Raw genomic sequence first — 230,686 nt, 5'->3', positions numbered from 1 at the left:
AGGTTTGGATATAAACAATTGATCAAGTAAAACATAGCGATATGATTTTCCAAATATCGGTCGATTGAGTGTTGCAAATCCAACCAATAGATCTTGATCGTTATATGCGCCAACCGCATAACCATGATTCAAGATGGTATGTTCTAACTCCTTTTTGTGTTCATCTATGCCATTAGGGAATCCTTTTTCATCATAATCAATTGAAACCAATTTTTTGATGCCTTCTACATCTCTCCAAGCGTTTTTGATATATATAGAAGCGTCGATTTCTGACAACTTGGGAACATCATTTATGTTCATTTTTTTGTATGTTATATGAGCCATTTTTCCTCCACAAACTAATTTTAGTTGACTTTAAGATACACTTCTATTATAATATATCATGTGATATATATCAAGTGATATCTATGAGGAGTTGAATTTTATGCCAGCTAATACAGTGTTTTCAAAAGAAATGATTGTCGATGCAGCCTTTAATGTAGCATGTGAAGAAGGTATTGATCATATGACAATAAGAAATATAGCCAAACATATGGGCTCATCGATTGCACCAATATACGTTAACTTTAAACGCGTTGAAGAATTAAAACAAGCAGTTATGGAAAAAGCGCAACATGTCTATCATCACATGATTCAATCATCTAAGCATGAAGATCCGTTTTTACGATATGCGATTGCTTCGATAGAGTTTAATAAAAAATATCCAAAGCTTTACAAGGTTTTTCTTCTTGAAGAGGATGATCCAGAAACAAGTGAGAAAAATGTTAAAAAAATGATGGATGCAGTTTTAGAAAACGAACAATATAAGAACCTTAGTAAAGAAGCACTCATGCGTTTCATTATTTCTATGCAGGCTTTACAAGTTGGGTTAGCCATTATGGCTAAAAAGAGTTATTACAAACCCTACTTAGAAGATGAAGCTGTCATCAAACTTATTGATAACAATGGTGAAGCACTTATGGATTACTTATTGAAAAAGTAAATGAAGTAATCATTAAATTAGATAAAAATATAAAATGGAGGAATTATGAATACTTTTATTGGCATTTATTTTATAGTTGTAGCTGTTTTTGTGAGTGCTCTTCAAATTGCACTTGCGCTTAAGGCACCTTTAGGTAGTTATACAATGGGGGGTAAATATGAAGGGGTTTTACCTAAACCACTAAGAATTGCGGCAATCATTCAAGTCTTTATATTGTGGGGGTTTGTCTATATCGTTTCTGCGAGTTCAGAATTGATCATAAATCAACCTGCATTTGTGACTGATGTGCTTTTATGGTTTGTTGTGGTATTTTTCTTTTTTGGCACGGTGATGAACTTATCATCTCAAAGCAAAAAAGAGCGTAACCTGTTTGGTCCAATTAATTTGATTACATTTATTTTGCTGTTAATTCTTGCGATTTGATTTTGCCGAAAGGAAATAAATAAGCAAAATTAAGTAATTTTTTTAGTAATTAGACTATAACATAGAATATTTATTGGTTATAAATGAAAAAGGATTGATTCTATCAAATAGAAGACTCAATCCTTTTTTATTATAATAGGAAAGTCATTTCATTTTGAATCAACATGCTTAGCTTGGATCTTTTCGTGTCGATTTTCTAATGACGAGTAAAGGAACGGTCATAAAAGTTTGAAAACTAGAGTTTGGTTTTCTGATTTTCTCTAAAAGTAATTTTGCAGCTTGCTGTCCTAAATCGTATACATCAATATTAATTGCTGTAGTTGGTGGATTGGTTATCGCAGCATATGGATAATCATCAAAAGTAACTACAGCCATTTCATCAGGGATGATTACTTTAGCATCATTTAATGCTGCAATACAGCCTAAATCAATCGTATTATTTGCACAAACAATGGCATTAGGACGAGGATCCATTTTTAGGAGATCCATTGTTACTTGATAACTAGCAGATATGGAAGAATTAGTATTTATAAAATAATCTTCATTAATAGCAACCAAATTATCAGTTAACTCTTTCTTGACACCTTGTAATCTATGCTCTGAGATTAAGTCTTTCTTTTCTCCAGCGATAAAAGCAATTTTTTCTCTACCTAAACCGATGAGATGTTTAGCAACAAGATGTCCTGATAGCTCATTGTTGGTATCTACCCAAGAAGCGGATGTCGGAAAATCTGGCATCCCTATGATGATATGTGGATAATTGATTTTAGATAGATATTTAGCTATTTCTTGTGTAATTACCGATGCATGTATAAGCATGCCATCCACACTTTTGTTTTCAACTAAATCTTTAATGACTGAAAGATCTGAGTTTTTTAGTCCAATAAACGACATGGTATATCCACGCTGAAATAGAGTGCGTTGGGCACCTGTCATCACTTCAAATAAATGAGGATTGACAAAGGCTGAATCTCTTTTTGCCTTCGTAATGAATGATATAATATTTGTGTTTTTTTTAGCAAGATTCTGAGCTCTTTTGTTAGGGGTATAATTTAGACTTTTGATAGCCGATTGCACTTTTTCAACAGTTGGTAGTGAAATGGTAGGAGATCCATTGATTACTTTTGAAACTGTTGATATAGATGTTCCTGCTATACGTGCGACATCTTTAATCGTTGCGGACATAAAATCACTCTTTTCTTAATTTTTTATGAAAAATAGCAAAACCATAAGGTGCGATTTCTCCATGAGAAAGACCTTCTTGAATAATAACATTTCCTTGCGTGAAGCTTGTAATATTTGATGTTTCATTCGCATGATTTAAAATCACTGTAATTTCTTCTATTTCATCTGCTCTTTTATAGACATATAATCCATGATCTTCACTCGCATGGACTGTTTGATAACTACCAGTCATTAAAGCTTTATGAGAAGCTCTTATAGCAGAAATTTGTTGATAGAATTCAAACAATTCATGATTGTTATTAAATACCATGGCTTGTCGATAATCGTCTTCCTTAATTCCAGTAAGACCTTGCTCATCTCCATAAAGTATCATAGGAACACCTTGTTGAGTAAATAAGCATACTACAGCAAGTTTATAGATAGATAAGTTGTTTTTACATAGTGATAAAAACCTTGGCACATCATGGCTATCAAGAAGATTAAATTGCGCAAAGTTAAATTGAGATTGATAACGCATTCTCAGTGTTGATATACGACTATCGAACACGTGAGCAGTAACGTGCTGATTCGCAAAGAACTCGATTGAATGTTTTCTAAAATCATAGTTCATAACAGAATCAAACATAGAACCATCTAAGAATGCATGAGCATTTTGCCATACTTCACCTATGATTGCACAGTTTGGATTAACGGATTTAATAGCTTTCCTTATGGCTCTCCAAAAATTCATGTCTACTTCATCAGCAACGTCTAATCTCCAGCCGTCGATATGATATTTTTCTGTCCAGTACCTAACGACTCCAATAAAATATGCAATGACAGTCTCATTGGAAGTGTTTAGTTTTGGCATATGTCTTTCATAACCAAAACACGCGTAAGGAGGTATGTCATCATAGTTATCGGGCGAATATATAGGGAAATCTAAACGATAGAACCAGTCTCTATATATGGAATCTTTTTGATTTTTAAGCACATCTTTAAATGCAAAAAAGTTCCATCCGGAGTGATTAAAGACGCCGTCAATAACGATTTTCATGTTTCTTTTATGGACTTCATTAACAAGTGTTAAAAAATCTTCATTAGTTCCAAAATTTGGATCGATTGTATAGTAATCGATTAAGTCGTATTTATGATACTCTCCGGCTGTAAAAATTGGATTTAAGTATACTGTATTAAAGCCTAGATTCTGAATATAATCTAAGTTTTCTGTTATACCCTTAAGTGTACCACCTAACTTAGATTTACAAGACAAGCCTCTATAAAAGACTTCTGAAGCTGATTTGGATATATAGTTTTTTCTTGTCGCAAAACTATCTGGAAAAATATTATAAACAGTACTTTTAGATAACCAACTCGGAACCTTTGCTATATCTTCTTTTCTTAAATAAGGGAGTTTGTATAAATCGTTTCTATCTATTGAGATAGAATCGTAGAAGTGATCTGCATAATAGTAATAACTTTGTTGATTTTCGTCGATTATTTCAAAATAGTAGACCATTCTAAGGTAAGGTTCAGTGACATGAACCTCATAATAATCTTTATATAAGTCAGATGCAATCTTGTTCATAAGCAATTTTGTAAATATGACTGGATTACCTTTAAATGCAGTATCTCCGTAACAAAAGTAAACTGCACTAATACCTTCTTTACCAGTTTTTAGTCTAAAAACAGCTTCTTGTTCACTGATTGCAAATGCATCTTCTGACATTGGATAATGGGAAACTAAACTTTTATTCATTATGCTTTTACACCTCCGACAGTTAGTCCTGATTCCATGTGTTTTTGAATGGTTAAAAATACGATAAGTACAGGTAAAGATGTTAAGAGTGCAGCTGCAGCAAACAGTGGCCATGATCCACTCATTTCACCAGCTTGTAGACTATATAATCCTACAGCAAGTGTAAATTTTTCTAAACCTGTCATAAAAGTGATGCTAAATATATATTCATTCCAAACATATATAAGCACAAGGACAGATGTTACAATAATTGAAGGTTTTGCTAGTGGTAATACAATTTTTGTGATTACTTGAAATTCTGAACTACCATCTATACGTGCAGCTTCCTCAATTTCTTTAGGTATTGTATCAAAATATCCTTTCATGTTCATAATGCCAAATATAGCCATAGTTCCAGCATAAATTAAAACTAAGCCTAATCTTGTGTTAACTAAAGATACTGGACCGGACATTAACTTCCAGATGGCAAACATTGACAAGATTGCAGGGAATGCATTAAGCAAAATTAAACCTTGAAATATAGAACGATTACCTTTGAATTTTAACCTTGAAAAGGCATAAGCTGTTGGTATTGCTATACTTAAGGATAATCCTAGTGTTGATATAGCAAGAATCAAAGAGTTTTTAAACCAAAGCAGTAATGGTTTTTCTGTAAATAGGTTTATGTAGTGTTTTAGTGTTAATGCACTTGGTAAAAATGAAAAATTAGAAGATACCAACTCATTTTGGGCATTTAAAGAAACGGATAATGTGTATAGTATCGGGATAAGTGTTATGAAAGACAAACAAACGAAAAAAGAATGCAAAAGTATTTTTTTGATGATGATTTGCTTTCTTTTTTTTCTAGACATTGTCTTTTCCTCTCTTTAATCGCTTATTCGTTAGTATGACAAAAACTATAAGTAATATAAAAATAATGATTGAGATAGCAGAACTATACCCGTAATTATTTGTAATAAATGCATTCTCGTATGCATATGTGATAATCGTATGCAGATTAGCACCAGTTCTGGAACCCGGTTGAAGTGTTAGCAAAAATACGATATCAAATTGCTTAAAAGTTGTAAATAAAGTGATGATTACAGCGGGACCAATGACGGGTTTAATAAGTGGGACTGTAATGAATAGAATCTTATGAAAAATATTTGCTGATTCCATATCAGCAGCTTCATAATAAGATTGATCAATACTTTGAAGAGCCCCATCCATGATCATAACCATAAATGGAAGAGCTAACCATAAATTAACAACAACTAGGCTTATAAAAGCAATCCCACTAGATCCTAACCATTTTATAGATTCTAAACCCATAGCGTTTAACCACTGATTAAGTAGACCGAATTCTGTGTTAAACATGCCAGTGCGCCAAATTAGAATAGAGACATATCCTGGGATTGCCCAAGGAATGAGTAAGATTGTTTTGTATATACCTTTGCCTTTTAATAGTTTGTTATTCAATAAGAATGCGATGATAAATGCAATAATCAGTTGTAATACCATATTTACAGTCGTCCAAACGATAGTAAATATTAATGCTTTAATGAACCCTGAATCTATAACAAATATAGCTCTTTGATAGTTGCTAAACCCAATAAAATTAAATGTAAACCAATTATATATATTCATATTTGTAAATGAAATATAGAATGTATATAGTATAGGGAATAAAACGATTAAACCAATGAGCGTTAAAGCTGGGGCACTTGTTAAGTAAGGGTAAGCTTTTTTGATGAAAGTTCTATCTTTTCTCATAGTTTAAGATCTCATCAAATCGATAAGTTCTTCAGATTTTCTTTGAGCACTGTTCGCGGAATCTAGAATATCATTACCGACTAAATTGATATTTACAAGCATCTCGGATGTTGTTAACCACATAACATCCATTTCAGGAAGATTTGGCATCGGAATTGCTTTTTCTGCAGCGGCTTTCATTGCCATAACAAGTTCATCCTCTAGGATTTCTTGGTCTAGGTATGCCTGCACATGTGCAGGTGCTACAGCACTAGATAAAGCCATCTCTATACCGATATTAGGGGAAGATAAAACATTAAGTATATTTGAAATGATAGCTTTTTTCTCGGGATTTTGTACTGCAACTTTTAAAACGTGTATCCCTTGTACACCTGCATATGGGGATATTGGCAATCCAGTTTCATCAACAACGGGCATATTTGCGAATCCAAGATTAATATCATTGTCTCTTGCTTGTGGCACTAACCATGGACCAGAGATAATTGAGTTTGCGACTTTCTCAAGAAAAAGTGCATTTACTGTGGCATATTCAGCTTGACCACTTGGCATATATTCGATAAATTTTTTATGATAAGTTAATGCTTGAATGGTTTTTTCGTCATTCAGTGCAGGAGTTCCATCAGACTTTAGAATAGATCCACCAAAACCATGAATCCAGCCTGCGCTGTAATAAGCATTAGAATGTTGTTCTACAAATCCATATCGTCTAGAATTTGTTGTTTCTTTCATATATTGATATAACTCTTCTGTCGTTTCAGGAACTTCTTCAGTTGATAAACGATCTTTATTATACATAAAGAGAAGTGTTTCAAAATAAAATGGAAGCTGATATATTGTGTTTTTGTAAGTGATGGCATCTTTCGTAAGAGGTAAGTAATCATCAAACACAGAAGGAGCGATTAGATCTGTGATAGGTGTTAAAATATCTATCTCTGCAAACAGTCCGATTTTATCATGAGCAAATATATACATATCAGGTGCAGCAGATTCGTTATTTCCAACAAGTTTTAGTGTATCAGTAAGCGATTCCTTTCTGATAAGTTCAATCTGTACTTCTGGTAAATTGGTATTGATTTGGTTTTGTATCACATCAGCAATAACTTCCTCTTTATCGTGCCAAATGACAATAGTATTATCCACTTCTTGGTTTTGACACGCTGAAAGAAGAACTAAAGTTGTAGCAAGCGAAAGTATCCATAATAGTCTTTTCATATAGCCTCCTTTAAAAGCGTTGAAAGCGAAGATGTTTAACATCTTCGACTTTCATTTTTATTATTTCTTTTTGACTACAAAGAATATAGCAGCACCAATAACTAAAGTACCTACTATAATACCTCCAATAATGAGAGGTGTATTTGATGGTTCGTCTTCAACAGGTTCATCAAATGATGGCACTTGACCATATGTAACTGTGGTCGTATACTTACCATCTTCATCTAGTTCGCCAATAACGATATAAGTATCATCTGTTTGATCTATGACAGTATCAATGGTTTGAACTAAAGCATCTCCTTCTAAACCGTTTGTAATAATCACTCGATTTATACTAACTGGTAATGAGATTTTATAAGCTTCAGCTTCATCATCATAAACTAATGATTCGCCTGGCCATGTAGGAAATAGGTTTGTTCCATCAGGATGAGACCATGCCCAAATTGTTGGGGTTTCCCAAGATTCATCTAAATAAATATATAAATCAAAGGTTTCTTCATTTGGTTCTTCATCATAAGTTACAGTAGTTAGATATTTACCTTCAGTATCCTGATCACCAACACTTATATAAGTAGTTTCAGTCATTTCAAGTACTGTATCAATGGTTTGTGCAGCACCATCGCCAACAACGCCATTGTTAATTATGATACGATTTACCCAATCTGGAACTATAACTTTATATGTCTGTGATTCATCATCAAAAACTAGTGGTTCACCTGGCCATGTGGTAAATAAATTTGTTCCATCAGGATGTGACCATGCCCACACATGAGGTGTTGTCCATGTATCTGGAACTGTAATATAGACTTCGAATGCGTCTTCCATGAAAATTGGTTTTTCGTTGAAAAGTTCAACTTCATATTTTCCATCATTATTTAATTCTTTTAATACGATATAGACATTTTCAGTTGGAATATCAATATCGATTGTTTGAACAACTGGATCACCCATGTCATTAATAATCACTCTGTTTGCAGATGTTGGTATTTCAATTCTAAACCAACCATCATCTAATAGAGTCATTTCTTGTCCTGGCCATGATGGGAAAACATTTGTTCCATCAGGATGTGACCATGCCCAAACGCCAGCAGTATCCCATTCAACTGGAACATAAGCATAAACGTATTTTGTTGGTACATATGTTGGGAGATCGCCAACAGTTAACTGAGCTAATGATAACGTTGGTTCATAAATGGTTTCATTTTCTGCATTTAAGCCTTCAGTAAATGTAACCCATACGTTTTGTCCATTAACAGCAAACGCTTCTCCTTGTACAGTACCATCATTGCCATTGACAATTACGTTTGTCATTGTAGATGGGATATATAAATAATACCAACCTGGATTATTAGGATCGCTGATCATTTCTTTTCCTGGCCATCCAAGATCAGCAAATGCACCTGTGCCGTCATCATCCCATGTCCATATGTGTGGTGCAGTAAATGTATTTGGAGTTTCTGCATAAATCAAAATGACATCATCAGTTTCAGCAGCATTTACGTTTATGTTTGCTATTGAGGCGTATGCAATACTGATCATGAGTCCTAAGATAATTAATTTAAGATACTTCATAATTTATTTCCTCTTTCTAAGATTTTTTGATAGCGCTTTCCGCTACCGTTATTATAACATCGAAAAAAGTCTCAAAAAATAGAAAGTGAGAAAACGTTTTCTTAATTATACCATAATAAAAAGCCTTTATATAGCGTTAAAAATAATAAAAAAATAAGTTTTCGTAAAAAATAACGAAAACGTTTTCCCAGTACTTAATAGCTTTTAAAAAAATAGGAAAACTACTTGACAGCAGTTATTTTGAGATGCGATCTTTTGTTTTTTTCTGATTAAATTAAACACAATCAACGAATGGATAGGTATATAACAAGGTTAAGTATTACCCATTAAAATAAGTTTATCAAAATTATAGGCGTTATCATGAACTAAATATAAAAAAATAGTGTTATTTTCTTGTCATGTGGATGTTTTTGTGATACAATCAATTCATAACTTTATTATGATAAAGTGATAAAGTAATTTATTTACATATACTAGCCAGTTTTTATATTTAGAATTATTATCAAAGGAGATTTATTACATGACATTTTTAAATATTTCTGATGAGTTAAAATATCAAAAAGTGAAATTTGAAGTAACTCAAAAACTTCAAAGCCTTATTATAAAAGAAGGATATCAATTATTTGAACCCTCTTTTTTTGAAGATTACGAGTCATTTATTTTAAAAAATCGTAGAGTTAAAAAAGAACGTATGATTAAACTCATTGATGCTGATGGAAGAATTCTTGTTTTAAGACCAGATATAACAACCTCATTAATGAGACAAATCATTCCTAGAATTCAAGATCAAATGATGTTAAAGGTATTCTACAACTCTACAATATTTACAAAGTCTTCGTCAAATCAAATAGATACTGTTAGACAGTTTGGAGTTGAGTTTATTGGTGAAGAGGGTACGAATGCAGATTTAGAGATTATTAACTTAGCCTCGAATATATTAAACTTATTCAATTTAGATTACATCATTGAAATCTCTGACACAAAAATATTAGATAGCATAATTGAAGTACTTGAACTTAATGATCAAGAACAAAATCAGTTCAAAGATATTTTATTTAGAAAAAGTTTATATGATTTAAAAAAGTTCATTGAAAAAAAACCAATGATTCCACAAATGAAAGTCTTTTTGAATCAATTTTTTTTGTTTCAAGGGAATATCAAAGAGGTAGAAGCCAAGTTGATTCAATATAGTGTCAATGAAAAGATTCAAATAGCTTTTGAAGGATTAAAGGAAAGACTTAAAAACATATCTAATCAAGACCAAGTGATGATTGATTTATCCTTAGTGTCTACTTATGATTATTATGATGGCATTCTCTTTAAGGGCTACATCAAAGGCAGTAAAGAAGAAATTTTAAGTGGAGGAAGATATGATCCACTTACTGAAAATTATGGAAGAAGAATACCCGCAATTGGATTTACACTTAATACACAAGAGATCATCAAGGAGGTGTTGTCATATGAATAATGATCAATATTTGACCATTGCACTGCCTAAAGGTCGATTAGGGGATGAAGCTATAAAGAAGTTTAAAATGATTGGGTATGGAGATTCAATCTTAGAAAACTCTCGAAAATTAGTTTTTATTGACGATGCGAAGAAGATGAGATTTATGCTGATTAAACCAAGCGATGTCATAACTTATGTTGAAAATGGTGTTGCAGATCTTGGCATTATCGGTTCAGATACACTTTTAGAAGAAGAGAAAAACTTATATGAATTACTACCGTTGGGTTTTGGATATTGTAAGTTTGCGATTGCAGGAAAAAAAGAAGAAGTTATTCATCAAAGAGAAGATGTCTTAAGGATAGCAACAAAATATCCGAATATTACAAAAGCGTATTTCAAACAAAAAAATCAAACCATTGAAGTGATTAAACTCAATGGCTCTGTGGAATTAGCTCCTTTAGTAGGTCTTTCTGATGTGATTGTTGATATTGTTGAAACTGGAAAGACTTTGAAAGCTAATGGTTTAGAGATTTTAGAAGAGATGATGGATGTAAGTGCAAGACTCATCTCAAATCCTGTTAGTTATCGATTTAAGTATAAACTTATTACAAGTTTAATGGATGAGATGGAAAAGGTAGGTTAGTCGCATGTTAAAAATTATAAATCAAATCAATCAAAAGGATTTGATAGAAAAATTGATGTTAAGATCGAGTATCAACGACATAAAAATAACACAAACAGTTGAAACGATTGTTAAAGAAGTTAAATCATTTAGAGATGAAGCAGTTTTTAATTACACAAAAGCATTTGATGGTGTTGGTGTGATGAGTTTTAAAGTCACTCAAGAGGAAATTGATGATGCCTATAGTCGTGTAGATGCATTATTAATTGAGGATCTAAAAAAAGCAATTGAAAACATCAAGTTTTATCATCAAAAACAATTGATTGATTCTTTTGAATATGAAAAAGAAGACGGTGTAATCATTGGACAAAAGGTGAGTCCAATCCAAAGTGTTGGCATTTATGTACCTGGTGGAAGAGCAGCATATCCATCGACAGTTCTAATGAATGCATTACCAGCAAAGATTGCCGGTGTTAAAAAAATCGTGATGATTACTCCACCAAATAAAGAGGGTAAGATTAATGATCATATTTTAGCTGCAGCAAAATTGGTAGGTGTAGATGAAATTTATAAAGTTGGTGGAGCACAAGGGATTGCTGCACTCGCATATGGAACGGAATCCATCCCTAAAGTTTCAAAAATAGTAGGACCTGGCAATATATATGTTGCTATTGCAAAAAAGATTGTATCAGGTTCTGTAGGTATTGATATGATAGCCGGTCCATCAGAAGTTTTAATCATTGCAGATGAGTTTGCTGATCCAAACTATATAGCATGTGACTTAATGGCTCAAGCAGAACACGATCCTAAAGCAGCTGCAATGCTTATCACTAATAGTAAAACTTTAGCTGACAAAGTCAATGAAGCACTTGAAAAAGAGATCAAGACATTATCTAGAAGAGAGATCATTGAATCTTCTTTAAAAAATTATGGTGCTATCATTTTAGTTGATTCGATAGATCAAGCAGCTGAAATATCTAATAGGATTGCACCTGAACATTTAGAAATAATGACAAATAATCCGAGTGCTATTTTTAAGGATATTGAACATGCAGGCTCAATATTCATAGGACCATATAGTCCAGAACCTGTAGGTGATTATTTTGCAGGACCAAATCATACATTACCTACAAGTGGAACAGCAACATTTTCTTCTGGTCTATCTGTCTTAGATTTCATCAAAAAAAGTTCTTATGTTTATTATTCAAAAAAAGCTTTAGAAAAGGCTAAAAATAGCATTATTAGAATTGCTGAATCAGAAGGATTAAGCGCACATGCTAGATCAATAGAATCAAGATTTAGGAAGTAACAAAGATATGAAAGCAAAGAAAAATATTATCAGTTTGAAACCATATCAAGTTATAGATCAACCATATCTTTTAAAGCTTGATGCGAATGAATCGAACAATTACTTGGACGACATAAGTTTATCATTACAAGGCGTAGAGTATTATCCTGATCATCAATCAAAATCCCTTAAACAAGCCTTATCCAAGTATATAGGCATTGATTCTAGTTTGATGACGATTGGCAATGGGTCAAGTGAACTTTTGGATTTACTCTTTAAAGCATACATAGAACCCGGTGACGTGGTATTATCTTTTGATCCAACGTTTTCAATGTATGAAATTTATGCAAACATTTATGGTGCTAACTATATTAAAGTACCATCAAATGATGATTTTACTTTAAATATGGATTTAATGATTAGCCAGTTATCACTTAATCCTAAGATGATTTTATTATGTACACCTAATAATCCAACAGGTTTTCAAATACCTAGAAAAGATATATTAAAATTATTAAATTTGACACAAGCTTTAGTGGTCATTGATGAGGCCTATATTGAGTTTTCAGATCAAAATGAATCCATGATTAAAGACATACTTATATATAATCAAATTGCAGTTTTAAGAACATTTTCAAAAGCATATGGACTTGCTGGCGCAAGACTAGGCTATATGGTAAGTTCAAAGGATATTACGTCAATCATGAATAAAGTACGATCTCCTTATCATGTAAATGCCTTATCACAAAAAGCTGGACTTATGGCATTGTCAAAAAGAGATCTCATATTCAATAATATAGATGAGATTAAACGAGTTAGAGAAAAAACGTTGAAAACTTTAATCGATTTAGGATTTAAAGTTTATAAGTCACAGGGAAATTTTTTGTGGGTTAAGTCACCAATCAAAGCTTTAGGCATAAGACTTAATGAGAAAGGTATTTTGATTAGAGATTTTTCAAAGGATCAAAGTGAGTTTTATAGAATCACAATTAAGCAACAAAATGATATGGATATCTTGATATCAAGTATAGAGGAGATTATCAATGAGACAAAGTAAATTATCTAGAAAAACGAAAGAAACCGAAATAGAAATAGAATTAACTTTAGACGGGAAAAAAGATATTATCGTTGATACCGGTATTGCTTTTTTCGATCACATGTTAGAACTGTTTGCATTTCATGGAAACCTAGATTTAAAGATAAAAGCATCTGGAGATTTAAAGGTAGATGATCATCATACAGTTGAAGACGTAGGAATCCTTTTAGGTATGGCATTTAAAGAAGCTATTGGTAATTATAAAGGTATTAACCGATATGGACAAGTATATCTGCCTATGGATGAAAGTTTATCAAGAGTAGTTGTAGATGTCTCTAATCGACCATATCTAGTTTTTAATGCTTTGTTCAAACAAGACAAATTAGGAACACTATCTACTGAAAATGTAGAAGAGTTTTTCAAAGCTTTTGTCCAAGAAGCAAGAATAAATCTACATATAGAAAACTTATATGGTTCAAATGATCATCATAAAGCTGAATCTATATTTAAAGGTTTTGGAAGAGCCCTAAGTGAAGCTAGCAAAGTCATATCAAATGAATGTCCATCGACTAAGGGGTTACTGTAATGAATGTGATTTTAGATTATGATTCAGGGAATTTGGAATCAGTATTAAAAGCCTTTAATGAGGCTGGTATAAAAACCATCATATCTAAGGATAAAGATATTATTGAGCAAGCAACTTCATTAGTTTTACCAGGAGTCGGAGCTTTTAGAGATGCTATGGATGCACTTAAAACATCAGGTCTTATACCTCTTATCAAAAAACACGTCAATCAGAAGAAATATTTATTTGGTATTTGTCTAGGAATGCAACTGCTTTATGAGTTTGGATATGAGTATGGTAGACATGAAGGTTTAGGATTTTTAAAAGGCGATGTTAAATACTTAGACATTGATTTGAAGGTTCCACATATGGGATGGAATGAACTTTATTTTAAGAAAAAAGACCCTATTCTAAAATATATTAGTGAAAAAGACTATGTATATTTTGTGCATTCTTATTACGTAAGTGCTAATAGTAATGAAGTCTTAAGTTTTACAACATATGAAGAAGAGATATCTGCGATTATTAGAAAAGACAATATATATGCAACACAGTTTCACCCAGAAAAATCTGGATTGGTTGGTGCAAATATATTAAAAGCATACAAGGAGATATTAGATGATTATATTGCCAGCAATTGATTTGAAAAATCAAAAAGCTATTAGACTTGTACAAGGAGATTTTAATCAAGAAACTGTCTATAGTGACGAACCGGTTACATTAGCAAAGAGCTTTGAAAAAGCAGGTGCAACCTATCTTCATGTGGTTGATCTAGATGGTGCAAAAAATGGAAACATGAATCATTTAGAAATCATTAAACAAATTGTTGATCAAACAACTCTTCAAGTTGAAGTAGGTGGTGGGATTAGGTCATTAAAACAAATGGAAGATCTTTTTTCTATAGGTGTTTCTGAAGTGATTGTTGGTTCTGTTGCTGTTGAAGACACAAAACTATTAAAACAAATGATCAGTGCTTTTCCTGGGAAAATAGTTGTTTCAATAGATTCTAAAAACGGATATGTACTTACCAGAGGATGGCAAAAAAATAGTAAGATTAAAACCATTGACTTTGCAAAACAGATGGAAGAAATAGGTATTAAAAAGATTGTATACACAGATGTTTCAAAAGATGGGATGTTAGAAGGTCCTAGTTTTAAGGACTATCAGCAATTGCTTAATGAAACGAAGCTGATGATCATAGCTTCTGGTGGTGTTTCATCAGTGGATGATATCCTTGAGTTAAATAGGATGTCGCTATATGGAGCGATTATTGGTAAAGCATTATATGAGAAAAGAATTGATTTAAAGGAGGCAATCACATGCTTACAAAAAGAATCATTCCGTGTTTAGATGTTAAAAATGGAAGAGTTGTCAAAGGCAAAAAATTTGAAGATATTAAAGATGTTGATGATCCGGTTGCCTTAGCAAAGTACTATAGCTTAGAGGGTGCAGATGAAATTATATTTTATGATATTACAGCATCACACGAAGCAAGAGAAATATCTTTAGATTTCATATCTGATGTTGCAAAAGAAATCAATATACCTTTTTGTGTTGGTGGTGGTGTCAATACGATTGATGATTTTACAAATATTCTTAGAAGAGGTGCTGATAAGATATCTGTTAACTCAGGAGCAATCAAAAATCCTTTGTTAATCAAGGAAGCAGCTCAGAAGTTTGGTAATCAATGTGTTGTCTTATCCATTGATGCGAAAAAAGATTTAGATGGGACTTATAAAGTTTATACACATGGTGGTAGAAATAAAACCGATTTAGATGTGATCGAATGGGCAATTAAAGGAGTAGGATTAGGTGCAGGAGAAATATGTATCAACTCAATTGATGAAGACGGTATGAAAAACGGGTATGATTTAGAGTTATTGACCTTGTTAGCAAAATCAGTTAAAGTGCCAATCATTGCATCTGGTGGTGCAGGTATAAAAGAACATTTTTTAGAAGCGTTAGCAAAAACTGATACAGATGCAGTACTTGCTGCATCAGTATTTCACTATAAAGAAATTATGATTAACGATTTAAAATCATATCTTAAAGATGCAGGAATCAATGTACGCATCGAAGGGAGCAAACAATGAAACCAATTCAATTTAATGAACAAGGACTAGTTCCTGTAATCACTCAAGCTTATGATACGAAAGAAGTATTAATGCTTGCCTATATGAATGAGGAAGCTTATCAAAGAACAGTAGATGAAAAGGTTGCTCACTATTATAGCAGAAGTAGAAAAGAACTATGGAAAAAAGGTGAGACAACAGGTCATATCCAATATGTAAAAGCCATGTATTATGATTGTGATCAAGATGCATTGTTGTTGATGGTTGATCAAAAAGGTGTTGCTTGTCACACGATGCATCGATCATGTTTTTTTGAACCTGTTTTTGAAACAACTCAGTTAAGTGATTCATCTTATATCATTGATGAGGTTTACGCAACCATTGAAGAAAGAAGAAAGCATCCTGTTGAAGGTTCATATACTAACTATTTATTTGATAAAGGTTTGGATAAGATATTAAAGAAAGTTGGAGAAGAAACTGCTGAGGTCATCATTGGAGCCAAAAATAGAGATAAAGATGAACTGATTTATGAGTTATCAGATCTTGTTTATCACAGTTTAGTGCTAATGGTTGAACAAGGCATTAAACCAGATGATATTAAAAATGAGTTAAAAAGGAGACAGAATAAAAAATGAATCCGAAAATCATTGATCAACACATGCATACCAATTATTCACCTGACGCAGATCCAAATGCGACATTTAAAGCATATGTTAAAAAAGCTAAATCGATGGGTATTTCAAAACTTATGTTTACAGATCATGTAGATTTTGATAGTGTAGCAGAACTTTTTGACGACTTAATTGATTATGATAGATACATGATCGATTTGAAGAAAGTCGAAAAAGAGGAAAACTTTCCACTTGCGGTAGGTGTTGAAATTGGATATAGACCCCATTTAAATGATCGACTTAATGAGTTTTTAAACAGATACCCCTTTGAGTTTGTTGTTTGCTCGATTCATTCAGGAGATGGATTGGATTTTTATAACCTAGATTTTTATAGAGGAAAATCTCAAAAAGAAGCTTATCAAAGATACTTTGAAATCTGCTTAGAGACGGTACAAAACTACGAAAATTTTGATGTGTTTGGACATATCGATTATATTATTAGATGGGGAACATATGATGAGCGTAAGTATAACTATGAAGATCACAAGGATACGATTGAGATGTTTTTAAAGGTATTAATTGAAAAAGGTAAAGGGTTGGAGATTAATACCTCAGGTATTAGATATGGATTAGGTTCTGTTCATCCTTCTTTAGATATTATGAAAGCATATAAAAGACTTGGTGGAAAGATTGTGACTTTTGGGTCTGATGCTCATTATGTTAAAGATTACTATTTTGGATTTGATGAAGCGATTGCATTACTTAAAAAAGCAGGATTTGATGAAATCACTGTATTTGAAAAAAGAAAACCCATATTTATAAAGATATAAGGCCTAGTGCCTTTTTTTCTTGTGAAATTTTTATTTATAAGTTATCATGAGTATAGATATATTCGAGGTGACTTATGAAAATTAAAGATTTTATTTGGGGATGTATTTTGCTTTTCATATCATTGTTTGTATTTTTACCGAGGACAAATCAAATTTTTGTAGAACTAACAACGCGTTTTCCTTATGCTATGGGTTTTCTAAAAACGATGATTCTAGCCAGTATGGGTGAGATTTTAGTTAAAAGAATTAGAACTGGATATTATTTTAGAGATCCTGGAGTTTATATTAAAGCAATCATCTGGGGCTTTTTAGGGATGGTATTTGTTTTTGTGTTTCCACTATTTGATGGAGGTATAAAAACAATATTTAACAATCAAATTATTTTCGAAAATGAGTTTCTAAATAAACTTATTTATGCATTTATGATTAGTTTTTCAATGAATGTCATATTTGCACCTACATTTATGATGTTTCATAGATTCACAGATACATATATTGACTTAGGAGAAGGATCAATTAAAAAAATAGTAACTGTTCGTTTTGATGATGTTGTGAAAAAGATAGATTATCATTTTTTCTTTTCATTCGTGATTATGAAAACTATACCGTTATTTTGGATTCCTGCACATACGATTACATTTATGTTGCCTTCTACATATAGAGTACTCATGGCAAGTTATTTATCGATTGTTCTTGGGGTGTTACTCTCACTAAAAAAACAAGAAAAAAAGCGGTAAACCGCTTATTAAAAACATGAGTTGTAGATGTGAATTATTATTTACCAGTTTGAATCTAATTTCATTTTCCATAAACCATCACGATCTTTAATCCAAATCACAAAGTATTTGTCTTGATAGTTTGGGAGGATCCATGTTCCTATTTCATATGCTAAGGATGCATTTACAACAACGCTGAAATCTTTTTTTAAATGAACAGTATATTCTGGTTGATTCATATAAGAATACATTTGATTTAACTGCTCGTGACCAGTATAAACATTACCCTGATTGTAATAGACACAGTCTTTTGTATATAAATTTTCAATCAAAGCTTTGCAACCTTGATTGCTTGCTATGATACCCCACTGATCTCTTAAAGGTTTAAGAGGATCTTCATTGATTTCTTGAGGGTTATATCTTGCTAGGACTTCAAGTTCACGGTACCATATAGAATCTTTTTTTGACCATATGACCATATATTGATATATCTCTTTGGTGGATAATAAGAAGTGTCCTGACTCATAAACAATATCTTGATTGCCATTGAGTACCGCTCGATAAGATACTGATAGGTTATCAATCGTTTTTTGATTATTATTCATTCTAAGATAAGTGTTGATGATATGTTCATCGCCTATTTTGTGAGTCTCGTTCTCATAAAAGATGATTGCTTGTGGGTGGTAATAGTCTTTTAATGCTTTAGGATTTGAAGAAAACGTGGTTTTCCACTTAAGGTTTATATTGTCAAGGTCAGTATATATAGTTTCTTTTTGTTTTTGAGTGAGTTGATTTTGATGCATTTTGTTCTCCTTTGAGTATTATTTATATATGTTAATGCTTTTCTGTTGTAAGTCTCATGATGTAATAATCTCTATTTTTAGCATCTTTGTGTCGACTTATTATTTTAAATCCAAATTTTTCATAAACATGAATAGCTCGAAGATTAAATGTGTAAACTTCTAGAGAGAATGACACTATTTCATGTTTTGAGATCATATAATCTAGACCAGCTTTCATGGCATGAGATCCGTACTTTTTACTGAAGTCACTTTGATTAAATATCGCAATTCTAAAATCACAATGTTTAGTTAATGTGTCTATGTGACTAAACACAATTTCACCGACAAGTCTTGTCTCAGAAAAAATTAAAAAATCTATGCGATCATTTTGGTCGACCACATGATCAACATAATCTGATATTTGACTATATGAATATGATTTATCTGTGCCTGTTAGATAGTCTACTTGTTCGTCAGGATGTTTAAATCCAGATTCATAATAGATGTGTTTGTCATCTTTTGTAAGTCTTTTTAATGTGATATTTTTGTAATTGATCATTTGAGTCCATCCATTCATTGTATATATTTAAAAAATTATTGTGTTAAAGACCACATATGTAGATATTTAAACATGTTTAATTTATCATAATTAGTCATTGTGTGTCAATAGGTTATCGATATTTAATTATTGAATTTAAAAAACACTATATATAAACCAAGCAATTTGAGACTTGTCGTGATTCCTATGTGAAGATGTTGTTATCATAGTAGTATATAAAGCATTATAGATTTTAGTTGAAAACAGATATCTTCTATTATAGAGAAAAACTATACAAATTATGCTATAATGATTTAGGATTATTTTATTGATAAATGATTTAAGATGAGGTGTATTATGGAAATTGAGAAATTATTATTATTTATCTTTATTGGTGGACTTATCGGATGGCTAACAAACAAAATCGCTATTAAGATGCTTTTTAGACCAATCAATCCACATCATGTTTTAGGGTTTAAGATTCAAGGGGTTTTTCCAAAGAGAAAAGACCAAATCGCTGTCTCGTTAGCTGAAATTATTGAACAAGAGTTGTTGTCAAAAGAGGCTATGATGGATCAATTACTCAATGAAGCACATATGGATGTAATCAAAGAAAAGTTGAAAAAAGTTATTATTGATAAATTGGCAGAAGCAATCCCACCAGCGATCGCAATGTTTATGGGTGGAGAAGTTAGACCGTTTATAGAAAAATACATGAACAAACATAGTGATGAAATGTTTAATCAAATGCTCGAGGAATTTAAGAAAGCAAGTTTTGATCATTTAAATATTTATCAAATGGTTAAAGAAAAAATTGACACATTAGATTTCGTTGAGTTTGAGAAAATAATTTTTGGACTTATGAATAAAGAGTTACGTTTTGTTGAAATCGTTGGGTTATTCCTTGGAGCTTTCATCGGTGTTATTCAGTATCTAATCACTTTGTTTATCTAAAGATAATGATTGTCTGAAATGGTATAGATAAAGTAAAAATGACATTTTTTGAAAAGTATAATATATAAACTACATGTGGGTGAAAACATGAAACTAGTAATCGCAGATTTAGATGGAACTTTGGTACATAAGCAATATGTATCAAATCAGACATTAAGAACAATAAAAAAATTAAGAGAACAAGGCATTATGTTTACAATCGCAACAGGTAGACATATGGTAGCAACTAAAGAACTCGTAGAAAGATTAGAAATTGATTTACCTGTGATTTGCGGTAATGGTGCGATTATCTATGATTTTAAAAATAATAAAATTATACATAAAGAAGTTCTACCTGAAGGCATACTTCATCGAATCATAGATAGATGTTTTGAAGAAGATCTTGACTTCTTAATGTATACAACCAAAGATGTAGTTACAACCAAACAAGCAGCAATCAAAATCCATGAAAAAATTGGTGTGTTTGATACGCATATTGTAGAGAAATGTGAACTTAAAGACTATATCAAAACAGGTGTTTTTAAAATACTTGTCATTGATGATACGATTGAGAAGATCAAAACACTTAAACAGTTTTTGTTAGATACAAAAGGTATATCAATGGTTCAAAGTCGACCTTTCTTTTTAGATATAGGACATCACTTATCTCATAAAGGAAGAACAGTTTTAAAACTTTCCGATTTGCTACATGTTGATATTAAAGATGTGCTTGCAATCGGTGATCAAGAAAATGATATTACGATGATAAAAACTGCAGGTTTAGGTATTTCTATGGGCAATGGACATGTAGATTTAAAAAAAGTTGCAGATGATATTACTGACACTTATGACAATGAAGGTTTTACAAAAGCAATGAAGAAGCATGTTCTAAAATAGTCATGAAAATAAATTTTTACGAGGAGAGTAAAGATGGAAAAACAAATGATTAAACATTTAGAGAATATTAAAGAAAGCAAATTTGATTTTTCTAAAGTGGATATTCAAGCACTTATAAAAGCATTGTTAGAAAACATAGGACATGAAGATCCTTATATTAGAGATCATCTTGTCTATGAAGTGCTCGCACATGTGTTTCATGATCAATTACTAGATGATAAAACTTTAGAAAAATACCTTTCTCGGTTGATCAGTGATAATTTCTTGTTCTATGATATGAGTAATCAACATCAAAATAGTGTTTTAAAAAGAAGTTTTACAGTTTTGCAACTTGTTATTTTCGTTTATGTTCATCAAAGAGATGATGTCATATCTAAACAGTTGATCCATGAAACTTTTGATAGGTTTATGTTATATTTCTCAAAAGAAGAGATGTTAACAGGATATGACAGTAAACTTGGATGGGTTCATGCGATAGCACATAGTGCTGATTTAATTAAAATGTTTATGGGGTTATCATGGTTTGATGCATCGAAACTTGAGTTGATGTTTCATGCAGTTAGCAAGAAAATAAAAGATCAACATCATTTTTATATGTTTAATGAAGATGAGCGTTTGGCAATAGCACTAAAGACCGGACTTGATCGAAAGATATTGTCAAATGAGTTTGTGTTTAAGTGGATTGATGATATGCTGCATATGGATGAACAATTACCTCTCCCAAATGATATTATATGTAAAAATAATGTGAAGCAATTACTAAGATCGTTATATTTTAAATGTCTCAAAGATCAGTCTTTAAAAGATATAACTGATCAACTTGAATCGGTTTTAGTCAAATAAAAAAACACGGGTACTATTCCGTGTTTTTCATATATTCTATGATTCCATTTTTAACTTGATAAATATGATCTGCAATATCAATTGCATCTGCTAAATCGTGGGTTGCGAATATACAGGTTATATTTTTTTCCTTTAAAATACGTTTTAAATCTTGTCTTATTTGAGCTCTTAGATCAGCGTCTAAGTTGCTAAATGGTTCATCAAGAAGAAGTACTTTAGGATTTGCTGCTAAACTTCTTGCTAGCGCAACACGTTGCTGTTGTCCTCCTGATAACTCGTGAGGATAATAGCCCTTTTTTTCTTTGAGCTCTATGAGTTCGAGTAACTCATCAACGATTTTGTTTTTTTCTATAGTTGATTTTTTCGATAAACTATATGCAATGTTTTTTTCGATGTTTAAATGTGGGAATAATGCATAATCTTGAAAGACCATACCAATCTTTCTAAGGCTAGGATCAACAAAGTGATGAATATCATTTAAAACAACATCATCTAAAGTGATTATACCTGCGTCCGGTTTTTCAAGTCCAGCCAAAACTCTAAGTAATGTGCTTTTTCCAGATCCGCTTTGACCAAGGATTGCAACGATATCTCCGTTTGTTACTGTTAATGAACATCCTGTAAGAATAGGGTGTTCTTTTTCATATTTAAAATGTATGTTTTCTAATTTAATGGACATTGCTAAACACCCCTTTTTTATAATGTGTTATGATAAATATCAATGTTGATGCGATTAATATGAGAATGAGTGATGGCATTGATGTTTCTTGAATCATCTCGTTACTCGCATAGACATAAGCACTTGTAGCTAAAGTATCGTAATTTGTGGGTCTTAATATTAATGTTAATGGTAGTTCTTTTATGACATCAACAAACACTAATATAAATGCTGTAATTAATCCTGGATAAATCATCGGTATGTCAACTGTGATGAGAGCTTTTAGTTTTGATGACCCAAGCATGTAAGCTGATTCTGTAAAATGTGTACCAACTTTTTCATATTGACTTTCAACTGCATTAAATCCAATGCTTAGAAATCTAATGACATAGGCAAATAGTAGTGTAAATACACTCATTGTAATGATTAAGGTTGGACTATCTGGATTGAAGAACCTATAAATAGGTGATAATAAACGATCTAAATCCACAAAAAAGATATGAATGGATACAGCGATAACAGCTCCGGGGATCGCATAGCCTAAGTTAGAGATTTTCACCCAGTATTTATGCAGTGGTTTTCTTTTTTTCAAACGATTAAAGTTTACCATGATTACTGCGATGATGACGATTGCTGAAGTCGCAATGATTGCGGAAATGATCGTTTGTAAAGTGATAATGAGTAAACCTTCTGTTAAAGTTGTTTTTATTGTTAAGAATAAATAATACAGCATCTGTAAAACAGGAATGAAAAATCCAATGAAAAGAATTGTGAGTAAAAAGAAGTATATAAAAATCTTTAATGGTAATTTCGGCTTTTGTCTTGAGATAAGTTTTGATTTGCTTGGCATATGGTATTTCTTTTTACCTCTTAAGGCTCTTTCGATAAGGATGATCATGAAGACTGTAAGCATTAAATAGGCTGAAAGTCTTATGGCAGATGTGACATCTCCTAGTTGAAACCAGGCATTAAATATCGCAAAACTAAACACTCGAATATTAAAATATTGGACAAGTCCATAATCATTTAATGTCTCAAGAATAACAAGTAGACTACCAGCAACAAGTGCTGGTCTAAGCAGAGGTAAAGTGACTGTCATAAAACGTCTAAAGGAGTTAGCACCTAAAAGTTTAGCTGAGTCATTATAATTAGAACTTTGTCTAGATAAACTTGATAAAGACAGAAGATATACATATGGATATAAGGTGAACGCAAAGATGACGGATGCTCCAAAAGTATGCATGATGTTTATAGAATGATCAATACCAAGAAAACCAAGTAGTCGAGTGAGTGTGCCAGTATAACTTGTCATATCTGCATAGATATAACCTGCGATATATGCTGGAACAGCTAGCGGTAAGACGAGTAACCAACTCAGTAGTTTTCTACCTTTAAATTCAAATCTAGATATAAAATATGCTGAAAATAAACCTAAAGTGATTGCGATGACAGATACCAATAGAACTAATACGACTGTGTTTGTAATATATGTCCTTAGTAAATATGTTTTAATGTGGATCCACTCTGGAGTTGTTGGACTAAAAAGTTCAACTAAAATATTAAAAAGCGGCAATAATATGAGTATGCCACTTATAATACTTAATATGGTAAATATATCTGTTTTATATTTGATATATTTCTTCACAGATGCCACCTTTTTTTCTTATACCCAACCTGCTTGATTCATGAGCATTGCAGCTAAAGTTGCATGTTCACGTAATGTATCTAGAGTAATGTTTTGCTTATTAAATGTACCCCATGATGCAAGTAATTCATGTGGAGCAACTAATGGGTTTACAGGAAATTCATAATTTGCGTTTGCATAAGATGATTGAGCATCAACTGATGTTAGGTATTCAATGAGTTTGATTGCGTTTTCTTGTTTTTCAGAATGCTTAACAACACCAATACCGCTGACATTAACGTGTGTGCCTGTAGTCTCTTGATTTGGGAAAAACACACGTACAGTTTCAGCAACTTCAACTTCAAGTGGATCACTTGAGTATAACATTTTACCGATATAATATGTGTTCATGATTGCAAGGTCTGCTTCACCAGCAACGACTGCTTTTGCTTGATCTCTGTCATTACCTTGAGGACTTCTTGCGAAGTTAGCAGTTAGACCTTGTGCCCATGATAATGCTTCATCTTCACCCCATAGTTCAATAAATGAAGACATAAGAGATTGATTGTAGATGTTAGTTGATGAACGTGTTACAATACGACCTTCCCATTTAGGATCTGTTAAATCTTCATATGTTGATAACTCGTTTTCAGATACGCGATCTGGATGATAAACAAACACTCTTGCTCTCATGGTTAAAGCATACCAATAGTTTTCTGGATCTTGATAACTCTCGGGTACATTTTCATCTATAATCGTTGATTCAACTGGTTGCAATAAATCAAGTTCTTTTGCTCTTCCTAATCGACCAGCATCTACAATAATTAATAGATCAGCTTCTGTGTCTTCGCCTTCATTTTCAAGACGAGTAATCAACTTATCTGCTTCATCACGAACAAGATTAATCTTTATGCCAGTTTCTTCAGTGAACTGATCATATAAAATTTGATCGGTGTCGTAATGACGCTCAGTGTATATAGTTAATGATTCTTCACCTGCTTGGTTTAGTTGACAAGCGGATAGTGTGAAAATCACAACAAGCATTAATGATAATGCAAAAATTTTGTGCATATTCTCTTTCTCCTTTGCTATAGTTGTTATGCGATTATCATTTTATATAAATGCTTAAGTGAAGTCAAAAAAATCGATAAAGATTATAAAATAAAAATATGTTTATTATAAACAACAGTTAATTTATATAAATAAATTTTGTGATATTTTTTAGAATAGGGTTCATAAGAATTAGTTTGACAATCTGAAGTAAAGATGAAAATGTATTTTTTGTATTGACTGTGCAAATATTTTTTACAAAAAATGATTCATATAATGGATCATTTACAGATTTTCTAATTCATTAAAAAAGCCTATTTTTGGAGGAAGCATAATGTTAAGTGTATATACAGATAAAAGTAAACATCCAACTGAAGAAGAAGTCCAAACAACATTGAATGAAAATCACATTTTTTGGACAGCGATTGAATCATTAATTATGGACTATGGTACTATCCGAGTTGAATGGAAATTTTATTCAAAAAAAACCGGTTGGTGCAAAAAAATTATTTTAATCAATGGAAAAGTTGAGCGCAACCTTATATTTCTTTATCCGAATCAAGGATTTTTTACGTGTGTTTTAGTATTTGGAACTAAAGCAATCATGCAAATCGAAGATGATATCATGCTGAGTCAAGTGAGTGAAACACTAAAAGAATCTAAACAATATGCTGAAGGAAAGTCTTTTCAGTATGAGATTCATAGTCATCAAGATATGGCTTTGCTTCAAAAACTTATTGAAATAAAGATTAACTTTTGATTCTCTATAACTTAAACGAATCAAAGTATAATTCGTGTAATTTGATAAGAACTTAATATATGAAAAAGCATCCATAAATAGGATGCTTTTTGATTTATAGGAATCAACTAATGTTCTATAATATTTAAGATTTTTAAATATAGATTCTACACTACAAGATTATGTCCATGACTTGATGGCGAATGGATTCATATGCTTTTGATGGTTCTGACCATTTGACACCAATAATCAGCATAACTTCATTTGTTATGTTTAATTGTTCTTTTGCGTCTGTTAAGACTTGATTCATGCCATGTAATGGTTCTATCAGTTGTACTGCAGGTCTTAGATTTACATATGAGAGTTCTAATGATAACCATTGTGATAAGTAGCCAACATGAAGGTAATCAAGTTGAGATGGTTGCTCTTTCGAAATAACGAAGTACGAAAACTCAGAAGCTAATCTTTTTTCAAATGTTGTTATTGAAGATTTTCCAAAAGACTCCCAGTTTGATGTCATGCCAACTAATGATTCAATGTAGAATTGCATTGGTCTTGAGATTGTGTTAAGTGATAGACCATATCTAAACACATTTTTTGAATGTCGAGAAAATCTAAAAATCGATAAGAGTTCATCCATTGCAGCTTGATCCGTAGATTCAATTGTGGTTCCTTCTAATAAAAATGCTTTGAATGTTTCTAATTGTTCATCTTTGATAAGATCAATGGTATATCCTTGTTCAAAAAATCTATCCATTTCTTGTTGAGGGTTAAATGAAGTCTGTTGATTTAAACTATCACCATCATTTTGATATGTTGAACCTGATCTTATGTCTGTTGGGTTCATTGTAGTACCTTGGATGATTGAAATGGTAGCAACCTTTGGACTTTCAAGTTCGAAGTCAATATTCTCAGCATATGATATTTCAATCATCATACCTCTTGATGAAGCCTCATCATCTATGTTTGCGAGAAATCCGCCGATACTCATCAATGTTTGATAATTGTTTGGATCAACAACGGGTAACAATTTACTTTGATCGATATATACCTCAAACGTGCTTTCATCTACAATCTTAACTAACCATGGCTGCATGTTATGACTACTAGCAGATGACATACCTGCTTTTATCAAATGGAATTGGTCTTCAGTCATATATGCGCTTTCGTCATCATAGATATCTTTTGATAGGTCATATTTGACTGGTTCAAGTGCACCATTGATAACTGGAATAAGTGCTAATGTTGTTATCATTGCAATGAGCACTACCATTACAATGCTTTTAATCGTTCTTTTTTTCATAATGTCTCCAAAAATTTATTTAATATGTTTAAGTGTTCTTCATAGAGTTTATCTATGTCACTTTGAAAGTAAGTTGTTAGCCAGTTTTTTTTGCTTTTGATAATATCTATCCATCCTGTAATCGAACTCCACAAAAAAATAGCTAGATATTTGTTGTATATATTTGTGTCTAGTTCCTTATTGATGAATAATTGGCTTAACTCATATTTATTAGCAATATCACTGATTTCTTTTACATGAACTGGATATTGTTCAATATAAAGATTTTCATCGTATTGATTGATGAGGTTTGCTTCAATACTTGAACTCAAAGAAAAAGTCATAATATGCTTTGCAAGATTATATAATAAGGTTTTAATCTCTTGATCTAAATCCATGTGAGCATCTAAATATGCATTTCTCTGTTCGAATGACTTTTTGATAAGAGCTAAATAAATGAGATGTATACTAGGAAAATAAGCATATAGCGTTCTTTTACTTACTTCAGCTTGTTTAACAATATCTTCTGCGGTAATTGCTGACCAAGATTTATGCTCTAATAATTTAAGCGTTTGATCTAGTATATGTTGGTATAATCTTTGTTTTTTTTCTTCTCGTTTCATAAACTCTCCTTATAAAAGTAAACTGTCGTTCTACTTATATTATACACCTTTCTTTTAAATGTACAATATGATGAAGACGTTTTCATTAAAAAAAGTATCGATAGCAGGAATCGATACTATTATATATTGTTATTTAATATTACTTAGACCATAGATCAAATAGCTCAGTTTTTAGCTCTTGATAACGTGCTTGGATTTTTGAGAACTGGATTGATAATGATTCTATATCAGATACTTTAAAACTATCTTCAATGAGTTTGACATCTTCCTTAGAATAGTCTAGACGTCCGTATCTTAAATTGAAATCAGCTCTTTCTGGACGATGCTTTAAATTAAGCATGATACCTAAATGTCTTGATATGAAAGTAAAGTATGTTGGAAAAACATCTATAAATTGTTTCCTTGCAATACCTTTGTTGATCTCTAAAATCATTAAAAAATCACTTTGAGTGACACTTTCATACAGTTTTTTTCCTCTAATACGCATATCTTTTTCGCTTGATGGTGAACCATCATAGATGTGCTTTCGATCAAACCATACATTTGCGATGCCATGACGGTCTTTTTCCATAAGTTTATCTGGTAAGCTTTCCTTGATCACAGCGATATCTAAGTATAGATGATCTGTAACATCACTAATTTGAAAGAAACACTGTGATAATCCGTGCCATGTCGGTTCTGGTACACGATATTTGCGAATGATGGTAAAGTGATCTTTTAAAAATGCTTCAAAAAGATCAAATGTATGCTCAACTTGATCATCAGATACAACAAGCGATAAGTCTAAATCTGAGTACTCGTCCATACGATTAGTTGCTGCTGATCCCCCTTCCCATGCTGCGATGATTTTAGATTGATGTTCAACCCACGGTCTTATAAGTTTAACCAGGTCTTTTCGATTATATAGCATAATATGTCCTTTCGTTATGTCGCGTTTTTTGTTTATCTAGTATTTTATGTTAAGGTTTTGTTTTTGTCAATAGATTATAAGTAGAAGTAGAGGTGACTTTTTTAACAGTTTAAAGACATAGAAGAATACGTTTATACAATTTTTATTGTAAAAACAGTAAAAAAAACAGATATCATTGACAGATATCATTTGATTATGATATATTAAACATGTTTAAATAATCAGAATAAAAAAAACGAGGAAATCTATAAATGAAAGAATTGAAAAAAGAATTTCAAACAAAAACTGTAATTATTGGTATACTCATACTTGCTGTATTTGATTTTTTGTTTGAATTGTTCTTGATCTTTACAAGAGATATGATTGTTCTTGATTCATATTTACTTACAGGCATTTATCAACAGCTTATTATGTTTGTAACAGGTGTGATATTGACGTTAGTTTGTTTTAAAAGCGTACCTTATCAAGTATTCAAGGGACTTAAAGATAACTTGAAATATGTATTTTATTTTGTTCTACTTTTTCCTATTGGGTTATCAGTTGTATATCTTTTAGTTTATCTTTTTGATACTCAAACTTGGTTAACACTCACGAACTATCAGATCAGTGATATGAGTCGATTAAGAGATACTGTTATCTTCCAAAGTGTTTTTCCAGGGCTTGGTGAAGAAGTTTTATTTAGAGGTTTTGGACTTACCCTTCTTTTAAATGGTTATTTTATATATGGTAAAAAGGTTTCAAAAAGAAAAGTTTTTGGATCATTGATTCTGATTTCTTTGATTTTTTCAGCAGCACATGTCAGTTATAGATTTCATCCATTTTCGATGACTTATGATTCTTATCAGTTGTTTACAGCTTTGATATTGGGCATGATTGAGGGCTACGCTTTTTACAAATCTAGAAATATAATTATACCAATACTCATTCATAATATATCGAACTTGATGTTAACTTTTGCACCATTACTGATAGGGTACTTATTTTAGAATCTTTAATTTAATAAGACATATGATATGTATATGTCCAATAATAATTAAACACGTTTAAAAAAATATTGACATATATAAGTTTACTATGATATAATAAGTTTAAAGGTTAAACACGTTTAAAAAATGGAGGATATTATGAAGGCAAAAGATAAAATTTTAGAAGTAACTATGAAGATGTTAAACAATCATATGGATCCCGAACAAATTACAGTAAGAGATATTGCAGAAAAAGCAAAAGTGAATCTTGCACTGATTAACTATCATTTTGGTTCAAAAGAAAACCTAATTTACATTGCCACAGGAAATATTTTAGATCATATTACAAATCAATTACATATGACATCAGATGATTTGACAGGAATGTCAGCTTATGACCGTTTACTAAAGACCATGACTGATATTGGAGATTTTGTTTTTGGTACTTATCATCTATCTGTAATAGGCGTATCAAATGAGATGAAACGTGGTAGCACAGATACAATTTCATTAATTTTACCAGTGTTAAACGAGTTTTTTAAAGGTAAAAAAAGCGATACGGAGTTAAAACTATATGCTTTGCAAATAATTACTCCATTACAGGTGATTTTTCTTAATAGTGATACATACAATGAGTTTTTATTTACTGACTTGTTTGATAAAGAAAAAAGAGCAGATATTATTAAGCAAATTGTAGATAATGTATTGAAACTGAATTAAATACTAATTAAGTAAAACAAAAGGAACAAGTATGAGAAATAAAGTAATAATTATCATGGGTGTTGCCATTATTTTCATCTTAGCAATATCTGCAGTCATAAGACTTAGTTTAAAAATTGATGATAAAGGTAAGTTATTTGATGATGATCAGTATATCATCGCAGAAGGGACTTCATTTAGTTTCTTTAGTAAAACAGGAAGTGATGATCAATTACAGTTTGAAAAATTTAGTGGGACGTACTTATTAGATTCATTTGCTGATGGATCCGGATTGAGATAGATTTGAGTATTCAAATCAAACAAGGTCGTTTTAAAGTCGTATTAATTGATCCAAATAATCAAATTATCGATTTAACAAATGGTATCAATAAGATCTCCACAATCATAGGTGAATATCGAATAAAAATGGTTGGAGACTATACATCTGGAAGTATCACTATTAATCAACAAGTAGTAGAAGGAGAGGGTTCTTAAATGGAAATAAAAAAAAGTATTATTATCATAACATTACTGATTGCATTGTTATCTATAGTGAGGGAAAATGTATGAGAAAAATGTTAGTGTTATGGATGGTTGTAGGATTGTTTACTTTAAGTGCTTGTGCTGTTAATATAGAACAGTAGACACAAAGAGTAAGAATCCTTCTTATGATAGAATATAAGGAAGGAGTTGATCTCATGTCTTCAACAGGCAATCGTTATTCAAACGAATTTAAACAACAAATCGTCGAATTATTTCAAAGCGGGCAATCAGTATCTAAGTTGTCCCGTGAGTATGGCATACCCACCGGGACAATCTATAAATGGACAAAAGAACTTACACCTGTGATCACTGAGGATGGTAAGACTGTTACACCTAAAGAAGTAAAAGCATTAGAAAAGAGAATTAGGGAACTTGAAATGGAAAATGAAATCCTAAAAAAAGCGACCGCCATATTCGCACGAAAACCCTAAAAGAAAAAGTCGACTTTATCAAATTATTCAAGCATATCTATCCAATTAAGATAATGTGTAAAGTGCTTCATCTAAACCGCAGCACAGTCTATAAGATATTCAAACACAAGATGTCTGATAGAGAAATCAGACGATTAGAACTCGAATCCAAGATTATTGAAATCTATAATGAGTTTGATAGCATCTACGGTGCACCAAAGATTCGTAGGGAGCTAATAAAACAGGGCTACTACGCTTCACTTAAGCGCGTCAGCGTCTATATGAGGCGATTAGAGCTTAGATCTATCATTACTAAAAAATATAAACCTGGGTCAACTTCTAAAGCGCCTGATGATAAAGAAAATATCATGAATCAAGACTTTAAAACCCTTTATCCGAATCAGAAATGGGTGATGGATATCACCTATATCTGGACCGTCTATGATGGTTGGACATATCTAGCATCCGTCATGGATCTTCATTCAAAGATGATCATTGGCTATAGTTATCAACGTCACATGAAACAGGAAATCGTCCTTGAGTCTTTACGCCAGGCTGTTTATAAGACAAAACAAACAAAAGGGATTATTGTTCAATCGGATTTAGGTAGTCAGTATTTAAGTTATGATGTCGAACAGTTCATCGATAATTATGAAATGATTCACTCATATTCGAGAAAAGGTACGCCTTATGATAACGCACCGATCGAAACATTTCATTCTATCATCAAGAGAGAACGTTTAAGTCGTATGGTTTTAAAAACATTCGAAGAAGCCAAAATGGTCATCTTTGAATATATTGAAGGGTTTTATAATCGTAAAAGAATCCATAGTTCCATTGATTATCGAACACCTTATCAAGTGTATTACTCAAAGTAAGAAATTCTCACTTATCGTGTCCACTTTATTGACATAAAAGCATTGTTCTAGTATGTATGATATGAATGTTGAGTCTGAACCATACGCAACTGAGTATTATCAAGAGGGTGAAACATATGCTGAGATTGTTGAGAATGAATTTATAAGAACAGAAGATATGCCTGTTTCTACATTTTCAACAGATGTAGATACTGCATCTTATGCAAATGTGAGACGTATGATCGAAGATGGGTATCTACCAGATCCTAATGCAGTTCGTATTGAAGAGATGATCAACTATTTCGATTATGATTTAGAAGCATCAAATGATGAAGTTATTAATATTTTTACTGAGTATAGTCAAGCACCATGGAATCATGATCATCATCTGCTTATGGTTGGATTAAAAGCCGAAGAAGTTGTGTTTGAAGATACTGATGGTATGAATTTAGTATTCTTAATTGATGTTTCAGGATCGATGGGATCAAATGATAAACTACCATTATTAAAAAGAGCTTTTGGATTACTTGTGGATAACCTTAGACCTAAAGACAGAATCTCTATTGTTGTTTATGCAGGAGCTGCAGGTGTTGTTTTAGAAGGTGGGGATAGTTCTAATAAAAGAGAAATCTATGATGCACTTGATGATCTACAAGCTGGTGGATCAACTGCAGGTGGAGAAGGTATTGAACTTGCATATAAGGTTGCGGAAAGAAATTTCATTGAAGGTGGTAATAATAGAATCATAATAGCTACTGATGGTGATTTTAATGTAGGTATATCTGATGTAGATCAATTAGAAGATTTGATATCTGAAAAAAGAGATACAGGTGTATTCCTAAGTGTTTTAGGATTTGGGACAGGTAATTTAAGAGATGATGTTTTAGAGTCTCTTGCAGATCACGGAAATGGTGTGTACTTTTATATTGATAGTTATAAAGAAGCAGAAAAAGTATTTTTAAATGAATTAGGCGCATCTATGGTAACCGTTGCTAAAGATGTTAAACTTCAAATAGAGTTTAATCCAGTGCATGTTAAAGGCTATAGACTCATTGGTTATGAAAATAGGGTTTTAAATTATGAGGACTTTGATGATGACCAAAAGGATGCTGGAGATATGGGAGCTGGACATGTAGTTATTGCTTTTTATGAGATCATACCAGCTGATTCAGAAGAAACAATTGATGAGCAAACATTTGATGAAATCTCAGAGTTAAGATATACAGGTGAAAATTATCAAGATGAACTTATGTATTTAGCAATTAGATACAAAGATCCAAATAGTGATATTTCAGAATTAATCGAATATCAAACATATGAAAGCGATTATTCATTAGAAACAAGTGAAACATTTAATTTTGCAAGCGCTGTTGTTGAATTTGGATTATTACTTAGAGATTCTGCTTATAAATATGAAGCTAATTTTGATCAAATCATTTCAAGAGCAAACGCAAATCTCGGAGATGATGAGTATGGATATAGAGATGAATTTGTAGAACTTGTTGAAATTGCAGAAAGATTGATGAGTAGAAGATAAATGTAAGATGCATTCAAAAAGGTATGGATATGAAATCTATACCTTTTTTTTGTTGATCATGTATCAAATAAAACCATATTATATGCTATAATATGTGAGAAACATACTATAAAATTAATGATAATGAAGAGGTGTATGATGGAAATAGAAAAACTAATATTATTTATCTTAATTGGTGGTTTGATTGGATGGTTAACAAACAAGATTGCGATTAAAATGCTTTTTAGACCGATTAATCCTCATAAGATTTTAGGCATAAGATTTCAAGGTGTGTTTCCAAGAAGGAAAGACCAAATTGCAAAATCTCTAGCTGATATCATTGAACAAGAATTACTTTCAAAAGAAGTGATGATGGATCAGTTATTAGGTGATGAGAAAAAAGAAGCGATTAAAGAAAAACTAAAACAAGTGATTATAGAGCAACTTGCTAAAGCTATTCCACCAGCAATCTCTATGTTTATGGGTGGAGATGTAAAAGGTTTGGTTGGTAAATATTTGGATAAGCATGGAGATGTTATTTTTGAACAAATGCTTAATGAGTTTAAAGACACAAGTTTAGAGAATTTAGATATTTATAGTATTGTTAAAAATAGAATTGATGAGTTAGATTTTGTAGAATTTGAAAAAATTATTTTTGGATTGATGAATAAAGAATTACGATTTGTAGAAGTTGTAGGACTATTTTTAGGTGCAATGATTGGGGCAATCCAATATATCATTACACTATTTTTACTGACTTAATCAATAGGAATTTTAGGAGAATAATATGAGATTAATTATAGCTGATTTGGATGGAACACTTGTAGAAAAAAAACAGGTATCTAAAGCGACATTAAATACAATTAAAAAACTAAAAGAACAAGGATATTTGTTTACGATAGCTACTGGTAGACATATGGTAGCAACCAAAGCATTGGCAGAAACTCTAGAAGTTGATTTGCCTGTGATTTGTGGAAATGGTGCGATTATCTATGATTACAAGAAAGATGAGATTATTCGTAAAGAAGTACTTGATCCAAGGACTGTTGAACAGATTATGGATTTATGTTTTTTTCATCAAGTCTCATTTTTGATGTATACAACAAAGTATGTTGTATCCACTTTAGAAGCTAAAGAAAAGATTCATGCTCAAATCGGATATTTTGATACACATGTTGTCAATCAAGAACAGTTAAAAGACTATATTGATATTGGTGTTTTTAAAATACTAGCAATCGACGATAAACATGAAAAACTGATGCAAATCAAAAAAGAATTAAAGCATCAAGAAGATATCTCAATAGTACAAAGTAGACCAATCTTCTTGGATATTGGACATAAGGACACGAACAAAGGAAATACGATAAAACACTTAGTAAAACTACTTGATGTAAACATAGAAGATGTACTTGCGATTGGTGATCAAGAAAATGATATCCAAATGATTCAAACTGCTGGAATGGGTATCGCAATGGGCAACGGGCATATTGAATTAAAAAAAGTTGCTGATGATGTGACTGATACATATGAACATGATGGTTTCACTAAAGCAATAGTAAAACATATCTTTAATAAATTATAGTTCATCCATTTGGGTGAGCTTTTTTATTTTATGATTTAAAACAAAGATTTTTAGTTGACATTAAAAAAATATGGTTTAATATAAGTATGCATATGCATCAATGAGAAACTAAAGAAAGGAGTATGGACACTATTTTTATGCATATAAAATATGGTATTCAAAAGAAAAATGGACGTAATAAGTTTGTTAATAAAACCAGCATCTAGCCTTTGTAATCTTAGATGTACATACTGTTTTTATCATGATGTATCAAATCACAGATTATCAAAATCTTTTGGTATTATGAATGAAGAAACAATGATGCATTTGATTGAAAAAGCATTTCTTGAAGCTAAAAAGGCAGTGATATTCGCTTTTCAAGGTGGCGAACCAACACTCGCTGGGCTTGCTTATTTTGAAAAATTTGTAGAATTAGTTTCTACTTTTAATCAACATCATACACAAGTGAATTATGCAATACAAACAAATGGAACTTTATTGGATGATGAGTTCGTTATGTTTTTTAAAAAACACAATTTTCTTGTAGGTATATCAATTGACGGGTATGAAACTGTACATGATATACATAGATTTGATCATCAACATAAAGGTACATATCAAAAAGTTATAAAAGGTGTTCAATTGTTGAAGAAGTATGATGTTGAGTTTAATGTTTTGACAGTAGTTAACAAAGAAACTGTGAATTATGGAACTGAAATATATGAACATTATAAAAAATGTGATTTCAAATATATTCAATTTATACCAGCGATAGCACCATTTGGAGAAGATCAAAACAATCATTTCTTAGCTGTTGACTCTAAAACTTATGGTGTTTTTTTAGATGAAGTTTATAAGAAATGGCAAGATGATGTTTTACATGGTAAAAAAATAAGTATTCGTTTTTTTGATAATCTTGTTATGATGGCAATGGGTTTTAAAGCACAAGCTTGTGAACAACAAGGAAAATGCACATTAAATTTAGTGATTGAAAGCAATGGTAATGTGTATCCATGTGATTATTATGTCCTCGATCAATGGTTGATCGGCAACATAAACGAACATAGTTTCAAAGACATTATAAACCACAAGAAGACACAGTTATTTATTGAGTCATCTATGAAAAAAACCGACCAATGTCTTTCTTGTAAATATTATCCGCTTTGTTTAGGTGGGTGTAAGAGACATAGACAAAAAGATATCCATACACCAATTGGGATGGATCAATTTTGTGATGCCTATACTTACTTTTTTGATAGAAATTATGAAAATGTATTTAATTTGGCACAAAGATTTTTTATTAAGAATAAAATATAAGCAACCGGTAAAGATGTCAAGCACTAAAAATTAAAAAAGCGAGTAAAATTTAATAAAAAGCATCATTTAAAGACATGCTTAAAAAAGTAAAAGTTATAAGAATTAATCTAATTAAGTTTTACTTATAAAGTCTATTGGTACTCAACAAACCATAGATAAGACGAATAAGTTTTCTAGCAGTTAAGGCGAGTGCACGTTTGTGTTGATGAGTCGTGACTTCATCATATTTCTTATGATAAAAATCACGATACTCAGGTATATGAATTCTAGCCATGTTGGCTGCTTGGATTAAAAAGTAGCGCAAATATTTATTTCCAGTTTTAGTCATGTAAGTCTCATCAGCGGTGAATTTCCCGGATTGATTTTTACGCCAGGTAATACCTGCATATTTAGCAAGTGCATCATTGGATTCAAACTGACTAATATCAACAATCTCAGCTAAGATACCGGCTGCATAAACTTTACCAATACCAGGTATAGACGTTAAGATTTGATAGTGATCATGATTAAACCCAGCGACTTGTCGCAAAATGGCTTTATCAATATCTTTCATTTCATGTTCATAACATTTAATGACATTTATGGATGAGGCGAGAGCTGTATTAATAGGATCATAAGAAACTTTATCAAGACGATAAGAATCTCTAGCAGCTTTTTGGATCTTAGCAGCGATATCAAGTGAATTATCAAAGCGATTTTTACTTGATTTAGCAACAAAGTCAGATAAATCTTCTAAAGATGAATCGATAATATCATCAATGGTTTTATAATCTAATAAGAGATCAACAGCAGTTGATCCAAAGTTATTAGAAAATATAGTTTCAAAGTTAGAAAACTTTATAAACACGTTATTAAGGGCATAAACCTTCTCATTGGATAGTTTTTCAGCAATATGAAGTCTATGCCTTGTGAGTCTTTCTAAAGCAAGTCTTTGACCACCTTTAAAGGGAGTTAACTCATCGGTTCTTCCAACTCTAGCAATATCAGCTAAGATGTAAGCATCTTTAGGATCAGTTTTATCCATATCAGCAAAACTTTTTCTATAATTTTTAGAAATTTTAGGATTGATGAGATAAACTTTGATATCGAAAACACTCAAAAACTTAGAAGCTGATAAGTAGGTCGCAAGATGACCGGAGTAAACACCAGTTGACTCTAAGATGACAATGACTTTAGAGAGATGATGTTTATCAAGAAGTTTTAAAATATGCGTTTCAATTAAGTTCGCACCATCTTGGGTATTAGGAATATTGACAGATAAAAGTTTATCACGATTAAAGTTAAGTGCATAAACGTGATTGGACAGTTTAGCAACGTCAATACCAACACATAAAGTATGATTCAAAAGAACACCTTCTTTCAAGGGAAAATAGATATAAGAGAAGTCCTAGCCTTGAAAGACAACTGCAGCCTCGCCAATAAGAAACCACCGTTAGACATAGAAGTTGAGTGAAATCTAACGGGTAACAACAACCGGTTAGCAGATAAGCCAATCAAGCAGGTTTGCACGCTTAAATAGCACCATGATGTGCAAGGAGTGGAAGCAGATTCTTCTGGTTACATCTTGATTTAATTATAACACTAGGACTTCAAACTTATAAATAATGATATGTAGTAAGGCATCAACCTAAATCTACACTACATATTATATGAGGAGTGATTACTTGATCCATATAATGAGTTTTAATATACGCGTAGATGTCAAAGGTGATGGTATTTATCAGTGGTCTAACAGAAGAGATAAGGTGATATGTTTTATTAATGAACAATCACCAGATATTTTAGCACTTCAAGAAGCCAATCCAAATATGCTTGAATATTTAAAAATGAATCTACATACATATGATTTCTTTGTAAAACCTAGAGATGAAGGTGGAGAATCTATACCTTTGCTAATCAAAAAAGGGTTTGGAAAACTTATTGAAACCAAAACAGTATGGTTAACTGATACCCCTCATCAAAAATCAAAGGTAGATGGGAGTTATTATCCAAGAATAGCAACGTATGCAATTATAGAGACGAACACACAAGGAAAGTTGGGTGTGTTTAACATACATTTAGATAACTCTGGTGATTTAACTACACATGTTCAAGTTAAGAAACTTCACACATATATCAATAAACTTCAGAAAAAAATAGGTTTTAAATCTGTTATATTAGGGGATTTTAATGCTACACCATCATCAAACACGATAGAATATATGAAAAAGTATTACTTTCAAAGCTATCGTGAACCTTCAAATGAACAATTAACTTTTCACAATTATAGAGTTAACAAAATAGGAGAACCGATAGATTATATCTTTCTAGATAAAACATTACCACAAAAATCTTCTCATATCATTCGCTATGATAAGGAGTCTATGTTATCTGACCATTATCCAATCGAGGTCAAATTATGACAAATATTAAAATATCTGGTTATGCTGATGAAATATCAAGTGATTTTGAAACACAACTCAAAGCACTAAAAAAAATAAATATGAATCATATAGCATTAAGAACTATCAATGGAGTAAGTGTCTTTGATTACGCATATGATCAATTTAAAGAAGAAATATATCCATTATTAAAGTCATATAATATTTCAGTTTCTGAGATTGGATCACCGATAGGTAAAGTGCATGTTGACGATGAAATCTCAAAAAAGAAACAAATCGATAAAATCGATAATCTCATTAAAATTATGAAACTCTTAGATACAAAATACCTAAGAGTATTTAGTCTTTATGTAAAAGAACACAATGATCAAACTTTCCATAAAGTCATAACTTTTTTAAATGAAGTGATTGCAAAGGTTGAAGGACATGATTTGATTGTACTTCATGAAAATGAAAAAGACATTTATGGTGATCAAGCTGTCTTTTGCAAACAAATTCATGAACATATAAAACATAAACAGTTTAAAGCGATTTTTGATTTTGCAAATTTTGTACAAGTTTATGATGATACCAAACAAGCATATAGTTTACTACAGCCCTATATTCATGGATTTCATATTAAAGATGCTGACGAAACAGGAAGAAACGTTTTAATTGGAGAAGGAGAAGGCTATCTTTCTGATATACTTTCTCAAATAGATTTTCATAGATTTAAAGGGTATGTTACTTTGGAACCTCACTTAGTTGATTTTGATTCACTTAAGGCATTAGAAAAAAAGCATAAGGGAAACAAATCTACTTTAAGTCCTTATCAGGCCTTTCTTAAAACATTAGATGCACTATATAAAATGCTGAACTTAGATAAATAGGTTGAAATAATACTTCACTTGAAGTATAATGAACTTATAAATTTTGTAAGCGTTTTATATTTTTTTCAGACGAAGATGAAACGTTTCACTTAAAGAGGTTCATTATGATTAAAATAGGTATTGTTGGTGTTGGCCATATGGGATCTTTTCATGCAACATCTTTATTAGAAAACAAGATTGAGCAAGCCGAACTGGTTGCAGTCATGGATATAGATCCTTCAAAACTCGAGCCATATCAAGCTATTGATGAGGTTAAGTGTTATCAGACATTTCAAGAATTTATTGAAGATAAAAATATAGATGCGGTGATTATTGCGACACCTCATTATGATCATCCTACTTTAGGAAAAGAAGTTTTACTGCATCATAAACATTTGCTTATTGAAAAACCTGTAGGTGTGTACACAAAAAATGTAGTTGAACTTAATGAGGTTGCGAAACAATTTAATCTTTCTTTTTCAATCATGTATAATCAACGAACAAATCCTCTTTACATAAAATTGAAATCCATGATTGACAATCATGAAATTGGACAAATAAAAAGAATCATTTGGATAGTGACTGATTGGTATAGATCAACTGCTTATTATCAAAGTAGTCCTTGGAGAGCGACTTGGGAAAAAGAAGGTGGAGGTGTACTATTAAATCAGGCACCACATCAACTTGACTTATTGCAGTGGATGTTCGGTATGCCTAATAAGATTCGTGCATACATGAAATTCGGTGCTTATAGAAATATTAGTGTAGAAAATGATGTCACATCTTATTTGGAATATGATTCTGGATGTTCTGGGGTTTTTATAACAAGCACTATAGATGCACCCGGGACAAACCGTTTAGAAGTTGTGGGATCAAAAGGGAAAGTTATTATAGAAAAAGGAAAAATGACTTTTTATAGATTAAAAATAGAAGAAACTGAGTTTGATAAAATAAAGCATTCAAATCTTTTTGCTCAACCACCATATGAAATGATTGAGTTTGATGAGTTTAAAGAAAATGCATGGGGGGTTCAACATCAAATCGTTTTAAATAATTTTGTAAATCATATCATAGAAATTAAACCTTTAATCGCTCCGGGTGTTGAAGGTGTTTTTGGTTTGACAATTTCTAATGCAATGCATTTATCAGCATTTACTGATAAAACTATTCAATTAAAAGATTTTAATCATGACCAGTTTTTAAGAGAACTTGAAAAACGAATCAATGAGGAAAAAAAACATGCGTAAGCTTAAGGTTGGTATCATCGGATGTGGTGCCATTTCAGATACACATATAAAACATATTTTGACCTATAAACATGCGGATTTAGTCGTATTGTATGACACAAATATAGAAAGATCAGTAAATAAATCTGAACTCTACAATATTCCATATGTTGAAACTTTAGATGAGTTACTTCAAATGAATTTAGATGTGGTTCATGTGCTTACTCCGCACGATTCACATTATAAAATTGCTAAGACACTTATTTTAAATCATATACATGTGCTTGTTGAAAAACCATTAACGATTAAGTACCAAGACGCAATTGATCTTGTGCATCTAGCACACGAACATCAAGTTACTTTAAGTGTATGTATGCAACATAGAACAAATAAAACAACTAAAAAAATGATAGCTTTAAGCAATCCGAATGCATATGGGAAAGTGCTTGCTGTGACAGGGAAAGTTCATTGGCATAGAGATATGAACTATTACCTAAATGATTCATGGAGAGGTACAATCAAGCAAGAAGGCGGAGGTGTACTCATCAACCAAGCTATTCATACACTTGATATCATGAATATCTTAGGTGGTGAAGTATCTCACGTTTCTGGGTCTATAGATCAAGTTAAACTCAAAGATATCGAAGTAGAAGATACAGCACATCTTCATATCAATTATAAGAGCGGCACTATAGGATTTTTAGATGCGACAAATGCTTATCCAAAAGATATGCCAGTTGAACTTGATGTACTATATGCAAAAGGTAGAGTTAAGTTAATCGGACATCAACTTTATGATATTACCGAAGGTTTTCTAAATCTGATTGAAGAGGATCAAAGTATAACTGGTAATAAGTTTTACTTTGGTGCGGGACACGAAAAACTAATCCATGATTTATATGATTATTTATTATTTAAGATGGACACATATGTCGAAGCTATTGATACAATTGTCAATTTGGAAATTATAGAAAAAATATATGCTGCTAAATCGAATGAAGCTGTATCAATTGATAGAGATTACTGGAAAGAGGATTAAAGCATGGGACCAATAAGATTATACGGAGATCAAACCAAACCAGGTATTTTATTGTTACACGGTTTTCACGGTAATGTCGTAGAAATGAAAGAACTTGCACATAAGCTACATGATAAAAACTATACAGTTTTTGTACCTTTATATCCTGGGCATGGAAAAGTATCTTTTGAAACATTTTTAAGTACAGGTATTCAGGAATGGTATGCACATGTCTTATCGTTTTATAATGAGTTGCGTACTCAATACAATCAAGTTATTGTAGCTGGTTTATCATTAGGTGGAGCATTAACACTCAAAATAGGCATAGACATGAATCCATATAAAATGATTACGATTGCAGCTCCAGTTTTAGAATTTAATGAGGAGCAATTATATAAACATACAAGTATAGAGATTAAAAATCATCCAGAAATATCATATGAAGAGGGATATCAACAGTTATTAAAGATGAAGTTAGATATCAATAATTTTTATCGATCAATAAGAGAAAATCTTGACAAAATTAATTCATCTATTTTTATCTGTCAGGGTCTTAGCGATCATGAGCGATTCATTAATAGTTCTACAATCATCCACGATCGCGTTAGTAGCATTCATAAAAAGATAAAAACTTATGAAAATGTAGAACATGTGATGACTATGAGTCAGAAAAAAGAAGAAATAATGCAGGATATTATGAATTATATAGAGGATAAATAAATGGATAGATGGTACAAACAGTCGGTTGTATATCAGATATACCCTATGAGTTTTTGTGATAGTAATCACGATGGGATTGGGGATATTCAGGGTATCATTAGCAAACTTGATTATTTAAAAAACTTAGGTGTTGATATTATTTGGTTAAGTCCTATTTATCAATCACCTATGGATGATAATGGATATGATATATCAAATTATCATGAGATTAATCCAATGTTTGGAGTTATGGATGATTTTAAAGAGCTACTAGAAAAAATTCATCAAAGAGATATGTATTTAATTATGGATTTGGTAGTTAATCATACATCTGATGAACATGAATGGTTTAAAAATGCATTAGAACATGAGGATAGTCCATATAGAGATTACTACGTTTTTAGAAAAGAACGCAACATAAAAAAACCATTACATAGTTTTTTTGGTGGTAGTGCTTGGGAACAAGTCAAAAACAGTGATACATATTATTTGCACATGTTTTCAAAAAAACAACCTGATTTAAACTGGAAAAATCCCAAATTAAGACAAGAAATTTATAAAATGATGAATACTTGGTTAGATATGGGTGTCGATGGATTTAGAATGGATGTTATCGATCTTATTGGTAAGGATATTGACCAACAAATCATTGGTAATGGCCCTTATCTGCATCAGTATCTAAAAGAAATGTATCAACAATGTTTTAAAGGAAGAAAAGTGTTAACAGTTGGTGAAACTGGTGGGGCAACTCCTGAGATTGCGATATTATATACATCCATTGACTCATATGAGTTGGATATGGTTTTTCAGTTTCAACATATTGGATTAGATCAAATCAAAGGGAAAGATAAATGGCATTTAAAACCTTTAGATTTGGTAGAATTAAAAGCTGTATTATCCAATTGGCAAGTCAAGTTGTATCATCAAGGTTGGAATAGTTTATATTGGAATAATCATGATCAAACGAGAATTGTATCAAGATGGGGCAATGATAAAGAATATCGTGTTGAAAGTGCAAAAATGCTTGGGGCAATCCTTCACTTTATGCAAGGAACACCGTATATATATCAGGGTGAAGAAATTGGTATGACCAATGCATATTTCAATCGCATAGAACAACTTAGAGATATAGAAACGTTAAATATGATTAAAGAAAAAGAACTTGTATGGGATCAATCTAGAATATGGGAAGCGATTGATAAAAAAGGAAGAGATAATTCTAGAACACCGATGCAATGGAACGAGCAAGCTTATGCAGGCTTTAGTGATGTAAAACCATGGATTGATGTGAATCAGAATTATCATACAATTAACGTTGAAAACGATCTGATGGATAAAGATTCAATCTTGCACTTTTATCAAAAGCTTATTAGATTAAGAAAAGAGATTAAGTGTATTTATGAAGGTAAGTATGAACTGATTAATCCAACAGATCATCAGTTCTTTCATTACACTAGAAGCACAGAAGATGAACTTATTCATGTCATCGCCAATTTCACTGATCAGTATTTATCAAGTAATGATGAAGTAGAAGGGCGTATGATTTTGTCTAATTATGCTGAAAATGAAAAACTGTATAAACCATACGAAGTTAGAGTTTATTATCAAAATAAGGTAGGCGATCATGATGCTCAGCTATCATAATGAAAATTTTATTGTCGATCAAAAAGAAACATTTATTTGGGGTGGAGAATTCCATTATTTTCGCGTAAGAAAATGTGAGTGGAAGGATAGATTACAAAAAATAAAAGATATGGGCTTTAATCTTGTTAGTACATATATTCCTTGGATATGGCATGAAAAAGAAGAAGGCCAAATTGATCTTGAAGGAAAAACCAGTGCAGAAAGAGATTTAAAAGCTTTTTTAGAAGCAGTTAAAGATATAGGGTTGTGGTTGTTGGTTAGACCAGGTCCATATGTTATGGCTGAAACAGTAAACTCAGGTATCCCAGAATGGTTAATTGAAAAACATCCAGACATAAGAGCACAAAAGGAAGATGGGTCATATCACCAATCTACAGGATTAGTGAGCTACATGCACAAAACATATTTACGCTACGTTGATTATTGGTATAAAGCAGTTTTTGGTTTGCTTAGTCAATATGAGTACAATCAAGGTGGCCCAATCATCATGATTCAGTACGATAATGAAGTTGGTATGTTTCATTGGGTTACTGGACAAGGTGATTATAGTCCTGTTACACTCAGTTACTTTAAAGCATACATAGTAGAAACATATAGAAAAGAAATATTTACTGATGTATTAAACACGTATAAAGATTTTGATCATTACATGAGCGCATATTGTAAGCAAGAAACAGGGCAACAAGCATCTATTGAAATCAATCAAGCTTATAAAACTTTTTTTAGAACATATATTAAAACATATTTAGAAAAACTTATCGAAATAGCAAAATCATACGGTGCTAAATCATTACCGGTTGTGAATGTACATGGTTTTTCTCAAATTGATTATTCAAAACGAGGGAATCGCTATCCTGTTGGTCTATCCCAACTATATGAAACAAGTAAAATCAAAGATGTTGTCATTGCTGGAGATTATTATGTAGGAAACATCGTTTCTGAAAACTTTTTTGATGTGGTTATTGCTAATGCATTTACAAGAGCAATCCAACCAAAAGATCAACCTTTGTTTAGTGCTGAATTTCAAGGTGGATTTCAAAATGGTGTTCCTAGATTACAACCAACTACTCATGATTTGAAAACTAGATTAACAATTGCAACAGGTATGAATGCAATTAATTACTATATGTTTGTAGGTGGAGAAAACTATCAAGAAATAGGTATTATTTCAAGAAGACATGATTGGCAATCTGCAATCGGTTATGATGGTAGTTTACGTAGACACTATCATGTGATTAAACACATCGTTGATGTGGTTTCATCATATGAGAAGGCTTTATTGAAAGCTAAATTAAAAACACATACAACATTAGCATTTGATGCTGATTATTATATGACAGAATATCAAAATCAATATAACCGCCATATCGCAAATCATTTAACCAACGCAAGACAAAATTATTTATATAATGGTATTGGCAAAAGCTTAGTTATGAACAACATATCTTTTGATTCTATCGACATGATTGGATGTCATCATATAGATCCAAAGCAACATCCTACTTTGATTACATTTTCATTAGAGTGGATGAGAGAAGATGCTCAAAAAACTTTGAAAAAATATGTTGAAGATGGTGGGAAATTATTTCTGTTTCCAGAAATACCAACTAAAGATTTAAACGATAAACCGTGCACAGTGTTAAAGGATTTCATCAACGTTGAAATTTTAGATAAAACTTATGGGAAACGAGTTAATTTAAATGGACATGATTCTGTAAACTGTCATTATGCACAAGTTTACGATGTTAAAGAAGGATTTGCGTCATTGGATTTAGATCATCAAAAAATAACAGGTTTTAAAAAAGCACTTCATAAAGGTATGATTTATGTTTTTGGTATGGCAATTAAAAGCGATTGGGATTATATTGATCAATTCACTTATGAAATTTTAAAAGATATGAATATATCAAAGATTGAAACATCGCCTGAGTGGTTAAATGTATATATTAGAAGTGGTATGTTAGGATCATTTGTTTTTATTCATAATTTTGAAGAATTTGATAAACAGAGTCAGATTGTAGTGGATCAAGAAATCTTGTTTGATGGTTTTGAGTTCTCTATTCCCATGAGAAGAGGATTGATTTTACCTATGGATTGGAAGGTTACTAAAGATTTTATGATCAAGTATTCAACTTGTGAGGTAACACATGTCGATCTAAATTCAAATGAAATTACTATATCGTTTAAACCGAACTCAGACCACGATGAAGTTTTATTTGAAGGTGATTATCAAATCAAAAACCATGAGGATATAAACGTAAAAGAGCATAAAATAGTATTTAATCACAAACAACAAAAAACTATTACATGGACGAAAGCGAGTGCAAAATGAATATTAAAGAACTTATAGAAAAAGAAATAAAAGGGTGTTTTGACTTTTTTTGGCATGAGGCAAATCAAGATGAAACATCAAAAGGATATGGTCTTATTCTAGATTCAACTAGAAGAGATGATATGGCATCGATTGCAGCAGTCGGATTTGCTTTAAGTAGTTATGTTATTGGTGTAAAAAGAGGATACATTACATTTGAAGAAGGATACCTTAGAACATATCAAACATTAAAGCATGTTTATGAAAATGTAGATAAGAAAAACGGATTTTACATACATTTTTTAAACATTAGAACAGCTGAAAATTATGGAAAAGCTACTGGGCGCTTATCTGAATACTCGACTATTGATACAGCTATTTTGCTGATGGGAGCTATCAGTGCAGCAGAGTTTTTTAAAGGAGAAGTTAAAAAAATTACAGATAAGATGCTTGAAGAAGCAGATTGGGCATGGTTGATTCATCCTGATTATCCAGTATTTAGAATGTCTTATCATGAACCTTCAGAAAGATTTATTGATGGTTGGAACAAGGCAAGTTGGAATCATTATGCAGAACAACTCATGATGTATTTCCTTTATGCTGGACAAGATAAAACAGACGAAGTTGATGCAAGAAAGTTATATTTTGGATTCCAGAGAAATATTGGCTCATATGAAGGTAAGCCATATATTTATTGTCATACAAATGCATTATTTATACATCAATTTTCTCATGCATTTATCGACTTTAGTAAATATGTTGATCCTAAAAATTTTAATTGGTTTAATAACTCTATAGATGCGACTTTAGCAAACTACAAATGGTGTAAAGATCATGATGAGTTTGAAACATTTAAAAAAGGATATTGGGGATTGACAGCAATGCATTCTAAAAAAGGATATATGGTTGTTGGTGGCCCACCTTGGGGATTTTACGACATAGACTATCGTCCTAAAATTGATGGAACTGTTGCACCATATGCATCATTGTCATCTATTATGTTTACACCAAAGATTTCAATGGATGCGTTAAATCACTTTGCAAAAGATCCTCATATGTGGGGTAAATATGGATTGTATGATTCCTTTAACTTTGAAGAAGAACCTTGGTATTCAAACACATATATAGGTATTGATAAAGGACCTACAATTATAATGCTTGATAATTATGAACAGCAAACTATATTAAGTTTAGTAACCCAAAGTGAATTCATTCAAAAAGCTATAAAAAAACTAGGATTTAAAAAATTATAAAGGAAGAGGGAGAAAAATGAGAATTATATACATTGACATCGATACAATGAGACCAGATCATTTGGGATGCTATGGATATCAAAAAAACACATCACCACATATTGACCAAATCGCAAATGAGGGGATTGTTTTTGAAAACTATTACACATCTGATGCACCTTGTTTACCATCACGTACAGCACTTTTTTCTGGTCAATTTGGTATACACACAGGCGTAACAAATCACGGAAATACAGCTTCTCAATTAAAAATTGATCCTAAACGTGATTTTAAACACAGATTTGAGAGAGATAGTCTTTTTGGGATGTTAAGAACGCATGGTTACTACACTTGTGGAATAACACCCTTCGCTTCTAGGCATTCAGCGTGGTATTTTTATGCAGGGTTTAATGAAATACATGATACTGGAAAATTTGGTGACGAGTCAGCACATGACATCCTACCCATTGCAAAAAAATGGTTAGATGAAAAAGCAAAAGACAATGATTGGTATCTACACATTAATTTTTGGGATCCACATACACCTTATAGAGTGCCTATGGATTATGAAGGTAAAATAGAAGACGAACAACTACCAGAGTGGTTAAATGAAGAAGTGTTTAAAAAACATTATAAAATGGCAGGTCCACATTGCGCACAAGAAATTGGTATGTACTCAGATTATGAAAATCGTGATAAATTCCCTAGACAAATGGGAAGACTTGATAGTTTAGAAGATGTAAAGAAACTTTATGAAGGATATGATTTAGGTATAAAATATGCGGATGATGCAGTCGGTGAAATCGTAAAAATCCTTAAAGAAAAAGGCGTTTACGAAGATACTGTTATTATGATTTCATCTGATCACGGTGAAACGTTAGGTGAAATGGGTATTTATGCAGAACACGGTCTTGCTGATCAAATGACATGTCATATTCCGATGATTATTAAGTGGCCAGGAGGTATGTCTGGTTCAAGAGTTTCAGGGTTCCATTATAATCTTGATTTAGTACCAACTGTAGCAGAACTTATTGGATATAAACATAAATCACCATATTGGGATGGAAAGAGTTATGCAAAAACAATCATGGAAGGGAAACCTAATCATCATGAACATTTAATTATATCGCAAATGTCTCATGTTGTGCAGCGTTCTGTTAGATTTCAAAACTTCCTTTATGTTCGTACATATCATGATGGATTCCATTTTTTTCCAAAACATATGTTGTTTGATTTAAAAAATGATCCATATGAACAAACGAATATTGCTGAGAAACATCCTGAAATTATGAGAATCGCCGAAAGCATATTATTTGATTGGGTTGATGAGCAAATGATGAAATCAGAAGACAAAGTAGATCCGCTTTGGACAGTTTTAAAAGAAGGCGGACCATTTCATGCGAATGGAAATCTACAACGATATTGTGAAACACATTTAGTTAAAACAAACCGTACAAAATACATCGATTTATACAAAAAGATTCATCCTAAAGAATTTCAAAAATAGGAGGCTACAATGAAAATTGCATTACAGTTATATTCATTAAGAAATTATCTAAAAACAGAAGAAGATATCTTAGAAACATTAACCAAAGTAAAAGATATAGGATATAAAAATGTACAGTTATCCGGGATTGGAAAATTTACAAAAGAAAAAGTGGAAATATTTAGCAGAATAACAAAAGCACTAGGACTAGATGTTGTAGCAACACATGTCGATTTTAATCAACTCGAAAGTTCATTTGATGAAATTGTAGCTTATCATCAAATGTTAGGATGTAAGTATTTAGGTATAGGTGCTTTGCCAGAAGGCTATGATCGCAAGAATTTAAATGATTATCAAAAATTTATATTTAAGGCAAACCACTATGCAAACTTGCTTAAAGAACATGGAATCAAATTAGTGTATCATCATCATGCCTTTGAGTTTGCAAAAATAAATCAATTTCTACCGATGCAAGTTATCATCCAAAACATGATGAGTTCTAACTTTACTATTGAACCTGATTTGTATTGGCTGCAATTTGCCGGTGTACCACCTATTCATTTCATTGAAACTTATCAAAATAAAATTGATATTGTCCATATCAAAGATATGAAAGTAAAAATGTTAGACCATTGGACAACGATTGCGCAGTTTGCTGCAATTGGTGACGGTAATATGAATTATAAAAACATACTAAGTGCTATGAAAGGTTTCAATATTGACTACATTATAGTTGAACAAGATGAGTTTTATGGTGAAGATCCATTTGTTGAAATCAAAAGAAGTCTTGATGCAATATTGTCATATAGATTAAACGTTTCACTATGATATTGAAAAATGAAATGTAATTCATTGTATTCTTTCATGAAAATGCAAAAAAATGATATATATTTATATATTATTTATAATATATAAAGTTATTCAGTTTACTGAAACGTTTAATATAATCGTGTTTTTTTGTTGACAGTCGGTTTTTCATTTGATAAAATCAAAGTATAAGAAAGCGATTACATTTCGCTTAAAAAAAATTATAAGGAGAAAAATAATGAAGAAGATCTTAGTTTTAGTTTTAGTTTTGTTTACAGCATTCGGTTTATTTGCATGTCAAGATGAAGAAGAACCAATCGTAGATGAAGCTCCTGTTATTGAAGGTCTAGACCCAATCACAATCAAGATTGGTGAGTCTTATGATCTTATGGATGGTGTAACAGCAACTGATGCTGAGGATGGGGACTTAACAGATGAAATTTCAACTCAAGGGACAGTAGATAACCAAACTCAAGGCACTTATACGATTACATATATTGTTATGGATAGTGCAAAAAACGTAACTGAAGAAGAAAGAACTGTTTCCGTTACCGTTGGTGAAGCACCTGTGTTCTCAGGTGTAGCAGATCGTACAGTAACTTTTGAAGTACCTTTCAATCCATTAAATGGTGTTAGTGCTACAGATGAAGAAGATGGCAATCTTACTGCTATGATTACAGTAACAGGTACAGTCAATGTTGCAGTTGTTGGAACTTATACATTAACTTACTCAGTAGAAGATAGTGCAGGTAATGTTACTACAGTAACTAGAGAAATCACAGTTGAATATGGGGATAAAACTGTTGTTACTTTCGCTTCTTGGAACTTAGGTACAGAAGAGCAAAACAACTTATATCGTAGAAGAATTGATGCATTTAACGAACAAAGTGAAACTATCGAAATTCAAATCGTTGAATACACTGGAAACTATGATGAATTCTTAGCAACTCAAGCTGCTGCAGGTACTTTCCCAGATGTATTTATGTCAGGTAACGTTCCTAACCATATTATCTTAGGTTACGCAGGTGAAATTACTGATGTAGCTGAAAACGATCCAGAATGGCAAAATATTCCAGTATCATTAAGAGAAGCGATTACTTATAACGGTAGTATTTATGCTGTTCCAGCGGCATTAAATTACTTAGGATATTATGCTAACCTTGACCTAATTGAAAATACAGGTACATTAACTGATTTCACACAATTAGGTTATACATATGCAGATTGGATTGAAGCAGTAGAAAACGCAACTGACACTACTAAACTTGATGGTACATCAACTGCTGGTTTAAATCATCCAGCTGATCTATTTAACTGGTTACCATCAATTCTAGATTCAGAATCAGAATCACCTCTTGGCATTGGTCATGCAGGTTTAGCTGGTAATGAATTCTTATACAATAGCCAACCTGTAAAAGATGCTTTAGCTCAAGCTAAATTAATCATGGATAATGGTTGGGCCTCTGAATCATTTGATAACACTGATCCAGATGGAGAAGGTCCACTTGTATCTGATAGAGTTGCAAGATTTGGTGCAAATCACTGGGTAGCATTTAATAACGGTTCACTTGCTTTCCAATGGGATGGTACATGGAGTGCTCAATCAAGAGCTGATAATGCTGTTACAGCAGGATTTGATGTACAATTTATCGGTGTTCCTGGTAATAAAGTTGTTGGTGTTTCAGATTTCTATGGTATTAGTAAAACTGCTGCTGATGTAGAAGCTGCTTATGAAGTTGCTAAATGGATGACATTTGGTACTGATGGATTAAATGAAATGTTTGATATTATTGAAAACGCAGTTCCAGATACTGAAAATGGTGAAGTTTCACTTGGCGTTTCAGGCCTTCCTATTAGCACAGTACAAAGTATTATTGATTTATGGTTCAAAGATTATCCAGTATATGGCGTTCAAGAAATATTTGAAGCTGCAGCTGCTGGTGATGTAGAAGTATTAGTCGAAGGTAATAAATTCGTTCCAGGTTTTATTACTGCAAGATTTACTTATAACACAGGTATTGATGCAACTATATCAAGACCAAATGCAAATCCAGGATCAACATTATCAATCGGAGACCTATTATGGGATTCTCAATTTGGTTCAATAGTATATGCAGATTATATGACTCAAGAATTACAAAACTTAATCAATTACGAATTTGTTAAAGCACAATTAGAATTAAACGAAGCAATGCAAGATTAATAACGGAGGATATATATGATGGTTGGTAACATACTTAAAAAAACTTTGATTCTATTGATTGGATCAATCGTTGGTGTGTTAACTCTACTATTCGTATTATCTCAATTTATTAATGTAAATGTAGATAATATGGGGGGTAACACGATTTACCCCCCATATCCTTTTATTCAGGAAACAAGTTTAATGACAGAAGATTATCGTTTTTCTGCTGAAGAGATAACAGAAAATGGTAGTCTGTTTCCTTTATATTACGATGATAAAGGGTATGACAGTAGAGTCATCTTTTGGGAAGAAGATATTTCAAATGAAATAGAATTTACCATTGATATTGAACAAAGTGACACGTATTATATATCATTAGATTTTTTATCAGAAGATGACTCTGTCAAACCTGATGAAATATCGATTTCAATTAATGGTATAAAAGAAGATAAGCACCAAAACATAAGATTATTAACTTCTTGGGCTAGAGATGAACAAGAGTTGGTGTTTGACGCTTATAAAAATCAAGTATATGAACAAAACGAACCTTTCCTTATTTGGAAAGAAATGCTTTTGAGAGATCAATTATTCTTAGATGCATATCCGATTGCATTCACATTTGATGAAGGGTTAAATACTATAAAAATTACAAGAGAACAAGGCGAATTTTATATTGGAGACATAAGATTATATAAAGCTAGTTCATATCGTAGTTATGATAGTTATCTAGATGTAACAAACAGTGAAGATGTATCAGATGAGTTGATTACATTAGAAGCAGAGCAGTACACATTTAAAAACAGTATATCCATGATTCCAGAGATGGTGAAGTCTCCTTCAGTCTCTCCTTTTGCTAGCGAAAAAAATTACTTAAATATCATGGGAAATACATTTAATGAAGTAGGTGACCAATTAACCTACTATTTTAACGTCGAAAAAAGTGGTTATTATTATATAACCTTTAAATATAGAAATAGTTTTTTTGAAAACAGAGATTCATTTAGAAATATATACATTAATAACACCATACCATTTGAAGATATGAATGGGTATGCTTTTTCATATGCAAGTGGATGGGAAAATGAGACGCTAAGAAACGAAGATCAATTATACAAGTTTTATTTTAATCAAGGGTTAAATAGTTTGACAATAGAAGCGGATATCAGTGCATATAAAGAGGATTACTTAAAGATTCAAGAAATTATTGATCAAATATCTGCATATAGCATTGATTTAAAGAAATTAACTGGTGGTGAGACAGATCAAAATCGCGAATGGGATATTGCATCTTTTATGCCAGAAACTCAAGGTTTATTTGACGGTTGGTATGAAGAGCTTTCTAACATTTATAATAGATTGACCATGATGTCTTCAAATCAAAGACAATCGACTGAAATGTTAAAACAACTTGAACTTGGATTGAATAAGCTTGAAGTATTAAAATCTGATATTGATAAGATTCCTCACCGTACATTCATGCTATCGACGGGATCAAATTCATTATCTCAGATCTTAAGTTTAGTTAATGCACAAATCATCAATCAGCCATTATCACTTGATAAGATATATATCCATTCTGCAGATGAAAAAGTACCTAAAGCTAATGCTTCACTTATTAAAGAATGGATCGCCGATTTCCAAATATATCAAACGGCAAGTTCTTTTGAATTAGATGACGATTATGATATTGAAGTATGGGTGAATCGATCTAGATATTATATCAGTATGATGCAACAAATGACTGATGCAACCTTTACAGAAGAAACTGGCATCAAAGTAAAATATGCAGTGATGCCAAATGAACAAAAACTTATTTTAGCAAATGCAGCTAACACTCAACCTGATATGGCTTTAGGTGTAAGTGCATGGTTACCTTATGAGTTGGGACTAAGAGGAGCTGCTACTGATCTTAGACAATTTGAAGGGTTTGAAGATGTCATTGGAAACTTGATGCCTGGATCATTTTTGAATATGATTCACGATCAAAAAGTTTTTGGTTTACCAGAGACCCAGGATTTTACAGTGACTTATTATCGCAAGGATATCATGAGTGCTTTAAATTTAGACGTTCCACAAACATATGATGAAATTAAGCAAATCTTACCAACATTACAAAGATATGGCATGAATTATTATTTACCGTTATCATCAGATAGTGCTTTAAAATCATTTGCGACAACAGCGCCATTTATTTATCAGTTTGGTAGTAATTTATATTCTCAAGATGGATATGATGTGCTCATTGATAATGAAGCATCTTTAGAAGGCATTAATACAATGGTTGACTTATATACAATATACAGTCTACCTTTGCAAACACCTAATTTTTATAATGCTTTTAGAGAAGCATCTATTCCAATTGGAGTAAGTAATTTTAATACGTATGTTCAATTGACATTTGCTGCACCTGAAATATCTACACAGTGGGACTTAGCACTTGCGCCAGGATATGAAATTGAACCAGGTGTTATTAATCGTGATTATACAGGTGCTGCCCAAGCAAGCTTAGTATTTGAAAAGAGCGATAAAAAAGAAGAAGCATGGGAACTTTTAAAATGGTGGATGAGTACCGAAACACAAACAGAGTTCATTTATAATTTATTGGTTACATATGGTGATGGGTTCTTATGGAATTCAGCAAACATAAATGCTTTTAGAACATTACCAATTCCTGATGAACATATTGATATTATCTTAGAACAGTGGCAACACTTAAGAGAAGTTCCAAAAGTTCCAGGTGGATATAAGCTAGAACGTGAACTATCTAATGTTTGGAATAGAGCAGTTTTCGACGGTGTTGATGTCAGAAGTGCTGTTGATGATGCAATTGTATTAATTGATCGTGAACTCGAAAGAAAATACAAAGAGTTCGGATATATCGATCAAGATGGCAACAAAATCAGACCTTATATCATCACAACCAAAGAAGATGTAATATCTTGGATGGAGGATGATTGATATGAAAGCGATGCAAAGAAAATTACAAAATATATATACAAAAGTTTTCCATTTTTTCGATATGTTGTTGACAAAGTTCATCAATTTCATGGAAAGAAAAAATAGAACGACAGTTATCTTTTTAGCACCATATGTTTTATTATTTGTCACGTTTATTGTCATTCCGGTTCTATTAGCATTTTTATTGAGTTTCACATATTTTAATGGCATTCAGTTTCCCGAATTCAATGGTATAGATAATTATATATATATCATTACTGAAGATGATATATTCATGAAAACCATCTTACCTAATACATTGTTATTTAGTTTTGTTGTTGGACCAGGCGGATACGCTTTAAGCTTTATGTTAGCTTGGGCACTCTCCCAAATTACTCCAAAAATGAGAACATTATTAGCATTAATCATTTATTCACCATCAATGACTGCTGGTGTTGCGATTGCAGTTGTTTGGAGAATTATTTTCTCTGGTGATGAACAAGGGTTAATCAACTCATTTTTATTAAGAATTAGTTTTCTTAATGAACCCATGCAGTTTTTACAAAATCCAGATTACTTAATGCCAATCATGATTTTAGTAACATTATGGAGTTCAATGGGTGTAGGTTTCTTAGCTATATTAGCAGGGTTACTAAATGTCAATAAAGAGCTTTATGAAGCTGCATATATTGATGGTTTAAGAAATAGATTTCAAGAGATCTTTTATATTACGATTCCAGCAATTAAAAAACAAATGATGTTTTCTGCAGTCATGAGTATTGTAGGTACTTTTTCTGCTGGTGCAATTGGGGTAGCATTATCGGGGGCAAATCCTACACCTCAAAATTCAGGACAGATGATCATTAACCATATAGAAGATTATGGTATTTTGCGTTCTGAAATGGGTGTGGCTGCTGCTTTATCAGTATTATTGTTATTGCTTATTTTAGGATTTAGTAAATTTTTCCAAAAAATCCTAAAAGAAGACGATTAAGGAGGGGTCATATATGTTAGGTATTAATTTTAATCCTAGAAAATATCATAAATCACAATTAAAGTTTTATGCGTTTTTACTACCATTTGCTGTATTTATGGCACTTCCAATTTTATATATTTTTGCAACTGCATTTAAGCCAATTGATGAGCTATTTGCGTTCCCACCAAGGCTTTATGTACAAAGACCAACCATAAAGAATTTTAGAGATTTGTTTGTGTTTGTTGGATATGGACTACCTGTAGTGAAGTTTATTGTCAATTCTCTTATTGTGACATTTTTAGTGGTCGCATCGAGTGTATTGTTTAGTTCAATGGCAGGATACATTTTATCTAAAAAGAATTTCAAAGGTAAAAAATTTATATTTGAAGTGAATAAACTTGCACTTATGTTTGTACCTATTGCGGTTATGATTCCGAGATTTTTAGTCATTACTGAAATTGGCATTGTCGATACAATGGCAGCTCATGTTTTACCAATGATTGCCATACCTGTTGGGTTATTTTTAGTCAAACAATTTATAGATCAAATACCAAATGAGTTGATTGATGCTGCTAAAGTTGACGGAGCTGGTGATTTTTACATTTACATTAAAATCATTTTACCTTTATCAATGCCAGCTATTGCAACCGTTGCAATCTTAAGTTTTCAAGCAACTTGGAATAACACAGAAACATCAAATTTATTTGTTAACGATGAAATCAAACAAACGTTTGCATTTTATATGGCAACACTAACCAATATATCAAATAGTGTGGCTGCTGCAGGTATTGGAGCTGCTGCAACTTTAATAATGTTTTTACCTAACTTAATCATCTTTATACTTATGCAAAGTCGAGTGATGAATACGATGAGTCACTCAGGATTGAAGTAGGTGATCATATGAGATGGATAAAAAGATTGATTGCTTTAACACTTATAATAAGTATGTTAGGTTTCAACATTGAATCACACGCAGAAACACCGATTACAAATGTACCTTACCAAACATATACAATAGGTTTTGATGGTAATTATGTTAGAACAGCTAATGCGTATGAAGGGACATTTGTTTTAAACAAAGGATTTTCTAATCCACAAGATATTTTTATCTTAGATGACGAAGTTTATGTAGCGGATACGGGTAATTCTAGAATTTATATTTATCATATCGAGACAACAAATGAAAGAGAAATCACGCATGAACTATTAAAAGAACCTACGGGTATTTTCGTCACTGCTGATAAACATTTATATGTTGCTGATGCAACCAGTAATATGATTTTAGTGTTTGATGAAGACGGTGTACTTATCAACCAATTTGGTAGACCAACAGAACCGCTTTTTGGTGAAAATTCAATCTATGAACCAAGAAAAGTTGTTGTTGATTTAAGAGGCAATATATATGTCGTTAGTGAATCTGGTATCAATGGTATCATACAACTTGATGAAACAGGATCATTCTTAGGTTTCTTTGGTGTCAATCAGGTAAATATAACTATTGAGTTGTTAATTAGAAGAGCATTAATGAGTGCAGAACAAAAAGAACAATTTGCATCATTAACACCTAAATCAACAACAAATATTTCTATTGATCATCAAGGTATTGTGTATACGGTTATAAAAAATGAATATGTAACACCTTTAAAAAAGCTTAATATCGAAGGAAACAACATATTAGAAGGAATCAATATTGTGGATCCTCAATATGAAGATATCACAGTAGATGCCTATGGTAATATATATACTGTCAGTCAAGGCATAGATACTAGAGGTATCATTGGTGTTCACGATAGTTTTGGGAATCTATTATTTAAGTTTGGTAGACAAGAAATAAATAGTATGAGAGTCGGAGAATTTGCTGGAGCAACCGGAATCGCTGTAGATAAGTATGGTGATATTTGGGCTTTAGACGGCAATGGTAATAATGTGCAAGTTTTTTCTAAAACTGAGTTTGCTTCATCAGTATTAATGGGTATTGAACTATATAGAGTTGGCCGATATGATGAAAGTGCTGTCTATTTTCAAGAGATTATTCGTCAAAACAGTTTATTTGCATTAGCCCATTCAAGACTCGGTAAATTTTATGAACGTAATGAAGATTTTGAGCTTGCACTTAGTAGTTATCGAGTTGCAAATAATAAGCAAGGTTATTCTGATGCTTATTGGGAAGTTAGAGATCAATGGATTAGTACAAATATATTATGGATAGGTATAACCATTGGTGTGCTTTTTGTAAGTCATAAAATCTTTACAAAAACAAAGGCTTATGACTCTTATGTGGGATATAAAGAAGGCGTTTATCGCAAATTAAACCAGAAGAAATGGATTCAAGAGATTAAACTCATGCTTAATTTGATTAAGCATCCTGTCGATACGGTATATGATATTAAGTTTAAACAAAAGATTAGGGTTAGAACAGCTGCAGTTATGTATGTTATTTTTATTGCTATTAACATCTTGAGCAATTATTATATCAGAGGATTTTTGTTTAGAAATAATGTTGAAGATATGGTGCTCTATTACGAGATATTAAAGTGGTCAGTACCGCTATTACTATTTAGTGTTGGTAATTATCTAGTGAGTACTTTACAAAATGGTGAAGCATTCTATAGAGATATTTTCATTGGAACGATAGTAGCATTTGTTCCTGTATTCCTATTTAAGATTCCTGCAGATGTATTAAGTAATTTCTTAACATATAATGAAGCATTCATTTATAATTTTGCATATATCATTATGGTCACTTGGTCGGTTTTACTGTTGCTTATTATTCTAAAAGATTTAAATAACTTTAAGCTTTCTGAACTCATCATTAATATATTATTAACCTTCTTCATCATGATTATCATGATTATTCTATATTTGATCATAAGTATTTTATCGACACAACTCTATGAGTTTGTTATAAATATCATAAAGGAGCTGATGAACTGATGAAAAAAGTACTCATATTTCTATTAATTGGTTTAATCACTTTTTCGCTTAGTCATCAAGTACGTGCTGATGAAGAGCCTTATGAATTTTTAGAAAGTGGAACTGCTACTTTATTAGAATCCAATTTGTTTACAAAAAAAGAAAGTTATGAAGTGTACACACAACCATCTCCAGATATGACCGATTTTGTTAATGTATTAGAAAATGAATCACTTATTGTTTATATGAACCCTGTAGGATTAGCACTTAGAGTTTATAATAAAACATCAGGTTTTTATTGGGCTAGTGATTTAATCAACATTAATGATTATCCTCTAACAGGAGCTATTCAGCGTAGAATTCAATCAGCTATTACCATAGATTATTTGAATAAAAGCAATATCTCAATCTCGTCATCGATTTTAAAAAGAAGAACTCCAGAGAATGCTGAAACTTCTTATGAAATCGTTGATGGAAAAGTGATTGCATACGTTGATTTTGTTGAAGAAGCAATTGCTTTAGCTTTTACAATTGAACTTGATCAAAGTGATATTGTCATTGAAGTATTAAGAGATTCTATTGAAGAATATGGGGATAATAGATTAACGAAATTATATCTATATGAATCATTTGGATCAACTTATAGCAATGAAATACCAGGTTATTATTTCATTCCATCTGGGAATGGTGCACTGATTCGTTTTGAAGATACATCAGCAATTAATAATGTATATAGAGCAAGATTTTATGGTCAAGATAAATATCGAGTGATTAGTAATAGGGATTCTGCATTAAATTATCCTGTTTTTGGGGCAGTTCATGGCGTTGATCAAAATGCATTGTTCACTGAAATTGAAGAAGGTGCTGAATTCGCAGAATATGTTTATACACCACCGACTTATCAAACTGAATTTCATAGTCAGGGTGTCGTCTTTTTGATGCGTGAAAATCATACACAACCATTATCAGGTTCAGAAAATATTACGATATATGAGTCTGAAATTAAAGGATACAATCCAAAAGTTAGATATACGGTATTAGATGGAGAAGATGCAAATTATGTAGGATTTGCCTTAACTTTAAAAGAAAGATTGCTTGAAAATGATATTTTAGATTTAGCTAATGGACCAGAACAAGTTAATTTACAACTGGATGTATTAATGAAAGAGTATGAGAAAGGGTTGCTATTTAAAAACAACTACAATATGACAACTGTTGGACAACTTCTAGATATTAATCAGAAACTATTAAATCAAAATGTTACTGATATTTCATATACATTACGTGGATATAATGATGGTGGATATTCTGATCGAAGTTATGATAACTACGGTGTCGATGGTCGTTTAGGTAGTTTTTCACGGTTAGATGATTTGAATGTTTCTTATTATTATGATCCAACCATTATGTATAGTTACTCTACCAACATTCCTGGATCGACATTAAAGATGGTCAATAAGAGGCAATATGTCATCACACATGCACGTGGAGATTATTATAGTTATCTTGTTGATATAGATGTCATTAAAGATGAATTTAGTGATGCTTATGAATCTTTAATGAGTCGTGGTGGTATTGCATTAGATGGATTATCTAATGAACTTAACTCAAATGACATATATAAAAGAAACGAAATATACGACATTTATCAGGAACTTTTTACAGATAAAATGCCGATGTATAGACCTCAATATTATAATTTGAAATATACTCAAGCCTATTTTATGAGTAATCTATATCATGATCGTTCTAAGTTTTTTACAGATAGTGTTCCTTTCGAGCAAATTTTACTCAGTGGTACAATGCCTATATACACTCAATTTTTGAACTTCTCATCAAATATACATATTGATGCACTTAAGATGATTGAGTTTGGTATGATGCCATCATATTTAATAACAGCTGAGCCATCGTATTTACTTAACCAGACAATTAGTAGTGATTTATATGCCACTTATTACGATAATCTAGAAGTTTATATTGTAAATACATATCAAGAAACAAAAGAGGCTTTAGAATTAGTTATTGGACATCAGATTATAGATAGAGAGGTTTTAGATGTTGGTGTAGTCAGAATTGGTTATGATCATGGATATAGTGTTTATGTAAACTACTCAAATGATATATATAACAATGGTTCAATAAGTATTCCTGCGTTAGGATATTTAGTGAGTGAGGTAAGCCTATGAAAAAGAAATTTAAAGTGACTTATCGTCAACGTGAAGCATTGTTAGGATATATGTTTATCAGTTTGTGGATTGTAGGATTCTTTTTATTCACCTTTTACCCAATCATATACTCATTCTTTTTATCACTTAATCAAGTTAGAATACCATCTTCAGGTATTGAATTAACATACATAGGATTTGCAAACTATCAGTATGCTTTCGCAGTGGATAGAGTAATGATCTTAGAGTTGTGGACATTTGTGAAAGACTCTGTTTTAATGATGGTCATCATTAATGTGTTTGCGATGATTTTTGCAATTATCTTGAATATGGATATAAAAGCAAAAGGTTTTTTTAGAACTATATTCTTTTTACCAGTTGTTATTGTATCAGGGCCAGTTATCCAAGAATTGATAAACAATGAAGCAATTATTTTGCCAGGTATCAATAATTATAATGTGATCCGTGTCTTTACTGCTATTTTTGGTGAAGGTTTTGGTGATGTTATCATCAAAGTTTTTAATAACTTGATTTATATGTTTTGGTTTAGTGGTGTTCAGATTATTGTTTATCTTGTGATGTTACAAAAAATGAACAAAGAAGTTTATGAAGCATCAGAAATTGATGGTGCCAGTCCTTGGGAACAATTTTGGAAGGTTACCTTACCATTTTTAAAACCAATCATTTTAATCAATATGATTTATACCCTTGTAATGTTGGCTGGTTTCTCAAATAATCAAATCATCATTTTGATTAAAGATTATATGTTTAAGGCAGGTGGAGAAGGTTCAGGCTTTGGCTTTTCTGCAGCGTTGGTTTGGATATATTTTGTTGTAATTGCTGTTATTGTGGGTATATTATTCTTGTTATTCTCCATAAATAGAGATAAAGGCAAAATCGTTATTGATAGAAACAAATATTTTTATGACATGACAAGATATCAAGAAAAAGAAACAATATTTTCAAAATATCCAAAAGCTAAACGCATAAAGAAAAAACTTATGGGTAGAAAAGGTACTGATGGATGGTTATTTAGAGGACTTATTTATATTTTAATTGCGTCAGTGGGATTCACTTTTATATATCCATTTATTTACTTAGCTTTAACATCTTTACAATCACCAGCTGATGTTATCGATACGACTGTTGGTTTGATACCATCTTCATTATATTTAGACAATTTTTCAAAAGCTTATCAAACCATAGGATTCTTTGATGCATTAGTTGATAGTATAAGAATATCGTTGTTACCATCATTGGCACAGGTATTTTCAACAGCACTTATTGGTTATGGATTGGCAAGATTTGAGTTTAAAATGAAAAAAACAGTTATCGTTTTAATCCTAATTACATTTATTATTCCTGCACCGGTATTGATGATACCAACGTATTTAATGTATCGTGATTTAGGTATTTTAGGAAATGTTGGTGCATTTATTTATCCTGCATTATTTGGTCAAGGATTAAAGAGTACAATATTTATCATGATTTTTTATCAGTTTTTCAATACAATTCCAAAAGTATTAGATGAAGCAGCAAGAGTTGATGGTGCTGGACCTATTCGTGTATTTTTACGAGTAACCCTTCCTTTAGCTGTACCTGCTGTTGTTGTTGTCTTCTTATTTAGTTTTGTATGGTATTGGAATGAGACATATTTAACAGGTATTTACATTGAAAATGCACAAACCATACCATTGCAATTATCTAGGTTTGCTGCAAGCTTTAGAGAACAGTTTGGAAATGTAGATCCTAATGCTGAAGATTTTACTGATCGATTAAATGAAGCCATTTATATGGCCGGAACATTGATAAGTATTTTACCTTTATTGGTCTTATATTTTGGATTACAAAAATGGTTTGTAGAAAGTGTAGACAGATCAGGAATTACAGGAGAGTAGTTATGAAAAAAATATTAATTATACTTTTATTTGCATTTATATTATTTGGATGTGAAAAAGAACAAGAAGAACCTAGAGTTTATGATGAAGCTGAATTAGCTATGTTAGAAGAAATGGAAAAAAGTTTCGATTTCTTTTATGAACTAGCAAATACAGATGAGTCAAGTGGTGGATATGGACTGATTAATGATCGCTATGATTCTAATGCCTCTTTATCAAGTATTGCGAGTGTCGGTTTCGGACTTGCAGGATTGATTGTCGGGGTTGAATATGAATGGATTACTGAAGAAGAGGGTTATGAAAGAGCAAGTAAAACTTTAGATACATTTTTGGAACTTGATCATTATGAAGGTTTTTACTATCATTTTTTGAACAAAACAACAGGTGAAAGAGCTGGTCAAAGTGAGGTATCAGTTATAGATACAGCGCTATTTATTGCTGGTGCGATTGCTGCTGGTGAATATTTTGGTGATGAAGTTAAATCAAAAGCAGACGAGTTATACGAACGCATTGATTGGACTTGGTATGTCAATCCTTCAACAAACCGTTTTTATATGAGTTATCGTCCTGAAAGTGGATTTGCAGGTGCTTGGGATTGGTATGGAGAACAGCTGTTGTTATATGTATTAGGCGCTGGTTCACCAGATGAAACACATCGAACTGGAAAAGTTGAATATAATTCATTTAATAGAAGAACCGCAAGTTATAAAGGGGAACCATTCATTAGTAGTTGGTTTGGAAGTCTTTTTACTTATCAATATTCACATGCGTTCATAGATTTTAGAAATACAGAAGATGAACAAGGTGTTAATTGGTTTGAAAATAGTGTTCATGCAACGATTGCAAATCGTCAATATGCGATTGATTCAAATGATACTTTTCGAACATTTACAGGTGTCTCATGGGGAATGACAGCTTCAGATGGACCTAATGGATATGATGGATACTATGGTTCAAAGCCTTCAGGTATGACTGATGATGCTCACAGAAATGATGGAACCATTCCACCAAGTGGAGCATTAGGAAGTGTTGTGTTTACTCCAGATATTGTTAAAAATGCAGTATTATATTTTGAATCTATTGGTGGACTTAAAGGCAAGTACGGATATTATGATGCTTATAATTTTGAGTTAGAGACTCCTTGGATTGCAGGCGATGTCATAGGTATAAATAAAGGAATTACACTTTTGATGATTAGTAATTATTTTGATGAATATATATGGACATATTTCATGCAAAGTGAGTATGTTCAAGATGGTTTAGATCGTATTGGCATTACAGAAGTAGAACCAGAGTAACTTAAGGAGACATAGCATGAAAAACAACAAGATCATACAAAATCAGTTTGTTATTGACTTGATGAAGCAAATGACAATTGAAGAAAAAATTGGACAATTATATCAAACAGCTATTATGGGCGAGTTTGATTATGGACCAGCATTTGAGCAAAACGATTTAACTAAATTAATTAAAGAAGGTAAAGTGGGTTCGTTAGTTGGCCCATACGATAATCATGTAACTCTAAAGTTGCAAAAGCTTGCTGTTGAAAAATCAAGACTTGGTATACCTTTAATGTTTGATAATGATATTATCCACGGTTGTAGAACAGGATTTCCAGTCAATTTAGCATTAGCTGGTTCTTTTGATATGGATTTAGTTGAAAAAGCAGCTCGAGTGATGGCATATGAAACAAGCCATTCAGGTACGCATGTGACATTATCACCGATGCTAGATATTGTTAGAGATCCAAGATGGGGAAGAGTAGTAGAAAGTCCTGGCGAAGATCCTTATTTAGCAAGCCAATTGGCAGAAAGTTATGTCAAAGGTTGGACAGGTAACGATATTAAACATGAGAATCATGTAGGCGTTTGTTTGAAACACTTTGTGGGGTATGGTGCAAGCGAAGCTGGTAGAGATTATAATCATGTTGATATAAGTGAACGGATGTTAAAACAAGTCTATCTAAAACCTTTTGAAGCAGGTGTTAATGCAGGTGCTTCTATGGTGATGAGTGCGTTTAACGTGTATCAAGATATACCAGTTACTGCAAATAAGTATTTGTTAAGAGATGTATTAAGAGGTCAATTAGGATTTAAAGGTGTTACAATCTCAGATTATACGTCTTCAGAAGAAATTATCAATCATAAGATTGTTGAAACAGATGAAGAAGTTGCAAGTATGTGCCTTGAAGCTGGTTTGGATATTGAACTCATATCTAAAACATATATGAATGAGCTTAAAAGCTTAAGTAAAAAAAATCAACATATAGCAACTTTAATAGATGAGGCTTGTTATCGTGTTTTAGATTTGAAATATCAACTTGGTTTATTTGAAAAACCATATAAAAACATATATGTGGATTTTGAAAAATATTGGTTACTTCCTGAACATCGAAAAATAAGTTTAGATGTTTCTAGACAATCCATAGTGATGTTGAAGAACCTAGAAGTACTTCCTATAGATCAACATAAAAAATTATGTCTTGTTGGACCATTTGCAAAAACGAATCATTTAGTTGGTCCATGGGGTGGAAAAGTTCGCAATGAAGATTGCATTACTTTTGAAGAAGGTATGAAAAAGGTCTATAGTAAGCTAGATGTTTTTGAAGGTGCTCATATAAAAGCAATCAATCAAAAAGATTTAAATGATGCATTAGAAGCTGCACAAGATGCTGATGTAATTGTTGTTGCTGTTGGTGAAGATCAATGGGAATCAGGAGAAGCACATAGCAAGACTGATCCTTCTATTCATCAAGCTCAAATAAAACTCATCAAAGCATTAAGAAAGTTAAATAAACCTATGGTGGGTGTCATCTTTTCAGGAAGACCTTTAATCATAACAGATGTGGTTGACGATTTTGATGCCTTGCTTTATGCATGGTTCTTAGGTACGGAAACTGGCGATGCACTTGCAGATGTGATCTCTGGTATAACAAACCCTTCTGCAAGATTAGCTATGACTTTTCCAAGATCAGTAGGTCAAATTCCAATTTATTACAATCACATGAAAACCGGAAGACCATATGATCAAGTAAATCATCCAAACAATCATTATACATCTAGATATTTAGATAGTGTGAATGAACCACTATATCCATTTGGATATGGATTAAGCTACAGCAATTATCAATACAACAATTTCAGCATTGACGTGAAAGATCATCAAGTTCTTGTTCAAGTAGATATTGATAATCTATCAGAAGTTGATGGTTATGAAATCGTTCAAGTATATATTGAGGCTTTAAGTTTCTCAGTCACAAGACCAGTTAATGAACTTAAAGGATTTAAGAAGGTTATGGTTCCTAAAAAAACTTCAGTTCATGTAACCATGACTTTAAAAGAAGATGATTTTGCATACTATAATAAAGACATGATCTCGACGCATGAAAATAAAAAATATTTTGTTAAGGTAGCTAGAAACGCTATAGATATTATTTATCAAGAAATCGTAGATTTAGGAAAGAAGGTGACTTTATGATTGTTAATCACAAAATAGATACAATAACTATTGGAGAAGACAAGTTAAAATTTCATATGTTACCATCAGGAAAAATTCATCAAATCACATATGAAGATAAGATGATTAATCAACTAAGAATGCTAAACCATGAAGATATGTTTACAAATATATATCTAAGAATTAAAAAAAATGGTTCATATAAATATGTGAAGATTATTGGTAACTCTGCTGTTTCTTATGATCAAACTCATATATATTATCATGGAAAATTTGAAGATATCACTTATCACATGATCATTCACATATTAGATAATAAGTGGTTCATTGATCTTGGTTTAGTATCTGAAAAACTACAAGAACAAGTCGATGTGTTTTATGTTCAAGATATTGGTATAAAGCATGGTGGAGCGATTAGAAACAATGAAGCTTATAATGCACAGTACATCGATCATAAAGTGTTTAAGAATAATGATTGTTATGTTATTTGTTCAAAACAAAACCAAGGAAATGATGAATACTTACAAATAGGATCACTTACTAAAACCATAGGTTATGCAACTGATGGTTATCAGTTTTTTGGTTTATCATCAAAATTCGATGGCAAACCAGCGGCTTTAAATTCTGATATGTTGCCAAATGAAATTTATCAATATGAGTTTGCTTGTGCTTCACTACAAAGTGAAGTATTAACCATCCATCAAGACATGACACATATCATATTTTATGGTCACTTTGTTCCTAAGTTTAATGATTCTGTTGATAAACTACATTTTATGAATGAGGTACAAAATTCATATAAACAGCTAAGCATAGAAAACAATGAAGTTAAACATTTGAAACATCATCCGTTAAGATTTTATGCAAAGGATATATTTGAAAGTAAAGCAATTAACACAAGTATGCTAGATGAGTTATATCCTAATCGTTATTTTGAAGAAAAAGATAAACATCATCTATTATCATTTTTTACAAAAAACCATGAACATGTTGTCTTAAAAGAAAAAGAAAGACATGTCGAAAGAATGCATGGACATATTATATTGAGTGAAAACAATAACTTTGTTGGTAAACAAACGCTTGCTTCAACAAGTTTTATGCCTGGTGTATTTAATGCGCAGTTAGTTATTGGTAATACCTCATTTCATAAATTTATTTCAAATTCCAGAAACATGTTAAATTTACAAAGAGCAAACGGTCAAAGAATATATATCTATATTGATGGTAAATATCAACTATTAGGTATGCCAGCAGTTTATGAAATGGGATTTAATTATGCTAAATGGTTATATGTAATCAATGATGATGTGTTAGAGATAAAAACTTATACAAGTTTTACACAACCACAACTTAACTTAGAGATTAAGAGTCATCATCATATTGACTATGATATGCTGATTACACAACAAGTTGTCATGGGACATGAAGAACTTGCTTTAGATTATGAAGTGCATAAAGATAATCATACTTTTATATTTGAACCAAGTCAAACTTCAATGATGTCCGAACATTTTCCAGATTCAAAAATGTATATGCACATAGAAAAAGGAAAGCTTATTGATCAGCCTTTTGAGCAGATGTTTGAAGAATCATTATTTATTTTAAATATTGTGGATCATAAAGCTGTCATAAATATATATGGTGAAATCGATAGAAAAGTTTCACACAAATCATTGGTGTTTGAAGATGAAAAGGTACTATTTCAAGAGTATTATCAAGAAAATATAAACCATTTTAGTTTATCAATAGATCAAGATAATAGGCGACATGATGAAGTAGATAAATTTAATACAATTATGTATTGGTATACGCATGATGCACTTATCCATTATGCATCGCCTCATGGATTAGAACAGTTTGGTGGAGCTGCATGGGGAACAAGAGATGTGTGTCAAGGACCATTTGAATATTTCTTATCGCTCAGAAAATATGATGTAGCAAAAGCAATTCTAATTAAAGTCTTTAGACAACAATTCTTTGAAAATGGTGATTGGCCACAATGGTTTATGTTTGATGCTTATCGCCATATTCAAGCTAAAGAAAGCCACGGAGACATTATTGTGTGGCCAATAAGAAGTTTAGCACTCTATTTGAAAGCTACTGCAGATGATAGCATTTTAGATGAAATGGTTTCTTATACGCATTATGACACATCAAAATTTACTGAAGAAAAAGAAACAATACTTGATCATGTAAAAAAAACCATACAAACCATTTTGATGCATTACATACCGAACACACATTTATCAAGTTATGGAGATGGAGACTGGGATGATACATTACAACCAGCAAATCCTGAACTTAGAAAAAGTATGGTAAGTGGATGGACAACTGCTTTAACTTATGAAACATTTCTTATGTTAGGTCATTTATTAGAGCATAAAGATCAGGTATTAGCTACTTTTTTAAAAGAAGAAGCAGCATTGATCAAAAATGATTATCAAAAGTATGTCATTAAAGATAAAATACCTGCTGGGTTCTTACATTTTGGAGATCACGGTATAAGATATATCATACATCCTAATGATGATGTCACACATATGAAGTATAGACTTTTACCAATGAATAGAGGTCTTATTTCTGAACTCTTTGATCAAAAACAAGCTTCCTATTTATATGATGTAATCAAAAAACATTTATATCATCCAGATGGTGTAAGATTAATGGATAAAACAGTTCCATATCATGGCGGTAGAAATACTTATTTTAAACGTGCTGAAACATCAGCCAATTTTGGACGCGAAATTAGTTTGCAATATGTTCATGCACATATTCGATTTGTAGAAGCGATGGCAGCTTTAGGTAAGAAAGAAGAAACATGGGATGGTTTGTTGAAAATTAACCCTATACAGATACAAGATGTTGTTAAACATGCAGACTATAGACAAGCAAATGCTTATTTCTCAAGTAGCGATGGTGCATTTTTAAATCGATATGAAGCGATGAAACATTTTGATAAATTGCTTACTGAAGATATTAAAGTTAAAGGTGGATGGCGTGTTTATTCAAGTGGTCCAGGTATTTACATCAATCAATTAATATCTAAAGTTTTAGGAGTAGATTTTCAAGGGAAGCATTTAGTACTTGATCCACAACTTCCAAAAGAATTAGATGGATTAAAGCTCAATATGAAGATAGATCAAACTCATGTTACAATTATTTATCATTTAAATCATAATGGAAGATTAGTTAAAATAAACGGTAAATCTATACCATTTGATGTACTAAGTCAATCTTATCGTCCAGGTGGTATAAAAATAGATTCATCATTATGTCTTCAATCTGATTTCGTGACACTTGAATATTTTGAATAACTAGGTTATCATAAGATAGATACACAAGGAGATGATATTATGGTCACTATCAAAGATGTAGCTAAAGCTTCAGGGTATAGTATTTCGACAGTATCATATGCACTTAATGATTCAGGAAACATTCCGCAATCAACAAAAGATAAAATATGGGCTGTTGCAAAAAAAATGAAATATTATCCTAATGCAGCTGCAAGAAACTTAAAAAACAAGAAAACATATAATATAGGTTTTTTTGTCTCGGGTTTTAGTGGACCAGTTTATCATAAAATCTATGATGGGGTTGCTACTGGACTAGAAGGTAGTGAGTATAACTTATTAGTATCATTTTCGAGAAATGCAAAAAAAATGATTACTGAAAGACAAATTGATGCAGCAATCATTTTATGTCCGATTGTAGATGAAAAAGTGATTACTATTGCAGAAAGTTTAAATATACCAACTATATTATTAGATCGAGCAAATCCAGGTGGAGACTTAATTTTTTCACATGTCGTAAACTCTTATGAAGGCGCAAAGATTGCAACACAATACTTAGTAGACAAAGGCAGAAGAAAGATTGCATATTTATCAGGTGTTGTTGGAAGTTATGATGACAAAGAAAGATATCAAGGATATTTAGATATCATGAAAAACCAAAACATGGATCCAATTGTTTACTTTGGGGATTTCACAGAAAAAAGTGGAAAAGCTATTGTTGATATGCTTAATGATGAATTACCATTTGATGCTATTTTTTCTGCAAATGATGAAATGGCAATAGGGATGATTAAAGCTCTAGAAGATAAAGGCATATCTATTCCAAAAGATTTAAATGTAATAGGATTTGATGATGTTGATGTATCAACATATATCGCTGGTGGTTTATCTACAATTCATATAGATCATCATGCATGGGGAGTTCAAGTTGCTAAGGATATGCTTAGTATCTTAAAAGGAGAACAGGTAGATAAAGAAAAGAAGGTACCTGTGGCGTTAGTAGTTAGGAACACATAATATAATAAGACGGCTATCACTAATGATAGCCGTCTTTTTTTACTTAATAGGAAATTCTATTTTCAAATCTAAAAATCAAAATAGACAAAAACCCCACAGTTATGTGGGTGAGTAAGATATAAGTCAAAACAATTATCTAAAAACCTTTAAGGTTTGTTTATGATAAACATCAAGTGGTACAGAAGATTCTTTCCCACAGTTTTCACAGTATATTTTAGGATAATCAGAAATAGATTCATCCCAAATTTCTAGTAAGATATCATATTCCTCAACATGTTCAGTGCCACAAACAAGACATTTAAAACGAACGAATTCATCAAAGATATCTTTATTCATAAAATCGTGGATATCAACAGGTGGTCCAAAGTAAAAGCCGTTTTGAAGGGCATAGCGATAGTCTTCTAAGCGAAGTTTTTTCTCTTCATCAGAAATTTTCAATTTGATGGTATTAAAATATTTTGGCATAGGTTTAACCTCCGGGGTCTCTTAGTAAAGAATAATCTAGATTAAGTTTCATGATGTGGCCACATGAACATAAGATGGGATGATACTTATAAATTGATTTTAGCATATGTATCCAATTTGAGCGAGAACGTTTGAGTTTAATAGAAGCATTTGAAAGTAGTTTTTTGAAAGTAGCGACCGATTTCTTTGATTTATTTGCATAGAAACCAAAATAGCGAATGGTGTGAAAGTGCTCATCTGGAATGTGAACGATGAGTTTGGCAATAAACCTAAAGACATGTTCAGTGATGGTTTGTCTACCAAGAAATGAAGGATCATCTTCTGATTTATCATCATCTTCATGAGGATCATAGGTCCAAGTGATCATATGGGTAGAAGTATCGAGATTCAAAATACGTTCTTCAGAAATTGCAGGACGTGAAGCATAACGTGTGATATAATCAGAAACTTTTTTCGCAGCATTCAGAAAACCATAATCTTTAAGTTTTGGACCATGTGCATAAAAGCCTTTCTTATATTTTGAGATGAGAGAAGATCTCAAACGATTGAAGCGGTTATAGATGTCCTTACTCGCGTGGACCTTTAAGTAATTTGAGATATTTCTAAGTAAAGCAAGTTGGAAGTAAAGTCTAAGTTTTTCAAAATGAAAGTAAGAAAACTTTCGCAAGTTTTGATTGAGATCGAGCGTTCTTTCAGCAACCAAAACGTGAATATGAGGATTAAACTTAAGATCACGCCCAAAGGTATGAAGAAAAGCAATGAGACCAAGTCTACGATCTTCTTTAACTGCAATCTTTGATGAAAAGACAAGTGCTTGAAGCGCTTCATTAACAGATGAGAAAAAGACATCAAAAAGCCCCCGATAAATTCTAAAGTAATCTCTAAGTTCTCTAGCGATAGAAAAGACGAAGTGACGGTGAGGGACATCTAAAAGTTTTGATTGAACAGCAATCGTTCTTTTCTCACGATAGTTCTGGTTACAAGAAACACAAAATCTAGAATGACAAGATAAACCTTGGAGATGAAAGTTATCACAAGAAGGACACTCGAAAAAAAGATGTCCTTTAGATAAATTTTTACAGTCAATCATTTTTTCAACATTAGAAATGATGGCAGGTCTTAGTCTATCGATAAACAAAGGTTTAAATATGGGCCAGTATGTTTGAAAGATGGATTGAATGGTTAGTTTTGGCTTTCGATAGGCTTTCAAATTTGAAAGTTTATTCAGTTCATTTTCATAGACATCCTTACCCTGCATCGCAGCGAAGGCTAAGAGATCTCTAAACTTATATTTGAGTAAGATAGGGTCCATGATTCTATTATAAAAAGAAAGATAAAAAAAGAAAAGGCGATTTTATCGCCCTGAGTGAATTTATTCACTTTTGTTCATTAACTAGGAAATTCTAATTGATAATTTAAATAAAAACAAACAGAAAAAACTCATCTAAAATGAGTCTGTAAAACGAGTCAACAAATTAATCAATAAGTTTATGATAAATATCTAAAGGCACAAACTGCAACTTACCACAATGACTACAAACATCAACGGGAAAAGCAGCACCTTCAGTCTCCATAAAGTGAGCATAACCAGAAAAATTGACAGTAAGTTCAAATCCACAGTGCAGACATTTCATATCAACCATGATATCAAAATTAGGCATCGATATAAATGCATTAAATGAAGCGGCAGGGCCAGCAATGAATCCCTGCTTAACAGCTGATTTATATTCAGCATACAAATTCTTTTTTTGAACAAAAGACATATGCACAGATTTAGTTTTAAATAGTTTAGGCATCGCTAAATAACCTCTCTTTTCGGTGATTTGGTAGATATGAAGCATCAAGATTTAAAACCATAGTAGAACCACACTGACATTTAAAGATGTCATAGTGATAAGTCTTAAGCAACAAAGTTCGAAAGTGAAGTTGATGTTTAAGATAAGTCAAAGATTTAGGGTTAACTAACTTTAACTCAGAGGCAATTTTTCGTTTTGTCCGATTTGAATAAAAACCGTAATAACGAATCAGATGAAATCCTTTATCAGGGATGTGTTTAATGAGACGTGCAATAAATTTAAAGACATGATCAGTGATGATTTGAGTACCTCGTTTATGATGTTTATCTGAAATTTGATCATCTTCATGAGGATCAAAATGCCAAGTGACTTGGTGATTGATATCATCGAAGTCATCAATTCTAGATTCAGAGATGGCTGGATGAGAAGCATATCTGGCGATGTATTTAGCAATCTTTTTGGCTGTAGACAAGCTAGATTTTCTCTTTAATTGAGGCCCGTAAGTGTAAAAGCCTTTTTTATACTTATGAATGAGATAACTTCTTAAGCGATTAAACTCATTATAGATAGAATTTGTCGCATGGGTTTTCAAATAGGCTGAGATGTTACTTAAGAGTCTATATTGCCAAAACATACGCAGTCTCTCAAAAGGAAAGAAAGACATGTTGGATAGATGACCATGAGCATCAATAAAGCGTTCAGCAACTAAAGCATGGATATGAGGATTGGTCTTCATATCTCTGCCATAGGTGTGAAGAAAACAAATGATGCCAAGTCTTCTATCTAATTGGTGGTCAGCCTTCGTTTTCTTAACAGCTTTATGAAGAACTTCATTTACAGTTTGAAATAAGATATCAAATAAGTCTCTATAAAGCCAAAAGAATTTACGCATCTCTTTAGCAACTGAAAAGACAAAATGTCTATGAGGGCACTTAAGTAATTTGGATTCAATCGCAAGTGTTCGAGCTTCTCGATATCTTTGATTACAAGAAGGACAAAACCTTGAATGACAAGAAAGACCTTGGATATGAAAGTTATCACAAGTTGGGCATTCATAGAAGAAGTAGCCATATTTGAAATCACGACAATGTATCATTTTTTCAACATTTTCGATAATTGAGGGACGTAGTTTATCTTCAAAATGAAGTTTAAATGAATCCCAATAGGTAGCAAATATAGATTGAATGGAAATGGAGTTATCTCTATATACTTTTAAATTAGATAGTTTAACAAGCTCATTGTTAAAGACATGTTCACCATGTTTAAGAGCAAGTTCTAATTGATCTTTAAATTTATACTTAATCACTATAGGTTCCATAAATCTATTATACAATGTGACTTTAAAAAGAAAAAGGCGATTTTTATCGCCCCTAGTGAATTTATTCACTTTTGTTCTAAGTTATTTTATGAGTAATTCCGTTGTCTTTTCGCCATAATAACGTTTTGATTTTCTGATGAATATAGAAGTTTCATTTCTTACGATTTCTACAGTTGGATCATTTGAAAGGATTTCTTTATGAGTGTCTATCATACATTCAAAAGTTGGTCCATTTAAAGAAATGATAATTTTTTCTTCATCAAAATATTGGATTTCATTACTAGAATAACGGATGGTTAAGCCGTTTACAATTTCTAAATTGATTGGTAACATTAAAGCTGATCTTTGTTCTATATATAAGGATTTGTTTTGTATTGTAGGTGTTGATATATCAAATGTCTTATCAAAGTCATCTAAGTTTATGAGGTGTAAATAACCCTCACCCAATTCATTTTTTGTTTCAATTGCAAACAATCCGTGATATAAATTTTCAGTTATATGAATTCGTTTTTCTATTCCAAATAACTTGATGATTTGATCAAACATATCGAGATCGCTTCGATATTCTGCTGTGATCAATGCTGCATGTTTTTTAGGTTCATTAAAGAAAAACCCACACGCTTCATTTAAATGATAAACTGAAAATAAAACATCTTTTTCCTCTTTTGATTTCCATGTTTGATAATAAGGTCTATGCAGTTCAGGACAATCACTTATAAATTGATGAGCAACAATTGATGTTCTAAAAGGGTGTCGTTTATGTTCTTCATTACGTATAAACTCAAGATTGAAATAATCTACCAATAATGTACAAGAATCACCTTCTAAATCAAATCTTGGAAGTTCGCCATATAGTAGTAATTTCCCATCTTTTTTTAAGAAATCTACAAGTTTTTGTTGAACATCTTTTGGCATATATGATGCAGATGGCAGTATACATAATTTATTTGGATCTAATTCCTTTTTTTGTAAGTCTGTAGCATCAAAGTTATAGTTAAGTAGTAATAATGATTTTACAACGACGTCCCAGAATGAACCAGCTCGGTATTTAGTTAAGTTTTGATGAATTTCATTTTTAATATCAGGATAATGAAATTCTGTCATAAAATAATCAGGGATAAATCCATAAGTGATATTATCTAATATAGGCATTTGGGTTGCTAAAAAGTTACCATGATTTTTTATGAGATGGATAACTTCTTTAGTTTTTTGATAGACATAACTTTTTTGACCAGATGGATCAATAGGCGCTGCATATCCATGTGTTTCACCGGTTGTTGCAATTCGATCATTTCCATCGCCTAAAGAGGAATCAAATCTATAATTTCTACCACCTACAAATGTGTAATAGTTAAGAAGTCGATTTCCTAATGCAATAAATGATCGTGTTAAAAAATCGATTCTTGAAGTTGAGTATCTTTGTGAGAAGTTATTACCATAATCACCTGTACCCGCGCTAAACTCTAAACTTGTTAATGGCTGATCTTCATCATTTGTTGCATCTGTAAGTATATTTGCCATATAAGTATCTTGTAAGTTAGGAACAGTAAAATCATTGATATATACATCACTACCTGAAATCATATTAGATTTTTTATAATAAGTCCCATAAAGTTGAGATATTCCAATGGGATATGTCATGGTTCTGCCTTGACTACAGCCATGAATATTAATAATCATTAATTGATTAGAAAAACCCAACTCATTAGCTATTGTCTTTAAAATATCAATGTAATCACTTAATCTTTTTCTAAAAAAATAGCCAATATCTACATGAAGTTTGTCAAGATAGGACTCTTCAGGTTTTCTAACTTTTTCTGCAATAACATCTAAACTTGAATCAATGAAATCATAACGCTGATTAACATCTTTATAGGTTGTTTTTAGATAGGATATAAAAGATTTTAAAACAGAATCATTTAGTTCAGGGTTATTACTCACCCATGAAAGCATGCCAACTTCATTATCTAATTGCATAGCTACAATATTACCATTTGGATATAGATATTTAGATAATAAAGGAATGATTTGTTCATAGTATTTTTTAGAAGTAGACAAAAAATTTTCATTCATGTAATCAACAGTAACAGTAGTGCCTTGTTTGTGATTCCATGTAATTGGTTTTATATCAGGGTATTTTTCATATACCCAAAATGGAATGCCATCATTTTTCATTTCAGCCATAATGAATGGGCCAGGTCTTGGTATAAAAAAGAGATGATGACTTTTTAGTAATTCAATAAAAGAAACTAAATCATGCTCACCACGATATTTCCCTGTGAAATCAAAATCATTTTCTTTTGTTTCATGAATAAGCCATGGGATATATGAAGCTATACCATCAAATCCAGCTTCTATAATGAGTTCCAATCGCTTTTCCCACAAATGCTTAGGTGTTCTATAATAATGGAATTCAGCAAATAACAATGTTTTTGGTTTACCATCTAGAAGTAATTGTTTTTTAAAGGTTTTTAAAGCCATAATAACACCTCGTTTTATATTTATACAATAAATATAACATGTGAAATAGATTAAAACAAGTTGATTTATAGAATAAATAAATATTGGAAGGGAATTTTTGTGTCTCTCGATATTTCTTCATTTTCTACCAATGTCTAAAAAATAAAAGACCAAGAGATAACTCAAAGTCTCAGTATACGAAAAAGCGATAAGGATTTTTACCTTTACCGCTTTTGATGTAATTATTTGTTATCTTTAATAACTTTTACCAGTTCAGACAACTGATTTTGGTTTTTAGATTCAAAATATCTTAGAATTTCAACAGGCATTGCAAATACAATAGTGTTTGACTGATCTGATGATAAATCATTTAATGTAGCAAGTGTTCTTAAATGCATAGCACCTGGAGTTTCTGCCATGGTTCTTGCAGCTTCTGAAAGTTTCAGTGCAGCTTCAACTTCACCAGCTGATTTAACAATGATTGCACGTTTTTCTCTTTCAGCTTCAGCAACTTTAGCGATGACTCGTTCCATATCTTCAGGCAGTTTAATGTCTTTGATTTCAACGCGTTCAACTTTAATGCCCCATGGATCTGTTTCTAAATCAATAATTTCCTTGATATCTTTAGAAATTTTCTTTAAATTAGATAAAAGTTCATCTAGTTCAACGCCACCTATGGAGTTTCTTAAGGTGGTTTGTGCGAGTTGTGTGACCGCAAAATATGAATCTTTGACTTCTAAAACAGCTTTTTCAGCGTCGAAAACTCTAAAGTAAACAACTGCATTAATTGTAATGGTTACGTTATCTTTGGTGATTGTTTTTTGTTGAGGTACATCTTGAGTGATTGTTCTTAAATCGATTTTTCTAATCTCATGTATCACTGGGATGACTAATCTTAATCCTGGCTTTAGTTTTTTGATATATTTACCAAATCTAAATTTTACCCCGCTTTCGTATTCTCTAATGATTCTAAACATAGTAATGCCCCCTTATAGGTATTTTGATTATAGTATAGCATGTATAATCCATATGAAGTCTTTTAAAAAGCAATTTATTGAGATATAATTAGAATAATAAATCAAATCAGGGGAGTATGTGAATGAAAAAGATCAGTGTTTTTTTGATGGCTATAAGTTTGTCTATAGTTTTATTTGGCTGTAAAGATTCGACTGGAGATTATGATCCCAATGGACGAGCCTATGATTTTATTTATGAGTTGAATATGGATAATTATGAAGATTATATGGACATTTCTTTAGATAATATTGATGGAAAGTTCTATGTTAAATATGAACTTGATGAAGAAGGATATATAGGTGAGTTATCTTTAACTATTTTAGTTTTTCCAAATCATCATGACGACGCTGTTGAAAAAGACATTGTTTTAACTAAAGAGAACAAATACTATGAGATTAAAGTTGGAAGTTCAGGTATTGAAACTCATGGAAATGTCATCGAGTGTGAAGGCACTCTTTATTCAAACCAATTTGAATATATTTATGGTTTAAGAATCAATAAAAGTCAAAATGATATGAATAGTTTAAATGAAGCTTTGGAAGTATTTGAAGGTAAAACGATGTATACAGCTGAGTATACATTAGATGTTTTAGATATTAAAATACGTTCTAAGATGGGATTTAGAACTGATCCATTTTATTTTTATAACTGGACTCCATTTGACCTGACAGTTTATGCTTATGAGGAAGATCATCATAGATACATCAAACGCTATAAGGATAATAATGAAACAACTTTTGAAGTATTAAGTATAGATGAGATTATGGAAGAGATAGGTATATCTACCTCAGTATCATTTTTATTCTCTGAAACACTTTTTGCGCATCATCGAGATGATCATTATTATATATTTGGTACATTAAATGATTTAATAGAAGGTTTTCTTCCAGATGATACTTTTGAAGATTTAAACATGAATTCAGAGTTCAAAATGAGTATTAAGATTATAGATGAAAACAAGCTTATATTTAATTTTCATGTTTTAGATGATGATATCGACTATGATTTCCAGTTCGTTTATGATTTTGCTGATTTTGAGACGGTAGACTATCATTTTGAAACAGAATATTAAAAAATAACTACACAAAGAAACATAAAGACATGTATACGATTTTCCTTTTTAAAAGTAAAGATAAGATGTTAGTGGAATAAAAATCTACTAACATCTTTTTTTATGATTATGAATATGTATAGAAAGGTTTTTAAAGCGGAAAGACTAAAAGACAAGACATGAAGGATAGAGATACTAACGATATGGCTTTACGACTACATTTCTTTATTTTTTTATTATCCATATTGTATTTTCATCTTAAGCGTGTTATAACATATATAGAAACATAACGATTGTTATTTTTATAAAACTAAAGGAGATGTATAAGATGTTTGTTTTTACGCATGGCGCGTGGATTGCTATTTTAGCATGGGTGCTTGTCCTAGTGGGTTTATTTGGATTAAATGAAGTCACTAGAAGATTTAAATGGATTGGTTTTTCGATGTTTGTAGTGGTTCCAGTGATTTTAACAGTATTGTGGTTTACAGTTTTATCTGATAAAACCTATACAGATTGGTTTCATTTACTTAAAGTTTATTCATCTTTAGCAGGATGTATTGGCTTTTGGTTTATACGTTTTTATGAAAAGAAGGATAAAGCAACTGGGAAAGTTTTATGGAGACTCAGAGATAAGAAATGGGCTTTGGCATTTCCACCACTGATTTTAGCGATTAATATCCTAGAAGCTGTCATCAGAGATTTTGAAATCGGAATCACTTACTTTAATCAGTTTTCTGGTCAAATTGCCGGTGACGTTACTGGGGTTATTGGGGGTTCTTGGAATTACATGAATGGGATTGCAGGTATTTTAAATATAGTTGCGATTACCGGTTGGGTAGGTATTGTCATTAGAAAGCAAACGAAAAAGGACAAATCTCAAGACATGCTATGGCCTGATATGTTGTGGTTTTGGATCATTGCTTATGATTTATGGAATTTCACATATACATATAATGCAATTCCAACACATTCTTTCTATGCTGGTTTAGCCTTATTGGCTGCACCGACACTTTGTGCATTTACAGTTGGTAAGGGTGCATGGCTTCAACATCGTGCGCAAACACTTGCCATTTGGTGTATGTTTGCACAAACATTTCCGCTTTTCCAAGATGAAGGTAGATTTGTTGTAGAGAGTACATATAACGAGACGATTTATACGATTTTTGGGGTCTTATCATTACTTGTAAATATCGCTGTTGTAGCATATATGATTTACAAAGTTGTTAAGACAAAGAGAAATCCATATAAAGATGAACTATATATAGATTTAAAAGCTTATCAAGAGATTAAAGCTTTAGCTTAAAACATATAAAATATGTTATGATATGTATAGGAAGTGAGTTTATGGAACAAATCAATCAAAGAAAACAGCATATCATAAACGCTGCACTTGAGACTTTAAAAGAGTTACCTCTTGATCAAGTGTCGGTAAGAAAAATCGCTAAAAAAGCTGGATTAACAACAGGAGCAATCTATCATTTTTATCAAAGTAAGGATGACTTGATTTTTGATGCGATGCAACAATCATTATATTTTACAAATGCTTTATATAAGGAAGTAGAAAAAGGACAACATCAACTAAAGGGTAAGCCTTTAATCGAAGAAATCAATAAGCATGTAGAACAAAGAATTAAAAAAACAGAAGAACAAAAACTTCATATTCAAATTTTAAGCGAAATAGTTAAGAAAGATGACGCTTTAAAAGAAGAGTATCGTAAATATTATGAGCTTATGATTGATGTTGTCTCAAAACTTTTTAAAGATGCGTTTGAGATCGATGAAAGTCTATGTCAAAAGAGTGTTGCATCTATCCTTATAGCTGCGATAGATGGTATTGCCCTCCAACAAGCTTTGGGTGTCCTACCAGAATCTTTAGAGAATATTACAAAAACGTTTATTACATTTTTCAATGAAAGCATACCGCTTTATCTTGAAAAACATAAAGAGTGCAAACTAAAATGAAAAAACCTTGTCGTAAAATATTTTATGACAAGGTTCTTTTTTTCATTTGTGATTTATCAAGTATCAATTACTTATTTAAGTTTATATTTCATCAGTTAAGTTATTTTCGTTTGTGCTAAAAGATCTAATAAAAGTATCTACAATAACGGCCGTGAAAGCTGCAGCAAATCCGTTTGTATAAAGTAAAAGTCCTCCATGTATGTCCTTAAAACTTAATAATATGGGTAAATGAACGATACCCGAGATTAAACCAATGATTATACCATGTGTTCCAGCAAGAGGTGCTAAAGCAGTTGAAAACAATACCGCTAAAATAATACCAACTTCTAATTCAACATTAAACAATACAATGGTTACCAAAACACCAATCATCGGTGGCCAGGTATTTCTAATATGTTTACCATAAGCGCTGAACCCTAAGATGGTAAATAATCCACCCATAACAGGTCCACTAAATGTAATTTCAAAAGCGAAAAGAATGAATAGAACAATTAAACCGTTTAACCCAACATTGATTTTTGCAATGGCAAGTGAATAGTTTTCTTTATAACAGACAGTGTTTTCTTGGTTTTTTTCTGATAGTTCTTTAATACCAGAAAAAGAAAAGCTGTTTAGTACAAAGCCAGAAATCAAGTAAAATAGACAGAAAACTAAATAAATAGAAAACAAGAACCAGTGTGCTTCTGAAGAAAAAGCATTGTTTTTAACACTTTCTAGACCAAACAAATCAAAGATACTCGTAAAGAAAATTGCTAAAATCCCACAAGCAAATCCCACATTGTACAAATTGTATCCTTTGTGAAATGTATGAACATGAAAAGATAGTTCCACCAGCAAAAATCCTGAAGCTATACCTAAAAAGATGCCTAATGGGATCCCAATGACATAAGGTAATCCAAAACCAAACATCATGACGCTAGAAATCGGACTGATACCTGTTGCAAACAAAAAAATGATTAATATTTCACGTATATCCTTTTTTCTTAGATAGGCATATAAGAATACACCTAGATAGATTAAAGAAACGTTGAGTAAGTTTTTTCCAAAAAAAGCGAAGCCACCGATAGTAAATACACCAGCAAATAAGGGACCATTAATTTCTAACTTTAGAGCACGAATGATTAAGTAAGAGAGAAGCATTAAAGATCCAACATTAAACAAAGTTGGTCCGAGCCCTCCAATGGTTATATAATCACTTAGGAGAACACTAGAAGAAAAAAGTATTGAGAAGTACCCTTTAAAAAAGCCTCCGTCCTGAAAGCCTATAAAAACACCAGTCAACATCAGTAGAGATGATATTAATGCTAAATACATATTTTTCTTAAGTTTGAGTAAATTCATAAATAATATCTCCTTTTTCCAAAATTTTATTATACATGAATTTTATGAACTTTTGAACGTAATCTTTATAAAAACGAGGAAAATATGCAATTTCTTAAGTAAAAGAGTAAGATTTATTCCTTGCTGTATATATTCCTTTGTTTATTTTATGTTTATAATTAATATAAATAAATGTCTCTTGTTTATACTAACCGAGAAAAAAAGTAATATATTTACGTAAAAAAATATGATTTTCCTCTTTTAAATTATAAAAAAAGTGATATAATACACTTAAAGACATGATCATATACCGTTTAGAGAAATAGAGAAAAAACGTTGAACTGACAATAATCATACCAGTGTTTTTCCTTTTCACAATAGAAGTCAGAGGAATTTTGGCTTTATTTTTTTAACACAATGAAGAAAGCGGTTACATTAAAATGAACGAACGATTAGAGAAACTTAAAGCAAAGAATAAATCACTTGAATTACTTGAAATCAGCAATAAATCATTTAAAAATTACGGTAACATCCTTGACTCTAATGAGTTTTTAGAATATTTTGATTATCTTGACCAACATACGCACATACCTGAACAAAATAATGTTTATGTAGCCCATGAAGAAAATATCTTAAAAGAATTAAAAGATACATATATATTATCCCGCGTATTTGGGTTTGTCGATGTTCAGACAGGTTATGTGAATGGCCACAATACAAAGTTAAATGCTCTAGAATATCATAAATCTTCAGAAGTCATTGTAGCTTTATCACCTATTGTGTTGCTATTAGGATTACACAAAGATATAAATAATCATTCCATTGATTCAAAAAGTCTTAAAGCCTTTTATATACCAGAGCGTACTGTTCTTGAATTACACCCTAGGGTGCTTCATTTTTCTCCATGTAAGACAATGTCCACAGGATTTAAGTGTGGCATTGTCTTACCTATGGGTACGAACACAGAGTTCATTAAACTTGATGACAATAAAACAGAAGAAGACGTATTGCTCTTCAAAACGAATAAATGGTTGTTAGTTCACAATGAACATCAAAAAATGATTGATCTAGGTGCTCATATAGGCATTACTGGAGAAAATATAGAGATAAAATTTTAAATATATAGAGGTTACCATGATAGAGATAAAGCAACACGACAATCAATTAAATGTCTATTTTAAAGAGCAACTTGTAATTAAACACACAGATCAACAACCTGCGTTTTTTGTTGGTCAAGGAAATGAAACAATCGAACATTATCGTGGTAATTTTGAAATCCATGATGATATAGAAAGCAAAATACCATTGGTAGATGCTAAAGTTAATGATACTCAAATTGTTTTTAGTTATTTCCTAAATGAGTTAAGAGTTACATTTACTGAAGAAGAACAAAGGCTAGTTATAAAGATTGATTCTAGTCAACCATATAATCGATTTTGGATAAGATTTTATGCCGAAAAACAGGAAAAGGTTTATGGTTGTGGAGAACAGGCATCATATTTTAATTTAAGACATAGAAGTTATCCACTTTGGACATCTGAACCAGGTGTAGGTAGAGATAAGAAGTCTTTAACCACATTTTATGCAGATCTTTATGATAAAGCTGGTGGAGATTACTATACAACCTATTATCCAGAGCCAACATTTGTATCTACTAGAAAATATTGGTTGCATGCAGATACTTATGCATATTCAGTTTTTAATTTTAAAAATGATAACTATCATGAACTTTTCTTTTGGGAAGTTCCAAAGCAAATCATGATTTCCTATCAAGAAACCTTTTTGGATCTTATTGAGAACCTTACAAAGTATACAAAAAGACCACCCAAACTACCTGAGTTTTTACATAACGGCATGATCCTAGGCGTTCAAGGTGGCATGGATCAAGTTTTGAAATATTTAGATCAAGCAAAAAAACATGATGTTTTAGTTTCTGGCCTTTGGTGTCAAGATTGGGCTGGAATTAATTATACATCTTTTGGGAAAAGACTTTATTGGAACTGGACAGTCAGCCATGAGTTGTATCCAAATTTAAAACAAGAAATCAAAAAGCTAGATGAAAAAAATATAGCTTTCTTGACATATATTTGTCCGTTTTTATTAGAAAACGAATCACTGTTTAATCGTGCGAAAGAACAAGGACATTTAGTTCTTAATCAAGATGATCAAGTATATAAAGAAGATTTTGGTGAGTTCTATTGTGGTATTGTTGATTTAACAAATCCTAAAGCATTCCATTGGTACAAAGAAGTCATTAAAACCAACATTATCGATTTAGGCATCAAAGGATGGATGGCAGATTTTGGTGAGTATTTACCAGTAGATTGTAAGCTGCATAATGGAAAAGACGCAAAGCTGATGCATAATGAGTGGCCGGTGCTATGGGCAAAATGTAATTATGAAGCAGTCAAAGAAACTGATAATTTAGGTAAAATTTTCTACTTCATGCGCGCAGGTGGTCATGGGTCACAACAGTATGCGACATCATTATGGGCTGGAGATCAAAGCGTTAATTGGGAATTACATGATGGTATCGCATCAGTGATTCCATCAGCATTATCTACAGGCATTATTGGTAATCCATATACACATAGTGATATCGGCGGATATACAAGTTTACATGGAAATATTAGAACTAAAGAGCTTTTTGATCGTTGGTTAGAAATGAATGTATTTACATCATATATGAGAACACATGAGGGCAATAGACCACTTCAAAACTTTCAATTCTATAATGATGAAGATACGTTAAGTTTAATGGCAAGAATGACACATATAAGATATGACTTAAAGCCATATATCCTTGAGTTAGTTGATGAAGCACATGCATTTGGATATCCTTTACAAAGAGCATTGTTTCTACATTATCCAAATGATGAAAAAACTTATGATTTGCAGTATGAATATTTATTTGGAAAAGATATTCTAATCAAACCAGTAGTTCATCCAGAGCAAACACATCAAGAAGTATATTTGCCAAATGATACTTGGGTTCATATGTGGACTGGCAAACATTTTGAAGGTAATCAAACTGTTACAGTTTCTTGTCCGATAGGATACCCACCAGTTTTTTATAGAGCATTAAGTAAACACAAAACACTTTTTGAAAATATAACACACAAAAATCTTATGCAGGAGGAAAATGTATGAGGCGTAAAACACAAAGCTATCAATCATTCATATTGAAACAAAAGATAGTACCGTATTTGTTTTTACTACCTAACTTATTAATTTTTTCGATTTTCATTATTTTACCAGCACTGATAGGGATATATTATTCCTTTACAGATATGTCATTATTTACTTTTGGTAGTCCTGATTGGATAGGACTTGCCAATTATAAGGAAATTTTTGCAGATCCAGATTTTCTTGCTGCAATGTGGAATACGATAAAATTAGTTTTAGTAACTGTTCCTCTGATGTTTGTAGCTTCTCTTTTAATTGCAACTTTAATCGTACAACCGATTAAAGCTAAAGGATTTTTTAGAGCTGTTTATTATTGGCCGGTAATGATTTCTGCTATTGTTGTAGGGATTATATGGCAATGGATTTTAGCAGGTGATTTTGGATTGTTTAATACAACACTTAAAGCACTTGGATTAAATCCAATGCAAACATTTATCAATCCTGATTTTGCTTGGTGGTCTGTTGTGTTTGCGATACTATGGTCACGTTCAGGATATTATATGATTATATTTGTTGCAGCATTGCTCAGTATCCCTGAATCATTATATGAAGCAGCAGAAGTTGATGGTGCCACAAAAGTTCAAAAGTTTCTTTTTGTGACATATCCTTCATTAAGAGCTGCTAGACTTATGGTTTTCATCTTAGTAACTATGGAGATATTTAAAACTTATCCACTTGTTGTAACCTTAACAGGTGGTGGACCATTTGATGCAACAACATTTACTGTTCAATATATCTATGAGACAGCATTCCAAAGTTATCATGTTGGACTTGCAAGTGCAATGTCAGTTGTTATGCTTTTAATAGTTACAATTTTCACAGCATTTAATTTCTTTATGTCGAGAAGAGGTGAGAATAAATGAAAAAAGCAACCATACCTCAGTATACAATTGCAAGTATTTTAGTTTTAGTATTTTTAATTCCAGTTTTATACATTATATTCTCATCATTTAAACCAATTAATGAACTCTTTTCAACAAATCCGACATTTTTCCCAAATCAGTGGACGACAAATAATTATGTTGAAGCATTACAAGGTGGAAATTTTGGACGATATATATTTAACTCATTTATTGTAGCGGTATCTTCAACAGTATTAGCTGTTGTCATTAATTCAATGTCAGGATATGCGCTTGCTAAGTTTAGATTTAAAGGGGATTCTGTGATCATGCTTATCATTTTATCAACGATCATGCTTCCACTTGAAATCATTATGGTTCCAATATTTTCAGTTTTAAAATTCTTTGGATTATATAATTCTTTATGGGCTTTGATTATTCCACCAGCTGCGACACCTACAGGTATATTCTTAATGAGACAATATTTACTCACTATACCAGATGAGATCATTCAGTCAGCGCGTATTGATGGTGCATCAGAGTGGAAGATATTCTATAGCATTATTCTACCAAACGCAAAACCAGCGATTGCAACACTGGCAATCTTCTCATTTATGTGGCGTTGGAATGATTATGTATGGCCGTTAATCGCAATTAATTCACCTAAAAAATATACATTACAATTAGCAATTGCAAATTTCACTGGTGAGTTTAATACGGATTATAATTCGATTTTAGCTGTATCTGCAATCTCAATGATTCCGATGTTAATCATCTTTATCATTTTCCAAAAGCAATTTGTTCAAGGTACAGTTCAATCAGGTATGAAAGGGTAATCACTGTGTTTTTCACAGGTAATTATAAAAAAATTTTAGGAGGAAAGTATGAAGAAAGTATTAGGTTTTATGTTTGTCATCATGTCAATTGTAGTGCTTGTTGGTTGTAACCAAGAAGAAAAAACACTTCAAATGCTATGGTGGAGTGATGGTACTGAAGGTGAAGTTATGCAAGGTTTACTGGATGACTATGAAGAGGAAACAGGTATTGTTATTGAATTAGTTAGTATTCCATATAATGACTATGAAACAAGACTTGCGACAATGATCAGTGGTGGAGAAGCACCTGCATTAGCACGTGTTACTGAAGGTCACTTAAACAACTTTAAAGAACAAATTATACCTTTAGATGATGTTTATGATACTTCAAAATTCACAAATTTATTCTACAACGCTGATGGTGAAGTTATTTCATTACCAATGGATATCACTGCAAATGGTTTATTTGTAAATCTAGATTTACTAGAAGCTCATGGTGTTAATTATCCAGAACTTGGTGAAACAGTTTGGACTTGGGCAGAATTCGAAACTGAAATGAACAAACTTAAAGGTAAAGATGGCGTATTAGCTCCTGGTCTATTTGACCATCAAGCTCACCGTTTCATGCCAGTGCTTTATCAACATGGTGTTGAACTATGGGAAACTCCATACACAGAAAGCAATTTAACTTCAACTGCTGCAGTTAATGCATTACAAATGTTAATGGATTTCTATACTGAAGGTTTCTTAAGTGAAGATACTTATGTAACTAAAAATTCAGCTTCACTATTCCGCACAGGTGCTTATGGTTTCCATGTATCAGGTAACTGGAATGTAAGTGGCTATCAAGATCTAGAATTTGATTGGACAGTAGTTCCAATGCCTCAAGGCACAAATCGTGCAACAATTTTAGGTGGTAAATCACTAGCTGCATTTAGAGACAGTGGTACTGAAAAGAGAGCTCAAGACTTCATCGAATGGATGGCAGAAGGCGAACAACACGATGCTTATACTGGTGGCGTTCCTTATTTAACTCCAAGACTTGGTGCTGAAGTTGATTATGGTAATTTTGCTGACCAATATGCAGTATTCTTAGATGAAATCGCTGCAACTGATGAAAAATATGTACAAGACTGGTTAACTCAAGTTATGATTCCAGGTATGTATCCAATCATCAACCAATTAGTTGAAGATGCTGCTAACCCAGAAAACGATAAAACAGCTCTACAATTATTACAAGATTTAGAAACAGCTTTAAAGAACGCTGCACCTTAATCGATAAGATGTAGTCAAGGTCATAGGGTGTTACACATCGTAACACCCAATGACTTAATTTTTTGGAGTATTTGCTTAGCTAAGAGGGTTTTAGTTAATCAAATAACCCGAAAAGAAAAGGAGAATATATGAGAAAAATAAATGTCTGTTATTTACCAATAGGTGTTGGGACATTCCACTTGGAGTCTGCACAAAAACTGTTTGAAGCATCAATAGAACTGTTAAAGAGTGTTGATGATTCGATCCATTGTCCAGATGAAATGTTACTATCACTTGATTTATTAAAATCGTTTTTAGATCAACATGAACCAGATTTGGTGATTGTTCAAAATATCACATTTGCAAATAGTGCCTATATGACAGAAATCTTAAAACTTACACATGCTGATGTCCTTTTATGGACATTAAGAGAACCAGTGATTGATGGTGGAAGATTAAGATTGAATTCGTTAACTGGAGCATTTTCTGCAGGATATGCTTTTCATCAGATTAGAAATCAGCATATTCAATATGTGTTTGGGATGCCTTCAGAAGATGATGTTCAAAAAACCATTCGTGATGTTTATGAAGTTGCTAAACTCAAATTTGAGTTAAGACAAACAAATTTACTCGTGATCGGTGACACACCTCAAGGCTTTGGATTTGGTAGAGCAAATGATGTTGAACTTATGAAAACATTTGGCGTTAATTTAATGACGATTGAGTCTAGAGAACTGACTCAAAAAGCAAAAGCTCTTGCTTTAGAAGAGGCTAAAGAAGCTTCAGATGAAGCCCATCAAAAAATGGTAGGGTTGGAGCAAACTTTAAAGAAAAACAAAGATGATTTTGTAAGATTATATCAAGTCTATAAAGATTATATATTAAAGAATAATATCAAAGCAGTAGCTTCAAGATGTTGGCCAGATTTCTTTACTGATTATGGAACACCTGTTTGTGGTGTGTTAGGACTTCTTAATGATCAAAAGATTGCTGCTGCATGTGAAGCTGATGCTTATGGTGCATTATCAATGTATATTGGTGGACAGTTATCTCAAGAACCAACATTCTTAGGTGATCCAGTATCCCTAGATGAAAAAGATAACACAATCACTTTTTGGCATTGTGGAACAGCTGCTTGTTCACTAGCTAGAGCAGACCTAGGTGCAACGACTGGCGTTCATCCAAATCGAAAAATTGGACCAACGATGGAGTTTGGACTAAAACCAAGTCAAGAAGCATCACTATTTAGAATTGGTAAGAATTCAGATGGTTCATTTAGATTCTTTATTGCAAAAGCTGAGATTTTAGATAAACCACAACAATTTTTAGGTACATCTGTTGTTGTTAAAGTCAAACAACCTGTTAAACCAATGATTACGCAAATGGTTAAAGAAGGATGGGAACCACACTTTGTTGTATTATATAAAGATGTTGTTAAAAAATTAGAAATGCTTGCAGAAATGCTAAACATAGAAATTGTTCAATATTAGGAGGAGAACATGGAAAAACGCATATTTTTAGAACAAAAAGCAAAAGAAATAAGAAAATTAACGATTGGGTGTATCGCAACACTTGGCGTGGGTCATATCGGCGGAAGTTTATCGATTGCAGATATACTTGCAGTTTTATATTTTGATCAAATGCATATTGATCCTAAGCAACCTAAACTACCGAATAGAGATCGTTTCGTTTTATCAAAAGGACATGGTGGACCTGCTGTATATGCAACACTAGCATTAAAAGAATATTTCCCAATGGAATTACTTGATACACTTAATATTTCAAATACAGACCTACCATCGCATACAGATATGAATAAAACAGTTGGTGTTGATATGACAACAGGATCTTTAGGACAAGGGTTCTCAGCAGCTGTTGGTATGGCAACTGCTGCACAAATGGATCAAGCACCATTTCATGTTTATGCAATTATTGGAGATGGTGAGTCTCAAGAAGGCCAAATTTGGGAAGCAGCAATGTTTGCTGGCAGTAGAAAGTTAGATCATCTAATCGCATTTACGGATTATAACAAATTCCAAATTGATGGATCAGTAGATCAAGTTAATGATGTGTCACCACTTGATAAAAAATGGGAAGCATTTAACTGGCATGTGCAAGTGATTGACGGACATGATGTCATAGCTATTCAAGAAGCCATCTTAAATGCGAAAGCAACTAAAGGTAAGCCATCTATGATTATATGCAATACCATTAAAGGTAAAGGCGCAAACTTCTGTGAAAACCAAGCTGGATCTCATAATATGCCAGTGACAAAAGAATTAGCAAAACAAGCAATTGAGGGGTTAGAAAAATGATCGAATTAAGAAATAGACAATTAAGAGATATATATGTTGATTTACTCATCAAATATGCAAAAGAGTATCCAGAATTAGTCATCGTTGAAGCTGATTTAATGAAAGCCTTAAAATCAACAGCTTTCTTCGATGTTTATCCAGAACGCGCTATCAATGTTGGTGTTCAAGAAGCCAATATGATTGGGGTTGCTGCAGGTCTTGCTAATATGGGTAAATTACCATTTACACATACGTTTACACCATTTGCGACACGTCGTGTTTTTGACCAAGTGACGCTTTCAGTTTGCTATGCAAAAATGAATGTAAAAATGGTTGGTTCGGATCCAGGTGTTATGGCTCAGTTAAACGGTGGAACACACATGTCATTAGAAGATGTTGGACTGATGAGAAACTTACCTGGTATGGTTATATTTGAACCAGTTGATGGCGTACAACTTGCAGCAATGATGCCGCAAATCATTAAACATCATGGTCCAGTTTATATTAGATTATTACGTCAAGAGTTTGACGCGATTTTTGAAGATGATCAAACCTTTGAACTAGGAAAAGCTACTAGAATCGTAGAAGGTAGAGATGTATCTATCTTTGCTTCAGGTATTATGGTCAAAGAAGCTCTTGATGCCCAAAAGATTCTAAGTGAGCAAGGTATTTCTGCAAGTGTGGTAAATATCCATACAATTAAACCAATTGATCAAGATATGATTATTGAAGAAGCTAAAAAAACAAAAGCAGTTGTCACAGCTGAAAACCATAACATCATTAATGGTTTAGGTAGTGCTGTTGCAGAAGTATTAGCTGAAAACTGTCCAACTCCAATGAGAAGAGTTGGTGTTAAAGATCATTTTGGTGAAGTTGGTAAAAAAGATTTCTTAATGGAAAAATTTGGTCTAAAAGCACATCACATCGTTGATGCAGTTTTAGATGTGATTAAACAAAAATAAAGGAGTAAGCATATGGAAAAATTATTTATAGGTTCAGATAAATCAGGATTTCAATTGAAAGAAGCTGTAAAAAGCTATTTATTAGAAAATAACTATGAAGTTGAGGATATTGGTACACTAGATGAAGAAAAACCATTTCCATTCTTTGAGGTTGCTGAAAAGGGTGCAAAACTGATCCAAAATAAAGTCTATGAAAAAGGCATTTTAATTTGTGGCACTGGTATGGGTATGTCTATTGTTGCAAATAAACATGAAGGTGTTTATGGAGCAGCTTGTGAATCAGTTTATGCAGCAGAAAAATGTAGAGCAATCAATGACGCAAACGTCTTATGTATGGGTGGATGGATTATTGCACCAATCATGGGCGTTGAGATGGCAAAAGCATTCTTAAATACAGGTTTTACACAGAACTTAGAAGATTGGCGTGCTAAGAACTTAGAAAAAGCACGTGTCATCGTAAAAGATATCGAAAAAAGAAGTTTTCAAAAGTAAGTCATCACATATGAGAGGGTCGATATAAAATGATTGAAATTATTTCACTACTTGCTATTGTCGTAGCAATCATTATTGGGTTTTGGAAAGATGTAAATGTTGGTTTAATTGCCTTAGTTTTCGCCTTATTTATAGGCTATTACGGTGGTGGCATACCAATATCTGAAATCATTTCATATTGGCCAATGACTTTATTTTTCACAACATTTGGGATTACTTTATTATTTAGTATCGCAAAATTAAATGGGACATTAGAAAGATTGTCCAATACCATCATTTACCAGAGTAAAGGCAAAAAAGTATTAATTCCGATTATATTTTACTTTTTAGCACTTATTATTGCATCGTTAGGACCTGGAAATATATCTACAAGTGCACTATTATTACCCATTGGACTCATCATTGCTTTTCAAGCAAATATATCTGTTTTAATGGTTAGTATTTTGATTATATTAGGTTCAATTGCAGGCGGATTATCACCACTTGCTCCTAATGGTATAGTAGCGTTAGAATTGGCTAGATTACATGGTGTAGGTGAATTAGGATTTCATATCTATTTTAATAACGTCTTAGCTATGACATTATTTTCTGGACTAGTATTTATTGCTTTAGGTGGGCTAAAACTTAGAGGCGATAAAATAGAAATCAAAAAACCAGGACGATTTAACAAACAACAAATATTTACATTACTTATGGTACTTGTGTTGGTTTTATGGGTTATGATTGGCAAAGTAAATGTTGGGTTTGCAGCATTTGTTTTATCTGCAATACTATTTATATTTAAATCAGCTGATCAACATAAAGCAATTTCTAATGTGCCTTGGTCTACCATACTATTAATTTGTGGAACTGCAGTTTTAATTAGAGTTGCCGATGAAGTTGGTGGTGTTTCACTTCTAACAACATTTTTAGCAACACTGATGAACGAGCATACTGCTATTCCAATCATGTCTATATTATCAGGTGTGATGTCGATATTTTCATCAGCTGTAGGTGTTGTTATGCCAACTTTAATCCCAACAACAGTTGAATTATCTCAAGAATTAGGAAGTGTTGTGACACCAACGGTTTTAACAATTTCAATCGCAGTAGCATCTCATATTGTTACAGTGAGTCCATTTTCAACCATGGGAGCATTAGCACTTGCTAGTTCTCCAGAAGAAGTCAATAAAAAATTATTATTTAAAAATTTATTTATAGCTTCATTTTTGGCACTCATATTTATAGCTTTTTTGCTATGGTTTATGAATGCATTAAATATCATATTATAAGGAGGAAGATTCATGGAAACATCAAAAGAAATTATAGCTAGTTATATTGAAAAAGCTAGAATTGCTCAAGAAAAAATCAGCAACTATACACAAGAAGAAATTGATCGTGTGTGTGTTGCAATTGGTTGGGAAGTTTATAATGACGAAAACATCCAAAAGCTTGCTGAAAAAGCAGTTGAAGAAACCAAGATGGGTAATGTTAAAGATAAGGTTTTAAAACATAAGAATAAAGTTTTAGGGGTGCTTGCTGATGTTAAGGGTAAGAAATCTGTAGGACTTATTGAAGAAGATAAAGATAAGAAGATTAGAAAATATGCTAAACCTGTAGGTGTCGTTGGTGCACTCACACCAGTTACCAATCCAACAGCAACGCCTTCGAGCAATGCAGTTACGATATTAAAGGGTAGAAACGCAGTTATTTTCGCTCCACATCCAAAAGCTAAAGTAGCATCTAAAATGGCTGTTGATTTTATGAGAGACGGCTTAAGAAAAGTTGGTGCTCCTCTAGATTTGATTCAAATCATTGAAGAACCTTCAATTGAACTTACCAATGAACTTATGAAACAGGTTGATGTTGTTTTAGCTACTGGTGGTTCAGCAATGGTCAAAGCAGCTTATTCATCAGGAAGACCTGCCTATGGAGTAGGACCTGGAAACACAGTTCAAATTGTTGCAGAAGATGCAGATGTTAAAGATGCAGCAGCTAAAATCTTTTTAAGCAAAAAATTTGATCATGCGACATCTTGTTCAAGTGAAAACTCTATTATTATTCATGAATCTATATATGATGATTTAATTCAAGAATTACAAACACTAGGAAGCTATTTAATCAAGCCTGAAGAAAGAAATCAATTAGAAGCTTATATGTGGCCAGTAAATGCTAAAGGCTATCGTTCAATTCATGGTGGTATTGTTGCACAATCTGCTAAAAAAATTGCGCATGATGCTGGTATAGATGTCGGTGATCACATACAAGTGTTGCTCGTTGAGGGTGCTAAAGATATTGAAAATGATTTCTTCTCACAAGAAAAACTTTCTCCAGTACTTACTGTTTTTAAATATGACACATTTGAAAAAGGTTTCGAAATATTAGTAAGACTTACAGATAATTATGGTACTGGACATTCTTGCGGAATCCATACGAAAAACCAAACATATATCAACCATTTAGGCGAGTTTATGAGAACCAGTCGAATCATGGTTAACCAAGCTCAAGCACCTGCAAATGGTGGTGCCTTCTTTAATGGTATGCCATCAACTGTATCATTAGGATGTGGTACTTGGGGTGGAAATATTACAACTGAAAATATTAATTATAAACATTTCTTAAATGTTACTTGGTTATCAGAATATTTTGATCCAATCAGACCATCAGATGATGATATCTTTGGTGATTATTTAGAAAGTATAAAGTAGGTATTGATATGAAATTATATGAGTATCAAGCAAAGGAAGTATTTAAGGAAATTGGAATCAAAATTCCACAAAGCAAAATCATAGAAAATGTAGAATCATTAATAGATGCAACTCAAGAAATCGGCTTTCCATGTGTGATAAAATCACAGGTGTTAAGTGGCGGTCGTGGTAAAGCTGGACTTATTTCTTTTGTAAAGACACAAGAGAAAGCTTTAGAAGAGACAAAAAGGTTGTTTGATCATCCGCTTAAGATTAAAAAGTTATTAGTTGAAGAAGCAGTAGACATTGATAAAGAGATTTATGTATCTATCACTGTTGATCCAGAAAAAGCAACTGCTTTATTAATCGCAAGCAGTGAAGGTGGTATTGATATTGAAACCCTTGCTGTAGAACAACCAGACAAAATTATTAAAGAACCAATTGATATGAGATATGGATTAATGCCTTTTCAAGCATTATCTGTAGCATATGCATTAAATTTAGATCATACACTTGCAAAATCGATGGCGAAACTTTTAATAAAACTATATGAAGCATTTAAGACATATGATGCAGAACTAGTGGAAATAAATCCGTTATTCGTTAATAAAAATCAAGAACTCATTGCTGGTGACGGCAAGTTAATGATCGATGATAATTCTTTACACAGACAAAAACGTTTTGAAAAAGTATATGATGACTATAAAAGCGAAGCTGAATATGATGCTATGTTAGAAGGTATCCCTTTCATTGAGTTTGATGGAGATATTGGCTTAATGTGTGCAGGTGCTGGACTTACAACTACCGTATATGATTTAATTCATTACGAGGGTGGAAGTGTAGCGAACTATTTAGAGTTTGGTGGACCTAATTATAAAAAAGCTGTCAAGGCTATGGAAATATGTTTAAAAGTAGATTCTAAAGTCATATTGGTTGTAACTTTTGGAACGATTGCGAGAGCTGATGTTATGGCTCAAGGTGTAGTAGATGCAATCGAAAAGCTTAAACCAAATCGTCCAATTGTTACATGCATTAGAGGTACGAATGAAGTTGAAGCCAATAAGATTTTAACAGCTGCTGGATTAGAACCAATATATGACACTGAAGAAGCTGTCAGAAAAGCAGTTAGACTTTCTAAGGGAGAACAATCATGAGTATTTTTATAGATGATAAAACAAAAGTTCTTGTTCAAGGGATTACCGGAAGTGAAGGTAGTTTTTGGACAAAGCACATGATCGATCTGGGTACGAAAGTTGTTTGTGGTGTAACACCAGGTAAAGAAGGACAAGAAATAGAAGGGAAACCCGTCTATCACACAATTAAAAATGCCCTTAAACACCATGAAGTTGATGCTTCAATGGTCTTTGTCCCACCACTGCTTACGAAAGATGCAGTCATGGAAGCACTAAATGCAGGGATCAAAAAAATTGTAACGATTGCCGATGGTATACCTTTGCACGATATGGTATTAATTAGACAAGCAGCAAAAGAACATCAAGCAATGGTTGTTGGTGGAAATACATCTGGTGTGATTTCACCTGAAGTTGCGATGATGGGTAGTTTCCCTCATTGGATAAAAAGAGTTTATAAAAAAGGAAATATTGGAGTCATGACTAGAAGTGGTTCACTGACAAATGAAGTGACTTCAATGATCGTAGAAGCTGGATACGGCGTATCTACACTCATTGGTGTTGGTGGAGATCCAGTACCAGGAACACGTTTCGCAGAGATGTTACCTTTTTATGAAAAGGATGAACAAACACATGCAGTTGTCATTATTGGTGAACTGGGTGGAACCATGGAAGAAGAAGTTGCTGAAGCCATTGAAAAAGGAATTTTTACAAAACCTTTGGTTGCCTTTTTAGGCGGTAGAACTGCGCCTAAGGGACAAAAAATGGGACATGCAGGTGCAATCATCACCGGTGGTAAAGGCTCAGTAGAAGATAAAATTCAGGCATTAACTGCTGTTGGTGCCCTTGTTGCAGAACGTCCACGAATGGTCGGTAGACTACTTGAGAAATTGAAAGTTCAAAAGAGCTAATTGTTTTTATGTTATAATCAAAGAGATTAGAACATTACGTAAACAGAAATCGGGGAATCAATATGGATTATATTTTTGTTGATAAAACATTGAAAGTGTCTATTTATAAGCAAATTGCACAATCAATCACAGAAGCAATCAAATCAGGTATTTTAAAATATGATGATCGCTTGCCAACAGAAAAAGAAATATGTCGTATGTTTTCTATTAGTCCTACGGTTGTTAAAATGGCATATGAAACTTTGATACAAGAACATATGATCAAAAGAATTAAAGGCAAAGGTACTTTTGTGACCAATAGATTTCATTTATTCACACCAGTGAATGAATTTTATCAATTTGAAAGTCATTTAAATGATAATGACCTTAAGTATGCATATCAAATGATCATGATTGATTTAGTTGATCACGATATATTAGCATATCGGATGTTAGAACTTAAAAGAAATGAGAAATGTTATTACATCATTCGCATTATTAAAAACCAACAAAATCCAGTATTGTTCCAAAAAATATATTTACCTGAGAAGTATTTTCCAGACTTAAATGAGAAATTCGAATCTTCGACACGCTTATTCGAGTTTATTGAGCAAACATATGGTTATAAGATTAAACATATGCAAAATACGTTTAATGCAATCAATGCTAGTTCAGATGAAGCTTTATTACTTAAGATTAATCCAGATGATGCAATCTATTCGGTAAGATCTATTATCATTGATGATAAAGATAGAATCATAGGATATGTATCTAATTTTTTCCCTGGAGAATTTACTGAATTCGAGGTGATGGTTTATGCAATCGAACAAAGTTGATTTGATTTCAATTGATCGCAGATCATCAGTTTCTATCAATGAACAAATTAAAGAAAGTATTAAAGCGAATATCCTTGATCAAACATTTTATTATCAGTCTGTGCTTCCTTCCCCAAGTGAACTTGCAAACCATTTAAAAGTTGACTTAACACAGGTTACTCAAGCTTTTAATAAATTGGTAGAAGAAAGATTTATCAAAAAAGACAATGATCAAACATATGTTGTAGCATTCTATGAACTTACGAATTATTTCTTTTATCGAAATGTTGCGGTATATGATGCAATCAGAGCCTTAGGTATGAAACCTTCTATTGAGTGCTTGGATAAAAAAGTTGTAGCATTAAGTAAAGAACAACTTGATATGATGGGGTTTAAATCTGGTGGAAAATTCTTATACATCAATAGAATTTATAAAGGTGATGATAAGCCGATTATTATTCTAGAAAATTACCTGCCTTTATCCATATTTAATGAAATGGATCAAAAGTTTATGGGAACTGAACCACTCAATGCATATATGGAAAAGACTTATCATATCAAAGCAAAACTATCGCATCGTATTACAAAAGCTGTTAATTTGACTGCTGAACTTGCTTCTATTTTAGGAGAAAGAAAAAATGCAGCTTGTATTCAATCTACCAATAGAATATATGATCATCAAGATCGCTTAATTGACTTTGGACGCAGTCACTCGACAAGTAGTTATTACTTTCAAGCATTAATTCATCGAGACGAACTCATGGATTACTATAAAAAATAAATCATATCATACTAAAAAATTAGAAACGCTCATCTATAGACTTAAATGATGAGTGTTTTTGTTATGTTGCTCGAAGAGTAACATAAAACCACCTGCAATGCGGGTGAGACCAGAAAAGCGGAAGCGATAAACAAAAAGAATCCTCTTGGTTGGTATAATGGACATAACCAATTGCCTTACACCAATCAAACCAAGGAGGATTCTATCACCGATGTCAAGAGAAACGATGACACTAGTAGTTTATCACACACAAAATGGAACTGCCAATATCACATTGTATTTTGTCCGAAATATCGACGAAAAGCAATCTATGGTAAGCTAAGAAGTGATATAGGTAGATATTTGAGACGGCTTTGTAAATACAAAGGCGTAGAGATAGTCGAAGCACATGACATGAGTGATCATATACATATGCTCGTCAAGATACCACCAAAACTAGCAGTAAGTTCATTCATGGGATATTTGAAAGGCAAAAGCAGCTTGATTATATTTGACGAGTATGCAAACTTGAAATATAACTATGGATCTAGGCACTTCTGGTCAGAAGGTTACTATGTTTCGACCGTAGGTCTAAACAAAAAAACAGTCGAAAACTACATCAGGAATCAAGAATTAGAAGACCAAGTTAAAGACAAGAGAAGTCTAAAAGAGTATAGGGACCCGTTTACGTGTAAGTAAGGGTGACAAAGGCAATTGGGCAAATAAAAAGACCCTCAAATGGGGGTCGCCAGTAATGTGCCTTGAAGGCGATGAGAAAAACCGTGCCTTGAAGACGCGGATTTTTATTGATTGAATGTGAAAATGATTAGGCGTATAATCGTTATAAATCATCAACATGAAATATGTTTAAGATAAACAATAACATACAAAAGGTGAGATGTGATATGAAAATAATCATTGTTGGAGGGGTTGCAGCTGGGATGACAGCAGCAGCGAAACTAAAAAGACTCGATCCAAATCATGAGATTCATGTTTATGAAAAAGGAAATGATTTAAGTTATAGTGGCTGTGGCATGCCTTATTTTTTAGGTGATATAGTAACTGATGAAAGCAAACTTATTGCAAGATATCAAGATGATTTTAAGAAACAAGGTATTGATGTTTTTTTATCTCATGAAGTAATCTCGGTCCAGCCAGAACAAAAAAGTGTTACAGTATTAAACTTAAAGACAAGAAAAACGTTTGTTGATACTTATGATAAACTTGTGATTGGCACTGGAACAACAGCTAATAGGACACATGTGCCTGGAAGTAAAGATGCTAATTTGTATGTCTTAAACCAACTTCCAGATATGAGAGCAATCAAACCTGAGATTATTTCAGGAAAAGTAGTTGTGATTATAGGCGGTGGATATATTGGTGTTGAGGTTGCTGAGAATTTAGCACTTCAAGGACTTGAAGTTCATATTATTCAACGGGGCAATCAACTTTTAAATGTTTATGATTATGATGTTGCAACAAAAGCCAAAGATGCTTTAGAAATAAGAGGTGTCAAGATTCATTTAAATGAGCATTTAAAAGCTTATCAAAAGAAAGATAACAAAACGGTTGTAGTTACAGACCAAACAACCTATAACGCTGATTTTGTTATCGAATCCATAGGTGTTACTCCGAATACAAGTTTTGTAAAAGATATTGGACTTAACATGATGGAAAATGGGGCAATAATTATTAATGAATATTGTGAAACATCTTTATCGAATATTTATGCTGCGGGTGACTGTGCAGCATATTATCACCAAATTTTAAAAGATTATGTTTATGTACCACTGGGTACCCACGCAAATAAAACAGGAAGAATAGTTGCTGAAAATATTTTTGGATTAAAGAGTGCTTTTCCGGGTATCATAGGATCCAATATTATAAAGGTAGGAGATTTAGCGTTTGCAAAAACAGGATTAGGCTTCGATGAAGCTAAAAAGTTAGATTTAGATTATGATTTTGTTGAAATTACAGCAAAGCAACAAACCTCTTATTATCCAGGTGCAACTGATCTCTATGTCCGTTTGGTTTTTGAGAAAATAACAGGGATCATAAAAGGTGCTCAACTTGTTGGTGAAAAAGGTGTTGCTGATCGGATTAACATTATGGCTTTAGCGATTACAAAAAATTTAACTGCAGCTGAATTTTCTATGTTAGATTTCGCATATGCACCACCATTTTCACCAGTATGGGATCCTTTGTTGGTTGCAGCAAATCAAATTAAAGTGGATAAATCATAATATTTGAACATTAAAAACGTTGAGTGTATAATCTATCTATAAAATAGATGAGGTATATATATGGAAGATGGTCTTTTTAATCAAGTGTTAATTATGGGTGCATCATTATTGATTGCATTTGGCGCAAGTTATTTAATCACTTTTTTACTAATTAAAATCAGTAAGAAATTGGTGTTTGCATTGCCGGTGTTGTTTTTGATTGCATCTATATATTTTTGGACAGCAGGACTACTTTCTACAGACTGGGGAGCGTTAGGATATTTAATTATCGCAGTCGTATCCGTGATTGTTCTTTTAGGATCACTGGGATCATCATTACTGATTTATTTTAAAAAGATTAAAGACATAAATAAGGACTAAAAAAGTCCTTATTTTTTTCTTTTAACAAGTAAAACTATATATGTGTTCAATATGGAAAGGGTTCTTGAATTTTCTTAAGATATTTTTTGATATATATTAATTATAAGGATGGTGGTTATGATGAATAAAGTATACCAACGGATGTTGGATTTAAGTGATTATGTATCGAAGGATGATAAGGTTAGATGTCTTTTAGGTTTAGGGAGTATCTCAGAAAAAGAAAGACTCGATCAATATTCAGATATCGATTTTTTCTTAATCGTGGAAAATGGATATAAAGATAAATTTATAGAAAAATTAGACTGGCTAGAAGTAAAACCATTAGTATATGTATTTAGAAATACCAAAGATGGATATAAAGCACTTTATCATGATGGGGTGTTTGCGGAATTTGCAGTTTTTGATGAAGAAGAAATGAAAACAGCTAGATTTACTGGTGGGACTGTTTACTATCATAAGGATGATTTTGATCTTGAACTTATTCAACCTAAGTTTGAACCCAAACATAAAACAGTTAATGTGGATTTTAATGTAAATGAAGCGATGACTAATCTTTATATTGGTTTGCTTAGGGATTTAAGAGGTGAAAAATCATCTGCGATGACATTTATTCAAAGTTATGCCTATGGTCTAGTCATTGAGTTGTTTCCAAAAGTTTTTGAAGAAGAAAAGATAAACATTGATCCATATGTTTTTGAACGAAGAATTGAGAGAAGGTTTCCCAATCAATTAGAACTTCTTAAGTCCATGAGACAAGGTATAGAACATAATAAGTCATCTGCAAAAAATATACTTGAGTTTTTGAACGAAAATTTTAGTGTGAATCAAGAGTTTTATAGACACATAAATGATTTAATCACAATTTAAATTGAGTTGATTTATTGAATCATAAGGCATATACTTAAGTTAGAGGTGGTTATATGCCTTATATGCTCATAAGCGCAGATATCATTAGATTTAGTCTATTTATCTTTTTATCATTTTTAATAAGTCTTCCAATGAGTTGGCTTCTTTCTCAAATCAGTCAGAAGCTTATTTTTCTCATACCAACACTGTTTGCGATACTAGGGATTTTATTGATGATCATGGGATTGTTAGCTGAAAGTTTTGGTCCTATTGTGTTTTTTGTTATGGGGATGTTTTCATTTTTGATATTTGTAGGGACCATGGCATCCTCAGTTGTGATAAAAATAACTAGAAAAGCTCCGGAAAACAAACCAGAGTAGATAATATAGTTAATTTTTTTACAGATATATGTAATATATAATTTACATTTAGTCATATATAATATATAATTGATAGTAAAGAGGTGACTAACTATTAAAAGTCAAGTACTTTTATTAGACATACTGTAAAAACCTCCTATAGCAGATAAAATATGGAGGTTAGCTTATATTACAGATGACTTTTTACTTAACCGCCACAGTTTAAGTAATCAGTTATTTGAGTTTAGAAGAATCAAAATCTTCATGATGAGTTTCCAAATGATGAATCACTCTAATCAGTTTTTTGGCGAGATGAATAAGTGCGACACGGTGATGTTTCCCCTCTTGTTTCTTCTTGGTGTAATAATCATAGAACACAGGGTTGTGAGTCATAACCATCAGGCAAATATTAACGAGCGTAGAACGTAGATATTTACTACCGCGTTTGACAAGTTTACCTGTAGAAGACATGGTGCCAGATTGTTTGATGGTTGAATCTAGACCTGCATAGGATAACATTTCAGAGGGATTTGAGAAAAGCCGAATGTCTCCGTATTCACATATAATAATAGCTGCTGAAATGATGCCAATACCCATAATTGTTTGAATCTTTGTTGGATACCGTTCCATTAAAGAAGTGATTTGTTTCTCAGTTTCTTCGATATCAGTGTTAAGTTTCTCAACATATGAGATTGAGGTCTTTAATTTAAAGAGTTGATGATCTTGAGTGACACCAATGGTTGATTTCGCGAGGTCTTTCAGCTTCACAAACTTAGGATAATTGAACTTACCCTTTGATAGTCTTCGAAGTTTATCGAAATGACTATCGGTCATCTTAGCGATTTTATCTGGAGAAGAAAAACGTTTTAAAATGTGCAAAGATGTACCACTATAGCCTTGTTCTCGCATAAAAGGCTTATATTCAGGAAAGATGACATCTAAGACCTTAGTCATCATATTGTAGTGCTTTGTCCGTATAGAAATGAGTTTAAATCGTAACCTAGTCAGTGATTTTAAAGCACTTATATGATAAGATTGATGATGATAGGCTTTGTAGTCTACAGATCTCATATAAGTTGAAATCAATTGAGCATCTTTCTTATCCGTCTTTGTTTTTCTTAGTGAATGGGCTTCTCCAAACTTCTTCACTAGAAAAGGATTAATCTCCATGAACGAATAGCCATGGAGGGTAAGAAATGACTTAAGATTTTCACCATAATGACCTGTAGCCTCTAAGCCTATTATCATTTCTTGCTTCACATAGGGTTTAAAATGCTCTAAAAGTTCTTTAAACCCGGACTGACTGTTCTCAAATGAGAACTGATAATCAACTGTTTCGGTGGCGATGAAACAGTCGTGCTTGTACTTTGAAATATCGATACCGATATAGATCATAAGTACACCTCCTTAAAATTATGTGTACATGTGGTAAGTCCAGCTAATCTTTATCTCATAATCATGTAAAAAGCGTCTTGCGCTAACTAACTATTGCTGATTAAAATAAAGACCGTGGTAAGCGTCACCTCGAAATAGTCTAAGCTATATAAAAATGAAACAAATCCACAGTACATTATTATTATATTAAATTAGAAAGAAAGGGGAAAGATTTAAATCCGTCTTAAGTACTAACTTAATACAGTTTAAATCTTACATGAATATATGAAAAGGATTATAAGCTGTGGGGAACTCTTAATCGATTTCATCCCAAAAGAAAAAGGAAAAAGAATTAAAGACATCGACTCTTTTATTAAAAAACCAGGTGGTGCACCAGCTAATGTCTGCGTTCAAGCAGCAAAACTAAATACACCATCAAAATTCATAGGACAAGTTGGTAAAGATGGGTTTGGTGATTTCTTAAAACAAACATTAATCAATCATCAAGTTGATGTAAGTCATTTATATCAAACAGAACACGCAAATACTGCTTTAGCATTTGTTACTCTTTCGAATGAAGGAGAAAGGGATTTTATCTTTTACAGAAATCCAAGCGCAGATCAAATCTTAAACTCTTCTCAAGTCAATCACATTGATGTAGAAAATAGTATCTTCCACTTCTGCTCTCTATCTTTAGATGACTATCCATTAAGAGATGCAATTAGAGATTTACTTGTACGTAACAAAGTAAATAATAACTTAATCAGTTTTGATCCTAATTTAAGATTGTCTTTATTTAAAAACCACAAGACTTATCAAAAAGTCATTATTGATTTTATGGCATATACAGATATATTAAAAGTGTCAGATGATGAACTTACATTTATTACCAAAAAAGATAATGAGTATGATGCAATCAATTATCTATTTAGTCTCGGTATTAAATACTTAATCATCACCAGAGGTAAAGATGGAGTTACTTTTATCGATAAGAACAGAACGCTACACCGAAAGGGATTTAAAGTAAAGGTTGTTGATACTACTGGAGCTGGTGATTCATGGATTGGTGCTTTCTTATCACAAATTGCAAACCACGAATCTATCGATCAACTCTCTGATGAACAAGTCCTAGATATACTTAATTTCGCAAATGCAGCGGCAGCAATCACCACAACAAAGCACGGTGCAATCTCCGCTTTACCATCACACGAAGAGGTCGGCCGTTTCATAAAAAAACATAATTCTAAAAAACATATGAGTTAAGTCTTAACATTGATATAATTGTTTTAGGAGTGATATGATGGCTAGTATCATTGATGTTGCAAAAAAAGCTGGCGTAAGTATAGCTACTGTATCCAGAGTCATAAATAGCAGCGGTTACGTGAATCAAGCAACAAGAGAAAAAGTATTAGAATCTATAAAAGCACTTGGCTATGTCCCAAACGAACTTGCAAGAAGTATGTTAAAGAAAAAGACCAAGTTAATTGCGATGATTGTACCTGGACTATACAATCCTTTTTTTGCTGATATCGCTCATCATGTTGAGCAAGAACTTGATCAACATGGCTTCAAGATGTTAATCACAAACTCTTCTTCTCCTTTAGGATTAGAAGTTGAATATTTAGAGATGCTCAAACAAAATAAAGTGGATGGCCTAATCATCATTTCAGATAATGAAATCGAAGACTTAATCGAAGGTGAACTGCCAATCGTTTCATTTGATAGGCATTTCAAACACACACCTTATGTAGCTTGTGATAATTATGATGGCGGAAGACTAGCAGCAAAATCTTTATCAAACGCAGGGTCCAAGCATTTATTATATTTAGGAGATGACTCGTATGTATCTCAAGGTCATTTTGCAACAGAGGTCTCAAAAAGAAAATCAGGATTTTTAGATTATTGTCAAGAACACCATCTAACCTGTGATGTCTTAGAATTTCCTAAAAACACACCTATAGAAGATACTATTAGAACAGTTTTATCAGAAAAAGTTCACGATGGCATATTCGCAATTTCTGATTTCTTAGCTACAAAAATCATTAGAGAAGCAAAACATCAACAAATCAATATCCCACAAGATTTAAAGATTATCGGCTTTGATGGTATGGATGACAGTTTAAATACAGGATTAATCATAACTTCTATATACCAAAATCGGACAAAAATTGCTAAAGAACTTGTAGATACTCTAATTAAAAAAATTAAAGGTAAGCATGTCGATCACAAAATTATTCCAGTTTCTTTAAAAAAAGGTGAAACGCTATAACTACTCTTTAAAACTGAGATAACGGCTTTATGCCGTTTTTTTCATTTTCCACAGAAAAACATAGAAAAAACACAAAAAACAAAATATGTAAACCTTTACATAAAAGTTATTGACATTTATTTTCAAGTGTAGTAAGATAAAAATATAAATATGTAAAGGTTTACACATTTAAGTAGACCACGAAAGGAAAGGGAGAAAATGAAGAAATTTTTAGTTTTATTTGTACTTCTTGCAACAGCAATTACACTTGCTGCTTGTGGTGGCGGATCAGAAGAAATCTATCTGCTTCAAAACAAACCTGAAATTGACACTCAATTAAAGGCTTTTGCTGAACTTTACGAAGAAGAATACGGTGTAACAGTTAACGTCGTATCTTGTGGTGGAGATGCTTGTCAATTAGCAAACCAATTACAATCAGATATCGCTGCTGGTGAAACACCAGACATCTTTGTTATTGATGGTCTTGCAGCATATGAACAATACGATCATATTTTATACGACTTATCAGACGAAGCATGGGTTGATGATACTGATGTAGCATTTACTTATGATGGATCAGTTTATGGTTTTCCAATTGCTGTTGAAGGTTGGGGTCTTGCATACAATGCTGATTTACTTGAAGAAGCTGATATTGACCCAGCTACTTTAAATAACTATGCTGCATATGCTGCTGCATTCGCAAAATTAGATGGCATGAAAGCAACTTTAGGTATTGATTCAGTAGTATCTATGGCTGGTGGTGCTTCTGGTATGAGTTGGGTAACTGCTGACCATAACTTTAACTCACTTCTATCTGCAGGTCTAGCTTATGATGACTTATCAGTCGTTAATGCTTTACTTGATGGCACTGTTAATGCTTCTCGCTTAGAACAATATGCAAATTGGGTTGAACTATTATTTGAATATGCAGATCCAACAGTATTATCTACAGGTGATTATGATGCACAAGTTAACGCATTTGCTGAAGAAAAAGCAGTATTTATTCACCAAGGTAACTGGATTGAACCAAACCTAGCAGCTGCAAATGTAACATTCGATCGTGCTTATGCACCTCATGGTACATTAGATGCTGTAACTGACGGTATATTTGTTTCAGCTCCATCTTGGTATGTTGTTAATAAAGATTCAAACAACTTACAAGGCGCACTAGATTTCTTAGAATATATGGCTACTTCTGAAGAAGGTCATAACTATATGGTAAATGAAATCGGTGCAATCCCAGCATTTAAATCAGTAACATTACAACCTAGTGCTCCACTTTCAGTTTCAGTAGCTGAATGGATGTCAGCTGGTAAGATTTATGCTTGGAACCAATATTATTTTACATCAGACTTTAGATCAAACACTTTAGGACCAATCTATGCAACATTCATTTCTGCAGTGCTTGATGCTGAAGCTACGGCTAAACAAGAATTCATTGATGAAATGACAACAGCTTTTGAAGGTTTGGCATAATTATTAAACAAAAAGAAACACATATAAATAGAAAAGTAGGGCATCTCCCCTACTTTTCATTTATGATAAGGAGCTGAAAGCCCATGGATTCAAAGTTAGATTTTAAATTAAAATTAAAGAGTTATTGGCGAAAAAACAGTATTTGGGTTTTTGTACTTCCAGCACTCATTGCATTTACTTTAGTGATTGTTGTTCCTTTTGTTATCGGATTTTATTATTCGTTTACCGATTGGGATGCAACCGGAAGAGAAATCACTTGGATTGGATTCACCAATTACATTGAAGTTTTTTCACTAAACCCCGCATTTATATATTCAATCATTATCACCATTGTATTTTCATTCATTAATATTATATTAATCAATACAGTTTCATTTTCATTAGCTTTACTAGTCACAAGAAAATTAAAATTCCAAAATGTTTACCGCCTTGGATTTTTCTTACCAAACCTTATCGGTGGATTAATCTTAGGTTACATTTGGCAATTTATCTTTAATAATGCCCTCCCTAGTATTGGACAGGCCATAGGAAGTTCTGGACTAGGCGATCTTCTTATGTTATCAGATAGAAACACTGCAGTCTTAGCAATCTCAATTGCTTGGGCTTGGCAATATGCAGGATATATCATGATGATTTATGTGACTGCAATCCAAAACATTCCAAAAGACTTAATTGAAGCTGCTCAAATTGATGGTGCATCAAGCTTCCAAAGATTAAGAAATATTACATTACCTATGGTTGCACCTGCGTTTACAGTAACATTATTCTTGACGCTCATCAATTCATTTAAACAATTTGATGTGAACTACTCACTAACACAAGGTGGGCCGGTGACTAGATTTATGGGATCTTCCATCTGGGGAACAAAACTCATCCCAATGCAAATCTATGATACTTATGCAGAAGCCTTACGTCCGGCACTAGCGCAATCGATGGCCATTATCTTTTTCATCTTACTCACCATCGTATCTATTGCTCAAGTAAGATATTCTAAGAGTAAAGAGGTGGAAATCTAATGACAAATGAACTAAACACTCCGAAAAGACGCATGAAACGTTCTTCAATGATCAAATGGGGAAATATTGCACTTGAAGCATTAGGTGTATTACTTTTTATTATCTTTTTCATGCCTATTGTATTAGTCATCATCAATGCTGCAAAAGGTTCTTCATTCTTAGTTACAAGTGATCCACTCAATTTAGATGTTGCCCAAATTTCAATTTTACTAGAAAATATTAAAGAAGTTTGGAGTAATCCAAACATCAATTTCCAATCAGCATTTGTCAGTTCACTGATTGTTACTTCACTTTCACTCATATCGATTGTTGTTGTATCATCTATGGCTGGTTGGGCATTAGTAAGAAGAAAAACCAAAGCTTCAAATATCGTTTTTTATCTATTTGTAGCTGCAATGATTATACCATTCCAAGTCGTTATGCTTCCATTAGTCTCGTGGTTTAGAGCCTTAAGAGATTGGACAGGTATTCCCTTTTTAAGATCCTACTTTGGTATGGTTGTTGCATATATTGGATTTGGAGCTCCACTATCCATATTTCTTTATCATGGATTTATCAAGTCCATTCCATATGAACTTGAAGAAGCTGCACAAATCGATGGTTGTAATAAGTTTCAAACATTTATTTATATCGTTTTACCAATCTTAAAACCAATTACAATCACTGTACTTCTTTTAAATGGTATTTGGATTTGGAATGACTTCTTATTACCACTTCTTGTATTAGGTAAAGGTACTGACATTCAAACTGTTCCACTTGCAATCGCAAATTACGTGGGTGCATTTATTGTTCAGTGGCAATACTTATTAACAGCAGTCTTAATGGCAATGGCACCAGTCCTTGTATTATTCTTATTTGCACAAAAATATATTATCGAAGGTATGGTTGCTGGATCTATTAAATAGTTAAGGAGTATACACGATGACCAAAGAAAAAATATTAAAATCACTCCATAAAACATATATGAACATCTATGAACCCATCGGGTTTAATGATGATGATTATAAACGTTTCATGGACAAAATAGAACAAGCAAAATTGAATAGAACAACATCACTAAAAACAAGAGATCGAAGAAAAAAAGATTGGTATCAATCCGAAAAAATAGTCGGTATGACTTTATATGTTGATTTGTTCTCAAACAATATTAAAGGTCTTATCAAAAAAATACCTTATTTCAAATCCTTAGGCATCACATTCATTCATCTAATGCCACTTTTAAAACCTAGAGAAGGCAACAACGATGGTGGATATGCTGTAGAAGACTATAGAGATATCAATCCAAATTTAGGCACTCTAGAAGATTTTAAAAAACTTGTTGAAAAAATGCATGAAGCTGATATCAATATCGCAATTGATTTTGTAATCAATCACACTGCAAAGGAACACGAATGGGCAAAAAAAGCTGCAAAAGGTGATCCATTTTATCAAAATATGTATATGATGTATGATTCTGATGAGATCCCCAACAAGTTCAATGAAACTGTCCCTGAAGTCTTACCAGACATCTACCCTGGCAACTTCACATATTATCAATCATTTGGTAAATATGTATTTAAATCTTTTAGTGAATTCCAATGGGATTTGAATTTTCGAAATCCAATCGTTTTAGAAGAAATTTTGGATATCTTTTTCTTTCTAGCAAACTTAGGTGTTGATGTTATTAGACTTGATGCAATTCCCTTCATATGGAAAGAATTAGGCACAACTTGCAGAAATCTACCAAAAGTACACGAGTTCATGCATCTCTTTCATCTTGCAAAGGATTACGTTTGTCCAAGTGTAGTTATTTTAGGTGAAGCAATTGTCGAACCTCATGAGATTGTCAGATATTTTGGAACCAATGAAAAACCAGAATGTCAACTAATGTATAACGCAAACATGATGGTTAATCTTTGGAACGCAATAGCCACAAGAGATCAAAGATTGCTATCCATAGATAATCAAAGATTTGATTTGCCACACCATGGAACATGGATCAACTATGTCAGATGTCATGATGATATTGGTTGGGGATTAAATGAAGAAGCATTAAAATCTATGGGATTTGACCCTTTTAGACATAAACAGTTCTTGATAAATTTTTATAATGGATCGTTCATAAATAGCTTTGCAAGAGGTGAAAACTACCAATTTAATGCGAGAACTCAAGACGCAAGAACCAACGGTACATTCGCATCACTTGCAGGACTCGAAAAAGCACTTCAAGAAAGCGATGCTTTTGGTATAGAAGAATCAATTAAACGTATCAACATACTAAATACTTACATGTTTTCAATGCCTGGCTTTCCACTGATTTATAGTGGTGATGAAGTTGCGATTTTAAATGATTATAGTCATCATCAAGAAATTTCTAAATTAGATGGCAGATGGCTACATAGACCAAAATTCCCGTGGAACAAGGAAAAGGAATTTAACAATCCTCAAACACCTTCAGGAAAAGTTTTTAGTCATATAAAAACATTGATATCATTAAGAAAAAACGAGAAACTATTCAATAATAAGATTGAGCAAAGAGTCATTGATTCTAAGCATAATCACATCTATGTAGGTTATAAGACCAATCTTGAAAGCTCATTATTATTGATTTACAACTTCTCAGAAAATCATCAAGTTTTAGACTTGAACCATTTAAGAGCTCAAGGATTAAAAGGTATATATATAGATATGTTTCAAAAGAAAAAAATTGATCTTCAAAAAGATCAACTCAATTTATACCCCTATGAATACCTTTGGTTAAAACAATAATTCAGGATTAAGCCATGGCTTAATCCTCTTTTTTTACAATATCTATGAGATCCCTAAATGATTCGAGTTTAATGTCTGTCAAATCACTATCTTTAGCATTTCCATAACCGATAGCAATCATTCCAGCATTCTTAGCAGCCTCTATACCAGCATCTGCATCCTCAATCACATAACAATCTTTTGGACTTAAACCAAGCATATCAGATGCTTTTAAGAACACCTCAGGATCTGGCTTTGATTTCTCAATGTTTGTGCCATCACTAATTGCATCAAAGAAATCCATAAGACCAATATTTTTCAAAATCAGTTTTGCATTCTTACTTGATGATCCGATCGCAAGTTTATAGCCTATTGCTTTAAGTTTATCTAAAGTATCTTTTATTTCTTGATCTAAATCACCCTCGGTCAAATCATCTAAAAACGATTGATAATAAGTATTTTTTATGTCTGCCATCATTTCCTTTTTTTCATAAGGATAAGATGCTTTATTATACTCGAGAATAGTATTTAAACTCTCCATTCTTGAAATTCCTCTTAATTTATCATTTAATATTTCATCAAAAGATAAATGAAATCGACTTGCCATTTTCTCCCATGCAAGATAATGATAGTAATCGGTATGTATGATCACTCCATCTAAATCAAATATAATCCCTTTCATTTAAGAACACCTTCTTACTTCTTTTCTTCAGTATAACATCTATGCTAATAATATAAAAATGATTCGTTTCTTTCAGATTAGTTTCAGATTTTTAACTTATATTGTTTTAAACTAAAATAATCTTGTAAAGCCTTTTTCGATGTGTTACAATCATATCATAGAATAAAAACTTGGGAGAAGAATATGAAAAAAATTACATTTTTACTTTTTGTTTTTTTATTTGCTTTTACGCTGTCAGCATGTAAAGCAGAAGCTAAAGAATTCTCTGGTGCAGGTATAAATGTTACACTTGACGAATCATTTGTTGAAAAACAAGTGATACAAGCGCCTTTGTATTTAGAGTCATTAGACTATATCTTTATGGGACTTAGAGAAAGCTCAACTGAACTTGCTGCATATGGCATTACTACTTTAGATGATTATGTTAATGCAGTTCTAGCAAACAATGGTCATAGTTCATCTACTGTTGAAACAATAACAGATGATGATGATAACGTTTTATATCATTATGCATATTATACTGCAACTGTTGAAGATATGGAATATGGATATATGCTTATAACGATGCAAGGTGAATCTCACTTCTACACAATGAATTTTGGATGTTTAGAATCAAATTTAGATGATAGTAAAGATCAATTCTTTACTTGGGCTGAATCGATTACAGTAGAATAACAAACCTTACAAAAAAGGATATGCTTAGATATGCATATCCTTTTTTTGTCCTTTGTTAGCCTTTATTTAATTTGAATACGTTTCTTGTTTTCAATGATTTCAGCTTTTGGAGCTTTAATGCTTAATATACCATCTTTAAGGGTTGCTTCAATCTTATCAGAATCTAAGTCACCTAAATTAAGTGTACGATGCATTGAACATTGTCTTCTTTCTTTATGAACATAGTTTTTCTTTTCTTCTTCTTTAGATTCTTCATGTTCAATAGAAATATCTAGTAGACCATCGTGATAATCTAAGTGAATATCTTCTTTTTTAACACCTGGCATATCTGCTTCAATCATAAAAGCATTATCTTCTTCTCTGATATCAACCTTAAAGGTGTCATAGCGAAGATTTCTGATTGGGAAGAAGTCATCTCCAAAGAAATCATCAATCATTTCACTAAATGGGTCTTTACCCTTACGGCTAACCACATTACGGTTGAATGGCGTTACTCCAAACATAACTATACCTCCTTTTAATTTGGCACTCTAACGTCTTATGTGCCATTTCAACTATATTATAACTCTGATTTGATATCTTGTCAACTATTTGATATAAAAAAAATAACGCTTATGTCAACCACAAGCGTTACCTGTTTCATTTCTTTTTTCTTTTATATCTAGTTGCTTGATCAAATGGCTGAAACCCCATATTTAAATAAACATCTCGATTTGATCCAACAAAAACTTCTTTAGCTCCATCGCCTCTCACAGCTTCAATCGCTTTATAAATACAAGCCCTAGCTAAATACTTTCTTCTATGCTCAGGAACAGTTGCTACTGGCTCTACTAAAGCACTTTTTGTACCTTTTTTATAAAACAAGTTCACGAAAGAAACAAACCTACCATGATATCTTGCGACATAAGTATAATCTTTGTTATAGTTAGGTGTAGAAGTCATATGTCTTCTTTCTTCTAATGTCTTCTCACTATAATCCACATCATCTCCATGATTAAATCCTCTATGAAGTGCATAATTGACTTGATCCAATCTATAATCTTCTGATAATGGTATAATTTCATATCCATTTGTATTAGGTGTTTCAAAATCAATTCTAGAAAATTTAGTAACAGGATCAATCCAATCGGTTTTTTCAAAACCATGGTTTGCTAATAGATTTTTCATTGTCTCGTCTTCTGGAATGATCATGTCGCTTTCTGGATGATGCTTAACAAAATATTCAACCATCTCTTTTTTTAAGGTATCGTCATCTTCATAAACTGCAAAATATACATCCTTAGGATCATCTTCAAATAGTAGAATTCCTTTGATATCTCCATCTTTTTGGAACATTGTAATATTTTCTAAATCCTCAGCTTTAAAAGAGTCTCTTCCAAACATCCATTCAAATCTTGACCAATGCATAAATATAAACTCATACTTGTCATTGAAATTATTTAAAAAATCAATAACTCTAAAAAAATCATTTTGATATCCTTTTTCTTTAGGATAATGATAAACATCATACATATAGATATACCTCCAAAGCTTTTCGTAATCATTATAACATAGTGCCTAAAACAAAAGGTAGAGCTTTTAAAATATCTCAACCTTTTCTGTTTCTTTTGGTCTTTTCAATACTTCTTTTATGAATAGTTTTGTAAGCTTTGGATCATATTGTTTTCCAGAACCTTTGATAAGTTGTTGGATCGCTTGATCTTTTGTCATTTTCGAGCGATAAACCCGATTCGTTGTCATTGCATCATATGAATCGGCAAGTGATATTATTCTCGCAAATAAAGGGATATCTTCTTTTTCTATACCTCTAGGATAACCTTTTCCATCCCATCTTTCATGATGAGATAAAGCATACTCTGCGAGTCTAGAATAATCATCTGCAGCTCTTAAGATCTGATAACCGATTTCAGTATGTGTTTTCATGAGTTCAAACTCGTCATTAGTTAGCGGTCCTGGCTTATCAAGGATGGCATCAGGTATGGCAATCTTACCAATATCATGATATAAACCAGCCATTTTTAGTTCTTCTAACTGCTCATCTTTTATACCCATTGCTAATCCCATGACATAACAAATCATACTAACCTTTTCTGAATGAATGCGCTCTTCTTTATATTTATCAGTAAGCGTCTTATGAATTGCTCTAATCGCCTGGTTTCTAACACTCATACTTTCAATAACTTTATGTCTATACATATTGTTTTCAGCTTCTTTTAAAACATCATTTATATTGCGACATTCTTCATATACCATGTGGTATCCTACTGAAATTGACAATGAGATATCACTGATTATAATCGCACTAACGACTTTTCTAAAATTGTGCTTTATATATTCTATTTCATGTTTCTCAAGCCCTGTCAAAATTACAGCAAACTCATCTCCACCAATTCTTGCTGAAAAGTGATCTTTAAAAACTTTTCTAAATGCATTTGATACTTCAACAAGTGCCTCATCACCAACTTGATGACCAAATGCATCATTAAGCATCTTCAACCCATTTAAATCCATCATCATTACAGTAATCGGAAATGCTTTTTGTTCGTTTAACTCATTAAATTTTTCAATAAACATTCTTCTATTATAAAGATCCGTCAAAAAGTCATGTTGATTAATGTAATCAATTTCAGCTTGACGTTTCTTATAGTCAGTGATATCTCTTGATATCAACACAGATCCTATGATGTTATGATTTTGATCATAGATTGGTGAAATTGATGTTTCAAAAAAGTATTTCTTATATTTCCAATCAAACATAAAATGATCTTTCGTTTCTTGGTACCTAAACAACTCGTGATTAAATGATTCAACATGTTTATTTATAAGATCTTCTGATTTCACATCAATCTTCTCAAGACCAGACCCTGAAGCGTATACGATAAAACCATTTGTATTTAAATGAATAATAAAGTCCTGTGTCGAATTTATTAGATGTTTAAATCGTTGGTTCTCCAAAAAAAGTTGGTCTGCCTTTAATTTAGCTTCATCAAAATACTCTTCAGAACTCTGAAGTGCCTTATTTACTGTGTCTCTTATCTCATCTAATACATCATTATTATCCATTGCCAATCGATATCCGATGTTATCTTTCACATTAATTTGAGATAGATCATCCACAAGATGATTGATTGGTTTAAAAATCTTATTAAAATTCATCCATAAATATGTTAAAGTCATTAAAACAACCATACTGTAAACAACTATGAAATAATTCATAAATTGGTTAAGGGTGTCATAGTATTCTTTCTCAGGCATGAAAATTAAGAGTTTATAGTCATTTCCTAATACTCGAGACCATAATGCAGAACCAGAAAAACTGCCTAGTTGTATTTTCTCATGTACTGAAAATTCATTTAACCCATCAAATGAAATGCCTAATGTATCTAAATCGATGAGTTCATTTGAAAACATATCAAGTTCTGGGTGGGCAACAACATGATCGTTTCCATCAATAATTAACGCAAATCCTGTGTCTCCAACCGTCTTATTTTCGAAATAAAGCTTTATAGATTCTATATCAATATCAACTGCTAAAACACCAACAAAATTATCTGTTTGATCATAAACAGGAGTTGCAACTGTTGTAATCAACTTATCCTCTGTTGCATTTAAGAACACTGGTGTTACAATAGTTTGGTCTTCACTTAGTACTGATTGATACCATGGTCTAGTTCTCAAATCAAATCCAGGTCCTGGAACAAAGCCACTTGAATTAATCATTTGATTATCTGGATTACCAAAATACATGGATTCTATCCAAGGATTATCTTCATCTATTTCAACCATAAAATGAAGTAATTCATCAGTGCCATAGATTTTAATATAACTAGAAACTCCCTCAAGCGTAATGAAAAAATCATCATAAAAATGATGAACATCCGCAGACACAGCATTCATTTCAAGTGACAATAAAGCTTCTTGTCTATTTCTTATTGTATGAGCTGCAAAAAAGTAGATTGCAAAAAACAATAGCGCTGATAGAACAAGAAACAGCATAGATATATAGAATTGGCGATGCGCAAAAATTTTCATAGGTTCACCTTATCTACATTTTATCACTTCAATAACTTAAATAAAATTCATTTGCAAACAGTTAATAAAAACTTAATATCTATGAAACATTGACAACCCAAATTATAATTGATACAATTTAGATAATACAGATAATACAGATTGGAAGTGAGTTAATGTCAGATTCTAAAATAGATGTTTTCATGAGGATTAAGCATCATTTTAAATCCTTAATCGAAAAGGGGGCTTACCTAGTAGGTGAACCTTTACCAAGCGTAAGAAACGCTGCACTTGATTTAGGCGTTAATCCCAACACTGTTCAAAAAGCATATCAAGCATTAGAGAGTGATGGACTTATTGAAGTATTACCAAAAAAAGGGGCTTATGTAAAACAATATGAGATGAGTGATCAACATTTAATTGATGCTTTAAAACATTTATTAGATGAACTCAAGCAAAAAAGAGATGTTAATGATCTCGTTAAGTTCGTTAAAAATTATCTAGGGGGAGATGCTTTATGATTGAAGTTAAAAATATTTATAAATGGTTTAATGGTCATCTTGTATTAAATAACTTAAATTTAATTCTTGAAAAAGGTACAGTCTTCGGTCTCATTGGTATCAATGGTGCTGGTAAATCAACTTTTTTAAGACTCATCATGGGTATACTAAAGCCCACTAAAGGCGATATATACATCGATGGTAAATCTGTTTTGTATCACGATGACATTAAGAAAAACTTATTCTACCTTTCTGATCAACCCCCTTTTAATCATCAAATGACATTTAAAGATTTAGCTGATTTATACAAAATATTTTATCCTTTTGAAGATGATACATTTATAAGTATATTAGCTATGTTTGGATTAAACCCACATCAAAATTTATCACAAATATCAAAAGGCATGAAAAGACAAGGATATATTGCTTTAGCATTTGCATCAGGAGCTAAATATTTACTCCTTGACGAAGTCTTTGATGGTTTAGATCCTGCTGCAAGACTTAAATTCAAAAAACTCATGATCTCAGATGAACACAAAGATAAAATCATCATGGTTACAAGTCATTCACTTAGAGAACTTGAAGATATTTGTGATTCATTTGGTATGATTGATGAAGGCCATTTTTCAAGATTTGGGGATCTTTCACACGAGTTAAGTAAACTTAAAAAATACCAAATCATATTAAATGATTTGACACCTATCACATCTGATAAACCGCTATCAAAAGCCGTTTATCACCATCAAAATGGCAGAATCCTTACAATAGTCATAGAGTGCAATCACACTTTAGATGAATATATCTCAAATGATTTGTATCATGTTGTTGATGAACTTCCTATTTCTTTTGAAGAATATTTTATGATTACACAAAAAGGAGGCAAATCATGAAAAAATATCTAGACTATCTCATTCATAAGAAATGGCTCCAAACACTTGTTATGACGATTATTCCAACACTTATTATGGTACTTATTATAACCTCTTCAAGGTTCGCTAGATACTCAAGTGGTGGATTTAGAGATCCTAGTGAACTACTGATTTCTATCATATTTATGATGATCGTGATGATTGTAATTGTCATCTTTAGATTCTCATCACTCAGAAGTGCTAAAGAAGTTGATCTATATTATGCACTTCCAATTTCTAGACAAAAATTATTCTTGACCCATTTTATTTATGGATTGTTACAAGTGATATTTGTTTGGACCATTCTCTATTTCTTCTCATTAATCACAGTTATTGCTAAGACTAATGGAGGTTATGCAGAAGGCTGGTTATTCTTAATCTATTTCATTGCTTTATTTTATATCATCATTTTATATAGTATCACTGTGTTTGTATTTTTAAGAGCAAACACCATCTTTGACGGCATTGCATTCATAATTCTTTTTAATGTTTTATTTTTGTTTGTAGCCATCTTTTTTACTGGTAGAGTCTTTTTATTTAATACCAATTTTAGCGAACCCTTCTTTTTAAATCCATATTACTCAGTTGCGGAGCTCACAGCTTTCATGACTAAACTGTCTAATCAAATCAGTTCTAACGATCAAGTAAGATTTGAAAATGCATCCTTATTTATCATTATAAATACGATTTTTTATGCATCTTCAGCTGTATTTGCGTTCCTATATAGTTATCGTCAAATCAATGAAACCAAAACAGAGTCAATCGGTCAGATTAGCAGTAGTAAGCTAGGTTACAAATTTTATATCCCTGCAATATTAATTACAGCTATTCAAAGCATTTTCTTTATCGGAAGTGCCGTTACATTTGTATTGGTGATCATTTTTGTTTCTGCTGGCTTTATTGGATTTTTCATTTATAAAAGAGGCTTAAAAATTACATGGGTCGATACAGCATATGTCCTTATACCGACTTTGATTGGTATGATCATAGGCGTTATGATGAATGGTTTTTAACATCAAAAGAGCTTGAACGTTTTGTTCAAGCTCTACTTTTTTTAGTTTTCATCTTTTTTGATCCATTTTTTGAAAGCTTCTAGTTTATTAGCCTTGTGTGCTAAATCTTTTATTTCAGTAATTAATAATTTTCGATCATATACGTGAAGTTTATCAAAATCAGTATCCTTCATGATATATAAAAAGAAGTTCCATATTGCATCTTTCATCATATAATTACTATCACTTGATATTCTTGTTAATGCTCTAATCATAGATGCTAAAACTTTTAAATCTTTGTATCCATACAAATATATTTGAGAAAAGTGATCATAAAGCAAATCTTCAAAACTAATCGTTCTAAGTTTTAATCTTGGTTCATCTTCATCATCTTTATATACCAAACTATCAAAACCATCCGATAGTTTCATTAAGATAAAACCTAATTGATCAATACAATTCATCGCAGTTACTGGATCATTAACACCAGGTGATAATGCTCTTACTGCGATTTCAATAAGTTTTTGTGTTTTATTTAAATACTCTTCATGATTTTGTGGTTCATTTCCGATCACAAAAAACTCTTTTAATTTTTCAGCATCAAAATTAAAACTCTCTTTCTTTCCTTTATACTCGAATATAATATCATCTTCAAAGATATGTTCATTAAAAGGTATTGAAACCGACATATATGCATTTTCTTCTTTGAGATATGCAAGTAATTTATCATAGTTTAAATCAACGAAATATCCAGATACTGGTGAATGATACTCTTTAGTATCTTTAATTTCAAAATCAATATCTTTGAGCAATGTTATCCTTTCGTTCTCATCGATATTTTTTTTATAGGCCTCGATCCTCTTAACGGAATCTTTTACGAGTTCATCCATATAGACATTCACTCTTACCGCTTTTGATACATACTGAATATAATATGCAAATATAGATAAGCCTAATGCAAAGAAAATCATCATCATAAGTGTCGTTAGTGGATAGATATCAACCACATGCCTATTGATCAACATTAAACTAAGTAATGTATATGCACTCATACCGATAAAGAAAGCTAAAACATTCACTGGTACTTTTCTTTGTAAAAAGTCACTTAACGTTCTAGGTGAAAACTGTCCACTATATAAAGTCATCACAACCAATATTGAAGAAAATGTTATTGTGATGATTGTGATGATTGCGCCAATCACCATGACAGCTAGAGTTTCTGTAAACTCTTTAGAAAAACTGAATGTATTAGAAAAGCTAGAGTTTTGGATATTGATATCTACATAATATCCTGCAAAAGATAATCCAACAAATAGTAAAATGCAAATTATAAACTTTACATACATCTTTTCTAACTGCATTTTAATGTATTTCACGATAAAACACCTCACTTTTTTATATTATACATCTAAAAGGAGCTCAGTGCATTTCATTTAAATGAAAGTTCAAAAGATTATGCTATTCATATACTTATTCAAATTCACCTTCGAACTCAATCTTTTTAGTATAATTACACTTGGGATACTTGTTATAAGCCAAAACACCAATCAAGAGCAAGAGATAAGCGCCTTGCAGTGTGCTAAACAAAAATCTTAATGTATAAAGCGTTTGAAGATCACTCTTAAATAGGATGTCTGAAATAAGTGGATTACTTCCCAATAAAAGGATACTGTAAATCAAAAACATTCGCTTAAATGGGACATTTTTGATATATAAATATATACCAATGGTTATATATATCAGTGTAAAAACAACCATAATTCCCAGATTGATTCGACCATAGGTCATTACCCATTGAATAAATGCTTCATGTGGTTCTATAACATTTTGCAATAACGGTAAAAATAAAGCATGAAAATACTGGAGCACTTGAATAACAAACGAAACAATACTTATACTCAAGAAGAGGGAAAGTATTTTATGCTTACCAATTAGTTTTCTCAAAAAGTAACAAATAATCAAACTTGAGATCAAACTTAAAATCGTAAAATCTAAAGCAACCAACTTCGTAAATGTTTGTATTGTCATCCATGTATTAAATGATTCTCTTTGTTCTAGCAAGCTTCCTGAAGTAATAATCATCAGTCTATAGTTTACATATCCAGAGAAAACCGCAAACACAAACAAGATGAGTTGAAACAAAAAGGCATTTTTAGACATTATGTTTGATCTGTTTTCCTCAAATGCAATCACTTCATCGTAATGATTTTTCTCATAAATGGAAAATAATATATATTCTACAGACACCATGATAAATGATATGATAATGCTCAAAAGAAAATAAATATTACTTGTAAAGTCAATCGCTTTATTTATAGTGAATAAAACAGTCACATAGATCAAACCAAATGTTAATAATATGATCAAAACATTCAAAAATACATGGCTATAATAATTAGATTTAGAAGACTCTATATACTTATAGTTTGCATAAAGTCCTTTTCTTTTCAGAAATATCATTGCAACAATAAACCCTATTAAAATGAGTGTATTCGTCATATTGACTACTGTTGACTGTGCTAGTGTACTTGATAAAACTTGATAAAAATGAACCCACAAACCTCCAATAAAAATAAAGATAAAACCGATATGATATGTTTTACTTATGCTTCTTTCGATTCTTTCATCATAATCCCCAACTTGTTTCAATGAAACTATCGAAAATAGAATCATAGATGATAAAATGATAAATCCTTCTACATAAAACATACGCATGTTAAATCCAAACACTAATAGTTTTAAAACTGCTAAAACAATTGAGGCTATAAAAACATATAATAAAACATATTTTTTAACCTGATTCATTTCTTTTGCAATACGTTCATCTTTCACTTTCTTCTTCCTCCCAAAATAATTCATCTAATGTTGTGTTTAGTGCTTTACAAATGGCAATGCAAAGTTTTAATGAAGGATTATATTTTTCCTTTTCAATAAGTATAATCGTCTGTCTTGAAACACCAATTTGTTTGGCAAGGTCTTCTTGAGATAATCCTAGAAGCACTCTTTTTGATTTCATTTTATAATTCACTTATAACATGTAAGATTTAAACTGTATTAAGTTAGTACTTAAGACGGATTTAAATCTTTCCCCTTTCTTTCTAATTTAATATAATAATAATGTACTGTGGATTTGTTTCATTTTTATATAGCTTAGACTATTTCGAGGTGACGCTTACCACGGTCTTTATTTTAATCAGCAATAGTTAGTTAGCGCAAGACGCTTATTACATGATTATGAGATAAAGATTAGCTGGACTTACCACATGTACACATAATTTTAAGGAGGTGTACTTATGATCTATATCGGTATCGATATTTCAAAGTACAAGCACGACTGTTTCATCGCCACCGAAACAGTTGATTATCAGTTCTCATTTGAGAACAGTCAGTCCGGGTTTAAAGAACTTTTAGAGCATTTTAAACCCTATGTGAAGCAAGAAATGATAATAGGCTTAGAGGCTACAGGTCATTATGGTGAAAATCTTAAGTCATTTCTTACCCTCCATGGCTATTCGTTCATGGAGATTAATCCTTTTCTAGTGAAGAAGTTTGGAGAAGCCCATTCACTAAGAAAAACAAAGACGGATAAGAAAGATGCTCAATTGATTTCAACTTATATGAGATCTGTAGACTACAAAGCCTATCATCATCAATCTTATCATATAAGTGCTTTAAAATCACTGACTAGGTTACGATTTAAACTCATTTCTATACGGACAAAGCACTACAATATGATGACTAAGGTCTTAGATGTCATCTTTCCTGAATATAAGCCTTTTATGCGAGAACAAGGCTATAGTGGTACATCTTTGCACATTTTAAAACGTTTTTCTTCTCCAGATAAAATCGCTAAGATGACCGATAGTCATTTCGATAAACTTCGAAGACTATCAAAGGGTAAGTTCAATTATCCTAAGTTTGTGAAGCTGAAAGACCTCGCGAAATCAACCATTGGTGTCACTCAAGATCATCAACTCTTTAAATTAAAGACCTCAATCTCATATGTTGAGAAACTTAACACTGATATCGAAGAAACTGAGAAACAAATCACTTCTTTAATGGAACGGTATCCAACAAAGATTCAAACAATTATGGGTATTGGCATCATTTCAGCAGCTATTATTATATGTGAATACGGAGACATTCGGCTTTTCTCAAATCCCTCTGAAATGTTATCCTATGCAGGTCTAGATTCAACCATCAAACAATCTGGCACCATGTCTTCTACAGGTAAACTTGTCAAACGCGGTAGTAAATATCTACGTTCTACGCTCGTTAATATTTGCCTGATGGTTATGACTCACAACCCTGTGTTCTATGATTATTACACCAAGAAGAAACAAGAGGGGAAACATCACCGTGTCGCACTTATTCATCTCGCCAAAAAACTGATTAGAGTGATTCATCATTTGGAAACTCATCATGAAGATTTTGATTCTTCTAAACTCAAATAACTGATTACTTAAACTGTGGCGGTTAAGTAAAAAGTCATCTGTAATATAAGCTAACCTCCATATTTTATCTGCTATAGGAGGTTTTTACAGTATGTCTAATAAAAGTACTTGACTTTTAATAGTTAGTCACCTCATCTATTTTCAATTTAAATATAACAAAAAAAATGCTGAAAAGATATGAAAAAGTTAGACAAAATGTTTATATACTTAAGTATATATTTTTTAGTTTTTCTTTCATAATTTTTGCTGAGAGTTTATAATAAGTTCCATTAATGATATAATCGAAATATCATTTTGCGGAGGTTTTCATGAAACTAATTATTATTTTTGGACCAGGATCAGTCGGTAAAATGACGGTTGGTCAAGAACTTACAAAAATTACAGAACTAAGACTTTTCCATAACCATATGACAATTGAACTTGTATTAGATCTTTTTGGATCGTTTAGAGGCGAAGCCATTACAAGACTAAGAGATGTTATTTTCGAGGAGTTTTTAAAGACAGATCAAGAAGGACTTATTTTTACTTTTATGTGGGCATTAGACCACCAAGAAGACTGGAATTTAGTTGAGAAATATAAAAATATGTTTGAGAAACAAGGAGCTGAAGTATTTTTTGTAGAACTAGAGGCTTCACAAGATGAAAGATTAAAAAGAAATGTCACTCCCAATAGATTATCCCAAAAAAAATCTAAGCAAAATACAGAATTGTCAAAACAAAGAATTTTGCTTGAAGATGCCAAATACCGGTTAAATTCATATGAGGGAGAAATAGATTTTAAAAACTATGTAAAGATTGATAATGAACACTTATCACCAGAAGAAGTTGCAATAAAAATCAAAGAATATTTTAAATTATAGAGGGAATTTATGAAACAAAAAACATTAAATCACGAGAAAATTTACGTAAGCATGTTTTCAAAAATCACAGAACATGCATTTGGTTATGAAACAGAAGATATGAGTCAAAGAGATAAGTACTATCATAATTACTTAAATATCACGAACGAGACGTTTACAAATGAAGATATTCTTGCGTATATCAATAAAACAAAAGTTCATGGCTTTTCTGTTATAAGAACTGAAGAAGATATAGAAATTGATCAAGCTATGATTAAAGACGCAACCATAGATACTAATGGTATTTATGGTGCACCTGTAGAAGACTTAAAATTTAAAGTTAAAGTTGATGCTACAGTAAGTAGAGTTGATCCGGACAAAGATGAAGATTTTTTTGATTTCTTATATCAAGACAGTAAAAATTATGGCGAATCATATGCTATAGGTAATACCATAAGACAAAAACAAGTACTTGAAGAAGCTAAAAACATTTATGGCTATTTCATGATTAAAGTTGATGAAAAAGTCATAGGTACACTTAATTATTGTATCAATGGTCATATGGCCAAACTTGATGATTTTACGATTGCTGATGATTATCAAAAAAAGGGTTATGGATCTAAGCTAATGCATGATGTGATTGAGTATCTTAAAAAAACAGGAATTAATTATGTTTATTTAGTTACTGATTTGGATGACACAGCTAAAGAACTCTATCAAAAAATAGGATTTAAGTATATAACTAAGTATCAAATTATTACGATAAAATAAAGATGTAAATATTTAATAAACATGACAAATCTCCTGAATTTGTCATGTTTTTTTATAGTTTTATTTATTTTTTTGCATTTTTAAATCATTTTTATAAAAAAAATAAACAAAATGCAAAAATGAATATATGGATTAAAAATGCTATGATATAATATTTTTGGAAAAAAGTAGGTGAAACATATGATTGAAGCAAAAAACTTAAGTAAAACATTTATAAAGTATGAAAAAGGAACTGGTCTTAAAGGAATGCTAAAGACTTTTTTTAAGGCTAAAAAAGTTGAGAAGAAAGCTGTTGATAACATTTCTTTTAGAATTGAAAAGGGTGAAATTGTTGGATATATTGGTGCAAACGGTGCTGGAAAATCTACAACCATCAAAATGCTTGCGGGTATTTTAACACCATCAAGTGGTGAAGTGATTGTTGATGGAAACAATCCAAAAAAAGATCGCATCAAAAATGCATATAATATCGGTGTTGTTTTTGGACAAAGAACACAATTATGGTGGGATCTACCATTAATCGAAACTTATGGGATATTAAAAGAAATTTATAATGTAAGTGATGAAGATTATAAAGAACGTATGGCGTTTTTTAATGAAGTCTTAGATTTAGATAGTTTCATTAAAAGTCCTGTTAGAACTTTATCTTTAGGTCAACGCATGAGAGCAGATATTGCAGCAAGCCTGCTACATAACCCTAAAGTATTGTTTCTAGATGAGCCAACTGTTGGTTTAGATGTTGTAGCTAAACAAAAAATGAGAGAAGCTATTAAACTGATGAATCATAAATTTCAGACAACCGTTATTTTGACAACACATGACCTTGATGATATTGAAGAGTTATGCGAAAGAATTATGATTATCGATGAAGGTACAATCATTTACGATGGTTCTATTGATAAGATCAAAAAAGATTTTGGATTTATGAGGCAAGTAGAATTTGAGATTAAAGAAGAAGTAGAGTTAGATTTCAAAAACAAGTACAACTTAAGTGAAGAAGATTTGAAAGTTAATAGAGAATTAAATAAAATAAGTGTTCAATTTAATAAAAATAAAATATCTGTATCTGAGATTACTCATTTTGTGATGAAACACGCATTTGTCACAGATATCAATATTTCTGAAACTTCCATTGAAGATATTGTAAGAAATATTTATGAAAAGGGTCAATATGCATAGTTTTTTTAAGAAATATTTGCCGTTTTCAAAGGCTCAGATGCAAGAATTTGTGAACTATCGTGCGCACGCAGTTGTTTGGGTGCTCATGGAGTTCATGTTTTTAGTGTTACAATATTTTATTTGGAAAGCTATTTATGATAATTCACCAAATGATGTCATTAATGGATATTCATTTATTGGGATGATTACTTATGTGTTACTTGTTAGAGTGGTATCAAGTTTGACATTTGTGATGCCAAGCGGTTATATCAGTGATGATATTCGAAGTGGTGCGATCGCAATGAATTTGATCAAACCGATTAATTATCGAACACAACTATTTTTTAAATCGTTAGGTGATATTGTAAACAGTATCGTGTTCTTTGTTATACCAATTACCATTACACTTGTCATAGTCGCTTTATTTGTTGATTTAGAAATGACGTTTACTTTACCTGTCATTTTAGCTTTTATTTTGTCCATTCTTTTTGCCTTTACCATTAGATTCTTTATTGGTTATATTTTTGGATTGATCATCTTTTTGACGATTAATAGTTTTGGTATTTTCCAGCTTAGAAGAGCGATAGAAGGGATATTTAGTGGTGTGATTATCCCACTACATTTCTTTCCGGAATGGCTTTATCAAATTGCACTATTCTTACCTTTTATGCAAGGTTTATATGTACCAATTAGAATTATTATGGGCAACTATGAAACTAATTTAGACATACTTTATGCGCTTTTATTCCAAGCAATGTGGATTGTTATTCTTTATGTGCTTGCAGTATTTTTCTGGAAAAAAGTTGTTCATAGACTTGTCGTTTTGGGAGGTTAAGTATGAAGAGACATTTAACCATATATAAGTATTTTGTATCACAGCACTTAAAACGATTGATTGAATACCGTGTTGATTTTTTAATTGGTATCTTATCGTTTGTATTTATTCAAATTAGTGGATTACTGTTTTTATATTTAATTTTCCAACATATTACTGCGATTAATGGATGGACATTTGAAGAGTTAATCTTAATTTATGCAATGTTTCAAATACCAAGAGGTATCGATCATTTACTTACTGATAATATTTGGTTGATTCCTAGATATATTATTATCGGAGAGTTTGACAAGTACTTATTAAAACCTTTAAATGTACTTTATTCCATCATCTCAGAACGATTTCAGATTGAAGCGTTTGGTGAACTGATTGTAGGGATTGGACTTTTGATTTATATTATTCCGCAATTGTCTATTGATTTTGCCTTATACGATTTAATCGTTATTCCACTATTATTAATATCTGGGGCTGTTATTTACACATCAATAAAATTATTAACTGCAACTCTAGCTTTCTGGATTAAAAACTCTAATAGTATCATGGTTATTTTTTATGACATCGCAGATTTCACGAAACAACCATTAAGTATTTACCCTAAGGCATTCCAATTCGTATTAAGAAATGTCATTCCATTTGCGTTTACTTCATATTTTCCTAGTGCATATTTACTTGGATTATATGATCCACTAACGATTACGATTCAAGCTGTAGTTGTTGCAAGTATTAGTATGTTTATTGCTTATCGTTTTTGGAAGTATGGACTTAAAACTTATGAGAGTGCAGGCAACTAAATGCAATTAGATCAATATAAAATAAAAAAACTAGATATTCGTGACTTATCCTCTATAATGACAATTTTTAAGTTTAACTATATGATGGAGCAAGCTACATTCAAAACATTTGTTTCATATGATGACATCGAGAATGAGATTTCTCAAAAGTTAACTTATATGCTTGAAAATCTTAATGGATGGTCTGTCACACTTAATGATCAAATTGTAGGTTATATGATTGGATATGAAACAGGACCTCTTTTTGGAAAAGACTTGGGTACTTTTGTGCCATTGCATGGACATGGATCAATCCTTGAACATAAAGATGTTATTTATCAGATGCTTTTTAATCATGCGGCAAGCCATTGGACCAAAAATGATATCTACTCAATAGCAATCTCAATATTTGCACATGATGAAAAATTGAAATCTTTTTGGTTCCAAAATGGATTTGGTATGCGCTGTGTAGATGCGATAAGAGATTTAGAAGATATTGTTTTTGACAATAATAAAATAAAAATAAAACAAATATCTAAAGAAGACATAGATGATATATTAACTTTACATCAAGCGCATAATCTATATTATAGAACATCACCGATTTTTATGCCTAATGAAGATGAGGATCCAAAGACAGACTTACTTGAATGGTTGAGTGTTGATCACAGAAAACTCTTTGGAGCCTATATTGATGACAAAGTTGTTGGTTATATGCGTATACAAGAAGTAGGAGAATCAGTGATCACAACCTCAAAAAAAATGATGAGTATCACAGGAGCTTTCGTTGATCCAGCATATAGAGGTCAAAAGATTGCTAGCCAAATGCTACATAGCATCATCGAAGATTTAAATCAACATGGATATCAGTTTATAGGTGTTGATTATGAGTCCATAAATCCAAACGCTAATCAATTTTGGAGCAAACACTTTAGACCTTATTCAATATCCCTTACAAGACGTATAGATGAAAATATCAAGACATTTAAATAATCCATCTTGTTAATAACTTATAAAACTTATAAATAATGTGATTTTTATAAGTTTTTTTATTAAGATTTTATTAAGTTCAGTAAGAATGTTTTTCAAAAATGAAAGATTTAAGTATAATAGAAATACCCATAAAAGTATTTAAACTCTTTAACTTACCTAGGGAGGTGTTCATTATGAAGGATTACATTTGGTTTATATATGCTATCTTGATTATTTTTGTCATGTTTTTATTTTTAAGAGTAGATTTATATTTCAAATTTAAAAAGTATCGTAAATTCCTTTATATCAATATTGGACTATTATTATGGACACTTATGATTGGATTAAGATTCGTAGTATCCAATAATATATTTACATATTATGCTTCACTAAGTATATATCCTATTGTTTTTGGATTGGTCATTTTACTCGTTTTAGCAATACGAGATTATCTAGTTATTAAGAATGGAATTTGGCTAAAAACTAGTTTGCTAATCATGTGGGTTATTAATGCTGTTACTGTTTTGACAAATACAACACATCAATTGATTATAAAACTAAGTTATGACCAAAACGTCACATTAAGGATGTTTAATGACGCAGATGTTGGATTTGGTTTCTTTATACATACCATCATATCTTATATTTTGCTTGCATATGTTTTTTTCAAGTTATCAAGATACTTTTTGAATCAGTTTAGAAACAGTAGAGACTTTGTACCGTTGTTGCTAATTTCACTGTGCTTTATTTCTGGTTTAGCAGTTAATTTAATTCATTTGTTTGTATATGAGTTCAACATTGATCCGACATTAATCATTTTTGTTATGTTTATGGGGTCACTCTCTATTATATCTATCATTAGAGACTTAAATTTGATATCTCAACTCAATAATAATCAGTTTATTTTAGATCATTATCGGGAAATGTATTTAATCGTTGATATTAATGGTATGGTTGTTAATGCCTCTGATGAGTTGAAGACAAAGTTTGATTTAGGCGATTTGAGCAACATTTCATTTGATGAGATTACACAGATGATGCATCAAAAAGCGATTATCTATTCAGACTCGATAAAAGTTGATCAAACCTTTCAAAAGGATAAAATCTATCTACACATGAAAGAAGAAAGAATCAACTTACCGCTTTTCAAGTATTCAGGAAAATTGTTCTTGTATTATGATGAAACTGAGCATCAACACTTATTGAATGAGTTGAATGATGTTTATTATCATGATTTAATGACAGATTTGTATAATAGAAATTTTTTTGAAGATTACAAAGAAATATTGAATAACTCAAAAGAACCTTACGGTGTTATCATATTTGATCTGGATGGACTTAAAAGAACAAATGATTCACATGGACATGAAGCAGGAGATCAGTTGTTGATTTGCTTCGCGAACAGTTTGAAAGAAGTGGCTAAAACACTTCAAAAAGCAACCGCGATAAGACTTGGTGGGGATGAGTTTTTACTCATCGTCGAAAATCAGATCATGTTTGATAAAAATAAAATTATTGAAGATATTAACACTTTCATAAAAGAACAAAACAACAATCATTGTATGGGCTATTCATATGGTGCACATCTAAACGCAGATGAACAAACAATCGCTAAAGTTCTAAGGCTTGCTGATGATGCCCTTTATGAGATGAAAAAACAAAGAAAAGATAGATCTTAAAAAGGTCTATTTTTTTTAAAAAAATGTATATATTTTGTAAAAAACAGTGTTTTTGGCTTCGATAAGGATGCATTGATTTATGTTATACATAAAAATATTTGCACTTATGGTATAATTTATTAAGAAATACTTAAATTTCTAATAAATATGAGGAAAGACGCATGAAAACATTTTTATCTAGAAAAAAAAGAATCATACACATATTATTGCTAATTCTTTTTTTTAGCAATTTTAGTCTTTCTTTTGCTTATTGGGCAAGCAATATCCAAGGTAGTGAGGTTATATCAACACCAATGGTTGAAGTTGGTGAGTGGGACTTTGAAGATGTTGCGCTTGTAACAAATCAATTTAGAACAGATTATGCAACAGTTTTAGCATTAACGCCTTCTACTGTTGATATCACAGATAAAACTCATGTTGAAGCTGCTTTAGCAGCATATGGACTGTTAAGTGAAGCAGTGAAAGCCGAACTTGTTCCTGAGTATAACTTACTCATGAGTTTGCTAAATGAAATCATTGCTTTAGAAAATAGTGTATTTCTAGATTTTGAAGCATATCCTTATGATCAAGGTTTGACAGGTACTTTAGATATAGATGGTAGAACATGGTTTGCCAATGATGTATTTATTTCAAATGATCCTACTTACGATGTTTGGATAGACACAAGATCTTTAGCCTTAAGATCGACTTCATATTTCGAATCGGATGATTTATTTATTAACGGTATTGATAAGATTACCGTTTATCATGGTGCTTTGAATATAGGCAATGGTACGAGTTATCAGTTTAAAGTGGAGTATGAGTTATCAACAAATCTTGGCACATGGTTAACCTTACAAGATGGAGGATCTGATTTAATAGTAGATGTGATTTCATCAGACCCACTTTCATTTACAGAAATACCTGTAAATATCACTGATGCGATTAATATCAGATTCACACCGATCATATCAACAACAACTGATTATATTAACTTAGACAATATTAGAATTTATGAGCATGTGGTTGGTAGCGTACTTGAAGCACAAACATTTAGAACCGTTTATTCAGGTGTTTTAGCTCTTACAACTTTAACTGTAGATATCTTAGATAAAGAAGTCGTACAAGAAGCACTAACGGCATTTGATTTATTATCACTAGATGCACAAACTGAATTGGCAGTAGAAAAAGCACTACTAGATGATTTATTATTAGAAATTGAATGGCAAGAAGATATCATAGACGCAACATCTGCTGTTTTAACTGCAGAAAGTTCATTGTTACAAATGGATTATGATGACGCACTGATATTAGTTAATGCACTTCCTAGTGGATTAGAAAAAACAGATCTTCTTAATCGATTAAGTATTGTTCAGGATAAGATTAATGCTATGATGCTTTTTGAGACAACTCATCAATATGCATTATCCTTAACAGTAGGTACAGTTACAACAGCTGATAAGGCAGATGTAGAATCAGCACTTCAAGATTATGTCTTATTAAGTTCTGATGTTAAAGCAAAATTAACAACTGAAAAAGCATTACTGGATAGTTTATTAATTGAAATTAATAATCAAATTCCAACCTCAACATTGGTTGCTGACTTCCTTGCTGAACATCAAACAGCATTATCACTTACTGTTGGTACAGTGCTTCCAACAGATAGAAATATTGTAGAGTTAGCTTTAGCAGCATATGATGTATTAACAGTTGATGCCCAAAATCTATTGCTATCAGAAAAAGCTTTATTAGATAATCTTCTTTATCAAATCGATGTTGTTGAAGCGACTCTAGCTGTAGAAATAGCAGAAACCTCATTATTACAACTCAATCATGATCAAGCCTTTGCTTTAGTCAATGCACTTCCGAGTGGAACCGAGCAAACAGATCTTTTAGACCGTTTGGCAGAAGTTCAAGATGACATTGATAGCATTCTTGATTTTGAAACAACTTATAATGATGTTTTAAATTTAACGATTGAAACTGTATTAGTTTCTGATAAACCAGGTGTTGAAGCTGCTTTAGCATCATATGGTTTATTAAGTGAAAGAGCAAAAACCAAACTCACATCAGAAGAAACATTATTATTAAATTTATTAGCTGAAATTATAACATTTGAAAATAGTATTTATCTCGATTTTGAAAATAGTGTCTATGATTCACTTTATACTGGTAATGTCAGCATAGATGGTAGAACTTGGTTTGGTAATGTTATTGCAATATCGAATGCACCAGCATATGATGTTTGGATTGATGAAAGATCACTAGCATTAAAATCTGGTTCATATTTCGAATCAGAGGATTTCTTCATAAATGGTATTGATAAGATTACTTTATATCACGGAGCATTAAATTATAATAATGGTTCAAGTTTTGCATTTAAGATTGAGTACGAACTTGCGTCTAATCCTGGAACTTGGATTACAGTTCAAGAAGGTGGAACTGATTTGATTATTGATGTGATTTCAGGTGATCCGCTCACATTTGAAGAGATTGATATCAATGTAACATCATCTATCAATATTAGATTTACACCTGTGATTAGTAACACGACTGATTATATTAACTTAGACAATATTAGAATTTATGAGTATGTTGTCTCAAGTGAACTAGAAGTAACTACATTTAGAACTGTTTATGCAGGCGTATTGGCTTTGAATGTGGCATCTGTAGATGTTAGCGATAAAGAAGCAGTAGAACAAGCATTAGCTGCATATGACTTATTATCGGTTGATGCCAAAGCAGATTTGACAGCTGAAAAGTCTTTATTAGATAATCTTCTTTTAGAAATAGAATTACAAGAAGATATTTTAGAGGCTACTGTAGCTGTAGAGCTTGCTGAAACAACTTACTTGCAAGTGGATCATAATCAAGCATTAGCGCTTGTAAATGCATTGCCAAGTAGTATAGAAAAGACGGACCTATTAAACCGCTTAACAAATGTTCAAAGTGTTATTAATGAGGTAAGCTTATTTGAAACAACTTATCAAAGTGTCTTAAGTTTGACAGTAGGAACAGTCACAGTGACTGATAAGACAGATGTAGAAGATGCAATTGCTAATTATTTAACATTAAGTATGTCAGCACAAAACATATTAACTACAGATAAGGCACTTCTAGACAGTTTATTAATAGAAATAAATAACCAAATTCCAACAGCTACGCTCGTTTCTGAGTTTTTAGCTGAACATCAAGTTGCGTTATCTCTTACTATTGGTACTGTTAGCATCTCGGATCGTTTGATTGTAGAACTCGCTTTAGTTGATTATGATTTGCTCACGAATGACGCAAAAGCACAGTTGACAAGTGAAAAAGCACTTCTTGATAGTCTAATATTAGAAATTGACTTACTAGAAGCGACAGAAGCTGTTGTTTTAGCTGAGACAACTTATTTACAAACAGATCATGACCAAGCATTGTTGCTTGTCAATAATCTTGATGCGGGTAGTGATCAAACGGATTTATTAAACAGATTAGTTGCAGTCCAAAATCAAATTAACATAAATCAAGCACAAACTGTTGATGGTTTAATATCAGCCTTACCACTGCCTGGCTCCATTGCATTAAGTGATGAAGCTGACATCATTGCAGCAAGATCTGCTTATCAGGCTTTAACAACAATTCAAAAAGGATTAGTAACGAATCTTAATGTGTTGGTTGCTGCTGAGAGCGAGCTTGCAAATGTCATTATTGCAACTGCTTTGGTTATTCAAGCTGAAAGTTCAAACGTACAAGCAGATGTAGATGCAGCATGGGTAGTCGTCAATCAGTTAACTGCAGGATTCGTAACCACTGACCTTGAAAATAGATTAAATGCTGTTCAAGATAACATAGATGTTACACAAGCAAGTCAATTGATTGTGAATTATTTTGCACAAAATTCTGTCGTTGTTTCAAGGTTAAATAGCAACACAATAAAAGAAGATGCATTCTTAATTGAAGCAAATAATCTTGTAAGTAGTTTAGGTGTTAATATTACAGTACTTAATAATGTAAGAGTTGATCGAAATAATTCTACATTTACGATCAGTATTACAAAAAATAATGCATCAGTTACGATTGATGTAGATGTTAATTTTATTAGATAATGTAGCAAAAGAGCTTCGATTTTAAAAATCGGAGTTCTTTTTTTTAAAAACGTGATATACTGATAAAAAATACATATATATGTGGGGAATCATATGAAAAAATTAACCTTATTCATCCTTTTTTTACTTATGCTATCTTTATCTAGTTGTAGTAGTAATGAAGCGTTAAAAAACGAATTTTTTGAAAACAAAAAAAGCGATGATATCCAAGCGCTTTGGGAACTTGTAGATACATATGATGAGTTTATCAATGATAGTTATCTAACCTATTCAAAAACAGCTTATGGCAATGAAGCTATAAATACTTTAAGTGCATATGTACCAGTTGATTTTGATGGTGTTGTTTATAAAGAAGATTTGATAAATTACCAGCTTACAGATAATAGGAGTTATCTTGAAGGGTCTTTAAGCTATTCCTATTTAGAAGTGAGTAAACACAAAGATTTTGTAAGTCAACAATGTCAAGACATTAAAGAAGGTATGACTTGTTTGGGTGAGACTGAGGATGAGTATTTCACCTATTTTGTTGATGACGGAAAAGCATATATGAGTTATGGACAAGTGGTAAATAGCTATACGACTTATCAATATGAAATGCTCTTTTATACAAATGAAGATGACAAGAAAGTTTTTGAGTTTTTAGTGAAATCAATATCTTCTGAGCCTGTATTACCAGGGAATAATGTTTATAAAACTATCCTTGTGGAAGATGAGGGCGAAACAAGTTACACATGTTTAAACTGTGATGATGAAGATGGAAATGTTGGACTTAAGTATGCATACAAAAATTTTTTAGATGGAACTTATGTATCTGTTTTAGCAAACAAAAACAAATTATATCAGGTTAAGTATTTTGATGTAGATAAACAAACATATTATAATGCTGAAGTTGAACTTACTGATATAACCATGAATTATATTGAAGTTTACGATGAATCTATTATGTTAGTGAAAATGAATCCTGAAAGAGGTTATTATAAACTTAATATGATACCCATTGATGGTTGGGATAGGATTTATGAAATCGATGGCAATGATTATCCAACAAACTATGAACTGATAAGAAGTAACACATCAACGAGTGAGACAATGACTGTTCATCTAGAAACGAGAACTGGTGAATATATTTATTATGAATATAGTAATTTCAAAGAAGTAGTACCAAATGATATTTTAGATTTATCAAGATTCGAATTAGAATCGCCATATGATCTTCAATTTTATTCAAGTGAAGTAGAGTATTTCTCTACAATTGCTCAAGATTTGATTGAAGAAGCAGGTATGGCAGATCCGTTTGAGACACTTCTACTTGATTATAAGGAGTATTTAAGATTAAATCATATTCAATGAGATGGATAAAACTTTAACATTTTAGAGGTTGTTATGAAAAAAATTATAATTTCAATCATGTTTATATTTATTTTATCGCTATCTGGCTGTAGCGATAAAGAGCACTTAATCAATGCTTATTTTGAGAATGAAGAAGATGATGATATCAGTGTTTTATGGGATGTTTTAAATGAGTATGATCGATTTATTTCTGATAGTTATGAGCAATACTTGGGATCGACTTATCCTCGAGATACAAGAAGTATACAACACCTTAACGATTACGTGTTATATGATCAAACTGGAAAGATTTATAAAGAAGATATGATTAACTATGATCTAACAGATAATAGAAGTTATCTGATTGAAGGTTCAGACATTTATTTTTATCGTTTTGATTCATGGATATCGATTTTTGAAGATTTATACTGTGATGATATTCAAGAAGGTGTGAAGTGCTATGCCACTGATCAAATTCAGTATCTGTTGTATTATGTTGATGGAGACGAAGCCTACATTGAGTATAATGATGTTATCAATGGAACAAGTGAACATCTTCAAAAGATGTATTATTATACTAATGAACTAGATGAGAAGGTTTTTGAGTATACACATTACAATAGGGACATCGATCAAATAGAATATGACTACATCACTAAGACGACACTCATTGAAGGTGTCGGTGAAATCGCATATACATGTGCTTTATGTAACATAAGTGAACGCACTGGTTGGTTGAAATATTCGGCTGTTAATTTTTTTACGGGAGGCAGGAAATATATCTATCAAGGGGAAGATCATAGTTATATGATTAAACTCTTAAGTGGTAGAACAAATGAGTTTTATTGGGGAATTATAGATGACGGTGAAGCAGAACTTGGTCTCTATGAAGCTTATGATGGAAATATAAAACTCGTTGAGTTAAATCCTTTTAAGCGTCGGTTTAAAATCAATTTAAATGCATTAGATGGATGGAGTTATATCGAACGATTAGAATCAAGTCAACCAAGATTTGAGTTTCAATTATATGATGAAAATGAAATGCTGATTGACGATATTTTAGTTGAACTTGCGGTGACTGAAGGGGATTATGTATCTTACGATTATGATGGTGAAGAAAGTGTTATCCCAGATGATATCTTAAACATGTCTAGATTTGGTTTAGATGCGCCTTATTCTATGGCATATTTTTTAGAACAAGAAGCATACTTTATCCATATCTATCCTTTAATTTTAGAAATCGCACATATGGATCGGACATTTGATATGAGCTATAATTATTTTATGAAAATGATGGGTCTAGAATAGAAAAAAGAGCTTTGGGAATCATTCCCATAGCTCTTTATTATAGTATGTTATAAAAATAACTCTAAGATTTGTACTGCATTGGTTGCTGCACCTTTTCTAATGTTATCAGCAACAACAAAGCAGTTCATTCCGTAATCTAAAGATTGATCACGTCTAATTCTTCCCACAAATACTTCATCTTTGCCTTCTGCTAAAATAGGCATCGGGTATTTGAGTTCACTTGGATCATCATAGACGACAACATGAGGTGCTTGTTTTAAGATGGATTTAACATGATTGATATCAAAATCTTGGTTAAACTCAATGTTGATACTTTCGCTATGCCCATGAACAACAGGTACTCTAACAGCAGTAGCTGTTATTTTTAAGTCTGGAAGATTCAATATCTTTCTCATTTCATTCATCATTTTTTCTTCTTCTTTGGTATTGCCATCTTCTAGGAAGATGTCAATTTGAGGAATGACATTATGATAAATTTGATATGGGAATTTTTTAGTTTCTCCGGTTTTAAGTTCGTTTTCTAAGTCATGGATTCCATCAATACCAGCGCCACTTACTGCTTGGTAAGTAGACATGACAACTCTTTTGAGATTGTATTGATCATGAAGTGGTTTTAAAACTAATGCTGCTTGAATGGTTGAACAGTTTGGATTTGCGATGATATAGCTATGTTTAAACGCAGCATCCTTATTTACTTCAGGAACAACTAATGGGACATTCTTATCCATTCTAAATGCACTCGAGTTATCAATGACAATTGTTTTTTGTTTTGCAAAGATTGGTGCGTAAGTAAGGGCAGTAGAACCACCAGCACTAAAGAGTGCAAAATCAATGTCATGTTTTTTTATGTTTTCTTCGTTAAGTTCAATAACTGTATATGTTTTTCCTTGGAAACTTATGTCTTTGCCAGCACTTTTTTTAGATGCGAACAGATATAGATTTTCAAACGGAATTTTCCTTTCGTCGATGACTTCTAAAAACTTACGACCAACCACACCGGTTGCGCCAACAATAGCGAGATTTATCTTTTTCATGTTATTCATCATCTCTTTCAAATTCATTATAAACCGCGTTGATTGCGTATTCGTAATCGATGTCATCAACACCGATGACGATATTAGTTCCATTTGAACCATAATCAATCATACGCAGTGTAATGTTTGTATTAACAAGCGCACTAAATAGTTTTAACATGTTATACTTATTAGCCATTAAGTTTCTACCAACGATTGAGATTAATGAGATATTTTCATGAACTTCAACAGTATCAGGCTTTAATAGTTTTTTGATTTGAGCAATTAATAAATCAAGTTTTCCATCTTTTAGATATTTAGATTCAATCATTAATGAAAATGTATCTGTACCACTAGGAAAATGTTCAACTTGAATATCAAATTTTTCACAAATGAGAAGTACTTTTCTGTCAAAACCGCTGGTCTCATCCATTAAATGTTTTTCAATGACTACTAAAGTAAAATCATTTAAACCTGCAATACCAGTAACCACATGTCTACCTTTGCTTGCAGGTACATAATCATAGATGAATGTACCTTTAGCTTCTCTGTTAAAAGTATTTCTTGCGTTAATGGGAATGCCTGCTTTAGCCACAGGATAGAATGTATCACTGTGGATGACAGAAGCACCCATAAAAGATAGAGCTCTAAGTTCTTTATAAGACATGACATCAATGAGATGTGGTTCTTCAACGATGCGTGGATCACACATTAAAAAGCCATCTTGATCTGTCCAGTTTTCATACATCTTCGCATGAACAGCTGCAGATATTAATGCACCAGTGACATCTGCGCCACCTCTAGATAAGAGCTTCAAATCGCCTTTAAGAGTTGATCCATAAAAGCCAGGAATGACGACGTTTTCTTTATCTCTTAAATATTTTCTTGCGATTTTCTGTGTTTGGGTATAATCAACTTTTGATCCCCTAAATCTAACAAGTTCTTTTGCATCTACAAATGTGAAACCTAAAAGATCTGCAAGAATAATTGCAGTGATATATTCACCTCTTGAGACTATAAACTCAACAGTTTCTTCTTCAATCATTTCAGCTAAAATATGATCAAGGAGATCCTCTAATGAGAATGAGAGTTTAAAATCTTTTGTTAAAGATAAGTATCTTTGTTTGATCAGTTCATATGTATCAACTTTTTGACCGATGATGATTTCATCAGCAAGCTGATACAAAAGATCTGTAACCTTGATATCTTCTTTAAATCTTTTGCCTGGTGCAGATACGACAATGTATTTTCTTTCTTCATCAGACTGGATAATGGATATGACCTCTTTTAAAGCTTCTGGAGTTGCTAGCGAGGTGCCACCAAATTTTGCTACTTTATATTTTTTCATGATTCACCTCAAGACAGTTTGTTTTTGAAATCTAAATACCCAAATGATTTAATTAATTCATCTGTGCCATCAGTTTTTCTTACGTAAATCCATGGGAGTGGAATCCCGTTAAATGTTGTGTTTTTAACCATGGTGTATAATGCCATATCTTCAAAGATGATATGGTCTCCAATAGATAATGGTTTTTCGAAGTAATATTCACCGATATTATCGCCCGTTAGACAGGTGTATCCTGATAGACGGTATTGGTATTGGCTTTTTTTGATTGCGCTTGTTACAGGCGGCATAAATGGCATTTCAAGGACATCTGGCATGTGACATGTTGCAGATGTATCTAGGATCGCGATTGGCATGTCGTTTTTAACGATATCTAAGACTTGAGCAACAAAATATCCTGCATTTAAAACAACACCTTCACCTGGTTCTAAATAGACTTCTAAATTGTAAGTCTCTTTAAAATGTTTGATGAGTTTGACTAATAGATCGATATCATAATCATCTCTAGTTAAATGATGTCCGCCACCGAAGTTAATCCATTTTAAGTCATGTAAGTATTTGCCAAACTTTTCTTCAACAACCTTTAAGGTAATTTCAAGTGCATCTGCGTTTTGTTGACAAAGGGTATGAAAATGTAGACCTGAGATATCTTTGATGATTTCAGGATCAAAATCAACCAAGCGTGTGCCCATACGAGACGTTGGAGATGATGGGTCATACATTTCATGTGCTGAGTCTTGTGTTGAAATTTCTGGATTGATTCTAAGGCCTATGGTTTTACCATGAGCCTTAGATAAATCTTTATAACGGTTTAATTGTGTGATTGAGTTAAAGACGATGTGATCTGCATAGCGTAAGATCTCTTTAAAATCATCATCTTTATATGCAGGTGCATATACATGAACTTCACCTTTGAAATGTTCATAACCTAATCTTGCTTCATAAAGACCACTTGCTGTTGTCCCATCTAGATATTTTGACATTAAGGGGTAGAAGTAGAAGTTAGAAAATGCTTTTTGTGCAAGCAAAACTTTTGCACCTGAGCGTTCTTTAATCGTTTTGATAATTTCTAAGTTTTTGATAAGCTTTGCTTCATCAAGTAAGTAATATGGTGTTTTTAGGTTTTTATTAATTTGCATCGTCTGGGACCATGACTGGGTCAAAGTTTTCTTTCCATGGTAAGCCCCATTTGTTTAACATATCCATAAATGGATCTGGGTCAAACTGTTCCATGTTGAAAACACCAGCACCTTTCCATATACCTTTAGCAATTAATGCAGTACCAATCATTGCTGGTACACCTGTTGTATAAGCAACTGCTTGAGAACCAGTTTCTTTGTAAGCTTCTTGATGATCACATGTATTATAGACATAATAATTTTTCTTAACACCGTCTTTATGTCCAGATACGATACAACCAATGTTGGTTTTACCAACTGTTCTTGGTCCAAGAGATGCAGGATCTGGTAAGACTGCACGTAAGAACTGTAGTGGTACGATTTCTTGTCCTTGGAACTTAATCGGTTCAACACTTGTCATACCAACATTTTTAAGTGCGAATAAATGTCTTAAATAACTTTCACCAAAACTCATGTAGAAACGTATGCGTTTAACTTCTGGAATAAATCTAGCAAGTGATTCGATTTCTTCATGATACATGAGATACATATCTCTAGGTCCAATTTCTGCTAGTGGATATGTATGTTTTTTAGATAATGCAGGAATGGTTACATATTTCCCGTTTTCATAGTAACGTCCTGGAAGTGTGATTTCACGAATGTTGATTTCTGGATTGAAGTTGGTTGCGAAAGGATATCCATGATCACCACCATTTGCATCTAAGATATCAATGGTGTCGATGGTATCGAAATAATGTTTTTTCGCATACATTGAAAAGACAGAAGTTACACCTGGATCAAACCCTGAACCTAAAAGTGCCATAACACCAGCTTCTTTGAATTTTTGATCATAGACCCATTGTGTACCGTATTCGAAACCTGCGTGATCTCTAACTTCAGCACATGCTGTATCTACATAATGTGTCTTTGTTTGGATGCATGCCTCCATGATTGGAATATTTTGATAAGGAAGTGCAACATTAAGCACTACATCTGGATTGTGTTTCTCGATGATCTTTACGATGTTTTCAACTACATCTGCATCAAGTTGTTCTGCAGTGACTTTGATCTTATCACTGTTTAATTTTTCTGCGAATGCTTGACATTTGCTCACCGTACGGCTTGCGATAATCATTTCACTAAAGGTTTCATGATTTTGAGCAACTTTTTGGATGGCAACAGATGCAACTGCACCACACCCGATAACTAATACTTTTGACATGTTTAATTCCTCCTAATTTTTTCTTAAAAAAAATCCAATGATAACCAGGTACCCTGGCTGTCATTGGATAATATCCTTTAGACCCTAATAGTTCAGACGACCCCATATTTCTATGAGTGTGTCACTAAAATAATACTATAAATTTGAAAAAAGTCAACACTTTTAAAATAAATTTTTTTTCGGATTTCAAAAATTAAGGTTTTTTCTGTTAAAAATCTCTTTTTTTATATACATATTTATATGTATATAACTTTCGTATTATTTTTGTGAATATAAAAAACAAAAAAATGCAATAATTTTTGATAAACATGACTGTTTTTAGTCACTGTTTTTTTGTAGTAACTCATGCCAAAGAGGTTGTTTATTTTGCATTTGAAATCATTTCATCGGATATAAAAGATAAACTACGGTGATATAATATAAGCAAATATTAAAATATAATCTGAGTTCAATGGGGAGTATCATGAAGAAGTTCATTTATAGCGCGTTAATTTTTTGTTTAGTCTTATGTATGCATGGATGTCAAAGGACATCGAGTGAGGAAAAACTCATTCAGTGTTTAAATGGTGGTTGTAGTCAAAGAAAACAAAACACAGTGATTGCAAACTATTTTGAAGATTTGGAAAAAAACTCATCTAGAGACTATGAGATTGAAGGATATGATTTTGATGTTCATATGAACGATGAATTTGGTACTGGTGAGTTGATTTATATCGAAATGACTTATCAACTTGATACATATGATTATAATCAAACACTAACAGATTTACATAAACTTTACGATAAATTTTTAGATGCTAAAGCAGATATTTTTAAGTTTGATTCTAGTATGCATATAGAACTTAGAACACGTTTTATCTTTACTTATCAAGATGAACTTCTTGATGTTGTCTTTTTAAAAATAGGATCAAGCGGATATGAGCAGTTAATCGTTTTTATTGAGCAATTAGAAAATGACTTTGATGAATTTTTATATGAAATCTGTGATTACTTACCGATGATTTTTTCTTATCGTGACCAGATGATGGTTGATTTAAGTTTGTTAACAGAAAGAGCAGTTATGCTTTTAAAGACTAACCCTCAAAGAGAAAATTTAGAATTGTCGATGGGTGTAGTAAATAGCTATGTAAGTCAGCAAAAATTTAAGGAAATCATCCAATCACTATTTAAAGATGCTTTAGATGATAGTGTAAACATCATGTTAATGGAGTAAAATTTTTAAGACTGCCCTCCATTTGATGGCCGATGTAAAAAAACAATATAAAAACATAAGCAACACTACTATATCGTTTTTATACGGTAGTGTTTTTATAATGTTAACATATAAAAAAAGTTCATAACATATTAAAAATCTATACTTGAAGGCTTCACTGTTTTTAAAGTCTTCTATGTACTTGGTCGGGTTTTATGAAGATTTAAAGTTTACTATGATTGTAAACAATCAAGATATTAGTATCAAATCATATATCATTAAGAAAGTATGATAGTATTAGAGTAGTAGGAGGTGTCAGATGAGTATTTATTTTTATGGATGCATGACACTTGATGGTTATCTCGCAGATAAGCATCATAATCTTGATTGGCTACATCAATCAGGAAGTTCGGATGAAACGAGTTATGATGATTTTTATAAACAAATGGATATTGTCATCATGGGTAAGAAAACATTTAATGAAGTGGTGAAAATGGGAGAGCCAAAAGTGTTTTATCCAACGACTATTAACTATGTTTTTACACATGATAAATCGTTAAGATATGAGGGCTTTAAATTTGTTGATCATGATGTTGTAGAGTTCGTTAAAAATATAGATAAAAACAAGCATGTTTGGATTGTTGGTGGGAACACTATCTTAGCACCATTATTGGATCAGAATTTGATTGATGTAATGATCGTGCAGATTGCACCAGTGTTGCTTGGTGATGGTATACCATTATTCACACAAAAAGAAGCAGTAAAGCGATTTGATTTAAAAGAAGTGAATCAATATGGACAGTTTGCAGAGATGGTTTACACTAAAAAACAAGAAAATAAATAAGCAATTTTAAGCGTGATTAATCACGCTTAAAGTTTGCTATAAATCGGATGAAAAATGATTGCTTTTTAACTGTATTAAGCGTATGATTAAGGTGAAGTTTAAGAACTTCTCATTCACGAGTAAAAAGTGGTGCTAGACATCCAATTAAATCACATAAAAATGATTGAAATTCTATCGCCTACCACACCATTTGGTTATGTCTGAAATGATATAAGAAAGGTAGGTGAAAAATATATGGCTAACCAAAAACCAGCTCCAAAAGTTCAAGCTAAACCAAGTTTTACAAAACCAGCTCAAAAACCAGCACAACCAGTTAAACCTGCAGGCAAAAAATAATTTTAATCATTAGCATTAACTTTTATTAGAACTTTTACACAAGTCACTATGTAATCATAGTGCCTTGTTTTTTGTTTTAATTTAACTTTTGCGATATGATAGATATATAAAGGGGGTAATCATCAATGAAATATTTAGGATCATGTCTTTGTGGACATGTCAAGTTTGAAGTTGAGGGTGATTTTGAGCACTTTTATTTATGCCATTGTGAAAAATGTCGAAAAGATACAGGGTCTGCACATGCTGCAAACCTATTTTCTTCTAAAGCAAAATTGAAGTGGCTAAATGGGCAAGATAAGGTAAGAACATATAATCACCTTAACGAAGGACATATCAAAAGCTTTTGTGAGATTTGCGGCTCTGCTTTACCCAATATCCAAATGGATGGGAATTTACTAGTAGTTCCAGCAGGGAGTCTAGATTCAGAAGTTGAGATTAAACCTAGTGGTCATATTTTTTATGATAGTAAAGCAAGTTGGGATCAAGATCTTGAGAAAGCAAAAAAATATAAAGACTATCCATATTAAGATTATGCATTATCAAATTTTTTTCATCAGATAAATGTGTCTTATCATTTATTACACGCTTACATGTCTTTATGTTTTTTGAGTTAAGAGTTTGCGACATTTGCTTGGTGATACAAATGTATATAAAATTACGATTTTGATATATCTTAAAACAAAAATTCAATGTATAATAATGAATAAAAAATAGATATATAAGGAGTTAATGATGCTAAAAAGAATAGAAAATCAACATTTAAATGATGTACTTAAGTTTTTATATAAAGACCCGATCTATAATTGTTATATCATTAGTGATATTGAAACATTGGGAGTAGATCACCCTTATTTGTCTTTGTATGGCGTTTTTCATCAAGATGAAGTAAAAAGTGTATGCATGATTTTTGATCGCTATGCATTTTACAGTAGTCAAACAGATGAGGTTGATAGAGATATGATCGATCTCATTTTGAGCAAGCAGTTGGCTTCTATATCTGGAAGTAGAGATTCTATCAGTCGACTGATGAAAAATTTAAATTTTGATAAAGAAACGGAGTATATGTTAGCGGTACTTTCTGATGATCATAAAGTTGATCATGAGTTTACAAGTTTAGACATTAAAGTTTTAGAAAGTGAACAAGAGATTAAAGATCTTTATCACATGCTTGTAGATATCCATGAATTTAATGTTAAATCTTTAACAGTAGATGAGTTTATAAGTGAGAAGAAAGTTATTCATGAAGCAGGACAAACATATGGATTATTTGATCATAATCAGTTATGTTCAACAGCAAGCGCATTATCAGAAACCAAGCAGCACGCAGTCATTAATGGTGTAGCTACAAAAAATGATTATAGAAATAAAGGATATGCTAGAAAGTTAATTGATAGAATCATTTATGATTACATAACCATAAAAGGAAAAGAGCTAATCCTATATTATGATAATCCGATTGCAGCTAAGATGTATTTGGATAAAGGATTTAAACCTTATGGAACATGGATTACCTTAGACTTAAAAAAAGCAGAAGGAAAATAAGTTTGTATCTTTAGGATTGATTTTATTTGAGTCTAGGATCTGTATGAAATCAACTTAATTTTAATTACAAAAAAAAGAACAATGCCAAAATCTGTGGCATTGTTCTTTTTATGTGTTCTTCTTAATGAGTCTAAGTTCTTTATGTTTGAGATAATAAGGTAGTTCAAAACATAAGATGTAAAATATAAAGATGACAAAGTAACCAAATAAGAGTAATGAAATCATATATATGATATTAACTTCAAAACTACCGATTGTTGATACTTTTCCTAGTGAAAAGAAAAACTCTAAGGGTGTTCCTTTTTCTGGGTGTTCTGTGTAAAAATAATTTGATGGCGCATTTAGATATAGTCTAAAGATATTGTTTACAAAAACACTTAAGATATATAAGAATGTAACAAGTTTAGCAACAGAGATATATCTTTTTAAATCAACTTTCACAAAACCTGTTAGATATGCGTATAGTGTAATGATGACAATGAGCATATGTCCCCAGATGTATGCTTGACCTCTAAAGTTGATGATGGTTGAATAGTTTTCAAGTCCATCAGCAAATACTAAAGATAGGTAAGCCAGTGGAAGGTTAAATAGGAATGCGAGTCCAAATAAAGTATCGTTTCTCTTGATATACGCAAAGAGTAAAACGAAGTTTGCGAAATGACAGATTTGAAGTGGGACAAGTTCCATGTTGAATGCATAACCACCAACCACAAAGATTTCTATGTTTCTTAAGACTAGAAGCAAGACTGCTACTACGGATAAGATGATTCCTATGTTTTGTTTATATGATTCTGATTTATTTTTTGTTGTGATATTTAAGATGTATGCGATGATAAATGGGGATATCATCATGAAATAATGTAAAAATGACCATAAATGAAATTTCATAAGCTTTTTCTCCTATGAAATTATTATAGCAAACTCATAAACCTAGTGCAATAAAAAAAGAGATGCATTTGCATCTCTAAGACGTTTCACACATACTCGATGATGAAATAATCATAACCATCATATTTTTTAAAGTCAAGTACATAACCTTCAAATGACGGATGATTGATACGGTGTCTATCAATTTGATAAGCAACACTATCAAAACCAATCAGTTCATTCATCTGATAGTCATAAAATCTATAGAAGTTACCGGATGTAGATGGTATATATAATCCTGGAACTTGCACTGTAGTAGATGGAGTTATGTATGCTACTGATCCATCAATACCAATAATGACTCGTTGATTCATAGAGTTATAAGCAAGTGTATAGCCATTAAAGAAGTTTGGATCAATTGATATATATTCAAAAGGAATAAGGACATCACCTTGGTAACTAACGACACCATAATGATTATTATGTTTTGTAATGATGAGTTTTTCTTGTGTATCAATCAGTGCATCTGAAGATACTTGAAACATTGGATTAAGGTCGTTATCATAGAAGGTATGATTAGATGGTTTATATAAAGTAGATTCATCAAGTCTTGTGATTTGTTTATTGATCATTAAATTATATGTTTCTACAATTTTTCCTTGCCCGTTAATGATATAGTATTCAGGCATTTCTTCTTTAAGAAGTTTTGAATCGATTGGATAGACTGCAACGCTTGCATATGTGGAAATACCTTCTTTATCTTTAAAAGGATATATACTTGCTAGTACGTAATTGAAGTCTATCTCATGGATAGAACCAGTTAGAATATCAATCGCATATGTGTTTAATGTATATTTTTGATTATCATTTATGTATGTGTAGTTTTCTTCTGTTTCAGGAACTTGAGTAAGTGTTTGATATAAAATGACACCATCAAACATGCCGAATAATGTAACATTATATGGATTAAGATGATCAAACTTAGCAATCAAATTTTGATCTTTGTTGTAAACGTGGTAAACACCACTAATGCTTGTCATTGTGTATCCATCTAAACCGATTTGTTTTAAAGAGGTTGTTCCAAATGTTTCTAGGCCTAATTGATCTCCAACATTATAGCTGTTTTCGCTTTCATCTTCAACTAGAGTTCTTTCGCCTGTTTGAAAGTCTATTTGATATTTAGATGTTGATGGGGTAAGGATTCCATCTTGAACATCACTTTTTTTCAGAATTGTTATGGTTTCATAGTGAGTATAGCCAATAACTTGATCATAAACACCTTTAACATTAGATAAACTACCTTCTATATCTAAGATATGATAATCATCTGTAGGAACTATCTGAGTACCGTTGATGTCGAATACAGCTTCAGTTTGATTCTTATAATAGACATAGATATAAGCGCCGTTTGCCAGATCTGTTTCGACTTGGATGTTGTGATCGTCAAACTCAATTAAGAATTTTTGTTCGAATATAGAATAGATTGCCTCTTCATGTTCTAAATTTCGTAGATGAAGTAATCCTTCTGATGGATACTCGTAAGTAAAGTTATGTAAGAGATTATATTTTGTATCTGCAAAGGCAACACGATTAATAGATATTTCATTGTGATCAGGTTTTATGTACGCATGATTGATGTTGTGATTGATCACATCTTGATTAATCTTTAATGATTGGCTACAAGCAGAAAGAAAAAACATCACTGATAAGATAATTGACAGACAATAAAATTTTTTAAGCATTTTAATTCCCCCTTCATTTCATTTATTTAGAAACATTATAACATAATAATTGATATATGCGCATAATGTTTGAAAAAGGATTCTAATTCAACATATTACCCAAAATTATGTTATTTCTTTTTTGTGTATGAGGTTTCATCACAATCACTTATTAAGTTACACAGACTATGTTGATATGTTTCACTATTAGAACACAATGTTTTTGATGACACCTTATCATGTAATAGTATCTTAAACAATCTATTATAGTATTAACTAAGAGAATATCTAATCCAAATGAGGGTATTACTAATATTGAAGCCTTTTTGAAACAATATAGTGCTATAATAAAAGTGATTTATACTATGGAGGGGAACATGTCTAGAAGAAGAAGTAAAAGTCCTTTAGAACAATTGATAATTCTTATTTCAGAACTTATCGCTTTTTTAGTTTACTTTATATATAGGTTTATTTTGTTCACTTATGACCTAATAACTTTCTATACATCTGGGTACAAAAAGAAATCCGGGAATATTTTCTTAAGAACCTATTTCAATAAAGGCAATTATGGTGAGTTTGTTTTATATAGAAAAGTCATAAGAATTTTTAAGAAAGAGTATGTCTTGACTAATATATATTTAGAAGGAAAAAACACAGATACAACAGAAATTGATGTATTAGCTATTTCTACAAAAGGTATTTATGTTTTTGAAATGAAAAATTATGCAGGATATATTTATGGTTCTGAAAAAGATACACATTGGACTCAAGTATTAAACTTAAGAACGAAGCATAAGTTTTATAATCCTATTAGACAAAATTATGCACACACAAAAGCTTTAGAAAAATATCTAGGTGTCCATGAAGAATCGATTATTCCTATGGTTGTTTTTTCTAACGGAAGTAAATTGAAAAAAATTAATGTTCAAAGAGAAACTATGGTATTAGAATTATCAGATTCTATCAAACATTTAAAAAGAGCAGAAAGATTTTTTAAGGATACGATTACACCGTCTGATATTGAAAAATATTTAGGATTGTTGCTGGATAAGACATTGATGGATGAGGATACTAAAAATAAACATATAGAACAAGTAAAGATGTTAAAGAGTAAAAGTTTAGGCGAACTGTAGGTGTTCATATAAAGTAATGAGATCGATGGATATATCTATGTTAGTCGTGCATTATTAGTTAAAAAAAATTATGGGAGGAAATATGGCAAATATTAAAGAAGTAATTGTATTAAGCAAAAATGAATTACAACTCAATGTGGACGCAAAAAAAGGAGACATTATTGATTTGTATGATCTTGATCAAATTGATATGTCAATCCTTCAAAAGAAGATTGATCAAAACTTAGATCAAGAATATGAAAGAAGACTAAAAGCGATTAAAGAACGATTTGAGATTGAAAAACAAAGTGATATTCAAAAGGTATCAAGCGAAAAAGATATCATGATTTCTAAGCTTGAAGAAAAATTAAACAACAAAGAGGCTTTAGTAAAAAAAGAGTTAGAAATTATGTATACTAAAGAAATCAATGACCTCAAAAACAAACTTGATAAATCAAATGATGAAAAATCAAGATTACAAAAAGAGCTCAAATCAGAAATGGATTTAGCGATTCTTCAAAAAGAGAATGTTTTAAAAGTTCAAATCAATAAGCTAAGTGGTGAGATTGAAAGAATCAAATTAGAAAAGAAAGCTTTAGAAGACGTGTCTGAATCTAAGAAGCGTGAAGCAGTGCTTGAAAAAGAAAAAGAACTTGAACAGACTCTTAAGGAAAAAGAACAACTCATCCAAAGATTAACACTAGAGAAAACTATGATGAATATTAAGAAGATGGGTGAAGAGTTAGAGACATGGGTCGATCAAGAGTTCCAAAATCACGCTTTAAATGGATTTGAAACATGCACATGGGAAAAAGATAACGAAGCGATTAAAACCCTTGGTGAAAGCAAAGGCACTAAAGCTGATTACATCTTTAAAGTATACGCAACAGAAGAGAAGAAAGATATTGATTTGTTGACATCAGTTGCTTGTGAAATTAAAAGCGAAAACATTGTGTCAACAAATAAAAAGAAGAATGCAGATCATTATGAAAAATTAGATAAAGATAGAGTTAAGAAGAATTGTGAATATGCATTACTAATTAGCGAATTAGAATGGGAATCAACAAATGATGCTCCGATAAGAAAAGTATTTGGGTATGATAAGATGTATATGGTTAGACCGCAATATTTTATCGTGTTTTTAAATATAGTGACAGCTTTAGGTTTAAAATATAAAGATATCATTAAGGATTATAATTTTGAGAAAGAACAGTTTAAAGACTCTCAAGATATATTGGAAGAGTTTGAACAGATGAAAAGTGAGATTTTAGATCGATCAATTGAGTATATTAGAACTAAGGTGGAAGAGATTGTAAAATCAGCTGAAAGCATCAAAAAAGAAGCGGATAAAATCACAGAAGCTACGAGAGTTGTTCTATATACGCATTTACAGACAGTTATTAATAAGATTAATCAGTTTAGTATTAAAAAGATTGCTAAAGAGATTGATAAGTTAAACTAAATTTCTGTATTTGATTATGAATACATGATGAGTTTTTATAAAAACTTTAACAAATATAACGGACTTTTTATAAAAAGCTTCTTCGTGTTATAATTGCTTTATAATGTTTTCATTAGATTGTATAGGTGGATATATGCAAAGAGCAAACTTTGAATTAAATTTAATAACAAACAAACCTACCAGATCGTTTTATCATGAACTGAAAGATTCACTTTCAAACTGTAATCAGTTTTATTTTTCAGTTGCTTTTGTACATAATTCTGCAATAAGCATCCTATCAGAAGAGTTAAAAATTTTCAATAATAGTAACAAATACGGGAAAATTATTACTACAAATTACATGAATGGAACTGATCCAGAAGCTCTTGAAACTCTCTTGCAATATAATAATATAGAAACAAAAATATATCAAACAGGCAGTGCGTCACATCATAATGGATTTCATACTAAGGGATATATATTTGATATGGGAGATAGCATTAAAATTTATATCGGATCGTCTAATTTAAGCCAAAGTGCATTAAAATCAAATCAAGAATGGAATTTATCTGTTGTTACAAAAGCAGATAACTTATTTGATATCATAAAAGAAGAATTTGATTATTTATGGAGTGAATCTATAGAGTTGACACCCAATTATATAGACGAGTATAAACAAGAATATTATACTAAATATGATTCTTATGATAAAGAATTGTATAATCAAATTCTTGCATTTATGAATCAATCTGAAGCGCACATGTTTTTGAGTGATCTATCTGATTTTATTGATATCGATAAAAATGAACTAAAGCAAAAACTTACTATTGACCAAAAATCGTTACCAAGGCCTAATTATATGCAAGAGCAAGCTTTACGTCGATTACACGAGCTTAGAAAACAGGGAGAATCGAAAGCTCTTGTGATTGCAGCCACGGGAACGGGAAAAACATTTTTAGCAGCATTTGATGCTCTTCAAATAAACCCATTGAGAGTATTGTTTGTAGTTCATAGAGAAAAAATTCTTAAAGAAGCAATCAAAGCTTTTAAACTCATACATCCTAATAAAAAAATGGGTTTATTAACTGGAAACACCAAGGATTATGAACAAGACTATATTTTTGCTACAAATACTATGATGAGTAAAACTGAAGTTTTAAATAATTATAATCAAAAAGCATTTGATTATATTATTATTGACGAAGCACATCGATCTGCTGCAAGCACATATCAAAAAATAATCAATCACTTTAAACCTAAGTTTCTATTAGGAATGACTGCAACCCCTGAAAGAACAGATGCACTTAATATATTTAAATTATATGATCACAACATTGCTGTTGAGATTAGATTAAGAGAAGCCTTGCATCATAACCTTGTTGTTCCTTTTCATTACTTTGGGATTAACGATATAGTAACAGATTTAAGTGATGTAAATTTATCAGACATAGATAAATTAGCAGAAAAATTAAATATTAAGGCAAGAGTTGACATGATCATAGAGAATATTGAAGATCATGTTGTAAAAGGTAAAAAAAGAAAAGCATTAGGATTTTGTGTAAACATAAAACACGCAAAATATATGGCTGAAGAGTTTAATAGAAGAGGTTATTCAGCAGTTTACCTAACTGGTGAAAATGACAATCAAGAACGAGATATAGCTATTGAAAGATTAGAAAATGATGATGATACACTTTCTTATATATTTACTATAGACATATTTAACGAAGGTATTGATATACCTAGTTTAAATTTAGTTTTGATGTTAAGACCAACAGAATCACCCATTATATTTACACAACAATTAGGTAGAGGGCTTAGACATTATTTAAATAAAGAATATTTGACTGTATTGGACTTTATTGGTAATCATAACAAGACATTTTTACTTCCTATTGCTTTATCTGGGGATAAGTCATATGATAAAGAAGACTTGATGCTCATGACAAAAAAGGACTTTTTTGACATACCAGGCGATACATTTATTAGACTTGATGAAATATCAAAGCAAAGAATTTTGTCACAATTAGAATCAGTTAATTTTAATGAGATTAAGTACTTGAAGGAAGCATATCAAGAAGTTAAAATAAATATGCCTTATGATGAAGATAGACTTTATGAGTATCCTATGATCACACAGTTTGGATTAGAGGGTATCGATCCGGTAAGAATGATCAAGAAAAAAGGATCTTATTTAAAATTCGTAGCCGATATTGAAGATGACGACAATCTTATTAATATAGTTGGTGATAATGAGAAACATGAATTTATTAAATTTTTTGATTCTCAATTACCTATAAAAAGAGTATATGAGTTTGCAATCTTAAGAGTATTATTAGATCAGAAATCAATGGTCAGAAAAGATATATTTAAATCTCTATGGAAATATATTGAATCACCTAGTATAGAAGATTTTAATCATGCGCTAAATTATTTAAATCATCAGTATTTTTCATCTACAGAAAAAAGTAAATATGGTAAACCTATAACTATCCAGGATGATAATATTTCTTTAGCGGAGTCTTTAATGAAGAAACTAAATGATAGTGTTTATAAAGATTTTGTGGAACATACAATTGATTATGGATTACTAAGATATATGGATGATTTTGGTTATCATAATTATGGATATCCATTTTTAAAACCATATTATAGCTATAATAAAATCGATATCCCTCATTTAGCTCGTTTTAATAAGAGTTTCCAAGGGATGATCATGAGCGGTTTAATCAAAATAGATAAAAACTTTTTTGTTTTTGTGAATTTAAATAAAATTGCGGTTAAAGAAAGCATAAATTATGCTGACCATTTCGTGAGTAGATCACTATTTCAATGGGAATCACCCAACTCAACTAGTCAAGTTAGCTCAGTTGGTAAGGATTTGATCAATCATCAAAAAAGAAATATAAATATTCATTTATTGGTTAGAAAGTTTGCTAGTAATGAAAGTATAAATAAAGGGTATAGTAATGAATTAACTTATTTGGGAAAAATGAATGTAATTAGTTTTGAGAGAAACAAACCAATTAGGTTTTTGTTTAAACTTGATCAGATTATTCCAGAGGGACTATACATTAAACTTACAGAGGTTGAAATATGAAAAAAAGTATAGAAGTTGTGGCAGCAATCATTAGAAAAGAGGATAAGATATTTTGTGCTCAAAGAGCTGATAAGGGGGAGTTGGCAAAAAAATGGGAATTTCCGGGTGGAAAAATAGAACTGGGTGAATCACATCAAGAAGCTTTGATCAGGGAGATAAAAGAAGAACTAAACACAGATATCAAAGTTAATGATTTTATTTTAACAGTAAAGCATGAATATAACTCATTTATACTAACCATGCATTGCTATGAGTGTGAAGTTGTTTCTGGATCTTTAAACATTAGTGAACATATTGATAGTAAATGGTTAACGCTTTTAGAAATGACAAATTATGATTTTGCTCAAGCAGATATACCAGTGATACAACATCTAATAAATAGATTAGACTTTTAACATGCTAATTATCCCATAATTTCTCTGGATAATTTTTAGCTAGCTTATAAGCAATTAAGAACTTGTTATAAGTTATTTTATATAGTAAAATGGATTTAACATAATTATTATATATAAAACAAGAAAAATCATTGATTGAAATAAAGATATAAAAGGATTTTTCGAAATGTTAGTTTAGGGGGAGGTATCATGCTTAGAATAAAAGAGTTTAATTTTCCAAAAGATATCTCAATATTAAAATCAGAAAAATACGGCCAAAACTGGCCGGTTGTTTACTTGATACATAATCATAAAGAAATATACATTGGAGAAACATATAATCTCCACTCCAGGATGAAACAACATTATGATAATCCAGAAAAGCAACTTTTTAATAAGTTGCAATTAATATCTGATTCTGATTTCAATAAGTCTGCAACATTAGACATAGAATCTTCATTAATTAAATATATGTCTGCGGATGGCAAATTTAAAGTTACTAATAAAACCGGAGGATTAGTAAACTCAGATTACTATGAAAGAATCAATTATCAATATAAGATAGGCGATATTTGGAATAAATTAAGAAAGATTAGTTTAGCAAATAAAGACTTGATTGAAATTGAAAACTCAGACATTTTCAAATTCTCACCTTACAAGGCATTAAGTGAAGATCAACTTGATGTGACGAAAACTATCAGAGATGACATTGTTAAAAAAAATAAAAATCAAGAACAAGGTATTTATTTTATAAATGGGTTACCAGGTTCAGGTAAAACAGTTTTAGCAACATTTCTAACAAAATACCTTTTACAAGATGAAGAGCTAAAAACTAATAAAATAGGTTTGATTGTTTCAATGACTTCACTTCGAAACACTTTAAAAAAAGCATTTAAACATGTGGATGGATTAAAATCATCTATGGTAATCGGACCTATGGATTTAAATCCTAATGAGTATGATATTTTACTTGTTGATGAAGCACATCGCTTAAGACAACGTAAAAATATAACCAATTATAGATCAATGGATCTCCAAAACGAAAAATTTGGTTTATCTAATCAAGGTACTGAACTAGATTGGATTAAATTAGCAGCAAAACACATCATTCTCTTTTATGATGAAAACCAGTCTATTCGACCATCTGATGTGAATGGAGCTGATTTCAACGATCTAAAGCCAACATATAATTTCACTTTAAATTCACAGTTTAGAGTAAAAGCTGGGATGGATTTTATATACTATATACGAAATATTTTCAATGGTCATCAAAAAGAAAGAAAATCATTTGATAGGTATGAATCTAGCATTATAAATGATTTTGATGAATTTACTAAAACAATTTATACAAAGGAAAGCGAACACGGTCTTTCCCTCATTGTAAGTGGTTATGCATTTGAATGGGTTTCAAAAAAAGATAAATCAAAGTATGACATTATTATTGACGACATACATCTTAAATGGAATACTGTGTCACAAAATTTCATTCATTCTCCCAATGCAGCAAAAGAAGTAGGATGCATTCATACAGTACAAGGATATGAACTGAATTATGTAGGTGTTATTATTGGTTCAGAAATTGACTATGATTTTAAAGCAAACGAAATAGTTATTTATCGTGATAAATATTATGATAGAAATGGAAAAAGCAACACGACTTATCAACAATTACTGAAGTATATAAAAAACATATATATCACATTAGCTACAAGAGGTATATATGGTGTCCATTTTTATGTAATGAATGACAATATGAGAAAATATCTAGCACAATATTTTACTATTGCGAACGATGAATAATATAGAAAGAGTGTAAAACGATATATGAAGGATATAATTGATAAACTAATAAAATTTAGAGATGATAGAAATTGGAAACAGTTTCATACACCGGAAAACATAGCTAAATCTATAGTCTTAGAAGCAGCAGAACTTTTAGAAAATTTTCAATGGAAAAATGATTCAGCAGATATAGAAAATATAAAAGACGAGATTGCAGATATAATGACTTATTGCTTATATATGTGTGAAACTTATGAATTAGACATGAAAACTATTATCAATGAAAAAATCATGAAGAATGAAAAAAAATATCCAGTAGATAAAGCTTTTGGAAAAGCAGACAAATATAATAAGTTATAGCAAATAGGGATTAGGGAGATGCTTATTTGGATAAATATCTGCAAGAATGGTTTGATATAATTCAATATATGTCAAATGACAATACATATAAACTCGCATGGGGAAGAGCGATCATAGAGACTATCCTTTTTGAGGATTTTTCTTATTGTGAAAACGACATTGAAATCTCCTTTGATAGCATATCTGAGAAGATATTAAAATATTATTGGAATCAAGTATTTTTCTTTAATTTAAAACAGAGTTCTAATAATACTAAACCACCCATTATTTATTCAATAGTAAGCAAGGTTATTGAAGAATATAAATTAATTGAAAAGAAAACCAATCCTATTTGGTTTGACAAAGCAAAATCGTTTTTTGATAAAAATCAAGAATTATATACCAATACGATTAATAAAATATCTAAAACATTGAAATTAGATGTTTGTTGGAGATATAAATATGCAAATAAAAAAGTATATGAGATATATCAATTAGATGATAAGAAAACTAAAATATGTATACCAATACTTGACGCTAAAATACTAAAAGAATATAGCATTATGCTTATTCATGTTATAAATTATAAGTGGGCACAATTATTAGAAAAATATAATCGATCTCCTAGAATTGTATCAAAAGTTCAAAATTCTATCGATAATAAAATCAGGAGAAAAAATTTAAAGAAATTTAAAGAAGTTCTGGTTCAGCAGTTTAAAGAAAACGCTGTGATTGATTTTTATACTGGTCAGGAATTAGTTAGCAGTGATATAAGCGTTGATCATGTTATACCATGGTCTTTCATGTATAGCGATGATATTTGGAACCTTGTCCTTACAAGTAAATCAAATAACAGTAGAAAATCAAATATTGTGCCATCTATTGATTACATTGAAAAGTTAAAAAATAGAAATAATGCTTTGTTGAGAATAATTGAGGATGAAAAAATGAAAAAAGAGTTAATCTTGTCAATTGAACAAGATTATGTTACAAAGTTTTATTATGATGCAATAATCTAATTAATAAAAGAAACAATAGGTGGGCTTACCTAAATTGAAATATTTATTATAATCGTACAATATATATAATAAAGCTTTTTTAGTAGAAACCATATAATAAAAATAAAACAGTTAAAATTTTTTATGGGGGATTACATGATTACATTTATTGATTTAGAGGTTGACAAAAAAACTAAAAAAATCTATGATTTTGGAGCCGTAAACGATAAACTGAAAGAATTTCATCACAGTGATGCAAAAAAGTTTATAAAGTTTTGTTCAAAGTCGGATTTTTATTGTGGACATAATATCGTTTCTCACGATTTAAAGTTCATTAATGATTTTCAGTTTAGAGGTATGGATTTTCACTCATCTAAAATCATTGATACACTGCTATTGTCTGCACTTCTTTTTCCGAACAAACCTTATCATTCATTAATGAAAGAAGATAAGTTAAAACCAGAAGATTCTAACAATCCACTGAATGACTCTAAAAATGCTATGAAGCTTTTTTACAGTGAAGTGGAAGCATTCCATAAACTAGATGCTGATATGCAAGTTATATTATATAATCTACTTTATGATGCTATAGGGTTTGCTGGTTTTTTTCATTATATGAAGTTCAGTCCTTTGAAAAAACACCCGAAGTATTTAATCAAAAGTTATTTTAGAGATCATATATGTGAGCACGCTGATTTAGATGATTTGATTGCTAATCATAAAACTGAACTCGCATATACTTTAGCTTTAATAAAAACGACAAACATTACTTCACTATTTCCTGAATGGGTGATTCATCAGTTTCCTTTTGTTGAAACTTGCATGATCATTTTAAGAGGAACGCCATGTAATCATGGATGTAGTTATTGCAATGAATCATTAAATGGAACAAATGGATTACAAAGATTTTTCGGATATGAAAAGTTTAGGGATTTTGATGGACAACCTCTCCAGGAACTAGCAGTATCTCATGCGATGAAAAACGATTCATTACTTGCAGTATTTCCTACAGGTGGAGGAAAATCTGTCACCTTTCAAATACCAGCGTTATTACGTGGAGAAATGACAAGAAGTCTTACTGTCGTCATTTCACCGCTACAGTCTTTAATGAAAGATCAGGTGGATAATCTAGAAGATAAAAATATAACAGCTTCAGCGACAATTAATGGATTGTTAGATCCTATTGAAAGACAAAATGAGATAAGAAGAGTAAAAGAAGGAGATGTATCTATTTTATATGTTTCTCCTGAAGCATTAAGATCGACTACAATTGAAAAACTTTTATTAGGAAGAGATATCACAAGATTTGTTATAGATGAAGCTCACTGTTTTTCAGCATGGGGTCAAGACTTTAGAGTTGATTATTTGTATATTGGAGATTTTATTAAAAACATACAAGAAAAAAAACAAAACCAAAAACAAATTCCAGTTTCTTGTTTTACAGCAACAGCCAAAAAACAAGTCATCAGAGATATTAAGGACTATTTTAAGGATAAATTAGGTATTGAAATGGTTGATATTATATCAACATCGCAAAGAAAGAACTTATCTTATAAAGTCTTACAAGTTGAAGATGAGGATGATAAATATAAACAATTGAGAGACTTATTAGAAGTTCATGATGTTCCAACGATTATTTACACATCAAGAAGAAAATATGTAGATAGACTTCATGATAAACTTACTAAAGATGGATATTCGGTCTCGAAATTTCATGCTGGCATGGAAAAAGATGAAAAAATATCCGAGCAAAACTCATTTATGAGTGACCAAACCCAAATTATGGTCGCGACTTCCGCTTTTGGTATGGGTGTTGATAAGAGTAACGTTGGAGCAGTCATTCATTATAATATTTCTGATTCTATTGAAAACTACGTTCAGGAAGCTGGACGAGCTGGTAGAGATCAACACATTAATGCAGTTTGCTATGTTTTATATCATAAAGATGATCTTGAAGAACATTTTGCATTGTTAAACTCAACTAAAATCTATCAAAAAGAAATCTATCAAGTATGGCAGGGTATAAAGAATCTTACTTCTAAAAGAAAAGAAATATCAAAATCTGCACTTGAAATAGCCAGAGCCTCAGGATGGGACGATTCTGGTCAAGATATCGAGACTAGAGTCAAAACATCGATTGCATCACTCGAAGATACAGGATATTTAAAAAGAGGGCAAAATGTTTTTAGAGTATATGCTAATAGTCTGATTGTAAAAAATATGGAAGAAGCGAAGAAAAAACTAGAGTCGTCACATTTATTTAATGAAGGCTTGGATTTTCAAAACGCTGTCAGAATTATATCAAGATTACTTACTGAATATCACACAAAAGGTAAGCTTGAAGATGGATCAGAGACAAGATTAGATTATGTCGCTGATCAACTAGGTATGGAACATCACTATGTGATTTCAATTGTTCAAAAGCTAAAAGAAGCTAATATTTTGGAAGATTTCAAAGATCTTGTTTGCTATATTGAAAAGAAGAGTGAACTCAATGCTGCAAATAAAATTGAAGAGAGATTTTTAAAGTTAATTGATTTTGTTATACCAATCATTAATGAAGATGATAAATTAATCAATTTGAAAATATTGAACGAGCAAGCATTAAATTCTAACTTAAAATCTAATGTAAAAGACATTAAAAGTCTTATTAATTATTTAGCGATTACAAAAATGATTAAAGTATCGAAACAAGGTAATGATGTTTTAAGAATAGTTCCATTAAAAGAAAATATCTTAGCAAGATTGCACTTCTTACATGAAATTGCAGAGCATGTTATTGAGTTTTTAATGAACCATGATGTATATAAGAAAGAAAGTAAGCAAAGTGATTTAATTAGCGTATATTTTTCAATTATTGATGTACATAATTACGTGAATAAGCATAAAAATATGTTTAGAAGTGAAAACTATACAACTGATGATATCGAAGATTCAATCTACTATTTAAAGCGTATTGAAGCTTTGAAAATTGAAGGTGGGTTTTTAGTCACATATGCACCTATGAAAATCACACGTTTAGAAACTGACAATCTAAAACGATATACAAAAGATGATTATGAAAAGTTAGATCGATTTTACAAAACAAAAGTTCAACAAATTCATATTGTTGGAGAATATGCAGATAAAATGACAAAAAATTATAAAGATGCTTTAAAATTTGTAGATGATTACTTCCAAATGGAATACGTTGATTTCTTGAATAAATATTTTCCTGGTAAAAGAAAAGAAGATGTATCTAGGAATATGTCAAAAGATAAATTTACTGAATTATTTGGATCCTTATCTCAAGAACAATTTAGAATCATACAAGATAAAGATAGTCAAAAAATTGTCGTAGGTGCTGGTCCTGGAAGTGGAAAGACAAAATTATTAGTGCATAAACTTGCTTCTATAATTTATACAGAAGATATCCGAACAGAACAACTATTAATGCTTACCTTCTCAAGAGCAGCAGCCAGTGAGTTTAAAACAAGATTAATAGATTTAATTGGCAAAACGGCATATTACATAGACATTAAAACATTTCATAGTTATGCTTTCGACCTTATCGGACAAATGGGAAACATTGAAAAGACTTCAGAAGTTGTTAAACAAGCTATAGATTTGATTAATGAAAATGAAGTAGATTTATCAAAAATTACAAAAATGGTCTTAGTGATTGATGAAGCACAGGATATGAAAGCTGATGAATATGAACTTATTCAGACACTGATTAAGTATAATCCTGAAATAAGAGTGATTGCTGTAGGTGATGATGACCAAAATATCTATGAGTTTAGAGGGTCTTCATCTGAATATATGCAACATTTTGTAGATGATGGTGCAAGCTTGTATGAACTTACGACTAACTTTAGAAGCAAAAAAAATATAGTTGAATATTCAAATTACTTTGTGGGCATGATAAAAAATCGCATAAAAACAAAAAAGATAAAAGCTCAATCAGGCATAGATGGAGATATAAAAGTTATAAAATATGAGGATGGTGCTCAACCATATCAAGCTATTGTCGATGAGTATTTAAAATCAAACAATGAAGGAACAACTGCAATTTTCACAAGAAATAATGATGAAGCATCAATCATTTATGGATTACTTGGTTTACATGGCGTTCATGCAAAATTGATTCAATCAATAGATGGTTTCTCTCTTGATAAGATGATAGAGTTTCAAGATTTACTTGATATGATTAATAAAAGACACAACACACCAATGATGGACAAAGATATTGTACAAGGGATTGCAGATGATTATATCAAGACTCAAAAGAGTAAACATAAGGATATGGTTATTAAAGTTTTATATCAGTTTATGTCATTAAATGACAGACCATTTATAAGTGATTTTGTCGAATTTATAAATGAATCTAGGTATGAGGATTTTATTGATCAAAATGTTGTTTATGTATCTACTTTGCACAAAGCAAAAGGTAAAGAATTTGATCAAGTCATCATTTATTATAATAAGCAAGGATACTTGCAAGAAGATGAACTTAGATTGCTATATGTTGGCATCACAAGAGCAAAAACCAGTTTGTCTATTCATACTACTCATAATATTTTTAGTTTATATCAGGGTATAGAGATTATCGAAAATAAAGAAGCTTATGATGATCCTGAAAGATTACTTTATCAGCTTTCACACAAAGATGTCCAATTGGGATATTTTAAGTTCACTCAAAAGAATATTAACAAATTACATAGTGGTGAAAAGCTAATAATTATTGAGGATGTTGTTTGTAGTGAAGATGGTAATAAAATATTGAAATTTTCAAATAAGTGTAAAGAGGAAATGGAAAAACTAATTGCTAAAGATTATGTCATAAGCAATATCAGTGTGAATCATATTGTCTATTGGTTCGATAAAGAGAAAATGGAAGGATATTATATTATACTCCCAGAAGTTATTTTTCAAAAAAAATAACCTTAGTAATAGTATCCTTTAATTATCAAGGTTATAGAGATGAGATGAAAATTCATGATAGTTAATTTTAAATGAAGGTTCTAACATATTATAATTTGGAATTTTCTAGAAAAAAAGCGACTAATTATTCATTAAATTTATGTCGCTTTTTTATTTGCTATTGTCAAACCAATCAAAAAATAGTATAATAAAAATGTCAAGAAATAAACGGCTTTGACGGTCTCAAAATTGGGATATAAAACATAATCGATTTAATCTTTCTTATGCAAGTGAGAATCTATTAAATGATGATGATTTATATAAACATTTTGCAAAGTTATAAGCCTATGTAAAAGGTAACTGTCTATTCTAGTGGGATAGGTATACCTTCTTTATGGGCTTTTTGTTTATTTTATTGACAAATAAGAAGGAGGGGTTTAAAAATGAAAGATTTAAACAAACACTTAAATGAGGTTCAAAGAAAGATTAGCTATTGGTTTAATAATACTGATTTATTGTGCCAAGCATTTACCAGACGTTCTTACTCAGAAGAAAATGGTGGTGAGAACAACGAGGTTTTAGAGTTTATCGGAGATAGAGTACTAGATTTCTATGTGACTAAAATATTAATAGATAGATATGGTTATACGAAATCACAATTAGAAGACTTTAATTTTGATAAAGATGATGATGAGTTTGTTGTGGATACTTACACAAGCGAAGGTAACTTAACAAACATTAAGAAAAAACTAGTAAACAAAAAGATGCTTGCACATCGAATTGATAAACTAGGATTTAACGAGTATCTCTTAATGGGTAAGGGAGATATCCAACAACATAAGGAAAATGAGGATTCAGTTAAAGAAGATCTATTTGAAGCAATCTTAGGAGCAATCGCAATTGATTCTAATTGGAATCCTGATGAGCTTGAAAACTCAGTGAACTTTATGCTCAACATGGATCATTTCTTATCAAATGGATTTACTGAAGATGATGATTATGTAGGTTTGGTTCAGCAATGGAACCAAAAACAAAATGGAGAAGTCCCTACATATGAGTTTGAAGAATTAGATGACGGCGGATTCATAGCATTTCTTGTATTAGAGACATCAAGAGGTGAAATTAGTTTTCATGCTGAAGGTGATAATAAATCTGAAGCGAGAGCTAATGTTGCAGAAGAAGCCTATATTTATCTTGCTCAACATGATGAGCTTTTTACGATGAGAGATGAATTACCAGAGGAGTTAACACTAGAAAACTCGATCAATACACTTCAAGAATTGGCTCAAAAGGGATATATATCAATGCCGGATTATCATGTGCCAGAAGAGCAGGGTTATGATCATGGTGGTCATCCTAGATGGGTTGCTACATGCACAATAAGAAGTCATGCAATTAAAGAGACCGCTTATGCAACTTCTAAAAAGACAGCAAAAAAATATGCAGCATACCTTTGTATCTGCAATATCTATGGTTTAAAAGATCAATACAAGAATCAGAAAAACTAAGCTTAGTTAAGATCAAAACCATAAAAGATTATATAATAAGTGCCTAATTATGCTAAAATGTTATGTATAGAAGATATGCTAATTAAGATATCATTTCGATCATAACCACATTAGTTAGGCACTTTTTTGCATATAGATTCAGGAATGGAGATTAATAAATACTAAATATAGCATTAATAGTGCTTATTATTGTTAAATTAGATAACAAGGAGAAAATAAATGCCGAATCAAATACTACTTAATGATTTGTTAAATTTGTCTAGTGAAGAAATAAAACTATATAAAGTAAAATTTAATCAACTAAATCGTGAAGGATCAAATCCTATGGATGAATACAAAAAGGATCCAGATGTTATTGATAACCAATGGTTGTTTTGGAGAGAGACTCAAAGATATTTTAAAGTAGGTCAATTTGCAGTCAGTCTCATGAGACTATCATATGATTCTTGGTTGTTAACAACTATAAAAGAAGTAACTGAGGACCTTAACATCGAGCATGGCATAAACTTTAAAGGCGTTACAGTTGAGAAGTATAGTAAATATTTTGGCCGTGTTATTGTTAAGTATCATAAATATCATCAGGGTCAAGGTAGATTTCTTTCTGAGATTATTGACCAGTTAGAGGTTGTACAAATATTACCTACAACATTTGATGGTGATGATTTTCCAGGTTATGATCATGTAAGATTGACCTATTCACAATTGGAAACGATTATAGTTAGGAATAAACGTGATTGGATAGCTGCATTAGAAAATCAAAAAGCAGTTTACTTGATTACTGATACAAATAGTGGAAATCAATACGTTGGTTCAGCAACTTCAAATTTTGGTATGCTCTTATCAAGATGGAAAAACTATGTTTCTAATGGTCACGGTGGTAACAAAATGTTAAAAGAGATAGTGAGTGAACTTGGATTTGACTATATAAAAAAGTACTTTCAATATTCAATATTAGAAAACTATAACGCTAGAACTGATGATCAACTCGTTTTAAATCGTGAGTCATGGTGGAAAAAAACATTAGGCACTAGAGCCTTTGGGCTCAATTCAAATTAATTAAGTTAGATAATCCCTTGGTACAAAAGGTAATACAGGAAAATCCTGTAAATTATTGACAATAGCCAAAAGGAGATATTTATGAAAAGTATTGAGATTAATGTACCAAGGAAATTGATTAAGAAGTTTTATCGACACCCTGAAATGTATGGTCAAGGTGACTATGTTGTTGATTTAATTAATGACATGTACACAGATGTTTTTTATCGTGAAGAGGGAGACTTTGTGTCCATCACAAATGATAAACAACTAATCTCGTATCTTAGAAAGAACCAGAAGGAACCAAGAGATTATTTTTTTAGAAACGGAATTTTTTCACTACGTTATCTTGCTGATTGTGATAAAGAGCTTATCGATGAATGGAAGAATATTTCACCTATTAGTGTTCAACTTGAATTGCCTAAAAATCATTACTTGCCATCACAATTCATGTTTTGTTTCTATTGGATTGAAGTTGGAATAGCTAAGATTGAAGAAACCAGTATGACTTTTGATGTTTATCAGAAAGAATTTATTCACATGATTGAGATTGCAATAGCGATGGATCTGATACTAGAAGATAATAAAAATCAAGATTTTCGATAAGGGGTCTTCACCTTCGCTAAGTTTGTTTAATGCAAATCAGCCTATTTTAAAGGTTTTTTGGTTTTATATAAATAGATTTTACATTATATATTTTTTTTCATGGAGGAAATTACTATATGGACTGGTTGTATAGAGGAATTAGTTTTTTAATAATCTTAATTTCAATTAGTTATTTTTTGAAAATTAGAAAAAGCGACGAAAAAGTTAAAGCTGATGTCATATATTTGCCTTACAAATTGAAATCAATTGGTGTAGCTATTATACTAACTGGTTCATTAATGGTATTGTTGTTATCAATATTTATGAGCGATTCAAAGGATAAATTTTATGCGATTTTATTCTTTTTTTCATATGTATTAATTGGAGCATTATTTATTTGGATAGATTTTCGATACAGAGTATTTATTCACAAGTCCAAATTAACTAAGAGAACATTTTTTAGTTCTCGTGATATTCCATATGATTCGATAGGTTATATCGTAGATGGAAATAACATTATTATTGAATACAAAAACAAGAAATACTATATAAATTTCGGATATCCAAACACAATAATCTTGTATGAAGCAATCAATAAATATTTTTCTCAAAATAAAATTGAAAATAAATATGATGCTGATACCATTAGTGGAAATTTTTATACTAAGAATTCTGGAATTACTTTTATTATTTTAGGATCGATTAGTATTGGCCTATCCATATGGATGCTATTGATTCCTGAATCAAAGGGAGAGATCATTTTTGGATACATCTTCATGCTTATTATGGGGTTCATTCCATTTATCGTAGGCGTACTATTTGTGTTATTATATAAAAACTTCCGCGTAAAATCATCTTCAAAAGAGTTAATATACATTAATATTTTTAATAAAGAAAAAAAATATAAGATTGAAGAGTTGTCATTGCGTTCAACACCTAATGGATTTAAAGTCTATAATAAAAACAAGAAAATTTTCTATATCAATTATTGGATTTATAATAATTCTAGTTTTTTAGACAGTTTGCTGAGTAAGAAGAGTAGGAAAAAATGATTACAGTGAGCTTATTTTTGGAAATCCACATTAACTTTTGATAGTTGTTAAAAAGGGGATATATATCTAGCTTAGTTGGCTAAAAAAGGTCAATGATGGCAGTTAAGCGAGATTACTATTTGTACACAATCTGTCCCCTTTTTATAGAATTCCTTTAGTATACTTTTCATGGAGGGTATAACGATATGAAACAATTCATGATACAAGATTTAATTGATTATATTGAAGCACATATAGAAGATGATCTTACATTAGATGAACTATCGGATGTTTCTTCTTATTCTAGATTCTATCTTCATCGAATGTTTGATTTAATCATAGGCTCATCAGTTATTAACTACGTACGTCTTAGAAAAATGCAGTATGCGCGCTACTGTCTATCCAAAGATGAAAGAGTAATTGATGTTGCACTTAAGTATGGTTATCAATCAGAAAGAAGTTTTAGAAGAGCTTTTAAACAAGTCTTTCAGTTAAATCCATCATCGATAAAACATCAAGACTATCATATACCTGAAAAAATTCAGTTTGATTTAAAGAAAGGAATGACCATGATCCATTATTTATCAGATTTAAAAATTGTTGAATGTGATGCATATTATGCATTAGGGACTAAAGTGATTAGTAAGCATCCAGAAATTGATAGTATAGAGCAGATGACTCATTATAAACACCTTAACCATATCGATCCATTTACAGAAATTGGTATTGATATCAGTGTAGATGCTTCAGATAGTGATTCAGGAAAAAGAGGATATGCGTATTACTTAGTTGTAGATAAAGAAACATTTGAGAAACATCATGATTCAGATATCATTAAACATCACATACCAAGTTCTAAATATGCGATGATCACCATCGATGATCCATTTAAAGATCCTTTTGAAAGGATTCCAATGGGATGGAAGAAGTTGATCACAGAGCTTGAATCAAAGTATACACCAAAAAAAGGATTAGGACTGGATTGCTTTGAAGAAAAGGTTGTTACTATGACTGGAACAATCATGAATATCTATGTTGCAATAGAATAAGAATAATCATTTGAGTATTTAAGCTACAAAGCTTAAATACTTTTCTTTTTGCTCATATAAAAAATCTTGAAATAAGCTATAATAAAAGAGATGTATTGATTATATAAATAAAAAAAATTAAGGAGAATCACATGTTTAAAGAACTAAAAACTAAAAGATTAACACTAAAGCATATAAGTATGGATGATATAGATTTCATGTATCAACAGTTTTCTAACGATTTCATCAATCAATATCTATTCGATGCAGAACCATTGACAAATCTTGATGAAGCAAAAGAACTGATTGAGTTTTATTTAAACACAGTTCAATATTACAATCACAGATATATCTTAATGAATGAAGAAAATGAAAAAATTGGAACAATCGGATTTCATAATTACAACAACGATTTAAAGACTATTGATATCGGATACGATCTGAGAAAACCATATAATCATCAAGGATATATGAAAGAAGCATTAGAGACAATGCTGATTTATATGAAAGAAGTACTTGATCTAAAGTATGTACAAGCTGTGATTTATAAAGACAATCAATCATCAATCAAACTTGTATCAGCATTCGGATTTAAACCACAGGGAACAAAAACGGAATGGTTTAGAGATGAACCTTATGAACATATCATCTATCAACTAGAAATGAAATAAAAAAGGAATACAAGACCGCATCACAATTTTGGGGAGGGGAGCGGACTTGTATTCCTTTTTTTATTGTATCATATTTATTTTTATTATAAAATAGTTTTTGAAGTATTTTTGAAAAAAAATAGACACAGACCTTTTTAAAGAGTTTGGGGGATTAAAAAAGTCTATGTCCTTAAACATTGTAACATATATAAAGTCATATATCTAGAGTAAAATAAATGTCACAAAAACAAATTAACTTGATTTACGCGAAAATATTTACATTTCTTTTTTTGGCTTTAAATGGTCATAGTTGATATTTTCAATTTATTTATCTATATTTTTTATAAAAAATTAAATATCTATAATATATTCTTCAAAATTGTTTCTATATATGGTAAAATGTATCAAACACATATAAAATCATTTGTTAGTAAATTCTACAAAATATTGGAGGATTCCATAATGAAAAAGACACTCATTGTTATACTGCTTTTGTTATCTTTTTTACAAGTTGGATTTAAAACATATGCAATTGATGACATTGATTATGAAAATTTATTTGATAATCATCAATCCATCATGCTCATTATCCATCCATTAACTGGAGATATTTATTATGCAAATCAAGCAGCAGTCGATTTTTATGGATATCCTATGGAAACCTTACTCGCAATGAATATTGATGATATCAATACACTTTCTGCTCAAGAAGTATCTGAAGAAAGACAAAGGGCGCTAGAAGAAGAAAGAAATTTTTTTATTTTTAAACATAAAATTGCAAGTGGTGATATAAGAACAGTTTATGTTTACTCTTATCCTGTAGAGATTGAAGGAGAGACATACTTATATTCAATCATTATCGATCAAACAGATTATGTCATCACTCAAAATAGAAACAGAACACTCATTATTATAACGATCACATTGATGGGGCTAGCGATTGCTGTCACATCATTTTTAGCAATCAAAAATAAGAAAGCGAGAAAAGAAATTCACCTTATTAATCAAACTTTATATGAGAGTGAGCAACGATTTAAAATTCTTCATGATGCTTCATTTAGTGGATTATTAATACACGATCAAGGTATTATTTTAGATTGTAATCAAGAGTTATCTAATATTACAGGATATAGTTTAGAAGAATTAATAGGTGCGAATACTTATACTCTAATTCATCCAAAAGATCATGATAACATCAATGATCATATTAAGTCTGGCGATGAAAAACCTTATGAAGCTATAGGGGTAAGAAAAAATGGAGAATCATATCCACTCAAATTAGAAGCTAGAAATATGCCATATCAAGGAAAACAAATAAGAGTTGTTGAGTTTAGAGATGTGACGGATATCGTCAATCAACAAAAATTACAAAAGTCATTAGAAAATCAGTGGAGTAAACTTATCCAAGAAATGCCATTAGGTTTTAATTTAAGAGAAATGATTTTTGATGATCAAGGAAAAGGCATTGACTATAAGTTTTTAAGTATCAATGATCGATATGAAGAAATGACTGGACTAAAAAGAAAAGACATAGTTGGTAAATGTGTAACAGAAGTTCTGCCTGACATTGAGTCATCGTGGTTTGATGCTTACTCAGATGTAGTTAAGAAACAAAAAACCGTTATTATTGAAGACTATTCTAGAGCACTGGATAAATATTATAGAGTAGTTACATATCCATATAAGGGAAACCAGTTTGTTGTTGTTGCTGAAGATATTACTGAAAGAGTCAAAAACGAAAAAGAACTCATCAAAAAAGAACAAGAAAAAAGCAGAATAATAGCTAATTTACCAGGCGTATCTTATCAATGTAGATTTGATGAATTTTGGACAATGCTTTATATGTCAGATCGATGTGAAGAGTTAACTGGATATAAACCTTCTGAGATTGTTGAAAACAAGTCAGTTGCCTTCAATGATTTAATTGTTCCTAAATATAGAGAATATGTTGTTAACGCTTATGAAGAAGCTAAAGAGCGTAATCAACCATGTAGTATTGAATATGAGATGATAAAAAAAGATGGTTCTAGAGTTTGGATCTGGGAAAAAGGACATGTCTTTGAACAAGATCATCAGTGGTTTATAGAAGGCTTTTTAATGGATATAACGGAACGCAAAATCAGTGAACAAAAAATTAATTATGCAAGTAAACATGATGTATTAACCGGTCTTCCAAATAGAACATATTTTGATACTGTAATCAGAAAACTTGATCAAGAGAAATACTATCCTTTAAGCATATCGATGATTGATATTGACGGCTTAAAACTGATCAATGATACATATGGACATGATGTTGGAGATGAAGCCATATTAACATTTGCTAAACTTTTATCAACTTCATGTAAAGATCATTCGTTTATTGCAAGAATCGGTAGTGATGAGTTTGCTGTTGTTTTTGCGAAATCAGATCCTGAAAAATTAAATGATTTAAAAGATCAAGTTTTTGATAAGCTAGCAACCATCAAGATCAAAGATATACCTTTATCAGCATCTTGTGGTACAGCTATAAAAACAAGTGAATCACAGAACATTGATGATGTACTTATTGAAGCTGAAAATGATATGTATGCTCAAAAAACATTGCATAATCAAAGTTCTAGAAATCAAGTGATTATGGCACTTTTTGATTCTCTAAAAGATAAATATGAAGCTGAAAGAGATCATTCGGATCGAGTGAGCCATTATTGTTTATCCATGGGAGAAAAATTAAATCTGACACAACAAGAAAAATTAGAGTTAGAATTTGCTGGTCGTATGCATGATATTGGTAAGATTACGATACCAGATCATATTTTAAAGAAACCAGGCAAGTTAACTGATGAAGAATGGGTGATCATGAAGAATCACACCATTAATGGTTATCAAATCTTAAAATCTGCTGATAAATATTCCAACTTAGCTGACTATGCATTAACGCATCATGAAAGATGGGATGGTAAAGGATATCCAAAAGGGTTATCAGGTGAAGATATACCACTATTCTCTAGGATTATTTGTATTGCGGATGCTTATGAAGCAATGACTTCAGATAGACCTTATAGAAAAGCGATGAAAGCTCAGGATGCTATTGCTGAACTCCGTCGATGTTCAGGAACACAGTTTGATCCTAAACTTGTAGACGTATTTATTAACGAAGTGTTAGAAAGTGAGTCGTAACTAAACTCAATAAGATCAATGATTTATAATGTAGAAGATGATTTAATCAAAATCATCTTCTATTTTTAATTATAAAAAAAATAAGATATAATTTATCTTGTAGGGTGGTGTCTATATGGATATATTGTTATGGATGAAGAATCATGATGTATCACTACATTATCTTGTCAAAAGAGATCTTTTAGGTGAAGATGATCCAAGTTTAAAAAATAAGATATTAAAAGAAGGTTATGGGCTAAGACTCATGAATCTTTATGATCACAAGACACATCTTTGGGGTGAAGGTGTTTATTCACCTAAATATACATCAACACATTATACTTTATTAGAGTTATGTCAATTAGGAGCTAACTTAATTGATATGAGGATTCATAAGGCGATTACCATATTGTTTGATGAGATGTGGAAAGAAAAAGGATTGATGAGAAAGTATAGACATCAAGATATGTGTGTGGTTGCGATGATGGTAAGGATTGCCGCGACAGCGCACTTTAAAGATGCTAGAATCTTTGATATGATTGACTATATTTTAGAATATCCAATGGCTGATGGTGGATGGAACTGTGCATGGGAAAGAAAACCAAAACCTAAACAATCATCTCTTCATACGACTTTAAGTGTTTTAGAAGCATTTCATGCATATATCATGCATGGATATACATATAGAATTGATGACATCTATCAAATGATTCCAAAAGGTGTTTCATATATCTTATCTAAACGGTTATTTCGATCTGTTCATACAAATGAAATCATTCATAAAGATATGCTTAGCTATCCTTTTCCATATGGATGGAAATATGACCTTTTAAGAGCTTTAACTGTCTTTGTTGATTTAGATATACCTTACGATCAAAAGATGGAAGAAGGCTTGATTATGCTTATGAACAGGCTTGATGCATATGGAAGAATTAAAGCTGATCGAAAAGCACCAGGACTTCATCACTTTAGATACACTAAAACGAATCAACCCTGTCCATTTAATACATACAGGGTATTAAAGGTTTTAAAAGTCTATAAGCATGATTTGTATCAGAATTATATGATAAAATAGGGGTATGAAAAATCACATAAACCTATATAAGGGGGATTTACATGATCGTATTTGAAATTGTTATTATAATAATGCTTTTGATTCAGTTGGGATTATTTATTTACAATAAAAAAATAGATAATATCTATATCAAAGCTTTTTTGTGGTCTATGCCAGCAATCTATATGATTCAAGAAGGATTATATCCAACGAGATGGCCTTTTGTGATTGCTTATATCGTAACTCTATTATTATTTATATCTATTTATTTTCATTACTACACCAATATCCGATTAAAAAGAATATGGATTGTATTTAATTCAGTGATGATTTTTTTATTCGTCTTAACACTTTATATGTTTCCAATCTTGGATATGCCTGAACCATCTGGAACATATCAGATTGGAACCTATGTTGAATCTGTTGAAGACATGAGTAGAGAAGAGCGATATAGATCTGGTATCGGATATCGAGAGTTTACATATCAAATGTGGTATCCAGTAGATGATGTTGGTGATGCAGATATCATGCCATGGTTAAGTGGTGGAAAAAATATTGCAAGAGGGCTTGCGAAAAGCGTGGGTCTACCAAGTTTTATTTTAGATCAAACACAATATATAGACTCGAACGCATATCAAATCAAAGCGATTAGCGATGTCCAAGATCAATATCCTGTTGTGCTCATCTCTCATGGATGGGGTGGATTTATGAATCTTCACACTGATCTTGCAGAAGAACTTGCAAGTAGAGGATATATTGTGATATCAATTGATCATACATATGGTTCGGTCGCAACCAATATCTATGGTCGTTTTATATACCAAAATAAAGATGCACTACCTCCAAGAGATGATAATGATAACTTTTTAGATGACGCAAATCAACTTGTTTATACGTATGCAGGTGATGTTTCATTTATGCTTGATTATATCGAAATATTAAATAACGATGCTGAATCATTTTTAAACAATAAATTGGATTTAGATCATATAGGACTCATCGGTCATTCAACAGGCGGTGGGGCAGATGTTGCGGTTGCACTTAATGATGTAAGAGTTGGTGCGGTCATTGGTCTTGATGCGTGGGTAGAACCTATTGTTGCATCAGAGATTGAAAAAGGATTGTCCATGCCTTCAATCTTTTTAAGATCAGAGTCTTGGGAAGAAGGACCCAATAATATTGATTTATATGATTTAATTGAAAATAGTAGTGATGCTAGCTTATATCAAATTGATGGAACCACACACGGAGATTTTACTATGGCATATATATTATCACCACTGATGTCTACCATCGGATATACGGGATCACTTGAAACCACTTATTTAGTGGATATGCAAAAAGAAATCATTAATTACTTTTTTGATTTACATCTAAAAAATGATTTGGATGCTTCTTTAGATTTTACAACTTGGGAAGAAATCAAAAAAATCTCATAAAGAGGTGGTTTTTTATGGAAATCAAAAGAATCAGCACAGCAAACGATTACGACTGGGCATTTGAGCTCATGCTTGAAACGACAGCGTCATATATTTATAAAGTGCTAGATATGATGAAGCTATCGTTAGATGAGTTTAAACATATGATGAAAAAAACTGGAGAAGTTTATATACTTAAAGAAAATGAAAAACCTATTGGCTTTTATTGGATTGAAACCAGAGATCATAGACTTCATATTCATGCGATCTGTATCCATAAAGATCATCAAGGCAAAGGATACGGCAAATACCTGATGAATGAAATATTTGAAAAAAGAGAAGTTGGGATTCATGCCATTGAACTTGGCGTTGAAATGAACAATGATGTCGCAATCACCCTATATAAAAAACTAGGGTTTATGATTGTCAATCAACTAGAGGATTTAGGTTTTTATATGATGGAGAAAGTTTATTAAAGTTAAAATATTTCTCAATCAATGACGAATGGAGATTATATGTATAAAACACACGAATATGAAGCGTTAAAAAAAGAGTTTAATCAAAAACAAAAAATCAGAAGAAAAAAACTAACTATGATATGGAGCATATTATTATTTGTTTCTTTGATCTTCTTAGGAATAGTTATGATTTTGTTTCAAGTATATGCTGTAGATGATGAAATCAAATGGGTATTTTTCTTTATTTTTGGTACGACAGCTTTGACCATGGCTATAGGATTGATGATCACCTTATCTTTTACCAGCGAAAAACCTTATTTTGAATATGTGTTTCCGAGTATTGTCCAAAAAATCAATGATGAAGAGGGTTTGTTTTTAACTTATAAAGCATATCCAAAATCAGATAAAACCATAAATCAAAAAGGTGGTTTATTTACAAAGTATGCATCTATATCTACAAAAAGATGCTTAAGTGGTTATTCATCTGATCAATATCCTTATTCGATTTGTGATATGACTATGACAACATCTAACGGAAATAGTCAAGTCACTCATTTTGATGGAAGCTACATTTATTTAGAAAAACAGGGTCAGACTGATTTACAAATTAGAACAACAGGTTCACCTAAATTAAAAGGTGTAAAATTTCAGAAACTTGCTGTTGAATCAACTCTTAAAGTGTACAAACCAAACGAACAGGATTTAAAAGATATTGACCGACTATATCTTAGATTAATGGAATCACTTAAAAAAGATGAACGATATAGACATCTTTATTTGAGTATAAATCATGAGGGCATGCACTTAGGTATTTGGTATAAGAAACATCCAATCAGAAAGAAAAAGCCATTAAGTATTGAACTTCTCAATCAGTATCAAGCTGATATCATCAACGAGATTAAATTTGTCAATCAACTTGAAGCGATTTGATTCATGATAAGCATGCTTAATCAAACAGATAGTAAAAAATTTTTCTTCTTATTTTGAACATAATTATTATTTCATTGTCATCATTGTATCTAACAATGTAGACGATTGGAGGTACCAAATGAAAAAAAGATTATTGGTCATTGGTATGATTTCGGTTGCACTTGCTATTGTGGGACTTATGCTGATACCAAAAATGATTGAAAAGGATACGGTTTATGATTTAAACACACATAGTGAGTTTGGTATCGATCTTTTATATCAGCTAAGTGATGAAGACTGGGACCAATATAATGTTTTACCAGGATTTGGTATGGATATCATCTATGATATTGAGTTGCCTCCACCATTTATGGAAGACGAAGAATATTTTAATATCCATGAATATAGTGAAACAAATCCAGCAACTATGTATGATATTACATCATATCCTAACATGATTAGTGATTATGGATATGTAACAAGAATTGAAACTACAGATCCTGATTATCATTTATTTGGCATGAGAGTTCATGATCAAATGCTTGAAGAGGAACTATCAGAAATTTTAAAAGAATATCACTATGATTTGGATGAAACCTTTATTCATGGAGATTCAGTCACTTATAAATACACACGTTCTAAAGTCACTATTAGTATCTATACAACAGATGATGTTATTACTAGATTTCGTATCAATATTAAAGTAAGAAGTATTCCAGGTATTGTTTTTTAACAAATGATATAACCATGTGTTTTTAACATATGGTTTTTTTGTTTTTGATTTGACAATATTGTAATATTGACATATCATGAAGACAATCAAAGGGGTGTGATTATGGAAAGCTTATTTGAAACTGTAAAACTAAAAGATAAGACAACTCGACACAAAACATTAAGATATCAATGGCTCATCATTGTGTTGATGCTAGTTGCTGGACTTGTTTTCATTTTGATTGAACAGGATCAGCTATTAACTCCAGGTGTACTTATTATATTTTTCTCGTTTATTTTATTGATCATCACACTTTTTATGACTGCACTTCATGCGACAAGAAACTATAAGATCAAAGTGAAAAATAGCATTGATGTAGTCTATCAATATCATGCGGATCAGTATAACCTGAATCAAGATGCAACATATCAATATCAAAGTGATGATTTTAATTTAAGTTCGTGGCATTTAGTACCGAGTTATTCAAACATAGATGTAGATTATGAGCTCACAGATGATCAGATCCAGATGTTTCATGCTGAGGCTTATAACATCTTTGGGGAAAAAAGAACAAAAACGTATTATTTTAAAGGTCTTTATATCATGATGCCTTATGCATATAAAGACTTCATATATAAAGATAAAAAGGGAATGAGTGATAGGATGATTGATGCACTTAAGGATATCCAAAGAAAAGATGGTCATGATCCAAAACATTTTGTTCATCAAGAAAAATATCTAGAAGGAAGTTTTTCTAGTCATGATGAACTAACTCCTCCATCATTCTTTACTGATTTATATCAATATATACATGCATTTTCATTTGTGTCTTCAGTTGATATTGCGGTGATTGATAATAAGCTTGAAATTGCGATAGATATTAAAAAACAAAGATTACCATATGTCAAGAAATATATGAATGATGAGTTAGAAGATATTAAAAAGATTGTGGATGAAGACATAAAGATGCTTGAAGAGATTAAAGGTATAGTTAATTAACAAAACATTAGATTACACTTGAAACAATCACATGAATGTGGTTGTTTTTTTGATGTTTTTTATAGAAAAAGTCGGTTTGCAACCTCTAGTTGCGTGAAAGTATATCAAAAAATGCTTGTTCTTAAACGGACTTTCCGTATAATAGAACTTGTGAGGAAGTGATAAACATGAGAGATTTGGGACAAAAAATAGCAGCATTAAGAAAAGAAAAACATCTGTCACAAGAAGAACTGGCTGAAAAACTTGGTGTTTCTAGACAAGCCATTAGCAAGTGGGAAAGAAATGAATCTATGCCAGACGTTTATAATTTGGTTAATATTGCAGATGCATTAGAAGTGAGTTTGGATTCATTAATTAAAGAAAAAGAACAAGAGAGTATCAATAAGTTTCAAAAAGTTCCATTATTATTGATGGGTATTCCAGCTTTCTTATTATTAATGGCATGGGTCTATGGTTTTTTAGTCATGGTTGGAACATCTTTTGGGTTAGTCACTAGTTTCTTTGATTTGGCAGATGTTCCTGGTGATGTCTATTCAAGAATGATTATTGCAATCTTAGCTTCCATGTTTATTTATATATATTTAATTAGCTATAAGCATATGTTTACAGGAAAAAACATTTATAAGAGTTATGTAGGTTACTTGGTAGTTAACGCTATGCTTCTTGTAGGTCATCTCATGATTTTATTGATTTTTTATCTACATACATTTTCCATGATCTTTTTATACATCCTTGTATTACTTATCCTTGTTTCTGGTATCGTTGGTGTTTTACTTTTTGATGTTAAGAAAGAAAAAGAAGAAAGGTATCCTGGATTTAATAAAATATATAAAAGACTTGAGAAACCTTTAGCTTTTGTTTTTATCGGATGTATAGTTTTGACAGGATTATCAATAATTCAAAACAGACTACTCATTGAAGAAATGGGTTATGTTGATGAAATGACCCTGGTCTCAAATGACTGGACTGATAATATGTTTTATTTAAGATCGTTTGAACAAGAGGGTCAAAATCAAATTCAATATGAGACGACAATTAAAGTCACTAAGAAATTTCATGTAGAACTTGAAACTAAACCCATCATAAAAATATATATTGAAGATGTTTTGTTTGCTGAAGGGCAGATGACTTCAAAAGGCAACATGAATTACAGTTTTGATTTGAATCAACTAGATGATCAACAACCGATGTTAATTGTAGATGATCAATCATCTAACGAACATGTTGATATTAGAGTTGAGATTATTTGGAATTATAATGGTCAGGATATGATTTCAATTGAAGATATCGAATATACACATTATGAGTTATCATTTTCGTATATGAACCAGTGGATTTGGAATGTAAACAAATATAAAAATGAAAATATTGTAATTAAATAAATAAAAGCAGCAATCCACAATCAGATTGCTGCTTTTATCTTTATATTAAGTTAGTTTAAGAGTAGTTAAACAAGTGTTGCTGTTTTCGAATGTTGATATATTTGCAGTAGCCTGATAACCATCTTTTGTAATCTGAATAGTTAATTGTCTATCTTTTGGTAACCAAACACCAATAAAGCCATTGTTATAACTAGTCATTATTTTATCAACGATTATCTCTTGTGTTAATGCATCGGTGATTAAAACGTTGAATGACTCATTTTTTAGTTCTCCTCTACATGTGATTAAGTTATGTATACCACATGGATGAGTTTGATCAAAATATGGAGCCATGGATAGATAGAATAAATCATTTTCTAAGTCAATGGTCATTTGATCCTTATGATCTTGAATGATTAAAGACTCACCGTTAATGATTGCGCTAAGACCAGAAGGTTCATCGAGTCTATTTTCTAGATATTCAACAAGTTTTTCTGTGGATTTATCACTCAGATCATATTTCTCTAGTAAAGATTCATTGCTATTTTGTAAACTGTTAGATATCAGTACACTAATTAAAACAATTATGAGTGATATGCCTAATATACCTATGCCTTTTTTTATCATATGCTATTAGCCTCATAACCCATATCATTTATGGTTTTAATGATTTCATCTATAGAAGTATCTTCATCATCATAAAAAATTAAAGCATCGTGATTAACAAAATCATAATCAAACTTGAATACACCTAATGCTTTTAAACCTTGATCAATCCGGTTTAAACAACCTGCACAAGTAATGCCCTTTATACTCATATGTTTTTCCATATCCATATATATTTCCTCCTTTTATCCCCCTCCATAGGGGGTGCACATATAGTATACAGTAATTCCTAAGATTTTGCACGAAAAACTATAATTTACGATATTCATATTTCATTCACAATCATATGCTAAACTTTAAGCAGAGGTGAAGTAAATGAATAAAAAAATATTAAACTTAATCATCGCATTTATTGCTTTAGCAATTATTATAGCTATATTATGGTTGGTTTATCCTTATATAGCGCCTAATGATTATATGCCTTACTCAGGACATATGTTTGGAGGATGGATGATGCCATTTGGCATGATTGGTATGGGTATATTTTGGATTATTGTGATTGTTTTTGTGATTAGTTCATTAGATAATCGTAAAGAACGAGACCAAGAAGATTACATATCAAAATTAAAATCAAGACTCGCAAAAGGTGAAATAACCATCGAAGAGTATGAGACATTAAAAAATAAACTAAAGGAGAAGATGTGATATGAAAAGTAGAATCATATTAATAATGATAGGATTGATTATCCTTTTAGGTATAGCAATATATGGCCCTAAACTTTATGCAAACAATAGTGAGAACTATAATGATTACCCTTATATGTATGACAATGAAGAAACGAATAATTATGAGTTTGTATATATACACTTAGGTGATGAAGATCAAGCATTACTTGATTTAGCATTTATAAATGCTTACAAAGAGAAAACATTAATTGAAGACATGACTGTTGAAAAACTTGATGAAATCAAGCTTGATTTAGCGAAAAACTATGATGTGTATAATGGATATCCAAGATATCAAATGATGGGACGAAATTATGGTGGTGTTTGTCATGGTAACTATAATGACGATGAATATGAATCATATGAATGGACATATATCCATCAATCGATTGAAACACAAGAAATTATGGATCAACTCATGATTGAAAAACTATCTGAAATTAGCTTTGATGATCTAACAGATCAAGAGATTTTGGATGAGTACCAAAATATAAAAAAAGACATTCTATTAGAAATTTAAGAAAATCAGACGAGGATATCCTTCGTCTTTTTTCTATCTTCAATGTATAATAATGGTAAAGGTGAAGTATATGAAACTATTAATTGTAGAAGACTATAAAAAAATAAGTGATTTGTTAGCATTGTTCGCTAGAGGACAACATCACGAGGTTAAGCAAGCTAAAAGTGCTGAAGAAGCGCTCGTATTTTTAGAGAGTGAATCTTTTGATGCAATTATTTTGGATTTAATGTTACCAAATATGCAGGGTGAAACTCTACTTAAGAAAATAAGAGCAATAAGTGATATTTATATCATGGTTATTTCTGCAAAAATAGATATTGAAGGTAAAATAGATGTTTTATCTTTAGGTGCTGATGATTATGTAACTAAACCTTTTTCAGCTGATGAAGTTATGGCGCGATTAAGAAATGTTGAATCAAGAATCAAGAAAACAAAGCCAAATGTCATATCATTTAATAAACAAGATTTAATAATTTATCCACTTAAAAGAGAAGTGGTTAAACAAGATAGAACAATTAAATTAACAGAATATGAGTTTGATATTCTATTATTTTTAGCACAACATCCTCGAGTGGTTTTTTCAAGAGAAAAAATGATTGAGACCTGTTTCAGGGATAGTGATGCTTATGATCGTGTCATTGATGCATTTGTTAAAAATATTAGAAAAAAAATTGATAGAAATCAAGAAGCATCGTATATCAAAACACATTATGGAGTAGGTTATGAGTTTGTAGGTGAAATAGATGACCATTAAAGAGCTTTTAAGTAAAAAGATATTTTATTATGTTGTTTTTGTGTTTGCGTCTGTTTTAGTATTGTTTAATCTAGTAATCTTTATCATTTCATCTGTTCAATACCAACAAGAGACAAGTCGAAAACAAGAAAGTTTGGTTTCTATGATTGCACATTTAAGTGCTCAAGAAGATGAAACTGTTTTGACAGCTTACTTGGAACATTATGTTCATAATCATCAAGTTGAAATCGTCTATATCAATAATCTAGAACAAATCATTTATGCAAATATAGAAGTTCATGTTAACGAACAATATCAGTCTGTTTATTACGATGATTTATATGTGGGGGAAGTTTATACGAACTATCAAGCATCTTATTTAAGTCAAGAGTATTCAGTGGGCTTTATCCTTATTAATATTTTCTCAATATTACTTTTTGGGATTGGGACGTTGCTTTTCTCAAAATACTTAAGAAAACAAAATCAAGCGATTCTCACTGATTTATCTCATGTCATTCATGAGGATCAAGATTTTTATTTTGAAGAATTAGGTGAAGTCAATAAACTGCTTATTGATGCTATTCATAGAGAAAAGAAGCATCAACAAGTTTATCAAGACTACATTAAAACACTAGCGCATGATTTAAAAACACCTTTAACAGCTCTATCAATATATTTAGAAGCTTTGACACAAAAGAAACTTATACTTGATGATTCAGTAGGAAAAGAAATCGCTGATGAGATTAAATCTATAGAAAACTTAATTCCTAAAATGATTGAGATGGACATTGATCAGCTTCAATATCGACATGATGTGAGTCCGATGATTTTGAAACAACTTACGCATTATAAAGATATCTTCTCTTCTAAATCAATAAAATTAGATATGGATTTAGAACCTTTAAGTATTGACATATCAGATGATGAAATCAAAAGAATCGTTGAAAATCTTGTGTTTAATGCATTTTATTATTCTGAAGAGGGAAAGACTATTTTTGTTAAAACGAGCACATCAAAAAAAGAATTCATTGTTAAAGACAACGGCATAGGCATGGACGAGCAAACAATTAAGCATATATTTAAAGGTGTTTATCGAGGAGAAAATGCAAATAAATATCATGCAAAGGGCAGTGGTATTGGTCTTAATATTGTTAATGATATCATAACTAAAAATCATGGTCATATAGAAATTGAAAGTAAGTTAAATGAAGGTACAATAATAAAAGTAATGTTTACTAGATAATGAAAAAAGACTTTCAAAAAAAGTCTTTTTTTACTGACGTTTGGTGCATAGTGTTGTTATTTTTCATAATAATCACTACTCACTGATTCTAGTACATCCGTAATTCCAGGATCACTTTGGAAATTTCTATAAGTGATTCTCTTTTTTATCTTTTTAACTCTTCTGTATAAATCATCAATCATAGAATTCCTGCTTTCAATAATTTGACGACTGTTAATGTGTTTTGATTTAGGCGTATGATTATATCTATAAACGAAAAAATTCATGTAATGTTGTAGATTTTTTAGACGATATCCTGCGTGCTTGAATAAGTATCTTTTTATATTGCTATGTAATGAATCTACTAAAAGTGTATTGTATTTTCCATCACATTCTCTGCGTGCATCATAATTAGGGACACTAAATTGACGCATAAATTGTTTCTGTATTACCGATCCATCATGGATAAATTTAGTCACTTCTCCAATGTTTTTTGTACATAAATCAATAAACTTTTTTGGTGAAGCGTTTCCTCTTGATGACACTTTAGCTATAGTTATTCCTTCTAAACTTATCAAAGTAATCACGCAAAGATGATTAAATGAAATCCCTCTAATCCCCTTACCATCACGTCTAACCAGTTTATATCTTTTATCACTTATTCTGACGAAAGTCTCATCTACTAGAATAGTTCCATTCAAAAATACCTCATCTTGGTAATCTCTTAAAGATTCGAAGATAAGGTATCGATAATATAAAGCTGTCTTTATATCAATGCTTAGGTTTCTTGCGATTACTTCTAAAGTTACATCATCAATCATAAATCCAATAAATCTTTTGAAGATGTAATCACTATTATTTAAGTAACTTGTTGTAGATTCGTCTTGTATAAAAGTTCCCATACAAGATTTACACTTAAATCTCGGTTTACCATTCTTAGTACGACCATGCTTGATTGTAGAATTAACTGTACCACAAAGTGAACATATTTTGAACTTGGGCATAATACTCCTTAGACCACAAAAGCGAGTATTTCACCCAACTAAGGAAAGTCGCCAAACAAACCAGGGTAAAATACTCGCTTTTGCGGTTCCTTAGTTTATTTGTTTGGCACGTTCATTATAACATTTTAGTTTTGGAAAATTCCACTCAAAATAAAAAGTTTAATATTCGCCCTTGTTAATGATTTATCAGAAAAATTTAACAACACTATGCACCAAACGTCAGCTTTTTTTAACGTATAAGCCACGATTGATATGTCTCATTTAATCTATTAAGTTTAATGTATTTTTTTAAATCAGGATTATTATCCATCATCTCTAAAAAAATTTGAAAAAACAATTGATAATCTTTGAATTTTGCATAATGCTTAACTGATGGATGTTCGATTTGCCATGGTTTTAGTCCAGCAAAATGGGTGCCATTTAAAATATCTATGTCTGGATAACCATTAAAACTAGCATATTTCAAATCAATGTTATGCCAAAACCCACTATACTTAAGTGTAAGGTATTGCATTTCTGGCCATGGAAATTTTGAAACTTGATTCATAATGTCCTTGTTCTTCATATCTGACAATATTGAATAATAATCAGTCATGCTTGGATTGATTCTACATAGACAGGTATTCACACCTAAGTTATCTTTGTTGTGATATACACGATCAGTAATCTTCTTAGGAATGATAAAACCATGTGGACACGACCGATAGATATAATGCCAATGCCATTCATACTTATTTTTATATTTTTGTTCTTTCATATATGTACCATCACTTGAGATTACACAGTGATGCTTAGATTCATTAATGATGCCTGCTGGAGCAGGTAGATCTAAAAGAGATTGATAATCACCAATGGGAAGGATATCCGCATCAGCAATCACTATTTTTTCGTAGCCTTTGTTTAAATCACCGTCTTTACCTAAACGAAGTGCTTGAAACTTTGTAAATAGGAAAGGGCGATCTTGTCGTTTATGACGATCTTCGTGATAAATGATTAAAGGAGGAACAACAATAACATCATCAAAAACTAGGCTGAGTTGTTGTTTTGCTCTATTAGAGACATCAGGAGTTATCATACAAATAATATCTGCATGTACTTTTTGTTTTCTTAAAGCATGCGCAAAAACGAGTGCTCCAGGAACATACTTGTCATTTAACATCACGAAGGTCACAAAGGCATTTTTATGCATATTGATCACTTCCTTGATTAAGTTTTTTAGTTAATTAAGAAAGTAGTAATATCCATGTCAATCTCCTTCTTTCGTGATTTTTGGCGTTTCACCAAGAATTATTTTATCATACTTATTTTTGTTTTAAAATATAAAAAATATAGAAAAATAGAAATTTTACTGTTAAACTATGTGTAGATACACAAAGGAGCAGTTAAAATGATTAAATATATCAATGATTATGAGAAAAAATACGAACAAGATCTCATTAAACATTTAAGAGGCCATAATGAAAGATTTACAGGCAAAGTTGAGTTTAAAAATTTATATGTATATATCGTAGATGAAAATGAACTCATTGGAGGTATTGCTTTATCTTGTGGATGGAACTGGGCATCGATGAGTAAAGTTCATTATAAAGATTTAGACACATTAAAGGTGCTCATTACCAATGTATGGCATCAAATCCAACATGAGTACTTAGGTATTAAGTTCTTTAGCCCAATTAAAGAAAGATATGATGATTTTATGAGTGTAGGTTTTACCCATCAAAAGAAATTAGAAAAACTCGGAGAATATGATGAGTTTTATTATGCTGTATTGACATCATATAAAGAAAGCACAAAAACGAGTTTAGAGGTGATTATAAGTGATAAACCTCATGAGATTTATCAAAAAGAACTTGATCAAAAAGAAGAAGCATTTGAAAAGAAACATAATCTCAAAGATAAAACTGACGATTTCATGTATATAGCATTAGAAGGTGATGTTTGTGTTGGTGGTGTATCTGGAGAAATATATGAAAAGACGATTTACATTTCCAGACTTGCAGTAGATCCGGCATTTAAAAACCAAAAAATCGGAAGTATGCTTATGAAGCTAGTTGAAGAGGAAGCAAAAACTAGAGGGATACAGTTTTTAGAGTTAGGAACAACAGATTTTCAGGCAAGACCTTTTTATGAAAAACTTGGATATAAGGTTGTTTTTGAAATGGATGATTATCCGAAAGGGTATAAATGTTATACGTTGTTTAAAGAATTACTATAGAGTGATATAATAGACTCAAACACATAGGAGGTTTTCTATGATAAAACTTGATGCACTAACAAAATATTACAAAAAACATGCAAGAGGGATTTTGGATGTTTCTTTAGAGATTAAAGAAGGAGAAATCTTTGGATTTATTGGTCCTAATGGAGCTGGGAAATCCACCACTGTTAGAACTTTGTTAAATCTAATTTTTCCAACAAGTGGAACAGCCAGTGTCAATGGATTAGATATCGTATCCGATACAATTGAGATTAGAAAAATGGTTGGGTATATTCCAAGTGAAGTTAATTTTTATGGGGATATGTATGTCAAAGATTTTATTGAATATTCTTGCGGATTTCACGGAGAAATCGATCAACCATTTATGGATATATTGGTTGATAAACTAGAGTTAGACTTAACAAGAAAGATCGAGGATTTATCTTTTGGAAATAAAAAGAAGGTGGCGATAGTTGCAGCACTTGCGACGCATCCTAAGATTTTGATTTTAGATGAACCAACATCTGGACTTGATCCACTTATGCAAAACATGTTTTTTCAGTTTTTAGAATCTGAGCGAAAAAATGGTACAACCATTTTCTTTTCATCACATAATTTAAGTGAAGTACAACGTATTTGTGATCGTGTAGGTATCATTAAAGAAGGGAAACTAATCAAAGTTGAAACTATTGATGATATTTTAAAAACAAGAGCTAAAAAGGTGAGAATAAAAACCCAAGATGATATTGATGTAACAGACAACATGTTAAGTGTTGAAAGATTAAATGGGTTTATTTCATTTGTATATACGGGTGATATGAAGTCGCTTATTACATTATTGGCAACACATAAAGTTGAGGATGTAACCATTACTGAACCAGCTTTAGAAGAGATCTTCATGCATTATTATGAAAGAGAGGATCTATCATGAAAAGATTAGTTGTCACTGAATTCAAAAGAAATTTCAAGAGTTTAATATTATGGGCATCGATTGTTGCGGGTATGGCTGCGCTTATGTTACTGTTATATCCTGCATTTAAAGATGCATTTTCTCAGTTAGAAGAATTACTTAGTGTCTATCCAGAAGAGTTTTTAGAAGCCTTTGGTATGGGAGAAGGCGGACTTGATATGAGTGATTTTTATGGATGGTTTGGTGTTGAGGGCTATTTATTTGTTAATTTAATTGGTGGTAGTTATGCAGCAATACTAGGTGGCTCAATTCTTTCAAAAGAAGAAGATGATAAGACTGTTGAGTTTTTATTATCAAAACCAATTAGTAGAGACCGTATTTTGGTTGGTAAAGGATTAGTGGTTGCGCTCAATTTATTTTTACTCAATACACTTGTATGTATCGTATTACTCATTGCATTTAGTATCTATGGTGATTTAAATGTTGTTGTATGGTTGCTTTTCTCTTATGCACCATTTATTTTACAAATGATCTTTGCAAGCTTGTCATTTTTAATCAGTGTGTTTGTCACTAAGTCAAGAAAAGTATTAAGTATTGCTTTAGGTATAGTAATTGGAATGTATGTGATAGATTTGATTAGTAAACTGACAGAAGAGTTTGAATATTTAAAATATATCACACCTTATGAGTATATTAATGCAGTGACTATTGTTAATGATGAAATGATTAAACCTTTATATTTACTTATCTCTATACTTATTATTGGTGTATCTTTTGGATTTGCTTGGTTCTTTTATAGAAAAAAGGATATTACTGCATAGATATGATGAATTTAAAAGAAAGATATTTAAAAAGTCCCTGTAAAACTCTATCTATACCCTACTGGAAACATTTGATGATTGGGAAGCATCCCGGGATAGACATCTATCATTTTGAAGATCAAGTAGATTTAAGTATATACAAAAGCGTAGATAAATTCTTTAGAATGATTCATCATTTAGATGACACGTATGAAAAATCGAATAAGGTTTTAGAGATAAATATAGAAAAAGATATAGAAGTCATAGTCAAGCATATCAATCAATGTTATCATCATGAGAATATTAAAGTATCTGCAAAAGATATCGAAAGGTGGAAATCAACTTCAGTCTTTTATCCAAAAGCTTGGATAAAAATTGAAGAAAATCAAAACATCATAGCCAGTGGTATTGCTGATTTTGATGAAGATTTAAAAGAAGGCATTATCGAATGGATACAGGTGGATCCTAAGTATCAAGGATTAGGCTATGGCAGAGAAATTTTGAAAAGTTTAATCGCAATCCTACAAGAAAAAGCAGATTTCATTACTGTATCTGGACATCTAGATAACGAAAAAAATCCTAAAGTATTATATGAAAAATTAGGATTTAGAGGTAATGATGTGTGGCTCATTTGTTATAAGTAAGCAACTCTTTATAAAGGGTTGCTTTTTTGTTAAAAAAAAACTGACGTTTGGTGTGAAAAGTTGACATAGCGGATGCTTTCACAATATTTTCTTTGATTTATTGGTTTTACAACGCTATTTTTGTTGAGCATCGTATATATTTAAGTTAACTCATTATTTTTTTAAAACACCGTAGAGATTTAATAGCCTTGTAAAAGTATAATAAGGATTTCCATCAACTTTTTTCACCAAACGTCAGAAAAAAAATTGAAAAAAAGTTGACAAAAAATGAAAAATGTATTAATATATAACATGTGTTATACATGGAGGTGTAAGATGCCATTTGAATCTAAATTTACTAAAGAAGAAATCATCGATGCAGCATTTGAAATTGCTAAAGAAAAAGGCTTTTCAGCGATTACTGCAAGAACAGTTGCAAAAAAAATAAAGGGATCGGTAGCTCCGATATACTTTAATTTCGAAAACATCCAAGAACTGATTGATGCTGTAGTAGAAAAAGTTTTTGCAATCTCTAAAGATATCTTAAGAGAGCAACAAACATCCAATTTGTATGAAAGCATAGGTAGAGCAGGTTTTGTTTTTGCAGATCGATATCCAGTATTTTTTAGAGAACTTATCTTAAATCCAAATCCTTATATTGGTTCTTATGAAAGCACGGAAAATCAAATGATTGAAAGTTTAAAAGATGATCCTCTTGTATCAAAATTATCCATGAAAGAGCGTAAGATACTAATTTTAAAAATGAAAGCTTTACAAATAGGGTTTCAAACATTAGTCGCTAATGAACAATTACCAAGTTTCATCACAAAAGATGAGATGCAAGAGTTATATATTGAGTTAGGTCACGATCTTGCTCAACTACAAATATTAAAAAAGAGGAGTTAGTTTATGCAGGAGTTTTTCAAATCTGGATTTACAAAAATAACTGATGGCATGATCAATCATAAAGCAGTTTATGGAGCGATATTTAATGTTGAGAGTGAAGAAAATCACTTATCGATGCTTGGATCATCTGGAAATTTAAACAAGGATGATTACTACTACATTGCTAGTGTGACCAAACTGTATGTTACAGCAATGATCATAATCCTTAGAAACTTAAATAAATTAAGTCTTGATGATTCAATCACATCTTTTTTTCGTAAGGATGAACTCAAAAGATTGCATGTGCTTAGAGATGTTGATTACACAGAGTTCATTACGATTAGACACTTATTATGTAACCAGTCAGGCTTAAAAGATTACTATTATTATGATGTCTCGGGTTCTAAAGCTGTTGATGAGTTGGAACAAAAAGATACAGCTTGGACATTTATAAAAGCAATGGATAGAGTTAAAACATTAAAACCATTGTTTAAACCAGGACAGGCAAAAAAAGTGAATTACTCAGATACTAACTTTAAAATATTAGGACAAATCATAGAGCATGTTACAGATATGTCTATTGATCAAGTATTTGAGCAATACTTATTTAAACCTTTGGATTTAAAACATACTTTTGTTTTTAAAGAGGATTCAAAAAAAGACATAGCTCCAATTTATTTTAAAACCAGAAAAATAAACATACCTAAATATATGGCTAGTGTTCCAGCAGAAGGTGGTATTGTTGCAAAAGCTAGTGATGTCATGGTTTTTATCAAAGCATTCTTTAATGGCTTTTACTTCCCAAAAGAACAAGTTCAAGAATTAAAACAAAATTATCGAATGATTTTCTTTCCTGGACAATTCTATTTTGGAACAGGTATGGAAAAGTTATGGGTTCCGAGATTTATGTCATTAAAATTTCCGATAAAAAATGTTTTAGGCTTTTGGGGGCAAACTGGAGCCTTCGCATTTTATGATGAAGATACAAAACTTTATTTCACAGGTACAATCAATCAAACAAGCGGATTTGGCCATGGTCAAGCATTTAAAGCGATAATAAAGATGATAAAAATGTATAGAAAAGAGTTTAAAGCTGCGAATAGTTTTAATAAGGAGAATTGAAATGAAAATATATGATCAGTATTTTGACAAAGTTAAGAATAAAGTTCCAACACTTCAAATTTATATGGAAAGCCCTAGGAAAAATCTGGTGTATCAATATGCAGATACATATAAAGATCAAAGATACCACAGCGCAAGTATTGGAAAGCTTTTTTGTGCAACCCTTGTTTTTATGGCAATTGAAGAAAAACTATGTAGCTTAGAGACGAAAATAAGTAACGTATTAGAGTCAAAAATATTAGAAAATCTATTTGTATATAAAGATATAGATTATAAAAATCAAGTAATTATAAAGCAATTGTTAAACCATACATCTGGAGTTAATGATTACTTCGAGGGTAAAACCATAAATCATCGTCATTTTCTTAATGAGGTTATGAGTGATAAAGACCATATTTATACACCATTAGAATTAATTGATTTTACAAGAAAAAATCAAAAAGCTGTTGGTTATCCAGGTAAAAAAATGTTATATACCGATACTGGTTATGTACTTCTAGGACTCATATTAGAAAGTCTATATCAAAAACCATATGCAGATATTTTAAAAGAAAAAATAATTATACCTTTTGGATTAAAAGACACTGCTTTGGCGTTTTATGACGAGAACTATGATAGACATTCGCTTGCACCTCTTGTTTTCAAAGGTCAAGATACCCATCTTTATAATAGTTTAAGTTGTGATTATTCTGGTGGAGGATTACAGACAACAACAAAAGATTTAGCGATCTTTCTAAAACACCTTTTTTCAAATGATTTAATATCTCAAGAATCACTTGATCAAATGATGGATGCAAAACAGTCATTTCACGGCATCATGAGATATGGACTCGGAATGATTGAAATCGATTTTAAACGCTTAGTGCCATGGATGAGAAACTATCCTAAACTTTATGGAGGATTAGGCTTTTCAAGTTGTCATGCATTCTATGATCCAGTCTATAAAGATGTATATGTCATTAATTTAGGTACACCAAAAACGAGAAGACTTAGTTTTCAAATATTAGTCAAAATGGCTAAATGGTTAAATGACTAAGCATTTCACTAATGATAATAAGCAAAAAGGCCAGATGAAAATGGCCTTTTGTTTTATAAAGATTGTTACAGTAATATTAAGCTTAATGCCATAATCATCATACCAGTAACTAAACCGATAATCGATAAATGATGTTTCCCATACTTCTCAGCAGATGGAAGTAGTTCATCTAGTGAGATGTAGATCATAATCCCAGCCACAGCAGCAAATAAGAAACCAAAAGTCGTATCGTTAAAGACAGATCTTAATAATACAAAACCAATCACTGCACCTAGTGGCTCAGCAAGTCCTGAGAAAAATGTCCAAAACATCGCTTTTTTCTTTGATCCAGTCGCATGATAAATTGGAATTGCAACCGCAATACCTTCAGGAATATTATGAATCGCAATCGCAACCGCAATACTAATACCTAATTCAGCATCAGAGATGGTTGCTACAAAAGTAGCTAATCCTTCAGGGAAATTATGAATTGCAATCGCAAGTGCAGTAAATAACCCCATTCTAAGCAGTGTTTTTCTTTTAGATTCATCATCACCTTGTCCTTGAAGTTCATGAGGATTACTTTCTTTAGGAATCAAGAAGTCAATCAATGCGATTAATCCAATACCTAAGAAAAATGCGATTGTAGTATATAAATAAGCTCTGTCTTCTGAAAAGACTTGAGAAAGAGCATCTAAAGCTTTTGGGAAAATATCTACAAATGAAACATATATCATAACTCCTGCACTCAAACCTAAGGCAAATGAAAGGAAGTTTGTGTTTGTTCTTTTCCTAAATGCGAAAAAACTACCGATACCCGTAGATAAACCAGCAAATAAGGTGACTAAAAATGCTAATAATAAATTGTCCATGATGGCCTCCTATAAATTAAGGTATACCTTAATGTATATATAAGTATAACAATAAATATTTGAAATGTCAAAGCAAATACTATAACCAAATACAGGGTATATTTTTTTAGACTGTTGTGTTAAAATAAAATAAAATTACAAGGATTAAAGAGGTATATATGGTAGAAATATTTGGGTGGCAACATTTACTTTATGTTGCGCTAGCTATATTGTTTGGAGTTTTAAGTTATTTGTTGATTTATAAAAGACTTAAAACAGAAGAACAGCTATATAAACTTATCCGTTTATTATCTGCTGTTTTGCTTTTTTTAATTCTATTTAACCGAGTAACAGTTGTATTATTACTTGAGGATGGTGATTGGCTTAGATTCTTACCATATAGCTATTGTGGTATTTCATCATTAGCAATTTCTATCGGTGGACTTATTTTTAAAAAAGACCATCCATGGTTTCATGCAACGATATATGTAGGCTTTGTTGGGGCAACCTTGACACTAATATATCCAGATTTTTTGGTTCAAGATGACTCGTTTTTCTTTTTGCCAACAATTACTGGATTGTTACACCATACAATGATGTTATTTTTGATTATTGTGATGATCGGTACACAATTTGTTAAACCAGATTTGAAAAAATATTATCTACTAGCTATTGGTATTATGGGATATTTAACCATCGGTATATTCTTGATTGCAAAACTTGGATATCCAGATGCAATGTATATATACGAACCAGCTCTAGCGGGAACTATATTTGATTTTATTGGGTTTGGCTATTTGCTATTCCCAACACATTTTATTTTCCTATGGTTATGGACAAAATATAAACACAAATTAAAGTTGATAGAAGTTAAGTCATGGAGGTAGGCATGAAACATCAAATACTATTTATTGAAGGGTTACCAGGAAGTGGTAAAACAACATATGCAAGAAAATTAAAAGCCCATTATGAGTCTAAAGGTATAAAAGTCATTCAATATTCAGAAGGTGATCTACATCCAATATCTCTTGCGTGGTGTACATATACAGACAAAGAAACATATGAAGCAATCATAAAAAAATACCCATTATTCAAAGATGAAATCATCAAGCATACAAGAATTGAAGACGATGTTTACATGATTGCTTATACAAAAATAAGGCATGAAAAAATTACAAATGCGTTTTATGATGATTTAAAAAGATATGAAATATATAGAGAAGATAACTTAGAAACATTTAAAAAAGCTTATCAAAAGAAGTACACCTATTTTTTAAATCATCATGAAGAGCATGTTTTATATATTTTTGAGTGCGTATTTTTACAAAATCATATCAATGAGCTTATCTTAAACCAAAATATGAATCCAAATGAAATCATTGCTTATTTTGTTAAACTCATGAGTCCATTACTAGATATGAATCCAATGATGTTTTACATTTATCAAGATCACATTGAACAAACACTAGATAAAACCATTGAAGAAAGAAGAACTGATGATCCAAGTAAATATAGAGATTGGATTGATGAAGTTGTTTTATATTTAGAACGCACTAAATTTGGGAAAGAACTTGGGTTTTTAGGAAAAGAAGGTATGTTGGCATATGAAGAATATCGCCAACATATAGAACAAGAGATTATGAAATCTATAAAGATTGATTATCATGTATTTCATTTAGATCATGATTATGACAAAGTTTTTGAAAAAATGAAGTCCGTGAACATATAAATATAGTTTTATGATATATATTGATTCAAAGGATTTAATCTTAGAATTGCTATAAAAAAATTATCATTACAATTAAGGAGAAATTATGAAAGACATCATCAGGAAGATGGTTGATGACCATCAAGCAAAAACAATCATTAGTTATATCGACGAAAAGGGATTTCCAGTAAGTAAAGCCATGCTTAAACCTAGATTAGTAGAACAAGAGCATTTTTTTTATTTTTCAACAAACACATCTTCAAACAAAGTTAAATCTTTTCAAAAAAATCAGATTGGTAGCATTTATATGTATAATCCAAGTACTTTTACAGGTATTTCTTTAATTGGAAAAGTAGAAGTATTAGATGACATTGATATTAAAACCAGAATTTGGTTAAACGGTGATGAACAGTTTTATCATTTAGGCATCAATGATCAAGATTATTGTGTTTTAAAGTTTACAGTAACACATGGAAGAGCTTATATAGCTAATAGAAATCAAGATTTTCAATTATCATGAGAAATGATGATATATTAAGGAAACTTATTGAAGATGGATATGGAATAGATATCAATCATATAGAACTATTTCGAGATATGATTGGTAGAGTTTATCTGATTAAGACTCAAGAGCAGACATATATGTTTAAAATCTATCGTAAAAACAATACTGCTTCTGCATTAGTATCTTTAAATGTTATGAGATATATAGATGAACATAAAGGTCCAGTACCTAAGGTTTATCTAACTTTATTAAAAGAACCATATGTCGTTATTGATGATGAGATTGGTATTCTATATGAATATATAAATGGCGAGCAAGCCGAAAAAGTAAAGCACGAAAAACTAATTTTACAGTCCATCTTTGAAATACACCAAATCATGAAATCATACCCATATGAGTTAACAATTAGAGATCACTCATTTTTTATTGATCGATATATCCATCTTTTAAAGGAAGTATCGTTTAACAATCAAAGATTAATGGAAATGAAAATGTTAGGTGCTTACTTTTTTAATGTGGTAGATAGCTTAGATAAGGGTTTTTATCATGGAGATATGCATACAGGAAATATCATCATCAATAAAGATCATCGAGCGATCATATTTGATTTTGATGCTTGTGGCATATTAAGTCCTCTTGTGGATTACATTACATTTTTTGATCAAACTCATTTTAATCAATTTCATGAAGTTGATTTAATGAAAACAATAGACATATTAAAGCAGCAAAATTTTATAGATTCAAAATTGATTAAACATATGTTAGCAATGATACCCGTTAGACATTTTGAGATTATTGCAACTATTTTTGATGCTCAAGGTTTAGATGATCAAGCAGAGACATTTTTTGAAGAGCAGTATCATTGGATGATGGCATTTTATAAATCATATCAAAATATTAAGGTATAAAAAAACTCAGCTGGTTGCTGAGTTTTTCTCTATATGTCTATGATGTGTTTGATCGAGTTGATGAATCAATGCTTTTTTTAGTGGTTCATATAACCACAAGATTGATAACATATTTGAAATCGCCATAATGATTTCAAATGGGATATCCCATATTAAATAAGGTAAGAATGGACTATCTAAAAACCATACAGTAAACGGAATAAATATCCAACCATAGATGAATCCATAAACAAAACCAAATATTGAAAGTGATATTGCGGAATTAAGTTTTTTCAGTAGGGTAGTCAGTAAGATAGGAATCAGTATCCAAGCCAAATACATCGCTGGCATCAGTACAGGGGATACAGGACCCATGGGTGAAAACAGATTTACCGCAATCACATGAATGGTTACAATCAATGCAGTTTTCTTAAATCCTAAGACTCTTGTATATAAAACTACTAAAAGAATAGAAAACTGAACGTTTGGAATAAAAGATAGTGCCAGTTGCTGCACAAAAAGAATGGATGCTGCAACCACGACAATGGTTAAGTCTTTAATTGTCTTTTTTTGTGTTATTTTCATTCATTTACCTCGCATCATCCACAAGAATTCTAATCTTATCTATGTTTTCAAGCTGAATCATATCAAATCCTTGATTGGCATCGATGTAAGTTTCTCCATCGTAAACCTCTATGTTTAAGAAAGTGTTGTCCCAGTCAGTCATAATCTCAAAACTTTCAGATTTAATACCTAAAATCACATGATTTTCTTGACCCATTACATTGAAAGTGAATGAGCAAGTGTTATCTGGTTGATAAAATTGATTTGCACATGTCAGTGTGAAGCGTTCATTTAAAATTTCAAAAAATGATTCATTTTCTTCATAAGGAAGAATCTCATGAAACAAAACTTCTTGATCTTCATTCATAATGATAAGTTCAATGTCTCCCGCTTCATGAATTAAATCTCTATCAAATACAAATTCTATAATTAAAAAACCAAAAAGGAGGACCGCAACAGTTAATATAAGTTTGATAACAATTGGTTTCATAAAAGTCCTCCTTTTTTATTTAGTCTAAATCAAATAAATGTGTTGCTGGAAATCCCCAAATATCTCTTGATAGTTTATAAGCAACTAATGCACTGAATGCTTGAGGTGTTGAAAACATCAAATCAGGATTTTCATCAGTGATCATCCATTTAAAACCACCATTGAGTTCATAAGCCATTAAAGCTTCTACAAGACCAATAGTGTTTGTTTGATAAGCTTCATCTTGTGGATTGATACCTTGAGCAACCAATCCCAAAATAAGTTGTGCTGTAGAAGATGCGTTAGCATTACCCCAAGAAACAATGCCATCTTCTGATAAAGTCGTTTCGATATACGTATATGAACTTGTCATGTAAGTATCAAAACCATCTAAAGCTTCATAACCATATAATGCAGTATAAGACATACCGATAAAATCAGGATCTTCTAATGTATGATTAATGAGTGATAAAGCTGCATCTTGATCAGTCTCGCCAAGCATTGATAATGCTTGAAGGTATGAAGTAAGTTCATAAGCATTTGTCACATCTAGTGTGAGTAAATGATCTTTTAAAGGTGTTGTATCTAGATGCTCAATTGTCATATAAATTGCAAGTTTCATAAGATTGCCAACAGATAAATCTGCAAATGATTCTTGCGTGATTGATATATTTTCATATGTATATCGTGAAGTGACATCTAAATCGATATAATTTCTCATATTAAGTTGATAAACTGCGGATAAGACATTGTAATCTACAGCACTATCAGTGATGTATGTATCCATATGTGTTTCAATAAAATCATATATAAAATCATCAACTTGTTGGTCAAATGCTGATAATGTAGAAGTTTCTACAAATTCAATGGTCATATCATCTTCATAAACAACTTGATCAAGTCCAGTCATAATCGGAGTGCCATCAACGATGATTTGATAATAATAGTTATAGCTTGCGCCATACTCTTTTGGATAATGACCACCAACACCATGTATCATTGTCCCAAAATCAAAGACAGTATAATCTAATTCAACAACAGCATCAATCAGTTCAATGATTGGTGTTTCGTTAGAAGCATCAAATTCAATGGTTTCATTCATCAGTGTGCTTCCTTCTAAATCTAGAAGAGATACATAAAAAGCATCTACTTCAGGATTATTGACAGTAACTTTAATGGTTACTGATTCTAAATTACCTGCTTCATCTTCTGCAGAATAGATGACATCGTAAATGCCTGCTTCAGTTAAAATCACAGCTGATGCGTCCACAGTGACAGTGACATTTCCATCGACATCATCTGTTGCAGTTACACCATCTAACCAATTTGGCGCTTCATCTCCTAAAGTTAAAACCATATCTTCCATGCCACTGATTACAGGTTTAACAGTATCAGTAACCTCTTGTTCTTCATCTTGACACCCAGCAAGTGTAAGAACACTCAAAACAACAAGCAGTAAAACTAAGGTCTTTTTCATCTTTAATCTCCTCTTTTTTTGTATAAAAAAACCATGTCACTGGGACATGGCAAATAACAAAAAAGAAGTTATTTACACTCTTTAATCCCAGAAGACTGTTACTCATTCGAATGTATTGGTAGGTCTACCGGCTAAACTTCATCCTACTATGCACCTTCCCGCTATAAGCAGTGGTTATTTGCATTTCGTCTGTATCACGGTTGCTGGGACAGCTCAAGCATTTAACTTGATTCCCTGTTATGTATAAAAATACACCAACAATTCTTATTAAGTTAATTTCATTATAAAGGAAATTTCTTCATTATGCAATGTGTTTTTTAAGTAAATCAAACAATTGTAAATTATTCATTTCTATGATATGATAAGTATGCTTCTAAATACAAAGAACAAGAAGCTATAGTTATATACCGCAAACTTAACAAAGAAGTTTAAAAGCGTTGTTTAGCTCTATCACAACGCTTTTTTTTATGGAATAAAGCAAATTATTCATTAAAAGCGGACACAAGGAGAAAAAATGTCATTTAAAAATTTAGGAATTATCCCAGAAATACTTAAAGCAGTTGAACAAGAAGGTTATGATATACCTTCGCCGATTCAAGAGCAGGCGATCCCTGTGCTTTTGAAGCAAAAAGATGTACTAGCAAGTGCGCAAACAGGTACTGGTAAAACTGCAGCTTTTTCTATACCAATCATTCAGGGACTTTATGAAGACAAGCTACCATATGATAAAAAATATATTAGAGCTTTAATTTTAGCACCAACAAGAGAGTTGGCAGAGCAAATCAAAGATAGCTTTAGAGGGTACTCAAGACATATGGGTTTGAAAACAGAAGTGATTTATGGCGGGGTATCACAAAGAAGTCAAGAAGTAGCCATAAGAAAAGGTGTGGATATATTAGTTGCTACACCAGGTAGATTATTAGACTTAATAAACCAAGGTTTAGTTAAACTCGATTTTGTGAAGTATTTGGTTTTAGATGAAGCAGATCATATGCTAGATATGGGCTTTATCAAAGATGTGAGAAAAATTGTGTCATTTGTAAAAAACATGCATCAAACGATGATGTTTTCTGCAACATTACCAAAAGAGATATTATCATTTGCTAATGAGCTTTTAACCAATCCAATCAGAATAGAAATCACACCACCAGAAGCAATGTTAGATATTATAGATCATAGCCTATATTTTGTAACGAAAAAAGATAAGACACGTTTATTAATTGACTTACTCGTCGATCCAAAAATGAAATCTGTTTTAGTTTTTACAAGAACAAAGCATGGTGCAAATAAGTTAGTTAAAGAATTACTATCCTATGGTGTTAAAGCTGATGCTATTCATGGTAATAAATCACAAAATATGAGACAAAAAGCTTTAAACAACTTCAAAGCTAAACAGTTAAGAGTGTTAGTTGCTACTGATATCGCTGCACGTGGCATTGATGTAGATGAGTTATCTCATGTGATCAATTATGATCTACCTGAATCTCCAGAAACTTATGTGCATAGAATTGGGAGAACGGGTAGAGCTAAAAAAACAGGAGTAGCTATCTCATTTTGTTCTCAAGATGAAGCGCATTTATTAAAAGCAATCGAAAAAACTAATCAGATTCAAATACCTGTAATCACAGATCAACCCTTTCATACGACTATTAGGGTTAATGAGACTAAAAACGAGTTAAAAATCATTAAAACTCAGCAAGTCTCTCAATCAAGACGGGGATCAAAAAACACAAGAAAAAAATCATTTTCAGACGATAAGTATAAAAAAGAATCATCGTATAAAAAAACGAAATCGAAAAAGAAATATGATGAAAAGTTTTCAAAATCTAGGTCATCGAAAAAATATTAAGCAATATTTTTAAAAGTTTTTTATATGAATTGACAATAACTCATCTTAGATGATATTATTTTCATAGTAAACATTATTTTTAATGTTGGAAATGAAGAGGATAAAAAGAATGAAGATATCAGTTGGAGGTATGATTGCCTCAGGAAAATCAACATTGGTTAAACGATTAGGAGAAGCATTAAACATTCCCGTAATGGAAGAGTTTGAAAAAGATGATGAAGTCTTTAATACATTATTAAAATGGCTTTATGAACAAAAAAATGATGTAGAGATGCTGCTTCAAATTTATTTTATTCATAATCATTGGCTGAACCAACAAAAATATAATGGTAATTTTATCGTTGATCGTGATTTAGTTGAACACTGGCTATTTGCTCAACACAACCTAAAAAAAATGCCTACGATTATGAACATGTATAACGGTGTGTTTCATGCATATATGAATCAAATCAAGAAACCTGATATATATATCATTTTAGATGTTGATTGGGAAAACTTTAGAGACCGAGTTTTATCGAGAGGTAGAGAACAAGAAATCGAAAACTTTGATAAAAACGAAGCCTACTTCAAGAGTTTGTTAAAAGATTATGTGACAAAAATAACTGCACAATGCTCAGTGTATGATATTCCATATGTGATCTTAAATACTTCTGGTAAAACAGAAGATGAAGTATTTGAAATGAGTTTGGTTGAAATTAAAAAAGTTCAAGATCAAAAAACCTCTTTAGTTTAAGAGGTTTTTTTATTGTTTAAACTGATTATATAGACTATAATATAGTTAACTCACATGGAGGTAGATTCATGAACGTTTATGGCTTGTTATTAAGCATATCATTAATCATCGTCTCTTTTTTGCTGCTTAATATAAGAAAGAAACGTCAAGTACTATGGTTGATTAGTATCATTATGCTTATCTATAAAGTAGTTGAATACATGGTTTATTTCTATAGAGGAGAATTAACGAAAATACCGATTGAATACTCAGCAATCGCTTATTTTATATTTTCCATCGTGATTGTCTTTAAAATAAAACGGTTTTATGGTTTAGCTGGATTTGTAGCATGCTTGTCAGGTTTTGGATACTTAATTGCGTTTCCATTCATGGGTGATGGGTCATTTATCAATCATGGAGTATATTTAACGATTGCAGCACTAATCAACCATCTATTTTTATTTTTGGGAAGTTTATTTTTAATGACCTTTCATAACTATAAAAAAAGTGATATGAAATTGATTATGTATTATACTTTGTTTTATACAATCTATGTTGTAGTCATTAGTTATGCAATTACATTTGATCCATCAAATTTCATTGTATTACTACTAGATTTAAATAATAGAGTCTCAGGAAGGATTCTAAGTTTTGTTCAAGTCTTTAACATTGTTGTTTTATTTGTTTTATACTATTGGGTAATTAAGATATATGCGTTTCTTAATTTTATTGTGTTTAAGAAATATCAAATCACATAAGTAAAAAAACACCTTGAAAAAGGTGTTTTCTATATACTTTTGATAATATGTATGATTAATTTTGAAAATGATGCATTTGCCTTTCCTGCAACTTCAATGACTTCATCATGAGTTAGCTTTTGATCAAGAATTCCTGAAGCCATATTCGTCAAACAAGAAATCCCTAAAACTTTCATGTTCATGTGAGATGCGACTAAGCTTTCAGGAACAGTGGACATACCAACTGCATCAGCACCTAAAGTTCTAATCATCTTTATTTCTGCTGGTGTCTCATATGAAGGTCCAGTCCACCAGGCATAAACACCTTGGTTGACTTTAATATTTAGATCCAAGGCTACTTTTAAAGCAAGCTCTCTTAAAGATTTTGTATATATTTCAGAGGCATCTGGAAATCTAGGACCAAGCTCTGCAATGTTTTCTCCAATTAATGGATTATTTCCTGTTAAGTTTAAGTGATCAGTAATCAACATAAGTTCACCTGGATTAAAAGATTTATTCACTGCACCACAACTGTTTGTGATGATCAATGTTTCTACACCAAGTAGTTTTAAAACTCTAACAGGAAACGTTACTTCACTTAATGTATGACCTTCATAATAATGATATCTACCCTTGAGTGCAATCACATAAATTCCTTCTAAGTATCCAGCAGCTATCACACCTTGATGTCCAACTGCAGAAGTAGTTTTAAAGTAAGGTATATTAGAAAATGGTATTTCAGTGACGTCAGTCATTTGATCGACTAAATTTCCTAATCCCGATCCTAAAATCATACCTATGCATGGTTTTTGTTTTAATTTTGGTTCAATGTAATCTTTTGCTTCAAGCATCTTTTGATAATCCATGATTATAATCCTCTTTTTTTGTCTAATTTGTATAGTGCTAAGTCTATGATGATACCGTATATAAATCCAGCTAAAAAGCTGATTAAATCTTGATGACCTGTGGTTGCATAAAAGGCATATGAAATCAAACCACCTAAAATAAACCCTCGTAGTATTGTAAATTTGATCGTTTTAGCTCTACCTAAAATACCAATCACTAATCCCATAAGTACTCTGTTATACCAAAGTGAAAACAAGTATACCGGATCATTTTGATTAGGCATACGAAGATATGCTCCGCCGATGCAGACAAGACCTAAAATAGCACCTATGATAAGACCGCTAATTACTCTTTTTTTCAAAACCATCAACTCCCTAATCTAAGTATTAAAATTATACCATTTTTTTCATCATATTTATAGATTAGTGAGTTGCACTCGATAAACTCATCATTATAAGTTTCATTTTATCTTGATCTTATGTATAATGAAAATAAAAAGGTAAGGGCTCTGTTTAAATGGAAAAGCTAGATTTTATAAATAAGATTCCAAAAGAAAATGTTTATGCAGTATTTCATCATATTGTTATGGATGACAGTGACTATGATAAGATAACTAGAAAAAAGATGGTGTTTAGATTATATCAAGAACTAAACACAAATAAGGACCATTTGTATGGATATGTGAGACCAGAAATCTATCAATTTTTAAAAAAATTGCTTAATCGAGAGATTGAATTTAAGCATTTCACATTAAAAGATCATCGTATGGCCCAAGAAGCAGTTGACATGTTTTTGCTTTACTATAATGAAGATTTGAGAACTTATAAAGTTCCAGACGCCTTAGAGCATTTAATTAAGAAGAAAGAAATTACAAAATTAGATTATGAGTTAGAGGACATTTATTATTTTATTAAAGGAGTTATGCAAGTTAGAGGAGCAATTGATAAAAACAATCTTTCAAATATATATTCACAACTTAAGCCAAATGACATAGAGTTAAGTTTTGAAGAAGCTCTTTATTTCTTGCCAAAGCTCTTTATCGATCTATATGAAGACTATTTAAGTGAAGAAATTGAGTTTGTCATTCCAGAGTTTTATCATAGTGGAGAAGTATATAGGGATTATCATCCTGTCTATCCATACACTTTTGAAATGTATAAATCAATTGGGAAAAATGGGCTAAACTTATTAGAACCAACACAAAATGCTTTTTATGATATCCTTAAAAAGAACGCAAAAGACGACGGATTTTCACTTGAATATTTAATCAGGGACTTACATTTTGCGAATAATGATTTTACTGAGTTTTCCTTTAAACATATTATAAATAGGATTTTGGATATTATTGGTGATATCGATCAAACTATAAAATTATACAATAGTGTTATTGTGAAACTACCAAGATGGATATTTAAAGGAGATCCTATTGAAGTTGTTGATAGAGATTTGATAGAAAAATTAAATGATAAAAATTTCAAAAATGATTTCTATAATGAATATGTAAAAGAAGTACTTAAATGTCCATGTGGAAGTAATAAAAATATCGAAGACTGTTGTGCAAACGAAGATGTTTTGGTTAATAATCAAGCTATTCTTCATCCTGAACGTGGAGATTTATTCTATGAGGTTTATTATGATTTACTATACTTAGTTAATGAAAAATATAGAGTCGTCAAACATTATAAAGATCCTCTTAAAGTATTTGATCAATTAGATGATAACACATATTTTAAATTAAGAGATTTGTTGTATGAAGACAATGAAATTTTCACAATTTATCAAGAACGATACAAAATGGATGAAGATTCAAGAGATATTTTTGATGGTATAAAAAGTGCATATGATATAGAAGGTATTGCGATCACATACGAAGATCAAAAATTAGTAGTCATGGATATCAAAAACCATGTGATTTTACATATTTCTGGTATTATTTCTGGTATTTCTTTAAATTTGGATTCAAGAGATTTTCCAATGATTATAAAGTTTAAGTTAGTTCCATTGTCAGATGTATTAACATATTTGGTTCATATTAACCCGTTTAACGTGACGATTGGATCAACTATGAAAAAAACTATATATCATGAAACAAAGGAAATGCCAATTGCTAAAAATAGAAAAGATATACTAAAAATTATTAGATCAGAAGCTTAAAAAGGATGTGGCAACTTGAAATTCATCAGTTGGAATGTAAATGGACTTAGAGCAGCAATGCAAAAAGGCTTTGAAGATTTTTTTAGATCAGAAGATGCAGATATTTTTGCGATTCAAGAAACAAAAATGCAAGAGTCGCAAAAATCTTGGAGTTTTGATGGTTATTACGAATACTGGAATGATGCAGATAAAAAAGGTTATTCAGGAACGTTAATTTACACAAAGAAAAAACCACTATCTGTAACTTACGGATTATTTGGTGAAGGCTATAATCATGAGGGACGTGTCATCACTTTAGCATATGATCATTTTTACTTTGTGAACTGTTATGTTCCAAACGCTAAAAGAGAGTTACTTAGATTGGATGAACGTATGGATTTTGAAGATCAAATGAGAGCATATTTAACTTCGCTAGATGCGATTAAACCTGTGATTTATACCGGAGATCTAAATGTTGCACATATGCCAATGGATTTAAAGAATCCGGAGTCTAATAAAAGAAATCCAGGCTTTACAGATGAGGAAAGAGGTAAGATGTCAAAACTTTTAGAAAGTGGCTTTATAGATACATTTAGAAGTCTATACCCGAATACAGTGAAATATACATGGTGGAGTTATATGTTTCAAGCTAGATTAAAGAACATCGGATGGAGAATCGATTATTTTATTGTCAGTAAAAGACTAATGAATAAGGTTGATGACAGTATGATCTATGATCAAGTATTAGGCAGTAATCATTGTCCTGTAGGACTTATAGTTAAGGATGAACTCATATGAAAGAAACCGAACTTTTTATACCTGTAAAAGAATTATTATTATCACAAGGGTTTGATGTTAAAGGAGAAATTAAAGATATCGACGTTTTAGCATATCATAAAGACATGATGATTGGAGTTGAACTTAAAACTAAAATTTCTTTAAAGCTGATATATCAGGCGATTGATAGACAGAAAGTCTTAGATCAAGTTTATATTGCAGTTCCGAAAAGTGCAATCTATCAATCAAAAAGCCTATATAGAAATTTCACACATCTACTTAAAAGATTGGAAGTTGGACTTATCGTTGTTGATCATGAAACTGCAGAAGTCATTATAGAAGCTGTTCCGTTTGATCGAAATAAAAGCCGTAGTAGATACAAAAAAAGATTAGAAAACATTGATCAAGAGTTTAAACTTAGGAAAAACAAACAGAATATTGGTGGCACTAGAGGTAAAAAAATCACAAGATATAAAGAACTCGTCATTGACATTGGAAGCTATTTAATGAAACACCAGCAAGCTTCACCAAAAGCAATCAAAGAGTCTACAGGTATAGAAAAAGCAGCATCTATTTTACAAAAAAACTATGATGGCTATTTTGAAAGAGTTGATCGAGGTATTTATCAGTTAACAGAAAAAGGTAAAATAGAGATTAGTAGTTTAAAAAATCAATTACAGGAGAACAAGTAGATGGCAAAAATCAGAGGTGTAAACTTAGGTGGATGGTTCGTTTTAGAGTATTGGATGAAACCAGCTCTTTTCGAAGATTTGGATGGATGTCATGATGAAACATGTTTTATGAAACAAATGCCAAATGCTAAAGAAAAGTTGATAAAGCATTATGAAACATTTATAACTGAAGAAGATTTTAAATACTTAAACAAAATAGGTATCAAGGATGTAAGATTACCAGTGCCTTGGTGGTATCAAGGTACTGATTTATATGTTGAATCGAGAGCATATATCCATCAAGCGTTTAAGTGGGCGATAAAGTATGGAATCAACATTCTTTTAGATTTGCATACAGCACCTGGATGTCAAAATGGATTTGATAATGGGGGTATTCAAAATGTAATGGAATGGCATAAAGATCAAAAAAACATTGATCAAACTGTTGATGTTTTAAAAACCTTAGTTCAAGAGTTTCATCCATATGAATCCTTTTATGGCATTGAAGTATTAAATGAGCCGTTTGTAACAATTGATTTAAATATCATTCTTAGATTTTATGAGAATGCTTATCAAGAACTTAGAAAAATCACAGATAAACCGATTGTATTTCATGATGCCTTTAGACCAAAAGATGATGCTTTTAAAGATTTCTTTAAAGGTAAAGAAAATGTTTTATTCGACTTGCATTTATATCATGTTTTTGATGATAGATATCACAATGTTCCCCTAAAGAAACACATGGATTTAATCTTAAAAGATCGATTGTCCATGATTAAGAAGATTTCAAAATACGTTGATGTTATTGTTGGTGAATGGTCTGTTGGTCTAAGAGATTTTGACTCCAAAGATGATTTTGAAAAAGAACTCTATTATAAAGCATTTGCGAATGCACAGTTATATCTTTACGAACAAGCATATGGCTACTTTTTTTGGAACTTAAAGATTGATAGAGAATCACATAGAGAATGGGATTTAAAACGTTTAGTTGCAGCATCAATTCTGCCTTCAAAATTTTTATAGTCAAAAATATTGCAATCTAAAAATTATGTGGTAAGATATAAGTGTATTCCCCATATATAGATTTTTAGTTTTAACTGAATTGAAGATATTGTTTAGGGATTTACGAACTCAATAGATTTAAAATAAGTTTTATGTTTTATGTTTTAAAGATTTAACAGGTTTAATGTCGAAGATTTAAATTATTTAATGTATTTCATTGTTAGTATATATATGGGGAATACCTAATTTAAAGCACCTTTTAGTAGGTGTTTTTTTTCATATAGCCATATGCGAATACCCATGTTTTTGATATAATGGAAGAAACGAGTAAAGAGGTATTAAAATATGAAAAAACTACCATATGGCAAAGCCATTTGTTATTCTGGATATCGCGAAGGACAAAGTCCACATACAAAAACATATCCGACATATGAAGAGATAAAAGAAGATTTATTGATTTTAGAAAAAGATTACGATTATATTAGAATGTATGATCCAAGTGAACACGCTCAAACAGCGTTGAAAGTCATCAAAGATCATCATCTATCTTTAAAAGTTATGTTAGGTATTGATTTATTAGGAGAAATATCAAATCCTGATTGTGAGTGGGGTGGACTTTTAACCGAAGAAGAGATTAAAAAGAATATTGCTTACAATGAACATAGTCTAAAAGAACTGATTAAACTAGCAAATGCATATAAAGATATTATTGTTGCAGTATCTGCTGGTAATGAAGCAGTACCAGAGTGGAATGAAAATTTAGTAAGTCCAGATAGAGTTTTATATTTTGTGAATGAACTTAAAAAACATACGACACAGCTTGTAACATACTGTGAAAACTTTTTTTATTGGATTCCCAAATTAAAAGAAGTCGCAAAAGCAGTTGATGTGATTAGTTTACATACATATCCAGCATGGTTAAATAAGGATATTGAAGATGCAACTGATGTTTCAAAAGAGGATTATAGAGAAATCTCTGAATTTTACAAAGATAAACAAGTGATTATTACTGAAGCTGGTTGGCCAACTGCAAGTTCTAGACAAATCAAAGCAGAGATTGCAAATGTTGAAAACCAAAAAAGATATTTAAAAGAAATGCAAGCTTGGAGTGAAAAAGATCAAGTCACCATCTTTTTCTTTGAAGCATTCGATGAGCCATGGAAAGGATCAAATGACCCGGATGAACCAGAGAAGCATTGGGGTATATATGATGTCAATAGAAAGTTAAAGTAAGGTAGAGATATGTATGTTGAGATTGGTAATTTTTATTACTATTTATATTTTGTTTTAGCAGGACTCATCACTATTGGATCCATTTGTTTTTTAAAGACAAAAAGTGATGCTTTTAAAAATAAATTTATTATGGGACTTTTGGTCTCAGCATTTGTCCTGCATTTCTTAAAATTACTGTTTCCACCATATAATGAGTTATTCCCTGGATCGATTAGAAAAGTAACATTTGAAAATATATGCGCGATATCAACACTGATATTTCCGTTTCTGTTTCTATCAAAAAATAAGGTTTTAAGAGACTATATGCTTGTGATGGGTATTGCATCAGGACTTGCAGCATATCTTTATCCAACAGAAGCAATTTTTGATACTTTTGATAGTATTTATTTTGGGAGAAAAGATGCATTTAGTTTTGATGTCGTTAGATTTTATTACGCGCATTTAGTCATATTTTTAGCACCATTTTTAATGGGATATTTTAAACTTCATGTTTTTAGTTTTAAACGCATAGCCTATTTTTCAGCCATGGTTGTCATGACATTAACACTCATTTTCATTAATGAGTTTGTTTTGTTATTACTTGGATGGATAAACCCATATACTTTTTATGATGTCAATATTAGAAACTCATCATTTGTCTTTGGGATACCAGATCATTATCAAAATGTTGCAGTTATATTTGATATTTTTGTTTTTGATTTTTTTAAAGTACATCCAGTAACTAAAGAAGCATTTTATTGGCCTGTGATTTGGATTATTATTCCAGTATTTATATGGGCTCCAGTCTTGGCGTTTATATCAAACATTCCTTTTATTATTAACTGTGTTCAAGATAAATACTGATATGGCTTAAAAATATCAATAGGCCAATCTCTTTGATGAATATCACTTGATTTGATTGAAACATGGTTTGATATGACATATTTTAATGCCGCATTTAAGTGCTTGTCATACTCCAATTGATACTTTAAATACTTCATGAACCTAAACCACATCAAGTAACCCTCTAAATGTTTCGTAGATACGCCTCTAAATCTTCTAAACCAGGTTTTTAATTCACTATGATAATTATTAATAACTCCTAAACTGTATTCATCTTTGGTGTGTTCACCAGAAGGAATTTGTGTAACTGAACATTCTAATTGATGAGCAATATCAAAATAAGATGATTTACTATCTGATGTGATATGACTACCCGCTTTAACCTTACCTTTAATGGCATCGAAGATATCATCTTTCCACGGATTTCCTTGACCAACGACCTTCGTTAAAACCTGATCATTTTCATCAAGTGCGATAAGAACACAAACATGTTCATTAGAAACACCACGTAAAACGGCGGGTTCACCTTTCTTCTTAGCAGATCTTGGCATTTGTTTACCTTTCCAAGGACCCTTCATGTTAAGAAGAAAATAAGTTTCATCAATCTCTATTTCCCCAGACAGTTTGACAACTTCCTGATAGTCTTTCATCGCTTCGATGACTTTATGACGCCACGCAAAGGCAGTAGTCGTTGAAATCCCAACTTCAGATGCACTCTTTCTTAAAGATAGACCATAGAGCATACATTTGATAAACATCAACCACTGTTCATATGACTTCTTGGAGTAACGAACGATGGAATGATGGGTATCTGAAATAGATCTACTGGTTTGAGGATTGAGATACTTTTGACGACCAGTAGGTGTCTTACCGTTTCTAACATATCCGTTAGGAACTCGACGCTCTCTAAAGATGATTTTATGAAGAGCATTCGCAGCATCATTGATTATCTTTTGATTCAGCTGCATTTTCTTAAGCAGTTCATTATAATCATCAGCACATAAAGTTTGAATGATTGGGTACAATGTTTCTGGTGTTATAGCTTGATTCATGTTTGGTAGACTCCTTAAATGATAAATGTCCTTAAGCAACCAGCTTGAATAGGAACTTTCTTATCGCCAAACAAGAAATAGTGTCCAAGCTGGTTGATTAAAGACATCAACTTAAAAGGTATTCGATTCACTATTCTTGTTTGGCATAATCATTTTACCAAACGTAAGGTTATTATTCAATTATGAGTTATACAAAATCAGTATTTATCTTGAACACAGTTTTATTATTAAACGGGGACTATCAAAGTGATTACAGCAAATGGTTAAAAAAGCATTAAAAACTGGACCTTTTTTCTTTTTATTTTGGCATAAATGACCTGTTATTTATAAATAGGCATGATATAATATAAATAAAAGACCATAGGGGGAGGGAATGCAGTTCTCTCAATAGGACTGTGTTTTTAATTAGGAGGGAATGAAGATATGAAATATTACCATTTTAAATGGCTTTACATTTGTATTTTTATCATTGTGGTTAACAAAGATTTGACAGATCCTATTAATTTTATATCAGATTACATGGAGATATTGACTGTTTTGAGTTTAATTTTCATAGTATTTATGAAGTTTGTTACTATCGAAAGGAAAAGGGTTGATTTTGGGTTACGTTTTTATTTAATGGAGGTTGTGGAAGCGTTTCTTTTATTCATGATTATGTCATTTATATTGGTTGAGTTGGGAGTAAATTTAACAAACGCAATTATTATTGAAACTATTTTATTTTTGCTTATTGGTTATTTTGATTTCTTTTTCGCAAAGAATATCAATCAATATTATCCAATTGATAAGTTAGGGATGTTTTCAGTAATTGCAATTGTATATATACTAGCAGAAATTGATTATTTCGAAATAAGTAATATATCTGGTTTAAGAAACTCTATAGCATTTATTGTTTTCATGGATATTTTTATTATGCTTATTTTCAATCGATTTTCAAGTTTTAAAACCAAAAAAAAGAAAGGAAGTACAAAAAAATTTGAAGATTATTTAGCTCTTTCACCGAAGAAAGACATAATTGATTCACCATATTTTGATATGATTAACTACGGTGTTAATGACGAGAATATAAAAAATATTGCAATTACAAGTATTTATGGAGGAGGTAAAAGTAGTATAATTGGATCGTATTTAAATAAGTTCAATATTCATGACTATGTAAATATATCTTTAGCTCACTTCGATGATGTAACTGAGTCAGACAATATTTTGAATATTCTCCAACTAAAAATCATAAAACACTTATTCTATAAAGTTAATCCAAGTAAACTAATGAAAAGTTCTTATGTTAAAAAAACTATGTCTGCAAAATCAGTTGGAATCAACGTGGTTTTTTCATACTTAGTGTACTTTATACTTGTCTTACTATTAAATAATAATTTTTTCGATAATAATTTGAGAATCGATATAGATAATATTTATTTTAATCTTTTGCCTTTATTCTTTGTATTTATATTCCTGATTATTAAAAGTTCTCCTATAAAAATAAAAAAGGTAGATACTAAGTTTGGTACTTTTGTAATGAGTAATCTAGAAGAAGAGTCTACTTTTGATAAATATATTGAGGAGTTAATATATTTCTTTAAAGCTACAGAAAAGAGTATTGTTATTATTGAAGACATTGATAGATATAGAGAGATTAGTATATTTAGTGCGCTTAGAGAGTTAAACATATTATTAAACGATAATGAGAACATTAACAAAAAGATAACGTTCATATATGCGGTGAATGATTATCTAATCGAAGAAGAGAATAAGAGTAATCGAAAGACCAAGTTTTTTGATTTGGTAATACCAATTATTCCGAAATCATCAAGTTATAATACTTCTGGCATCTTAAGTGATTACTTAAAAGATAATGATATATTGTTCAAATCAATTGATAAACAAAATGTAAAAAAATTATCGATAGAACCAAGTACAGAGTTTTTAGATAGGCTATCATTTTATATCACTGATATGAGAACCTTAAAAAATATAGTCAATGAATATCTTATTACATTAAAATCCATAAATGAACATCAAGGTGTGAGTTTTAAAAATATTCAAAACAAATATTACATTGACAAGTTGTTTGCAATGATTGTCTATAAAAACTATATGCCAATGGATTATACGTTGTTATATGACAACAAGGGTTTAGTATATACCTTGATTAAGCAAAGTCAGATTTTCAAGTCTTATAAAAAAGATGAGTTGATGGCTGATTTGGAGATTCTTCAAAAAGAAAAAAACTATTTGGATACTTTTGGATTAAGTGAACCCCTTTTAGATCAATTAATTTCACAGCATTATAGGATTAGTCGTCCAAGTCAAGAGTTCTATATATATGAGACGGAAAAATCAACGACTCACATAGATAGATATTCGACCTCTACCAGCAATGGTATACTCGGGAAGCTAAAAGGTAAATACTATAGAGAGAATAATAGAGGAGCTTTAATCAATTTTGATGACAGTGTTGAAAGTATTCTAAAAAAGGGTGAAAGCAAGTGGTATTCTGTTACCATAAAAGATAGGAACACAGTTGCTTCCAAGATACACAAATTACAGAATGAAATTTCAAGGTTGGAAAATATGAGATTAGCAGAAATGATTAAATCAATGCCTTCTGATTCTATTCGTGAAAGATATGCAGAGTTATCATATGATATTGCAATAAAAAAGGAAACTATAGAAAGCAAAGAGTCATATATTAAAGATATTAAAAATAAAATTCCTGAGATACTATTATTTCTATTGAAAAACGGATATATTGAGGAAGATTATGAAATATATATGAATTACTTTGTTGAAGGTAGGAGAACTGAGTCGGATCGAAGATTTATCCAGGCTTTATTTTCTGATGAAAATCTAAGGTCGGACTTAGTTTTATGTGACTTCGAGGGCATTCTTAAAGTTATGAAACCAGATGACTTTAGAAAAAAGGTTGTTCTAAACTATAGTTTATTTGATTATTTGTTCGACACTGATAATATCCAGATTCTTACATTGCTCTTTTCTGATTTTGTAGATTTGGATAGGCTATCATTTCTAAAAGAGTACTTATTGGTGACGACGAACCCAGAAAAAATCACAATATTCTTATTAAGCAATTACTATGAACTTTTGGATTTACTTTTAGCAAAATATGATGATGATTTGGAATTGAATGATATACTTTTAAATTATATCCTTATGTATAATATCAATAAAAACATTAATGTTCTAATATCAACGGATATGAAGTTAAAATTAAATAATTTTAGCAGGATATTGTTGTATAACTCAGAAATCCAAGACCAACATATTTTAGACAACTTCAAAAACAATCTATTATTGCTAGATTTAAAGATAAGTAAATTGGATGATTCTACTGATAACAATAAACTAATTGAGTATATTTTTCAGAATAGGCTATATTCATTAAACTATGACGTTTTGAGACAAATTTTACAAAATATACTAAATAGTGATGTTACACCTACATATGATGTAATACTTCAAAATAATTTTAATGATTTAAAGAAATATGTAGACCAAGAAATTAACGTTTTTGTGACTGATGTTTTGATTTTTGGAGATATAAAAAGAAATGAGACAAGCGAATCTATTACTGAATTATTAAATAATCCTAACTTAAGAGTTGATGTGGGTATTAGTCTGATATCATGTAATCATGTTTGTTTCAGTATTGAAAAATTGAGTGATATTGTTAATAAAGCGTTTTACTCTGATTTGCTAGTCTACAATAGATTGATGAAATCGATTAATAATGTGAATACATTGATAGAATATATTACTGCAAATAAAGTTGTTGATTTAAATAGCAAACTCTCTTACTATATTCTACAAAACATCGAGAGTATAAAACAGCCAGAGAATGAGATGGTATTAAAGAAAATAAATAAACACTTACCTAATATGTTCAATGATGATGACCTAGTTGAGGTAAGTGTAAAAAAATTATTTGATGAAGATATATGGAATCTTGACTTTATTAAAACCGCTTCTGATGACGAACTAACTAAAGTAATACATTATAAAATTATTAAAATGAGTAAGATGACGAGTTTATTAGGTGTAATGAAAGTTCTAGATTTGATATATAAAGCATCAATAATCGATGACGATTTTGATTTTGATGGTTTTAAGAATTCAGTTTTTAGCATGGATTATCAATCTAGTATAAACGAATTTGTACAGAGCCTATCTAATGAAAAGCATCGAAAAAAATTAATTATAGGATATAGCGCCTACATTGATGCAAAATATCTATTTAATCTTTTACCTGATGATATCAAGAATGATCTTCTTTCGGGCAAACATGTTTCGGTTACTGGAAAAGAGGATTGGTTTTATTTAGTTGATATTGGTGAACAACTATTTTGGTTTAGAAAAAAACACAAAGAAGAAAAATCATGGAAACTAATTCCAAAACCAAGTATTATTAAGAACTTTGTGTAATAATGTAGATGTTACTATGTAATAAGAAGTTTGATTTTTTACATAAAGAGATACATAAAAAGGGGAGTTAGACATGAAGAAAATAAAAATACTTGTATTATTTTCATTGATGCTTTTATTGGTTTCTTGTATGGAGCAGAAAGTATCAGTGCATTTTATGGTTTTAGAATATAACGATATTACGATAGACAGTGTAGAAGTAAATAAGGGAGAAGATTTTTTATTACCTCAAGTAGAGCATGACTGGTATGTGTTTGAAGGATGGTACAAAGAACAATCATATGAAACATTAGTGGAAAGTGTTAACTTAGAAGAAGATATAACTCTATACGGGAAATTTGAACCTTCTTTATCCATTGCTGTTCTTGGTAATCCTAATGATAATCAGTATGATGCAATTATTCAGAAAGTTGATGAGTATTCAGTTCAAAACAACCGCTTGTATAAGATCTATGATACATCAGAAACTGATCCATATGAACCATTTGTCACAATGTATGCCATTGAAGATGCAATTCAAGATGGAGCAAAAATGATCATTTTAACATCGGGGGTTTATCATTCAGAGGCTGTTTATGAAGCTCAGCAAACATATCCTGATATTTTCTTTGTGTTAATTGGAGATGAACCAAAAGAAAATGCTTTTTATAGTGAACCTGTGACATTATCAAACACAGTCTCGACAAAGTATCCTCATGAACTTAGTGGATTTATGGCTGGATATAGCGCGGTTTATGAGGGATTTGATAACTTAGGTTACTTAAATGTAGATAGTTATCAAAGTATCGAATCAGGTGTGGGTTTTCTTGCGGGTGCTTATTATGCAGCAAAACAGCTAAATGTAGATGTTACAATTCATAAGACAATATATAAAAATTATTATAGTCCATCGTTGTTATTAAGAACCCGATATGCACAAAAAGCAATTGATTTAGGAGCTCAATTGATATATACATTTGAAGATAGTGAATATACAATCATTGAAAATAACGTAAGCGATACAGATGTGAAAATGATATTAGCTCCTGGAAGTTATACAAATGGTTCAGAGTCAATATTATCACTGTTTAATCTTGATTTAGCAACCACTGTTGAATCCATTCTAGAAAGCTATTTTGCTGGAAGCTTTAAAGGAGGGAGTTCTATTCATGGAGATATTCGCATAGACTTTTCAAATTATGAAGATTTTAACGAAACAGAATTTATGAACATCAAAAATCTTATCTTCGGAGGGTCAATTGAAATTCCTACAGATTATGCATCTTTTTGTGATTTCATGGAAACAATAAACTTAGAAGTCCCATCATATATCGATGAGTACCTTCTAGATAGTACGCATACAATTGAGGATCTTCTTGGTTAAGTTACTTACACTTAAAGATTAAAAATTTATTGACATATAAATAGGGATCAAATGATACGATTGGAGTAAACTATGATTAAAGAAATAACAGATAAAAGATTACGTATGCATATAGCTGAACTTGTTCTTTTAGATTTGCCGGATTGGTTTGGTATTGAAGAAAACACTAAAAAGTACATAGAAAATAGTAGTAAGTATCCAATGTTTGCTGCTTATGATGGTCAAACAGTAGCTGGATTTATATCTCTAAGAGAAACAAGTAAGTACACGGTTGAGATTCATTGCATGGGCGTTTTAAAAGCATATCATCACAAAGGATATGGCAAAAGACTTATGGAAGCCGCAAAATCTTATGCAATTAAAAATCAATATAAGTATATGCAAGTTAAGACTGTAAAAGAAGGTACTTATGATGACTATGATCAAACTGTTGCATTTTATAAAAGTGTTGGTTTTTTAGAGTTTGAAGTACTTGAAACATTATGGGATGAGGCGAATCCCTGCCAAATATTTGTTTTATCATTATCATAAATTGAAGATGCGATGATACAAAAAGAAGAACTATAAAAAGTTCTTCTTTTTTGATCTTTATTTTCATGATATAAATGATTTATTCGATATCCCAGTTTGAATATTCAAACCAATAGTGGCGCTCATGTATACTCCGATATGTCACAAGTTCACTGTTTTCCAGTAAGACATCATAGATATAGTCATCTTTATAGTAAGTATCTACAACTGTATATGTGTTGATGATTTCACCTTGATTATCAACTTCAAATGCCATGAGTTTGAAGTCATCATCTTTTCTACCAATGATAAATAATCTATCGTCAAAGATAAAAGATCGTGAGAAATGAAAGTCATCAAATGTTTTTATAATCTCACCTGTATAAGAAACAAGTGCAGCTCTAATCGGACTAAGAGATGGAAGTGTTTCACTCGGATTATAGTCTTCGATATAAGAAACGATATATGAATCATATGGTGTTTCTTTCATTCCAAAAGGAACTGCTAAATCGCTGTTTTCCCATAGGATTGAATCATCATCTAGATCATATTGTTTGATGTTTGAATCTATACAGGTGTAAGTACTATCAGTAGAAGATATGAGTCCCTTACATTCAAGTGCTCTATCTTTTATTTGCTCACCATCAAAAGAGTAAGTTTGAAATTTATTAAAGGGTTCTTGTAAACCTATCATAATGGTTGAATCAGATACACCTATTTGATAGACACCACTTTCTAATTCAAACTGCCATAGTATGTTGTTCAATTGGTTTTTTCTTTGTAGTGTAGTTCCATGATTGTCATATAAGAGTTCAATGACATCACCATTTGAAAACGAAACTATTGGATAATAAAATGATTGATAAGGTTCTTCAGTATCAATGGGGTATGTGAACTCATAGGTGATGTTGCCATCAAAATCTATAAAAACATAGCTTTCTTCGGGAAAATCCACTTTTTTAAGAACGATACCATTGAGATGATTCGTTTCATAATTAAGTTTGATGTTGAGATTTGAATCGACGGCTAAACGATTGACTTCTTCGAAATCATAATTATAAAGGACAACTGTTTTTGAATCATAGAAAACAGCAAATCCATGTTCAAAATACTCAACTAATACGTTTTTTTCAAAAAGGTGGTCTTCAAGAACATCACCATCATCATTGATTATAATTAGTCTTTTATAAATATCTTCACCAATATCAGTAGGTATGCGATCTTCAGCTATGATGATAAACTTGTTATGATCGACACGCATGAAATCATGTAACCAATATGTTGTAAACTGATATGTTGTCTCGATGCCATCATCATGAGTTCTTTGAATGATAAATCGACCATCATATTCATCTGAAGCCCATTTAACTAAAACGTATCCGCTAGTTACATCACCATATCCAACAATATAAGGAAATGTTGTATGATGTGATATATCTCCTGTTTCGATAGATATATACATTCTACCGTAACTAAATCTATCTTCATGATAGTTGATAACAAGTGTATCTTCGTCGATGAATGAATAATCTAGTCTTAGATATGGGCCAATGCTCCATAGCGTTTCATCACCGGTTACTAAACTTAACTTTTTATCGGGATAGTAACTCTTGTCAGAGTACTCAATGATAAATCCATCATCCGTATGATCAAAATCTAAGATGATATGTTCTTTAAAAAAGTCATTTTGATGTTCAGTTAATGCATGGGTAATCGATCTTGTTGTTTCATAGATTTCAGGTTTTATCCCGCGATCTAATTTTGGTGTGCAGGACATAAGTAAAAATGTGATTAAAAAGAGTGTACTTGATAACAAGATTTTTTTCATACATTGCCTCCTTTAGCTTTTTTATATTATATCATAGAACTTGTCATATGAAAAACGATATCTCATGATAGAAGATGTGCTTTAATGATTACAATAAGTCATCAAAAGAAAAGCTTCACTTAAGGGTTCTTAAGTAAAGCTTCTAAATTATTTGTTATAAGTCGTTGAGGTTGTTGTTCCGCCTTTTCCAGTCCAGTTGGTATGGAAGAACTCGCCTCTTTTTTTATCTGTTCGTTCATAAGTGTGTGCTCCAAAATAATCCCTTTGTGCCTGAAGAAGATTTGCTGGTAGACGGTCTGTCGTATAACCATCAAAATATGCAAGTGCTGCAGACAATGTCGGTACAGGAATACCCTGTAAAACGGCTTTAGAAACAACTTTTCTTAAACTTGGGATCACTCGATTCATCGTTTCTTTAAAGTAATCATCAAGAAGTAGATTTGTTAGGTTAGGATTGTTATCAAACGCATGTTTAATCTTATCTAAGAATACTGAACGGATGATACAACCTCCACGCCACATTAAAGCTATACCACCATAATTCAAAGTCCATTTATATGTGTGAGCAGCAGCTTTCATGAGTTCATAGCCTTGAGTATAACTCATGATTTTCGCACCATAAAGTGCTTTTCTTAAATCTTCGATAAATATATTTTGATCTTCATCTAATGTTATATTTTCTTTTGGATAATGCTTAGAAGCAATAAATCTTTCATCTTTTAATGCTGATAAAAATCTAGAAAATACGGATTCACCAATCAGTGTTAATGGGATACCTTCATCAAGTGCAGCATTTACAGTCCATTTCCCAGTACCCTTTTGTCCTGCAGTATCAAGTATTTTGTCGACTAAAGCTTCACCATGTTCATCTTTAAATGCTAATATTTCAGATGTGATCTCGATTAAATAACTATCAAGTTCTCCTTGGTTCCAAGTTTTAAAGACACTTGCCATTTCATCATTTGATAGACCAACGAGTGATTTTAATAAGTGATAAGATTCAGAAATGAGTTGCATGTCTCCATACTCAATACCATTGTGAACCATTTTGACAAAATGACCTGCACCATCTTCGCCAACCCAGTCACAACATATTTGACCATCATTTACTTTTGCGGCAATTGCTTGTAGGATTGGTTTAACGATTGGCCAAGCTTCTTGGTGTCCGCCTGGCATAATGGATGGGCCGGTAAGCGCACCTTCTTCGCCACCAGAAACACCAGTACCAATATAGTGTAGTCCTTTATCTCTTAGATATAAACTACGTCTTGTTGTGTCATTATAATTTGAGTTACCACCATCGATGATGACATCACCTTGATCAAGAAGTGGTATCAGTTGTTCAATGACTTGATCGACTGGGTGACCTGCCTTAATCATTAGCATAATTTTTCTTGGTTTTTTAAGCATGGATACAAGTTCTTCCATATCTGTTGTACCTGCAAAGTTTTTACCTTTTGCACGTCCATTTAAAAACGCATCAATCGTATCTTGTTTTCTTGATGATACAACGACACTAAAACCTTTTGATTCCATATTTAATGCAAGGTTTTCACCCATCACTGCAATGCCAATAAGTCCAATATCATATAGTCTATCCATAAATATTCCTTCCTTAATACTCTTTTTATGTTTTCACTATTTTTAAACATAACTGTTCTCCTTATTTTAACATATGTTCAATCATTTGAACTTGATAAGGTTTTAAAATATGTTTAGTATGTTAGAGTAATCATAAGAAATGGATTGTCTTTTAATCTGTTATGCTATAATTAAAGAAAAAGGGGGATGGTTAAATGAAAGCCCTGTTTATATTGTTTTTGTCTCTTATTCTTTGGGTGTCTCCATATATAAGTGATCATGAGATCGATGGCAAAGACGTCTCTTTTTATGTTTCAGAAAAGAGAGTTTCAAGAAGCACAACTTCTGCAGCAACAAAACTAGAGATCGATTTTAACGTTGTTAATAATCTCAATTATGATATTGGTCAAATTATACTAGATGTAGAACTTTTAGATAATGATGTACCAGTTAAAGAAGTCAAGGTTTTTATTGATATTGAAGTTAAGCATCATAATCAACGCTTAGGGACTGCCGAAGAAACATATGATCTTCTATTTTTTGATGATTTTAATATTTTGTCGGTGCATACCGTTGAAGAAAGTTTTTTTGATTCATATGATGTTGCGATCAAAAGTGGTGTATATTATATATTCATTATATTTTTTGCTTGGCTAGTCATTGATATAAGTAATAAGTATATTTTATCGGAAGTTCATCAAACCTTTAAAGACTATTGGTGGCTTGTTATAATATTTTTAGTGATTGTTCCAATATTTATGTCATTCATTTCATATCTTGGTAGATATAAAGTGTTAATAACCATTTATGGATGGGTGCTTTTTATATCATCATTAGCTGCAATTCCAGTCTTTTATTTGATACTAGTCTTATATCATTTAATCAAAGAAAAGCAAAGAGCGTAAGTAAAATAAGGAGAAACAATATGGTTGAATATTTAAAAAAAGTAAGAAAAGATTTACATCAAATCCCAGAGATCTCATTTGACTTATTTAAAACAAGTGCATATATTAAAAAAGAACTAGAAGGCATGGGATATGAGATCCATCAAGCTGCTATCACTGGGTGGGTGGCATATAAAAAAGGCAAAAAAGATACTGCAATAGCTTTTAGATCTGACATGGATGCTTTACCTGTATCAGAAAAATCAGATTATCCTTATCCGTCTACACATCCAGGAAAAATGCATGCATGTGGCCATGATGGCCATATGGCAATGCTTTTAGGGTTTGCGAAGTATTTAAAAGACCAAACGCTATTAAACGATTCTATCGTTTTAATCTTTCAGCCTGCAGAAGAATATCCTGGTGGAGCTAAAGTGATTGTAGAAGAAGGATTTTTGGATAAGTTTAATGTTAAAAAGATTTTTGGCATACATCTATATCCAAATCTCAAAGAAGGTGTATATGGACTTGTTAAAGGTCCGATGATGGCACGAAATCTTGAGTTTAACATTGAAATCAACGGAAAATCTGCACATGGAGCATCCCCTCATGATGGTAATGATGCAATTGTCGCAAGCACTCATTTAATCTCTCAACTTTATACGATTATTTCGAGAAACGTTGATCCTTTTGAACAAGGTGTGATTACAGTAGGAACGATTCATGGTGGAGAAGCTAGAAATATCATTGCCCAACATGTAGAAATCACTGGAACGATGAGAGCTTTTAAAGATGAAGTCTTTTATTCTATGAAAAAGAGAATAGAAGAGATCATTGAGGGTATAAAGTTATCTTTCCAAGTGGAAATATCTTCTAATTTAATGGAATTATATCCAGTCGTATATAATGATCCAGATATTGTTGAGTTTATCGAAAAACATCTTGATAAAGATTATGAGTATATCAAACCACTGATGGCATCAGAAGATTTTGCTTTTTATCAAGAAAAAGTACCTGGCATGTTTACCATGCTAGGTACTCGTAACGAGGAGAAGGGGTATATACATCCACTTCATAGTTGTTTTTTTAATTTTAAAGATGAAGTTTTAATCAAAGGTGTAGAATTATATATTTCAATTGCAAAAGCATATCATCTGATCTAATCCATATCCTTGAGCGATCAAGGATATTTTTTTATTTAATGACTCGTACCTTTGTAACAAATGAAACTTGATCTATGTCTGTGATTGCATCTTCATTTGAATCTACGATAATGACTCCATATTGATTATTGAATGATTGATATACATGTTCAATACGTTCAAATAGAGAGACGATTTCTTTAATATAAAGTTCTTGATCATTTCCATGCACTTTACATAAAACGACATAACGATATTTAGACTGTTTTGGTTCTACTGAAATATCTGGATAATTGACACTATGCTTGATTGCGCCTGTTTCGATAAACTTAGAAATTTCTGTTGATGCCATAATTGCACAATTTGTTTCAGCTTCTTCACTTGATGCACCTAAATGTGGGAATGCAATGACACCTTCCATTTGTGCTGTTTTTGGATTTGGAAAATCTGTGACATAAGCTCTCACTTTTTGATTTTTAATGGCAACTTCCAAATCCTCATCATTAACTAACTTATCTCTTGCAAAGTTTAAAATAATAACGCCGTCTTTCATTTGGTCAAAAGCTTTTTTATCTATTAAATGTTTAGTGTTATCATTTAGTGGAAGATTAAGACTTATATAATCAGCTTTTTCAAAGATTTCTTCCTTAGTTTTTACTAAAGTGACGTTGTCATGAAAATCTAGATCCTTTAAGGTTTCTAAATGACGTTTTGTACCTAAAACTTTCATACCCATTTTTGCACAAGTATTTGCAAGCATGATACCAATTGCACCTAATCCGATAATACCAATGGTTTTATTTAGAATTTCAGTTCCAGCGAAAGCTTTTTTTGCTTTCTCCATATTTTTTTGGATATCAGGATCTTGGTTGTTTTCTTTAACCCATTGCATACCTGGGTATAAGTTTCTAGCTGCTAAAAACATACCAGCAATTGTGAGTTCCTTAACAGCATTCGCATTAGCGCCTGGTGTGTTAAAAACAACTATACCCTGACTTGCATATTTATCTAAAGGAATATTGTTGACACCAGCACCAGCTCTTGCAACTGCAACAACTTGTTGATTTAAGTTTAGCTCGTGCATATTAAAACTTCTTACCAATACTGCATCACTTTCGTTGATGTCATCAGTCAAAGTGTAATCGCTTGATAATACACTTAAACCTTCTTGTGAAATATTATTTAAACAATGAATTTTATACATTTAAAGACCTACTTTCCGTGTTTTTCTTCAAAAGCTTTCATGAAATCAACAAGTGCTTGAACACCTTCATAAGGCATAGCATTGTAGATAGAAGCTCTCATACCACCAACAGAACGATGTCCTTTTAAGTTTTCTAAACCGAGTGCTTTAGCTTCTTTGATGAATAAATCGTTGAGTTCATCATCATCAGTTTTAAAGCAAACATTCATCAGTGATCTTGATTCAGGATCAACAGTACCATAGAATAAATCACTATGATCGATGGTGCCATATAAAAGACTAGCTTTTTTGATGTTTTCTTCATGCATTTTTTCAATGCCACCTTTTTCAAGTAACCATTTAAATACTTTTCCACACATGTAAATACCATATGTTGGAGGTGTATTATACATAGAGTCATTCTCAGCATGAATATCATATCTTAGCATAATTGGTGTATTTGGGTTGATATCAGTTCGAATTAAATCTTCTCTTATAATTACAATGACAGTTCCTGCAGGACCAATATTTTTTTGTGCACCCGCGAAAATGACACCATATTTAGAAACATCGACAGGTTCTGATAATATACAAGAAGAAGCATCAGATATGAGTACTTTACCTTTTGTGTCTGGGAGACTATGGAATTTTGTACCATAAATTGTATTGTTGTCACACATGTAAACATAATCAGCATCTTCAGATATATCTAGATTAGATACATCAGGGATATATGAGAAGTTCTTATCTTCTGAAGAAGCAATAGCTCTTACTTTTCCATATTTTTGAGCTTCTTTAAAAGCTTTTTTAGCCCAAGCTCCTGTGATAATATAATCAGCAACACCGTTTTTCAACAAATTCATAGGAATCATTGAAAATTGAAGGGTTGCACCTCCCTGTAGGAATAATACTTTGTAGTTATCAGGAATATGCATTAAGGTTCTTAAATCTTTTTCTGCATCCTCGATAATTTTTTTGTACATGGATGAGCGATGACTCATTTCCATAACTGACATGCCAGTGTTGTTATAATCTAGCATTTCTTGAGCAGCTTCTTTTAAGACCGCTTCTGGTAATACAGCTGGTCCAGCTGAAAAATTAAATACTCTTTTCATGATTTCTCCTTCCTATTTCAAACTCATTTTTTTAATGAATCTACTTTCTAAGTAATATCTTTTTGCGGTAGCATTTCCCATTGAAAATGACTTTCTTGGTAAAATTTTACCCATTTGAATAAATGGAAATAAATCTTTACGATCTAAAACTGGCATATGAATGCCTAAGCGATCGTCTTTTTTATTGCATATGTCCATCATTTCATCATCACCATGGATATAATCTATCATCATATCTTGATGATATGATAAATAATCATCAATGAAGTTTTGGATTTGTTCATATGCTAACGCTGTACTCTTTGGCATATAAAATGGGATTTTCCCAGTTTTTTTGGTATATACCCATGACTCGACTTCTTGATCAATAGCATCTTGAAGACTTGATAGAAACAACTCATCTACATTGAATAAAACGCGATTAATACCTTCAAACTCCAAGCCATCATCGTAAATATTTACAACTTCAACTAATGCATATCGTGCAGGATGATTTTCTAGATCTTCATTAGATAAAGATGGTTTTAATGTCTCCCAATGCGTTTTTGCGGTTGCAAGTGAGTGATTGCCATCACCAACTATAAATAGTATGGGATTTTCAGGGTCTTTGATTAAACTATAGAAATCATTTATAACAGGTTCACAATCTGTAATTTGATAACCTCTAATATGTCCCCCACGCATATTTAAGTCAAAATCATACACAATGTTAAATTCATCTTTTCTTTTAAAAAGGTTTTTTAATATTTGTTTTTCAGGATCATTAGCAAGCAACATCACATGTGTTAATTCAAGTGGTGCATCTTTTCTGATTTTTACTCTTGGAGGTATTCTTGAAATGATCGTGTTTTCTGTTGTTCTGATAAAAGGTTTTGTAAATGGCTGATAATCATATGTTTCTAAATCAATACTAAGCATCATACCTAGTCTAGTTTTTCCACAAAGGGTCTTTCTTTCAACTAAAATCATAGAAGGACCAAGATTTTTCAAGATGTTGTTGTTGATGTATTCAAACATTTTTTCATTGATTTTATCAATGGTTTGATCACTCATAGATTCTAGATAAACCTCAGGGAGAATAAGATCATAAGTTGATGGTTCATCACCGATTCTTTCTCTTAACTCTTCCCAATACTCTGGTTGACTCGTAAACTGGTCGCATGCAACTACAGACCATTTTTCATAGTTGATCCAATCATTAGGTAAAAGAATGTCTTGCACAGCAATCGGTTTTGACTTAAACTGCATAAAAAATAACCTCTCTTTTCTTTTCGGCATTGTTGGTTTAAAAACCTAATAAAGATAAATATTTGATTTTGTTGTTTCTTATCGGGTCATTTTTATAATGTCGATAAAAATGTAGTGTAATTCCAAAATCATTGTAACATGAAAGCGCTTTTATTACAACCGAGATTATGATAAAAATTTGTAAAAATGATATAATATTTTTAAACAATAGAGGTGCTCTTATGGAAGATTTAAAGAAGCATAGATTGCAAATAACAAAATTTGGATTTTATGGCTTATTAAAGAACTTAAGATTTTTTGAACCTTATATGATTATTTATTTTTTGATGAACGACTTAAACCTATTTTTAGTAGGTGTTTTGTTTTCGATTAGAGAGATAGTCATATATATATTTGAGATACCTTCTGGAGTGATTGCAGATCGATATGGTAAAAAGACAGAATTAGTCATTTGTTTTGCTTTTTACATCATGTCTTTTATGATGTTTTTTATTGCAACTGAGTTTTATATGTTCGTCATCGCAATGAGTTTATATGCTCTAGGTGAAGCATTTAGATCAGGCACGCATAAATCGATGATTATGTCTTTTATGGATCAAAAAAACATTAAGTCATCTAAGACAAAGATATATGGATTAACTAGATCTTATTCACTGATTGGATCGATGATTGCCAGTTTAGTTTCTATTGGACTTGTTTTATATTTACCGGAAATAAGATTTTTATTCTTAGTTGCAATCATCCCCTATGTTTTGGATTTGCTTTTAATCTTATCTTATCCAAATACATTAAATGAAAAAAGAGATGTCAAGTTCTCATTTAAGAGTTTTGTTAAGCATAATGTTGATAATATTAGATATACATTTAAGACAAAGCTAGTAAGAAATGCTGTGTTCAATTCAGCATCATATCAAGCAACATTTAAAAGCATTAAAGATTATATTCAACCGATTTTGATTACTATGTCTATGGGCGTATTGATTTTTAATCAGTTTGATGAAGAAGAGCACACAAAAATTTATATTGGTATTATCTATGCAGTTATTTACTTAGTAAGTGCTATATCAAGTAGGAACTCTTATCGTGTAAAATCAATTGGAAAACCAGGCATTTTAATTGCCTATATTTGGTTAATAACTGGTGTAGCAATAGGTGTCTTGAGTTTCTTTTTAGACTCGATTTTTGTTGTAGGATTGATGTTCTTAGTGCTATATGTGCTGATGAATATCAGAAAACCATTGATGGTTGAGCGTATTGGAGATGTCACTGATAGTGATAAAAGAGCTACTGTTTTAAGTGCTGAATCACAAACAGCCTCTTTGCTCATTGTTATATTTGCACCATTAATTGGATTACTAGCTGATTATTCGATGTCAATAATGTTTGTGGTTTTTGCAATGATCATGAGCATTATATTCGTTGGTAATTTAATTTATGTGAAAAATACGTAATTTTTCAAATGATATTTTAATTTATTTTAAATTATTTCATATTTATTACTTTGATATAGAAATTATGTTATGATTTATGCATAGAGTTATGAAACACATATAAAAAAATAACAAAAAAACAGAGGTATAAATATGAAAACAGCAATTTTAACTGATTCTGGATGCAACTTGCCAAAAGACTATATTGAAAAACATAAGAATTTATTTGTCATTCCATTGATCATCAATATTGATGATGAGAGCTTTAGAGATCAACTAGAAGTTACTTCACAAGAAATTTACAGAGACTTAGATAAAAAAAACATTAAAACTTCACTTCCAAAATCAGGTGATTTACATGATATTTTCAAACAAGTTAAAAAAGAAGGATATGAAGCACTATTAGTGATTAATATTTCTTCAGGATTATCAGGTACTTTTAATGCATTTAGAATTGAAATTGAACAAGAAAAAGATTTAGCAATTACACATTATGATACAAAAACATTAGGAGCTCAACAAGGTTATATCGTAAGAGAAGCAGTTGAGTTAGTGAATAAAGGCGTAGAAACAAATAAAATTATTGAAGCGTTAGATGAACTTAGATATAAGAACTCAAAAGCATATTACACAATCGCAACCCTCAAGTACTTAAGAAGAGGTGGACGTATTGGTAAAGTTGAAGGTACAATCGGAGATCTACTTCATATTAAACCAGTGATTACGGTTAATGATGAAGGTGTTTACGTAACTGCATCTAAAGCATTAGGACTTAAGAGATCATTACTCAACATGAAAAACATACTTGTTGAAGATTTCGGTAGTGACTTAATTGATTTAACGATTCACTATGCATCAGATAAAGAAAAAGCTGAAGAACTTGGTGAAACGTTAAAACGTGCATTAAGCGTTAGAAATTTAGAGTTATCTGAATTAACACCAGTGTTGGGTATACATACAGGTCCTGACATGTTCGCTTATGTCGCAAGAAGAGTAAAAAAATAAATAGTGATTAAATAAAAACGTGAGCACATCGATTAGTGTTCACGTTTTTTGTATGAATGAATGGTTGATTTGATAAATGCATCCATTGCAGAAATACCAGTTTGATTTAATTTAAAGACACCAGAGTCTTCAAGTACATGAGTAAATACTTTTCCAACTTCTTGATATAAATCGTTCATGTTATCTATGTGTTTCTCTCGAGAAAGTTTATTTAACCAAGGCATATGTTTTTGGATGCTTGGATCTCTTTGTCCTTCATTAAGGAACTTATAACAAAGCCTCAACTCTTCCTTTAATCTTCCAGGAAGAATGGCTAAACCTGCGGCTTCAATCAGTCCAATGTTTTCTTTTTTGATATGATGATATGCTTGATGAGGATGAAATATACCATCAGGGAATGTCTCATCTGTACGATTATTACGTAATATTAAATCTAGTTCATAATAGTCGTTTTTAAATCTAACAATTGGGGTGATGGTTTGATGTGGCACATTTGTATAGGGTATGATGCTTAATTCTTCATTTAGATATGTCTTCCATGAGTTTAAAACATGTGATGCAAAATCTTCTAAATGACTTCTATGTTTAGATCTTAATCTTATGGTTGATAAAGGCCAGTATAGGTGCGATATAGAAATGTCTTTTAAATCATCATATGTTTTTATGGGTGTTGCATCTTCTATAGGAAAATGATGTCTTCCAGATTGAAAGTGATCGTGATTTAATATGGATCCACCTACAATGGGTAAATCTGCATTTGATCCTATAAAATATGAGGGCATATAATCGATAAAATCAAATAAGGCTCTAAATGTTTTTTGATCAATTTTCATATCTCTATGAACATCACTTAAAACGATGGAGTGCTCATTAAAATATAAGTAAGGTGAATATTGAAAGTGCCATATTTCTTGAGCCAAATCGATGGGAACAATTCTTAAGTTCATTCTGGCATTTTCATAGTTTTGCTCGTTTTCCTTACACAAGACACAAGCTGGACCATCTACGCTTAATTTTGTTTTTTCAAGCGCTTTTGCGATATCTTTTGGGTCTTTTTCTGGTTTAGATAAGTTAATCGTGATTTGTAGAGCACCATATGGTGAAGGATAAATAAAATGTATGTTTTGATTGATTCTATTTGTTTTAATATAGTTCACATGTTTAGATAAATCATAAAGATAAGTAAAAGCTTGATTTTTATCTTTTTCAGCTTTATCCAAAAATGTTTGCTTAACCTCTTTTGGAGATGGCATGATCTGATCAAACATATAAGCTTCAAATGCATCGCGTTCTAATGTTGTATTCGGTGTAAATAAATGGTTCTCATATGCAACATCGAGCAATTTTTCTAAAACTTGATCGATCGGTAAATGATAGTTATCATAAGCATAATTTGTCAGCCCAAATAGTTTTACCATATGATGTTTTGCGACATCAATATCTTTAATGAGATGGTTATCCAATGCATAAGTAAGAAATGCATCTATATACATTTTCATTTGAATACCTCGATTTTAGATACCCCATCCATAAAGTCAACATGATAAAAAGAAGCGTGAATACCAGTTTTATGAAAGTAATAATTATCTGTTAGTTGATCAAAATCATGCATTTGATTGTTTGGTACAAGTGCGATTGCACATCCTCCGAATCCTGCACCAGTGACACGAGCACCAATTGCACCAGCACTTTTTGCCCCTTCAACAAGCATATCTAAATGAAAACCAGTAACTTCATAATCATCTTTGAGTGACTGATGAGACTGATTTAAAAGGTTACCCATAAGTTTAGCATCTTGATGACTTAAAGCATGTATACTTCTTAAGACTCTTTGTTGTTCTGAGATAGTGTGTCTAGCTCTTTTTACAAGTGTTTCATTTGTGATATGTTCTTTGATGCTTTCAAACTCAGAAACTGATAACTCACAAAGATGACTGATAGATTTATAATCTTTAATGATTTTTAAAGCATCACCACATTCTTTAACACGCTCATTATATTTAGATTCTGTAGTTTTTCTTTCATAATGTGTATTCATGATCACCCATGAATAACCATCTAGAAATGCATCAACAGGTGTTGTCTCTAAAGTAGATGTATTCATGAGCAAGGCTTTATGCTTGATTCCTTTTGCAATAATGAGTTGGTCCATGATGCCGCAATGCATATGCATATAATGATTCTCTACATCTTTAGCATAAAGTGCCATGTCTGTTTTTGATAAATTTATTTGATAGACATCAGATAAAATATATACCATTAAAACTAATAATGATGCAGAAGAAGATAAGCCAGATTGTGGCGGCAATGTCCCATGAATGAATATATTCATACCTCGATTGATATGTTTATGTTTTTCCATGAATAGTTTAAAAACACCTTTGATATAATTTGCATAATGATCACTAGCAGCATATTCAAGATGCTTTAGAGATATTTCGATAACGCCTTGTTCTTTAAAGTTTGTCGAAAAAACACGGATGATATCATCATCTCTAAAATTAATTAAGGCGTAAGTGCCAAGTGAAATAGCTGCTGGTAAGACCAGTCCACCATTATAATCGATGTGCTCACCAATGATGTTTACTCTTCCAGGTGAAAAATACATTTCACTTGGTTGTTCTGCATATATTTTTATAAATTGTTCCTTAAGTTGCATCGTTTCACCCCGTATCAAAGTTTCTTTAGTTTTATTATAGCAGTTACAATGATAAAAAGGTATCATAACCATTTAAAAAAAAGTTTGAATATGATAGTATTAAACTAAGTTAAATCCAAAGAAATCAGGGATGTATATGATCTTAATTAAAACATTGAATCTAAAAAAAGTATATCAACATCAAAACATTGAAACTGAAGTTTTAAGAGGTCTAAACATAGAGATTAAAGAAAAAGAATTTATATCTATTGTAGGACCTTCAGGATCCGGAAAAACGACACTATTATATGTCTTAAGCGGACTTGAACCCTTCGAAGATGGGGATGTTTTCATGTTTGATCGTTCATTAAATAGTTATAATGAACAAGAAAAAGCTAAATTAAGATCTTTAGATATTGGATTTGTTTTTCAGTTTTATAATTTAATTCCTAACTTAACCGTATACGAAAATATCATGCTTGCTTCTGTATTAGGTAAGCACAAATCAAAAAAGGATATCTTAGATGTTTTGGAAATGGTAGACATGAAAGCTTATATGAACCATTATCCATCTGAGTTATCTGGAGGGATGCAGCAAAGAGTTGCCATCGCAAGATGTTTAATTAATGATCCGAAAATTATCTTTGCAGATGAACCAACAGGTAACTTAGACATTGAAAATGGTAAGAAGATCATGGAACTGTTTAAAACGCTGAATCAAACATATCATAAAACAATTCTTATGGTGACACATAATATGGACTTAACAACATATGGGACAAGAACCATTCATATGGTTGATGGACAGGTGATTCATGATGAAAAAAAGTCTAAGTAGACTTTTGTTTCAAGTGCGTTTCGTATATAAGAATATCATAAGTTCACCACTGAAATCGATCTTGATGTTGATTGGTTTTTTAGGTGTATTTACTTCACTCATATTAGGCTTTTCAATGAAAGATTTTTTTACATCTTATTATTATGGAAAACTTGAAGAAACATATGAAAACTATGATTTAATCATGAGCGTTTCCCCTAACGGCAATACTCGCTTTTTTTCAACATCTGTTTTACAAACTGATGATCAAATTAATGAAGTTATAAATGAGAAAGCAATGTTTTTTGAATTTGATGTTTTAT

206 protein-coding genes and 2 other annotated features (2 of these 208 running past the window's edge) are annotated in these 230,686 nt (G+C 31.4%); of the genes, 151 read left to right on the top strand and 55 right to left on the bottom strand.

The annotated features are described in order from the left end of the window. A protein-coding gene (locus BK011_09665) for a GNAT family N-acetyltransferase (protein AUD65938.1) crosses the window boundary here: on the bottom strand, nucleotides 1-324 show its 5' portion. It extends 210 nt beyond the left edge of the window; only the first 324 of its 534 coding nucleotides appear in the window; the start codon lies at nucleotides 322-324; the stop codon falls past the left edge of the window. Between the two features lie 100 nt (nucleotides 325-424). Here BK011_09665 and BK011_09660 point away from each other — a divergent pair, with 100 nt between their 5' ends. Continuing rightward, complete coding sequence (locus tag BK011_09660) at nucleotides 425-982, top strand: hypothetical protein (GenBank protein ID AUD65937.1); 558 nt, start codon at nucleotides 425-427, stop codon at nucleotides 980-982. Between the two features lie 45 nt (nucleotides 983-1,027). After that, entirely contained in the window at nucleotides 1,028-1,405 is a 378-nt protein-coding gene (locus tag BK011_09655) for a hypothetical protein (GenBank protein ID AUD65936.1), read from the top strand. A 168-nt stretch (nucleotides 1,406-1,573) separates the two neighbouring features. On the opposite strand, the gene BK011_09650 is transcribed toward BK011_09655, so the two are convergent. The 6 genes from BK011_09650 to BK011_09625 are packed head-to-tail and all read right to left on the bottom strand — an operon-like array spanning nucleotide 1,574 to nucleotide 8,864. Then, the gene (locus BK011_09650) at nucleotides 1,574-2,590 is read right to left on the bottom strand and encodes a hypothetical protein (protein AUD65935.1); all 1,017 of its coding nucleotides are present in this window, start codon (nucleotides 2,588-2,590) and stop codon (nucleotides 1,574-1,576) included. A 4-nt stretch (nucleotides 2,591-2,594) separates the two neighbouring features. Beyond that, on the bottom strand, nucleotides 2,595-4,331 hold the full coding sequence (locus BK011_09645) for a hypothetical protein (GenBank protein AUD66189.1): 1,737 nt from the start codon (nucleotides 4,329-4,331) through the stop codon (nucleotides 2,595-2,597). Beyond that, on the bottom strand, nucleotides 4,328-5,179 hold the full coding sequence (locus BK011_09640) for a sugar ABC transporter permease (GenBank protein AUD65934.1): 852 nt from the start codon (nucleotides 5,177-5,179) through the stop codon (nucleotides 4,328-4,330). Before BK011_09640 ends, BK011_09645 begins: the two co-directional genes overlap by 4 nt. After that, nucleotides 5,172-6,080, bottom strand: coding sequence for a sugar ABC transporter permease (locus BK011_09635; GenBank protein ID AUD65933.1), 909 nt, complete (start codon nucleotides 6,078-6,080; stop codon nucleotides 5,172-5,174). Before BK011_09635 ends, BK011_09640 begins: the two co-directional genes overlap by 8 nt. A gap of 3 nt (nucleotides 6,081-6,083) precedes the next feature. Further along, entirely contained in the window at nucleotides 6,084-7,292 is a 1,209-nt protein-coding gene (locus BK011_09630; protein ID AUD65932.1) for a hypothetical protein, read from the bottom strand. Between the two features lie 60 nt (nucleotides 7,293-7,352). Continuing rightward, nucleotides 7,353-8,864 (bottom strand): hypothetical protein, encoded by a 1,512-nt coding sequence (locus BK011_09625; protein ID AUD65931.1) that lies wholly within the window; start codon nucleotides 8,862-8,864, stop codon nucleotides 7,353-7,355. A 520-nt stretch (nucleotides 8,865-9,384) separates the two neighbouring features. On the opposite strand from BK011_09625, the gene BK011_09620 reads away from it, so the two are divergent. The 11 genes from BK011_09620 (at nucleotide 9,385) to BK011_09570 (ending at nucleotide 18,075) form a co-directional block, all read left to right on the top strand. Further along, nucleotides 9,385-10,332 (top strand): hypothetical protein, encoded by a 948-nt coding sequence (locus tag BK011_09620; GenBank protein ID AUD65930.1) that lies wholly within the window; start codon nucleotides 9,385-9,387, stop codon nucleotides 10,330-10,332. Beyond that, nucleotides 10,325-10,957: an ATP phosphoribosyltransferase gene (locus BK011_09615; GenBank protein AUD65929.1), complete on the top strand. Its 633-nt coding sequence runs from the start codon at nucleotides 10,325-10,327 to the stop codon at nucleotides 10,955-10,957. The genes BK011_09620 and BK011_09615 overlap by 8 nt, the downstream gene beginning before the upstream one ends. 4 nt (nucleotides 10,958-10,961) lie before the next feature. Further along, nucleotides 10,962-12,245 (top strand): histidinol dehydrogenase, encoded by a 1,284-nt coding sequence (locus BK011_09610; GenBank protein AUD65928.1) that lies wholly within the window; start codon nucleotides 10,962-10,964, stop codon nucleotides 12,243-12,245. A gap of 7 nt (nucleotides 12,246-12,252) precedes the next feature. Beyond that, complete coding sequence (locus BK011_09605) at nucleotides 12,253-13,281, top strand: histidinol-phosphate transaminase (protein ID AUD65927.1); 1,029 nt, start codon at nucleotides 12,253-12,255, stop codon at nucleotides 13,279-13,281. Beyond that, nucleotides 13,268-13,846, top strand: coding sequence for an imidazoleglycerol-phosphate dehydratase (hisB, locus tag BK011_09600; protein AUD65926.1), 579 nt, complete (start codon nucleotides 13,268-13,270; stop codon nucleotides 13,844-13,846). The genes BK011_09605 and hisB overlap by 14 nt, the downstream gene beginning before the upstream one ends. Further along, nucleotides 13,846-14,466, top strand: coding sequence for an imidazole glycerol phosphate synthase subunit HisH (locus BK011_09595; GenBank protein AUD65925.1), 621 nt, complete (start codon nucleotides 13,846-13,848; stop codon nucleotides 14,464-14,466). The genes hisB and BK011_09595 overlap by 1 nt, the downstream gene beginning before the upstream one ends. Beyond that, the gene (locus BK011_09590; GenBank protein AUD65924.1) at nucleotides 14,444-15,175 is read left to right on the top strand and encodes a 1-(5-phosphoribosyl)-5-[(5-phosphoribosylamino)methylideneamino]imidazole-4-carboxamide isomerase; all 732 of its coding nucleotides are present in this window, start codon (nucleotides 14,444-14,446) and stop codon (nucleotides 15,173-15,175) included. Before BK011_09595 ends, BK011_09590 begins: the two co-directional genes overlap by 23 nt. Next, complete coding sequence (locus tag BK011_09585) at nucleotides 15,145-15,918, top strand: imidazole glycerol phosphate synthase subunit HisF (protein AUD65923.1); 774 nt, start codon at nucleotides 15,145-15,147, stop codon at nucleotides 15,916-15,918. The genes BK011_09590 and BK011_09585 overlap by 31 nt, the downstream gene beginning before the upstream one ends. Next, a complete protein-coding gene (locus BK011_09580) occupies nucleotides 15,915-16,532 on the top strand; it encodes a bifunctional phosphoribosyl-AMP cyclohydrolase/phosphoribosyl-ATP pyrophosphatase (GenBank protein ID AUD65922.1) in 618 nt (205 codons plus the stop codon). The genes BK011_09585 and BK011_09580 overlap by 4 nt, the downstream gene beginning before the upstream one ends. Before the next feature lie 8 nt (nucleotides 16,533-16,540). Continuing rightward, nucleotides 16,541-17,338, top strand: coding sequence for a hypothetical protein (locus tag BK011_09575; protein ID AUD66188.1), 798 nt, complete (start codon nucleotides 16,541-16,543; stop codon nucleotides 17,336-17,338). Nucleotides 17,339-17,412: 74 nt separating this feature from the next. Next, nucleotides 17,413-18,075, top strand: coding sequence for a hypothetical protein (locus tag BK011_09570; protein AUD65921.1), 663 nt, complete (start codon nucleotides 17,413-17,415; stop codon nucleotides 18,073-18,075). Between the two features lie 41 nt (nucleotides 18,076-18,116). Here BK011_09570 and BK011_09565 read toward each other — a convergent pair whose 3' ends face one another. Beyond that, nucleotides 18,117-18,857 carry a hypothetical protein gene (locus BK011_09565; protein ID AUD65920.1) on the bottom strand — a complete coding sequence of 247 codons (741 nt, stop codon included), beginning with the start codon at nucleotides 18,855-18,857 and terminating at the stop codon, nucleotides 18,117-18,119. 31 nt (nucleotides 18,858-18,888) lie between these two features. Next, nucleotides 18,889-19,395 (bottom strand): hypothetical protein, encoded by a 507-nt coding sequence (locus tag BK011_09560; GenBank protein AUD65919.1) that lies wholly within the window; start codon nucleotides 19,393-19,395, stop codon nucleotides 18,889-18,891. Nucleotides 19,396-19,731: 336 nt separating this feature from the next. On the opposite strand from BK011_09560, the gene BK011_09555 reads away from it, so the two are divergent. The 3 genes from BK011_09555 to BK011_09545 all read left to right on the top strand — a co-directional run bounded on the left by BK011_09555 (nucleotide 19,732) and on the right by BK011_09545 (nucleotide 22,047). After that, entirely contained in the window at nucleotides 19,732-20,328 is a 597-nt protein-coding gene (locus BK011_09555; GenBank protein AUD65918.1) for a hypothetical protein, read from the top strand. Nucleotides 20,329-20,415: 87 nt separating this feature from the next. Further along, the gene (locus BK011_09550; protein ID AUD65917.1) at nucleotides 20,416-21,204 is read left to right on the top strand and encodes a hypothetical protein; all 789 of its coding nucleotides are present in this window, start codon (nucleotides 20,416-20,418) and stop codon (nucleotides 21,202-21,204) included. 33 nt (nucleotides 21,205-21,237) lie between these two features. Continuing rightward, nucleotides 21,238-22,047, top strand: a complete 810-nt coding sequence (locus tag BK011_09545) for a hypothetical protein (GenBank protein AUD65916.1) — start codon at nucleotides 21,238-21,240, stop codon at nucleotides 22,045-22,047. Nucleotides 22,048-22,060: 13 nt separating this feature from the next. Here the strand turns inward: BK011_09545 and BK011_09540 are convergent, their stop codons facing one another. Genes BK011_09540 through BK011_09530 form a run of 3 tightly spaced genes read right to left on the bottom strand, consistent with a single transcriptional unit; the run spans nucleotide 22,061 to nucleotide 25,400 of the window. Continuing rightward, on the bottom strand, nucleotides 22,061-22,726 hold the full coding sequence (locus BK011_09540) for an ABC transporter (protein ID AUD65915.1): 666 nt from the start codon (nucleotides 22,724-22,726) through the stop codon (nucleotides 22,061-22,063). Continuing rightward, a complete protein-coding gene (locus tag BK011_09535) occupies nucleotides 22,716-24,350 on the bottom strand; it encodes a hypothetical protein (GenBank protein ID AUD65914.1) in 1,635 nt (544 codons plus the stop codon). The genes BK011_09540 and BK011_09535 overlap by 11 nt, the downstream gene beginning before the upstream one ends. An 18-nt stretch (nucleotides 24,351-24,368) precedes the next feature. Further along, a complete protein-coding gene (locus BK011_09530) occupies nucleotides 24,369-25,400 on the bottom strand; it encodes a Fe(3+) ABC transporter substrate-binding protein (GenBank protein ID AUD65913.1) in 1,032 nt (343 codons plus the stop codon). A gap of 313 nt (nucleotides 25,401-25,713) precedes the next feature. On the opposite strand from BK011_09530, the gene BK011_09525 reads away from it, so the two are divergent. Next, the gene (locus BK011_09525) at nucleotides 25,714-26,139 is read left to right on the top strand and encodes a hypothetical protein (GenBank protein AUD65912.1); all 426 of its coding nucleotides are present in this window, start codon (nucleotides 25,714-25,716) and stop codon (nucleotides 26,137-26,139) included. Nucleotides 26,140-26,290: 151 nt separating this feature from the next. Here BK011_09525 and BK011_09520 read toward each other — a convergent pair whose 3' ends face one another. The 3 genes from BK011_09520 to BK011_09510 all read right to left on the bottom strand — a co-directional run bounded on the left by BK011_09520 (nucleotide 26,291) and on the right by BK011_09510 (nucleotide 28,933). Beyond that, entirely contained in the window at nucleotides 26,291-27,421 is a 1,131-nt protein-coding gene (locus BK011_09520) for a hypothetical protein (protein ID AUD65911.1), read from the bottom strand. Next, nucleotides 27,418-28,023, bottom strand: a complete 606-nt coding sequence (locus BK011_09515) for a hypothetical protein (GenBank protein AUD65910.1) — start codon at nucleotides 28,021-28,023, stop codon at nucleotides 27,418-27,420. The genes BK011_09520 and BK011_09515 overlap by 4 nt, the downstream gene beginning before the upstream one ends. Before the next feature lie 139 nt (nucleotides 28,024-28,162). Further along, complete coding sequence (locus BK011_09510; GenBank protein AUD65909.1) at nucleotides 28,163-28,933, bottom strand: hypothetical protein; 771 nt, start codon at nucleotides 28,931-28,933, stop codon at nucleotides 28,163-28,165. 251 nt (nucleotides 28,934-29,184) lie between these two features. Here BK011_09510 and BK011_09505 point away from each other — a divergent pair, with 251 nt between their 5' ends. The 10 genes from BK011_09505 to BK011_09460 all read left to right on the top strand — a co-directional run bounded on the left by BK011_09505 (nucleotide 29,185) and on the right by BK011_09460 (nucleotide 36,801). Beyond that, a complete protein-coding gene (locus BK011_09505; protein AUD65908.1) occupies nucleotides 29,185-29,919 on the top strand; it encodes a hypothetical protein in 735 nt (244 codons plus the stop codon). A gap of 138 nt (nucleotides 29,920-30,057) precedes the next feature. Continuing rightward, nucleotides 30,058-30,618 (top strand): hypothetical protein, encoded by a 561-nt coding sequence (locus tag BK011_09500; protein AUD65907.1) that lies wholly within the window; start codon nucleotides 30,058-30,060, stop codon nucleotides 30,616-30,618. Nucleotides 30,619-30,649: 31 nt separating this feature from the next. Then, a complete protein-coding gene (locus tag BK011_09495) occupies nucleotides 30,650-30,898 on the top strand; it encodes a hypothetical protein (protein AUD65906.1) in 249 nt (82 codons plus the stop codon). Nucleotides 30,899-30,900: 2 nt separating this feature from the next. Continuing rightward, complete coding sequence (locus BK011_09490; protein ID AUD65905.1) at nucleotides 30,901-31,092, top strand: hypothetical protein; 192 nt, start codon at nucleotides 30,901-30,903, stop codon at nucleotides 31,090-31,092. Between the two features lie 203 nt (nucleotides 31,093-31,295). Continuing rightward, entirely contained in the window at nucleotides 31,296-31,571 is a 276-nt protein-coding gene (locus BK011_09485; protein AUD65904.1) for a hypothetical protein, read from the top strand. A 53-nt stretch (nucleotides 31,572-31,624) separates the two neighbouring features. Continuing rightward, nucleotides 31,625-32,428 carry a hypothetical protein gene (locus BK011_09480; GenBank protein AUD65903.1) on the top strand — a complete coding sequence of 268 codons (804 nt, stop codon included), beginning with the start codon at nucleotides 31,625-31,627 and terminating at the stop codon, nucleotides 32,426-32,428. Between the two features lie 61 nt (nucleotides 32,429-32,489). Beyond that, entirely contained in the window at nucleotides 32,490-33,944 is a 1,455-nt protein-coding gene (locus BK011_09475) for a hypothetical protein (protein AUD65902.1), read from the top strand. Nucleotides 33,945-34,082: 138 nt separating this feature from the next. After that, nucleotides 34,083-34,685: a hypothetical protein gene (locus BK011_09470; GenBank protein ID AUD65901.1), complete on the top strand. Its 603-nt coding sequence runs from the start codon at nucleotides 34,083-34,085 to the stop codon at nucleotides 34,683-34,685. A gap of 25 nt (nucleotides 34,686-34,710) precedes the next feature. Further along, the gene (locus BK011_09465; GenBank protein ID AUD65900.1) at nucleotides 34,711-35,505 is read left to right on the top strand and encodes a hypothetical protein; all 795 of its coding nucleotides are present in this window, start codon (nucleotides 34,711-34,713) and stop codon (nucleotides 35,503-35,505) included. Nucleotides 35,506-35,673: 168 nt separating this feature from the next. Then, nucleotides 35,674-36,801 carry an anaerobic sulfatase maturase gene (locus BK011_09460; protein AUD66187.1) on the top strand — a complete coding sequence of 376 codons (1,128 nt, stop codon included), beginning with the start codon at nucleotides 35,674-35,676 and terminating at the stop codon, nucleotides 36,799-36,801. A 118-nt stretch (nucleotides 36,802-36,919) separates the two neighbouring features. Here the strand turns inward: BK011_09460 and BK011_09455 are convergent, their stop codons facing one another. After that, the gene (locus BK011_09455; protein AUD65899.1) at nucleotides 36,920-38,146 is read right to left on the bottom strand and encodes a hypothetical protein; all 1,227 of its coding nucleotides are present in this window, start codon (nucleotides 38,144-38,146) and stop codon (nucleotides 36,920-36,922) included. Between the two features lie 331 nt (nucleotides 38,147-38,477). On the opposite strand from BK011_09455, the gene BK011_09450 reads away from it, so the two are divergent. The 21 genes from BK011_09450 (at nucleotide 38,478) to BK011_09350 (ending at nucleotide 71,293) form a co-directional block, all read left to right on the top strand. Then, on the top strand, nucleotides 38,478-39,203 hold the full coding sequence (locus BK011_09450) for a hypothetical protein (GenBank protein AUD65898.1): 726 nt from the start codon (nucleotides 38,478-38,480) through the stop codon (nucleotides 39,201-39,203). Beyond that, nucleotides 39,200-40,051, top strand: a complete 852-nt coding sequence (locus BK011_09445; protein ID AUD65897.1) for a hypothetical protein — start codon at nucleotides 39,200-39,202, stop codon at nucleotides 40,049-40,051. Before BK011_09450 ends, BK011_09445 begins: the two co-directional genes overlap by 4 nt. A 104-nt stretch (nucleotides 40,052-40,155) precedes the next feature. Next, nucleotides 40,156-41,277, top strand: a complete 1,122-nt coding sequence (locus BK011_09440) for a hypothetical protein (protein AUD65896.1) — start codon at nucleotides 40,156-40,158, stop codon at nucleotides 41,275-41,277. Next, the gene (locus tag BK011_09435) at nucleotides 41,270-42,295 is read left to right on the top strand and encodes a hypothetical protein (protein AUD65895.1); all 1,026 of its coding nucleotides are present in this window, start codon (nucleotides 41,270-41,272) and stop codon (nucleotides 42,293-42,295) included. Before BK011_09440 ends, BK011_09435 begins: the two co-directional genes overlap by 8 nt. A 3-nt stretch (nucleotides 42,296-42,298) precedes the next feature. After that, on the top strand, nucleotides 42,299-42,994 hold the full coding sequence (locus BK011_09430) for a hypothetical protein (protein AUD65894.1): 696 nt from the start codon (nucleotides 42,299-42,301) through the stop codon (nucleotides 42,992-42,994). Further along, nucleotides 42,995-44,617, top strand: coding sequence for a glucohydrolase (locus BK011_09425; GenBank protein ID AUD65893.1), 1,623 nt, complete (start codon nucleotides 42,995-42,997; stop codon nucleotides 44,615-44,617). It begins immediately after the preceding gene. Next, on the top strand, nucleotides 44,598-46,949 hold the full coding sequence (locus BK011_09420; protein AUD65892.1) for a hypothetical protein: 2,352 nt from the start codon (nucleotides 44,598-44,600) through the stop codon (nucleotides 46,947-46,949). Before BK011_09425 ends, BK011_09420 begins: the two co-directional genes overlap by 20 nt. After that, the gene (locus BK011_09415) at nucleotides 46,946-48,181 is read left to right on the top strand and encodes a hypothetical protein (protein AUD65891.1); all 1,236 of its coding nucleotides are present in this window, start codon (nucleotides 46,946-46,948) and stop codon (nucleotides 48,179-48,181) included. Before BK011_09420 ends, BK011_09415 begins: the two co-directional genes overlap by 4 nt. Nucleotides 48,182-48,197: 16 nt before the next feature. Continuing rightward, the gene (locus tag BK011_09410; GenBank protein AUD65890.1) at nucleotides 48,198-49,667 is read left to right on the top strand and encodes a sulfatase; all 1,470 of its coding nucleotides are present in this window, start codon (nucleotides 48,198-48,200) and stop codon (nucleotides 49,665-49,667) included. A 9-nt stretch (nucleotides 49,668-49,676) separates the two neighbouring features. Further along, complete coding sequence (locus tag BK011_09405) at nucleotides 49,677-50,474, top strand: hypothetical protein (protein ID AUD65889.1); 798 nt, start codon at nucleotides 49,677-49,679, stop codon at nucleotides 50,472-50,474. Nucleotides 50,475-50,691: 217 nt separating this feature from the next. Beyond that, on the top strand, nucleotides 50,692-52,656 hold the full coding sequence (locus BK011_09400; protein ID AUD65888.1) for a hypothetical protein: 1,965 nt from the start codon (nucleotides 50,692-50,694) through the stop codon (nucleotides 52,654-52,656). A gap of 15 nt (nucleotides 52,657-52,671) precedes the next feature. Further along, the gene (locus tag BK011_09395) at nucleotides 52,672-55,596 is read left to right on the top strand and encodes a hypothetical protein (GenBank protein AUD65887.1); all 2,925 of its coding nucleotides are present in this window, start codon (nucleotides 52,672-52,674) and stop codon (nucleotides 55,594-55,596) included. Nucleotides 55,597-55,684: 88 nt separating this feature from the next. Further along, nucleotides 55,685-56,569, top strand: coding sequence for an ABC transporter permease (locus BK011_09390; GenBank protein ID AUD66186.1), 885 nt, complete (start codon nucleotides 55,685-55,687; stop codon nucleotides 56,567-56,569). A 13-nt stretch (nucleotides 56,570-56,582) separates the two neighbouring features. Beyond that, nucleotides 56,583-57,443 carry an ABC transporter permease gene (locus tag BK011_09385; protein AUD65886.1) on the top strand — a complete coding sequence of 287 codons (861 nt, stop codon included), beginning with the start codon at nucleotides 56,583-56,585 and terminating at the stop codon, nucleotides 57,441-57,443. Nucleotides 57,444-57,451: 8 nt separating this feature from the next. Next, nucleotides 57,452-59,485 carry a hypothetical protein gene (locus BK011_09380; GenBank protein AUD65885.1) on the top strand — a complete coding sequence of 678 codons (2,034 nt, stop codon included), beginning with the start codon at nucleotides 57,452-57,454 and terminating at the stop codon, nucleotides 59,483-59,485. Beyond that, nucleotides 59,485-61,653 carry a hypothetical protein gene (locus BK011_09375; protein AUD65884.1) on the top strand — a complete coding sequence of 723 codons (2,169 nt, stop codon included), beginning with the start codon at nucleotides 59,485-59,487 and terminating at the stop codon, nucleotides 61,651-61,653. The genes BK011_09380 and BK011_09375 overlap by 1 nt, the downstream gene beginning before the upstream one ends. 908 nt (nucleotides 61,654-62,561) lie before the next feature. Beyond that, nucleotides 62,562-63,530 (top strand): ABC transporter permease, encoded by a 969-nt coding sequence (locus BK011_09370; GenBank protein AUD66185.1) that lies wholly within the window; start codon nucleotides 62,562-62,564, stop codon nucleotides 63,528-63,530. Between the two features lie 2 nt (nucleotides 63,531-63,532). Further along, nucleotides 63,533-64,828, top strand: coding sequence for a hypothetical protein (locus BK011_09365; protein ID AUD65883.1), 1,296 nt, complete (start codon nucleotides 63,533-63,535; stop codon nucleotides 64,826-64,828). Between the two features lie 34 nt (nucleotides 64,829-64,862). Then, the gene (locus BK011_09360) at nucleotides 64,863-67,007 is read left to right on the top strand and encodes a hypothetical protein (protein AUD66184.1); all 2,145 of its coding nucleotides are present in this window, start codon (nucleotides 64,863-64,865) and stop codon (nucleotides 67,005-67,007) included. Next, complete coding sequence (locus BK011_09355; GenBank protein AUD65882.1) at nucleotides 67,004-70,300, top strand: hypothetical protein; 3,297 nt, start codon at nucleotides 67,004-67,006, stop codon at nucleotides 70,298-70,300. Before BK011_09360 ends, BK011_09355 begins: the two co-directional genes overlap by 4 nt. A 39-nt stretch (nucleotides 70,301-70,339) precedes the next feature. Next, nucleotides 70,340-71,293 (top strand): hypothetical protein, encoded by a 954-nt coding sequence (locus BK011_09350; protein ID AUD65881.1) that lies wholly within the window; start codon nucleotides 70,340-70,342, stop codon nucleotides 71,291-71,293. A gap of 132 nt (nucleotides 71,294-71,425) precedes the next feature. On the opposite strand, the gene BK011_09345 is transcribed toward BK011_09350, so the two are convergent. The 6 genes from BK011_09345 to BK011_09320 form a co-directional block, all read right to left on the bottom strand. After that, nucleotides 71,426-71,758 carry a hypothetical protein gene (locus BK011_09345; GenBank protein ID AUD65880.1) on the bottom strand — a complete coding sequence of 111 codons (333 nt, stop codon included), beginning with the start codon at nucleotides 71,756-71,758 and terminating at the stop codon, nucleotides 71,426-71,428. Nucleotides 71,759-71,762: 4 nt separating this feature from the next. After that, nucleotides 71,763-73,070, bottom strand: coding sequence for a hypothetical protein (locus tag BK011_09340; GenBank protein AUD65879.1), 1,308 nt, complete (start codon nucleotides 73,068-73,070; stop codon nucleotides 71,763-71,765). 163 nt (nucleotides 73,071-73,233) lie between these two features. Beyond that, nucleotides 73,234-73,554: a hypothetical protein gene (locus BK011_09335; GenBank protein AUD65878.1), complete on the bottom strand. Its 321-nt coding sequence runs from the start codon at nucleotides 73,552-73,554 to the stop codon at nucleotides 73,234-73,236. Continuing rightward, nucleotides 73,547-74,887, bottom strand: coding sequence for a hypothetical protein (locus tag BK011_09330; protein AUD65877.1), 1,341 nt, complete (start codon nucleotides 74,885-74,887; stop codon nucleotides 73,547-73,549). Before BK011_09330 ends, BK011_09335 begins: the two co-directional genes overlap by 8 nt. A 66-nt stretch (nucleotides 74,888-74,953) precedes the next feature. Beyond that, on the bottom strand, nucleotides 74,954-77,353 hold the full coding sequence (locus BK011_09325; protein ID AUD65876.1) for a hypothetical protein: 2,400 nt from the start codon (nucleotides 77,351-77,353) through the stop codon (nucleotides 74,954-74,956). Between the two features lie 221 nt (nucleotides 77,354-77,574). Further along, nucleotides 77,575-78,309 (bottom strand): hypothetical protein, encoded by a 735-nt coding sequence (locus tag BK011_09320; protein ID AUD65875.1) that lies wholly within the window; start codon nucleotides 78,307-78,309, stop codon nucleotides 77,575-77,577. A 122-nt stretch (nucleotides 78,310-78,431) separates the two neighbouring features. Between BK011_09320 and BK011_09315 the strand changes: the two genes are divergently transcribed. The 3 genes from BK011_09315 to BK011_09305 all read left to right on the top strand — a co-directional run bounded on the left by BK011_09315 (nucleotide 78,432) and on the right by BK011_09305 (nucleotide 81,362). Further along, nucleotides 78,432-79,421, top strand: coding sequence for a hypothetical protein (locus BK011_09315; protein ID AUD65874.1), 990 nt, complete (start codon nucleotides 78,432-78,434; stop codon nucleotides 79,419-79,421). Nucleotides 79,422-79,728: 307 nt separating this feature from the next. After that, nucleotides 79,729-80,703: a hypothetical protein gene (locus BK011_09310; protein ID AUD65873.1), complete on the top strand. Its 975-nt coding sequence runs from the start codon at nucleotides 79,729-79,731 to the stop codon at nucleotides 80,701-80,703. A 41-nt stretch (nucleotides 80,704-80,744) separates the two neighbouring features. Beyond that, a complete protein-coding gene (locus BK011_09305; GenBank protein AUD65872.1) occupies nucleotides 80,745-81,362 on the top strand; it encodes a hypothetical protein in 618 nt (205 codons plus the stop codon). 81 nt (nucleotides 81,363-81,443) lie between these two features. On the opposite strand, the gene BK011_09300 is transcribed toward BK011_09305, so the two are convergent. Beyond that, nucleotides 81,444-82,703 (bottom strand): hypothetical protein, encoded by a 1,260-nt coding sequence (locus BK011_09300; protein AUD65871.1) that lies wholly within the window; start codon nucleotides 82,701-82,703, stop codon nucleotides 81,444-81,446. Between the two features lie 419 nt (nucleotides 82,704-83,122). Between BK011_09300 and BK011_09295 the strand changes: the two genes are divergently transcribed. The 20 genes from BK011_09295 (at nucleotide 83,123) to BK011_09200 (ending at nucleotide 102,614) form a co-directional block, all read left to right on the top strand. After that, entirely contained in the window at nucleotides 83,123-83,800 is a 678-nt protein-coding gene (locus BK011_09295) for a hypothetical protein (GenBank protein ID AUD65870.1), read from the top strand. A 19-nt stretch (nucleotides 83,801-83,819) separates the two neighbouring features. After that, on the top strand, nucleotides 83,820-85,832 hold the full coding sequence (locus tag BK011_09290) for an alpha-glucosidase (protein AUD66183.1): 2,013 nt from the start codon (nucleotides 83,820-83,822) through the stop codon (nucleotides 85,830-85,832). Continuing rightward, nucleotides 85,829-86,731, top strand: coding sequence for a hypothetical protein (locus BK011_09285; GenBank protein AUD65869.1), 903 nt, complete (start codon nucleotides 85,829-85,831; stop codon nucleotides 86,729-86,731). The genes BK011_09290 and BK011_09285 overlap by 4 nt, the downstream gene beginning before the upstream one ends. Continuing rightward, nucleotides 86,728-87,543, top strand: coding sequence for a sugar ABC transporter permease (locus BK011_09280; GenBank protein AUD65868.1), 816 nt, complete (start codon nucleotides 86,728-86,730; stop codon nucleotides 87,541-87,543). Before BK011_09285 ends, BK011_09280 begins: the two co-directional genes overlap by 4 nt. Nucleotides 87,544-87,591: 48 nt before the next feature. Further along, on the top strand, nucleotides 87,592-88,797 hold the full coding sequence (locus BK011_09275; GenBank protein AUD65867.1) for a hypothetical protein: 1,206 nt from the start codon (nucleotides 87,592-87,594) through the stop codon (nucleotides 88,795-88,797). A 128-nt stretch (nucleotides 88,798-88,925) separates the two neighbouring features. Continuing rightward, nucleotides 88,926-90,266: a fucose isomerase gene (locus tag BK011_09270; protein ID AUD65866.1), complete on the top strand. Its 1,341-nt coding sequence runs from the start codon at nucleotides 88,926-88,928 to the stop codon at nucleotides 90,264-90,266. 9 nt (nucleotides 90,267-90,275) lie between these two features. After that, complete coding sequence (locus tag BK011_09265; protein ID AUD65865.1) at nucleotides 90,276-91,091, top strand: transketolase; 816 nt, start codon at nucleotides 90,276-90,278, stop codon at nucleotides 91,089-91,091. Next, nucleotides 91,088-92,032, top strand: coding sequence for a transketolase (locus BK011_09260; protein ID AUD65864.1), 945 nt, complete (start codon nucleotides 91,088-91,090; stop codon nucleotides 92,030-92,032). Before BK011_09265 ends, BK011_09260 begins: the two co-directional genes overlap by 4 nt. 12 nt (nucleotides 92,033-92,044) lie before the next feature. Next, nucleotides 92,045-92,524 (top strand): sugar phosphate isomerase, encoded by a 480-nt coding sequence (locus tag BK011_09255; protein ID AUD65863.1) that lies wholly within the window; start codon nucleotides 92,045-92,047, stop codon nucleotides 92,522-92,524. 29 nt (nucleotides 92,525-92,553) lie between these two features. Further along, a complete protein-coding gene (locus BK011_09250) occupies nucleotides 92,554-93,795 on the top strand; it encodes a hypothetical protein (protein AUD65862.1) in 1,242 nt (413 codons plus the stop codon). A gap of 12 nt (nucleotides 93,796-93,807) precedes the next feature. Further along, the gene (locus BK011_09245) at nucleotides 93,808-95,211 is read left to right on the top strand and encodes an aldehyde dehydrogenase (GenBank protein ID AUD65861.1); all 1,404 of its coding nucleotides are present in this window, start codon (nucleotides 93,808-93,810) and stop codon (nucleotides 95,209-95,211) included. 8 nt (nucleotides 95,212-95,219) lie between these two features. Then, on the top strand, nucleotides 95,220-96,344 hold the full coding sequence (locus tag BK011_09240; GenBank protein AUD65860.1) for a succinate--CoA ligase: 1,125 nt from the start codon (nucleotides 95,220-95,222) through the stop codon (nucleotides 96,342-96,344). Continuing rightward, complete coding sequence (locus tag BK011_09235; GenBank protein ID AUD65859.1) at nucleotides 96,341-97,231, top strand: succinate--CoA ligase subunit alpha; 891 nt, start codon at nucleotides 96,341-96,343, stop codon at nucleotides 97,229-97,231. Before BK011_09240 ends, BK011_09235 begins: the two co-directional genes overlap by 4 nt. Nucleotides 97,232-97,293: 62 nt before the next feature. Continuing rightward, nucleotides 97,294-98,046, top strand: coding sequence for a hypothetical protein (locus BK011_09230; GenBank protein ID AUD65858.1), 753 nt, complete (start codon nucleotides 97,294-97,296; stop codon nucleotides 98,044-98,046). Next, nucleotides 98,027-98,806 (top strand): hypothetical protein, encoded by a 780-nt coding sequence (locus BK011_09225; GenBank protein AUD65857.1) that lies wholly within the window; start codon nucleotides 98,027-98,029, stop codon nucleotides 98,804-98,806. Before BK011_09230 ends, BK011_09225 begins: the two co-directional genes overlap by 20 nt. A gap of 204 nt (nucleotides 98,807-99,010) precedes the next feature. Beyond that, nucleotides 99,011-99,484: an IS200/IS605 family transposase gene (locus BK011_09220; GenBank protein ID AUD66182.1), complete on the top strand. Its 474-nt coding sequence runs from the start codon at nucleotides 99,011-99,013 to the stop codon at nucleotides 99,482-99,484. Between the two features lie 206 nt (nucleotides 99,485-99,690). Next, nucleotides 99,691-101,028 (top strand): hypothetical protein, encoded by a 1,338-nt coding sequence (locus BK011_09215; GenBank protein ID AUD65856.1) that lies wholly within the window; start codon nucleotides 99,691-99,693, stop codon nucleotides 101,026-101,028. 60 nt (nucleotides 101,029-101,088) lie between these two features. Then, nucleotides 101,089-101,388: a hypothetical protein gene (locus tag BK011_09210; protein ID AUD65855.1), complete on the top strand. Its 300-nt coding sequence runs from the start codon at nucleotides 101,089-101,091 to the stop codon at nucleotides 101,386-101,388. Nucleotides 101,389-101,496: 108 nt separating this feature from the next. Beyond that, the gene (locus BK011_09205; GenBank protein AUD65854.1) at nucleotides 101,497-102,255 is read left to right on the top strand and encodes a hypothetical protein; all 759 of its coding nucleotides are present in this window, start codon (nucleotides 101,497-101,499) and stop codon (nucleotides 102,253-102,255) included. 53 nt (nucleotides 102,256-102,308) lie between these two features. Beyond that, on the top strand, nucleotides 102,309-102,614 hold the full coding sequence (locus tag BK011_09200) for a hypothetical protein (GenBank protein ID AUD65853.1): 306 nt from the start codon (nucleotides 102,309-102,311) through the stop codon (nucleotides 102,612-102,614). Nucleotides 102,615-102,827: 213 nt separating this feature from the next. Here BK011_09200 and BK011_09195 read toward each other — a convergent pair whose 3' ends face one another. After that, nucleotides 102,828-103,988, bottom strand: a complete 1,161-nt coding sequence (locus BK011_09195; protein AUD65852.1) for a hypothetical protein — start codon at nucleotides 103,986-103,988, stop codon at nucleotides 102,828-102,830. 264 nt (nucleotides 103,989-104,252) lie between these two features. On the opposite strand from BK011_09195, the gene BK011_09190 reads away from it, so the two are divergent. The 6 genes from BK011_09190 (at nucleotide 104,253) to BK011_09165 (ending at nucleotide 111,455) form a co-directional block, all read left to right on the top strand. Further along, nucleotides 104,253-105,230: a hypothetical protein gene (locus tag BK011_09190; protein ID AUD65851.1), complete on the top strand. Its 978-nt coding sequence runs from the start codon at nucleotides 104,253-104,255 to the stop codon at nucleotides 105,228-105,230. A 37-nt stretch (nucleotides 105,231-105,267) separates the two neighbouring features. Then, entirely contained in the window at nucleotides 105,268-106,236 is a 969-nt protein-coding gene (locus BK011_09185) for a hypothetical protein (GenBank protein AUD65850.1), read from the top strand. A 198-nt stretch (nucleotides 106,237-106,434) separates the two neighbouring features. Continuing rightward, nucleotides 106,435-107,691, top strand: a complete 1,257-nt coding sequence (locus BK011_09180; protein AUD65849.1) for an ABC transporter substrate-binding protein — start codon at nucleotides 106,435-106,437, stop codon at nucleotides 107,689-107,691. 83 nt (nucleotides 107,692-107,774) lie between these two features. After that, complete coding sequence (locus BK011_09175; protein AUD65848.1) at nucleotides 107,775-108,707, top strand: ABC transporter permease; 933 nt, start codon at nucleotides 107,775-107,777, stop codon at nucleotides 108,705-108,707. 32 nt (nucleotides 108,708-108,739) lie between these two features. Further along, nucleotides 108,740-109,612 (top strand): sugar ABC transporter permease, encoded by an 873-nt coding sequence (locus BK011_09170; protein ID AUD66181.1) that lies wholly within the window; start codon nucleotides 108,740-108,742, stop codon nucleotides 109,610-109,612. Nucleotides 109,613-109,628: 16 nt separating this feature from the next. Beyond that, nucleotides 109,629-111,455, top strand: coding sequence for an alpha-amylase (locus tag BK011_09165; protein AUD65847.1), 1,827 nt, complete (start codon nucleotides 109,629-109,631; stop codon nucleotides 111,453-111,455). Between the two features lie 19 nt (nucleotides 111,456-111,474). On the opposite strand, the gene BK011_09160 is transcribed toward BK011_09165, so the two are convergent. Continuing rightward, nucleotides 111,475-112,116 carry a beta-phosphoglucomutase gene (locus BK011_09160; protein AUD65846.1) on the bottom strand — a complete coding sequence of 214 codons (642 nt, stop codon included), beginning with the start codon at nucleotides 112,114-112,116 and terminating at the stop codon, nucleotides 111,475-111,477. A 183-nt stretch (nucleotides 112,117-112,299) separates the two neighbouring features. Here BK011_09160 and BK011_09155 point away from each other — a divergent pair, with 183 nt between their 5' ends. Continuing rightward, nucleotides 112,300-112,791 carry a hypothetical protein gene (locus BK011_09155; protein ID AUD65845.1) on the top strand — a complete coding sequence of 164 codons (492 nt, stop codon included), beginning with the start codon at nucleotides 112,300-112,302 and terminating at the stop codon, nucleotides 112,789-112,791. 62 nt (nucleotides 112,792-112,853) lie between these two features. On the opposite strand, the gene BK011_09150 is transcribed toward BK011_09155, so the two are convergent. The 3 genes from BK011_09150 to BK011_09140 all read right to left on the bottom strand — a co-directional run bounded on the left by BK011_09150 (nucleotide 112,854) and on the right by BK011_09140 (nucleotide 116,823). Next, nucleotides 112,854-113,294, bottom strand: a complete 441-nt coding sequence (locus BK011_09150) for a hypothetical protein (GenBank protein AUD65844.1) — start codon at nucleotides 113,292-113,294, stop codon at nucleotides 112,854-112,856. A gap of 136 nt (nucleotides 113,295-113,430) precedes the next feature. Then, nucleotides 113,431-114,303 carry a hypothetical protein gene (locus BK011_09145; protein AUD65843.1) on the bottom strand — a complete coding sequence of 291 codons (873 nt, stop codon included), beginning with the start codon at nucleotides 114,301-114,303 and terminating at the stop codon, nucleotides 113,431-113,433. Nucleotides 114,304-114,369: 66 nt separating this feature from the next. Beyond that, nucleotides 114,370-116,823: a hypothetical protein gene (locus BK011_09140; GenBank protein AUD65842.1), complete on the bottom strand. Its 2,454-nt coding sequence runs from the start codon at nucleotides 116,821-116,823 to the stop codon at nucleotides 114,370-114,372. Between the two features lie 155 nt (nucleotides 116,824-116,978). Between BK011_09140 and BK011_09135 the strand changes: the two genes are divergently transcribed. From BK011_09135 to BK011_09125, 3 genes are read left to right on the top strand one after another with little or no spacing between them, the layout of a single operon-like run. Beyond that, entirely contained in the window at nucleotides 116,979-117,323 is a 345-nt protein-coding gene (locus BK011_09135; protein ID AUD65841.1) for a hypothetical protein, read from the top strand. Then, nucleotides 117,320-118,192, top strand: a complete 873-nt coding sequence (locus tag BK011_09130; protein ID AUD65840.1) for a hypothetical protein — start codon at nucleotides 117,320-117,322, stop codon at nucleotides 118,190-118,192. The genes BK011_09135 and BK011_09130 overlap by 4 nt, the downstream gene beginning before the upstream one ends. Further along, on the top strand, nucleotides 118,189-119,223 hold the full coding sequence (locus BK011_09125; protein ID AUD65839.1) for a hypothetical protein: 1,035 nt from the start codon (nucleotides 118,189-118,191) through the stop codon (nucleotides 119,221-119,223). Before BK011_09130 ends, BK011_09125 begins: the two co-directional genes overlap by 4 nt. A gap of 41 nt (nucleotides 119,224-119,264) precedes the next feature. Here BK011_09125 and BK011_09120 read toward each other — a convergent pair whose 3' ends face one another. From BK011_09120 to BK011_09110, 3 genes are all read right to left on the bottom strand, one after another. Further along, entirely contained in the window at nucleotides 119,265-120,578 is a 1,314-nt protein-coding gene (locus tag BK011_09120) for a hypothetical protein (GenBank protein AUD65838.1), read from the bottom strand. A gap of 94 nt (nucleotides 120,579-120,672) precedes the next feature. After that, entirely contained in the window at nucleotides 120,673-122,034 is a 1,362-nt protein-coding gene (locus BK011_09115; GenBank protein ID AUD65837.1) for a hypothetical protein, read from the bottom strand. Beyond that, nucleotides 122,024-122,218, bottom strand: a complete 195-nt coding sequence (locus tag BK011_09110; protein AUD65836.1) for a transcriptional regulator — start codon at nucleotides 122,216-122,218, stop codon at nucleotides 122,024-122,026. The genes BK011_09115 and BK011_09110 overlap by 11 nt, the downstream gene beginning before the upstream one ends. Nucleotides 122,219-122,495: 277 nt before the next feature. On the opposite strand from BK011_09110, the gene BK011_09105 reads away from it, so the two are divergent. From BK011_09105 to BK011_09055, 11 genes are all read left to right on the top strand, one after another. Beyond that, entirely contained in the window at nucleotides 122,496-123,656 is a 1,161-nt protein-coding gene (locus BK011_09105; GenBank protein AUD65835.1) for a hypothetical protein, read from the top strand. 308 nt (nucleotides 123,657-123,964) lie between these two features. Continuing rightward, nucleotides 123,965-124,516: a shikimate kinase gene (locus tag BK011_09100; protein AUD65834.1), complete on the top strand. Its 552-nt coding sequence runs from the start codon at nucleotides 123,965-123,967 to the stop codon at nucleotides 124,514-124,516. A gap of 9 nt (nucleotides 124,517-124,525) precedes the next feature. Further along, nucleotides 124,526-125,266 (top strand): hypothetical protein, encoded by a 741-nt coding sequence (locus BK011_09095; protein ID AUD65833.1) that lies wholly within the window; start codon nucleotides 124,526-124,528, stop codon nucleotides 125,264-125,266. Between the two features lie 180 nt (nucleotides 125,267-125,446). Continuing rightward, nucleotides 125,447-126,445 carry a sugar ABC transporter ATP-binding protein gene (locus BK011_09090; GenBank protein AUD65832.1) on the top strand — a complete coding sequence of 333 codons (999 nt, stop codon included), beginning with the start codon at nucleotides 125,447-125,449 and terminating at the stop codon, nucleotides 126,443-126,445. Next, entirely contained in the window at nucleotides 126,438-127,259 is an 822-nt protein-coding gene (locus BK011_09085; protein ID AUD65831.1) for a hypothetical protein, read from the top strand. The genes BK011_09090 and BK011_09085 overlap by 8 nt, the downstream gene beginning before the upstream one ends. Before the next feature lie 2 nt (nucleotides 127,260-127,261). Continuing rightward, nucleotides 127,262-128,050 carry a hypothetical protein gene (locus BK011_09080; GenBank protein ID AUD65830.1) on the top strand — a complete coding sequence of 263 codons (789 nt, stop codon included), beginning with the start codon at nucleotides 127,262-127,264 and terminating at the stop codon, nucleotides 128,048-128,050. Further along, nucleotides 128,051-129,022 carry a hypothetical protein gene (locus tag BK011_09075; GenBank protein AUD65829.1) on the top strand — a complete coding sequence of 324 codons (972 nt, stop codon included), beginning with the start codon at nucleotides 128,051-128,053 and terminating at the stop codon, nucleotides 129,020-129,022. Between the two features lie 173 nt (nucleotides 129,023-129,195). Further along, nucleotides 129,196-130,680, top strand: coding sequence for a hypothetical protein (locus tag BK011_09070; protein AUD65828.1), 1,485 nt, complete (start codon nucleotides 129,196-129,198; stop codon nucleotides 130,678-130,680). 161 nt (nucleotides 130,681-130,841) lie between these two features. Further along, complete coding sequence (locus tag BK011_09065) at nucleotides 130,842-134,747, top strand: hypothetical protein (protein AUD65827.1); 3,906 nt, start codon at nucleotides 130,842-130,844, stop codon at nucleotides 134,745-134,747. 93 nt (nucleotides 134,748-134,840) lie between these two features. Continuing rightward, on the top strand, nucleotides 134,841-136,097 hold the full coding sequence (locus BK011_09060) for a hypothetical protein (protein AUD65826.1): 1,257 nt from the start codon (nucleotides 134,841-134,843) through the stop codon (nucleotides 136,095-136,097). A gap of 33 nt (nucleotides 136,098-136,130) precedes the next feature. Continuing rightward, nucleotides 136,131-137,384: a hypothetical protein gene (locus BK011_09055; GenBank protein ID AUD65825.1), complete on the top strand. Its 1,254-nt coding sequence runs from the start codon at nucleotides 136,131-136,133 to the stop codon at nucleotides 137,382-137,384. Between the two features lie 47 nt (nucleotides 137,385-137,431). Here the strand turns inward: BK011_09055 and BK011_09050 are convergent, their stop codons facing one another. From BK011_09050 to BK011_09035, 4 genes are read right to left on the bottom strand one after another with little or no spacing between them, the layout of a single operon-like run. Then, on the bottom strand, nucleotides 137,432-138,418 hold the full coding sequence (locus BK011_09050) for an aspartate-semialdehyde dehydrogenase (GenBank protein AUD66180.1): 987 nt from the start codon (nucleotides 138,416-138,418) through the stop codon (nucleotides 137,432-137,434). 1 nt (nucleotide 138,419) lies between these two features. After that, the gene (locus tag BK011_09045) at nucleotides 138,420-139,745 is read right to left on the bottom strand and encodes a hypothetical protein (protein AUD65824.1); all 1,326 of its coding nucleotides are present in this window, start codon (nucleotides 139,743-139,745) and stop codon (nucleotides 138,420-138,422) included. 8 nt (nucleotides 139,746-139,753) lie between these two features. Next, complete coding sequence (locus tag BK011_09040; GenBank protein ID AUD65823.1) at nucleotides 139,754-140,881, bottom strand: carboxynorspermidine decarboxylase; 1,128 nt, start codon at nucleotides 140,879-140,881, stop codon at nucleotides 139,754-139,756. Beyond that, nucleotides 140,871-142,082: a saccharopine dehydrogenase gene (locus tag BK011_09035; GenBank protein ID AUD65822.1), complete on the bottom strand. Its 1,212-nt coding sequence runs from the start codon at nucleotides 142,080-142,082 to the stop codon at nucleotides 140,871-140,873. The genes BK011_09040 and BK011_09035 overlap by 11 nt, the downstream gene beginning before the upstream one ends. 44 nt (nucleotides 142,083-142,126) lie before the next feature. Further along, nucleotides 142,127-142,215, bottom strand: a binding site (cyclic di-GMP riboswitch class I). A gap of 330 nt (nucleotides 142,216-142,545) precedes the next feature. On the opposite strand from BK011_09035, the gene BK011_09030 reads away from it, so the two are divergent. From BK011_09030 to BK011_09015, 4 genes are all read left to right on the top strand, one after another. After that, the gene (locus BK011_09030) at nucleotides 142,546-143,295 is read left to right on the top strand and encodes a hypothetical protein (GenBank protein AUD65821.1); all 750 of its coding nucleotides are present in this window, start codon (nucleotides 142,546-142,548) and stop codon (nucleotides 143,293-143,295) included. Between the two features lie 298 nt (nucleotides 143,296-143,593). Beyond that, on the top strand, nucleotides 143,594-144,118 hold the full coding sequence (locus BK011_09025; GenBank protein ID AUD65820.1) for a diacylglycerol kinase: 525 nt from the start codon (nucleotides 143,594-143,596) through the stop codon (nucleotides 144,116-144,118). Between the two features lie 461 nt (nucleotides 144,119-144,579). Continuing rightward, on the top strand, nucleotides 144,580-144,981 hold the full coding sequence (locus tag BK011_09020; protein ID AUD65819.1) for an aldehyde-activating protein: 402 nt from the start codon (nucleotides 144,580-144,582) through the stop codon (nucleotides 144,979-144,981). A gap of 205 nt (nucleotides 144,982-145,186) precedes the next feature. Then, nucleotides 145,187-145,996 carry a hypothetical protein gene (locus tag BK011_09015; protein AUD65818.1) on the top strand — a complete coding sequence of 270 codons (810 nt, stop codon included), beginning with the start codon at nucleotides 145,187-145,189 and terminating at the stop codon, nucleotides 145,994-145,996. A 108-nt stretch (nucleotides 145,997-146,104) separates the two neighbouring features. On the opposite strand, the gene BK011_09010 is transcribed toward BK011_09015, so the two are convergent. Both BK011_09010 and BK011_09005 read right to left on the bottom strand, forming a co-directional pair. Then, nucleotides 146,105-146,884: a hypothetical protein gene (locus BK011_09010; GenBank protein ID AUD65817.1), complete on the bottom strand. Its 780-nt coding sequence runs from the start codon at nucleotides 146,882-146,884 to the stop codon at nucleotides 146,105-146,107. Nucleotides 146,885-146,970: 86 nt separating this feature from the next. After that, a complete protein-coding gene (locus BK011_09005; protein ID AUD65816.1) occupies nucleotides 146,971-148,605 on the bottom strand; it encodes a hypothetical protein in 1,635 nt (544 codons plus the stop codon). Nucleotides 148,606-148,961: 356 nt separating this feature from the next. Here BK011_09005 and BK011_09000 point away from each other — a divergent pair, with 356 nt between their 5' ends. The 22 genes from BK011_09000 (at nucleotide 148,962) to BK011_08895 (ending at nucleotide 178,539) form a co-directional block, all read left to right on the top strand. Beyond that, nucleotides 148,962-149,717, top strand: coding sequence for a hypothetical protein (locus tag BK011_09000; protein ID AUD65815.1), 756 nt, complete (start codon nucleotides 148,962-148,964; stop codon nucleotides 149,715-149,717). An 82-nt stretch (nucleotides 149,718-149,799) separates the two neighbouring features. Beyond that, the gene (locus tag BK011_08995; GenBank protein ID AUD65814.1) at nucleotides 149,800-151,158 is read left to right on the top strand and encodes a hypothetical protein; all 1,359 of its coding nucleotides are present in this window, start codon (nucleotides 149,800-149,802) and stop codon (nucleotides 151,156-151,158) included. A gap of 133 nt (nucleotides 151,159-151,291) precedes the next feature. Next, nucleotides 151,292-154,237 (top strand): hypothetical protein, encoded by a 2,946-nt coding sequence (locus BK011_08990; GenBank protein AUD65813.1) that lies wholly within the window; start codon nucleotides 151,292-151,294, stop codon nucleotides 154,235-154,237. Next, nucleotides 154,234-154,632, top strand: coding sequence for a DNA mismatch repair protein MutT (locus BK011_08985; GenBank protein ID AUD65812.1), 399 nt, complete (start codon nucleotides 154,234-154,236; stop codon nucleotides 154,630-154,632). The genes BK011_08990 and BK011_08985 overlap by 4 nt, the downstream gene beginning before the upstream one ends. Before the next feature lie 189 nt (nucleotides 154,633-154,821). Next, on the top strand, nucleotides 154,822-156,411 hold the full coding sequence (locus tag BK011_08980; GenBank protein AUD65811.1) for a hypothetical protein: 1,590 nt from the start codon (nucleotides 154,822-154,824) through the stop codon (nucleotides 156,409-156,411). 24 nt (nucleotides 156,412-156,435) lie between these two features. Beyond that, complete coding sequence (locus BK011_08975; GenBank protein ID AUD65810.1) at nucleotides 156,436-156,753, top strand: nucleotide pyrophosphohydrolase; 318 nt, start codon at nucleotides 156,436-156,438, stop codon at nucleotides 156,751-156,753. Between the two features lie 26 nt (nucleotides 156,754-156,779). Next, complete coding sequence (locus BK011_08970; protein ID AUD65809.1) at nucleotides 156,780-157,751, top strand: HNH endonuclease; 972 nt, start codon at nucleotides 156,780-156,782, stop codon at nucleotides 157,749-157,751. Between the two features lie 135 nt (nucleotides 157,752-157,886). Then, nucleotides 157,887-162,653, top strand: a complete 4,767-nt coding sequence (locus BK011_08965; GenBank protein AUD65808.1) for a hypothetical protein — start codon at nucleotides 157,887-157,889, stop codon at nucleotides 162,651-162,653. Between the two features lie 422 nt (nucleotides 162,654-163,075). Further along, complete coding sequence (locus tag BK011_08960) at nucleotides 163,076-164,140, top strand: hypothetical protein (GenBank protein ID AUD65807.1); 1,065 nt, start codon at nucleotides 163,076-163,078, stop codon at nucleotides 164,138-164,140. A gap of 219 nt (nucleotides 164,141-164,359) precedes the next feature. Continuing rightward, nucleotides 164,360-165,196 carry an endonuclease gene (locus BK011_08955; GenBank protein ID AUD65806.1) on the top strand — a complete coding sequence of 279 codons (837 nt, stop codon included), beginning with the start codon at nucleotides 164,360-164,362 and terminating at the stop codon, nucleotides 165,194-165,196. A gap of 81 nt (nucleotides 165,197-165,277) precedes the next feature. Beyond that, nucleotides 165,278-165,781 (top strand): hypothetical protein, encoded by a 504-nt coding sequence (locus tag BK011_08950; GenBank protein AUD65805.1) that lies wholly within the window; start codon nucleotides 165,278-165,280, stop codon nucleotides 165,779-165,781. A 116-nt stretch (nucleotides 165,782-165,897) separates the two neighbouring features. Further along, the gene (locus BK011_08945) at nucleotides 165,898-166,812 is read left to right on the top strand and encodes a hypothetical protein (protein ID AUD65804.1); all 915 of its coding nucleotides are present in this window, start codon (nucleotides 165,898-165,900) and stop codon (nucleotides 166,810-166,812) included. A 185-nt stretch (nucleotides 166,813-166,997) separates the two neighbouring features. Continuing rightward, on the top strand, nucleotides 166,998-167,840 hold the full coding sequence (locus BK011_08940) for a hypothetical protein (GenBank protein ID AUD65803.1): 843 nt from the start codon (nucleotides 166,998-167,000) through the stop codon (nucleotides 167,838-167,840). A 179-nt stretch (nucleotides 167,841-168,019) separates the two neighbouring features. Then, nucleotides 168,020-168,490, top strand: a complete 471-nt coding sequence (locus BK011_08935) for a hypothetical protein (GenBank protein AUD66179.1) — start codon at nucleotides 168,020-168,022, stop codon at nucleotides 168,488-168,490. 441 nt (nucleotides 168,491-168,931) lie between these two features. Next, nucleotides 168,932-171,628 carry a hypothetical protein gene (locus BK011_08930; GenBank protein ID AUD65802.1) on the top strand — a complete coding sequence of 899 codons (2,697 nt, stop codon included), beginning with the start codon at nucleotides 168,932-168,934 and terminating at the stop codon, nucleotides 171,626-171,628. Nucleotides 171,629-171,743: 115 nt separating this feature from the next. Then, nucleotides 171,744-172,682 (top strand): hypothetical protein, encoded by a 939-nt coding sequence (locus BK011_08925; protein ID AUD65801.1) that lies wholly within the window; start codon nucleotides 171,744-171,746, stop codon nucleotides 172,680-172,682. 41 nt (nucleotides 172,683-172,723) lie between these two features. After that, nucleotides 172,724-174,100 (top strand): hypothetical protein, encoded by a 1,377-nt coding sequence (locus tag BK011_08920; GenBank protein ID AUD65800.1) that lies wholly within the window; start codon nucleotides 172,724-172,726, stop codon nucleotides 174,098-174,100. A 14-nt stretch (nucleotides 174,101-174,114) separates the two neighbouring features. After that, the gene (locus BK011_08915; protein AUD65799.1) at nucleotides 174,115-174,555 is read left to right on the top strand and encodes a hypothetical protein; all 441 of its coding nucleotides are present in this window, start codon (nucleotides 174,115-174,117) and stop codon (nucleotides 174,553-174,555) included. A 39-nt stretch (nucleotides 174,556-174,594) separates the two neighbouring features. Further along, the gene (locus BK011_08910; protein AUD65798.1) at nucleotides 174,595-175,467 is read left to right on the top strand and encodes a hypothetical protein; all 873 of its coding nucleotides are present in this window, start codon (nucleotides 174,595-174,597) and stop codon (nucleotides 175,465-175,467) included. A gap of 118 nt (nucleotides 175,468-175,585) precedes the next feature. Then, nucleotides 175,586-176,179, top strand: a complete 594-nt coding sequence (locus tag BK011_08905; protein AUD65797.1) for a hypothetical protein — start codon at nucleotides 175,586-175,588, stop codon at nucleotides 176,177-176,179. A 102-nt stretch (nucleotides 176,180-176,281) separates the two neighbouring features. Then, a complete protein-coding gene (locus tag BK011_08900; GenBank protein AUD65796.1) occupies nucleotides 176,282-177,157 on the top strand; it encodes a hypothetical protein in 876 nt (291 codons plus the stop codon). Between the two features lie 167 nt (nucleotides 177,158-177,324). Further along, entirely contained in the window at nucleotides 177,325-178,539 is a 1,215-nt protein-coding gene (locus BK011_08895; protein AUD65795.1) for a hypothetical protein, read from the top strand. 45 nt (nucleotides 178,540-178,584) lie between these two features. Here the strand turns inward: BK011_08895 and BK011_08890 are convergent, their stop codons facing one another. Together BK011_08890 and BK011_08885 are read right to left on the bottom strand one after the other, a co-directional pair. After that, nucleotides 178,585-179,145, bottom strand: a complete 561-nt coding sequence (locus tag BK011_08890) for a hypothetical protein (GenBank protein ID AUD65794.1) — start codon at nucleotides 179,143-179,145, stop codon at nucleotides 178,585-178,587. Continuing rightward, nucleotides 179,142-179,354, bottom strand: coding sequence for a hypothetical protein (locus BK011_08885; protein AUD65793.1), 213 nt, complete (start codon nucleotides 179,352-179,354; stop codon nucleotides 179,142-179,144). The genes BK011_08890 and BK011_08885 overlap by 4 nt, the downstream gene beginning before the upstream one ends. Before the next feature lie 145 nt (nucleotides 179,355-179,499). Between BK011_08885 and BK011_08880 the strand changes: the two genes are divergently transcribed. From BK011_08880 to BK011_08865, 4 genes are all read left to right on the top strand, one after another. After that, complete coding sequence (locus tag BK011_08880; GenBank protein AUD65792.1) at nucleotides 179,500-179,829, top strand: hypothetical protein; 330 nt, start codon at nucleotides 179,500-179,502, stop codon at nucleotides 179,827-179,829. A gap of 1 nt (nucleotide 179,830) precedes the next feature. Continuing rightward, nucleotides 179,831-180,370 (top strand): hypothetical protein, encoded by a 540-nt coding sequence (locus BK011_08875; GenBank protein ID AUD65791.1) that lies wholly within the window; start codon nucleotides 179,831-179,833, stop codon nucleotides 180,368-180,370. A 70-nt stretch (nucleotides 180,371-180,440) separates the two neighbouring features. Further along, nucleotides 180,441-181,124, top strand: coding sequence for a hypothetical protein (locus BK011_08870; protein ID AUD65790.1), 684 nt, complete (start codon nucleotides 180,441-180,443; stop codon nucleotides 181,122-181,124). Then, nucleotides 181,114-182,346: a hypothetical protein gene (locus BK011_08865; GenBank protein ID AUD65789.1), complete on the top strand. Its 1,233-nt coding sequence runs from the start codon at nucleotides 181,114-181,116 to the stop codon at nucleotides 182,344-182,346. Before BK011_08870 ends, BK011_08865 begins: the two co-directional genes overlap by 11 nt. A gap of 56 nt (nucleotides 182,347-182,402) precedes the next feature. Here the strand turns inward: BK011_08865 and BK011_08860 are convergent, their stop codons facing one another. Beyond that, nucleotides 182,403-183,329 carry a hypothetical protein gene (locus BK011_08860; GenBank protein AUD65788.1) on the bottom strand — a complete coding sequence of 309 codons (927 nt, stop codon included), beginning with the start codon at nucleotides 183,327-183,329 and terminating at the stop codon, nucleotides 182,403-182,405. Nucleotides 183,330-183,558: 229 nt separating this feature from the next. Further along, nucleotides 183,559-184,518: a hypothetical protein gene (locus BK011_08855; GenBank protein ID AUD65787.1), complete on the bottom strand. Its 960-nt coding sequence runs from the start codon at nucleotides 184,516-184,518 to the stop codon at nucleotides 183,559-183,561. A gap of 198 nt (nucleotides 184,519-184,716) precedes the next feature. Between BK011_08855 and BK011_08850 the strand changes: the two genes are divergently transcribed. From BK011_08850 to BK011_08820, 7 genes are all read left to right on the top strand, one after another. Further along, a complete protein-coding gene (locus BK011_08850) occupies nucleotides 184,717-185,544 on the top strand; it encodes a hypothetical protein (GenBank protein ID AUD65786.1) in 828 nt (275 codons plus the stop codon). 37 nt (nucleotides 185,545-185,581) lie between these two features. Beyond that, on the top strand, nucleotides 185,582-186,457 hold the full coding sequence (locus BK011_08845; protein ID AUD65785.1) for an ABC transporter: 876 nt from the start codon (nucleotides 185,582-185,584) through the stop codon (nucleotides 186,455-186,457). Then, the gene (locus BK011_08840) at nucleotides 186,454-187,257 is read left to right on the top strand and encodes a hypothetical protein (protein AUD65784.1); all 804 of its coding nucleotides are present in this window, start codon (nucleotides 186,454-186,456) and stop codon (nucleotides 187,255-187,257) included. The genes BK011_08845 and BK011_08840 overlap by 4 nt, the downstream gene beginning before the upstream one ends. A gap of 74 nt (nucleotides 187,258-187,331) precedes the next feature. Further along, nucleotides 187,332-187,880 carry a hypothetical protein gene (locus BK011_08835; GenBank protein ID AUD65783.1) on the top strand — a complete coding sequence of 183 codons (549 nt, stop codon included), beginning with the start codon at nucleotides 187,332-187,334 and terminating at the stop codon, nucleotides 187,878-187,880. Nucleotides 187,881-188,195: 315 nt separating this feature from the next. Then, nucleotides 188,196-188,765, top strand: coding sequence for a hypothetical protein (locus BK011_08830; protein AUD65782.1), 570 nt, complete (start codon nucleotides 188,196-188,198; stop codon nucleotides 188,763-188,765). A gap of 3 nt (nucleotides 188,766-188,768) precedes the next feature. Continuing rightward, nucleotides 188,769-189,866, top strand: coding sequence for a serine hydrolase (locus BK011_08825; protein AUD65781.1), 1,098 nt, complete (start codon nucleotides 188,769-188,771; stop codon nucleotides 189,864-189,866). Between the two features lies 1 nt (nucleotide 189,867). Continuing rightward, complete coding sequence (locus BK011_08820; protein ID AUD65780.1) at nucleotides 189,868-190,902, top strand: hypothetical protein; 1,035 nt, start codon at nucleotides 189,868-189,870, stop codon at nucleotides 190,900-190,902. 65 nt (nucleotides 190,903-190,967) lie between these two features. On the opposite strand, the gene BK011_08815 is transcribed toward BK011_08820, so the two are convergent. Next, on the bottom strand, nucleotides 190,968-191,753 hold the full coding sequence (locus BK011_08815) for a zinc transporter ZupT (protein AUD65779.1): 786 nt from the start codon (nucleotides 191,751-191,753) through the stop codon (nucleotides 190,968-190,970). A gap of 158 nt (nucleotides 191,754-191,911) precedes the next feature. On the opposite strand from BK011_08815, the gene BK011_08810 reads away from it, so the two are divergent. From BK011_08810 to BK011_08795, 4 genes are all read left to right on the top strand, one after another. Beyond that, on the top strand, nucleotides 191,912-192,619 hold the full coding sequence (locus BK011_08810; protein ID AUD65778.1) for a hypothetical protein: 708 nt from the start codon (nucleotides 191,912-191,914) through the stop codon (nucleotides 192,617-192,619). 2 nt (nucleotides 192,620-192,621) lie between these two features. Beyond that, entirely contained in the window at nucleotides 192,622-193,461 is an 840-nt protein-coding gene (locus tag BK011_08805; protein AUD65777.1) for a hypothetical protein, read from the top strand. A gap of 85 nt (nucleotides 193,462-193,546) precedes the next feature. Continuing rightward, a complete protein-coding gene (locus BK011_08800; GenBank protein AUD65776.1) occupies nucleotides 193,547-193,960 on the top strand; it encodes a hypothetical protein in 414 nt (137 codons plus the stop codon). Then, on the top strand, nucleotides 193,957-194,853 hold the full coding sequence (locus BK011_08795) for a hypothetical protein (protein ID AUD65775.1): 897 nt from the start codon (nucleotides 193,957-193,959) through the stop codon (nucleotides 194,851-194,853). The genes BK011_08800 and BK011_08795 overlap by 4 nt, the downstream gene beginning before the upstream one ends. A gap of 6 nt (nucleotides 194,854-194,859) precedes the next feature. On the opposite strand, the gene BK011_08790 is transcribed toward BK011_08795, so the two are convergent. From BK011_08790 to BK011_08780, 3 genes are read right to left on the bottom strand one after another with little or no spacing between them, the layout of a single operon-like run. After that, nucleotides 194,860-195,417 carry a hypothetical protein gene (locus BK011_08790; GenBank protein AUD65774.1) on the bottom strand — a complete coding sequence of 186 codons (558 nt, stop codon included), beginning with the start codon at nucleotides 195,415-195,417 and terminating at the stop codon, nucleotides 194,860-194,862. Between the two features lie 4 nt (nucleotides 195,418-195,421). After that, nucleotides 195,422-195,886: a hypothetical protein gene (locus BK011_08785; GenBank protein AUD65773.1), complete on the bottom strand. Its 465-nt coding sequence runs from the start codon at nucleotides 195,884-195,886 to the stop codon at nucleotides 195,422-195,424. Nucleotides 195,887-195,905: 19 nt separating this feature from the next. Next, on the bottom strand, nucleotides 195,906-197,342 hold the full coding sequence (locus BK011_08780) for a hypothetical protein (protein ID AUD65772.1): 1,437 nt from the start codon (nucleotides 197,340-197,342) through the stop codon (nucleotides 195,906-195,908). A 99-nt stretch (nucleotides 197,343-197,441) separates the two neighbouring features. After that, nucleotides 197,442-197,616: a binding site (cobalamin riboswitch), on the bottom strand. A gap of 240 nt (nucleotides 197,617-197,856) precedes the next feature. On the opposite strand from BK011_08780, the gene BK011_08775 reads away from it, so the two are divergent. The 3 genes from BK011_08775 to BK011_08765 all read left to right on the top strand — a co-directional run bounded on the left by BK011_08775 (nucleotide 197,857) and on the right by BK011_08765 (nucleotide 200,661). After that, nucleotides 197,857-199,191 carry a DEAD/DEAH box helicase gene (locus tag BK011_08775; protein ID AUD65771.1) on the top strand — a complete coding sequence of 445 codons (1,335 nt, stop codon included), beginning with the start codon at nucleotides 197,857-197,859 and terminating at the stop codon, nucleotides 199,189-199,191. Between the two features lie 109 nt (nucleotides 199,192-199,300). Next, complete coding sequence (locus BK011_08770; GenBank protein AUD65770.1) at nucleotides 199,301-199,924, top strand: hypothetical protein; 624 nt, start codon at nucleotides 199,301-199,303, stop codon at nucleotides 199,922-199,924. A gap of 68 nt (nucleotides 199,925-199,992) precedes the next feature. After that, nucleotides 199,993-200,661, top strand: coding sequence for a hypothetical protein (locus BK011_08765; GenBank protein AUD65769.1), 669 nt, complete (start codon nucleotides 199,993-199,995; stop codon nucleotides 200,659-200,661). Between the two features lie 29 nt (nucleotides 200,662-200,690). Here BK011_08765 and BK011_08760 read toward each other — a convergent pair whose 3' ends face one another. Continuing rightward, nucleotides 200,691-201,506 carry a purine-nucleoside phosphorylase gene (locus tag BK011_08760; GenBank protein ID AUD65768.1) on the bottom strand — a complete coding sequence of 272 codons (816 nt, stop codon included), beginning with the start codon at nucleotides 201,504-201,506 and terminating at the stop codon, nucleotides 200,691-200,693. Nucleotides 201,507-201,508: 2 nt separating this feature from the next. After that, on the bottom strand, nucleotides 201,509-201,847 hold the full coding sequence (locus BK011_08755) for a hypothetical protein (GenBank protein ID AUD66178.1): 339 nt from the start codon (nucleotides 201,845-201,847) through the stop codon (nucleotides 201,509-201,511). A gap of 155 nt (nucleotides 201,848-202,002) precedes the next feature. Here BK011_08755 and BK011_08750 point away from each other — a divergent pair, with 155 nt between their 5' ends. The 6 genes from BK011_08750 (at nucleotide 202,003) to BK011_08725 (ending at nucleotide 208,145) form a co-directional block, all read left to right on the top strand. After that, nucleotides 202,003-203,640 carry a hypothetical protein gene (locus BK011_08750; GenBank protein ID AUD65767.1) on the top strand — a complete coding sequence of 546 codons (1,638 nt, stop codon included), beginning with the start codon at nucleotides 202,003-202,005 and terminating at the stop codon, nucleotides 203,638-203,640. Between the two features lie 15 nt (nucleotides 203,641-203,655). Next, the gene (locus BK011_08745) at nucleotides 203,656-204,417 is read left to right on the top strand and encodes an exodeoxyribonuclease III (GenBank protein ID AUD65766.1); all 762 of its coding nucleotides are present in this window, start codon (nucleotides 203,656-203,658) and stop codon (nucleotides 204,415-204,417) included. After that, on the top strand, nucleotides 204,414-205,088 hold the full coding sequence (locus tag BK011_08740; protein ID AUD65765.1) for a hypothetical protein: 675 nt from the start codon (nucleotides 204,414-204,416) through the stop codon (nucleotides 205,086-205,088). Before BK011_08745 ends, BK011_08740 begins: the two co-directional genes overlap by 4 nt. After that, nucleotides 205,089-206,090 (top strand): hypothetical protein, encoded by a 1,002-nt coding sequence (locus tag BK011_08735; protein ID AUD65764.1) that lies wholly within the window; start codon nucleotides 205,089-205,091, stop codon nucleotides 206,088-206,090. A 324-nt stretch (nucleotides 206,091-206,414) separates the two neighbouring features. Further along, on the top strand, nucleotides 206,415-207,302 hold the full coding sequence (locus BK011_08730; protein AUD65763.1) for a hypothetical protein: 888 nt from the start codon (nucleotides 206,415-206,417) through the stop codon (nucleotides 207,300-207,302). 9 nt (nucleotides 207,303-207,311) lie between these two features. Continuing rightward, the gene (locus BK011_08725; protein ID AUD65762.1) at nucleotides 207,312-208,145 is read left to right on the top strand and encodes a hypothetical protein; all 834 of its coding nucleotides are present in this window, start codon (nucleotides 207,312-207,314) and stop codon (nucleotides 208,143-208,145) included. On the opposite strand, the gene BK011_08720 is transcribed toward BK011_08725, so the two are convergent. Beyond that, entirely contained in the window at nucleotides 208,130-209,176 is a 1,047-nt protein-coding gene (locus tag BK011_08720; GenBank protein AUD65761.1) for a hypothetical protein, read from the bottom strand. The genes BK011_08725 and BK011_08720 overlap by 16 nt on opposite strands. 423 nt (nucleotides 209,177-209,599) lie before the next feature. Between BK011_08720 and BK011_08715 the strand changes: the two genes are divergently transcribed. From BK011_08715 to BK011_08705, 3 genes are all read left to right on the top strand, one after another. Further along, nucleotides 209,600-213,619: a hypothetical protein gene (locus BK011_08715; protein AUD65760.1), complete on the top strand. Its 4,020-nt coding sequence runs from the start codon at nucleotides 209,600-209,602 to the stop codon at nucleotides 213,617-213,619. Between the two features lie 73 nt (nucleotides 213,620-213,692). Then, on the top strand, nucleotides 213,693-214,982 hold the full coding sequence (locus BK011_08710) for a hypothetical protein (GenBank protein ID AUD65759.1): 1,290 nt from the start codon (nucleotides 213,693-213,695) through the stop codon (nucleotides 214,980-214,982). 72 nt (nucleotides 214,983-215,054) lie between these two features. Next, a complete protein-coding gene (locus BK011_08705) occupies nucleotides 215,055-215,513 on the top strand; it encodes a GNAT family N-acetyltransferase (protein ID AUD65758.1) in 459 nt (152 codons plus the stop codon). 79 nt (nucleotides 215,514-215,592) lie between these two features. Here the strand turns inward: BK011_08705 and BK011_08700 are convergent, their stop codons facing one another. Then, the gene (locus tag BK011_08700; protein ID AUD65757.1) at nucleotides 215,593-217,320 is read right to left on the bottom strand and encodes a hypothetical protein; all 1,728 of its coding nucleotides are present in this window, start codon (nucleotides 217,318-217,320) and stop codon (nucleotides 215,593-215,595) included. A 147-nt stretch (nucleotides 217,321-217,467) separates the two neighbouring features. After that, the gene (locus BK011_08695) at nucleotides 217,468-218,922 is read right to left on the bottom strand and encodes a phosphogluconate dehydrogenase (NADP(+)-dependent, decarboxylating) (GenBank protein ID AUD65756.1); all 1,455 of its coding nucleotides are present in this window, start codon (nucleotides 218,920-218,922) and stop codon (nucleotides 217,468-217,470) included. 194 nt (nucleotides 218,923-219,116) lie between these two features. Here BK011_08695 and BK011_08690 point away from each other — a divergent pair, with 194 nt between their 5' ends. Together BK011_08690 and BK011_08685 are read left to right on the top strand one after the other, a co-directional pair. After that, entirely contained in the window at nucleotides 219,117-219,806 is a 690-nt protein-coding gene (locus BK011_08690) for a hypothetical protein (protein AUD65755.1), read from the top strand. 20 nt (nucleotides 219,807-219,826) lie between these two features. Then, nucleotides 219,827-220,948 carry an amidohydrolase gene (locus BK011_08685; GenBank protein AUD65754.1) on the top strand — a complete coding sequence of 374 codons (1,122 nt, stop codon included), beginning with the start codon at nucleotides 219,827-219,829 and terminating at the stop codon, nucleotides 220,946-220,948. A 31-nt stretch (nucleotides 220,949-220,979) separates the two neighbouring features. Here the strand turns inward: BK011_08685 and BK011_08680 are convergent, their stop codons facing one another. From BK011_08680 to BK011_08670, 3 genes are read right to left on the bottom strand one after another with little or no spacing between them, the layout of a single operon-like run. Continuing rightward, complete coding sequence (locus BK011_08680; protein ID AUD65753.1) at nucleotides 220,980-222,131, bottom strand: hypothetical protein; 1,152 nt, start codon at nucleotides 222,129-222,131, stop codon at nucleotides 220,980-220,982. A gap of 8 nt (nucleotides 222,132-222,139) precedes the next feature. Then, a complete protein-coding gene (locus tag BK011_08675) occupies nucleotides 222,140-223,225 on the bottom strand; it encodes a phosphoserine transaminase (GenBank protein ID AUD65752.1) in 1,086 nt (361 codons plus the stop codon). Nucleotides 223,226-223,237: 12 nt separating this feature from the next. Further along, nucleotides 223,238-224,473 carry a hypothetical protein gene (locus BK011_08670; protein AUD65751.1) on the bottom strand — a complete coding sequence of 412 codons (1,236 nt, stop codon included), beginning with the start codon at nucleotides 224,471-224,473 and terminating at the stop codon, nucleotides 223,238-223,240. 221 nt (nucleotides 224,474-224,694) lie between these two features. On the opposite strand from BK011_08670, the gene BK011_08665 reads away from it, so the two are divergent. Together BK011_08665 and BK011_08660 are read left to right on the top strand one after the other, a co-directional pair. Continuing rightward, entirely contained in the window at nucleotides 224,695-225,924 is a 1,230-nt protein-coding gene (locus tag BK011_08665) for a hypothetical protein (GenBank protein AUD65750.1), read from the top strand. Between the two features lie 132 nt (nucleotides 225,925-226,056). After that, entirely contained in the window at nucleotides 226,057-226,908 is an 852-nt protein-coding gene (locus tag BK011_08660) for a hypothetical protein (protein ID AUD65749.1), read from the top strand. Nucleotides 226,909-226,940: 32 nt separating this feature from the next. On the opposite strand, the gene BK011_08655 is transcribed toward BK011_08660, so the two are convergent. Beyond that, nucleotides 226,941-228,407 carry a hypothetical protein gene (locus BK011_08655; GenBank protein ID AUD65748.1) on the bottom strand — a complete coding sequence of 489 codons (1,467 nt, stop codon included), beginning with the start codon at nucleotides 228,405-228,407 and terminating at the stop codon, nucleotides 226,941-226,943. Then, a complete protein-coding gene (locus BK011_08650; protein ID AUD65747.1) occupies nucleotides 228,404-229,567 on the bottom strand; it encodes a galactokinase in 1,164 nt (387 codons plus the stop codon). Before BK011_08650 ends, BK011_08655 begins: the two co-directional genes overlap by 4 nt. A 136-nt stretch (nucleotides 229,568-229,703) precedes the next feature. On the opposite strand from BK011_08650, the gene BK011_08645 reads away from it, so the two are divergent. Both BK011_08645 and BK011_08640 read left to right on the top strand, forming a co-directional pair. Next, nucleotides 229,704-230,384 (top strand): hypothetical protein, encoded by a 681-nt coding sequence (locus BK011_08645; protein AUD65746.1) that lies wholly within the window; start codon nucleotides 229,704-229,706, stop codon nucleotides 230,382-230,384. Then, on the top strand, nucleotides 230,365-230,686 hold the start of the coding sequence (locus BK011_08640) for a hypothetical protein (GenBank protein AUD65745.1). 2,201 nt of this gene lie beyond the right edge of the window; the window shows 322 of its 2,523 coding nt (coding positions 1-322); its start codon is at nucleotides 230,365-230,367; the stop codon falls past the right edge of the window. Before BK011_08645 ends, BK011_08640 begins: the two co-directional genes overlap by 20 nt.

It is taken from the genome of Tenericutes bacterium MZ-XQ (assembly GCA_002838205.1).
GTDB lineage: Bacteria > Bacillota_I > Bacilli_A > Acholeplasmatales > Acholeplasmataceae > Mariniplasma.
The sequence above is the reverse complement of the archived record's forward strand: the minus strand, read 5'-3'. Positions and strand labels throughout refer to the sequence as shown.

What these genes read in the sequence shown, in the direction of transcription:
- BK011_09660 (AUD65937.1), top strand. Translation starts at nt 425, where the DNA reads ATGCCAGCTAATACAGTGTTTTCAAAAGAAATGATTGTCGATGCAGCC.
- BK011_09655 (AUD65936.1), top strand. Translation starts at nt 1,028, where the DNA reads ATGAATACTTTTATTGGCATTTATTTTATAGTTGTAGCTGTTTTTGTG.
- BK011_09650 (AUD65935.1), bottom strand. Translation starts at nt 2,590, where the DNA reads ATGTCCGCAACGATTAAAGATGTCGCACGTATAGCAGGAACATCTATA.
- BK011_09640 (AUD65934.1), bottom strand. Translation starts at nt 5,179, where the DNA reads ATGTCTAGAAAAAAAAGAAAGCAAATCATCATCAAAAAAATACTTTTG.
- BK011_09635 (AUD65933.1), bottom strand. Translation starts at nt 6,080, where the DNA reads ATGAGAAAAGATAGAACTTTCATCAAAAAAGCTTACCCTTACTTAACA.
- BK011_09630 (AUD65932.1), bottom strand. Translation starts at nt 7,292, where the DNA reads ATGAAAAGACTATTATGGATACTTTCGCTTGCTACAACTTTAGTTCTT.
- BK011_09625 (AUD65931.1), bottom strand. Translation starts at nt 8,864, where the DNA reads ATGAAGTATCTTAAATTAATTATCTTAGGACTCATGATCAGTATTGCA.
- BK011_09620 (AUD65930.1), top strand. Translation starts at nt 9,385, where the DNA reads ATGACATTTTTAAATATTTCTGATGAGTTAAAATATCAAAAAGTGAAA.
- BK011_09615 (AUD65929.1), top strand. Translation starts at nt 10,325, where the DNA reads ATGAATAATGATCAATATTTGACCATTGCACTGCCTAAAGGTCGATTA.
- BK011_09610 (AUD65928.1), top strand. Translation starts at nt 10,962, where the DNA reads ATGTTAAAAATTATAAATCAAATCAATCAAAAGGATTTGATAGAAAAA.
- BK011_09605 (AUD65927.1), top strand. Translation starts at nt 12,253, where the DNA reads ATGAAAGCAAAGAAAAATATTATCAGTTTGAAACCATATCAAGTTATA.
- hisB (AUD65926.1), top strand. Translation starts at nt 13,268, where the DNA reads ATGAGACAAAGTAAATTATCTAGAAAAACGAAAGAAACCGAAATAGAA.
- BK011_09595 (AUD65925.1), top strand. Translation starts at nt 13,846, where the DNA reads ATGAATGTGATTTTAGATTATGATTCAGGGAATTTGGAATCAGTATTA.
- BK011_09590 (AUD65924.1), top strand. Translation starts at nt 14,444, where the DNA reads ATGATTATATTGCCAGCAATTGATTTGAAAAATCAAAAAGCTATTAGA.
- BK011_09585 (AUD65923.1), top strand. Translation starts at nt 15,145, where the DNA reads ATGCTTACAAAAAGAATCATTCCGTGTTTAGATGTTAAAAATGGAAGA.
- BK011_09580 (AUD65922.1), top strand. Translation starts at nt 15,915, where the DNA reads ATGAAACCAATTCAATTTAATGAACAAGGACTAGTTCCTGTAATCACT.
- BK011_09570 (AUD65921.1), top strand. Translation starts at nt 17,413, where the DNA reads ATGAAAATTAAAGATTTTATTTGGGGATGTATTTTGCTTTTCATATCA.
- BK011_09565 (AUD65920.1), bottom strand. Translation starts at nt 18,857, where the DNA reads ATGCATCAAAATCAACTCACTCAAAAACAAAAAGAAACTATATATACT.
- BK011_09560 (AUD65919.1), bottom strand. Translation starts at nt 19,395, where the DNA reads ATGATCAATTACAAAAATATCACATTAAAAAGACTTACAAAAGATGAC.
- BK011_09555 (AUD65918.1), top strand. Translation starts at nt 19,732, where the DNA reads ATGGAAATTGAGAAATTATTATTATTTATCTTTATTGGTGGACTTATC.
- BK011_09550 (AUD65917.1), top strand. Translation starts at nt 20,416, where the DNA reads ATGAAACTAGTAATCGCAGATTTAGATGGAACTTTGGTACATAAGCAA.
- BK011_09545 (AUD65916.1), top strand. Translation starts at nt 21,238, where the DNA reads ATGGAAAAACAAATGATTAAACATTTAGAGAATATTAAAGAAAGCAAA.
- BK011_09540 (AUD65915.1), bottom strand. Translation starts at nt 22,726, where the DNA reads ATGTCCATTAAATTAGAAAACATACATTTTAAATATGAAAAAGAACAC.
- BK011_09530 (AUD65913.1), bottom strand. Translation starts at nt 25,400, where the DNA reads ATGCACAAAATTTTTGCATTATCATTAATGCTTGTTGTGATTTTCACA.
- BK011_09525 (AUD65912.1), top strand. Translation starts at nt 25,714, where the DNA reads ATGTTAAGTGTATATACAGATAAAAGTAAACATCCAACTGAAGAAGAA.
- BK011_09520 (AUD65911.1), bottom strand. Translation starts at nt 27,421, where the DNA reads ATGAAAAAAAGAACGATTAAAAGCATTGTAATGGTAGTGCTCATTGCA.
- BK011_09515 (AUD65910.1), bottom strand. Translation starts at nt 28,023, where the DNA reads ATGAAACGAGAAGAAAAAAAACAAAGATTATACCAACATATACTAGAT.
- BK011_09510 (AUD65909.1), bottom strand. Translation starts at nt 28,933, where the DNA reads ATGCTATATAATCGAAAAGACCTGGTTAAACTTATAAGACCGTGGGTT.
- BK011_09505 (AUD65908.1), top strand. Translation starts at nt 29,185, where the DNA reads ATGAAAGAATTGAAAAAAGAATTTCAAACAAAAACTGTAATTATTGGT.
- BK011_09500 (AUD65907.1), top strand. Translation starts at nt 30,058, where the DNA reads ATGAAGGCAAAAGATAAAATTTTAGAAGTAACTATGAAGATGTTAAAC.
- BK011_09495 (AUD65906.1), top strand. Translation starts at nt 30,650, where the DNA reads ATGAGAAATAAAGTAATAATTATCATGGGTGTTGCCATTATTTTCATC.
- BK011_09485 (AUD65904.1), top strand. Translation starts at nt 31,296, where the DNA reads ATGTCTTCAACAGGCAATCGTTATTCAAACGAATTTAAACAACAAATC.
- BK011_09480 (AUD65903.1), top strand. Translation starts at nt 31,625, where the DNA reads ATGTGTAAAGTGCTTCATCTAAACCGCAGCACAGTCTATAAGATATTC.
- BK011_09475 (AUD65902.1), top strand. Translation starts at nt 32,490, where the DNA reads ATGAATGTTGAGTCTGAACCATACGCAACTGAGTATTATCAAGAGGGT.
- BK011_09470 (AUD65901.1), top strand. Translation starts at nt 34,083, where the DNA reads ATGGAAATAGAAAAACTAATATTATTTATCTTAATTGGTGGTTTGATT.
- BK011_09465 (AUD65900.1), top strand. Translation starts at nt 34,711, where the DNA reads ATGAGATTAATTATAGCTGATTTGGATGGAACACTTGTAGAAAAAAAA.
- BK011_09460 (AUD66187.1), top strand. Translation starts at nt 35,674, where the DNA reads ATGGACGTAATAAGTTTGTTAATAAAACCAGCATCTAGCCTTTGTAAT.
- BK011_09450 (AUD65898.1), top strand. Translation starts at nt 38,478, where the DNA reads ATGAGTTTTAATATACGCGTAGATGTCAAAGGTGATGGTATTTATCAG.
- BK011_09445 (AUD65897.1), top strand. Translation starts at nt 39,200, where the DNA reads ATGACAAATATTAAAATATCTGGTTATGCTGATGAAATATCAAGTGAT.
- BK011_09440 (AUD65896.1), top strand. Translation starts at nt 40,156, where the DNA reads ATGATTAAAATAGGTATTGTTGGTGTTGGCCATATGGGATCTTTTCAT.
- BK011_09435 (AUD65895.1), top strand. Translation starts at nt 41,270, where the DNA reads ATGCGTAAGCTTAAGGTTGGTATCATCGGATGTGGTGCCATTTCAGAT.
- BK011_09430 (AUD65894.1), top strand. Translation starts at nt 42,299, where the DNA reads ATGGGACCAATAAGATTATACGGAGATCAAACCAAACCAGGTATTTTA.
- BK011_09425 (AUD65893.1), top strand. Translation starts at nt 42,995, where the DNA reads ATGGATAGATGGTACAAACAGTCGGTTGTATATCAGATATACCCTATG.
- BK011_09420 (AUD65892.1), top strand. Translation starts at nt 44,598, where the DNA reads ATGATGCTCAGCTATCATAATGAAAATTTTATTGTCGATCAAAAAGAA.
- BK011_09415 (AUD65891.1), top strand. Translation starts at nt 46,946, where the DNA reads ATGAATATTAAAGAACTTATAGAAAAAGAAATAAAAGGGTGTTTTGAC.
- BK011_09410 (AUD65890.1), top strand. Translation starts at nt 48,198, where the DNA reads ATGAGAATTATATACATTGACATCGATACAATGAGACCAGATCATTTG.
- BK011_09405 (AUD65889.1), top strand. Translation starts at nt 49,677, where the DNA reads ATGAAAATTGCATTACAGTTATATTCATTAAGAAATTATCTAAAAACA.
- BK011_09400 (AUD65888.1), top strand. Translation starts at nt 50,692, where the DNA reads ATGAAGAAGATCTTAGTTTTAGTTTTAGTTTTGTTTACAGCATTCGGT.
- BK011_09395 (AUD65887.1), top strand. Translation starts at nt 52,672, where the DNA reads ATGATGGTTGGTAACATACTTAAAAAAACTTTGATTCTATTGATTGGA.
- BK011_09390 (AUD66186.1), top strand. Translation starts at nt 55,685, where the DNA reads ATGGAAAGAAAAAATAGAACGACAGTTATCTTTTTAGCACCATATGTT.
- BK011_09385 (AUD65886.1), top strand. Translation starts at nt 56,583, where the DNA reads ATGTTAGGTATTAATTTTAATCCTAGAAAATATCATAAATCACAATTA.
- BK011_09380 (AUD65885.1), top strand. Translation starts at nt 57,452, where the DNA reads ATGAGATGGATAAAAAGATTGATTGCTTTAACACTTATAATAAGTATG.
- BK011_09375 (AUD65884.1), top strand. Translation starts at nt 59,485, where the DNA reads ATGAAAAAAGTACTCATATTTCTATTAATTGGTTTAATCACTTTTTCG.
- BK011_09370 (AUD66185.1), top strand. Translation starts at nt 62,562, where the DNA reads ATGACAAGATATCAAGAAAAAGAAACAATATTTTCAAAATATCCAAAA.
- BK011_09365 (AUD65883.1), top strand. Translation starts at nt 63,533, where the DNA reads ATGAAAAAAATATTAATTATACTTTTATTTGCATTTATATTATTTGGA.
- BK011_09355 (AUD65882.1), top strand. Translation starts at nt 67,004, where the DNA reads ATGATTGTTAATCACAAAATAGATACAATAACTATTGGAGAAGACAAG.
- BK011_09350 (AUD65881.1), top strand. Translation starts at nt 70,340, where the DNA reads ATGGTCACTATCAAAGATGTAGCTAAAGCTTCAGGGTATAGTATTTCG.
- BK011_09345 (AUD65880.1), bottom strand. Translation starts at nt 71,758, where the DNA reads ATGCCAAAATATTTTAATACCATCAAATTGAAAATTTCTGATGAAGAG.
- BK011_09340 (AUD65879.1), bottom strand. Translation starts at nt 73,070, where the DNA reads ATGGACCCTATCTTACTCAAATATAAGTTTAGAGATCTCTTAGCCTTC.
- BK011_09335 (AUD65878.1), bottom strand. Translation starts at nt 73,554, where the DNA reads ATGCCTAAACTATTTAAAACTAAATCTGTGCATATGTCTTTTGTTCAA.
- BK011_09325 (AUD65876.1), bottom strand. Translation starts at nt 77,353, where the DNA reads ATGGCTTTAAAAACCTTTAAAAAACAATTACTTCTAGATGGTAAACCA.
- BK011_09320 (AUD65875.1), bottom strand. Translation starts at nt 78,309, where the DNA reads ATGTTTAGAATCATTAGAGAATACGAAAGCGGGGTAAAATTTAGATTT.
- BK011_09315 (AUD65874.1), top strand. Translation starts at nt 78,432, where the DNA reads ATGAAAAAGATCAGTGTTTTTTTGATGGCTATAAGTTTGTCTATAGTT.
- BK011_09310 (AUD65873.1), top strand. Translation starts at nt 79,729, where the DNA reads ATGTTTGTTTTTACGCATGGCGCGTGGATTGCTATTTTAGCATGGGTG.
- BK011_09305 (AUD65872.1), top strand. Translation starts at nt 80,745, where the DNA reads ATGGAACAAATCAATCAAAGAAAACAGCATATCATAAACGCTGCACTT.
- BK011_09300 (AUD65871.1), bottom strand. Translation starts at nt 82,703, where the DNA reads ATGAATTTACTCAAACTTAAGAAAAATATGTATTTAGCATTAATATCA.
- BK011_09295 (AUD65870.1), top strand. Translation starts at nt 83,123, where the DNA reads ATGAACGAACGATTAGAGAAACTTAAAGCAAAGAATAAATCACTTGAA.
- BK011_09285 (AUD65869.1), top strand. Translation starts at nt 85,829, where the DNA reads ATGAGGCGTAAAACACAAAGCTATCAATCATTCATATTGAAACAAAAG.
- BK011_09280 (AUD65868.1), top strand. Translation starts at nt 86,728, where the DNA reads ATGAAAAAAGCAACCATACCTCAGTATACAATTGCAAGTATTTTAGTT.
- BK011_09275 (AUD65867.1), top strand. Translation starts at nt 87,592, where the DNA reads ATGAAGAAAGTATTAGGTTTTATGTTTGTCATCATGTCAATTGTAGTG.
- BK011_09270 (AUD65866.1), top strand. Translation starts at nt 88,926, where the DNA reads ATGAGAAAAATAAATGTCTGTTATTTACCAATAGGTGTTGGGACATTC.
- BK011_09265 (AUD65865.1), top strand. Translation starts at nt 90,276, where the DNA reads ATGGAAAAACGCATATTTTTAGAACAAAAAGCAAAAGAAATAAGAAAA.
- BK011_09260 (AUD65864.1), top strand. Translation starts at nt 91,088, where the DNA reads ATGATCGAATTAAGAAATAGACAATTAAGAGATATATATGTTGATTTA.
- BK011_09255 (AUD65863.1), top strand. Translation starts at nt 92,045, where the DNA reads ATGGAAAAATTATTTATAGGTTCAGATAAATCAGGATTTCAATTGAAA.
- BK011_09250 (AUD65862.1), top strand. Translation starts at nt 92,554, where the DNA reads ATGATTGAAATTATTTCACTACTTGCTATTGTCGTAGCAATCATTATT.
- BK011_09245 (AUD65861.1), top strand. Translation starts at nt 93,808, where the DNA reads ATGGAAACATCAAAAGAAATTATAGCTAGTTATATTGAAAAAGCTAGA.
- BK011_09240 (AUD65860.1), top strand. Translation starts at nt 95,220, where the DNA reads ATGAAATTATATGAGTATCAAGCAAAGGAAGTATTTAAGGAAATTGGA.
- BK011_09235 (AUD65859.1), top strand. Translation starts at nt 96,341, where the DNA reads ATGAGTATTTTTATAGATGATAAAACAAAAGTTCTTGTTCAAGGGATT.
- BK011_09230 (AUD65858.1), top strand. Translation starts at nt 97,294, where the DNA reads ATGGATTATATTTTTGTTGATAAAACATTGAAAGTGTCTATTTATAAG.
- BK011_09225 (AUD65857.1), top strand. Translation starts at nt 98,027, where the DNA reads ATGCAATCGAACAAAGTTGATTTGATTTCAATTGATCGCAGATCATCA.
- BK011_09215 (AUD65856.1), top strand. Translation starts at nt 99,691, where the DNA reads ATGAAAATAATCATTGTTGGAGGGGTTGCAGCTGGGATGACAGCAGCA.
- BK011_09210 (AUD65855.1), top strand. Translation starts at nt 101,089, where the DNA reads ATGGAAGATGGTCTTTTTAATCAAGTGTTAATTATGGGTGCATCATTA.
- BK011_09205 (AUD65854.1), top strand. Translation starts at nt 101,497, where the DNA reads ATGGTGGTTATGATGAATAAAGTATACCAACGGATGTTGGATTTAAGT.
- BK011_09200 (AUD65853.1), top strand. Translation starts at nt 102,309, where the DNA reads ATGCCTTATATGCTCATAAGCGCAGATATCATTAGATTTAGTCTATTT.
- BK011_09195 (AUD65852.1), bottom strand. Translation starts at nt 103,988, where the DNA reads ATGATCTATATCGGTATCGATATTTCAAAGTACAAGCACGACTGTTTC.
- BK011_09190 (AUD65851.1), top strand. Translation starts at nt 104,253, where the DNA reads ATGAAAAGGATTATAAGCTGTGGGGAACTCTTAATCGATTTCATCCCA.
- BK011_09185 (AUD65850.1), top strand. Translation starts at nt 105,268, where the DNA reads ATGGCTAGTATCATTGATGTTGCAAAAAAAGCTGGCGTAAGTATAGCT.
- BK011_09180 (AUD65849.1), top strand. Translation starts at nt 106,435, where the DNA reads ATGAAGAAATTTTTAGTTTTATTTGTACTTCTTGCAACAGCAATTACA.
- BK011_09175 (AUD65848.1), top strand. Translation starts at nt 107,775, where the DNA reads ATGGATTCAAAGTTAGATTTTAAATTAAAATTAAAGAGTTATTGGCGA.
- BK011_09170 (AUD66181.1), top strand. Translation starts at nt 108,740, where the DNA reads ATGAAACGTTCTTCAATGATCAAATGGGGAAATATTGCACTTGAAGCA.
- BK011_09165 (AUD65847.1), top strand. Translation starts at nt 109,629, where the DNA reads ATGACCAAAGAAAAAATATTAAAATCACTCCATAAAACATATATGAAC.
- BK011_09160 (AUD65846.1), bottom strand. Translation starts at nt 112,116, where the DNA reads ATGAAAGGGATTATATTTGATTTAGATGGAGTGATCATACATACCGAT.
- BK011_09155 (AUD65845.1), top strand. Translation starts at nt 112,300, where the DNA reads ATGAAAAAAATTACATTTTTACTTTTTGTTTTTTTATTTGCTTTTACG.
- BK011_09150 (AUD65844.1), bottom strand. Translation starts at nt 113,294, where the DNA reads ATGTTTGGAGTAACGCCATTCAACCGTAATGTGGTTAGCCGTAAGGGT.
- BK011_09145 (AUD65843.1), bottom strand. Translation starts at nt 114,303, where the DNA reads ATGTATGATGTTTATCATTATCCTAAAGAAAAAGGATATCAAAATGAT.
- BK011_09140 (AUD65842.1), bottom strand. Translation starts at nt 116,823, where the DNA reads ATGAAAATTTTTGCGCATCGCCAATTCTATATATCTATGCTGTTTCTT.
- BK011_09135 (AUD65841.1), top strand. Translation starts at nt 116,979, where the DNA reads ATGTCAGATTCTAAAATAGATGTTTTCATGAGGATTAAGCATCATTTT.
- BK011_09130 (AUD65840.1), top strand. Translation starts at nt 117,320, where the DNA reads ATGATTGAAGTTAAAAATATTTATAAATGGTTTAATGGTCATCTTGTA.
- BK011_09125 (AUD65839.1), top strand. Translation starts at nt 118,189, where the DNA reads ATGAAAAAATATCTAGACTATCTCATTCATAAGAAATGGCTCCAAACA.
- BK011_09110 (AUD65836.1), bottom strand. Translation starts at nt 122,218, where the DNA reads ATGAAATCAAAAAGAGTGCTTCTAGGATTATCTCAAGAAGACCTTGCC.
- BK011_09105 (AUD65835.1), top strand. Translation starts at nt 122,496, where the DNA reads ATGATCTATATCGGTATCGATATTTCAAAGTACAAGCACGACTGTTTC.
- BK011_09100 (AUD65834.1), top strand. Translation starts at nt 123,965, where the DNA reads ATGAAACTAATTATTATTTTTGGACCAGGATCAGTCGGTAAAATGACG.
- BK011_09095 (AUD65833.1), top strand. Translation starts at nt 124,526, where the DNA reads ATGAAACAAAAAACATTAAATCACGAGAAAATTTACGTAAGCATGTTT.
- BK011_09090 (AUD65832.1), top strand. Translation starts at nt 125,447, where the DNA reads ATGATTGAAGCAAAAAACTTAAGTAAAACATTTATAAAGTATGAAAAA.
- BK011_09085 (AUD65831.1), top strand. Translation starts at nt 126,438, where the DNA reads ATGCATAGTTTTTTTAAGAAATATTTGCCGTTTTCAAAGGCTCAGATG.
- BK011_09080 (AUD65830.1), top strand. Translation starts at nt 127,262, where the DNA reads ATGAAGAGACATTTAACCATATATAAGTATTTTGTATCACAGCACTTA.
- BK011_09075 (AUD65829.1), top strand. Translation starts at nt 128,051, where the DNA reads ATGCAATTAGATCAATATAAAATAAAAAAACTAGATATTCGTGACTTA.
- BK011_09070 (AUD65828.1), top strand. Translation starts at nt 129,196, where the DNA reads ATGAAGGATTACATTTGGTTTATATATGCTATCTTGATTATTTTTGTC.
- BK011_09065 (AUD65827.1), top strand. Translation starts at nt 130,842, where the DNA reads ATGAAAACATTTTTATCTAGAAAAAAAAGAATCATACACATATTATTG.
- BK011_09060 (AUD65826.1), top strand. Translation starts at nt 134,841, where the DNA reads ATGAAAAAATTAACCTTATTCATCCTTTTTTTACTTATGCTATCTTTA.
- BK011_09055 (AUD65825.1), top strand. Translation starts at nt 136,131, where the DNA reads ATGAAAAAAATTATAATTTCAATCATGTTTATATTTATTTTATCGCTA.
- BK011_09050 (AUD66180.1), bottom strand. Translation starts at nt 138,418, where the DNA reads ATGAAAAAGATAAATCTCGCTATTGTTGGCGCAACCGGTGTGGTTGGT.
- BK011_09045 (AUD65824.1), bottom strand. Translation starts at nt 139,745, where the DNA reads ATGAAAAAATATAAAGTAGCAAAATTTGGTGGCACCTCGCTAGCAACT.
- BK011_09040 (AUD65823.1), bottom strand. Translation starts at nt 140,881, where the DNA reads ATGCAAATTAATAAAAACCTAAAAACACCATATTACTTACTTGATGAA.
- BK011_09035 (AUD65822.1), bottom strand. Translation starts at nt 142,082, where the DNA reads ATGTCAAAAGTATTAGTTATCGGGTGTGGTGCAGTTGCATCTGTTGCC.
- BK011_09030 (AUD65821.1), top strand. Translation starts at nt 142,546, where the DNA reads ATGAAGAAGTTCATTTATAGCGCGTTAATTTTTTGTTTAGTCTTATGT.
- BK011_09025 (AUD65820.1), top strand. Translation starts at nt 143,594, where the DNA reads ATGAGTATTTATTTTTATGGATGCATGACACTTGATGGTTATCTCGCA.
- BK011_09020 (AUD65819.1), top strand. Translation starts at nt 144,580, where the DNA reads ATGAAATATTTAGGATCATGTCTTTGTGGACATGTCAAGTTTGAAGTT.
- BK011_09015 (AUD65818.1), top strand. Translation starts at nt 145,187, where the DNA reads ATGCTAAAAAGAATAGAAAATCAACATTTAAATGATGTACTTAAGTTT.
- BK011_09010 (AUD65817.1), bottom strand. Translation starts at nt 146,884, where the DNA reads ATGAAATTTCATTTATGGTCATTTTTACATTATTTCATGATGATATCC.
- BK011_09005 (AUD65816.1), bottom strand. Translation starts at nt 148,605, where the DNA reads ATGCTTAAAAAATTTTATTGTCTGTCAATTATCTTATCAGTGATGTTT.
- BK011_09000 (AUD65815.1), top strand. Translation starts at nt 148,962, where the DNA reads ATGTCTAGAAGAAGAAGTAAAAGTCCTTTAGAACAATTGATAATTCTT.
- BK011_08995 (AUD65814.1), top strand. Translation starts at nt 149,800, where the DNA reads ATGGCAAATATTAAAGAAGTAATTGTATTAAGCAAAAATGAATTACAA.
- BK011_08990 (AUD65813.1), top strand. Translation starts at nt 151,292, where the DNA reads ATGCAAAGAGCAAACTTTGAATTAAATTTAATAACAAACAAACCTACC.
- BK011_08985 (AUD65812.1), top strand. Translation starts at nt 154,234, where the DNA reads ATGAAAAAAAGTATAGAAGTTGTGGCAGCAATCATTAGAAAAGAGGAT.
- BK011_08980 (AUD65811.1), top strand. Translation starts at nt 154,822, where the DNA reads ATGCTTAGAATAAAAGAGTTTAATTTTCCAAAAGATATCTCAATATTA.
- BK011_08975 (AUD65810.1), top strand. Translation starts at nt 156,436, where the DNA reads ATGAAGGATATAATTGATAAACTAATAAAATTTAGAGATGATAGAAAT.
- BK011_08965 (AUD65808.1), top strand. Translation starts at nt 157,887, where the DNA reads ATGATTACATTTATTGATTTAGAGGTTGACAAAAAAACTAAAAAAATC.
- BK011_08960 (AUD65807.1), top strand. Translation starts at nt 163,076, where the DNA reads ATGAAAGATTTAAACAAACACTTAAATGAGGTTCAAAGAAAGATTAGC.
- BK011_08955 (AUD65806.1), top strand. Translation starts at nt 164,360, where the DNA reads ATGCCGAATCAAATACTACTTAATGATTTGTTAAATTTGTCTAGTGAA.
- BK011_08950 (AUD65805.1), top strand. Translation starts at nt 165,278, where the DNA reads ATGAAAAGTATTGAGATTAATGTACCAAGGAAATTGATTAAGAAGTTT.
- BK011_08945 (AUD65804.1), top strand. Translation starts at nt 165,898, where the DNA reads ATGGACTGGTTGTATAGAGGAATTAGTTTTTTAATAATCTTAATTTCA.
- BK011_08940 (AUD65803.1), top strand. Translation starts at nt 166,998, where the DNA reads ATGAAACAATTCATGATACAAGATTTAATTGATTATATTGAAGCACAT.
- BK011_08935 (AUD66179.1), top strand. Translation starts at nt 168,020, where the DNA reads ATGGATGATATAGATTTCATGTATCAACAGTTTTCTAACGATTTCATC.
- BK011_08930 (AUD65802.1), top strand. Translation starts at nt 168,932, where the DNA reads ATGAAAAAGACACTCATTGTTATACTGCTTTTGTTATCTTTTTTACAA.
- BK011_08925 (AUD65801.1), top strand. Translation starts at nt 171,744, where the DNA reads ATGGATATATTGTTATGGATGAAGAATCATGATGTATCACTACATTAT.
- BK011_08920 (AUD65800.1), top strand. Translation starts at nt 172,724, where the DNA reads ATGATCGTATTTGAAATTGTTATTATAATAATGCTTTTGATTCAGTTG.
- BK011_08915 (AUD65799.1), top strand. Translation starts at nt 174,115, where the DNA reads ATGGAAATCAAAAGAATCAGCACAGCAAACGATTACGACTGGGCATTT.
- BK011_08910 (AUD65798.1), top strand. Translation starts at nt 174,595, where the DNA reads ATGTATAAAACACACGAATATGAAGCGTTAAAAAAAGAGTTTAATCAA.
- BK011_08905 (AUD65797.1), top strand. Translation starts at nt 175,586, where the DNA reads ATGAAAAAAAGATTATTGGTCATTGGTATGATTTCGGTTGCACTTGCT.
- BK011_08900 (AUD65796.1), top strand. Translation starts at nt 176,282, where the DNA reads ATGGAAAGCTTATTTGAAACTGTAAAACTAAAAGATAAGACAACTCGA.
- BK011_08895 (AUD65795.1), top strand. Translation starts at nt 177,325, where the DNA reads ATGAGAGATTTGGGACAAAAAATAGCAGCATTAAGAAAAGAAAAACAT.
- BK011_08890 (AUD65794.1), bottom strand. Translation starts at nt 179,145, where the DNA reads ATGATAAAAAAAGGCATAGGTATATTAGGCATATCACTCATAATTGTT.
- BK011_08885 (AUD65793.1), bottom strand. Translation starts at nt 179,354, where the DNA reads ATGGATATGGAAAAACATATGAGTATAAAGGGCATTACTTGTGCAGGT.
- BK011_08880 (AUD65792.1), top strand. Translation starts at nt 179,500, where the DNA reads ATGAATAAAAAAATATTAAACTTAATCATCGCATTTATTGCTTTAGCA.
- BK011_08875 (AUD65791.1), top strand. Translation starts at nt 179,831, where the DNA reads ATGAAAAGTAGAATCATATTAATAATGATAGGATTGATTATCCTTTTA.
- BK011_08870 (AUD65790.1), top strand. Translation starts at nt 180,441, where the DNA reads ATGAAACTATTAATTGTAGAAGACTATAAAAAAATAAGTGATTTGTTA.
- BK011_08865 (AUD65789.1), top strand. Translation starts at nt 181,114, where the DNA reads ATGACCATTAAAGAGCTTTTAAGTAAAAAGATATTTTATTATGTTGTT.
- BK011_08860 (AUD65788.1), bottom strand. Translation starts at nt 183,329, where the DNA reads ATGCCCAAGTTCAAAATATGTTCACTTTGTGGTACAGTTAATTCTACA.
- BK011_08855 (AUD65787.1), bottom strand. Translation starts at nt 184,518, where the DNA reads ATGCATAAAAATGCCTTTGTGACCTTCGTGATGTTAAATGACAAGTAT.
- BK011_08850 (AUD65786.1), top strand. Translation starts at nt 184,717, where the DNA reads ATGATTAAATATATCAATGATTATGAGAAAAAATACGAACAAGATCTC.
- BK011_08845 (AUD65785.1), top strand. Translation starts at nt 185,582, where the DNA reads ATGATAAAACTTGATGCACTAACAAAATATTACAAAAAACATGCAAGA.
- BK011_08840 (AUD65784.1), top strand. Translation starts at nt 186,454, where the DNA reads ATGAAAAGATTAGTTGTCACTGAATTCAAAAGAAATTTCAAGAGTTTA.
- BK011_08835 (AUD65783.1), top strand. Translation starts at nt 187,332, where the DNA reads ATGATTGGGAAGCATCCCGGGATAGACATCTATCATTTTGAAGATCAA.
- BK011_08830 (AUD65782.1), top strand. Translation starts at nt 188,196, where the DNA reads ATGCCATTTGAATCTAAATTTACTAAAGAAGAAATCATCGATGCAGCA.
- BK011_08825 (AUD65781.1), top strand. Translation starts at nt 188,769, where the DNA reads ATGCAGGAGTTTTTCAAATCTGGATTTACAAAAATAACTGATGGCATG.
- BK011_08820 (AUD65780.1), top strand. Translation starts at nt 189,868, where the DNA reads ATGAAAATATATGATCAGTATTTTGACAAAGTTAAGAATAAAGTTCCA.
- BK011_08815 (AUD65779.1), bottom strand. Translation starts at nt 191,753, where the DNA reads ATGGACAATTTATTATTAGCATTTTTAGTCACCTTATTTGCTGGTTTA.
- BK011_08810 (AUD65778.1), top strand. Translation starts at nt 191,912, where the DNA reads ATGGTAGAAATATTTGGGTGGCAACATTTACTTTATGTTGCGCTAGCT.
- BK011_08805 (AUD65777.1), top strand. Translation starts at nt 192,622, where the DNA reads ATGAAACATCAAATACTATTTATTGAAGGGTTACCAGGAAGTGGTAAA.
- BK011_08800 (AUD65776.1), top strand. Translation starts at nt 193,547, where the DNA reads ATGAAAGACATCATCAGGAAGATGGTTGATGACCATCAAGCAAAAACA.
- BK011_08795 (AUD65775.1), top strand. Translation starts at nt 193,957, where the DNA reads ATGAGAAATGATGATATATTAAGGAAACTTATTGAAGATGGATATGGA.
- BK011_08790 (AUD65774.1), bottom strand. Translation starts at nt 195,417, where the DNA reads ATGAAAATAACACAAAAAAAGACAATTAAAGACTTAACCATTGTCGTG.
- BK011_08785 (AUD65773.1), bottom strand. Translation starts at nt 195,886, where the DNA reads ATGAAACCAATTGTTATCAAACTTATATTAACTGTTGCGGTCCTCCTT.
- BK011_08780 (AUD65772.1), bottom strand. Translation starts at nt 197,342, where the DNA reads ATGAAAAAGACCTTAGTTTTACTGCTTGTTGTTTTGAGTGTTCTTACA.
- BK011_08775 (AUD65771.1), top strand. Translation starts at nt 197,857, where the DNA reads ATGTCATTTAAAAATTTAGGAATTATCCCAGAAATACTTAAAGCAGTT.
- BK011_08770 (AUD65770.1), top strand. Translation starts at nt 199,301, where the DNA reads ATGAAGATATCAGTTGGAGGTATGATTGCCTCAGGAAAATCAACATTG.
- BK011_08765 (AUD65769.1), top strand. Translation starts at nt 199,993, where the DNA reads ATGAACGTTTATGGCTTGTTATTAAGCATATCATTAATCATCGTCTCT.
- BK011_08760 (AUD65768.1), bottom strand. Translation starts at nt 201,506, where the DNA reads ATGGATTATCAAAAGATGCTTGAAGCAAAAGATTACATTGAACCAAAA.
- BK011_08750 (AUD65767.1), top strand. Translation starts at nt 202,003, where the DNA reads ATGGAAAAGCTAGATTTTATAAATAAGATTCCAAAAGAAAATGTTTAT.
- BK011_08740 (AUD65765.1), top strand. Translation starts at nt 204,414, where the DNA reads ATGAAAGAAACCGAACTTTTTATACCTGTAAAAGAATTATTATTATCA.
- BK011_08735 (AUD65764.1), top strand. Translation starts at nt 205,089, where the DNA reads ATGGCAAAAATCAGAGGTGTAAACTTAGGTGGATGGTTCGTTTTAGAG.
- BK011_08730 (AUD65763.1), top strand. Translation starts at nt 206,415, where the DNA reads ATGAAAAAACTACCATATGGCAAAGCCATTTGTTATTCTGGATATCGC.
- BK011_08725 (AUD65762.1), top strand. Translation starts at nt 207,312, where the DNA reads ATGTATGTTGAGATTGGTAATTTTTATTACTATTTATATTTTGTTTTA.
- BK011_08720 (AUD65761.1), bottom strand. Translation starts at nt 209,176, where the DNA reads ATGAATCAAGCTATAACACCAGAAACATTGTACCCAATCATTCAAACT.
- BK011_08715 (AUD65760.1), top strand. Translation starts at nt 209,600, where the DNA reads ATGAAATATTACCATTTTAAATGGCTTTACATTTGTATTTTTATCATT.
- BK011_08710 (AUD65759.1), top strand. Translation starts at nt 213,693, where the DNA reads ATGAAGAAAATAAAAATACTTGTATTATTTTCATTGATGCTTTTATTG.
- BK011_08705 (AUD65758.1), top strand. Translation starts at nt 215,055, where the DNA reads ATGATTAAAGAAATAACAGATAAAAGATTACGTATGCATATAGCTGAA.
- BK011_08700 (AUD65757.1), bottom strand. Translation starts at nt 217,320, where the DNA reads ATGAAAAAAATCTTGTTATCAAGTACACTCTTTTTAATCACATTTTTA.
- BK011_08695 (AUD65756.1), bottom strand. Translation starts at nt 218,922, where the DNA reads ATGGATAGACTATATGATATTGGACTTATTGGCATTGCAGTGATGGGT.
- BK011_08690 (AUD65755.1), top strand. Translation starts at nt 219,117, where the DNA reads ATGAAAGCCCTGTTTATATTGTTTTTGTCTCTTATTCTTTGGGTGTCT.
- BK011_08685 (AUD65754.1), top strand. Translation starts at nt 219,827, where the DNA reads ATGGTTGAATATTTAAAAAAAGTAAGAAAAGATTTACATCAAATCCCA.
- BK011_08680 (AUD65753.1), bottom strand. Translation starts at nt 222,131, where the DNA reads ATGTATAAAATTCATTGTTTAAATAATATTTCACAAGAAGGTTTAAGT.
- BK011_08675 (AUD65752.1), bottom strand. Translation starts at nt 223,225, where the DNA reads ATGAAAAGAGTATTTAATTTTTCAGCTGGACCAGCTGTATTACCAGAA.
- BK011_08670 (AUD65751.1), bottom strand. Translation starts at nt 224,473, where the DNA reads ATGCAGTTTAAGTCAAAACCGATTGCTGTGCAAGACATTCTTTTACCT.
- BK011_08665 (AUD65750.1), top strand. Translation starts at nt 224,695, where the DNA reads ATGGAAGATTTAAAGAAGCATAGATTGCAAATAACAAAATTTGGATTT.
- BK011_08660 (AUD65749.1), top strand. Translation starts at nt 226,057, where the DNA reads ATGAAAACAGCAATTTTAACTGATTCTGGATGCAACTTGCCAAAAGAC.
- BK011_08655 (AUD65748.1), bottom strand. Translation starts at nt 228,407, where the DNA reads ATGAAAATGTATATAGATGCATTTCTTACTTATGCATTGGATAACCAT.
- BK011_08650 (AUD65747.1), bottom strand. Translation starts at nt 229,567, where the DNA reads ATGCAACTTAAGGAACAATTTATAAAAATATATGCAGAACAACCAAGT.
- BK011_08645 (AUD65746.1), top strand. Translation starts at nt 229,704, where the DNA reads ATGATCTTAATTAAAACATTGAATCTAAAAAAAGTATATCAACATCAA.